This window comes from Prevotella sp. HCN-7019, assembly GCF_037890215.1.
Lineage (GTDB): Bacteria > Bacteroidota > Bacteroidia > Bacteroidales > Bacteroidaceae > Prevotella.
In genome coordinates, this window is the sequence record NZ_JBBKBO010000003.1 from 230,686 (window position 1) to 461,371 (window position 230,686).

188 protein-coding genes, 7 tRNA genes and 1 pseudogene (2 of these 196 running past the window's edge) are annotated in these 230,686 nt (G+C 46.5%); 87 read left to right on the forward strand and 109 right to left on the reverse strand.

The window, feature by feature from the left end:
- The 4 genes from WKT13_RS05980 to WKT13_RS05995 all read left to right on the forward strand — a co-directional run.
- A protein-coding gene (locus tag WKT13_RS05980) for a hypothetical protein (protein WP_340323239.1) crosses the window boundary here: on the forward strand, positions 1-1,635 show its 3' portion. The gene continues 846 nt to the left of window position 1, outside the view; the window shows 1,635 of its 2,481 coding nt (coding positions 847-2,481); its start codon lies beyond the left edge, outside the window; its stop codon occupies positions 1,633-1,635.
- A gap of 150 nt (positions 1,636-1,785) precedes the next feature.
- Positions 1,786-1,950: a hypothetical protein gene (locus tag WKT13_RS05985; protein ID WP_340323240.1), complete on the forward strand. Its 165-nt coding sequence runs from the start codon at positions 1,786-1,788 to the stop codon at positions 1,948-1,950.
- 12 nt (positions 1,951-1,962) lie between these two features.
- Positions 1,963-2,805 (forward strand): prolipoprotein diacylglyceryl transferase, encoded by an 843-nt coding sequence (gene lgt / locus WKT13_RS05990; protein ID WP_340323241.1) that lies wholly within the window; start codon positions 1,963-1,965, stop codon positions 2,803-2,805.
- Between the two features lie 448 nt (positions 2,806-3,253).
- Entirely contained in the window at positions 3,254-4,285 is a 1,032-nt protein-coding gene (locus WKT13_RS05995; RefSeq protein ID WP_340323242.1) for a YeiH family protein, read from the forward strand.
- 532 nt (positions 4,286-4,817) lie between these two features.
- Here the strand turns inward: WKT13_RS05995 and WKT13_RS06000 are convergent.
- A complete protein-coding gene (locus tag WKT13_RS06000) occupies positions 4,818-5,672 on the reverse strand; it encodes a Cbp1 family collagen-binding glycoprotein adhesin (RefSeq protein WP_340323243.1) in 855 nt (284 codons plus the stop codon).
- Between the two features lie 28 nt (positions 5,673-5,700).
- Entirely contained in the window at positions 5,701-6,381 is a 681-nt protein-coding gene (gene rsmI, locus WKT13_RS06005; protein ID WP_340323244.1) for a 16S rRNA (cytidine(1402)-2'-O)-methyltransferase, read from the reverse strand.
- 94 nt (positions 6,382-6,475) lie between these two features.
- On the opposite strand from rsmI, the gene WKT13_RS06010 reads away from it, so the two are divergent.
- The 7 genes from WKT13_RS06010 to WKT13_RS06040 all read left to right on the forward strand — a co-directional run bounded on the left by WKT13_RS06010 (position 6,476) and on the right by WKT13_RS06040 (position 14,804).
- Positions 6,476-7,057, forward strand: a complete 582-nt coding sequence (locus WKT13_RS06010; protein ID WP_298619612.1) for a thymidine kinase — start codon at positions 6,476-6,478, stop codon at positions 7,055-7,057.
- 453 nt (positions 7,058-7,510) lie between these two features.
- A complete protein-coding gene (locus tag WKT13_RS06015; RefSeq protein WP_298619609.1) occupies positions 7,511-8,611 on the forward strand; it encodes an AI-2E family transporter in 1,101 nt (366 codons plus the stop codon).
- 72 nt (positions 8,612-8,683) lie between these two features.
- Positions 8,684-8,759: transfer RNA gene (locus tag WKT13_RS06020), tRNA-Lys, on the forward strand.
- Between the two features lie 1,042 nt (positions 8,760-9,801).
- A complete protein-coding gene (gene lysS / locus WKT13_RS06025) occupies positions 9,802-11,529 on the forward strand; it encodes a lysine--tRNA ligase (protein WP_340323245.1) in 1,728 nt (575 codons plus the stop codon).
- Positions 11,530-11,639: 110 nt separating this feature from the next.
- On the forward strand, positions 11,640-12,635 hold the full coding sequence (locus tag WKT13_RS06030) for an NAD(P)H-dependent glycerol-3-phosphate dehydrogenase (protein WP_298619583.1): 996 nt from the start codon (positions 11,640-11,642) through the stop codon (positions 12,633-12,635).
- Positions 12,636-12,699: 64 nt separating this feature from the next.
- Entirely contained in the window at positions 12,700-14,058 is a 1,359-nt protein-coding gene (locus WKT13_RS06035) for a glucose-6-phosphate isomerase (protein ID WP_298619581.1), read from the forward strand.
- A gap of 11 nt (positions 14,059-14,069) precedes the next feature.
- A complete protein-coding gene (locus tag WKT13_RS06040; RefSeq protein ID WP_340323246.1) occupies positions 14,070-14,804 on the forward strand; it encodes an HAD family hydrolase in 735 nt (244 codons plus the stop codon).
- 119 nt (positions 14,805-14,923) lie between these two features.
- On the opposite strand, the gene WKT13_RS06045 is transcribed toward WKT13_RS06040, so the two are convergent.
- From WKT13_RS06045 to mnmA, 4 genes are all read right to left on the reverse strand, one after another.
- On the reverse strand, positions 14,924-15,241 hold the full coding sequence (locus tag WKT13_RS06045; protein ID WP_298619577.1) for a heavy metal-binding domain-containing protein: 318 nt from the start codon (positions 15,239-15,241) through the stop codon (positions 14,924-14,926).
- Positions 15,242-15,250: 9 nt separating this feature from the next.
- Positions 15,251-15,727 (reverse strand): hypothetical protein, encoded by a 477-nt coding sequence (locus WKT13_RS06050; RefSeq protein ID WP_340323247.1) that lies wholly within the window; start codon positions 15,725-15,727, stop codon positions 15,251-15,253.
- A gap of 171 nt (positions 15,728-15,898) precedes the next feature.
- Positions 15,899-16,666 carry a hypothetical protein gene (locus tag WKT13_RS06055; RefSeq protein WP_340323248.1) on the reverse strand — a complete coding sequence of 256 codons (768 nt, stop codon included), beginning with the start codon at positions 16,664-16,666 and terminating at the stop codon, positions 15,899-15,901.
- Between the two features lie 138 nt (positions 16,667-16,804).
- A complete protein-coding gene (gene mnmA / locus WKT13_RS06060) occupies positions 16,805-17,890 on the reverse strand; it encodes a tRNA 2-thiouridine(34) synthase MnmA (RefSeq protein WP_340323249.1) in 1,086 nt (361 codons plus the stop codon).
- A gap of 699 nt (positions 17,891-18,589) precedes the next feature.
- On the opposite strand from mnmA, the gene WKT13_RS06065 reads away from it, so the two are divergent.
- From WKT13_RS06065 to WKT13_RS06095, 7 genes are all read left to right on the forward strand, one after another.
- Positions 18,590-19,738 (forward strand): hypothetical protein, encoded by a 1,149-nt coding sequence (locus WKT13_RS06065; protein WP_340323250.1) that lies wholly within the window; start codon positions 18,590-18,592, stop codon positions 19,736-19,738.
- Positions 19,735-20,307, forward strand: coding sequence for an RNA polymerase sigma factor (locus WKT13_RS06070; RefSeq protein ID WP_340323251.1), 573 nt, complete (start codon positions 19,735-19,737; stop codon positions 20,305-20,307). The genes WKT13_RS06065 and WKT13_RS06070 overlap by 4 nt, the downstream gene beginning before the upstream one ends.
- Positions 20,294-20,713, forward strand: a complete 420-nt coding sequence (locus WKT13_RS06075; RefSeq protein WP_340323252.1) for a hypothetical protein — start codon at positions 20,294-20,296, stop codon at positions 20,711-20,713. The genes WKT13_RS06070 and WKT13_RS06075 overlap by 14 nt, the downstream gene beginning before the upstream one ends.
- Before the next feature lie 322 nt (positions 20,714-21,035).
- Positions 21,036-21,998 carry an SPFH domain-containing protein gene (locus WKT13_RS06080; protein ID WP_340323253.1) on the forward strand — a complete coding sequence of 321 codons (963 nt, stop codon included), beginning with the start codon at positions 21,036-21,038 and terminating at the stop codon, positions 21,996-21,998.
- Between the two features lie 69 nt (positions 21,999-22,067).
- Positions 22,068-22,271, forward strand: coding sequence for a DNA-binding protein (locus tag WKT13_RS06085; protein ID WP_298619561.1), 204 nt, complete (start codon positions 22,068-22,070; stop codon positions 22,269-22,271).
- Positions 22,255-22,716 (forward strand): hypothetical protein, encoded by a 462-nt coding sequence (locus WKT13_RS06090; RefSeq protein ID WP_340323254.1) that lies wholly within the window; start codon positions 22,255-22,257, stop codon positions 22,714-22,716. Before WKT13_RS06085 ends, WKT13_RS06090 begins: the two co-directional genes overlap by 17 nt.
- Complete coding sequence (locus WKT13_RS06095) at positions 22,713-23,957, forward strand: alpha/beta hydrolase (protein WP_340323255.1); 1,245 nt, start codon at positions 22,713-22,715, stop codon at positions 23,955-23,957. The genes WKT13_RS06090 and WKT13_RS06095 overlap by 4 nt, the downstream gene beginning before the upstream one ends.
- A 22-nt stretch (positions 23,958-23,979) precedes the next feature.
- On the opposite strand, the gene rsgA is transcribed toward WKT13_RS06095, so the two are convergent.
- The 3 genes from rsgA to WKT13_RS06110 all read right to left on the reverse strand — a co-directional run bounded on the left by rsgA (position 23,980) and on the right by WKT13_RS06110 (position 26,132).
- The gene (rsgA, locus tag WKT13_RS06100) at positions 23,980-24,912 is read right to left on the reverse strand and encodes a ribosome small subunit-dependent GTPase A (RefSeq protein ID WP_340323256.1); all 933 of its coding nucleotides are present in this window, start codon (positions 24,910-24,912) and stop codon (positions 23,980-23,982) included.
- 134 nt (positions 24,913-25,046) lie between these two features.
- Entirely contained in the window at positions 25,047-25,607 is a 561-nt protein-coding gene (gene frr, locus WKT13_RS06105) for a ribosome recycling factor (protein WP_298619552.1), read from the reverse strand.
- Between the two features lie 381 nt (positions 25,608-25,988).
- Positions 25,989-26,132 (reverse strand): hypothetical protein, encoded by a 144-nt coding sequence (locus WKT13_RS06110; RefSeq protein WP_340323257.1) that lies wholly within the window; start codon positions 26,130-26,132, stop codon positions 25,989-25,991.
- Positions 26,133-27,010: 878 nt separating this feature from the next.
- Between WKT13_RS06110 and WKT13_RS06115 the strand changes: the two genes are divergently transcribed.
- Genes WKT13_RS06115 through WKT13_RS06130 form a run of 4 tightly spaced genes read left to right on the forward strand, consistent with a single transcriptional unit; the run spans position 27,011 to position 33,218 of the window.
- Positions 27,011-28,093 carry an efflux RND transporter periplasmic adaptor subunit gene (locus tag WKT13_RS06115; RefSeq protein WP_340323258.1) on the forward strand — a complete coding sequence of 361 codons (1,083 nt, stop codon included), beginning with the start codon at positions 27,011-27,013 and terminating at the stop codon, positions 28,091-28,093.
- Positions 28,094-28,114: 21 nt separating this feature from the next.
- A complete protein-coding gene (locus WKT13_RS06120) occupies positions 28,115-31,153 on the forward strand; it encodes an efflux RND transporter permease subunit (RefSeq protein WP_298619544.1) in 3,039 nt (1,012 codons plus the stop codon).
- Positions 31,143-32,516 carry a TolC family protein gene (locus WKT13_RS06125; protein WP_340323259.1) on the forward strand — a complete coding sequence of 458 codons (1,374 nt, stop codon included), beginning with the start codon at positions 31,143-31,145 and terminating at the stop codon, positions 32,514-32,516. Before WKT13_RS06120 ends, WKT13_RS06125 begins: the two co-directional genes overlap by 11 nt.
- 18 nt (positions 32,517-32,534) lie before the next feature.
- The gene (locus tag WKT13_RS06130) at positions 32,535-33,218 is read left to right on the forward strand and encodes an SGNH/GDSL hydrolase family protein (protein ID WP_340323260.1); all 684 of its coding nucleotides are present in this window, start codon (positions 32,535-32,537) and stop codon (positions 33,216-33,218) included.
- A gap of 121 nt (positions 33,219-33,339) precedes the next feature.
- Here the strand turns inward: WKT13_RS06130 and WKT13_RS06135 are convergent, their stop codons facing one another.
- The 15 genes from WKT13_RS06135 to WKT13_RS06205 all read right to left on the reverse strand — a co-directional run bounded on the left by WKT13_RS06135 (position 33,340) and on the right by WKT13_RS06205 (position 62,932).
- A complete protein-coding gene (locus WKT13_RS06135) occupies positions 33,340-35,277 on the reverse strand; it encodes a glycoside hydrolase family 97 protein (protein ID WP_340323261.1) in 1,938 nt (645 codons plus the stop codon).
- A 133-nt stretch (positions 35,278-35,410) separates the two neighbouring features.
- Positions 35,411-37,714 (reverse strand): GH92 family glycosyl hydrolase, encoded by a 2,304-nt coding sequence (locus WKT13_RS06140; RefSeq protein WP_298619533.1) that lies wholly within the window; start codon positions 37,712-37,714, stop codon positions 35,411-35,413.
- Between the two features lie 741 nt (positions 37,715-38,455).
- Positions 38,456-41,035, reverse strand: a complete 2,580-nt coding sequence (locus WKT13_RS06145; RefSeq protein ID WP_340323262.1) for a family 78 glycoside hydrolase catalytic domain — start codon at positions 41,033-41,035, stop codon at positions 38,456-38,458.
- A gap of 1,291 nt (positions 41,036-42,326) precedes the next feature.
- Positions 42,327-44,339, reverse strand: a complete 2,013-nt coding sequence (locus tag WKT13_RS06150) for a beta-L-arabinofuranosidase domain-containing protein (protein ID WP_340323369.1) — start codon at positions 44,337-44,339, stop codon at positions 42,327-42,329.
- Between the two features lie 250 nt (positions 44,340-44,589).
- The gene (locus WKT13_RS06155; RefSeq protein WP_340323263.1) at positions 44,590-45,672 is read right to left on the reverse strand and encodes a DUF4973 domain-containing protein; all 1,083 of its coding nucleotides are present in this window, start codon (positions 45,670-45,672) and stop codon (positions 44,590-44,592) included.
- A gap of 21 nt (positions 45,673-45,693) precedes the next feature.
- Positions 45,694-47,790: a RagB/SusD family nutrient uptake outer membrane protein gene (locus WKT13_RS06160; protein ID WP_340323264.1), complete on the reverse strand. Its 2,097-nt coding sequence runs from the start codon at positions 47,788-47,790 to the stop codon at positions 45,694-45,696.
- Between the two features lie 13 nt (positions 47,791-47,803).
- The gene (locus WKT13_RS06165) at positions 47,804-50,908 is read right to left on the reverse strand and encodes a SusC/RagA family TonB-linked outer membrane protein (protein WP_340323265.1); all 3,105 of its coding nucleotides are present in this window, start codon (positions 50,906-50,908) and stop codon (positions 47,804-47,806) included.
- A gap of 11 nt (positions 50,909-50,919) precedes the next feature.
- A complete protein-coding gene (locus WKT13_RS06170) occupies positions 50,920-52,515 on the reverse strand; it encodes an IPT/TIG domain-containing protein (protein WP_445323586.1) in 1,596 nt (531 codons plus the stop codon).
- A gap of 192 nt (positions 52,516-52,707) precedes the next feature.
- The gene (locus WKT13_RS06175; protein WP_340323267.1) at positions 52,708-55,221 is read right to left on the reverse strand and encodes a glutaminase domain-containing protein; all 2,514 of its coding nucleotides are present in this window, start codon (positions 55,219-55,221) and stop codon (positions 52,708-52,710) included.
- A gap of 571 nt (positions 55,222-55,792) precedes the next feature.
- Positions 55,793-57,253 (reverse strand): glycoside hydrolase family 125 protein, encoded by a 1,461-nt coding sequence (locus tag WKT13_RS06180; protein WP_340323268.1) that lies wholly within the window; start codon positions 57,251-57,253, stop codon positions 55,793-55,795.
- 57 nt (positions 57,254-57,310) lie between these two features.
- Positions 57,311-58,477 (reverse strand): glycoside hydrolase family 76 protein, encoded by a 1,167-nt coding sequence (locus tag WKT13_RS06185; RefSeq protein ID WP_340323269.1) that lies wholly within the window; start codon positions 58,475-58,477, stop codon positions 57,311-57,313.
- Positions 58,478-58,693: 216 nt separating this feature from the next.
- Positions 58,694-59,638: a hypothetical protein gene (locus tag WKT13_RS06190; RefSeq protein WP_340323270.1), complete on the reverse strand. Its 945-nt coding sequence runs from the start codon at positions 59,636-59,638 to the stop codon at positions 58,694-58,696.
- A 62-nt stretch (positions 59,639-59,700) separates the two neighbouring features.
- Entirely contained in the window at positions 59,701-60,618 is a 918-nt protein-coding gene (locus WKT13_RS06195; RefSeq protein WP_340323271.1) for a hypothetical protein, read from the reverse strand.
- Positions 60,619-60,634: 16 nt separating this feature from the next.
- A complete protein-coding gene (locus WKT13_RS06200) occupies positions 60,635-61,483 on the reverse strand; it encodes a hypothetical protein (protein WP_340323272.1) in 849 nt (282 codons plus the stop codon).
- A 24-nt stretch (positions 61,484-61,507) separates the two neighbouring features.
- A complete protein-coding gene (locus tag WKT13_RS06205) occupies positions 61,508-62,932 on the reverse strand; it encodes a DUF6734 family protein (RefSeq protein ID WP_340323273.1) in 1,425 nt (474 codons plus the stop codon).
- Between the two features lie 158 nt (positions 62,933-63,090).
- Here WKT13_RS06205 and WKT13_RS06210 point away from each other — a divergent pair, with 158 nt between their 5' ends.
- The 6 genes from WKT13_RS06210 to WKT13_RS06235 all read left to right on the forward strand — a co-directional run bounded on the left by WKT13_RS06210 (position 63,091) and on the right by WKT13_RS06235 (position 70,331).
- Entirely contained in the window at positions 63,091-64,236 is a 1,146-nt protein-coding gene (locus tag WKT13_RS06210) for an acyltransferase (RefSeq protein ID WP_340323274.1), read from the forward strand.
- A 1,362-nt stretch (positions 64,237-65,598) separates the two neighbouring features.
- Positions 65,599-66,396, forward strand: a complete 798-nt coding sequence (locus tag WKT13_RS06215; protein WP_340323275.1) for an alpha/beta hydrolase — start codon at positions 65,599-65,601, stop codon at positions 66,394-66,396.
- A gap of 96 nt (positions 66,397-66,492) precedes the next feature.
- Positions 66,493-67,446 carry a methylenetetrahydrofolate reductase gene (locus WKT13_RS06220; RefSeq protein ID WP_340323276.1) on the forward strand — a complete coding sequence of 318 codons (954 nt, stop codon included), beginning with the start codon at positions 66,493-66,495 and terminating at the stop codon, positions 67,444-67,446.
- Between the two features lie 27 nt (positions 67,447-67,473).
- A complete protein-coding gene (locus tag WKT13_RS06225) occupies positions 67,474-68,574 on the forward strand; it encodes a DNA polymerase III subunit (protein WP_340323277.1) in 1,101 nt (366 codons plus the stop codon).
- Between the two features lie 72 nt (positions 68,575-68,646).
- Positions 68,647-69,867, forward strand: a complete 1,221-nt coding sequence (locus tag WKT13_RS06230; protein ID WP_298619501.1) for a PSP1 domain-containing protein — start codon at positions 68,647-68,649, stop codon at positions 69,865-69,867.
- Complete coding sequence (locus tag WKT13_RS06235; protein ID WP_340323278.1) at positions 69,864-70,331, forward strand: gliding motility lipoprotein GldH; 468 nt, start codon at positions 69,864-69,866, stop codon at positions 70,329-70,331. Before WKT13_RS06230 ends, WKT13_RS06235 begins: the two co-directional genes overlap by 4 nt.
- Here WKT13_RS06235 and rodA read toward each other — a convergent pair.
- The 7 genes from rodA to WKT13_RS06270 form a co-directional block, all read right to left on the reverse strand.
- Positions 70,317-71,786 (reverse strand): rod shape-determining protein RodA, encoded by a 1,470-nt coding sequence (rodA, locus tag WKT13_RS06240; protein WP_340323279.1) that lies wholly within the window; start codon positions 71,784-71,786, stop codon positions 70,317-70,319. The genes WKT13_RS06235 and rodA overlap by 15 nt on opposite strands.
- Positions 71,767-73,617 carry a penicillin-binding protein 2 gene (gene mrdA, locus WKT13_RS06245; protein WP_340323280.1) on the reverse strand — a complete coding sequence of 617 codons (1,851 nt, stop codon included), beginning with the start codon at positions 73,615-73,617 and terminating at the stop codon, positions 71,767-71,769. The genes rodA and mrdA overlap by 20 nt, the downstream gene beginning before the upstream one ends.
- Complete coding sequence (gene mreD / locus WKT13_RS06250) at positions 73,614-74,117, reverse strand: rod shape-determining protein MreD (RefSeq protein WP_340323281.1); 504 nt, start codon at positions 74,115-74,117, stop codon at positions 73,614-73,616. The genes mrdA and mreD overlap by 4 nt, the downstream gene beginning before the upstream one ends.
- A gap of 60 nt (positions 74,118-74,177) precedes the next feature.
- The gene (mreC, locus tag WKT13_RS06255; RefSeq protein WP_298619491.1) at positions 74,178-75,038 is read right to left on the reverse strand and encodes a rod shape-determining protein MreC; all 861 of its coding nucleotides are present in this window, start codon (positions 75,036-75,038) and stop codon (positions 74,178-74,180) included.
- Positions 75,039-75,165: 127 nt separating this feature from the next.
- Complete coding sequence (locus WKT13_RS06260) at positions 75,166-76,188, reverse strand: rod shape-determining protein (RefSeq protein WP_298619488.1); 1,023 nt, start codon at positions 76,186-76,188, stop codon at positions 75,166-75,168.
- Between the two features lie 120 nt (positions 76,189-76,308).
- Positions 76,309-76,902, reverse strand: coding sequence for an IMP cyclohydrolase (locus WKT13_RS06265; protein ID WP_298619485.1), 594 nt, complete (start codon positions 76,900-76,902; stop codon positions 76,309-76,311).
- A gap of 607 nt (positions 76,903-77,509) precedes the next feature.
- A complete protein-coding gene (locus WKT13_RS06270; protein ID WP_340323282.1) occupies positions 77,510-78,448 on the reverse strand; it encodes a helix-turn-helix domain-containing protein in 939 nt (312 codons plus the stop codon).
- 252 nt (positions 78,449-78,700) lie between these two features.
- Here WKT13_RS06270 and WKT13_RS06275 point away from each other — a divergent pair, with 252 nt between their 5' ends.
- The 5 genes from WKT13_RS06275 to WKT13_RS06295 all read left to right on the forward strand — a co-directional run bounded on the left by WKT13_RS06275 (position 78,701) and on the right by WKT13_RS06295 (position 84,574).
- A complete protein-coding gene (locus tag WKT13_RS06275) occupies positions 78,701-79,948 on the forward strand; it encodes a TolC family protein (RefSeq protein ID WP_340323283.1) in 1,248 nt (415 codons plus the stop codon).
- 70 nt (positions 79,949-80,018) lie between these two features.
- A complete protein-coding gene (locus WKT13_RS06280; RefSeq protein WP_340323284.1) occupies positions 80,019-80,918 on the forward strand; it encodes an HlyD family secretion protein in 900 nt (299 codons plus the stop codon).
- Positions 80,915-82,369, forward strand: a complete 1,455-nt coding sequence (locus WKT13_RS06285; protein WP_340323285.1) for an ATP-binding cassette domain-containing protein — start codon at positions 80,915-80,917, stop codon at positions 82,367-82,369. Before WKT13_RS06280 ends, WKT13_RS06285 begins: the two co-directional genes overlap by 4 nt.
- 5 nt (positions 82,370-82,374) lie before the next feature.
- Positions 82,375-83,463 (forward strand): ABC transporter permease, encoded by a 1,089-nt coding sequence (locus tag WKT13_RS06290; protein WP_340323286.1) that lies wholly within the window; start codon positions 82,375-82,377, stop codon positions 83,461-83,463.
- 13 nt (positions 83,464-83,476) lie between these two features.
- Complete coding sequence (locus WKT13_RS06295) at positions 83,477-84,574, forward strand: ABC transporter permease (RefSeq protein WP_340323287.1); 1,098 nt, start codon at positions 83,477-83,479, stop codon at positions 84,572-84,574.
- 106 nt (positions 84,575-84,680) lie between these two features.
- Here WKT13_RS06295 and WKT13_RS06300 read toward each other — a convergent pair whose 3' ends face one another.
- From WKT13_RS06300 to WKT13_RS06310, 3 genes and pseudogenes are all read right to left on the reverse strand, one after another.
- Positions 84,681-85,298, reverse strand: coding sequence for a DUF4840 domain-containing protein (locus WKT13_RS06300; protein ID WP_340323288.1), 618 nt, complete (start codon positions 85,296-85,298; stop codon positions 84,681-84,683).
- Between the two features lie 231 nt (positions 85,299-85,529).
- A pseudogene (locus tag WKT13_RS06305) lies at positions 85,530-86,063 on the reverse strand (transposase); the annotation flags it as partial.
- Between the two features lie 1,596 nt (positions 86,064-87,659).
- Positions 87,660-87,733, reverse strand: a tRNA-Met gene (locus tag WKT13_RS06310).
- Positions 87,734-87,888: 155 nt separating this feature from the next.
- Between WKT13_RS06310 and WKT13_RS06315 the strand changes: the two genes are divergently transcribed.
- The 12 genes from WKT13_RS06315 (at position 87,889) to WKT13_RS06370 (ending at position 99,869) form a co-directional block, all read left to right on the forward strand.
- Positions 87,889-88,287, forward strand: a complete 399-nt coding sequence (locus tag WKT13_RS06315) for an START-like domain-containing protein (RefSeq protein WP_298619467.1) — start codon at positions 87,889-87,891, stop codon at positions 88,285-88,287.
- Positions 88,288-88,404: 117 nt separating this feature from the next.
- The gene (locus WKT13_RS06320; protein WP_298619465.1) at positions 88,405-90,300 is read left to right on the forward strand and encodes an LptF/LptG family permease; all 1,896 of its coding nucleotides are present in this window, start codon (positions 88,405-88,407) and stop codon (positions 90,298-90,300) included.
- A 56-nt stretch (positions 90,301-90,356) separates the two neighbouring features.
- A complete protein-coding gene (locus WKT13_RS06325; protein ID WP_340323289.1) occupies positions 90,357-91,568 on the forward strand; it encodes a bifunctional 3,4-dihydroxy-2-butanone-4-phosphate synthase/GTP cyclohydrolase II in 1,212 nt (403 codons plus the stop codon).
- Positions 91,569-91,611: 43 nt separating this feature from the next.
- Positions 91,612-91,788 (forward strand): hypothetical protein, encoded by a 177-nt coding sequence (locus WKT13_RS06330; RefSeq protein WP_340323290.1) that lies wholly within the window; start codon positions 91,612-91,614, stop codon positions 91,786-91,788.
- 105 nt (positions 91,789-91,893) lie between these two features.
- The gene (locus WKT13_RS06335; RefSeq protein WP_340323291.1) at positions 91,894-93,087 is read left to right on the forward strand and encodes a pyridoxal phosphate-dependent aminotransferase; all 1,194 of its coding nucleotides are present in this window, start codon (positions 91,894-91,896) and stop codon (positions 93,085-93,087) included.
- A 213-nt stretch (positions 93,088-93,300) separates the two neighbouring features.
- Positions 93,301-94,125 carry a MotA/TolQ/ExbB proton channel family protein gene (locus tag WKT13_RS06340; protein ID WP_298619455.1) on the forward strand — a complete coding sequence of 275 codons (825 nt, stop codon included), beginning with the start codon at positions 93,301-93,303 and terminating at the stop codon, positions 94,123-94,125.
- 30 nt (positions 94,126-94,155) lie between these two features.
- Positions 94,156-94,782, forward strand: a complete 627-nt coding sequence (locus WKT13_RS06345) for an ExbD/TolR family protein (protein ID WP_340323292.1) — start codon at positions 94,156-94,158, stop codon at positions 94,780-94,782.
- 3 nt (positions 94,783-94,785) lie between these two features.
- Complete coding sequence (locus WKT13_RS06350; protein ID WP_340323293.1) at positions 94,786-95,430, forward strand: ExbD/TolR family protein; 645 nt, start codon at positions 94,786-94,788, stop codon at positions 95,428-95,430.
- Between the two features lie 34 nt (positions 95,431-95,464).
- Positions 95,465-96,298: an energy transducer TonB gene (locus WKT13_RS06355; RefSeq protein WP_340323294.1), complete on the forward strand. Its 834-nt coding sequence runs from the start codon at positions 95,465-95,467 to the stop codon at positions 96,296-96,298.
- Between the two features lie 13 nt (positions 96,299-96,311).
- The gene (locus tag WKT13_RS06360; protein ID WP_340323295.1) at positions 96,312-97,274 is read left to right on the forward strand and encodes a PstS family phosphate ABC transporter substrate-binding protein; all 963 of its coding nucleotides are present in this window, start codon (positions 96,312-96,314) and stop codon (positions 97,272-97,274) included.
- Positions 97,275-97,329: 55 nt separating this feature from the next.
- Positions 97,330-98,763, forward strand: coding sequence for a tetratricopeptide repeat protein (locus tag WKT13_RS06365; protein ID WP_340323296.1), 1,434 nt, complete (start codon positions 97,330-97,332; stop codon positions 98,761-98,763).
- A gap of 215 nt (positions 98,764-98,978) precedes the next feature.
- A complete protein-coding gene (locus WKT13_RS06370; RefSeq protein ID WP_340323297.1) occupies positions 98,979-99,869 on the forward strand; it encodes a transglutaminase-like domain-containing protein in 891 nt (296 codons plus the stop codon).
- Between the two features lie 723 nt (positions 99,870-100,592).
- Here WKT13_RS06370 and WKT13_RS06375 read toward each other — a convergent pair.
- Together WKT13_RS06375 and WKT13_RS06380 are read right to left on the reverse strand one after the other, a co-directional pair.
- A complete protein-coding gene (locus WKT13_RS06375; RefSeq protein WP_340323298.1) occupies positions 100,593-102,539 on the reverse strand; it encodes a leucine-rich repeat domain-containing protein in 1,947 nt (648 codons plus the stop codon).
- Positions 102,540-102,932: 393 nt separating this feature from the next.
- Positions 102,933-103,100 carry a 4Fe-4S binding protein gene (locus WKT13_RS06380; protein ID WP_021992268.1) on the reverse strand — a complete coding sequence of 56 codons (168 nt, stop codon included), beginning with the start codon at positions 103,098-103,100 and terminating at the stop codon, positions 102,933-102,935.
- Positions 103,101-103,294: 194 nt separating this feature from the next.
- Between WKT13_RS06380 and porT the strand changes: the two genes are divergently transcribed.
- Complete coding sequence (porT, locus tag WKT13_RS06385) at positions 103,295-104,041, forward strand: type IX secretion/gliding motility protein PorT/SprT (RefSeq protein ID WP_340323299.1); 747 nt, start codon at positions 103,295-103,297, stop codon at positions 104,039-104,041.
- Between the two features lie 100 nt (positions 104,042-104,141).
- Here porT and WKT13_RS06390 read toward each other — a convergent pair whose 3' ends face one another.
- Together WKT13_RS06390 and WKT13_RS06395 are read right to left on the reverse strand one after the other, a co-directional pair.
- A complete protein-coding gene (locus WKT13_RS06390; protein WP_298619433.1) occupies positions 104,142-104,981 on the reverse strand; it encodes a bifunctional metallophosphatase/5'-nucleotidase in 840 nt (279 codons plus the stop codon).
- Positions 104,982-104,995: 14 nt separating this feature from the next.
- Positions 104,996-105,760: a 5'-nucleotidase gene (locus WKT13_RS06395; protein ID WP_340323370.1), complete on the reverse strand. Its 765-nt coding sequence runs from the start codon at positions 105,758-105,760 to the stop codon at positions 104,996-104,998.
- 391 nt (positions 105,761-106,151) lie between these two features.
- Between WKT13_RS06395 and WKT13_RS06400 the strand changes: the two genes are divergently transcribed.
- The gene (locus WKT13_RS06400) at positions 106,152-107,864 is read left to right on the forward strand and encodes a hypothetical protein (RefSeq protein ID WP_340323300.1); all 1,713 of its coding nucleotides are present in this window, start codon (positions 106,152-106,154) and stop codon (positions 107,862-107,864) included.
- Between the two features lie 193 nt (positions 107,865-108,057).
- Positions 108,058-108,417 carry a 50S ribosomal protein L19 gene (gene rplS / locus WKT13_RS06405; protein WP_298619429.1) on the forward strand — a complete coding sequence of 120 codons (360 nt, stop codon included), beginning with the start codon at positions 108,058-108,060 and terminating at the stop codon, positions 108,415-108,417.
- Between the two features lie 1,203 nt (positions 108,418-109,620).
- Here rplS and WKT13_RS06410 read toward each other — a convergent pair.
- Entirely contained in the window at positions 109,621-109,905 is a 285-nt protein-coding gene (locus WKT13_RS06410; RefSeq protein WP_340323301.1) for a hypothetical protein, read from the reverse strand.
- 300 nt (positions 109,906-110,205) lie between these two features.
- Between WKT13_RS06410 and WKT13_RS06415 the strand changes: the two genes are divergently transcribed.
- Positions 110,206-111,387 (forward strand): phosphoribosylaminoimidazolecarboxamide formyltransferase, encoded by a 1,182-nt coding sequence (locus tag WKT13_RS06415; protein WP_298619424.1) that lies wholly within the window; start codon positions 110,206-110,208, stop codon positions 111,385-111,387.
- 19 nt (positions 111,388-111,406) lie between these two features.
- A complete protein-coding gene (locus tag WKT13_RS06420; protein WP_298619420.1) occupies positions 111,407-111,601 on the forward strand; it encodes a hypothetical protein in 195 nt (64 codons plus the stop codon).
- A 185-nt stretch (positions 111,602-111,786) separates the two neighbouring features.
- Here the strand turns inward: WKT13_RS06420 and WKT13_RS06425 are convergent, their stop codons facing one another.
- The 5 genes from WKT13_RS06425 to hpt form a co-directional block, all read right to left on the reverse strand.
- The gene (locus WKT13_RS06425) at positions 111,787-112,941 is read right to left on the reverse strand and encodes a peptidoglycan DD-metalloendopeptidase family protein (RefSeq protein WP_298619417.1); all 1,155 of its coding nucleotides are present in this window, start codon (positions 112,939-112,941) and stop codon (positions 111,787-111,789) included.
- A 74-nt stretch (positions 112,942-113,015) separates the two neighbouring features.
- A complete protein-coding gene (gene pgeF / locus WKT13_RS06430) occupies positions 113,016-113,798 on the reverse strand; it encodes a peptidoglycan editing factor PgeF (RefSeq protein WP_340323302.1) in 783 nt (260 codons plus the stop codon).
- Positions 113,791-114,960 carry a GTPase ObgE gene (obgE, locus tag WKT13_RS06435; protein ID WP_298619412.1) on the reverse strand — a complete coding sequence of 390 codons (1,170 nt, stop codon included), beginning with the start codon at positions 114,958-114,960 and terminating at the stop codon, positions 113,791-113,793. Before obgE ends, pgeF begins: the two co-directional genes overlap by 8 nt.
- A gap of 27 nt (positions 114,961-114,987) precedes the next feature.
- A complete protein-coding gene (locus WKT13_RS06440; protein WP_298619410.1) occupies positions 114,988-115,560 on the reverse strand; it encodes an adenylate kinase in 573 nt (190 codons plus the stop codon).
- A gap of 83 nt (positions 115,561-115,643) precedes the next feature.
- Entirely contained in the window at positions 115,644-116,186 is a 543-nt protein-coding gene (gene hpt / locus WKT13_RS06445) for a hypoxanthine phosphoribosyltransferase (protein ID WP_298619408.1), read from the reverse strand.
- A 244-nt stretch (positions 116,187-116,430) separates the two neighbouring features.
- Between hpt and WKT13_RS06450 the strand changes: the two genes are divergently transcribed.
- Both WKT13_RS06450 and WKT13_RS06455 read left to right on the forward strand, forming a co-directional pair.
- Entirely contained in the window at positions 116,431-117,954 is a 1,524-nt protein-coding gene (locus WKT13_RS06450; protein WP_340323303.1) for an NAD(P)H-hydrate dehydratase, read from the forward strand.
- A gap of 2 nt (positions 117,955-117,956) precedes the next feature.
- Positions 117,957-119,000 carry a DUF4831 family protein gene (locus WKT13_RS06455; protein WP_340323304.1) on the forward strand — a complete coding sequence of 348 codons (1,044 nt, stop codon included), beginning with the start codon at positions 117,957-117,959 and terminating at the stop codon, positions 118,998-119,000.
- Between the two features lie 1,555 nt (positions 119,001-120,555).
- On the opposite strand, the gene WKT13_RS06460 is transcribed toward WKT13_RS06455, so the two are convergent.
- Positions 120,556-121,566, reverse strand: coding sequence for a class II fructose-bisphosphate aldolase (locus WKT13_RS06460; protein WP_298619402.1), 1,011 nt, complete (start codon positions 121,564-121,566; stop codon positions 120,556-120,558).
- A gap of 319 nt (positions 121,567-121,885) precedes the next feature.
- Here WKT13_RS06460 and WKT13_RS06465 point away from each other — a divergent pair, with 319 nt between their 5' ends.
- The 3 genes from WKT13_RS06465 (at position 121,886) to WKT13_RS06475 (ending at position 126,266) form a co-directional block, all read left to right on the forward strand.
- On the forward strand, positions 121,886-123,193 hold the full coding sequence (locus tag WKT13_RS06465) for an inositol-3-phosphate synthase (RefSeq protein WP_298619400.1): 1,308 nt from the start codon (positions 121,886-121,888) through the stop codon (positions 123,191-123,193).
- Positions 123,194-123,444: 251 nt separating this feature from the next.
- A complete protein-coding gene (locus WKT13_RS06470; protein WP_340323305.1) occupies positions 123,445-124,572 on the forward strand; it encodes an alkaline phosphatase in 1,128 nt (375 codons plus the stop codon).
- Positions 124,573-124,658: 86 nt separating this feature from the next.
- A complete protein-coding gene (locus tag WKT13_RS06475; protein ID WP_340323306.1) occupies positions 124,659-126,266 on the forward strand; it encodes an MGH1-like glycoside hydrolase domain-containing protein in 1,608 nt (535 codons plus the stop codon).
- Positions 126,267-127,419: 1,153 nt separating this feature from the next.
- Here the strand turns inward: WKT13_RS06475 and WKT13_RS06480 are convergent.
- On the reverse strand, positions 127,420-128,631 hold the full coding sequence (locus WKT13_RS06480) for a sugar MFS transporter (protein ID WP_298619394.1): 1,212 nt from the start codon (positions 128,629-128,631) through the stop codon (positions 127,420-127,422).
- 453 nt (positions 128,632-129,084) lie between these two features.
- Here WKT13_RS06480 and WKT13_RS06485 point away from each other — a divergent pair, with 453 nt between their 5' ends.
- The 4 genes from WKT13_RS06485 (at position 129,085) to WKT13_RS06500 (ending at position 136,075) form a co-directional block, all read left to right on the forward strand.
- On the forward strand, positions 129,085-130,341 hold the full coding sequence (locus WKT13_RS06485) for an anaerobic sulfatase-maturation protein (RefSeq protein WP_340323307.1): 1,257 nt from the start codon (positions 129,085-129,087) through the stop codon (positions 130,339-130,341).
- A gap of 101 nt (positions 130,342-130,442) precedes the next feature.
- Complete coding sequence (locus WKT13_RS06490; protein WP_340323308.1) at positions 130,443-131,033, forward strand: sugar O-acetyltransferase; 591 nt, start codon at positions 130,443-130,445, stop codon at positions 131,031-131,033.
- A 277-nt stretch (positions 131,034-131,310) separates the two neighbouring features.
- Entirely contained in the window at positions 131,311-132,918 is a 1,608-nt protein-coding gene (locus WKT13_RS06495) for a glycoside hydrolase family 172 protein (protein WP_340323309.1), read from the forward strand.
- A 1,306-nt stretch (positions 132,919-134,224) separates the two neighbouring features.
- Positions 134,225-136,075 (forward strand): MutS-related protein, encoded by a 1,851-nt coding sequence (locus WKT13_RS06500; protein WP_340323310.1) that lies wholly within the window; start codon positions 134,225-134,227, stop codon positions 136,073-136,075.
- A gap of 373 nt (positions 136,076-136,448) precedes the next feature.
- On the opposite strand, the gene WKT13_RS06505 is transcribed toward WKT13_RS06500, so the two are convergent.
- From WKT13_RS06505 to WKT13_RS06515, 3 genes are read right to left on the reverse strand one after another with little or no spacing between them, the layout of a single operon-like run.
- Positions 136,449-139,421: a PEP/pyruvate-binding domain-containing protein gene (locus tag WKT13_RS06505; protein ID WP_298619386.1), complete on the reverse strand. Its 2,973-nt coding sequence runs from the start codon at positions 139,419-139,421 to the stop codon at positions 136,449-136,451.
- Between the two features lie 20 nt (positions 139,422-139,441).
- Entirely contained in the window at positions 139,442-140,065 is a 624-nt protein-coding gene (locus WKT13_RS06510) for a flavodoxin family protein (protein ID WP_298619385.1), read from the reverse strand.
- A 40-nt stretch (positions 140,066-140,105) separates the two neighbouring features.
- Entirely contained in the window at positions 140,106-142,148 is a 2,043-nt protein-coding gene (locus tag WKT13_RS06515) for a DUF5005 domain-containing protein (protein WP_340323311.1), read from the reverse strand.
- Between the two features lie 409 nt (positions 142,149-142,557).
- Between WKT13_RS06515 and WKT13_RS06520 the strand changes: the two genes are divergently transcribed.
- The 5 genes from WKT13_RS06520 (at position 142,558) to WKT13_RS06540 (ending at position 149,588) form a co-directional block, all read left to right on the forward strand.
- Positions 142,558-143,118, forward strand: coding sequence for a hypothetical protein (locus tag WKT13_RS06520; protein ID WP_340323312.1), 561 nt, complete (start codon positions 142,558-142,560; stop codon positions 143,116-143,118).
- A gap of 61 nt (positions 143,119-143,179) precedes the next feature.
- Positions 143,180-145,324 (forward strand): galactose-binding domain-containing protein, encoded by a 2,145-nt coding sequence (locus tag WKT13_RS06525; protein WP_340323313.1) that lies wholly within the window; start codon positions 143,180-143,182, stop codon positions 145,322-145,324.
- A gap of 1,060 nt (positions 145,325-146,384) precedes the next feature.
- Positions 146,385-147,464, forward strand: a complete 1,080-nt coding sequence (locus WKT13_RS06530) for a hypothetical protein (RefSeq protein WP_340323314.1) — start codon at positions 146,385-146,387, stop codon at positions 147,462-147,464.
- A gap of 228 nt (positions 147,465-147,692) precedes the next feature.
- Positions 147,693-148,037, forward strand: a complete 345-nt coding sequence (locus WKT13_RS06535) for a hypothetical protein (protein WP_340323315.1) — start codon at positions 147,693-147,695, stop codon at positions 148,035-148,037.
- 267 nt (positions 148,038-148,304) lie between these two features.
- The gene (locus tag WKT13_RS06540; RefSeq protein WP_340323316.1) at positions 148,305-149,588 is read left to right on the forward strand and encodes an O-acetylhomoserine aminocarboxypropyltransferase/cysteine synthase family protein; all 1,284 of its coding nucleotides are present in this window, start codon (positions 148,305-148,307) and stop codon (positions 149,586-149,588) included.
- Positions 149,589-149,736: 148 nt separating this feature from the next.
- Here the strand turns inward: WKT13_RS06540 and WKT13_RS06545 are convergent, their stop codons facing one another.
- Positions 149,737-150,750 carry a glycosyl hydrolase gene (locus tag WKT13_RS06545; protein ID WP_298619369.1) on the reverse strand — a complete coding sequence of 338 codons (1,014 nt, stop codon included), beginning with the start codon at positions 150,748-150,750 and terminating at the stop codon, positions 149,737-149,739.
- Between the two features lie 398 nt (positions 150,751-151,148).
- On the opposite strand from WKT13_RS06545, the gene gdhA reads away from it, so the two are divergent.
- Together gdhA and WKT13_RS06555 are read left to right on the forward strand one after the other, a co-directional pair.
- Positions 151,149-152,486: an NADP-specific glutamate dehydrogenase gene (gdhA, locus tag WKT13_RS06550; RefSeq protein ID WP_298619367.1), complete on the forward strand. Its 1,338-nt coding sequence runs from the start codon at positions 151,149-151,151 to the stop codon at positions 152,484-152,486.
- A gap of 26 nt (positions 152,487-152,512) precedes the next feature.
- Complete coding sequence (locus tag WKT13_RS06555) at positions 152,513-153,073, forward strand: septal ring lytic transglycosylase RlpA family protein (RefSeq protein WP_298619365.1); 561 nt, start codon at positions 152,513-152,515, stop codon at positions 153,071-153,073.
- An 80-nt stretch (positions 153,074-153,153) separates the two neighbouring features.
- Here WKT13_RS06555 and WKT13_RS06560 read toward each other — a convergent pair whose 3' ends face one another.
- The 56 genes from WKT13_RS06560 to WKT13_RS06835 form a co-directional block, all read right to left on the reverse strand.
- Entirely contained in the window at positions 153,154-153,975 is an 822-nt protein-coding gene (locus tag WKT13_RS06560; RefSeq protein WP_340323317.1) for a hypothetical protein, read from the reverse strand.
- Positions 153,976-154,159: 184 nt separating this feature from the next.
- On the reverse strand, positions 154,160-156,226 hold the full coding sequence (locus WKT13_RS06565) for a GH116 family glycosyl hydrolase (RefSeq protein WP_340323318.1): 2,067 nt from the start codon (positions 156,224-156,226) through the stop codon (positions 154,160-154,162).
- Between the two features lie 1,355 nt (positions 156,227-157,581).
- Entirely contained in the window at positions 157,582-158,070 is a 489-nt protein-coding gene (rplQ, locus tag WKT13_RS06570; protein ID WP_298580809.1) for a 50S ribosomal protein L17, read from the reverse strand.
- A 70-nt stretch (positions 158,071-158,140) separates the two neighbouring features.
- Positions 158,141-159,133, reverse strand: coding sequence for a DNA-directed RNA polymerase subunit alpha (locus tag WKT13_RS06575; RefSeq protein WP_298619357.1), 993 nt, complete (start codon positions 159,131-159,133; stop codon positions 158,141-158,143).
- A gap of 12 nt (positions 159,134-159,145) precedes the next feature.
- Entirely contained in the window at positions 159,146-159,751 is a 606-nt protein-coding gene (gene rpsD, locus WKT13_RS06580) for a 30S ribosomal protein S4 (RefSeq protein ID WP_298619355.1), read from the reverse strand.
- A gap of 50 nt (positions 159,752-159,801) precedes the next feature.
- The gene (gene rpsK, locus WKT13_RS06585; RefSeq protein ID WP_021992990.1) at positions 159,802-160,191 is read right to left on the reverse strand and encodes a 30S ribosomal protein S11; all 390 of its coding nucleotides are present in this window, start codon (positions 160,189-160,191) and stop codon (positions 159,802-159,804) included.
- Positions 160,192-160,275: 84 nt separating this feature from the next.
- Positions 160,276-160,656, reverse strand: coding sequence for a 30S ribosomal protein S13 (gene rpsM, locus WKT13_RS06590; RefSeq protein ID WP_021992989.1), 381 nt, complete (start codon positions 160,654-160,656; stop codon positions 160,276-160,278).
- 90 nt (positions 160,657-160,746) lie between these two features.
- A complete protein-coding gene (gene rpmJ, locus WKT13_RS06595) occupies positions 160,747-160,863 on the reverse strand; it encodes a 50S ribosomal protein L36 (protein WP_009160995.1) in 117 nt (38 codons plus the stop codon).
- 10 nt (positions 160,864-160,873) lie between these two features.
- Complete coding sequence (infA, locus tag WKT13_RS06600) at positions 160,874-161,092, reverse strand: translation initiation factor IF-1 (RefSeq protein WP_004341775.1); 219 nt, start codon at positions 161,090-161,092, stop codon at positions 160,874-160,876.
- Between the two features lie 28 nt (positions 161,093-161,120).
- Positions 161,121-161,897, reverse strand: a complete 777-nt coding sequence (map, locus tag WKT13_RS06605) for a type I methionyl aminopeptidase (RefSeq protein ID WP_298619353.1) — start codon at positions 161,895-161,897, stop codon at positions 161,121-161,123.
- Between the two features lie 14 nt (positions 161,898-161,911).
- Positions 161,912-163,249: a preprotein translocase subunit SecY gene (gene secY / locus WKT13_RS06610; protein WP_298619351.1), complete on the reverse strand. Its 1,338-nt coding sequence runs from the start codon at positions 163,247-163,249 to the stop codon at positions 161,912-161,914.
- A gap of 4 nt (positions 163,250-163,253) precedes the next feature.
- Complete coding sequence (rplO, locus tag WKT13_RS06615; protein ID WP_340323319.1) at positions 163,254-163,700, reverse strand: 50S ribosomal protein L15; 447 nt, start codon at positions 163,698-163,700, stop codon at positions 163,254-163,256.
- A 23-nt stretch (positions 163,701-163,723) separates the two neighbouring features.
- Positions 163,724-163,900, reverse strand: coding sequence for a 50S ribosomal protein L30 (gene rpmD, locus WKT13_RS06620; RefSeq protein WP_298619346.1), 177 nt, complete (start codon positions 163,898-163,900; stop codon positions 163,724-163,726).
- Between the two features lie 11 nt (positions 163,901-163,911).
- Entirely contained in the window at positions 163,912-164,424 is a 513-nt protein-coding gene (gene rpsE / locus WKT13_RS06625; protein ID WP_298619344.1) for a 30S ribosomal protein S5, read from the reverse strand.
- 6 nt (positions 164,425-164,430) lie between these two features.
- Entirely contained in the window at positions 164,431-164,775 is a 345-nt protein-coding gene (rplR, locus tag WKT13_RS06630) for a 50S ribosomal protein L18 (protein ID WP_294459546.1), read from the reverse strand.
- A 19-nt stretch (positions 164,776-164,794) separates the two neighbouring features.
- Positions 164,795-165,361, reverse strand: coding sequence for a 50S ribosomal protein L6 (rplF, locus tag WKT13_RS06635; RefSeq protein ID WP_298619342.1), 567 nt, complete (start codon positions 165,359-165,361; stop codon positions 164,795-164,797).
- A 14-nt stretch (positions 165,362-165,375) separates the two neighbouring features.
- Positions 165,376-165,771 carry a 30S ribosomal protein S8 gene (gene rpsH / locus WKT13_RS06640; protein ID WP_021992981.1) on the reverse strand — a complete coding sequence of 132 codons (396 nt, stop codon included), beginning with the start codon at positions 165,769-165,771 and terminating at the stop codon, positions 165,376-165,378.
- A 50-nt stretch (positions 165,772-165,821) separates the two neighbouring features.
- The gene (gene rpsN, locus WKT13_RS06645) at positions 165,822-166,124 is read right to left on the reverse strand and encodes a 30S ribosomal protein S14 (protein WP_298619340.1); all 303 of its coding nucleotides are present in this window, start codon (positions 166,122-166,124) and stop codon (positions 165,822-165,824) included.
- 5 nt (positions 166,125-166,129) lie between these two features.
- Positions 166,130-166,684, reverse strand: coding sequence for a 50S ribosomal protein L5 (gene rplE, locus WKT13_RS06650; protein ID WP_021992979.1), 555 nt, complete (start codon positions 166,682-166,684; stop codon positions 166,130-166,132).
- A complete protein-coding gene (gene rplX, locus WKT13_RS06655) occupies positions 166,684-167,004 on the reverse strand; it encodes a 50S ribosomal protein L24 (protein ID WP_298619338.1) in 321 nt (106 codons plus the stop codon). The genes rplE and rplX overlap by 1 nt, the downstream gene beginning before the upstream one ends.
- A 19-nt stretch (positions 167,005-167,023) precedes the next feature.
- Positions 167,024-167,389, reverse strand: a complete 366-nt coding sequence (gene rplN, locus WKT13_RS06660; protein ID WP_021992977.1) for a 50S ribosomal protein L14 — start codon at positions 167,387-167,389, stop codon at positions 167,024-167,026.
- Positions 167,390-167,391: 2 nt separating this feature from the next.
- The gene (gene rpsQ / locus WKT13_RS06665; protein ID WP_298619336.1) at positions 167,392-167,658 is read right to left on the reverse strand and encodes a 30S ribosomal protein S17; all 267 of its coding nucleotides are present in this window, start codon (positions 167,656-167,658) and stop codon (positions 167,392-167,394) included.
- 2 nt (positions 167,659-167,660) lie between these two features.
- The gene (gene rpmC / locus WKT13_RS06670; protein WP_298619333.1) at positions 167,661-167,855 is read right to left on the reverse strand and encodes a 50S ribosomal protein L29; all 195 of its coding nucleotides are present in this window, start codon (positions 167,853-167,855) and stop codon (positions 167,661-167,663) included.
- A 3-nt stretch (positions 167,856-167,858) separates the two neighbouring features.
- Positions 167,859-168,287 carry a 50S ribosomal protein L16 gene (gene rplP / locus WKT13_RS06675; RefSeq protein ID WP_021992974.1) on the reverse strand — a complete coding sequence of 143 codons (429 nt, stop codon included), beginning with the start codon at positions 168,285-168,287 and terminating at the stop codon, positions 167,859-167,861.
- Between the two features lie 15 nt (positions 168,288-168,302).
- Positions 168,303-169,028, reverse strand: coding sequence for a 30S ribosomal protein S3 (gene rpsC, locus WKT13_RS06680; RefSeq protein WP_298619331.1), 726 nt, complete (start codon positions 169,026-169,028; stop codon positions 168,303-168,305).
- A gap of 8 nt (positions 169,029-169,036) precedes the next feature.
- Positions 169,037-169,441 carry a 50S ribosomal protein L22 gene (gene rplV, locus WKT13_RS06685; protein ID WP_068857238.1) on the reverse strand — a complete coding sequence of 135 codons (405 nt, stop codon included), beginning with the start codon at positions 169,439-169,441 and terminating at the stop codon, positions 169,037-169,039.
- Between the two features lie 34 nt (positions 169,442-169,475).
- Positions 169,476-169,742: a 30S ribosomal protein S19 gene (gene rpsS / locus WKT13_RS06690; RefSeq protein ID WP_021992971.1), complete on the reverse strand. Its 267-nt coding sequence runs from the start codon at positions 169,740-169,742 to the stop codon at positions 169,476-169,478.
- A gap of 22 nt (positions 169,743-169,764) precedes the next feature.
- Positions 169,765-170,589 (reverse strand): 50S ribosomal protein L2, encoded by an 825-nt coding sequence (rplB, locus tag WKT13_RS06695; protein WP_298619328.1) that lies wholly within the window; start codon positions 170,587-170,589, stop codon positions 169,765-169,767.
- A 7-nt stretch (positions 170,590-170,596) separates the two neighbouring features.
- Entirely contained in the window at positions 170,597-170,941 is a 345-nt protein-coding gene (rplW, locus tag WKT13_RS06700) for a 50S ribosomal protein L23 (RefSeq protein WP_298619326.1), read from the reverse strand.
- An 18-nt stretch (positions 170,942-170,959) separates the two neighbouring features.
- A complete protein-coding gene (gene rplD, locus WKT13_RS06705) occupies positions 170,960-171,589 on the reverse strand; it encodes a 50S ribosomal protein L4 (protein WP_340323320.1) in 630 nt (209 codons plus the stop codon).
- Positions 171,589-172,203 carry a 50S ribosomal protein L3 gene (rplC, locus tag WKT13_RS06710; RefSeq protein WP_298619321.1) on the reverse strand — a complete coding sequence of 205 codons (615 nt, stop codon included), beginning with the start codon at positions 172,201-172,203 and terminating at the stop codon, positions 171,589-171,591. Before rplC ends, rplD begins: the two co-directional genes overlap by 1 nt.
- 30 nt (positions 172,204-172,233) lie before the next feature.
- Positions 172,234-172,539, reverse strand: coding sequence for a 30S ribosomal protein S10 (rpsJ, locus tag WKT13_RS06715; protein ID WP_021582852.1), 306 nt, complete (start codon positions 172,537-172,539; stop codon positions 172,234-172,236).
- A gap of 98 nt (positions 172,540-172,637) precedes the next feature.
- Complete coding sequence (gene fusA, locus WKT13_RS06720) at positions 172,638-174,752, reverse strand: elongation factor G (RefSeq protein ID WP_298619317.1); 2,115 nt, start codon at positions 174,750-174,752, stop codon at positions 172,638-172,640.
- 24 nt (positions 174,753-174,776) lie between these two features.
- Complete coding sequence (rpsG, locus tag WKT13_RS06725; RefSeq protein ID WP_298619315.1) at positions 174,777-175,253, reverse strand: 30S ribosomal protein S7; 477 nt, start codon at positions 175,251-175,253, stop codon at positions 174,777-174,779.
- Between the two features lie 151 nt (positions 175,254-175,404).
- Positions 175,405-175,785: a 30S ribosomal protein S12 gene (gene rpsL / locus WKT13_RS06730; protein WP_021992964.1), complete on the reverse strand. Its 381-nt coding sequence runs from the start codon at positions 175,783-175,785 to the stop codon at positions 175,405-175,407.
- Positions 175,786-176,501: 716 nt separating this feature from the next.
- Complete coding sequence (locus WKT13_RS06735) at positions 176,502-176,819, reverse strand: DUF3467 domain-containing protein (protein WP_294459515.1); 318 nt, start codon at positions 176,817-176,819, stop codon at positions 176,502-176,504.
- Positions 176,820-177,799: 980 nt separating this feature from the next.
- Entirely contained in the window at positions 177,800-178,984 is a 1,185-nt protein-coding gene (locus tag WKT13_RS06740; protein WP_340323321.1) for a lipocalin family protein, read from the reverse strand.
- Positions 178,985-179,328: 344 nt separating this feature from the next.
- A complete protein-coding gene (gene rpoC / locus WKT13_RS06745) occupies positions 179,329-183,660 on the reverse strand; it encodes a DNA-directed RNA polymerase subunit beta' (protein WP_340323322.1) in 4,332 nt (1,443 codons plus the stop codon).
- 27 nt (positions 183,661-183,687) lie between these two features.
- Complete coding sequence (rpoB, locus tag WKT13_RS06750) at positions 183,688-187,500, reverse strand: DNA-directed RNA polymerase subunit beta (protein ID WP_340323323.1); 3,813 nt, start codon at positions 187,498-187,500, stop codon at positions 183,688-183,690.
- A gap of 137 nt (positions 187,501-187,637) precedes the next feature.
- Positions 187,638-188,015 carry a 50S ribosomal protein L7/L12 gene (gene rplL, locus WKT13_RS06755; protein WP_298619306.1) on the reverse strand — a complete coding sequence of 126 codons (378 nt, stop codon included), beginning with the start codon at positions 188,013-188,015 and terminating at the stop codon, positions 187,638-187,640.
- A 47-nt stretch (positions 188,016-188,062) separates the two neighbouring features.
- On the reverse strand, positions 188,063-188,581 hold the full coding sequence (gene rplJ / locus WKT13_RS06760; RefSeq protein WP_298619304.1) for a 50S ribosomal protein L10: 519 nt from the start codon (positions 188,579-188,581) through the stop codon (positions 188,063-188,065).
- 18 nt (positions 188,582-188,599) lie between these two features.
- A complete protein-coding gene (gene rplA, locus WKT13_RS06765; protein ID WP_021992058.1) occupies positions 188,600-189,292 on the reverse strand; it encodes a 50S ribosomal protein L1 in 693 nt (230 codons plus the stop codon).
- Between the two features lie 21 nt (positions 189,293-189,313).
- On the reverse strand, positions 189,314-189,754 hold the full coding sequence (gene rplK / locus WKT13_RS06770) for a 50S ribosomal protein L11 (RefSeq protein WP_021992059.1): 441 nt from the start codon (positions 189,752-189,754) through the stop codon (positions 189,314-189,316).
- A 58-nt stretch (positions 189,755-189,812) separates the two neighbouring features.
- Positions 189,813-190,358, reverse strand: a complete 546-nt coding sequence (gene nusG / locus WKT13_RS06775) for a transcription termination/antitermination protein NusG (protein WP_298619302.1) — start codon at positions 190,356-190,358, stop codon at positions 189,813-189,815.
- An 11-nt stretch (positions 190,359-190,369) separates the two neighbouring features.
- The gene (gene secE / locus WKT13_RS06780; RefSeq protein WP_021992061.1) at positions 190,370-190,561 is read right to left on the reverse strand and encodes a preprotein translocase subunit SecE; all 192 of its coding nucleotides are present in this window, start codon (positions 190,559-190,561) and stop codon (positions 190,370-190,372) included.
- Positions 190,562-190,576: 15 nt separating this feature from the next.
- Positions 190,577-190,649, reverse strand: a tRNA-Trp gene (locus WKT13_RS06785).
- An 82-nt stretch (positions 190,650-190,731) separates the two neighbouring features.
- A complete protein-coding gene (gene tuf / locus WKT13_RS06790; protein WP_298619300.1) occupies positions 190,732-191,916 on the reverse strand; it encodes an elongation factor Tu in 1,185 nt (394 codons plus the stop codon).
- 79 nt (positions 191,917-191,995) lie between these two features.
- Positions 191,996-192,067: transfer RNA gene (locus WKT13_RS06795), tRNA-Thr, on the reverse strand.
- A 7-nt stretch (positions 192,068-192,074) separates the two neighbouring features.
- Positions 192,075-192,147, reverse strand: a tRNA-Gly gene (locus tag WKT13_RS06800).
- Positions 192,148-192,163: 16 nt separating this feature from the next.
- Positions 192,164-192,245, reverse strand: a tRNA-Tyr gene (locus tag WKT13_RS06805).
- Between the two features lie 73 nt (positions 192,246-192,318).
- Positions 192,319-192,392, reverse strand: a tRNA-Thr gene (locus tag WKT13_RS06810).
- Positions 192,393-192,493: 101 nt separating this feature from the next.
- Entirely contained in the window at positions 192,494-192,793 is a 300-nt protein-coding gene (hpf, locus tag WKT13_RS06815; protein WP_298619298.1) for a ribosome hibernation-promoting factor, HPF/YfiA family, read from the reverse strand.
- A 24-nt stretch (positions 192,794-192,817) separates the two neighbouring features.
- Positions 192,818-193,708: a tyrosine-type recombinase/integrase gene (locus tag WKT13_RS06820; protein ID WP_340323371.1), complete on the reverse strand. Its 891-nt coding sequence runs from the start codon at positions 193,706-193,708 to the stop codon at positions 192,818-192,820.
- A gap of 82 nt (positions 193,709-193,790) precedes the next feature.
- On the reverse strand, positions 193,791-193,982 hold the full coding sequence (rpsU, locus tag WKT13_RS06825; protein ID WP_021992065.1) for a 30S ribosomal protein S21: 192 nt from the start codon (positions 193,980-193,982) through the stop codon (positions 193,791-193,793).
- A 258-nt stretch (positions 193,983-194,240) separates the two neighbouring features.
- Complete coding sequence (locus WKT13_RS06830) at positions 194,241-196,655, reverse strand: sulfatase-like hydrolase/transferase (protein WP_340323324.1); 2,415 nt, start codon at positions 196,653-196,655, stop codon at positions 194,241-194,243.
- A gap of 265 nt (positions 196,656-196,920) precedes the next feature.
- On the reverse strand, positions 196,921-197,910 hold the full coding sequence (locus tag WKT13_RS06835) for a Gfo/Idh/MocA family protein (protein ID WP_340323325.1): 990 nt from the start codon (positions 197,908-197,910) through the stop codon (positions 196,921-196,923).
- Between the two features lie 494 nt (positions 197,911-198,404).
- Here WKT13_RS06835 and WKT13_RS06840 point away from each other — a divergent pair, with 494 nt between their 5' ends.
- The 6 genes from WKT13_RS06840 (at position 198,405) to WKT13_RS06865 (ending at position 204,179) form a co-directional block, all read left to right on the forward strand.
- Positions 198,405-198,770, forward strand: coding sequence for a hypothetical protein (locus WKT13_RS06840; protein WP_340323326.1), 366 nt, complete (start codon positions 198,405-198,407; stop codon positions 198,768-198,770).
- Between the two features lie 507 nt (positions 198,771-199,277).
- On the forward strand, positions 199,278-199,763 hold the full coding sequence (locus tag WKT13_RS06845) for a hypothetical protein (RefSeq protein WP_340323327.1): 486 nt from the start codon (positions 199,278-199,280) through the stop codon (positions 199,761-199,763).
- Positions 199,764-199,806: 43 nt separating this feature from the next.
- On the forward strand, positions 199,807-199,929 hold the full coding sequence (locus tag WKT13_RS06850; protein WP_340323328.1) for a hypothetical protein: 123 nt from the start codon (positions 199,807-199,809) through the stop codon (positions 199,927-199,929).
- Positions 199,930-200,000: 71 nt separating this feature from the next.
- Positions 200,001-201,479, forward strand: coding sequence for a radical SAM/SPASM domain-containing protein (locus WKT13_RS06855; protein WP_340323329.1), 1,479 nt, complete (start codon positions 200,001-200,003; stop codon positions 201,477-201,479).
- Complete coding sequence (locus tag WKT13_RS06860) at positions 201,476-202,225, forward strand: amidohydrolase family protein (RefSeq protein WP_340323330.1); 750 nt, start codon at positions 201,476-201,478, stop codon at positions 202,223-202,225. Before WKT13_RS06855 ends, WKT13_RS06860 begins: the two co-directional genes overlap by 4 nt.
- A gap of 1,399 nt (positions 202,226-203,624) precedes the next feature.
- Positions 203,625-204,179, forward strand: coding sequence for a sugar O-acetyltransferase (locus tag WKT13_RS06865; protein WP_340323331.1), 555 nt, complete (start codon positions 203,625-203,627; stop codon positions 204,177-204,179).
- 52 nt (positions 204,180-204,231) lie between these two features.
- On the opposite strand, the gene WKT13_RS06870 is transcribed toward WKT13_RS06865, so the two are convergent.
- Positions 204,232-206,019, reverse strand: a complete 1,788-nt coding sequence (locus WKT13_RS06870; RefSeq protein ID WP_340323332.1) for an aminopeptidase P family protein — start codon at positions 206,017-206,019, stop codon at positions 204,232-204,234.
- Between the two features lie 359 nt (positions 206,020-206,378).
- Between WKT13_RS06870 and WKT13_RS06875 the strand changes: the two genes are divergently transcribed.
- From WKT13_RS06875 to WKT13_RS06935, 13 genes are all read left to right on the forward strand, one after another.
- Positions 206,379-208,955, forward strand: coding sequence for a sulfatase-like hydrolase/transferase (locus WKT13_RS06875; RefSeq protein WP_340323333.1), 2,577 nt, complete (start codon positions 206,379-206,381; stop codon positions 208,953-208,955).
- Between the two features lie 372 nt (positions 208,956-209,327).
- Entirely contained in the window at positions 209,328-209,525 is a 198-nt protein-coding gene (locus tag WKT13_RS06880; RefSeq protein WP_298619279.1) for a hypothetical protein, read from the forward strand.
- Positions 209,506-210,312: a threonine/serine exporter family protein gene (locus tag WKT13_RS06885; protein WP_298619277.1), complete on the forward strand. Its 807-nt coding sequence runs from the start codon at positions 209,506-209,508 to the stop codon at positions 210,310-210,312. The genes WKT13_RS06880 and WKT13_RS06885 overlap by 20 nt, the downstream gene beginning before the upstream one ends.
- Before the next feature lie 87 nt (positions 210,313-210,399).
- Entirely contained in the window at positions 210,400-210,882 is a 483-nt protein-coding gene (locus WKT13_RS06890; protein ID WP_298619276.1) for a threonine/serine exporter family protein, read from the forward strand.
- 71 nt (positions 210,883-210,953) lie between these two features.
- Positions 210,954-211,856: a LysR substrate-binding domain-containing protein gene (locus tag WKT13_RS06895; protein WP_298619274.1), complete on the forward strand. Its 903-nt coding sequence runs from the start codon at positions 210,954-210,956 to the stop codon at positions 211,854-211,856.
- 346 nt (positions 211,857-212,202) lie between these two features.
- Positions 212,203-213,522: a TolC family protein gene (locus WKT13_RS06900; RefSeq protein ID WP_340323334.1), complete on the forward strand. Its 1,320-nt coding sequence runs from the start codon at positions 212,203-212,205 to the stop codon at positions 213,520-213,522.
- 12 nt (positions 213,523-213,534) lie between these two features.
- Positions 213,535-214,569, forward strand: a complete 1,035-nt coding sequence (locus tag WKT13_RS06905; protein ID WP_340323335.1) for an HlyD family secretion protein — start codon at positions 213,535-213,537, stop codon at positions 214,567-214,569.
- A 2-nt stretch (positions 214,570-214,571) separates the two neighbouring features.
- Positions 214,572-216,173, forward strand: coding sequence for a hypothetical protein (locus tag WKT13_RS06910; protein WP_340323336.1), 1,602 nt, complete (start codon positions 214,572-214,574; stop codon positions 216,171-216,173).
- A 786-nt stretch (positions 216,174-216,959) separates the two neighbouring features.
- Positions 216,960-217,952: a malate dehydrogenase gene (locus WKT13_RS06915; RefSeq protein ID WP_298619266.1), complete on the forward strand. Its 993-nt coding sequence runs from the start codon at positions 216,960-216,962 to the stop codon at positions 217,950-217,952.
- Between the two features lie 262 nt (positions 217,953-218,214).
- A complete protein-coding gene (locus WKT13_RS06920; RefSeq protein WP_340323337.1) occupies positions 218,215-219,057 on the forward strand; it encodes a DUF3737 family protein in 843 nt (280 codons plus the stop codon).
- Positions 219,058-219,110: 53 nt separating this feature from the next.
- On the forward strand, positions 219,111-220,277 hold the full coding sequence (locus WKT13_RS06925) for a MalY/PatB family protein (RefSeq protein ID WP_340323338.1): 1,167 nt from the start codon (positions 219,111-219,113) through the stop codon (positions 220,275-220,277).
- A gap of 28 nt (positions 220,278-220,305) precedes the next feature.
- Positions 220,306-221,061 carry a copper homeostasis protein CutC gene (locus WKT13_RS06930; RefSeq protein ID WP_340323339.1) on the forward strand — a complete coding sequence of 252 codons (756 nt, stop codon included), beginning with the start codon at positions 220,306-220,308 and terminating at the stop codon, positions 221,059-221,061.
- A 96-nt stretch (positions 221,062-221,157) separates the two neighbouring features.
- A complete protein-coding gene (locus WKT13_RS06935; RefSeq protein WP_340323340.1) occupies positions 221,158-222,240 on the forward strand; it encodes a glycoside hydrolase family 43 protein in 1,083 nt (360 codons plus the stop codon).
- Between the two features lie 235 nt (positions 222,241-222,475).
- On the opposite strand, the gene gltX is transcribed toward WKT13_RS06935, so the two are convergent.
- A complete protein-coding gene (gene gltX / locus WKT13_RS06940) occupies positions 222,476-223,993 on the reverse strand; it encodes a glutamate--tRNA ligase (protein ID WP_340323341.1) in 1,518 nt (505 codons plus the stop codon).
- 113 nt (positions 223,994-224,106) lie between these two features.
- Between gltX and WKT13_RS06945 the strand changes: the two genes are divergently transcribed.
- Positions 224,107-226,209, forward strand: a complete 2,103-nt coding sequence (locus WKT13_RS06945; RefSeq protein ID WP_340323342.1) for an HD family phosphohydrolase — start codon at positions 224,107-224,109, stop codon at positions 226,207-226,209.
- A gap of 168 nt (positions 226,210-226,377) precedes the next feature.
- Positions 226,378-227,880, forward strand: coding sequence for an OmpP1/FadL family transporter (locus tag WKT13_RS06950; RefSeq protein WP_340323343.1), 1,503 nt, complete (start codon positions 226,378-226,380; stop codon positions 227,878-227,880).
- A 542-nt stretch (positions 227,881-228,422) separates the two neighbouring features.
- Here the strand turns inward: WKT13_RS06950 and priA are convergent.
- Positions 228,423-230,686: the 3' portion of a replication restart helicase PriA gene (gene priA, locus WKT13_RS06955; protein WP_340323344.1), read on the reverse strand. It continues 13 nt past the right edge of the window; only the last 2,264 of its 2,277 coding nucleotides appear in the window; the start codon falls outside the window, past its right edge — the gene reads right to left on this strand; its stop codon occupies positions 228,423-228,425.

The following is a 230,686-nucleotide window of genomic DNA, read 5'->3' on the forward strand; positions in this document are numbered from 1 at the left end:
TGGCTGCTGAGGGACGACGAGTTTCCCTATCTTGCATACATATACAACCTGCACCGCGACTATCGCGACATTCTGACGAGCGGCATAAAACTGCCTGCCGAACGCTATGGCGACGGTGCGATATCGAGAGGCGACGGCCGTACGCAGTTCATCACACTGCGCAACCTGTCGTGGGAAAAGAAGACCTACCGCATCCGACTCGACTCGGAGGCCGGACTGAAGGATAACGGCCGTAAAGTGAAGGCACGGCTTTATCATCCTTACATATACGACCTTGGCAACCATGACTACGGCACTGAACTGGAGGTTGAGGTGATGCCGTTCCGCGTGGCACTGGTGAAGATAACGACAGACGAGGAGAAGGACAAAGTGGCACTAAGCGGAATACCATATCACATCATAAACGACCGCGCAGGCAATACGGCAGAAGTGAAGCTGCTCGGTAAACCGGGAGAGAAATACAAAGTGAGAATGGAGCGCGGAGGCGAACTGTTCAGATCTGCCGACATCGACGGGCAGCAGGCGCGCAAGCTGTTGAACGGCAAACAGGTGACGCTGACTTTCAACGGACAGAAGCTCAAAATGTCGCCCTACCGCAAACTGGCCGACATGCAGGGATGCGACGTGCCGACCGACGCCGAGGCTTTGTATTATGCCACATGCTTCGCCGCCGACAATAACGCACTTGAGGTCCGTTCGCTGAAACGCTCGGGCGAGACGGCCATTCCTCAGGTGAAGGCAGCGCGGGACGCTTTCTTCGGCCAGGAGATATTCGGAGCGCGAGAGATATGGGACCGCAATCTCTTTGACGGTGATCCTCAAACAGGATTCTCGATAGCCATGCGCTGGGGCGACATACGTCCGTTCGGCGAATCAGGATTCTGCCTCGACATGGGCGAGAAACAGCAGCTGGACAAACTGGTTATCGAGTCGTTCGACGAGTATTCCATCACCCCTCTGAAATCATACGAGGGCGTGGAGGCTTACGTATCGGCCGATCTGAAAAGCTGGAAACCAATCACTTTCATGGCAGGAAAGAAAATGGAGATAGACCTTAAGAATGCCGGTGATGTGAGATTCGTACGTTTCTCACCGTGCCCCATACGCCTGTCGGAGGTTAGCGGATACAAGGACGGAAAGAAAGTGGACAACAGTCGTTGGCGCGCATCAAACCTGTTCCGCCCCTACGGAAGCGCGACATGTCTGGCACAAAAGGCATGGAAGAGCGAGATAACACTCGACGAGATACCTGACGGCGCATATCTGTGCGTGGCTGTGAACGGTTATCACGGATATGAAGGAGCATGGGCAGGTCTGAAGATAGACGACGAGTATGTAGGATGTCCCGACCGTGCACCGTCGTTCACGTCGAACACGTGGGAATATAAGAGTGCCGGCAGCGACAAGAACTATACATACTATCTGCCGCTGACAAAGGATATGGCGGGCAAAAAGATTGAGGCTTACGTGCTGGCACTGAACCGCAACATGGACTACAGCAACAGTGACCGACCTGACGACGGCGATAAGAAGGGCACAATAACCGGACAACGGATAAGTCCGGAGATATGGCTGAGCGCATATCCGATGCCGCTGAAAGAAAAGACTCTGAAAATGGAGATGATAAAGAAGTGACGGGTGACGGACGGAAGAGTCTGTAAGATATACATAGAACTTATATCTCAAAACTGAAAACCATTTTCGTTTTTCTATACGGCAACAGTTTCCGGTTCCTGAACTTATACAAAAGCCACTGAAGAAAAGTACGTGCAGAAATGATATCTGATGAACAGAAGAAAAGAGTTACAGCTTCTTCAAGAAGAAAACAGAAGATTGCGTAACGGGATCAAAGTTATTCAGGGCAATAAGGAAAAGGTATACCGGGAACTGTTCCGTGTACGTGACGAACATAAAATTTCCAGGAAAATAAAAGTAGATAAAGAAATATAAACCACAAAATAAATGAATACAATATTATACATAAATTGGGATATAAATCCTGTTATATTCAGTCTTGGTCCTGTTAAACTTCAATATTACGGTTTGATCTTTGTTACCGGACTTGTTGTTTGTTACTATATAATTGGTCACATATATAAGAAAGAGAATATTTATACTCTGGATGCGATGGAGAAACTTTTTATATATGCTATTATTGGTATCTTCGGAGGTGCAAGACTGGGACACTGTCTGTTTTATGATTTTGAATATTTTTCTTCTCATATAATTGAAATATTTATTCCGTTTAGAGAGAATGCAAATGGAGTTTACGAATTTATAGGATACAAAGGGTTGGCAAGCCACGGAGGAGCAATAGGTTTGTTCATTTCCATGTTGTTATACTCACGAAAAATTCACATTCCTTTCCCTAAGGTTATAGATGTAATAGCTATCTTGGCTCCATTAGGCGGAGCTTTTATTAGAATTTCAAATTTAATGAATTCTGAAATTATTGGACGTCCGACTGATGTGCCCTGGGCTTTTATATTCTGGCATGTTGATGATTTACCAAGACATCCATCACAACTGTATGAGTCATTAAGTTATTTTATTATTTTCTTAATTGCTTATTCCCTGTACAAATATAAAAGACATATTTTTAAAATCGGAAGCTACTTCTATTTTGGTTTTAGTATCTTTGCCATTTTTCTCATGCGCTTCCTTTTAGAATATACTAAAGAAAATCAAGAAAGTTTCGAAGACTCTTTGTTTTTCAATATGGGGCAACTGTTAAGCGTTCCTTTTATCGTTTTAGGTTTATACCTTATTTTGCGAAGCTATATACAGTCACGAAAAAGCAATTAAATCGATAAATGTTCTAACAGAACAAGAAAAAGGAACTATTTAAAAAGAAAAGTAAAAGCGGCTAAAATATATTTTTAGCCGCTTTTTATTTCCTACTCTATCAGATAGATAAAGGATGAAAAAGGGGAACGGTTTTTCTGAAAAGACATATTATACAACTGTTATAAGACTGCACTACCAACAGCAGGTATCAGATACTGCATCTGTCAAAATGAAACATAAAGATGAAGAAAATATCATGAAAAACCGATACTACAAAGCTTTTTTAATTATCTTTGCACAAGATAAGTTGCACTTGGGTAATTGAAAGCAGAATTTCTTTCCGCTCGTTTGCGTTATCTTTGCATAAGATAAGCTACACTCGGGAAATTGAAAACAGACTTTATTTCCACTCATTTGCCTTATCTTTGCATTTTAAACTTTTTATTATAAATCAAAATTAAAGCTTATGTTAAGTGAAAAGCGCAGCAGTATGCTGCATGGCGTGCTGCTAATCACACTGTTCTCATGTGCCGCATTCTACATCGGCGACATGGCGTTTGTAAAAAGTCTGTCGTTCAGCCCGATGATTGTCGGCATTATCCTTGGTATGCTTTATGCCAACAGCCTCCGCAATAATCTGCCGGAGACATGGGTGCCGGGCATACAGTTCTGTTCGAAAAGAATATTGCGCATCGGTATCATACTCTACGGTTTCAGGCTTACGTTCCAGAATGTTGTGGAAGTGGGCATCCCGGCAATATGCATAGATGCTATAATCGTGGCAGTGACAATATGCGGCGGAGTGATGATAGGCCGTCTGATGAAAATGGACCGCGGCATAGCATTGCTGACTTCAGTGGGAAGCGGCATCTGCGGAGCGGCTGCCATACTGGGAACAGAGTCGGCAATAAAGGTGAAACCATACAAGACAGCTGTGGCTGTATCAACGGTTGTTATATTCGGAACGATAGCAATGTTCCTTTATCCTATATTGTATCGCAACGGTATCGTTGATCTCACACCGCAGGAAATGGGAATTTTCACAGGAAGTACGGTTCATGAGGTGGCACACGTAGTAGGTGCAGGAAACGCAATGGGCAAGGAAGTGTCAGACCCTGCGATAATCGTGAAGATGATTCGCGTGATGATGCTTGTACCTGTACTGCTCATAATAAGCTACAGCGTGATGAGAGCAGCCGTAAAGAGCGGCGACGCAAGCGGACGCGGAAAGATATCCATGCCGTGGTTTGCCATTCTGTTTCTCGTTGTGATAGGATTCAACTCGCTCGATCTTCTGCCGGCCGGACTGGTTGACTTCATCAACACATTCGACACATTCCTCCTGACAATGGCTATGACAGCACTCGGTGCAGAGACAAGTATCGACAAATTCCGCAAGGCTGGTGCGAAACCGTTTATACTGGCTTTCATACTGTTTGTATGGCTTATGGGCGGCGGATATGTTCTGGCCAAATATGTGGCACCGATGCTCGGATAATACAGACAATGCAAATCTGACAGAAGATCAGAAGAAGATGACTTATTCATTATACGTATAACTTTTATAAGTATAGGATTTCACCTGCTGCGAAACGGCCCGTTCGGATTTACGAAACGGGCCATTTTAGTATCCGATATAGGCCATATCACCGTTCGATACGGGCTCTTTCAGAACGCGATACGGGCCTTATCATTTTTCTGAATCATGATTAATACCAAACCGGAATCAAAAGAGTCTGTACGGCATGCAACGATCTCTGCAAACAAAAAGAACGTGCTGCGGAAACAAAGAGTAGTTCACAGCACTTAAAAGATAACGTAACACAGACACTAAAAGACTGCCTGACACACACAATCTGAACGGTCGCTGCAAACAACGACAAACTTCGAAGCGCATGAAAACAAGCTACCGGATACCCGCCAAATAGTCAATGAGTAACACGATGTGTCCCCCGGACAATGAGACGTAATAAAAATAAAGGCAAGTCCTGTATAGAACTTGCCTTTGTCCATATTAATAATATCATGTGTTATTTCACGAGTATCACGAGATATTTGCTTGTTGACCAGAATATCTGCGGATTTGTAATACGGAGAACATACTGCTTGTTGGCGTCTTTCTGCAGTGTGTAGCTGTCTGACGGATGCATGGTAAGAATCTTGGCATACTTTGAATAAAGTTTGATTTCTTTCTCCACGCGTATGTCTATCTTTGTGAAATAGCTCTTGTTGAAGTTTGACTCAAGCACGCGGTCACCATCAATGATGCGCTGTTCCTTAAGTTCTTTCTTTGTACCGAAAACAAACCACGCGGTGTTGAGCTGTTTGTCCTGTGCCTGTATCGTTGCGCTCTTCTGCGAACTTTCAGTCTTGAGATTGGAAACGTTGTCGTTGAGACCGCTTATTGTCTGGTCGAGTTCAGCTATATGTATGTTCTTTGCGTCGAGCTCTGCACGGAGCTGTTGCAGCTGATTGTCTTTCTCTTCAAGTTCGGCTACAAGATTTTCGATGGTCTTCTTCAGATTGTCGCTCTTGACACTGCTTTCACGAAGTTGACGACGGAGTTTGTCAATAAGTGCACGATTCTCCTTCATCGTAGCGGATATGAACTGAACATTCTCCACAAGTTGCTGTCTGCGACTTGCGCCTTCACCGTCCTTCATCAGACTTACACGGTTCTCTGCTTCATTAATCTCTTTGAATCCGGCTTCAATCTGATTGAATGTTTCCATGATATCATTTATCTCATTATCTTTCTGAGCAATGATTTTCTGCAATGAGTCATTCTGGCTGAAACCTGCGACATCGGCTACTTTGCGGTCATCTTTGCATCCCATGAAGGTGATCAAAGTTAAACCAATTGCTAAAAATAATAACTTTTTCATATCAGTCTGGTTTTATTATATGTGTTCTTTACTTTTTGTCACTGCTGCCTGCCAGCACAATGACGATCTCACCACGTGGTTCGTTGTTTTCGAAATGTTCCTTCACTTCTGCGAGAGTACCTCTGACATAATCTTCATGCAGTTTTGATATCTCACGACAGACACACACTTCGCGTTCTGCACCGAACACTTCGGTAAACTGTCCCAACGTTTTCAACAGCCGGTAAGGCGACTCATAGAATATCATTGTACGCTGCTCGTCCTTCAAAGAATTGAGCATTGTCTGACGCCCTTTTTTCTGCGGAAGGAAACCTTCAAAACAAAATCTGTCGCAAGGAAGTCCCGACGCTACAACAGCAGGTATACATGCCGTCGCACCCGGCAGACACTGAACGGTTATACCGGCTTTGACTGCTTCACGCGCCAGAAAGAATCCCGGATCGCTTATTCCCGGTGTGCCGGCATCACTCACAAGTGCTACATTCTGACCACCCTTAAGACGTTCGATAACAGACGCCGTAGTGCCATGTTCATTGAATTTATGGTGTGACAGCAAACGGTTCTGTATCTCGAAATGCTTGAGAAGAACTCCTGATGTGCGAGTGTCTTCGGCCAACACGACATCGGCCTCCTTCAGTACACGGATGGCACGCAACGTCATATCTTCCATATTGCCCACCGGTGTAGGCACTATATACAGTGTTCCCATATTGCAGACAAATATAAGTAAATATTCCTCACTAACAAAAAAAGCCGCCATTTCTTTGCAATTTTTAAAACGTCTTTGTACTTTTGCAATCAACATGACAGAATATTTATCAGGCGAAGCACATCGCCCGGGAAGAATAGAAGTGATATGCGGTTCGATGTTTTCAGGAAAGACAGAAGAACTGATCAGACGTCTGAAACGTGCCAAATTCGCACGCCAGAAAGTGGAGATATTCAAACCAGCAATAGACACACGCTATTCTGACGTAGATGTGGTAAGCCACGACAACACATCCATACAATCAACACCGATAGACTCTTCATCAAGCATATTGCTGCTGGCATCAGACATTGATGTGGTGGGAATAGACGAAGCCCAGTTTCTTGATGAAGGTCTGGTGGACGTATGCAACGAACTGGCCAACCGTGGGACACGTGTCATTATCGCAGGACTGGACATGGACTTCAAGGGGATTCCGTTTGGTCCTATGCCTGCATTATGTGCCATTGCCGACGACGTGACAAAGGTTCATGCCATCTGTGTGAAATGCGGAAACCTCGCTTACATAAGTCACAGAATAGTTGACGGAGACAAACGTGTGATGCTTGGAGAAGAGAGTGAGTACGAACCCCTCTGCCGCGAATGTTATAAGAAAGCCACACAGGGCAAGCTATAAATATGACCGATACCGGCACAACATACAACAACGGCATATATATCCGACACTGATACAACAATCATTCAGCCGTATGCATCTGCATGCGACCTGACAATATCCAAGTGACGGACATACTCAGACTTATTTGTAAGAGTTCATATCTCTTGATTGCCGCGTATCAGACGGCCAATATCATTAAAGATTTGCCGGATCATATCAGAAAATAAAGAAAAACAGATGACATAAATCATAAGATTGCCCCGAGGAAAAGAATGTAAAATATGGTGTCGGCACTATTATAATATGTTGCATTTATGTTTCTGATGTAATTACAGCTTCCCGGCATCATAATCATAATGCCGACGTCGACAGCCGGTACTTGCAAAGACGGAAGTTAAAAGAATTCTATATCCTTAAGGCTAATCTGAAAGAACACATCATTTAAATACACCACCTCTAAATTATATATTTATGCTGGAAGAAAGAATAACTTTCGACAAATTCGTAAGATGGCTGTTAATTGCAATCCTTGTCTTTACAGTTCTGTACGCCATCAATTATCTTAGCGGAGCATTATTGCCTTTTATCATCGCATGGCTGTTTGCATATCTGCTTTATCCACTGGTAAGATTCATTCAATATAAAATGAAAGTAAAGGTCAGAGCGCTTGCAATAATCATCGCGCTTCTGATAGTCATCGGAGTGATCGGCGGCATGATATATTTCATCATACCTCCAATGATCGAACAGTTCCAGAAACTTTATGAAGTATTCATGCGATGGCTGCAACAGACAACGCATACCAACGACCTGTCATTAATAGCTAAAAGATGGGTTGTAGAAAACCAATACGAGATTGAGAAGTTCTTCAAAAGCAAGGATTTCAGCGACCTTCTCAAAAGCGGCATGCCCAAGGTATTCTCTGTTCTCGGCCAGACAGCCAGTGTCATTATAAGCATTGTCGCGTCTTGCATCACATTGCTTTACATGTTCTTCATACTGCTCGACTACGAATATCTCACAACCAACTGGATAAAGATATTCCCCAAAAAGAACCGTCCGTTCTGGCAGGAACTCATGAAAGATGTTGAACGAGAACTGAATAATTATATACGCGGACAGAGTTCTGTAGCTTTATGCATGGGCATTATGTTCTGCATAGGATTCAGCATAATGGATTTTCCCATGGCAATAGGCCTCGGCATTCTCATTGGAATAATGGATCTTGTGCCTTATCTCCATACGTTCGCACTCATCCCTACCGCATTCCTCGCCATGCTCAAGGCTGCTGACACAGGACAGAACTTCTGGTATGTCTTCGGTCTGGCCGTAGGTCTGTTCATCCTTGTACAGATTATCACCGAAACGATTGTCATACCCAAGATAATGGGAAAGGCCATGGGACTGAACCCCGCGATACTGTTGCTTTCGCTGTCTGTATGGGGTGCGCTTCTCGGATTCATCGGCCTTATTATCGCACTGCCTCTGACCACACTTATCATTGCTTATTGGCAAAGATATGTGACAAAAGAACACGAAATTGATAAAATTCAAGAAAAAACCCCGAAATAATTTGCGTAATTCAAAAAAAAGCAATACCTTTGCACACGCTTTTGAGATACAAGTTATTTCAGAACACAGGGAGATCCGCTAGCTCAGCAGGTAGAGCACAACACTTTTAATGTTGGGGTCTTGGGTTCGAGCCCCAAGCGGATCACCAAAAACAGAAAGACAGTTATCACAACAGATAACTGTCTTTTTTTATTTATACACATCGGAAGAACAGATATTAAGAACGGAACAGCGGAAATTCTGGGAGGATTGCCTTTTGTAATGCCGACAAACCGACCCAATGGAAAATCAATGAGTATTGATTTTATTCATGAAGTGCAATAGAACAGCAGAAAACATCCCTGCAACCCAAGTTTCTACGAACCGCGAATGCATGTTTCCTCACAGAACAGCGAACTCACACTACACAACCGATGAATCACCACCGCAATACATACGTACATCTCTCATGTCTTTCCCCACGCACCACATCTGTATTTTCACAGAAAACTCAAGTGACGGATTCAATAACTTTCTTGACTTTTTTTTGACAAACAAAAATCGCGAAAGAGATGTTAACAAATATTAAATTTAGGGTTATAAAGGCTCTTTCCGACCGTACAGCCTTGCTGCATACCCTGCAATGCGATGACGAACGACGCAAAGGACATTCCAATTATGCCCATATTAGTGCCTGATTACGCCCGTATCAGGGCGTGATATGGTGTGTTTCAGCCCTCAAAACAGGCAATATCACGTGCCGAAACGGTGCTTATTGCAAGACGAAAAAATGAACATTAAACATAAGTTATTGCTGTACAATAACTTGCGTAAGGCTCTCATAATTCGCGAATTTGCGTGCAGACTCTCCTTCGGACGCAAATTCGCGTTGGATTTTTGGGGTAGAACTGAAAACTCAGACGAAAATCAGAGGATGCGAGGAAGCGAAAAAGACCATATGACATTCCTTCAAGCAAAACACAACAACGCAGATTCTGCACTTGAGCCACAGTTATATTGAAACCAAACGTCGCTGAATTTACATTGAGCAATTAATAGCACAACTGTTTATTATAAAATGTGAAAATGAATAACCTTTCGGATTTATTTATTAAATTTGCATCATAATATAAATATATGTGTGTTCCACGCTGATACACGACAATATTGTTTGACTAAAGAGATAACAAGGAATTAATTCTTATTGAAATATGAATATTTTAGAACTGAGCGAACAAGAGATTGTCAGAAGACAATGTTTACAGGAATTGCGTGACATGGGCATTGATCCATATCCGGCAGCCGAATATCCGGTGAATGCCTATTCAGACGATATCAAGGAAAATTTCAATGAAGACGAGAAACGCAATGTAATCATTGCCGGCCGACTGATGAGCCGCCGTGTTATGGGTAAGGCCAGCTTCGCAGAGATACAGGACTCAAAAGGACGCATACAGATATACATCACCCGTGACGACATCTGCCCGGGAGAAGACAAGAGCATGTACAACAACGTTTTCAAACGTCTGCTCGATATCGGCGATTTCATCGGCGTGGAAGGATTTGTTTTCAAGACACAGACCGGAGAAATAAGCGTTCACGCACAGAACATCAAGCTTCTGTCAAAGAGCCTCAAGCCACTGCCTATCGTAAAATACAAGGACGGAGTGGCCTACGACAAGTTCGACGATCCTGAGCTCCGTTACCGTCAGCGTTATGTCGACCTCATCGTTAACGACGGAGTGAAAGACACATTCATCAAGCGCGCCACAGTACTGCGTACACTCCGCAACGTTCTCGACGAAGCTGGATACACTGAAGTTGAAACACCTACACTTCAAACAATAGCAGGCGGTGCAAGCGCACGTCCGTTCATCACACACTTCAACGCACTGAACACCGACATGTACATGCGTATTGCCACTGAGCTTTATCTTAAAAGACTCATCGTCGGAGGTTTCGAAGGTGTTTATGAGATAGGAAAGAACTTCCGCAACGAAGGTATGGACCGCAACCACAATCCGGAATTCACATGTATGGAGCTGTATGTTCAATACAAGGATTACAACTGGATGATGTCCTTCACCGAGAATCTGCTCGAAAAGATATGCATCGCCGTGAACGGCAAACCGGAACAGGAAATAGACGGAAAGGTCATCAGTTTCAAGGCACCTTACCGCCGTCTGCCTATCCTTGATGCCATAAAGGAGAAGACAGGCTACGACCTCAACGGCATGAGCGAGGACGAAATACGCGAAGTCTGCAAGAAACTCAACATGGAGATTGACGAAACCATGGGCAAAGGCAAGCTGATCGACGAGATATTCGGCGAATTCTGCGAAGGCACATTCATTCAGCCTACATTCATCATCGATTATCCTGTAGAGATGTCTCCGCTTACAAAGATGCACCGCAGCAAGCCCGGACTGACAGAACGTTTCGAACTCATGGTCAACGGAAAAGAGCTTGCCAACGCATATTCCGAGCTCAACGACCCGATAGATCAGGAAGAACGATTCAAGGAACAGATGCGTCTGGCCGACAAAGGCGACGACGAGGCCATGATCATCGACCAGGACTTCCTCCGCGCCCTGCAGTACGGCATGCCGCCGACAAGCGGAATCGGTATCGGAATTGACCGTCTCGTGATGCTCATGACCGGCAAAACCACAATTCAGGAAGTACTCTTCTTCCCGCAGATGCGTCCCGAAAAGACCATCCCGAGAAGCACTGTGGCCGAATGGGCTGCGCTTGGCGTTCCAGAAGAATGGGTTCCGGTATTCAACAAAGCGGGCTACAACCTCACATCAGACATCAAGGAAGTAAAGGCACAAAAGCTCCAGATGGACGTGTGCGGTGTGAACAAGAAATATAAATTAGGCTACGAAAATCCAAAGGTGGACGAATTCCAGAAATGGATTGACGCGGCAAACGCATGATATTCATACAATGCTAAGCGTGAAGCATGACACATATGCCATGACTTCACGCCGGCATTATCCGGCTTTCACGACAACGCCGGGAATATGAAAATTTCGATTCTAACAAAATGTTCGATTGCGGCAAAATAGCAATAATCGGAGGCGGAAGCTGGGCAACGGCCATAGCCAAGATTGTGATAGGCAGGACCAATCACATCGGATGGTACATGCGACGTGACGACAGCATTGAAAACTTCCGCAGGATGGGCCACAACCCCAACTATCTTACGAGTGTCAGGTTCAATGTTGACAACATTTTCTTCTCAAGCGACATCAACAAAATAGTAGAAGCCTATGACACTCTTGTGTTTGTCATACCGTCGCCCTACCTCAAAAATCATCTCAAGAAACTCAAGACACGCCTGCGCGACAAGTTCATCATCACAGCCATAAAAGGCCTTGTCGCAGACGACAACCTTGCATGCTCGGAATTCTTCCACAACGTTTACGACGTTCCAATAAGTAATCTGGCATGCATCGGAGGTCCGTCACACGCAGAGGAGGTGGCGCTCGAACGCCTCTCCTATCTCACCGTAGGCTGTTCCGACCAGGAGAAAGCACAGGCCTTTGCCGATGTCATCGCATCCGACTACATCAAGACAAAGACCAGCAGCGACCTGCTTGGCATCGAATACTCTTCAGTGCTGAAGAATGTCTACGCCATTGCGGCAGGCATATGCAGCGGCTTGAAATACGGCGACAACTTCCAGGCCGTGCTCATGGCCAACGCAGTACAGGAGATGTCACGCTTCCTTTCTGCCATATATCCGCTCGAACGCAATGTTTACGACTCCGTATATCTGGGCGACCTGCTCGTTACCGGCTACTCCAACTTCTCGCGAAACCGTACATTCGGCACGATGATCGGAAAAGGCTACAGCGTAAAGAGCGCACAGATCGAGATGGAAATGATAGCCGAAGGTTTCTTCGGCACAAAATGCATGAAGGAGAAAAACAGACGCATGCACGTCAATATGCCCATACTCGATGCTGTCTACAACATTCTTTACGAACGCATCAGTCCGCAGATAGAAATTAAACTTCTCACCGACTCCTTCAGATAAAACCTTTCTGTAAGGTACAGACAACGGAATTTACACATAACAGACAACATAAAAAACAACAACGATGAAAAAAATCATCTTAGACATTACCAAAGCATCCTCATTCCTCAAGGAGGGTGCCGTTAAAGCTTATGAACAGCAAGTAAACGAGGCACGCCGTTCTCTTGAAGAAGGCACATGCCCCGGCAACGATTTTCTCGGATGGCTGCACCTGCCGTCATCGGTAACACCCGAATTCATCAATGAAATACAGGCCGTAGCCGACACTCTCCGCGAGAAGTGCGAGGTAGTTGTGGTTGCCGGCATCGGCGGAAGCTACCTTGGAGCACGCGCCGTCATCGAAGCCCTGGGCAACTCTTTCTCATGGCTCGTCAACGACAAGAAGAACCCGACAATCGTCTTTGCAGGCAATAACATCGGTGAAGACTATCTCTACGAACTCACCGAATACCTCAAGGACAAGAAGTTCGGAGTAATCAACATATCAAAATCAGGCACAACAACCGAGACAGCCCTCGCCTTCCGTCTGCTGAAGAAGCAGTGTGAGACACAGCGCGGCAAGGAAGAGGCACGCGATGTTATCGTTGCCATCACCGACGCAACAAAGGGTGCAGCACGCGCCGCTGCTACAAAAGAAGGCTACAAGACATTCGTCATCCCCGACAATGTGGGCGGCCGTTTCTCAGTGCTCACTCCGGTAGGTCTGCTGCCTATCGCCATCGCCGGCTACGATATCAAAGCCCTCATCCAGGGTGCTGCTGACATGGAGAAGGCTACTGGCATCGACGTTCCGTTCGACGAGAACCCTGCTGCCATATATGCTGCTACCCGCAACGCACTTTATGCACAAGCAGGAAAGAAGATTGAAATCATGGTGAACTACCAGCCGAAACTCCATTTCATGAGCGAATGGTGGAAGCAGCTCTACGGTGAGAGCGAAGGCAAGGACGGTAAGGGCATCTTCCCGGCATCATGCGACTTCACCACCGACCTTCACTCAATGGGCCAGTGGATACAGCAGGGCGAGCGTTCTATCTTCGAGACAGTGCTGAGCGTAGAGAAGGCTAACCACGAAGTGCTCTTCCCAAGCGACGAGGAGAACCTCGACGGCCTCAACTTCCTTGCCGGAAAACACGTTGACGAAGTGAACAAGATGGCTGAACTCGGAACACGTCTGGCTCACGTTGACGGCGGCGTACCTAACATCCGCCTGTCTATCCCTGAGCTCAACGAGTACTACCTCGGACAGATCATCTACTTCTTCGAAATCGCATGCGGCATCAGCGGAAACGTACTCTGCGTAAATCCGTTCAACCAGCCGGGCGTTGAAGCATACAAGAAGAACATGTTCGCACTGCTCAACAAACCGGGTTACGAAGCAGAAAGCAAGGCCATACAGGAAAGACTGGCCAAAGAAGCATAAACCATGTGTGCATGATAGACATAAAAATAAATGAATATATAAAGAAGCACAGCTTTGGGCAATTCAGTCCCAAGGCTGTGCTTTTTGACATGGACGGGGTTCTCTACGACTCCATGCCCCATCATGCCATCTGCTGGAAGCAGGCAATGGCCGAGTTCGGCATCGACATGCCAGAGGCCGACACCTACAAATACGAAGGTATGCGCGGTGTAGAGACCATCCAGATAGTAGTGAAAGAACAGCAGGGACGCGACATCAGCGAGGAAGAAGCGCAGGCCATGTACGACGAAAAAGCCCGTCTGTTCGGACTAATGCCTGAGACTCCGATAATGGAAGGCGTGAAGGAACTCATGCATCAGATAAAGGCCGACGGCCTGCAGATAGGCATTGTCACTGGCAGCGGCCAGCGTCCGCTCATCCAGCGTGTGCTCCACGACTTCGCCGACTTTGTGGACGACCGTCACATTGTGTGCGCCTACGACGTCAAACGAGGCAAACCCGCACCTGATCCTTATCTCATGGGGCTTCAGAAAGCCGGCGACCTGCAACCGTGGGAGGGCATTGTCGTCGAGAATGCTCCTCTCGGCGTGAAGGCCGGAGTGGCCGCACAGATATTCACTGTGGCCGTAAATAGCGGACCTCTGCCCGACTCAGCCCTCGCCGACCAGGGCGCAAACATTGTCCTGCCACGCATGACCGAACTGTGCCGCCTGTGGCCTGAGATAGCTGCATACAGTCACCGATAAACACAAAAAGAAAAACGGACAAGACACTCCGACGCGTGCCATCATGTGCACCAGCGTCCTGTGTCCTGTCCATCTTTCTTTCTACGTTAAATCTATGCTTCCGTTCCTTATTCCGATGGTCAGATGACAACGGCTGTTCCGCTGCATGTCACCATGAGCATTGAGTTGTTCTGGCCTATCGTCTCGTAGTCAATATCTATTCCCACCACGGCATTGGCACCCATCAGGCGTGCTCTTTCGGCCATCTCCGACAGCGATGTGTCCTTTGCCTCAGCCAATACTTTTTCGTAAGTGCCGCTGCGTCCGCCGAAGAAGTCGCGCAGACCGGCCATGAAGTCTTTGAAAACATTGGCACCGATGATGGTTTCTCCTGTCACAATGCCCTTATACTCGCGTATCGGGCTTCCCTCTATTGTTGGTGTTGTACTTAATACCATATCCTTATATTACTTGTTTATACGACGGCAATGGCCACCGGCCGCTCCGCCATGATGCTTGCCCTGCATCGGGCATACGTTTGTTCCATTCTTGCTGTTGGGACACGCCGTTGCATTGGCACATCCTGTCGCACGCGGACATGTGCCTTTCTTGTCACATGTAGCTGCATTAGGACAGTTCTTGCATGCCTCTGTGCATCCCGCAGCCTTGCCGCATTTTGCAGCGCACTTGCCTGCATTAGGGCAGTTCTCTGCATTAGGACACTTGCCAGCCTTGGCACAATTAGCCACATTAGGACAATTTGCCGCGTTAGGACATATATTCTTTGTGGTCTTGCCGTCATTGTTTGCGGCAACAGCATTCACACACTCGCTACGATGCGGACATGCCACATTCTTGTTTATCGCCGTCTTGATGTCCTGCGCAAAGGCTATAAGCGCCACAAACGCAACGGCAGTCAATACTACTAACGATTTTTTCTGCATAATAACAATTTGTTTTACTGTTTGTCAATATTCTCTGTGAGGACGTCCGTCTGCCACTCTCTTACGAAGCGGAAAAGACATAATCCCCACGTTTGCAAATATAGCATGAAATGAGTTCGGAAGCAAATTATACAACATTTTTTAACTTCGTGTATTCACTTACACACTGCATCATTTTATCTTCTTCAGTTTCATTCCGTATTTATCTCTGAATTCCATTGAGGCATTATAGCTTGTCATATATTTATTAAGCACTGTCCCCGACACCACATAACCACTTACCTCATACGAAGAACCGTCATAATCGAAATTGAATGAGTATTTGATTTCATATTCCGGATTATTTATCAGCTCGGCCTTAATATTGTACACTCTGGCTGTAAGATTCTTTATCGTTTCTCTACTGTTCTTATCAATTATCTTAAGTGATTGTATCATTATAATGCCGCCCTCATACGGTGGACATTCTATATCAGTATACACGCTAAGATCCAACAATGTCCCATCCTTAAAGTCATAGAAATCACCGGCTCCCATTCTGGACATCGGATTCAGCTTATGAAGTTCATAGCTTGACTTGTAAATACTGTTGTACTTCTTACAAGTAATCTTTGCATAAGGAAAATGGTTCCTTTCTGCATAAGACACTGCATCATATTTCTTCTTTCCTCTATATTCCAACACTTTTATAAGCGAGTCAGCCAATACCTCTCGCTCCGATATGTGGTACTCATTCTTAATATCAAAAGTAATGATATAATCATCATATATAGACATTCCCAATACCGCGCACACACTGTCGAGCACCTCATACTTCTCTTTCTCCGTCATGAGTCGGTCATCCGACTGACTGGAAAAAACACCAAACGCGCATACCTGCACTGCCGCAACCATGCCCATGATTGCCGAAACAATACTGCGTAAATTAATGTTCACCATACTTTTCAATTTATAATTGATAATAAGAAATAATATTTACCTATATAATACAAAGAAGAATATAACTATCCTCACACAAAGTATAGTGCATATAAACAGCACAGAGCCGAATGCTGGCGGGAGAATGCAAGGCTTCTATCACACAGTTATCTCCGCCGAGCCTATGCAACAATGATGCCTCTCGTCGTAAACCACGCAGAACTGACCCGGCGCAACGCCCTGTATGGGTGTCTGTGAATGAACAATATATGAGCCCTCGCCCGTACGTTCGAGCCGTGCAGGATGATATTCCGGCGTGTGGCGTATCTTGAACGTGACGTTGCACTCCGGCGCGTCGCCCCACGGATTCATCGTCAGGAAGTGGAAATCGTGCACCTTGAAGTCGGTCTTATAAGCAGTGCGCGGCTCATATCCACGGCTCACGTAGAGTATGTTGCGCTCCACATCCTTCTTCACTGCGTACCAAGGACCGCCGCCGAAACCCAAACCATGGCGCTGCCCTATGGTGTGGAACCACAGTCCGCGGTGCTGTCCTATCTTCTTTCCGGTTTCCAGTTCGAGCACGTCCCCCGGATTCTCGCCCAGATAACGGCGTATGTAGTCGTTGTAGTTTATCTTTCCGAGGAAGCAGATGCCCTGCGAATCCTTGCGCTTCGCGTTTATCAGATGCTCGCGCTCGGCAATCTCTCTCACCTCATCCTTCATGTAATGACCTATCGGGAATATGGCTTTGCGCAGCTGCCAGTCGTATATCTGCGCCAGGAAGTCGGTCTGGTCCTTCACAGGGTCAGGACTCGTCACGAGCCATTTGCGTCCGTCTATTATCTCGGTCTGTGCATAGTGGCCCGTGGCTATGAGGTCGTAGTTGTGACCCATCTTCTCGTCGAACGCACCGAACTTTATCATTCTGTTGCACATCACGTCGGGGTTTGGCGTATATCCCGCGCGCACCTTGTCCATGGTGTAGCGCGTCACGCCGTCCCAATACTCCCTGTGGCAGTCCACCACCTGCAACTTACAGCCATAGCGCGCGGCCACAGCGGTCGCCATCTCCAGGTCTTCCTCGCTCGAGCAGTCCCATTCCTCCTGCTCCTCCGGTCCTATCTTGATGTAGAAACAATCGGGATGCAACCCCTTACTTGCGAGTTCGTACAACACCACCGAACTGTCCACGCCGCCCGAAAGCAACACGGCGATGCGCTTGTCGTATATGTTTTCGTTCATATTGTCGTGTATGATTATTATCCGTATGCAAACTTACGGATTATTTTTCATATTCCGACGCATGCAGGCAGGAAATGTGACGGGCGGCATGTCCGGCGCGGAAACAACCGCGGAGAATCTACCCTGATGTTTGATTTTATTTTTACAACAACCCTCTCATAGCTCGAATATTTTCGAGCAGGAGCACACTTGGACGCGTACAGACGATTCTCACGAAGTTACGTAACTAATTGACAGTCCGCCACTTACGCATTCCATTACTCTTATGTACCTTTTATCGGGCTGCGAAATGGCCTTTATTAAGGTACGATACAGGCTTTATTACCTCCCGATTAGCTTCATTTCGTGCCATGATATGCTGCATTTTGCGCATCAAAAAAGCCCGTTTAGCATTGCTTACTGGTTTTCCCGACGTTTTTGTCCACACTTAACCGCCACGAAAAACACCATTTCTCATTTTTCAATTTTCTATTTTGCAAGTAAAAGCGGGTGCTTTTTTTGGTAAAAAATTTTTACAAAACGATTCTGCAACATTATATATATTGACTGCCATAGAGCCGTGCCACGGGTGTCGGCCCACCTGCCGAGGCGCTCCAATCTGTGAAAAAAGGATGTTGAAAAAGAAAAAAATCATTATTCTCCGAACGGTTGTGCCTCTCGGGTGTATGCACTTTCAGAAAACGACAAACAAACACAGACATGATGAAAAAGATAAAGACATTAGCATTGGCCGTATGTATGATGACGGCAGCAGGCGCCGTCGCACAGACAACGCCCGAAGAAGTGAAAAGCCCTATCGTGGCCGAGAAGACGGCTGAATGGTATGACAACCAGACAAAGGCGTGGGGCGAGGTAGTGAAAACCGACCCAAACAACGAGAACGCATGGCGCAACTACTACCAGGCGGCATTTTACAAACGCTGGTACAACGAAACCGACTCCACCGCACTCACGGTGCTCGCCGAAATGAAAAAAGCTGTACCCGACTCCTACATATACAACTACTGCGCCTTCCGCGAATATATGGGCGCTCCGGAAGACACCATATATGCCGAAAAAGCCATAGCGCGCATGCCGGAAAAGATGGGATACGACGAATACAACACGTGGCTGGCCTACTACGCCAAAGAGAACGACACCCGCCGGCTGGCTGATATCTGCAAGGCTTACTATGAGTCAGGGCAATATTCACCGGGTATTCTACAATACAACTACAACGAACTGCAGGGCATGGACGAGGGCGGAATATACATCGGCATCGGCGACGCCGTGCTCATACCCAAGTGGTTGCTGCAATACGGCAAGGGCGTACACACCGACAAGATAATAGTATGCGCGCCGTTCCTCTTTATGCGCAATTATCGCGAACATCTGTTCCAGCAACTCGGCATCGGCGATGCACCGGAACCGAAAAAGCCCGTGACCGACACAGAATCGGGCGACGAATACATAAATCTACTCTTGGACACTATACGCCGCAAGTCAGGACGTCCGCTATACTTCTCTCCGCTGGGTAGCACAGATCCGTGGCTCGACAATCTTTACAACGAAGGACTGTTGCTGAAATACTCCGACAAACCGTATGACAACATGGCAGTGAAACGCCGCAACGTTGAGCAGAGATACCTGCTTGAGTATTTGCGCGAGTCGTTCGTGCCGGACAACTGGACATCGGGCAACCGGCTTTCGGCCAATTATGTGGTGATGCTCAGCGACCTGCTTCCCTACTACAAGACACACGACAAGGCACGCTACGAATGGCTTATGGCCACCCTTAGGGGCGCAATAAAACGGGCCGCACTGCCGTTGGATATGGAAAACAAGTATCTGAAAATGCTCGACAAATGACGATTTTCAGTCTGAGACGCGCACAACGCACCGACGAACAGCTCATGACGGCAGCCGCACGTGGCAGCGACGATGCCTTCACAGAACTCTACAACCGCTACGCAAGGCGGTTGCAGGGTTTCTTCATGCGCCAGCTCAGGGGCGACCGCGAGGCTGCCGCCGACTGCACCCACGACGTTTTTCTGCGTGCCTACGCCGCACGAACGTCGTGGAGGGAGGGCAGAAAGGTGGACGTGTGGCTGTTCACAATAGCCTACAACATCTGCCGCAACATCTGGCGACACGGCATACACGAGGCTGCATACATGGAGACTCAATCCGATCCGCCCGTGACTGACAGTGAGGCAGAAGCCGAACTCGACGCCGAACTGTTCAGACAGGCACTGCGTACAACGCTCACCACGCTGCGGCCCGACGACCGGATGATGTTCTCACTGCGATATGAAGAGGAACTCACCGTGCCTGAGATAGCACAGATATACGCCATGCCCGAGGGAACGGTGAAATCACGACTGCACAGAATAATGACAACCATAAAACAGAAAATGAAACAATATGAAAATAAATGACAAGGACATAGCGCGCATGGCACGCCGGATGCGCGATGAGGAGAACGGGAGTCTGCACGTAAGACAGTGGCGGCGCAACCGCAAGAGCATGCCGCAATGGCTCGTGGCTCTGCCCGCAGCGGCTGTCATAGGATTTCTTGCTGGATTCTTCACCGGCTCGAAAAGCGAACCGGAGGACATGCGTATGCTCTCGCAGCGCATCGATACGCTCTACATAACCCGGCAGGCGGAGAAACCGGAAACCACAGACTCTGGCACACTGAAGAACACCGGCCTCGCCATAGAGACAAAAAGCAGCAGTCCGGGCACGTCCGCCAGACGTGACAGCAGCGGCAAATCAAAATACGTCACGGGCCTGCCTGCCTCGAAAGACGGCATCAGGTACGATATGCTCGTGATGCAATGAGCATTGCTTTCTATCTTTCATAAAGATCAATCCATGCGCAGCAGTCTGATGGTTCAGGCTGCTGCGCTCTTTTTTATTATGCCGGTAAGGGCTTCGGCTTTCATAATTATGCAGTGAAAGTCCGGTGCACAAAGCGCTCACACAAGGCTGTACGCCATTCCATTCACCCCAATACGCACCTTATATATGAACAGAAAGAAGCATGCAGTGTGTTAATTCACGTTAAATCAGTGCGCAATATATTGCTCCGTAATAAACAAAATGCTATATTTGCGATATCAAAATGATATCAAAACTAAAACAACTAAATTATTACACTTTTATGGAAAATAAGGAATTTACATTCAAGGGAACGACACTCAACGGCTTTCTCATGCTGTTTGTCAATTTGTTTCTCACCCTCGCGAGCATCGCACTCATCGTGCTTGGCATCAACATCGGCGAATCTGCATGCGGTATCACCACCGGTGTGAGCGGCGGTTTGCTCGTGATTGTGGCACTGATAATGTGGTGCGGCATGATACAGCTCGAACCAAACGAGGCCCGTGTGATGATGTTCTTCGGCAAATACAAAGGCACATTCACCCGCGTCGGCTACTTCTGGGTGAACCCGTTCATCTCTACAAAGAAACTGTCGATGCGTGCACGCAACCTCGACGTGGAACCGATAAAGGTGAACGACAAGACGGGCAACCCGGTGATGATAGGTCTTGTGCTGGTATGGAAGCTCAAAGACACATACAAGGCTATGTTCGAAATCGACTCACAGACAATGGCACAGTCCGGCAACCAGAACGCTGTAGGCAACTCAGTATCGAGCGTTATGAAGGCATTTGAGAACTTCGTGAAGATACAGAGCGACGCCGCACTGCGCCAGACAGCCGGTCTGTATGCCTACGACGACAACGAGCACAGCACAGGCGAACTGACTCTGCGCAGCGGAGGCGAGGAGATAAACAAACAGCTTGAGGAGAAACTGGACGAGCGTCTGAACATGGCAGGCATCGAAATTGTGGAGGCACGCATCAACTATCTTGCTTATGCTCCCGAGATTGCAGCCGTAATGCTGCGCCGCCAGCAGGCATCGGCCATAATCATGGCAAGAGAGAAGATTGTGGAAGGTGCGGTATCGATGGTGAAGATGGCGCTCCAGAAACTTTCCGACGAGGAAGTGGTGGAACTCGACGACGACAAGAAGGCCGCCATGGTGAGCAACCTCATGGTGGTACTCTGCAGCGACGAGTCTGCACAACCGGTGGTAAACACAGGTACTCTGAATCATTAAGACAACAGGCCGGCACCATGCCGGCCTTAAAACAAAGGATGACACAACTGGTCATGACTACATTCTGACATGGCAAAAAAGGAAACAAAAACCAAGAACTTCATTCTCAGAATCGACGCCGATATGATGAATGCCATAGAAGCGTGGGCCGCCGACGAATTCCGCAGCACCAACGGACAGCTGCAATGGATCATAACGGAGGCCCTGCGCAAAAGCGGACGCCTGAAGAAAAAGAAGACCGTAAAAAACGAAAACGATGAGACAGAAGAATAATCAGAACAGAATAAAGGTGTACCGCACCATGGAAGGGAACATCTTTGAGGCGGTTACGGCTGTAATCTTAATCGTCATGTGGACAATAGCTCTGACCAGACTGAAGAGCATGGACGAACCTGTCACATTCCTTTCTGACGAAGAAAACAACACATCCACACGGATGATAGCCGGCAGCATCGTCGCCACCGTACTTTCGCTGTTGTTTCTGGTTTCGGCATATTTCCCTGACAGAATGATAAATATGCGTATCGACGTGAAGAACACCGCGCAATATGCGCTCATGATACGTATGTCAAGAATAATGGCAGTGGAGACAGCTGTAATCTTCCTCGGTAGCATCGCGAACGTGGGAAACGACAGATCGATATATCCCGCACTGCTTGCCATAGCTTTAAGCGTTACGCTCATGATATTCAGAACACTCATAAAAAGAAAAGGATGAAAGTTGCATTTACATTCATATCCGCCATACTGCTGGCCATAACGGCCGACATTAAGGCTCAGACGCCCGACGGACAATGGTCGGGCGATCTTGTTTTAGGACAGGGAAAAAATCTGCCGCTGGTACTGAACATCGGTACCGGCAGCGACGGAAAGCCGTGTTGCACACTGGACAGTCCCATGCAGGGGGCTGAAGGAATAAAGACAGAGGTGAACGTTCTTACGGCGGACTCCATCAACATAACCGTGCCCGACATCGCGGCAACATACGCCGGACGCGTTACAAAGGACGTGATAATGGGATGCTTCACACAGATGGGCATGCCATTCAAGCTCGACCTGAAGCGTGGCGGCGTAATGATAAACAGGCCCCAGACGCCTCAACCGCCACTGGGTTACACCACACAGGAGGTGAGCTTCGAGAACAAGGCAGCGGGAGCCGTGCTCAGTGGCACACTGACATGGCCAGAAGGCTACGACGGAAAGAAGCCTGTGCCGGTGGTGATTATGGTGAGTGGAAGCGGTCTGCAGAACCGCGACGAGGAGGTGTTCGGCCACAAACCGTTCCTTGTCCTGGCCGACCGGCTGGCACGCAACGGCATAGCATCGCTGAGATATGACGACCGCGGAACGGGAAAATCTACCGGTGACGCCTCCAAGGCCACAACATCCGACTTCATGAAGGATGCAGCGGCAGGCCTGGAACTGCTGCGCAGTATGGACGGAAAATTCTCCCGTGTTGGCGTAATCGGTCACAGTGAGGGCGGACTGATAGCTTTCATGCTGGCAGCCGACGGCAGGACCGACTTCATTGTGAGCATGGCAGGGACGGGCGTGAAGGGCGACACGATAATAGCCGGACAAAGCAACGACGCACTCAGACGCACAGGCCGTCCTGCGAATGTCACTGCGACGGACATAAGAAAACAGGCGGAGACAGGCGGCAACGCATGGCTCAGATACTTCGTCGACTACGATCCGGCGGACGTGATAGCCTCAACAACATGTCCGGTGATGGCTCTGAACGGAACGATGGACACACAGGTGAGACCACGCCTCAATCTTGACAGAATAAAGAGCCTGCTTCCGCACAACGCGAAAAACTCAATAAAGGAATATGACGGCCTCAACCATCTGTTCCAGCACTGCACTACAGGATTTGCCGATGAGTACGGAACGATTGAGGAAACAATGTCGGAAGATGTGATGAAGGATATTGCCGGCTGGATAAATTCTTTATAACGACACTGCGCCGGCCGGCACATCAGTATGCCTCGCGATATTTGTTCTCGTCCTTGTCTTCGAGCATTGACAGATAACTCTGGTAACGGCTGGCGGCGATGTAATGGTCTTCAACAGCTTTAAGCACAGCACATCCGGGTTCGTGGGTATGCGTGCAGTTGTTGAAACGGCAGTCCTTGGAGAAATGGAATATCTCCTTGAAATAGCTGGTAAGCTCTTCCGGCTCCATGTTGAACGTACCGAAACCTTTTATACCCGGTGTGTCGATGATGTATCCGCCGCCGGGCAGAGGCAGCATCTCGCTGAAAGTGGTGGTGTGTATGCCCGTGTTGTGGGCGTCGCTTATCTCCGCCGTGCGAAGATTGACTCCGGGCAGCAGTCTGTTTATCATTGTAGACTTGCCTACTCCACTGTGTCCGCTGAGCAGAGTGATGCGGTCGTGCAACAGAGTCATGAGCACATCCATGCCGTCGCCGGTCTCGGCCGACACCGGAACACACTTATATCCCACTGTCTCATAAAGGTCCATCATCATCTGCTGATAGCGCATGAGGTCGTCGTCGAGAAGGTCTGTCTTGTTGAACACGAGCACTACGGGCACACTGTAAGCCTCGGCCGTGGCAAGGAAGCGGTCGATGAACGTGGTGCTTGTCTGCGGACGCTCCACCGTCACTACAAGAAACGCCTGGTCGACGTTGGCCGCGATGATGTGGCTCTGCTTGCTCAGGTTCTGCGATTTGCGGATGATGTAGTTCTTACGGTCGCCTATGGCTGTGATAAATGCCGTGTCCTGCTGGTTGCGCTCTATTTCGACGTGGTCGCCCACGGCCACAGGGTTGGTGCTGCGGATGCCTTTCAGACGGAAGTTTCCCTTTATCTTGCATTCCACAATATCGCCTTCGACGGTCTTCACCGTGTACCAGCTGCCGGTATTCTTTATCACTAAGCCTTGCATCGTAATGGAGATAAAAATAAAAAAGACAAGAAAGAAAACAAACATAACACGCTGAACGGTATGGCAGAAGCCCTACACCCACCGTCGGAACGGCCGCAAGCATGTCGCGTTTCTTTTCTTTCTTGTCTGCTGATTTATACTGTCATTATTTCTTTTGTCTTTTCATCAAGCAGATCATCAATCTTCTTGATGTACTTGTCGTGTATCTTCTGAAGTTCCAGTTCGGCGTCCTTCTCGTTGTCTTCAGACAGTCCGTCCTTGATGGCTTTCTTCAGTTTCTCCTTAGTCTCGGCACGTGCGTTGCGCACTTCCACCTTTGTCTTCTCGCCAATCTTGTTGCACTGCTTCACAAGTTCGCGGCGACGCTCCTCTGTCGGCTGCGGAATGCCGAGACGGATAATTTCTCCGTTGTTCTCCGGAGTGATGCCGACATCGCTGTCCATGATGGCTTTCTCAATGTCGCGGATAGCCTTCTTGTCCCAAGGACGGATGGCGATGGTACGTGCGTCGGGCACTGATACGTTGGCAACCTGATTCAATGGAACCATCGAACCGTAGGAATTAACCCTCACACCGTCGAGTATGGCAACATTGGCACGACCTGCACGAACACGCGAAAGCTGTTCCTCCAGATACATCGCAGCCATTTCCATACGCTCACCGGCGGCATTTAATGTCTCTTTAACGTCAATCATATCTTTTTTATATTGTTTGTTTATTTGGTTCAGTTGTAATCTTCCACACTACGCCCGGCCATAATCCAAGGCGCTTTCATGGCACCAACCCGCTTGCGGCTGCATGTGACAGCACAGCGTCCGGCACACTGCCGGCACGGCAAACAGGCTTTTTTATTGTTGCAAATATAAATATTAGTTTTTAAACATCCAAATTATTATCTTCGGAATTTATGCTGCATACACTATATATACAGTTTTGCCGGCAGATGCGGAAGGGCTGACAAAACTGAAGAATCAGACTGACAGACAAGCAGAAAATATCCACACGCGTGGATTCACCGCCACGAATATGTCACTGCAAATATTCTGATGGAACACAAGACACAGCTGTGGGCGTCATCATTCTGTCACAGTAGAAACCCTACGGAAACCGGTTGCAATAAAAAACTGCGGCATCAATCGCGTATCGTCGTTATTTCCTTCTGCTGGAAGGAGAACAATATGGGGCACTTTCAGATTTTCATCATCACGCGATTTTTTCATCTGAGTTTTCTGTTCTACCCCAAAAATCCAGCGAATATTTGCGAGCAGACTCTCCCTCGGACGCAAATTCGCGAATTCTGAGCAGCATCTATAAAACACTGAATGTCAATGATTTATATTCAAGAATCATTTTCCCGTCCTGCAATAAGCACCGTTTCAGCATGCGATATAGCCCATATCAGGGGCTGAAACGCACCATATCACACCCTGATACGGGCGAAATCAGACCCTCAAACGGGCTTTATCAGAACGTGAAACGAACTATTCCGGACTGCGCTCCCGAGTATACGAAAAGACAGTACAGCCTGAAATGGCCCCAATGACGCCGTATTCGACATTCTCACACATCTGTTTTGCGATTTTATTTTGTCAAAAAAAAGTCAAGAAAAACTGTAAGTCCGCACTCTGAGTTTTCTCTTAAAGCACCGATATGGCACGTGAGAAAAGACCGGAAAAACATTCGTATGTCTTGAGAGGAAGATTTATCGGTTACGACAACATGAATTTATTATTGCGTGAGCAGATGCACTGCCACGGTTCATTACACCGCGAACAATCCGGCAGTTTTACTTCATACCGTGATGCCTAATAAAGCACACCACCCTCTCAGAATCTCTACAGAGCCAATATTTAATAATTTTATTTTTACAGGAAAAACAAGCCACAAAATCAGAAATACCAATCGTAATATTTTATACATTTTCAGTATTAATCTATAAATAATGTAAAAACTTTTTGGCTTCTGCCTTCTAAATTCGTACCTTCGCACTACCAATACTTATTTACTGTAACTTTTTTCGTGTGACATAATCTTTTGTTGTGACAAAGGATCGTATATGCACATCATGCAATCAGATTAATAAACTAAAAACTGAATAATGAATAAAAAATTGAAATGGAGCCTTATTGCCGTTCTAGCATGCGCATTGGTGGCATGGGGCGTGTACTCGCAAATGCCTAAAACAAATTCAGAACTTGCCAAAGCCGACAAGATAATGCAAGGCAGCAAGGGAAAGAACAAACAACTCAACGTAAACGGAACCATAATAAAAACCGGACCTCTTACTGATGAGTTCACTGTCACAGGAACACTGATACCAGACGAAAACGTAGATCTTTCATTTGAAACGTCAGGACAGGTGGTGAGCATAATGTTCAAAGAGGGTGTCCACGTGAAGAAAGGACAGCTTCTGGCAAAGGTGAACGACAAGAAACTGCAGGCCGAACTCAAACGACTGGTGTCGCAACTCAAGCTCGCAAAGGACCGCGTGTACAGACAGCGCACACTGTTGCAGCACGACGCCGTGAGCCAGGAGGCGTATGAGCAGGTGAACACCGAGCTTGCCACCCTGCAGGCAGACATCGACATAGTGAAAGCCCAGATAGAACTTACCGAACTGCGTGCACCGTTCGACGGAATAATCGGACTGAGACAGATAAGCGTCGGCGCATACGCCACCCCGCAGACGGTTGTGAGCAAGCTGACAAGAATTGTTCCGCTGAAGGTTGAATTCTCCGTTCCGGAACGATACGCAAGAGACATCAAACCGGGAACAAAGCTCCAATTCTCTATCGACGGAGTGCTCCACACATTCCCGGCAAAGGTCTATGCCAAGGAGTCTGCCATCGACATGAACACCCACACACTGACAGTACGTGCCATTTATGCCAACGCCGACGGAAAACTCACGCCGGGACGATATGCCAGCATCAATCTGAAGAAACAGGAGATAAAGGACGCAATAGCCATCCCTTCAGAAGCAGTTGTGCCTGAAATGGGAAAAGACAAGGTGTTCCTCTACAAGTCGGGAAAAGCCCAGCCTGTTGAAATAAAGGTCGGACTGAGAACAGAAGACAAGGTTCAGGTGTTGCGCGGACTTAATGTCGGCGACACTCTGATAACATCAGGAACACTGCAGCTCCGCACCGATCTGCCGGTAATTCTCGATAAGGTTGATTAATGCACATAAAAAGCACGAATAATGAACATTTCCGAAATAAGCATACGCAGACCGGTTCTTGCAACCGTGATGACCGTGATAATACTGCTTTTTGGAATGATTGGATACGCATACCTGGGTGTGAGAGAATATCCCTCGGTTGATAATCCTATCATTTCGGTGAGCTGTTCGTACGCCGGAGCAAACGCCGACGTTATAGAGAATCAGATAACAGAACCGCTTGAGCAGAACATCAACGGTATTCCGGGTATCCGTTCGCTTACGAGTACGAGCGAACAGGGCAAAAGCCGCATTACAGTAGAGTTTGAATTGTCTGTCGATCTGGAGACTGCTGCCAACGACGTGCGTGATAAGGTTTCGCGCGCACAGCGCTATCTGCCGCGCGACTGCGACCCTCCTACAGTGTCAAAAGCCGACGCCGACGCGTCGCCAATACTTATGGTGGCCCTGCAAAGTGAGAAAAGACCGTTGCTGGAACTCAGCGAAATAGCCGACCTCACGGTGAAAGAGCAGCTCCAGACCATTCCCGACGTGAGCAGCGTGAGCATCTGGGGTGAGAAGAAATACTCCATGCGACTGTGGCTCGACCCTATAAAGATGGCGGGATACGGCATCACACCTATGGACGTAAAGAACGCTGTGGATAACGAAAACGTGGAACTGCCGTCGGGAAGCATCGAGGGAAACACCATCGAGCTGAACATCCGCACAATGGGATTGATGAACACAGCGAAGATGTTTGACGATCTTATCGTAAAAAGCGACGGCAACCGCATAATCCGTTTCAGCGACATAGGACGCGCCGAACTTGGTGCCGCCGACATCAAGAGCTACATGAAGATGAACGGTGTGCCGATGGTGGGCGTGGTGGTTGTGCCTCAACCGGGTGCAAACCACATCGACATAGCCGACGCTGTGTACAAACGCATGGAGCAGATGAAGAAAGACCTGCCCGAAGACGTGAAATACAGCTACGGCTTCGACAACACAAAGTTCATCCGTGCATCCATTGATGAGGTGAAACAAACGGTTTATGAGGCCTTCGTCCTTGTTATCATAATCATCTTCCTCTTCCTGCGCGACTGGCGTGTGACGCTTGTTCCTTGCATCGTTATTCCCGTTTCGCTCATCGGTTCGTTCTTCATAATGTATCTGTTCGGTTTCTCCATCAACGTACTCACCATGCTTGCTGTGGTGCTTGCCGTGGGATTGGTGGTCGACGACGCCATTGTGATGACCGAGAACATATATATCCGAATAGAGAGGGGCATGTCGCCGAAGGAAGCCGGAATAGAAGGCGCGAAGGAAATATTCTTTGCCGTCATATCCACAACAATCACACTGGTGGCCGTATTCTTCCCCATCGTGTTCATGGAAGGAACGACCGGCCGACTGTTCCGTGAGTTCAGTATGGTGATTTCGGGCGCCGTCATCATATCGGCATTCTCTGCCCTCACGTTCACTCCAATGCTTGCAACGAAGCTCCTCAAGCAACGTGAGAAGAAGAACGCATTCTATCGCATGACCGAACCTTTCTTTGAAGGAATGAACAACGTGTACGAACGGTCGCTGCAATATGTATTGAACCACAGAATGTGGATATTGCCGCTCATCGCCATAATGCTTGTACTCATCGTGGTACTGTGGGGAAAGATACCGTCGGAGATGGCTCCGCTCGAAGACCGTTCAATGATTACGATCAATACGCGCGGTGCCGAGGGTGTTACTTATGAATACATAAGGGATTATACGGAAGACATCAACCGTGTGGTTGACTCCATAATACCAGACGCCGAAGCCGTTACGGCACGCGTATCGAGTGGAAGCGGAAACGTCCAGGTGACACTCAAAGACATGGCCGACCGCGATTACAGCCAGATGGATGTAGCCGAGAAACTGTCGGCTGCGGTGCAGAAAAAGACTAAAGCCCGTTCTTTCGTACAGCAACAGTCATCGTTCGGAGGACGTCGTTCGCGCATGCCTATACAGTATGTATTGCAGGCTACGAACCTCGAAAAGCTCGAAAAGGTTCTCCCGAAATTCATGGAGAAGGTGTATGAGAATCCTGTATTCCAGATGGCCGACGTCGATCTGAAGTTCAGTAAACCCGAAGCGCGCATACACATCAACCGCGACAAGGCCAACGTAATGGGCGTAAGCACACGCGATCTGTCCGAAACTCTGCAATACGGACTCAGCGGACAGCGTATGGGATACTTCTACATGAACGGCAAGCAATACGAAATACTCGGTGAGATAAACCGTCAGCAACGTAACAAACCGGCCGATCTGCGCTCCATATATCTGCGCAGCAGCGACGGAAAAATGATACAGATGGACAACCTCATCGAACTTGAGAACACCATTGCTCCGCCAAAGCTGTACAGATACAACCGCTTCGTGTCGGCCACAGTATCAGCCGGACTGGCAGAAGGAAAAACCATCGGACAAGGTCTTGACGAGATGGACAAGATTGCAAAGGAAGTGCTCGACGACACATTCCGCACATCACTGGCAGGCGACTCCAAGGATTTCCGCGAGAGTTCGTCAAGTCTTATGTTCGCTTTCATCCTGGCTCTGGTGCTCATCTACCTCATCCTTGCTGCTCAGTTCGAAAGTTTCAAGGATCCGTTCATCATAATGCTGACCGTTCCGCTCGCCATAACAGGTGCGCTGATATTCATGTTCTTCGGCGATATAACCATGAACGTGTTCAGCCAGATCGGAATCATCATGCTCATCGGTCTTGTTGCAAAGAACGGTATTCTTATCGTTGAGTTCGCCAACCAGAAACAACAGGAAGGTATGGACAAACTGACTGCTGTGCGCGAAGCCGCAAAGCTCCGCCTGCGTCCAATCCTTATGACAAGTGCATCAACCATTCTCGGCCTCATCCCTCTAGCCTTTGCAACGGGCGAAGGATGCAACCAGCGCATCGCCATGGGTGTGGCAGTGGTCGGAGGAATGCTTGTCTCCACCATTCTTACAATGTATGTGGTGCCTTCCGTTTACAGTTTCATTTCAACAAACAGAATTAAAAAACTAACAAATGGCAAATAAAATCCTTACCGGAATACTCTGTCTGATGTGTGCCTGCGCCGCATCAGCACAGCCGGAACCAGAATATCATGATGTCGGAGTGATGACATTGCAGGACTGTCTGGCCAAAGGTCTTGAGAATAACTTTTCAATCCGTATGGTGAAAAACCGTCAGGAAGTGACCTCCAACAACGCTACGGCAGCCAACGCAGGACTGTTGCCGGAGGTGGATCTCACTGCCTCATACGGTGGAAACTATCATACCACCAGCACAACAGCAAGAGAATCGGGCGTAACTTCAAAAGAAAGCAATGCCCTTGACGGAACACTTGATGCCGGTATTGAACTCAACTGGACCATATTCGACGGCTTCAACGTGTGGACAAACTACAAACAGCTGCAGATGATGAAGGAACAGGGCGAGCTGCAGACACGAATCGCCGTGGAGGACTACGTGGCATCGCTTGCCGCCGAATACTATAACTTCATACAGCAGAGCATCCGTCTGAAAAACTTCCACAACGCCATGAAGCTCTCACGCGAACGTCTGCGCATCGTGGAAGTGAACTACCACGTCGGCAGTTTCTCACAACTGGAATATCTGCAGGCGAAAGTCGATTTCAACGCTGACAGTACCCAGTACATGAAACAGCGTGAAGCGCTCACTACTTCAAGGATAAAACTGAACGAGATGTTGGCCAACGAGGATGTCACCGCACTGCTTGGAATACGCGACACAACAATCGACGTAAATCCGGGACTGCGCTACGACGAACTGTGGGAAGCTACTCTGACAGCCAACTCCTCTCTGCTTCTGGCCGACAAGAACACAGACATCGTGAAAGCCGACTACAAGAAGATAATGTCGCGCGACTATCCATACGTGCGACTCAACATGGGTTACGGCTACACAATGAACCGCTACGAGCTCTCAGCCACACGTAAGCGCGACAACTGGGGGCTGAATGCCGGAATAACCGTAGGCTTCAAACTGTTCGACGGCAAGCGCAGAATGCAGAAACGAAATGCAGAACTCGACATAAAATACTCTGAACTGGAACGTGATAACCTGAAGCTTTCACTGAAATCAGAGCTTAACAACTTCTGGCAGGCATACAAAAACAACTGGGAAATACTACAGAAAGAACGTCAGAACCTCGTCGCCGCCGAAACAAACTACTATTTTGCAAATCTCAAATATCTTGAGCACAGCATATCAGGATTCGAGATGCGCGAGGCACAACAAAGTCTGCTCGATGCCAGAGAGCGCATTCTCGTGGCCGAATACGACACAAAAATATGTGAGATATCACTTCTCCAACTCAGTGGTAAAGTGCTCAGTTATCTGAGCGCGGAGACTCCAGCCACTGCCGTAAACCAATAATTCGATAGAAACAAAGACATGAAAATAAAAAAGCTATTTCTCTTCCTTACTCTGACAATGGCCTGCACACTGTGCACGGCCCAGTCGAAGAAGTCTGTATCAATACTTGGCGACTCGTACAGCACATTCCAAGGCTATCTCTATCCTAGTACAAACTTCGTGTGGTACAACGCCGGCAAACACGACAACACAGACGTGACAAAGGTGCAAGAGACATGGTGGCACCAGCTCATAAGCAGCAGAGGACTGCGTCTGTGCATAAACAACTCGTTCTCCGGTGCCACTATCTGCAACACCGGTTATAACAAGGAAGACTTCAGCGACCGCTCGTTCTGCACACGCTTGTGGAACCTCGGATGCCCGGACATAATTTTCATCTTCGGTGGAACAAACGACAGTTGGGCAGGATCACCCATCGGTGAATACAAATACAGCGACTGGACAAAAGAAGATCTCTACTCTTTCCGCCCGGCAATGGCGTATATGATAGACAACACAATAGCACGCTATCCGAACGTAGAGATATATGTCATCATAAACGACGGGCTGTCCAAGGAAATAACAGAGTCGAGCCGAACCGTTTGCGAGCACTACAAAGTAAAATATGTGATGCTGAAAGACATCGACAAACTCAACGGTCATCCTTCCGTGAAAGGCATGAAACAGATAGCCGAACAGGTTGGAAAGATAATGAAAAGATAGATAATAACCGACAATAAAGACAAGAGAAACGCGCGGACCGCGGCCGGCAGCAGGACCAGAATGTGTCACTGACTGCAGACAACACAGTTCGCGCGTTTCTCTTTTTTATATTCTTGCGTGATTATTCAATCACTCCGCACCAGCCACCGTTGCGTTCCAGCTTCAGTGTGAGCACCGAAGACTTGTCCACCTGGCTCTCACCCTTCACATAGTCGAAAGCCTGACGGTCGGCATTCACGCCGTCTGCAAAGAACGTAAGGGTGCGTTTGCCACCATCACCAAGGAAATCGAGCGGCACAGTCACGGTTCTCGCATTGCCTGCGCTCATGGCTCCAATGAACCAACGGCTGCCTTTCTTGCGTGCAACAACCACATATTCACCCACTTTGGCATCGATAACACGTGTCTCATCCCATGTCACAGGCACTGAACTTATGAACTTAGTACACTCCTCTTCGGCATAATATCTTGTCGGAGTATCCGAAAGCATCTGTATGCCACTCTCAAAAACGACATACATCGCCATCTGACAAGCACGCGTACCCATACCCATCGGGTTTGGATCGGTGCAGCGGTTGTGCTCCGGTTGTGCAGAGTTCATAGAACCGGGAGTGAAATCCATTGCTCCCACAGCGTTGCGGATGAACGGCAGATATATCGTATTCTCCGGACGACAGCCCTCGTTCTGCTCCATACCGCGCACTCCTTCGTAAGACAGAAGGTTTGGATATCTGCGCTCCAAACCGGCCGGCTTGAACGAGCCATGGAAGTCAACCACCATGTTGTATTTTGCTGCTTCCTTTATTACTCTCTCATAGAAGTTCACCATCCACTGGTCACTGCGGTCCATGAAGTCAATCTTCACGCCTGGAACACCCCACTCAGCATAGCGCTTGAAAAGGTCCATATTGTTCTCAACAGTCAGCCACGGCAACCAAAGAATAAGACCCACGTTCTTGCTCTTGCCGTAAGCCACGAGCTCGGGAATATTGATTGCGTCGATAGAGTTGAAGGGATCGCGTGTAGTGCGGGCCCATCCCTCGTCAAGGATAATGTAAGGTATACCAAACTTCGATGCGAAATCGATGTAATATTTATAAGTGTCGTTGTTGATTCCGGCCTTGAAATCAACACCCCATATCATCTTGTGATTCCACCAGTCCCAGCTCACCTGTCCCGGCTTTATCCAACTGCAGTCCTTCAGTTCGCACGGTGAAGATAGCACATAGGTCATTTCATTGGCCAGAAGGTCCTTGTCCTGCTTGGAGATGACAAAGTAACGCCACGGGAACGAACGCTTGCCCTGTGTGCGGGCGATATAGTCAGCCTCCTTCAGTATCTTAACGCTTCTATCTCCATCGTCACCGAATTCCAGCGGAACTTTCGGGAACACCGAACTCATTCCGTTCTCACCGGTGCCTTTAAGGAACATACACGGATAATCCTTCAAGTCTGCTTCTGAGATAAGAATCTTATAGTTCTTGTCAGTACTTACAAGCACCGGGAAATATATCATCTTGTCCGACGGTTTGAAATCGCTCGTCTTTATATGGCTGTAAGGACTTTCGTAAGAAGTCTTGAAGCCGTCTGTATAAGACACATGTGCCATATAGTCACCGGGGAAACCTATTCTGAATGTCTCGTCCTTCACGTCGGCCGTGCCCTTTATATTTGTCACGAAACGATAAGCCACACCGTTATCGAATGCTCTGAACTCAATGGCGTAGTTGCCTGACATGTTAAGCGTCATGGCATTGTAGTGGTTCTTCACCATGGCATTCTTCAGTGGCACCTCACGCTTTATCGTTTCGTTGACAGTAGTGCGCTTCACATTCTTCAGTTTCGGATTCACTCCCAGCTGTTTATTGCCAATAGTCATGGCAAGCTCACATCCAGTGAGAACCTCGTTGCCATCAACACTTACTGTGTAGGTAACTTTGTCACCCAGACTGACATTCACACCGACAGTACCGTCAGGCGACTTCAAAGTCAGATCATCGGCCGCCTTCATGCCCGTAGCAAACACTGCGGCCGCAAGTAAAAGGATTGTTTTTTTCATGATTGTAATAGTTATGTTGTTTTGTTAAGTATACAAGCAGGATAAATTCCGTAAACCCGGTTATAAAAAAATTGGAGGGGCGGAAAGCATTCCGTTTTCCATACCTCTCCAATTTTATTCTGTCTACCGACTATTATTTCTTTTTCTTGCCCTTTGCCACCTCTTTAGAGAATGAATAAGGAGCATCGCTGTCGGCTATACCACGCTGCTTGTTAGGTGTGGCAGACATGTTGTAGACAATGTTTCCACCCTTGAGCAGGTCGCTGTGTGTAAGATAGTTCTTTGTGTAATCAGCACCGTTGAGTGTCATCTTCTGTATGTAACGGTTGTCGGCACTGTTGTCGTTGGCAGTGATTGTGACGGTCTTGCCGTTCTCCAGATGCAGAGTCATCTTGTCGAAGTAAGGAGTTCCGAGCACATATTCGTTAGAACCAGGACATACAGGATAGAATCCCATTGCAGAGAACACATACCATGCAGAAGTCTGACCGTTGTCCTCGTCGCCGCAGTATCCATCAGGATTTGCGTTGTAGAGTTTGTCCATCACCTCACGAATCCAATACTGAGTCTTCCAAGGCTCGCCAGAATAACCATAGAGATAAATCATGTGCTGTATCGGCTGGTTACCGTGAGCATAGTTGCCCATGTTCATAATCTGCATCTCACGTATCTCATGGATAACTCCACCGTAGTAGCTGTCGTCGAACAATGGCGGAACACTGAACACAGAATCAAGCATAGCGTTGAATGTTGCCTTGCCACCCATCAGGTCGATGAGTCCCTGCGGATCGTGGAATACAGACCATGTGTAGTGCCAAGAGTTACCCTCGGTGAAAGCGTCACCCCACTTCAGCGGGCTGAACGGAGTCTGGAACTTGCCGTCCTTGTTACGTCCACGCATGAGGTTTGTCTCCTTGTCGAACACGTTCTTGTAGTTGAAAGCATGCTTGAGGAACGGTTTCAGTTCCTTGTCTGATTTACCGAGAGCCTTACCGAACTGATAGATGCACCAGTCGTCGTAAGCATATTCGAGTGTACGTGCCACATTCTCATTGATCTTAACATCGTAAGGCACATAACCCAGTTTGTTGTAATATTCGAAACCGAGACGTCCGGTAGAAGAAACCTGAGGATGAACAGCATTGGCACCGTGCTTAACAGCCTCCCACAATGCTTCTGCGTCATAACCGCGCAGACCTTTCAGATAAGCGTCAGCAACTACTGAAGCAGAGTTGTTACCAACCATACAGCCTCTGTGGCCGGGGCTTGACCATTCAGGAAGGAATCCGCTCTCCTTGTAAACATTCACGAAACCAGCCTGCATCTTCTCGTTTACAGAAGGATATACGAGGTTGAGCAGCGGGAAGAGGCAACGGAATGTATCCCAGAAACCAGTGCCTGTGTAGAGATAGCCTGGCAGCACCTTGCCATTGTGCGGGCTGTAGTGTACAGGCTGACCGTTTGCATCGATCTCATAGAAGCTGTGGGGGAACAGTGCCGAACGATAGAGACAAGAGTAGAATGTGCGCAGATGATCTACATTCTCATCCTCCACTTCGATCTTACCCAACACTTCATTCCAGCGGTCACGGCCCTGCTGCTTCACGCGGTCAAAGTCGCCATCGCCCAGTTCCTTGAGGTTGAGCAGAGCCTGCTCTGGGCTGATGAACGAAGAAGCCACCTGAACATTAACCTGCTCGCCACGCTTGGTCTTGAAACCTACGATGGCACCAGAGTGGTTGCTTGTAGACTTCAGAAGCGATGCATCAACCTTTCCGTCAGCCACGGCAGCCTTGTATGTGAAAGGTTTGTCGAACTTCAGAACGAAGTAGTTCTTGAAATTGTCAGGCACACCGCCGCTGTTGCGTGTGGTGTAACCGATGATCATGTTCTTCTCGGGAATGATTTCAGCATAAGAGCCTTTGTCGAAAGCATCTACAACGATGTACGACTTGTCTGTCTCCGGGAATGTGAAGCGCATGGCAACGGCACGGTCTGTAGGAGCCATTTCGGCAACAACGTCGTGGTCTGCCAGATATACGCGATAGTAGTAAGGCTTTGCTATCTCAGCCTTATGAGAGAACCATGAGGCACGCTTGTCCTGATCAAACTCGGGAGTTCCTGTAACAGGCATAATTGAGAACTGACCGTAGTCGTTGATCCACGGGCTTGGCTGATGAGTCTGCTTGAATCCACGGATCTTGTCCTGCGTATAGACGTATGCCCATCCGTCGCCCATCTTACCGGTCTGCGGCATCCAGAAGTTCATACCCCACGGCATGGCAATAGCCGGATAGGTATTACCGGTGGACAGTTCGAATTTAGAAAGTGTTCCCACGAGCGGGCTGACATAGTCAACAGGCTCGGCAGTCTTGGCTGCACCGGCACTCAATGTACCCAATGCAAACAATGCGGTGAATAAGGTTTTTAATCTCATATTGTAATTATAATTATTGAATTTTCGGGTTATTACGGCTTAAGCTTCTCCGGCGCACACGCACTGCAGACAACGCAGAAAACCGAAGGCTTCATAAGGCTATGCCATCACAAGGCGATGGATGTATGTCGCATAAGGACATTCATGCTACAAAGATACTACAATTTGGCCGCACTGCAAAATAAAAAATCCATTTAATTTGATGCTCCTTAATGCTTGTCCAAAAGCTGTGTATATTTATACATTCTTCGGTTGGTTTATGAATAAATATTCATAGCCGGCAGAGGTCAACTTCACTAGTGTGTCCATGGAAGTCAGAAGAATATTTCCAGACGTAAATGTGCAGTGCCTGAACGCCTCACATAAATCTCCGACTGTCAACGGAAAGGACTCCCCTATGCTGTCATATGCCCTCCAACGTGATACGGAACAGGCCTTATGAGAGTGCCGAACGGGCTTTTTCATGGCATGGAACCGAGATTCCGGACATGCAAAAAAGGCATTAACATGAGCCAAAGAAGGACATTCCGTAAAACAATAGCAGGAAACACGTTGGGTGAGTTTTCCGATAATGACCTCTACGGACACCGGAAAACGTCAGCGATGTTCTATTTCACGATTTTCTTTTGTAAAATATGTTACTGCCGGGAACTGTATATTTATCCAAAAAGAGTGACGGCCCGTGTCAGAAAGACACATGGCCGTCACTGAGAATTATTGCATCCACTTGAATAAAACGTCTTACATCTTCACACTCAGGCTGTGGGTTCCCGAGCCATATTCCTTGGAAACCGTCTCACCGGGAAGCGTTACATCGGCTGTCGCTCCCTCAGGAATGGTGAATGTCCACTTCCATGTGTCGCCATCATACTTCCATGAGCTCTTGATAAGTCCGGCTGCCGACTTGTATTCGGCGGTGAGATAACCCAGACGACGGTCGGGCACAGGACGCATGATGATGCGACGGAAACCGGGCTGAGAAGGATCGGCTGCTATACCGGCAGCTGTCTCCCACAACCACTCGCACACCGAACCATAGGCGTAATGATTGAATGAGTTCATGCCCTGCGGGCCCATACCTTTGTCTTTCATGTAACTGTTCCAACGCTCCCAGATGGTAGTGGCACCATTATCTACAGAATAGAGCCACGACGGATTCTTACGCTGGAAGAGTAGTTCGTATGCAATGTCGGACATACCGTTCTCGGTAAGTGTGCCCATAAGGATGGAAGTGCCGAGGAAACCGGTCTGCAGACAGTTGTCGTGCTCCTTGAAGTTCTGGCGCAGACGGGCGATCATGCGTTCTTTGGCAGCACCTTCCAGTATGTTGTTCTTCAGAGCAAAGAGAGCCGGTGTCTGCATAGTGTTCAGTATTTCGGTCTTGAACTCGCCGTCTGAAGTGAAGAACTGCTGGCGTATGTACTCACGCGCCTCTTCCATCATCGACGCATAGCGTGAAGCGTTGCGGCCGGTGGCTTTCGCCATATCGTGCATCATGCCGGCATCCATAAGCCAGTAGCTTGCACAAAGGAAGTTCCAGTAGTCCACAGCCTCGGGAAGCGGACCATTAGGACCGAATGCACGTCCGCTGCAACTCTCCAGCGGCTCATAGCTCAACCAGTCTGCCCACTGATAGTTTCCGTTCTCGCTTCTGAGCGCATTGTGATCATACTTGGTCTCTGCCACATGGTTCATGAAGCGCTCCATAGACTCCCACGACTCGTCAATGACCTTCTTGTCGCCGAACTGTTTCCATACAACCCATGGAACAATGATTCCGGCATCGGCCCAACCAAGGCGCATCATGTCCTGATCGCCGCATCCGTACTGTGCGAAAGGTGCCACACCGGGATAACCGCCTGTAGGCGACTGGGTGTCGCGCATGTCCTGAAGCCACTTGTGGAAGAAGCGTTTGGTGTCGGCGAAGAATGTACCTGTCTCGGCAAACACCTGTGTATCGGCTGTCCAGCCAAGACGTTCGTTACGCTGCGGACAGTCGGTTGGAACGGACAGATAGTTGGACAACTGTCCCCAATATGTGTTTGAGATAAGTTTGTTCACAAGGTCATTACCCGTAGTGATGCGTCCCGTTTCCAGTTCCTTGGCTATTGATGTAACCGGAACACTGCGTATCTTCTTGATAGTAACCGGCTCTGTTACGGTGATGGAGATGAAACGATATCCGAAGAAAGTGTTCTGCGGACGATAAGAAACCGGTTTGTCGCCTGACGCAAAAGTATAATCGAGCATCATGCCGGTGTCGGGTATGCGCAGATTGAGACGGTGAACACTGCCTTCCGGACCGTCCATACCCCTGCTCTTCGCTCCGTTTCCGTCGTTGAGCAACTCTGCTGTCACGCAATGAAGCTTTGTGCCTTCCTTTGCCTGGAAGAGGAACTCAGGCACCGCAGCGGCATTCTGACCGAAGTCGATAACCAGATTTTCACCGGGATTTACCTGTATCGCCTCTCCGTCCTTAAACTTCTTCTTTATTACAACCTTGCCGTAAGCCTCTTCGCTCTGCCCTGTCACGTCCTGCCATATGTAGGCTTCTACAGGTGCAAGCGCAATGTCCGGACGCATGTATATCTCCGCTCCGTTGTTAGGACGTATCTGTCCCTGGAACTCACGGTTCACTTCAGGCTTTGAGAGCAATGCCGGTGTGAGGAAGCCTTGTGCTTCGCGTGCATCGTATATCTCACCGTCGAAGATGGCCGCATGCTTCACCGGACCGGCTATACCGGCTTTCCATGTATCGGTGTTTGTTCCGTAAAGACGTGTTGTTCCGTCCTTATAAGTCACGCGCAACACACCGCGGAAGGCACACTTCGTTCCATACATGCCCTGGCTTCCGCCGGGTGTGACAATCTTGTCGCCCCACCATCCGGGCGTAACCTGCGCAGCCAGCTGGTTGACGGCTCCGGAGCGAGTATCGAACGCGTCGGTGACATCATAAGTGAAGGAGCGTTTGGTTTTGAACGGATGGGTAAAACCGGGTTTGAGCACCTCTTTACCGATGAGTTTTCCGTTGACATACAAATCGTAGACTCCAAGTCCTGCGGTCATCCACTCCACGCGTTCCACCTTGTTTTCGTTGGTCAGCGTCGATACGAACCAGTTGGCACCGTCAGCCGCACGTGCACCATCGTTCACGGTGCCCGTCACAACAGGTGCATTGACTACTGAAATCCATTCAGAATTTTTCCACGCTTCGCCATCGAAACCATCGATAAGTGTTCCCACGTTTTTCTTGTCAGCAGTGCCGCAAGCCGTAAGCATTGCGAGTGCTGCACAATAAAGCATCTGTCTGTAGTTCATCATATTTTGTTTTGATTTTATAAAATTCTATCGTACGCCCCATGCAGCAGACAAACCGTATTTTATCAATCTGTTCAAACAGTCTGTGTTGAACATCCGCTAAATTAACCGGTCGGAGACGCGGCTTTGCAGTTCGACACACAATGCGGTCGGAAAGATAAAAAGATCGGACATTCTCATGTTTTAGTCATTAGCTTTATTCGGACGGACTTCTGTGCCGTAAACTGACTTTTCATCCACAGGAAAGAACCATGCGGAACAGCAGCTGAAGACAGCACATGCACCAAAGACAAAGTTAAGGAAATATTTTGTACGGACGACGTATGCGGACGTGTTTTTGGTGCGAGGGTGTCAGAATGTATAGTGAAAAATATCAAAAAGCGCAGCCTGCATATTGATATTGCTGAATATTAAAAGAAAAGAAACTGTTTAAGGTATAGCATTTTGTGCTGCCATGGACTCATGACAGGACAAAAAACAACGCGATGACTCACCCGATAAATAGTGATGGGAAAGAATAGAAAATGTCTTTGCACAATGGAAAAATAAATATCAGATTATTCGATAAACTTTGTGCGGCTGAATAATAAATCCGCATTGGCATAACGGATAAATCATAACAGTAAGACGGGCGCGTCCTTCCGGAGCCTTTACTCACACCAGATATCAATGTTATTAAAGAAAACCCGGAGGACGTACTTACAGTTTTTCTTGACTTTTTTTTGACAAAATAAAATCGGAAAACAGATGCGTGAGAATGTCAGATATGGCATTACAAAGGCCGTTTCGGACTGTACGGTCTTTTCATATACCCTGGAGCGTGCTCCGGAATAATTCGTTTCCCGTTCTGATAATGCCCGTTTGAGGGTCTGATTCCGCCCATTTCAGGGCATGATATGGTGCGTTTCAGCTCATGATATGTGCAATATCACGTGCTGAAACGGTGCTTATTACAAACTGAAAGAAATATTGTCACACGCAAGTGTCTGGCATACAACATTTTAGGATAACCTCTCATAATTCGCGAATTTGCGTCTGAGGAAGAGTCTGCCCGCAAATACGCGCCGGATTTTTGGGGTAGAACCGAAAACTCAGACGGAAAAATCAAAATCTGGTTATAATCTGAAAGTCCCCTATATCTTGTTTTCATACGGGCTGAAAGAAAACGATGATTATCTGATATCTAATCATCGGATTTCCATTAAAAACCGATCTTCACCTGATTTCTACAGAAACAAAGTGTCCGCACCCCTGTGACAGAGATGCGGACATCGGTTGTTTATGACGTGACAGACTATTTGTCGGTGGTCGGGAAAGCTGATATACGCAGACGGGCGGCACCCATCGGCACGAGCGTTATGTCATCGAGCGTGGCGGCTTTCGGCGCGCACTCGTCGGGCAGTACTCCGCACAGCTTGGTGGCATCGAGCGTCCACGACGGCACCTGACGGCCTTTGGCCTTGAACTCGAGCGGCACGCTCTCAAGAGTGAACGGGAAGTTGTCGGCCGGCCACGGTTTCTTCACCACCTCTATGTCGCCGAGCGCGTTTTCCGGATTGAGATAGAGTGCGTAGTTCCATGGGCTGTCAGCATATATTTCGGTGGTCGGCCACTGCGATGCGTCGGCGTTCTTCTGCCACTTGCTGTCGTGTATGGCAGTCTCCTTGCTGTCGCGTTTCACGTAGCGTTCCTTAATCTTCAGCGACAGGGTGAGAGGTCCGTAGTCAACGCTCACGCTGTTTTTGTTGACCTGCCAGCGGCGCATACTGAGCGACATGGGCACACGCAGGCTCACACGGTCGCCCTTTTTCCACTCACGGTTGATGCGATAATACTTGCCGCTCACAGGAGTTACGGTCTGTTTCTCGCCATTGACATATACCTCGGCATTCTTAGTCCACGAAGGTATGCGCAGATAGAGCGGGAATTCGGCCTTGCCTTTGTCTATCGTTATGGTGATGTTCTCGTCGAACGGATAATTGGTTTCTTCCGTGACTGTTATTTTCTTGTTGTCGGGCACTTTCACATCTGCGGTGCAGGCAGCATACATCACGAAGGCCACACCGTTGTCGGGAGTAGCGTATACAAGGTTTTCCGAATAGTAAGGCCATCCCTGCGAATGGTTGTGCTGGCAGCAGCGGCTGCTGAACGGATTCATAGATAGGAACGGTCCGCTGTTTGCTATGCCGGGGCTATGGTTCTCTGAGTCGCTCTGCACCATGTTGGGCGACGTGATATAACGCAGAGAACGGAAGTCGGGCATCACTGCGGCAGGATATGTATTGAAGGCTATATCCTCACAGTTCTCTGCCCAATAAGGATCGCCTGTGAAGCGTAGCATTATCTCGTCAGACGCCATCTGCTCCACCATTCCGCAGGTCTCTACACCCTGACGTGGGTCTATGTAGCCCAGACGTGCGTTCTCGTCGCTGCCGAACATGCCTCCAGGCACTTGTCCGAAGGTGCGGCGTATGAGGTGCTGCACGTTATACGAGGCGTGGAGCATGGCCTTGTCGCCGGTGAGCATGTAATATGTTGCCGGCTCGCGGAAACACTCGGCTATGTTCACATTGTGCCAGTTGGGCAGGCTTGTGGGCTGACACCAGTCGGCGGTATTGCGGTGTATCTTGTGCGCAAGGTCGAGAAGGAATTTATCTCCCGTGCGGTTGTAAAGCCATAATACAGTATAGAGGTTGTCGCCTCCGCGGCTGTTCTCCCAATAATCCTCAAGGAATTTGTCGTCTGGAATGGTGAGCTGCCACTTGAAGTAATCGGTCATGAGCTTTATTACGCGCTCGTCACCACTGTATTCATAATAGGTCTGCAGCGTGGACAGCGCAATCATCTGAGCCCACAGTTCCGGTTTGTCGCCATGCATGTTCACCGGTCCGAACGAACCGTCGGGACGCTGGCTTTTCAATATGGCCTCAATCCACAGCTTGGTTTCATCAAGCATCTTCTTGTCACCAAGGATATATGCAAGATCACTGTAGCCTTTAAGCCAGTAGGGCACTTCTTCCCATCCGTGATCGCCGCCGGAAGTAAGCCATGCGTTATTCTCTTTGTCAAGCCAGGCTGAAATCTCACCGAGATGGCCGGTGAGACCATCGCGCTGCAATTCAAGATAGCGCTTGACCCACCCTGCCGGACGTATACTGCCGACAGGAAGTTTAATGAAACTCTGCTGAAGCAAAGGTGCACGACTGTTCACATAATTGTTGCTCTGGCTTGCATTGTCTGGTCTCTCTACGACCTGTGCTGTCTGCGCCCCGGCAAGACCGGACGAAAAGAGCAACAATAAAGCCATGAGATGATGTCTGTTTTTTCTCATAATGCTGTTCAGATTTGGTTTTTGTAATTAAGCATTGTAATTAAGCATAACGTGTATTGCACATACAGCTATTAACCGTAAACTGACAATACAAAAAAGAATTATTACGCCGGTCGTGTTCCAAAAAATATTTGGACATCCGGTATGAAGAATCTTTCGTAAATGAAAAATCACTCTCCGAAAATACGGAGAGTGATTGAATATACTCGATAAGAGTTTTGTCTTATTAATCCCAGTCGATTGCGTGCTGACGGTCAGACTCCTGAGTGTTGATCTGACGCTCACCTGTCAGAGAACCACGTACTGAGTATGTCATTTCATAACCAGGAACCAATGTATAGTCTGTGAAGCTATAATTGATATTGTTGATCATGACATAACGGTGAAGGATGTAGTCCTTAACGGCATCCATCTCTTCTACAACAGTGTAACGTGTGATCTCTTCCTCACCGGTAGCCTCATTCTTTGTCACCTCAAACTTCACACTTGGATTGTCGCATGAGAACTTGACAATACCATGAGTATCGTCAGTTGGTACAAATTCGAGTTTAACCTTGTAGTTAGCGCGGTCAACACGATCTTCATCGATAGTACCAGGATAAATGAAAACAGTGTTTTCGTCAACAACGTACAGACGTACATTCTCAACAACAGAAGCATTAGCTTCGTCACCCTTCATAGAAATCTGCTGAGCAGTTCCTGAGTAAACACCCGACCAGTCGTTGAACGGATAGATACGGAGAAGTGCCTTTGCATAGTACTGACGCGGATGAGATACGTAATTGTAGCTCTCATCATCAAGAATCTGAATAGGAAGAACCCATTTCTTTGACATATCGATTCCTGCAAAGTTGAACTTAATGTTCAGCAGCTCAACATCCTTACCCTTGGCAATCAGAAGTTCACTTGGATAAGTTGCATAAGAAGTCATATCCTGATAATAAAGGTCGGTACGATTCTGGAAACGTGCATAGTTCATCGTTGCCAATGTATCGGGGTCTGCAGACAGATGTACATTGATATTTCTGTCATTTGTTGTAGAACCTGAAACGATAACCGGCAGATCGTACTCTGAAATACCGATACCTCCGTTGCCTTCTGACTCGAACTTGTTGCCTGTGACATTACCTTCCTCGTCAAAAAGGCATCGTGTATACGGAACATTGACATCGCGCACACCATTAGAATTCAACGGAGCGCTGAAGCTGATGTAATGTGCATACTGCTCGTCTTCCCACTCGTCATTGCAGGATGTTGTAAGCAAAAGTGCTCCAAAAAGTGATGCACCTAATATAGCTATATGTTTCATCTTATTATTCATATTTTATGATTAGTCATAGTTTGTCCAACCCGGAGACTGTACAAGTTTGTTGTTACGCTTCAACTCATCGTGAGTAACCGGCCAGAAGTACATCTTTTCTGAGAATGTCTGCTGGAGGTTTGTTGTAGGAATTACACGCATGAAGTCGTCTTTTGCAGAACTTGTCATGAATACGTTCAGACCGTAAATCTGCTGTGACTCTTCAATTGGAGCATCCATCCAACGACGAAGATCGAAGAAACGTTTGCCTTCACCGAGGAACTCAATCATACGCTCACGCTTGATTTTCTCACGCAATGCATTCTTGTCGTTATATGTGGCATCTGAGTAATCAGGTACACCGGCACGTATACGGATAGGCTGGATTCCCTTCTTGATTTCGTTTACATCACGAGAAATTGTGTATGTTGTGCTACCATCCCATGATTCAACATTATGTGTTCCATCAAGTTCGTTGAGTGCTTCTGCATACATCAACAGAATGTCAGCATAGCGGATAGCAGTCTCAGCCTTTGCAGAGATATTGTCCATTGAGTGACTTCCAGAAATATAATCACTCGGATTATACCATTTCCTAACACCGATACCAGTACGCAGATAAGAGAATGCATTGATGTAACCGTCTCCACCACCACGGTAGTAGAATATCTGTCGGTTGCGGTTTGATGTTGTCGGGTCACCGGCACACTCCCACACGCTTCCGCTGAAAGCTACAGATGCGTAGAAACGCGGTTCACGGTTAGCATACTGCAAGGAAACATTGGCTTTCAATGGCGGATAATCCTTATAGTTCTGACGTGTAGTCCATCCCTGAACACGCTCAGAGCCATCGCCACCGTTCAATTCGCTGTCCTTACCAGGAACATCTGTTCCATCGTTCATATAATATGCATCAACCATCTTCTGTGTCAGACCGTGAGTATTCCATCCACCACAGCTAACCGGCATCTCATGAAGAACAAAAGACTCGATACTTCCATTATTATTCCTCAACATATTATTAATACGTGAGAAAATAAGCTCAGGATTATCCTGTGGATATACATTTCCGTTAAAGATATTTGCATATGATTTCTGCGGGTCTATATCCTTCCATCCATCAGGCCAGTTTTTCTCAGAGAAGTTTCCGTCTGCTGGCGGTACGATAGTTGCCGGGCTGATATCTGTATCAGATGTACTGAACGGAGCATGGTACAGTTCATAAGCACCAAGTTCCATTACATCTTTGCAGGCAGCAGCAGCTCGAGCCCACTTGCTCTCATCATATTCCTTGCTGAGCAGATATTCACCGTTCTTGTTCTTGAAGTCCTCAGCAATGCTTGCATCTACCTTTGAAGGATCATGCTGACCATTTGCAAGCTGACCATTTGCAAGAGGACTTGCTGCATAGATGTAAGCCAAAGCACGTGTTGCAAGACATGCACCCTTTGTCGGACGTGCGATGTTTTCCTGATCGCGTTTGGTGTACTGTATTTCTTTTGCAGCCTGAACCATTTCGCTTGCGATATGCTCAACAACTTCTTCATAAGTGCTACGTGCTATAGCCATTTCCTCATAAGTCTGGGTATAATCAATACCTTCATCCGGAACGATTGGCACCGGACCATATTTACGGAGAAGCAACCAATAATAGTATGCACGTACGAAACGAGCCTGTCCTTTATAATCGAGCTTCTCAAGCTCACTCATATCTTTGTTCTTATCAACATTATGAATGAATACTGAAGCCTGATAGATACCTTTATAACAAGATGCCCATGCATTGTTGTCATAGTTTTCGTCATAAAGTCCCATTCTGTAAGAGTTATAAGAAACTCTCACATCGTCCTTATTATCTCCGAACAGTTTTGAGTCGCGGTCGCCATAATACATACAGTCGTCAAAGCTGTAATAAAATCCTGCGCCCTTTGATCCCACGTCTACGTTCTCATTCTTCAGAAAAGAATAAGCGTATGCCAGCCATTCCAAAGTCTGGTTCTTATCCGCAAACACAGATTCCAGTGTTCTACGGTCATCAAAATATTTGTCTGAGTCCAAATCAACGCAAGAAGTCAGAGATCCTACGCCAAGAACAGAGAACATTAATATAGCAATTTTCTTTTTCATATTGACTGTTTTTTTACAAATTAACCTGTACACCCACAGTTACTGATTTTGTAAGAGGATATTCCTCACCGCGTGTCTGCAGTGACTCTGGATCCCATGTATCAAACTTAGACCAAGTCAGCAGGTTTGTTCCTGTGATATAGAAACGTATACTGTTGAAGTGTATTCTGTTTACAATTGATTTCGGCAATGTATAACCAAAGTCAAGGTTCTTCAAACGAAGATAGCTCATATCACGAAGCCAGAATGAAGACGGTTTCTCGTTGTTTTCGTTCACACCGTATGTCAGACGAGGATATGAAGCATTCGGATTTTCGGTTTCCTTTGTACCGGATATTTCTGAAGAAATCCAACGGTCGTCAAGCATACCCTTGAATACATTACCCCACTGATTCTCGCGGAATGCGTAAACGCACTTACCTTCAATACGTACATCAGATTTACCTGCGCCCTGGAAGTGGAGGTTAAAGTCGAAATCTTTCCATCTTACAGTAAAACCAAGACCATAAATAAGGTTCGGTGTAGATGTTGAACCTATCGCAACCATATCACCGTCAGTAATTTGACCGTCACCGTTTACATCTTTATATTTGATATCACCAGGCTGGTAATCACCAAATGTCTGCACTGGGCTGTTGCGGATGTCCTCATAATCCTTGAACAAACCAAGAGCTATAAGACCTTTCTGCTGATTTACACGATAACCTTTATTGTACTGATAAGGATAAGCGTTGAACTGTTCATCTGATTCAAGCACCTCATTCTTGCTATATGTAATGTTACCACGTACAGTAAGATCTACTTCACTGATTCTCTGGTTATAAGAGAAGTTTCCATCAAAACCTTCACTCTTCACTACACCTACGTTAGCCCAAGGAGTGCTTTCAAATCCGGCCATTGCAGGAATGTAGTTACGCTTCATATACTGTCCACTACGTTTCTCATAGAAGTAGTCAACAGTCAAAGAGAATTTATTGTTGAACAACACAAGATCAAGACCAAGGTCACTCTTGCGCGCAACTTCCCATGTTACATTCTGAGATGCCAACTGTGAATAATGAAGACCATTATAGTTCTTAGCATAAACCGATGTACCGAAATTATATACATTTTCTCCTGCAGAATCTATTGTATACAGATACGGGAAACGTACTAGAGCACCATTTTCATAGATACCATCATTACCTACCTTACCATAAGAATAACGTATCTTAAACATATTCATCCAAGGAGCAGCTTTACGTACCCACGATTCCTCTGCTACGTTCCACGCAACAGAGAATGCCGGGAAGAATCCCCAACGATGACCATCAGAGAAGTTCTCTGTTCCGTTGTAACCGAAGTTACCGTCAATGAAATAACGGTTTGCATAATTATAAGTCAACTGACCGGCAAGAGCCATGTTCTTACGTGATACAGAGTTCTTGATATCATCACCCAAGTTCTGAGTCTGAATGCTTGTATCCTGTGTGAAACGAGCGTTCAATCCCACATTATGAACCTTTGCAAATGTACGGTTGTAGTTGAGAAGAAGCTCAAGGAACTCACGGCGTGAACCATTATTTCCGGAACTCTGAGTCATCGGAGATTCTGCACGTATCTGATCCCAGATAATATTTCCATTATCATCACGGCCGTTTGCGTGATAAGTGGCCGGAGAGCGTCTGTGGTTAATCCAGTTGTCGTTGTATGTATCGTAACCGAAACGTGCAGTAAATTTAAGACCCTGTGTAATGAAGTCAAGGTTCTGTTCAAGTGAAGCATTTGAATAGAGGTTGTTTGTCCACTCTTCATTATAACCTGTCTGTGTTGCAGATACCCATGGGTTCACGTGGTTATCATCACGACCGATATTGATCTGAGGAACATAACCATTTGAATACATAATCGGTGAGAGAATGTTGTTGTAACCGAAGAGCTGTCCCCATACAAGATCATCACCAAGTCCCGGACTGTTACGTTTGTTCAAGTCACCAGATACGCCAAGTCTCAAAACTGTTGTTGGTGTGATGTCAATATCTACATTCAAACGATAGTTCCAACGTTTATAATTGGCATTTGTATCATACTTGTCTCTCAAAGTCTTATCTGTCTTATACATACCTTGGTCTTCAACGTATGCAATAGAAGCATAATAGCGTGATGTATTACCACCACCACTGAGGTTCACATTACCACGATAGCTGAAAGCTCCATCCTTAAGAAGAACATCCTTCCAGTCAACGTTTGGATAAAGGTCCGGATCAAGTCCGTTAAGGAACAATTCCTTTTCCTCTTGAGAATATGCAGCACCCATACTTCTTGTAATACGTGCCTCATTCAAAAGATCAATGTATGTTCCTGTATCAACAAATTCAGGAGTAATGGTACGTGTGTTATAAGATGTTTCAAATTTACCGTTAACGTTGATCTTACCAGCCTTACCACGTTTTGTTGTAATAAGTACAACACCGTTAGCACCTTTAGAACCGTAAATTGCAGTAGCAGAAGCATCCTTGAGCACTGTGAAAGACTCAATATCCTCAATGTTAAGTTCATCAAGATTATCACGCTCGAAACCATCAACAAGGATAAGAGCTGAAGAACTTGCACCGAAAGTAGATATACCACGGATCCAGAACTCAGAAGTGTTCTTACCCGGCTGACCTGAAGTCTGGTAAGCAATGATACCAGGAACATTTCCGGCCAAAGTATTTGACAAGTTAGAAGATGTGTAGTGCTTCAAATCACCCATGTTAACGTTGGTAATAGCACCTGTCACATTAAGTTTCTTCTGTGTACCCAAAGCTGTTACAACGACTTCGTCCACAGCATTAACAGTTTCCTCTGTCATCTTCACGTCTATTTTGGTCTTATCGCCCTTAACGAGCACCTCAACCTTATTGAAACCAAGATATGAGAAAACAAGAGTCTGATATTGTTTTACCTTTATTTTATATACACCATCGGCATTGGTAATAGCACCAAGTCCCGGGTCATCCTTTTTACTGACATTGGCACCGATAATAGGTTCACCGGTAGGATCGGTTACAACACCGGTTATTTCCAAAGTCTCCTGCGCCAGAGCATTTACAGTCATGCCCAGCATTATAAACAGCATTAATAAATACTTCTTCATAACTTTGATTGTTAATTAGCAGTTGTCTCTGTTCCGCCTTCTGTACCTTCAGAATCTCCTTCTTCTGTACCGGAACCTTCATTATTATCTCCACTTTCTTCTTCAGGAAGTTCCTCCATACCTATTGTACGGATAGAGCGTCCTACAGTGTCAAGTACATAGAACATTTCCTTACTCTCATCGTAAGCAAGACCTGTCGGGTCACGGAAACGTGCAACTTCACGAAGATCACCATTATCTGTACCCCAGATATTGTTATCAGCAGCAGAAGTACGGCTACCACGTCCTGCGAAAGTACGAACGATGCCTTCCGGTGTCATGACACGTACATCATGGTTTCCTTTTTCTGCAAAATAGAAATCATAGATATCATCCTTACCCTGAGCAACATAGTCTTCATTCTTAACGAACACTCCCTGATAAGGTGTTGAGAGCTGTGCTGCTGTACCAACACCGTCATTCCAACCTGCTGTCTTCATCTGACCAGCGACAACGTAAGGAGCAGTAAATCTCTTATTTGCCTCATCATAGTCTGTACGGAGAATATAATGCTGGTTGACAACAACTATATAAGCATATTTTCCTGATGGGTGCATAACCATCTTGAACTCCCAGTTGATATCCTGGATTGTGAACAACATCTGGAATGCGTCATTGTCGAGAACATAAGGAACCCATGTACCGCCATTATCAACAACGTCAAAATAATCCTGAAGGTCAAGACGGAATACCTGTCCCTGTTCATAAGAGTTAAAATAAAGTTCTCCATTGATCGGGTGGATATAAGCACCATTACACTGTCTGTAAGCAGCCAAGAGCTGAATAGGAGAATTGTCATTGAAAGAACCATCCTCATTACGTGTAACAATCCAAACAGAGTTACTGCGCTGCTGGCTGTTATCCATATCCACAGAAACAATCATGTACTTGCCATCCAAAGTAAAGTCTACAGAACGCAGACGACCTGTACCGAATCTTGAAGAAGACATTACTGATGTTACAGTTTCTGTTTCAAAATCCATAAGCTGAATACCAGGACTTCCGTTATCGTATGCAATATACAGGTGTTTCGGGTACAATGGATCGAACTTCATCTCACCATCAGCAGCGAATCCTGTACACTCATCAAACGGACCGTCATGCCAGCCCTGGTCGTCAAACTCATTGCGATAACCTGCAATACGTCCTACGACCATTTTAAGTTCATAATTGAAGTTCTCAGGAGAAACAGCGGTCTGTGTTCCCATTGTCTCATCACCAACTGTAACTTCAATTTCACCTGTGTAAGCACCAGAAGGAACGAAGCAATAAATACCGTCCTTACCGTTCTTCACATTACTCTTACAATTGATCAAGACAGCTTTCTTACCACCAATTGTCACATCAACTTTGGAAGTGTCGTTGCCGAAGTTATCACCATAGATGATAAGTTTCTGACCTGCACTACCAGTTTTTGGAATAAAATCGGTAATAGCCACTGACTTGTTCGGATCATATTCCGAAGATGTCGCCTCATCGTCGTCGCTACATGAAACAAAGCAACATGCGAAGAGTGCCAGCACGATACCATATAGATATCTGTGCAAAGTGTCATAGTTTTTTAACATATTAATTGATTAAGGATTGATTGTTTTTAGTTTATATCTGATTGTATAGTCAGCATATTCATAGTATCACAACACTGGGAACTCCCAATGCCATGAAACAATCGTCTTGATTGTCAGTCGCAGGGAATCTATAAAATTCCCATGCGACGACAAGCATATTTTTCATATATAACCCCTAAGGATTACAAACGATTACTTTTTCTCAGCAAGTTTGTCAGCAAGAACCTTCATCCAGAAACCGCCGATCACAGAACGAGCCTTGAATCCGGTCATCAATCCAGTCTTTGTGTCATACCAGTCACTGATTGGAACGCGTGACTCTGTTTCATTGATATAATCATAAACCGGAGCAACGAATTTCAAGAATGTCTTATTGTTCGGAGCCATTGCTGCAGTCCACATGATCCAGTCGTTCTTGGTATAATCCTTACGGCTGTCAAGCGGCAATCCGTATTTATTCTGTTTCTTCAGATAATACTTGATTTCACGCTGCATTGCATCATTCGGGAAGATATTGGTATTCCATAACTTATCCCATACCATATTATATTTCTGGCTCCATGTATTTTCGCGGTCGAAAGCAAGACGATAGTGATCATCCTCACGTGCATCGCTCTCCCACTTAGCTGCCATATCCTTTGCAATCTTAATGTACTTGTCTGCAGTTGCAGCATCGCCTTTGATACGAGCCATCTCTGCATAACCGGCAACACCCATGATAGCCTTCACAGAAAGGTTTGCGTTATGAGCCCAGTGACCAGCGAAGTCATCAGTACAAAGCTGGTTGGCTGGATCCTGACCGTTTTCAACAAGATAGTTTGTCCAAGTTGTGATGTCATCCCAATACTTGTCAACATATTTTGTATTGCCTTCGATCTTTGCAATCATTGCAGCAAGAGTAATCATATTACCTGCTTCTTCCAATGGCATGTCACCACCATATACCTGACCATTAGCACGCGGATACTGTCCGAGGTCATGTGCAGCGAACGGTTTTGTCCAACGGCCTGAATAACTGTATTCGAAGATACTTGTCATCATTGCCTTCTGCAGATCAGGATTGTAAACAAGGAACAACGGTGCTTCCGGATATGTAAGGTCAACAGTGTTTACACAACCGTTAGAGTTATTTTCCTTTGAGAAGAACAACAGATTACCATCTTTATCCTCAAAGAGTTTGTGAGCAGCGATCACATGACGATAAGAACCTGAAAGAATTTCAGCATATTTAACATCACCTGCTTTCAGACCATCATCATATATCATCTTATCAAACTCACGGCATTTTGCCATAAGGTCAGAGTAACTGTTCTTAAGACGGTCGAATGCATCGAAAATAGTAACCTTGCCACCATGTGCCCAATAGCCTTTATAGCGCTCGTACATATATTCAATATCCTGAATCTCATCATATCCGAGCATTGTGAAGCTTGAAGCTGTTGTTACGTTGCCGAAGTTATGAACATAAGCCAGTGTAGGCATCTGTGAAGCCTTGCGGCAAACAACTTTTTCTTCACTTTCAGGAAGTTCACCTGTAGAAAGGAAAGCATCCTTGATCTTGTTTTCTGAAGAAAGGCTTACATTTCCGTTCACATTAGGCATATAGAAGTAACCCCAGTCGATGCAGATACCATCACCTGTTTTTGCAAGAATCGGCTGATCAATTGTACCTGTCTTGAGGTATTTCACACCATTCTTTATAACAGTTGAAGAAACTGTCGGCTGTGAACTCTTATTAACACCCTGCAGAGGATTTGCACTCAGATAGAACTGAACGTCATGTGTTTTCTTGTCTGTAGAGCGAACCTGATATGAAATGTAGTTGATCGGCATTGACAGCAGATCATAATCATTTATCAGCATAGGAGCTGTGAATACAACATCAAGTTCAACCGGTCCACACACGAATGTGTAATAAGTAGATGTGGCGAGTACGCTAACAGACTTCTGCTCTGCCTGAAGAATCTGTTCGTTGCTGCGTGCAAGATTCTTGAACAGACCGAAATCGGTGTATGCACCACCTGTTGTGTTGTGGCAATGAGAGGCAATAACATTCTTGCCCGGCTTGAGAAGCTTCTTAACATCATCATTCAGATGAAGCTTCACACCCTCACGCCAAGTCTCACCTGTCTTTGCAACTGAAGTTCCGTTGATAAAGATCTCAAAAACATCATCATGAGAATAAACCAGATAAAGATCGTTCTTCAGATCATCTTCTGTAAGTTCAACAGTACGGCGAACATAAAGATCTGAGTTTTCTTCAGACCAGCGTGTACGAACATTGCTCAGATCAGGAGATCCGAACGCAGCTGTACCTTCTTTCCAGCCATTTGCATTAAAATCAGGTTTTTCCCAGCCTGCTCCAGGATTTGTACGTGTGTACTGTGCCTTCCACTCAACTTCATCAGCCATAGGAACGATTGATTCAAGAAGATATCTTTCTTTCGATCCCATGAAACGATAAGTTTTGCCGTCAACACGCAGAAGTCCCTCAAGAGGTTTCTCGTCGTTGGTCCAATGGCGTGTATCACCGTCATTGAGCTTATCATACGGAGACCAAATAGAAAAATAAGGATCAGAAACTACCAGCGGCACAGACGGCAGACGAAGTTTTGTGCTCTTATAGGGCACGAAGTCCTCCGGTGTCTGAGCATTGGCAAACACTGCAGTAGCAAATACTGCAACAGACATTAATAATTTCTTCATCAAATTTATAATTCTAAAGTTAGTTAATAATCAACCTTACTTATAATTTTTCATGTTACCCTTCAAGCAATCTTTGCTTACCTTTCAAGAAAAGCCCAAGCACCATCATTATATATCTTATATATGATCAGAATCTTATTTAAACTTGTTAGAATCTTTATTTGATGCTTCAAAACCTTTGTATGATGCAAAGTAAACCATTTTTTTGTAAAAAAAAGAATAAAAGACGAAGAAAATAAAAAAATAAACACCTAAAATCTGTTTTTTAACACTTTACTCTTATTACAATGCATTCACAACTGTTATATCATAATGGTCTTTGTTTTTCAAAGGGCGGATGTATTTATAAAATGTATTACACAATCCCTATATATATAATAATGTGTAAATTCATTTTTAGTATAACTTGCTATAATACAGATTATAACAAATTCATCACCTCATGTATCATATTTACAAATTAATAAAACAGGCGGCAGAAGCACACACCCGTATACGAGGACGCTTCTGCCGCCATTTTTTGTATTAATTCTGCTAGTTGACGGCTCGTATATGCCGCCAGACGCAGTCTTTATCTTTTTGCATTTATTAACAAATCAACTTTTCCGTCGTCAATCAGTTTTATGATAAGTTCACCGAAGAGAGTGTTCTGCCATGCAAACCAAGGACGTGTGTAATTGTCAGGATTATTCTTATTGAATGATTCGTGCATAAGACCTGTTCCAGCATCAGTACGCTGCAGTGTCTCGATACACCATTTTATTTCAGCGTCGTCCTGGCTTGTGAAAGCTCTCATCATTATGGACATCGGCCAAACCATATCATATCCGATGTGCGGACCGCCTATACCCTCACCCTTTGAACCGCGGAAGAAGTAAGGATTATCCTCACTCCATACGAAACGGCGAGTGTTCTGATAGATAGGATCGTTGATATCTACATCACCGAGATAAGCCATTGCGAGCAGACTCGGCACATTGGCGTCATCCATAAGGTTGTAGTTTCCGTAACCGTCAACCTCGAAAGCATATATCTTACCATACTTCGGATGATTGTATACGGCATATTTCTGCAAAGCGTCAGCCACTTCATCAGCAAGTGCGGTGCACTCTCCTGCTGTTGCGCTGTCATTGTTCACCTTTGTCAGAATCTCAGCTGCTTTGCGCAGTGAAGAAACTGCCATGAAGTTTGAAGGTATGAGATAAAGATATGTCGTAGCGTCATCAGACGGACGGAAGAATGAGCAGATGAGTCCGCATGGTTTTGCAGGAGCTCCGAGTCCGTCGTTACATACAGTGTCAAGCTGACGTGCAGTCACACGCTGGAACTTGTACGGACCAAGTCCGTTCTTACGCTGCTGCTCACGGAAAGTCTTCAGAATATTCTTAACCGCTGCCTTCCATTCTTCACCAAACACAGAATCATCACCAGTAACCTGCCAGTAGTGGTAAGCCAGTCGCAACGGATAGCACAGTGAGTCTATCTCATACTTACGCTCGTGCAGTTCAGGCTTCATATCAGTAAGGTCGCTGTCCCATTCGTTGTTTTCCTTCGGACCTGGATTGAATGCATTTGCATACGGATCGATGTTGATACACTTGAGCTGACGCAGAATAACGCCACGCAGCATTTTCTTCAGTTTCGGATCCTTGTTTGCCAACTGAACATAAGGCCATACCTGTGCGCCTGAGTCGCGAAGCCACATTGCGGCGATGTCGCCGGTGTAAACAAAGGTGTCATCCTCGCCGTCGAAGTGCACAGTAGTATCGATTGTGTTAGGGAAGCAGTTTTCAAACATCCATGCAAGATATTTGTTATCCTTCAGGAGTTTCTTCACTTCCTTTATCTTCTTCTCCACTGCATCCGAACGGAACAGACGCTCCGACTCAGCCGGACGTTTTGACACGAAAGCCGTGGCATCCTTGGCATGAGTGATGTACTTTTGTGCGTCAAAGTCTTCTGCTTGCGCAACATTTGCCGAGAGTGCCAGCATCAGCGCTGCACCGGCAAAGAATTTAAGTCTCTGATTCATAGATATGATATTATTTATACATTATTATATTTTTACCTTTATTATATATAAGCACATTCACTTCACTGCCGAGAGGCGTGCCATCATCTCGATCATGGCTGCCTGGTTGAGCAAAGTACGCGAACCTTTCTTTCCGCGCGCGTCATAATGTTTGCCGAATAGTCCGTTCGCGTCACGCGATCCGTCCTCTCCCCATGCTGTATTCATCGAAGCGAGGAATGCCTTCAGATATTTATTGTCTTTGTCTATGGCATAAAGCTCTATATATCCGCGCAGCATCACAGAGTCAAACCACATCTCCCCGCCACGCAGTATACGCAGTCCGTCGGCACGGCCCTTGTCCTCGAAAAATCTGTTGTATGCAGCCTCAGCCATAAGTTTAGCGTCGTCAAGATATTTCTTCTCGCCCGTTATCTTGTAAAGCATTGCCGCAGCCTGCAGCATCTGACCTGTATTATACGAATACTTGTCACGTCCCAGACGGCCTTTCAATGTAAGGTGGTCGAAATAAAGATGATCACTCTTGTCCTCCAGACTGTCTTTAGTCCATGTATAAATATCGAGTCCGCGGTCCAGATATTTCTTTTCTTTCGTTGCATTATACATTTTCAGAGCGAACACGCTGGCCGGAGCGTTCGAACATGTGTTCTTACTCTCCTTCTTCTGTTCGCACCAATAAATGCCGCCGCCCAGTTTGTCATCATAACCAGACATCACAAACGTCCATATCTCTTCGGCGCGTTTCAGATAGGTTTTCTTGCCGGTGGCAGCATAGAGATCGGCCATATCAATGCCGAGCCAGATGTTGTCGTCATAGAAACGGTCACTCTGCGGTGCTGTATTCACATACGACGCATATCCGGCAGGCTTGCGTTTGTTGTCATAATACTTGTCAAGGCCTTTTATCATCATGCCGTCCATAACATTCAGCCACTGCTTGTCGCCCGAAGCCTCATACATGGCGCTCACCGACGACACCATTGCCGAGTATCCCCAAAGATAAGAATACGGATTCTGATCGGCTTTCGCAGGCACCGCTTCCTGCAACAGCACCTTGTCGTCCGTAGCCATATGTTTCTTCACTGCATCGAATGTCTGCGACGCTCTTTTCATCAGATAGGCATTGCTGCCGCCCTCAGACGCAGCATTCACACATCCACAACCGAACGCTGCCAGCACAACCACTGTCAGCAGTATCCGGTTCAATAAACTATTGTATGTCATTTTTTATTAAAATAATCAGGCTTATGGGTTAGTAAAAACCATATTAATCAATACAGAGACAAAGATACAAAATAAAAAACGGCTGCCCAAATAAAATACGGCAAAAAAGGCAGCGGCAACACAAATGCACGCTGCAACACAACAAGTTATGCACACTACAGTCATATCCGGCAGTGCACATGCATAACAAGACACCGTTTTCGCAACAGGTTTCCGTCACTCAAAAGGCCTGACATTCTGTTGATAATAACCCGCCGTACCCATTCCGTCCATGTCGCGGTTATTGTATTTTATGACATTCTCCTGCATCATCAACCACCGGTAGCGCGGCACATTGTGATTCCATACCCGTCCGCGCACCGCCGTAAGCCTGTTATAATCGACGAGCGTATAGCGTCGCCGGAGCCCCAGATCATCGAGCATGAACGGCTCGCCGTTTTTCTCCAACACCCAGACACACATATAAGGTCTCTGTACCGTCTCCGACAGATTCCATCCTTCCGTACCTTCGTCACGGCTGAACCACAACCGGTAATATACGTCGCCATAATCGGCATAGAACGGAACAAACACGCTGTCGGCCTTACAGAACACATTCCGTTCCACCTTCACCGCCACGCCGTCATGATCGAGTCGCGGAATCAGCTCTCTCACCGCCCGACGCGCCTTCATCACCAGCAGCGAGTCGCGCGCCGTTCCAGACATTCCGGCCAGACGGCAGCCCAGTGTCATGAGCGTGAGAGGGTCGGCTTCAAGCCTGTTGTAGGGACCGGGACGCATGAACAGAAGTTCTCCCGTACGGTCGAGAAACACTCCACGCGCGGTATAACGACCGGTGAGACCCTCGTTGCGCCAGTTCCAATAATAAAGCGTCATTTCATAATACACATCGTCGGGACGTACATGTGCAGGCACATCACTCCGCCGTATGCCGTTCCATGCACTGACGTCTGAGGCGAGCCATCTGAAGTCTCCTTTCACCGTCAGCGGACTGACATCCTCACGATACAACTCCGGACACCGGCTTTTCAATTCAGCCTGCAGACAAGCTGTCATCACACTGTCGCGCCGCAGTCTCCACATAGACGACAGTTTCTGCGCGTTCATCATCGTGAAAGAACCGCACACAACAAACAATATGAATAAAAACGCTCTTTTCATAATATCCTTTATTGAATCAACTCCCGACGGCACGTCACACTGCCGTCACCCTCCGTCACTGCTCATCTGGCAAACTCGACATCGCGAAAGCAGTCTATCGCCACGCGCTGTTTTCTTATCCACTCCCTGCAACCGTTATCCACCGTAGGCAGACGACGTTCCATGTCGTCTAGCACCGAACTTTCCATAAGCGTATATACGCGGTTGTTCACCGCATCCACTGCCTTATATGGCATCTCGTCTTTCTCCGCCACATACACCTCCATCCGGTAAGGTTTCCGCTGTCCGTCCTCTCCACACGGGCGTTCTCCCGTAAGCGTCACCACATAAAAGATGCCGTAACGGTCGGCAGGATTGGCTGTGTGAAGATCAGCCACGTCATCACCGAGCCACGGATACTTCAACTTCTCGAACGTCTCCTCCCGAACGTCAGTCACACGGGCGCCGTCATAATAAAGACGCGGAAGCAGACGCTTCAGCACATCAGCCGACACCGCCGCGAGCACCGAGTCACGCGCCGCCACGGGCATGAGCGAAAGCCTTCGCTGATCGGTCATACCGTCAGGATCAGACCAACCGTATCCCCATCCGTCCCACAACGTAAGCAGCTCGCCGGTGCGGTCGAGAAATATACCACGGGCTGTATAATCCTCCGTAAAACCCTCCTCCATCCAGTTCCAGTAATACAGAGTGACGGCATAGCACACGTCGCCCTTCCTCACCTTTACAGCCTTGTCCACAAGCCATATGTACGGTTCACGCTCCTTACCTGCCACCGCAGGATCGTCCATCACCCAACTTTTCACCACCGGTCTGACTTCACGACGGTAGAGCCACGGACGCTTCGTCATCATCAGATGCTGAACACGTGCCACCATCACACTGTCGCGCACCCTCGCGTCAGGCCGCGACAGTTTTGTAATAGCATATGGTGATGTTATTTTAGATAAGAATATAAGACAAAATAAAAATAAATACATCTACGATGATACCTTATTACAACCAAAAATCATATTTTTCAACATGTCCACCCTTTTTGTAATAATACAATGATAATGGAGAATCAACCGGATCACCCGGATTGTTTTGTTCCCTGTAATCTATTATTATACCAAAAGAACTGTCTGGTGCGTTATTTAACAAATTAAAATCTGCAGGAGAAGGTCCTGGAGTCTTATAATAAGAATTGCCAGATTCATATGACAATGTTGTATGAACATGACATGCTCCTATTGCAACAGCAGATTTAGGAACACCATTGTTTTGAGGTAACGAATTTCCTAAAATTACAGTTCCTTCTTGATTACCACTAACATTTGGACCATATTTTTTTTCTCCCATATAATATTTTTTTGTTGACGGATCATAATACAACCAGCACCCTATTTCACGTCGTAAATGTTGTTTTGCATCAGCAACCATTTGCTTCCACATACTTCTCATTGCGTTCATAATTATAGATGATGCCATTATATTATTTATATTATATACGCTTTCCGACAAACCAGAATCACCGCAACCACAACCACAGCCGCAACCACAACCACAACCACAACCACAACCACAACCACAACCACAGCCGCAACCACAGCCACAACCACAGCCGCAACCACAACCACAGCCACAACCACAACCACAGCCACAACCCTCAATACTTATAGAAGGTTGCTTCCAACCAAGCCCACATACATAAACACTAGATTTTAGTGCACCACTTTCCAACAATGTTTCGTAAACATCTACAGGCATACAATCATCTGGCCCCGTACCAGTACCAGAAATAGCGTTTCCTTGAACATTTTCAGATAATAAAATTTCTGAATTTTCATCTATTTTTTCTTTCATAATGTTAAACAATTAGAATTGTAATTAATTTATATAAACATATAATAGACCTTTACTCATTAAATATTTTATTATATTGTCTACTTTATTAAAAAAATTTTTCTTACTTTCAGAGCTTATTTTTAATAATTTACATAAAAATATTTTTATTTTTAGAATAGACACGTTAGAATTATTCTGTATAAAATTAATAATATTGCATGAGATATCATCTATTACAATATTTTTAAACCCATTTTCTTTTAAACACGGTAAACATACAATATTTTTTACATAATTCCTATCCATATTTTTAGTTACAATATATAATATTATTTCTTTTACTTCATTAGGCCATTCTTGAGGAACATAAAAAATATTCAAATATGGATGTACTTCCAATAAACATTCATCCTGTTCCTCTAAGGGTAAATTGATAAACCGTATATACCCCCCAATACGCTGTTCTATATCCAAAAGTTCTTCTTGCGAAATTTTCTCCCAATTAACTAAATTTTTATATAACCAACGGAAATACTCATTAATATAATCTTGTATATTATAGAAAGTTTGTAATTCCAATTTATTAAAACGTTTATTTTTTTGTGGGAATAAGCTTAACACACGTAAGTAATATTCTGGGTAAAGTTGTAAAACCATTTTTTCTATCTGTCTAGCTATAATTTTATTTCGCTTATATCCACCTAGAATATGTAATAAATTTAATGATTCATACTTATAAATATTACAAAATTCATCATATGTATATCCATTATCATTTACAATTCTGTCTACAATACATGACACTTGCTTTGATTTTTCTTTCACAAGCGCATAAAATAAAACTTGTTCATAAAGTAAATTGTTATTTACATTTCTGTTTTCACAGAATAACAAATCAAATCCATTATTTTTTATGACCTTAAAAGCTTCTTCGCAATATAATTGTATAAAATCAATATCGTTTCCTCCCAATATTCCTGCATTATAAGATCCAATATGAGTTTTGTTTAATTCAGTAATCAAATAATATGGTAATATTGGATTTGTATGCAAAATATTATCCATCATATTTTTATAATACAAAGTACCAATCTCTTCATTCTGAGCAATAAGTGGAGCTTTTTGTAAATATTCAGTGAATCCATTAAAAAAATACAAATCACCATCAACATGAATAAAAGGTTCTGTCTGTTTGGCATAGGTTAACATTTTAGGATAAGCCCAATGTTCCAATGGGCATTTTAACTTATCATAACAAATCCTTACATCCGTATAAGGTAGATGTAATTTATCAATAAATATTTTTGCACAATTTGAATCTGTATATAAAACTAAATTCTTTTTATATTTCAACAATGTAAGACAACTTAACACCCATGAAAAAAGATGCGTTTGTGAATCACACCATCCAAACGTTTCTGAGATAAGATCTCTATTTCCTGTCCATAAAGTTTGTACAATATTCATACCATTTCTTTTTTACAAAGAAAGAAAAAAAAGAAACTTAAGTCAAGATGTATAATAATAATTAAAAATAATTAACACTTCACATATAAACACCCAATCATTAACTTAACTAAAATGCGTATATTTGCACCGTTAACTCTCTAAAAACCCATAAAACAATGAACAACTTGAACAAAAGAGACCACATAGTGTGGCTCGACGTCGTGCGCCTCGTAGCCATGCTTATGGTCATCGGCGTGCATTGCATTGATCCTTTCTACATCTCGCCCGTCCTCGGCAAACTGCCCGAATACAAAAACTGGGCCGCCATCTACGGTTCGCTGCTACGTCCGTCCGTGCCGCTTTTTGTAATGATGACCGGTCTGTTGCTGCTCCCTGTAGGCGACATGAGCATAAAGGATTTCTACAAAAAGCGTATACTGCGCATTCTCTGGCCGATGCTCATATGGTCGGTGCTCTACAACATATTCCCCTGGTTCACAGGCGTCATCGGACTGCCAAAGGAGATAATAGGCGACTTTTTCTGCTACGTGCAGGGCAACGAGTCGCAGGCTCTGGCCGACTCGCTGCGCAACGTAGCCATGATACCGTTGCAGTTCAGCTTCACCGAAAACCACATGTGGTACATGTATCTGCTCATAGGAATGTATCTCTACATACCGTTCTTCTCGGCATGGATAGAGAAATACGGCCGCAGCGCCGAGCGCATATTCCTCACCATCTGGGCAGTATCACTCTTCCTGCCCTACGGCGAGGCTTACATCAACAAATATCTGTTCGGCGAAGCCACATGGAATGAGTTCGGACTGTTCTACTACTTCGCTGGTTTCTCCGGCTATCTGCTGCTGGGCCACTATCTGCGTCGCGGCAACGACTGGAGCATCGGCAAGACTCTCGCCGTGAGTGCTGTGATGTTTGCTGCCGGATATGCCGTTACATTCACCGGTTTCAGCGCAGCCGCAGCCAATCCGGCATCAACGGAACTCGACATGGAACTGTACTTCACATTCTGTAGTCCCAACGTGGTGCTCATGACCATAGCTGTGTTCCTGCCGCTGCAGAAGGTCAGAATAAACGGCGAACCCCTGCGCAAGGCTCTCGCCACAATGCCGAAATACGGATTCGGAATATACATAGTACACTACTTTGTTGTAGGTCCGGTGTTCATACTCATCGGCAAGATGTCGCTGCCCATACCGCTCCAGGTGCCTGTCATGGCCATAATGATATTCATCATATCCTACGCATTCACCTGGGCAATGTACAAACTGCTCGGCCGCAAGGCGCGCTACATCATGGGATAAGACGCTGTCGGGCAAATTGCAAAGCCTGCATCGTTTTGCATTAATTAACATTAGAACTGTTTACGTTTAACATACCGCCGGACGCAATCCGGCATAACGCGACACAGAAAAACAGACCTAAAACGTCGGAAACGGCTTCATACGAAAACCGCTTCCGACGTTTTTTCTTTACAAAAGGTTCTTTTGCCTCCATAAAAGCGGTTCTGCAAAAATTCTGCGGGAACTGATCTAAACAAAAAGGCGGCGGATTCAGGAATTCTTACAACATTGTCACTTTCTGCCGAATGTGGAAAAATACGGAACTTTCAAATTTTCTGTATCCTGCAATTTTTTCGTCAGAGTTTTCTGTTCTACCCCAAAAATCCAGCACGTATTTGCGTGCGGACTCTCCTTCGGACGCAAATACGCGAATTATTAGAGGTTATTCTAAAATACTGGATGCCAAACACTTGCACACAACGATAATTCTTTCGAATTATGAAAAGCACCGTTTTGGCATGCGATAAAACCCATTTCAGGGCCTGAAACGCACCATATCACACCCTGATATGGACGTAATCGGAGCCTCAAACAGGCATAATCGGAATGTGATACAGATCATTCCGGACTTCACTACAGGGTATATGAAAATACGATGTACGATGAAAGAGCCTTTATAAGGCACAATTTAACATTCCTTTACATCTCTTTTGCGATTTTATTTTGTCAAAATAAAGTCAAGAAAATCTGTAAGTCCGTAATCCGAGTTTTCTGTTAAAACACTTGTATCGTGCGCGAGGAGATCCACGGAAGACACGTACTTGTCACGCGTGGTTGATAAATCGTAAGCGGCAGTGTGGACTCATCATTACATGAGGAAATGACAGCCATGGTTTATACGGTCACATATTGACACAAGTTTTCCCGGCATGTCATTGTAGATCATTGATAAAACCCAAAGCCCATCGGATTTTCACCAAGTAACAAAAAACATTTTTCACACTCCGGAACAGCATTTATAAGCACTCAACAAACTCCGTTTCGCACCCTGAAACAGAGCGTGACGAAACACATTCTCCACCGCTTCAGCGCGGGCGTCAGTCCCAACCGGCTGACACACGACACACAGTGCAGTAATTGTAGTGGTGCTCAAAAATCGCACAGAAGCACGCATGGCTCCACCCGACAGCAAATCATAGAATGTCAGCAATACAGATTTAACATTCCGTCGCGCAAGTCTATAAAAATAAGTTAATAAAAATGCGTAGAACGGCAATATGCCCTCATTTTTCAATAATTTTCTTATCTTTGTAAGTTTAAGGGGGTATTTTGCCATAAGGCAATACACTGAAACCCGCAACACAAAACATACAAAACAGAAAAATGAGAAGACTCGTACTCGCAATAGCGGCTCTCTGCATATCGCTGACGCTTGCCGCACAGGATAAATACAAGACACTGAAAGACATATCATACGTCAGTGCCGACGACACATCGGCCTACAGACGCGAGCGTTGCAAGCTCGACATATACATGCCCGAAGGACGCAAGGGCTTCAAGACCATAGTGTGGTTTCACGGCGGCGCTCTCGAAGGGGGCTCTAAAGAACTGCGTCCCGAACTGCAGAACTCCGGTATAGCCATCGTGGCACCCAACTACCGGCTGTTCCCGCGCTGCAAATGCCCGGACTACACACGCGATGCTGCGGCGGCCGTGGCATGGACCGTGAAACACATAGCCGAATATGGCGGTGACCCTTCGCAGGTTTACGTGGGCGGACATTCGGCAGGTGGCTACCTCACACTGATGCTCGCTCTCGACAAAAACTATCTGGCTGAATACGGCATTGATGCAGACTCCATACGGGCTTACTTCCCCGTGAGCGGTCAGGCAGCCACTCACTACACCATACGCAAGGAACGTAAGATTTCGTTCACAATGCCTATAATAGACAAATACGCGCCACTCAACAACGCGCGAAAGCTTGGCACGCGTCTGGTGCTCTACACCGGCGACCGCCGTCTGGAACAGATGGCACGCTATGAGGAGAATCTCTATCTGAAATCGGTGCTTGAGGGCGTGGGCAACACAGAGATTCCCATACACGAACTTAGCGGATTCGACCACGGAAATGTGGTGACACCGGCCTGCCTGCTGATAAAAGGCGAAATGTCAAAATAGCACGGACAGACAGCCGCGCATAGGTCAGCCCCACACGACCGACGCCACAATGTAAGAAAAAAGACACAGAAACTAAGACTACACACGCCCAGAAGCATGAACATAAAGGAAATGTTAAGCCGCACAAACGGACGCGGATTCTCGTTTGAAGTGCTGCCGCCGCTCAAAGGTACCGGCACAGGCAGCCTGTTCTCCACAATAGAGAAACTCAGAGAGTTCGGTCCGGCTTTCATCAATATAACCACACACCACAGCGAATATGTATATCGCGAAACCGGCGACGGACTGTATGAGCGCCGCCGTATCAGACGGCGTCCTGGCACGGTTGCCGTTGCCGCAGCCATACAGAACAGGTTCGGCATACCCGTAATACCGCACGTGATATGCAGCGGAGCAACGATAGAGGACATTGAATACGAACTGCTCGATCTGCAGTTTCTCGGAATAGAAAATCTGTTGCTGCTGCGTGGCGACAAGGCGAAGGAGGACCGCAACTTCATACCGACAAAGAACGGACACGCACACACCACCGACCTGATAAGGCAGGTGAACATGTTCAACAAGGGATTCTTCGCCGACGGCACACCGATAAAATGTCCCATGGGTACGTTCGACTATGGCGTGGCAGCCTATCCCGAGAAACACGAAGAGGCACCCAACCTCGAAATGGACATGACATGGCTGAAAGCCAAGCAGGAACTGGGTGCGCAGTATGCCGTGACACAGCTGTTCTACGACAACAGCAAGTATTTCGCGTTCGTGGAGAAAGCGCGCGCAATGGGCATCACCATGCCGATAATACCGGGCATCAAGCCATTCACAAAGATGTCACAGCTCACTGCCGTGCCGCGTACTTTCCATTGTGACCTTCCGCAGGAGCTGGCGCAGGAAGCGCTGAAATGCAAGAGCGATGACGACGCACGTGCGCTCGGCGTAGAATGGACCACACAGCAGTGTCGTGAACTGTACGACGCCGGCGTGGGCAACATACATTTCTACACAATGTCGGCATCCGACTCGGTGAGGGAGATTCTGAGAAAAATTCTGTAAAACAAACTATACAACACTGAAGAGAGAATGAGGTTTGAAGACGTCGTAGGACAGAAAGAGACTATCGGAAGGCTGAAGGAGATGAAGACCGAAGGCCGGGTGCCGCACGCCATACTGCTGTGCGGACCGTCTGGATGCGGCAAAATGGCCATAGCCATGGGGTTCGCATCGTACATGCTCGGCGAAACAACGCTCACCGATCATCTCAATCATCCTGACCTTCACTTCACATACCCCACCATAAAACTCCCGTCCATGGGCAAGGAACACCAGCCCGTGAGTGGCGACTTCGCCAAGGAATGGCGCGGAATGCTCGCAAATGGACCGTATTTCACCATCGAACAGTGGATGAACGCCATAGGAGCGACAAGCCAGCAGGCCATAATAACCGGAGCGGAAAGCGACGAACTGACACGTATCCTGAGCTTGAAACCAAGCATGGGCGGATATAAGGTAAGCATAATATGGCTACCGGAGCGTATGAACCAGACCTGCGCCAACAAGATGCTGAAGCTGCTCGAGGAGCCACCCGGACAAACACTGTTCATAATGGTGAGCGAGGAACCGGAGCAACTGCTCGAAACCATACGGAGCCGCACACAGCGTATAGACGTCAAGCCTATCGAAACCGCCGACATGGAGCAGGAGCTCATCGCACGGCGCGGTATTGACGAAACGGCGGCAAGGCGCATAGCCCGTCTGGCAGGAGGCAGCTGGACAAAGGCGGTGGAGACTCTTAACGCCGGCAACGAGAACAGGATGTTCTTCGACATGTTCACCATGCTCATGCGTCTGGCCTACCAGCGCAAGGTGAAGGAACTGAAGAAATGGAGCGACAGCGTGGCCGGATACGGCCGTGAGAAACAGCGACGGATGCTCGACTACTTCACACACATGGTAAGGGAGAACTTCGTCTACAACTTCCACACGCCCGAACTCAACTACATGACAGAGGAGGAAGAGGAGTTTGCCAAGCGTTTTGCACCGTTCATCAACGAGGCCAACGTCATAGAAATGGCAGAACTCATGGCCAAAGCCAAACGGGACATAGGACAGAACGCCAACGCAAAAATGGTGTTCTTCGAGATGTCGCTGCAGATAATAATCCTGCTGCATAAACGTACGTAAGACATTCAATAACTCAATATATACATTTTATAATTCAATATACAACTTCGAGACATGACAGACTTTAAAGATATGAAATTCAAAATAGCGCACGACTGCGACCGGGGCCTCAGCTGCGGAGCGTGCGGAAGGCAGGACAAACAGCTCAACACATACGACTGGCTGTACGACGTGCCCGGAAACACCGACAGGACAGACCTCGTGGAGGTGCAGTTCAAGAACACGCGCAAGGGATATTATCATAATGTCAACAACATAGATCTGAAAAAAGGCGACATCGTAGCGGTGGAGGCCAATCCCGGACACGACATAGGTGTGGTCACTCTTACCGGCGAACTGGTGAAACTTCAGATAAAGAAAGCCAACCTGAAATCGGCCGACGACATCAAGAGAATATACCGCATAGCCAAACCTGTGGACATGGACAAGTATTATGAAGCGAAAAGCAGAGAGCACGCAACAATGATACAGAGCCGCCAGATAGCGAAAGACCTGGGACTGCAGATGAAGATCGGCGACGTGGAATATCAGGGCGACGGCAATAAGGCGATATTCTATTACATTGCAGATGAGCGTGTTGACTTCAGACAACTCATAAAGGTGCTGGCAGAAACATTCCATGTGAGAATTGAGATGAAGCAGATCGGTGCACGACAGGAGGCAGGACGCATCGGAGGAACTGGCCCGTGCGGACGCGAACTGTGTTGCGCCACATGGATGAAAAACTTCGTAAGCGTGAGCACCAACGCCGCACGCATACAGGACATATCGCTCAATCCGCAAAAACTGGCGGGCATGTGCGCAAAACTGAAATGTTGTCTGAACTATGAGGCTGACGACTATGTAGAGGCAAGACGCAGAATGCCGAGCAAGGAAATAGTGCTCCAGACTAAGGACAGCGACTATTATCTCGTGAAAAGCGATATTCTCACGGGGCTTGTGACCTACTCTACCGACAAGAACACAATGTCCAACGTGGAGACGATTTCGTTTGATAGAGCGCACGAGATAATCGATATGAACAAGCGCGGAGAGAAACCTCTCTCACTCACCGACAACGGAAAGGCGAAGAGAGAAAGCCGTCCGGCCGACCTGCTTGCCGAAGCCGACATCAGCAGATTTGACAAGAGCAAGAAGAAGAAAAAGAACAACGGCTCAAGAAACAGAAATAACAGACAGGGCAACGGCGGAAACAAACAGCAGAACAACGCCGCCAACGCCAAAAACAAGGATAACGGCAAGGAACAGCCAAAGCAGCCGAAGAAAAACGCTCCGGCACCAAAACAGGAATGAGAAAAACATTTTCAACTCTTATAATGGGCATAATTGCCGCAACGGCATTACAGTCCTGCAATGAAAGCAAGGTGTATGACAAATATGATCATACACCTCTTTCAGGGTGGGAAAAGAACGATACGCTGCGGTTTGATATTCCACGGCTTACTGCCGACGGCATGTATGAGTCGACGCTTGGCCTGAGAATAACCGACAACTATCCGTTCATGGGGCTCACACTTATTGTGGAACAGCGGCTTATGCCGGCCGACACAATATTCACGGATACCGTGAAATGCGAACTGACCGACAGAAACGGTAAGACAAGAGGAAAGGGTGTGAGCTACTATCAGTTCAGATTTCCCGTAAAAAAGATGCAGCTAAGCAAGGGTGATTCGCTTCACATACGTGTAAGACACGACATGAAGAGAGAAATGCTGCCGGGTATAAGCGATGTGGGAATATCGTTAAGTGTTGACTAACTTGCGGTCGGCATCTATCCGAAGGAAAATAAACAGAAGGATGGTGAATCCCCACAAAGAAGAACCTCCATAGCTGAAGAATGGCAACGGAATGCCTATCACAGGCGTAAGACCAAGCACCATACCTACGTTTATGAACACATGGAAAAGGAATATGCTCAATACCGAATAGCCGTAAATACGCCCGTATTTGAACGGTTGTCGTTCGGAAAGATATATCAGCCTTAATATCAGTGCCAGGAAAAGCAGCAACACGCCTGCCGAACCAAGAAAACCTTCCTCCTCGCCCACGGTACAGAAGATGAAGTCTGTATCCTGTTCGGGCACAAATTTCAGTTTGTTCTGGGTCCCGTTGAGGAATCCTTTACCCTTCAAACCGCCAGAACCTATGGCTATCTCGCTCTGATGCACATTGTATCCAGCTCCGGAAATGTCTTCTTCAAGACCGAGCAGCACGTTGATACGCACTCTCTGGTGTGGTTCCATAACGCTGTTAAGTACATAATCGGCCGAATAGAAAAACATTATTGAACCGAGCGAGAACAGCATGATGTACAGATAGTTGGGAATACGGCTGCGCAACCGCTGATACAAAAGATATATCATGAGCAGTACGCTGAGCGTTATCTGCACAAGAACGATGTCAAACGGTATCACGAAAACCGAAAAAAGAGTGGCAATAAGTGTTATACCAAGTACATAAAGCAATATGAGCCGCGTCTGCTTACGGTCTTTGCAATAGACGTAAACCATTGATGCCGTGAATATATGAACAAGCAGGAACACAACATATTTGCCCACAGAAGTAGGTGTTCCGGCCAGAAATACCTGTTCATATTTTATTCCCACGACAAAATAAACAACCATAGCAACACCCGTGAACAATATACTGCCGGGCATGCCTTCTCGATAGAGCACGAGGAAAAACGACAGATAAACAAGTGCCGAACCGGTTTCGCGCTGTCCGATGATGAAGAACATCGGCATGAGAATTATGGCGCAGGCTGCAGCAAAATGCTTCCATCGGTGTATATTGAACCCGAACGAACTCATGAGTTTGGCCAAAGCAAGAGCCGTAGCGAACTTTCCGAACTCGGCGGGCTGTAGTCGTAATGGTCCGAGAACAATCCAGGAATGAGAACCTTTGATATCGTGTGGATTGAATATTGTGGCAAACAGCAAAAGCAGAAGAATGCCATAGATGATATATGAGAAAGTATCGAAGAAACGGGTATCCATCAAAAGAATGGAAAAACCGAGACACACAGATGTTGCTATCCATACAATCTGCATGCCTGAACGTGTATCCAGACTGAAAATATCATTATCACCGTAAGTGTAGCTAGCACCGCACACACTCACCCAACCGAATATCAGCAAGGCAAGATAGAAAATGATGGTCCACCAGTCTATCGAAGACAAAACGCTCTGACGCCTACCTGCTCCTTGTACCATATGAAATTCTACTGTTTTGAAAATGCGTAGCACGCTTCTCACTTTCCGGAGACAACTTGCCTGTAATATATTTCTCCATCATCAGCGCACCTATAGGAACACCGAAGTCGGCTCCGTAACCACCGTTCTCCACGTACACTGCTACCGCGATTTTAGGATTGTCCTTAGGTGCAAAGCCCATGAATATAGAGTGGTCCTGGCCATGATTCTGCGCCGTTCCGGTCTTTCCACATACCTCGTAATCGGGTCTGTTGGCCGCACGACATGTTCCCTTGACTACAGCCGAACGCATTCCGGCCACCACATAATCGTATGCCCGGCGCGTGGCTTTGGTATAATGACGGCGTGTATATGTCGTATCAAGCGGCATATCCTGTATTTTCCGCACAACATGCGGAACGTAATAATATCCACGGTTGGCTATTGTCGCACACAAATTGGCAACCTGAAGCGGAGTGAGTGTAACCTCTCCCTGGCCAATTGAAATACTGATTACCGTCAGCGCATTCCAATAGCCCTGATACATGTCGCCATAGTAAGACGCATTAGGAATCATTCCGCGTTTCTCTCCGGGCAAGTCGATGCCAAGTTTATAACCAAATCCCATGCTCACCATGTAATCACGCCAGGTGTTGAGAGCTTCGGCTTTGCTCTTGTACTTGCGACGGTTACTTATCATATTATACAATCCCCAACAGAAATAGGAGTTGCACGATGTGCTCAACGCACCGACCAGTGCGACAGGAGAGGAATGAGAGTGACATCCAACATGCATTCCGCGACAATAGAATCCGTGATGACATGGATAAGCGGTACCCGGACCGATAATTCCTTCGGACATGAACGTGAGCGCCTGCGACGTTTTGAACGTAGAGCCCGGCGGATACTGTCCCATCACACTACGGTTGAGCAGCGGTTTCCATGAATCAAGAGACAACTTCTTATGGTTCTTTCCGCGCATTCTTCCCACCATCAATTTCGGATCATACGTTGGCGACGACACCATGCAAAGCACCTCGCCGGTGGATGGTTCTATGGCAACAATACTTCCGATTTTGCCTTCAAGCAGTCTTTCTCCAAGCGCCTGAAGATCGAGATCAATGCTCAGCGTAAGATCGCGGCCAGCTATCGGTTTGCGATCGTACGCTCCGTTCATATACTTTCCTTGTATCTTGCCTCGTGCATCACGCAGAAGTATCTGAACACCTTTTTCTCCACGCAACACTTTCTCGTAAGATTTCTCAACTCCCAGTTTGCCTATGTAATCGCCGGGCTGGTAATATTCGTCATCCTCCAGGTCACTTTGAGAAACCTCGGCCACGTCACCCAGCACATGTGCGGCGTGACTGTACTGATACTGACGTATGCTTCGCTTCTGAACATAGAAGCCCGGGAATCGAAAAATCTTCTCCTGAAACATACTGAACTCCTCATTCGAGAGCTGGCTCATGAACAACTGCTGAGTGAAACGCGAGTATCCAGGATTCTTCGTACGGTCCTTTATCTCGGCCATACGTTCTATGAAAAATTCTTTGGTGATACCGAGCGTCTGACAAAACTCCATTGTATCGAGCCGTCCTTTCTCCTCGTTCATCACCACCATTATATCGTAGGCAGGCTGATTATACACAAGAAGCTTGCCGTTGCGGTCCTTTATGATTCCTCGCGACGGATATTCTATCTTTTTAAGAAAGGCGTTACTGTCGGCATTTTTCTTATAGTCGTCGCTCATCAGCTGGAGAGTGAAAAGTCTGATGATATAAATCACCACTATGACGACGGCCACACCACCGATGACAAAACGCCGATTTTCAAGACTGAAGTCTTTCATTCTCTATTAACTAAGTTTTCTATAACCCACACAAGAACAAGTGTTATAATCATGCTACCACCGGCACTTGCAAGCCATTGCAGCCAGTTGAAGAAGCTGAATATCTCGAGTGAGAAAAACACGATGCTGTAAACAAATACCAGAATGAAGGTATAAGCCATGTATTTGGCTGCTCCCAGCGACTTGAAAGAAGGTTTCAAATCGTCAGGGCTGTCGCGTGGCACGAATAGTTCGAGCAGATATGGCTGTATGAGTGCAACAAAGGTCATGGACGCCGCAGCAAGTCCTGGTGTATTGGAAAAGATGTCCACACACAGTCCGAGCAGAAAAGACCATAACAACAAAGCCCATCTGGGAAAGCCCCGACGTGCCGGAAGCACGAAATATACATATAATAAAGGTGTGGCATAACCGAACAGATGGATGTAATTGAACACAAGCACCTGCACCAGCAGCAGAACTATAAAGAATGACAAAGTCTTAACCCATTCCAGATTCATCTTTCAGAAATTGTTATTATCCATTTCAAACAACCGCAGACAACACGTCTTCGCCAGGCATCAGTACTTGGGCTTTATGGAATCGATGGCCGCATTGAGCAACTGCTGCCTCTCTTTCATAGAAGTATCGCTTATCACACACACGTCGCGCAGGCATCCAAAATCGGTCGACAACTTCACTCTCAGTCTGTACGAAAGACCGTTGTCCGAATTATATACATGCTTTATCACGCCGACAACAACGCCACGCGGGAAAACAGAAGAGTATCCGCTCGTTATCACCACATCACCTATACGGAAACGGGCATGGCGCGGCACATCATCTACATAAGCCTCATCAGCGGCTCCTCCAGTCCAGTGCAGATAGCCAAAATAACCTTTTCCACGTATGGTACAACTGATATTTGAATGCGAATTAAGAACAGGAATGACAACAGAATAATGTTCAGACACGAGATAAACAATGCCTACGACTCCAAAACCGCATGCAACACCCATATCCTTTCTCACTCCATCGGCATAACCCTTGTCGATTGTGATGAAGTTGTCGAGCTTATTGACAGAATTGCTCACCACCTTTGCCGGGATTGTAACCAATCCGCGCATTGTTTCCATTTGCAAACGCTCAAGGTATGTGGTGTCCTTGTTCACCTTGACCTGCTGTTCAGCCACGGCCGCAAGCTGTCTTTCAAGATACAGATTGCGCTGTGTGAGCTTTTCGTTGACCTCAGTAAGCGAGAAATACTGCTCTACAGCAGAACTCCACGCGTACACCTTGCCTGCTACGGCATTGGCCGACGAAAACCACACACTCCCCTGATAACTGTTGTAACGGAACAGCAGTATGATGCTGACTGCTTCGAGCAGCAGAAACAAAAACCAGTGGTTATGTCTTGCAAGAAAATCTAAAAGATTCCGCATCGTTCAACTCATCATCCATAAAAAACAATTCACAACTCCCGGCCCATAAGCGGACGCACCCTCCCGCGATGCGGGAAGACATGCTGGAATACCGGTCATGGGCAGGGAGTCATGAATTATCAGAAAATTATCTCATCAAGAACGAGAACCTGTCTATGTTCTTCAGCGCAATACCAGTTCCCTTGGCAACACTGTGCAAAGGATCCTCGGCAATGTGGAACTTGATGTTTATCTTGTCGGTAAGACGTTTGTCCAATCCGCGCAGCAGCGCACCACCACCCGTCAGATATATACCGTTCTTCACGATATCGGCATAAAGCTCAGGTGGAGTATTCTCCAAAGCGGAGAGCACGGCATTTTCTATTTTGGCAACCGTCTTGTCCAGACAATGTGCAACTTCCTGATAGCATACAGGAACCTCCATAGGCAGCGCAGTTATACGGTTTGGTCCGTGGACAATAAAGTCCTCCGGTCCCTCCTCACCCAGATCTGTGAGAGCCGAGCCCACATGTATCTTGATACGCTCAGCCATACGCTCACTCACCTTAACATTATGCTGACGTGCCATATATTCCTGTATATCGGCTGTCAGATCGTCACCTGCCGTACGTATAGAGTTATTGGACACAATGCCACCGAGCGAAATAACAGCGATCTCGGTGCTTCCGCCACCTATGTCGACAATCATATTTCCTTCCGGAGCCTCAACGTCAATACCGATACCAATAGCCGCAGCCATCGGTTCGAAAATAAGATAAACGTCGCGGCCGTCGGCGTGCTCGGCACTGTCGCGTACAGCGCGCAACTCCACTTCGGTACTTCCCGAAGGCACACCTATCACCATGCGGAGCGACGGCGAAAACAGGCGGCTGCCTGTATGCACCATCTTTATAAGTCCGCGCATCATCTGCTCACAAGCCGTAAAGTCGGCTATCACGCCGTCGCGGAGTGGGCGGATGGTGCGGATGTTGTCATGCGTTTTCTCATACATCATCTTGGCTTTCGCGCCCACAGCAATCATCTTGTCTGTGCGACGGTCGAGCGCAACCACGGACGGCTCATCAACTACAATCTTATCATCACTGATAATAATTGTATTGGCCGTACCCAAATCCATTGCTATCCCCTGAACGAATGAAAAAAATCCCATTTCCCTAATTGTTGAATTTCTGTTTTTCTTTTTCTACCTATATCAAGCCAGGGCCGCCGCACCTCATCACGGCAACCGGTTCCAGTGCCTGCAGCCTGACGCAATGAACGAATCAGGATATCACTTGCTGAACCACTCGTGAATTGCAGTGTCGTAATGACTGCTCACACCGAAAGCTCTTGTTGCAAACATCTTGCGATCTTCAATATCGGTCTGTGCGCCCTTCTTATTCAGTATATCGAGCAACACACCGTATTCAGCCTTACTCGGAACAATGACAACGTCGTTGAAATTTTTTGCTCCGGCACGTATGAGAGAAATACCGCCTATATCTATCTTCTCAATTATATCAGCATCGGAAGCACCGCTTGCTACAGTCTGTTCAAAAGGATAGAGATCCACGATAACGAGATCTATTTCAGGTATCTCATACTGAGCCATCTGCTCACGGTCGCCCTCATTGTCGCGTCGTCCGAGAATACCTCCGAACACTTTCGGATGAAGAGTCTTCACACGGCCACCAAGTATTGACGGGTAAGTTGTGACACTCTCCACTGTCTGACATTCATATCCCAGCGACTCAATGAATTTCTGAGTACCGCCAGTTGAAAGGAATTTCACACCTTCGGCATTGAGTTTTGCGAGAAGTTCGTCAAGTCCGTCTTTATGGAAAACGGACACAAGTGCAGTCTTGATTTGTTTTGTTCCAGCCATTTTTACTTAATTAAATACGTTCGAGATGCAAAGTTACGAAAAAGGCATGATATTACATATTAAAAAAAGAGAAAAAATAAGCCGCCACCTGCATTTATATGAATCACCATCCGTAAGACAACATAAGGCGAAGTAACAACAAAGATATTAATGTGACATAAATATACTATCACATTTTTGTATAAATATACATAAATTCCCGTATATTCATGCACAAACATCAACAAAGACGACATCTCGAATCCATAAAAATTCAATCTTTGCACGCGAAAGACTATTCGCTCCTAAAATCGTAAAAATTCAACATTTGGATAAATATATGTCAATCAACAGTTCACGTTTTCTTGCATTTTCAGATAGTTACAAGAGCATTTTGAAGAAACATTTTCTCAAGCCATAAAATAGCGTATATAATAGTGCGAAAGAGTTATTTTCGCATAATAAAAAGTACTATTCGGAAGTGCAATAAAGTACATTTCGCACCGCTTCGAGCACTCTTCACTCATCCGTCAAAGCCCAGACGGATGTAAAACAAACCTTTTCATATTCTGAGGTTTCTATTTTACGATTTTCAACTGTCAAGATCTTTTACCATCAAAACGTATATTTATACATTTGCCGTCACATTTTTCAACCTGTCATATTCCGCTTTAAACGTACTCGGAGTACTTCCTGTAAGCCTCCGGAAATATTTGCAGAAAAAACTATCGTTAGCAAAATGCAACCTGTATGCAATCTCATTCACCGACATCGACGTATGACAGAGCATCACCTTTGCTGCAGTTATCACGGCTTTATCTATCCATTCCTTCGCGGTGATGCCACTCGCCTTCCGCACAAGAGTGCCGAGATATCGTTCGCACATACACATTTTGTCGGCATAAAAAGCCAGGCGACGCTCGTCACGACAGTATGTATTGACCAGCGTTATGAACTGTTCGAACACCTCACGTTCACGTGTACGTTCGTTCAACGGCGATGCCATCTGACGTTGCCTAAGCCAGTCAACATAATTGACAAAAGCCGAAGCCATACTGAGCACAGTGTACTGACTGAAGTCGGACTGGTGCACCACATCCCAGATGATGCGCATCATGTCGCCAAGCATCGTCATATCCTTTTCGGACAGAAGTATGTGGAATGAAGACTCTCTTCCACAAAACGATACTGGCAAGCGTCCGTCGAATGCGAAATTAAGAAAATCATCGCCCATAATCATCGCATATGGCCAGAACTCCGGAGTTATACGATTTATCTGAGCTACACTTCCACGTCCCACATACACCAACATACCCTTATGAAACTTCTGGTTCATAAGATTAAGAGTCACATCAGCCTCTCCCCGCATAAGAAGGATAAACCTACTGTCTTCTACCAGAAAAGGAGCACTATTATTCAACACCCTGTCAAAAACACTGTTATATCCCTTGGCCATTGCAAAATCATGTTCGAGAAAAAAGGTCTTGTCGTCAGTCTTTCTACCTTTAACCATCTCGCGCATATCCGAAAAAGAAATGCGGGCAAACTTATTATTTCTCTCTGCCATATTATATATAATAATGTCTTAATCTTGCTTTCACGAGACACCGGACGGATTTGTTCACCACATAAAAAAAACGCCAGCATTTGCGCCTATTTATCCGTCTCTACTGCAAAAGTAATTATTTTACGGTCAAAATGTACAATATATCATTCATGATATTACAAAAAGAACATTCTTACATAAGTAATGATAATGTTGTATAAAGATTTACCCTTTATCTTTGCAACAGATTAAAAAACACAACAAAATATAAGAATGACAAACAGAACATTATTAGCAACCGTCACAACATTACTGTCGCTGTCGGTCAGTGCACAGATAACGCTAGACGAATGCAAGACTTCGGCCAGAGACAACTATCCTGCCGTGAAACAATACCGACTTATAGAACTGAGCCGCGACTACACAGTTGACAACGCCTCCAAGGCGTGGTTGCCCAAAGTAAGTGTTGCGGCAGGAGCCGTTGCCATGACCGACCTTACTGAGAAGATGGCAACAGGCGCGGCAACAGACATAAGTAACGAAATTTATGGAGCCATGCTTCAGGTGAACCAGACCATATACGACGGTGGTACAACGGCTGCAAGAAAACGCGTGACACGCGCCGAAGCCGACGTAGAGAAAGGTCGTCTCGACGTGACAATGTACGACATCAACAGCCGTGTTGAGGAAATTTTCTTCGGAATACTTACCATCGACGAGAAACTGAAACAGATACGACTGCTACAGAACGACCTCGAACTGAGCATGCGCACTGTGAATGGAATGATAAACGGCGGCCTGGCAAACCTGTCGGATAAGGACGCCATAAAGGTAGAACAGCTCAAGGCCTCGCAGCAGGAAAGCAGCCTTACCACCTCACGCGATGCTTACGTCAGAATGCTCGCTGCCTTCACGGGAAAGGATATGCCCTCCTCCACACAGTTTGAGAAACCTTCCGACACCATAACGCCATCCTACGGAACAATAACAAACCGTCGGCCAGAACTGGAATATTACTCAGCACGCCTGCGATTGCTTGACGAACAACGCCACACTCTCGACACGAAGCTACGCCCACAGATATCATTCTTCGGTGCAGCTGTATATCACAACCGCATCAACGACCTTCTGAAAAACGGAACACTTGCGGCAGGTGTCACCCTGAGCTGGAACATAGGAGCACTTTACACCCGCAAAAACGACATAAGAGACATAGAGACACAGAAACTGCAGACAGAATCACAGCGCGAGACATTCCTGCTCAACACACGCATGCAGAACGAGAACTCATACGGCAACATAAACGGTCTGAAAAAACAGATCGCGCTCGACGACGAGATAATCACCCTGCGCGAGAACATAAGGCAGACCACAGAAAAGAAAGTGGAAAACGGCACAGAGACCGTGAACGAACTATTACGCCACATCAACTCCGTAAGCGAGGCGCGGCAGGCAAAGGCAATGCACGAGATCGCACTGATACGCGAGCTCTACTCACTACGCCATACCAACAACATCTGAACAATTGCGCACACATACATATACAACAAACAGGCATACATAATAAAAACAACAAATAAAACAAACAATCATGAAAACAGAGATAATAACACTGTTTACGGCTGCAGCAATAATGACTGCCTGCAGCGGCAAAGACAACGATTTTGACGCCACCGGCACATTTGAGGCCACCGAAATAACCGTATCGGCACTGGAAACCGGACAAATCATGCGACTCAATGCCGAAGAGGGCACCATGCTGAAAGAAGGACAACAGGCCGGACTCATCGATACCGTACAGCTGGCACTTAGCGCCATAAGGATTGGAGCCACACGCGAGAGCATCGCCAGCAGCCGTCCGGACATCCAGGCACAGATTGCCGCCACAAGACAACAGATAGAAAAGGCGGAGATGGAGAAGCTACGCTTCGAGAAACTTGTCGGTGAGAACGCTGCAAACAGAAAACAACTGGACGACGCCGAAAGCACACTGAAGGTGTTGCAGCGTCAGCTTCAGGCACAGCTTTCGACACTTGGAAACAGCACACGCAGCCTCGACAAACAGATGAGTGCCACGGAAATACAGCGTATGCAGATACTCGACCGACTCAACAAATGCAGAATAGTGGCACCGGTGAGCGGAACCGTGATCGAGAAATACGCCGAACAGGGAGAATTTGCGACAACCGGCAAACCGCTGTTCAAGATTGCAGACACACGAAGAATGTACATCAGAGCCTACATCACGTCCAAACAGCTGGCCGATGTGAAAATAGGCCAGAAGGCAAAGGTTACCTGCGACTACGGCAACAAGAAAGGCAAGACATACGACGGAACGGTGACATGGATATCACAGAAGTCTGAATTCACACCGAAAACCATTCTCACCGACGACGAGCGTGCCGACCTCGTATATGCCGTAAAGGTAGCCATTGACAACGACGGCGGCGCAAAGATAGGAATGTATGGCAAAGTGAAATTTCTGAAATGATAGCATTTAACGACATATCAAAAAGTTACGGCAGCGTTGTGGCGCTTGACGGCGTGTCGATAAGAGTGGAACGCGGCGAGATGGTCGCCCTGACCGGATGTGACGGCGCGGGGAAATCGACACTGCTGCGCATCATCACCACACTGCTGCTTCCAGACGGTGGTAACGGAACAGTAGGTGGTTACGACATCCGTAATCAGACTGCCGGCATAAGACGGGTATGCGGATACATGCCCGAAAAATTCTCACTCTACGAAGATCTGACTATTGAGGAGAACCTGAAATTCTACGCCACGATATTCGGTACAAGCATAAAGGAAGGATATGAGAACATAAAAAGCATCTACTGCCAGATAGAACGCTTCAAGAACAGACGTGCCGGAGCCCTTTCGGGCGGTATGAAGCAGAAACTGGCCCTATGTTGTGCACTTGTGCACAAGCCGCAACTGCTGGTGCTCGACGAACCTACCACCGGTGTGGATCCTGTATCGAGAAAGGAATTCTGGGACACTCTCGAAATAATAAACAAAAGCGGCGTGACCATCATTGCAGCCACACCCTACATAGACGAGATAAGAAGATGCCACCGCGCGGTGTTCATTGATAAAGGAACTGTGATGGGAACCGGCTCTCCGGACGAAATACTGACACGCTTCGCCGACATCTTCTGCCCCGGCAAACTGAAAATGGCAGACGCCGACACACATGCCGGACAGATGGATGTAATAAAGGTAAGTCATCTCGTGAAAGCATTCGGACATTTCAGAGCAGTGGACGACATATCGTTCAACGTAAGGAAGGGAGAGATATTCGGATTTCTCGGGGCAAACGGTGCCGGTAAGACCACAGCCATGCGCATGCTTACCGGACTGAGCCAACCTACAGGCGGACATGCCGAAGTGGCCGGATACGACATCGCCACACAATACGAAAAGGTGAAGACACGCATCGGATACATGAGCCAGAAGTTCTCGCTCTACGGCGATCTGACCGTGAAAGAGAACCTCAGACTGTTCGGCGGCATATACGGAATGAAGGATGAGGACATAAGACGAAGAACAGACGAAGCTATAACACAGCTCAACATGAAAGGGCTGGAAAACAAACTTGTAAGAGAACTGCCACCGGGATGGAAACAGAAGATCGCCTTCACGGTGAGCATAATGCACAATCCGGAAGTGGTGTTTCTTGACGAACCCACCGGAGGAGTGGACCCAAAGACAAGAAAACAGTTCTGGCATCTCATATACGAAGCAGCCGGACGCGGCATAACCGTGTTTGTGACAACCCACTATATGGACGAGGCCGAATACTGCGACCGTATATCAATAATGGTGGACGGCAAGATACGTGCCATGGGAACTCCCGACGAACTGATATCAAAATACAAATGTGCCGACATGGACGGCGTATTCACCAAACTTGCCATGATGGCAAAGAGAGGAGACTGAACACAATGAAAGAATTCATAGCATTCATATCAAAAGAGACAAAACACATCATGCGCGACAACCGCACGGTAATGGTACTGTTCGGCATACCGATTGTGATGATGCTGCTGTTCGGCTTTGCCATATCGACAGAGGTGAGAAACGTGAGAATAGTAACGGTAACACCGGTTGAAGACATGCTCACCCGACAGATAACAGAACAGCTGCAGGCATCTGAATACTTCATCGTCACCGGCAGCACCGACTCTCCGGCAAGCGCCATAGAAATGATAAGAAACGGCAAGGCGGACATGGCTGTGATATTCAAGCCACACATGGCCAACCACAGACACGACGGAAGCGCCGACATACAGATAATGACAGATGGCTCCGACCCAAACATGTCCATACAGCACGGCAACTACGTCAGACAGGTTGTGGCAGGAACAATGTACGGACAGTCTGCAACAGCTTCGGCAGCCGAGACAAAACTGCTGTACAATCCGCAAATGAAAAGCTCGTACAACTTCGTACCGGGCATCATGGGCATGCTGATGCTCATCGTATGCACCATGATGACGTCTGTAAGTATTGTGCGAGAGAAGGAACGTGGCAACATGGACATCCTGCTCGTCTCGCCGGTGAAGCCCATCGTCATCATAACAGCCAAGGCCGTACCCTATTTTGTTCTGTCAACACTGATACTGACCTGCATCATCATTATATCGCACTTTGTGCTTGACGTACCCATAGCAGGAAGCATATTCCTAATTGCGCTGGTGTCGTTTCTGTACATAATGCTCGCGTTGTCGCTCGGACTTCTCATAAGCGTTGCCACACAGACGCAAGTCGCCGCGCTGCTTGCCTCAGGAATGATGATGCTTGTGCCCACGCTTCTGCTGTCGGGTATGATCTTCCCGGTGGAAAGCATGCCGCAGATATTACAGTACGTCTCGGCCGTAGTTCCAGCGAGATGGTACATATCCGCCATAAGAAAGCTCATGATAATGGGCGCAGATCCTTCGACGATTGTCAAAGAGACATGTGTACTGCTCATAATGACAGTGATACTGCTTGGCATAGCACTGAAGAAATTTAAAGAACATCTGAAATAAAAAAGCACATGATATGACTATAAAATATCTGTTAGAAAAGGAGTTCAGACAAATCATGCGGAATACGTTCATTCCCAAAATGATTGTCATGTTCCCTATAATAATAATGTGTGTGACGCCTTGGGTGACAAACCTTGAGATAAAAAACATCATAGTAAGCGTTGTCGACAACGACCACTCATCCATATCGTCGCGACTGATACACAGGATTGAGGCTTCCGACTATTTCATATTCGCAGGAACGGAAAGGAGCTACGAGGACGCGATGAAGAAAATAGACATGTGCAAAACAGACGTGGCTGTCGTGATACCCGAAAATTACGAGCGCGACATAACCAACGGCAGACTGCCAAGAATACTTGTAAGCGCAAACGCGGTGAACGGCACAAAGGGCAGCATGGGGTCGGCCTATCTTGCCAACATCATAAACGACAATCTGAAGGAAGCTGTGCATGCAAACACTGCTGTCAACAAAGAGAAACTTACAACATTCTCTCTTTACAACAAAGGACAGGACTATAAGGTATTCATGATTCCGGCACTGATGGCAATACTTATTGTGATGTTCTGCGGATTTCTGCCTGCGCTCAACATAGTGGGCGAAAAAGAAAACGGCACCATAGAACAGATAAATGTGACACCCATAAGCAAATCGACCTTCATCATCGCCAAACTCATTCCTTACTGGATTATCAGCATGATAGTGATGACAATATGCTTTCTGCTGTCCTGGATTGTCTACGGCATCACCCCTGAAGGAAACATCCTGCTGCTCTATATGCTTGCAATGCTGCTTGCACTGACTTTCAGCGGCATCGGACTGGTGATAAGCAACTACAGCCGTGTGATGCAGCAGGCGATGTTTGTCATGTGGTTTGTCATGGTGTGCATGATTCTGCTCAGCGGACTGTTCACGCCGGTCAGCTCCATGCCCGACTGGGCTATCTACATCACGACGATAAATCCGATGAAATATTTTATCGACGGCATGCGTACCGTATTCATAAAGGGCGGAACATTCGGCAACATACTTCCACAGACCACTGCACTGGCTGTTTTCGCCGCCGCAGCAAACACTCTGGCAATATACAGTTATAAAAAGAACGGATAATAAATCTGTAAAACAAAATATCAATAAGACGGACAGTCACAAAAAAAGAAGAATGACAGAAACGCCTTCTGCCATTCTTCTCCTTCTTTTTGCTTCGCAGGTTTTCTTACTTTTTCTTCATTTCAAAATCAAATCTCTTGGGTTCGAAGCCTATGCTGCTTCCTCCAACCTGCACTTCATCAACATCAATATTAAACTTCAAATTTGTTGTCTTGCATTCATAATTGGCTCCGTCAACAGGCAGAACATTTACTGTTATGTCCATCTGCTCATCCTCTTCTCCCTCAACCTCAGACGGTATAGTAACAGATATGTTGAACGGTTTGGGATCCATTGCGAAAAGAATGCTGTCTTTCTTTTCTGTGAGTTCCGGCTTATAACCAATCTTGTACTCCACTTTTCCTACTGCTTCAACAATCTTGTCGGCGAGAGCCTCGTCACCAACAACGGAAACTACAATGTTTTTGATTGGAAAATCGTCGAAATATATGGTGTCGTTGTCAACCTTTGCTGTCACAGCTTCGCTCACAGACGAATCATCAGAAGCATCCTGCAGGGAAATGTCCGAGAAAGCCATATTTCCTGTATAGGAACCATACATGTCCTGTACAACCGGTGTGTGTGGCGGATTGTCGTCTTCATCATCACATGAAGTGAAAGCAACAACACTTCCCATTAAGAACATCAACATATAGAAATTTTGTAACTTGAATATCTTTTTCATATTTTCTGTTTTTAAGTTATACTTACGTTAAGTTTATCAGCTGATTCAATAACATAAATACCGTGGGATAAGAATAATTGCATAGCCAAATGTTAATAAATCATTATTCCTGTATATATAACAAAATATAACATAACACCACATTATTATATATAATTATCACTCAGATAAAAGAAATTTTGCGTTATTATAAGAACACAAGGCATGAAAACTATTTAACGTGAGTTCGATGTCATCCACATCTCCGGGAGTAATCATGAAGTTTAGAAGTTCTCCACGTTCGTTACATATCAGATGCAATTTGAATCCGAAGAACCAGCCCATAGAACATTTTCTTCTTTGTGATATTCCTTGAACGTTTTATGAATATGGATTCTCTGGTTCTTGCATACACGTAAGGGAGTGCTGTCAACAAAACTGATACCCGTGCATTTGCCCAAAAGAAACTTCTTGATGAACAGGGCCAATGGGATGCCCACTTCTTTTTCCAATTCAACAAAACGGTTATAAGAAACGACTTTGGAAAAGAGGTGACGCATATGCTTGCAGACCTTTTCCTGATAGAAGTGCTTCAGACATCGATACCCGGAATCATGAAAAAGTATCATGACAAGCATGATTTCAGCCTTGGACATGGTGGAATCACGGTGATAATTGCGTTTTGCGGTAGGTTTAAGCGTATATTTTGACATCATAGCATCAAAAAAATTTGCAAAAATCATCTGCCATACAAAATAATTCTATAACTTTGCTGTCGGTGATCATAGCGATTATTGTTCGTAATACTTTATAATTCAACACTATAAATATACAAACTAATCACCAAATTTACAAGCACTTACAATTCGCCGAACTCACGTTAATATATACAGATCTCTTAGTGTTGCTGCATCTAGTTTTGAATTCTGGAATGGTAAACAAGAAATACAAGATGAAAAAAAATAGACGGTATTACATTTTAATCTTGCTACTTGATGTATTCGCAATATTATTATGGATATATTTTTTAGCAATTAGCATTCTAAATAGTTCAACTATTTGGACGAAGGTATTTTTTGCTGTAATGGAGGTTATCAGCATCTTCAACTTGTATAGGAACTACCGCTCTTACTCGAAAAGCGGCAAATAGATTCCACTGTCCGGCCTGTTAGTGAAGGTCAGACAGAACATATCATTCAGAGACACACCGCATGAGAGGGCACAAACCACTCTACTATCAAGTTGATTAATACGAATATCCCTTCAACAGTCTTCTTTCAATACACGGTGATGACCCAAAAGCTAAATTTCATAAGGGCGAACTTACAAACAAAAACTTAGTCATCGTAATTCTATTAATAAGAGCATTATCATAGAACCAAAATGAGTTTGATAATGCTCTTTTATACTTAGAACATACAATTTGTAGTTTTTAGAAAATGTATTTTAACGTGGGTTCGATGAATATTGGTGATTAGCGAAAACACCGGACGAAAACGGTGCTCAATGGAAATGCCGTGAGATAGGTTTTATTCATGAATCACCACTGAATGACAAGAACTTACAGACAACGCGGTGTGGTATAAAACATGACAGCGCAGTCCATCACGTGATAAAAAATTCACATTGCGACAACCTGCCGATCAATCATCTGCGAAAAAGCAACGCACAATTTCCACGCTATACTTCACGGCTCATCATCACGTTTTTAAAGAAAACCCGGACGAGGAACTTACAGTTTTTCTTGACTATTTTTTGACAAACGAAAATCGCGAAAGAGATGTAAAGAAATGTTAAATATCACATAATAAAGGCTCATTCATCCCGTATCATCTTTTCATATAACCTGTAGTGCAGTCTGGAATGGTCCATATCACATTCCGATCATGCCTGTTTGGGGCTCTGATTACGCCCATATCAAGGTGTGATATAGTGCATTTCAGCCCATGATATGGGCAATATCGCATGCTGAAACGGTGCATTTTGCACGACAGAAAAACAACCATCAGACATAAACCACTGACGTTCAACACTTTACATAAACTTCTCATTTCTCGCGAATTTGCGTCCGAAGGAGAGTCTGCGCGCAAATACGCGCTGGATTTTTGGGGTAGAACAGAAAACTCAGACGGAAAAACCGCGGGATACTGAAAATCTGTAAGTGCCCCATATTGCTTTCATCCCAAGAGAGAAAAACAGTGCCATTTAAGGATTGAAACCACTGTTTTTATTGAAACCTGCCCTACTGTTTTCTGCCGGATACAGAAAAGTTGCGGCCATATACGACCACATCAGAACGATAATCACAGAACCACAAAAGAAAGGAAAAAGAAAAAGCCATAACCGGAAAACCGATTATGGCTAAACTTCTGTTTTAGATTGTAGCGGGACCCAGGATTGAACTGGGGACCTCATGATTATGAATCATGCGCTCTAACCAGCTGAGCTATCCCGCCTTTCGTTTTTGCGAGTGCAAAGGTAATACAATTTTATTAAACTGCAAAATATTTTTCCACTTTTTATTGTTTTAAATATCAAATATATTATTTTTGCACCATAAACAGGTAAGATGTAAGATGTTCTGGAGAAAACAACCTACACCATATACCAGATGAAAAAAAGAAAAATAACAATAGAGCAAAGACTGAATTCTAAATCTCCAAATATTATATGGAACCTTATCGGAACTCCTGAGGGATTGGGGAAATGGATCGCTGATGAAATAAAACAGGAAAATGGCATACTGACATTTACCTGGGGAATGGTATGGAGCAGTCATGAAATAAGACGTGCGAAAATAACCGAGTGTGAGAAATTCTGCCACATACGCTTTGTATGGGAAGACGAGGACGACGAGAACGCGTATGTGGAATTGAGAATGGAGAAAAACATACTGACCGGAGAATACACACTGCATATAACCGATTTTGCGGAAGAAGAAGACGTGGACGGTCTGCAGGGAATATGGCGTGACAACATGAAAAGACTGCACCGCACAAGCGGTCTGTAACCCGTGAGCACACCTATTAAATAAATAATAAAAAAGCATAAATAGGACTATTTCTTATTTTTTTTACTAATTTTGCAGGCTGACATGCACGCCGTTGTGCAAAAAGTTTCGCCCACAATGTTTCGTATAAAAAAATTAGATATATTCATCGCCAAACAGTTCGGCATCCTTTTTATAGGAACATTTTTCATCTGCCAGTTTGTGCTGATGATGCAATTTTTATGGAGATACATTGACAAACTGATAGGAAAAGGCCTGTCAATGGACGTGCTGGCACAGTTTTTCTGGTACATGGGACTTATGCTTGTGCCACAGGCTTTTCCGTTGGCAATTCTGCTCTCATCACTCATAACATTCGGAAACCTTGGCGAAAGCAGCGAGCTTACAGCCATAAAGGCAGCCGGCATATCGCTGATGCAGACATTCAGGTCGCTCATTGTCATTTCCATACTTGTCTGTCTGGCATCATTCTATTTTCAGAACAGCGTAGGACCTGCCGCCAACATGAAGATGGGACAGATCATGATGTCAATGAAGCAGAAAAGTCCGGAGCTTGAAATACCGGAAGGTGTCTTCTATGACGGCATACCGAACAGCAACCTGTATGTGCAGAAGAAAGACATGAATACAGGTAAGCTCTACGGCATAATGATCTACCGCATGACCGGCAGCTATGAAGACCAGGCCATAATACTCGCCGACTCAGGTATGCTGCAGGCCACGGCTGAGAAAAAACACATGCTGCTGACACTGTGGGACGGAGAATGGTTTGAGAACATGAAGTCGCAGGAATTCGCCAACAGTGCATCCGTGCCATACAGACGCGAGACTTTTGTGAACAAGAAGATTGTGCTCGATTACGACGGCGACTTCAATATGGCGGACGCCACATCTCTTTCAAACGACGCCCGCGCCAAAAGTCTTACGCAGATAAACCACTTCATCGACTCAATAAGACACGACTATGACAGCATAGGACGTGTATATTACAATTATGACCAGATGGCGTTCTATTCACTCCCGGTTGTTTCAAAGAAAGATTCGATAACAGCAGTGAAAAGAGCCGGGGAGGTCACATTCAATGTAGATTCAGCCTATGCAAAGCTGTCGCCGGAGAAAAAACGTATGGCAGCCAACGACGCACTGAACAAGATACAGCAGCATGTGAGCGACCTCGACTTCAAAAGCATGATCACCAACGATGGAGACAAGCTTATAAGGCAGCACAAGATTGAGCGTATCGCAAAATTCACACTGGCTCTGTCATGTCTTGTATTCTTCTTTATCGGCGCACCTCTTGGAGCGATCATACGAAAAGGCGGTCTCGGTATGCCGGTGATAATATCAGTGCTGGTTTTCATCGTGTATTATATTCTTGAGAATTCGGGCAGCCGCATGGCACGCGGAGGCATGTGGAGCATCTGGTTCGGAACCAGTCTGGCATCCGCAGTGCTCATTCCTACTGCTATTTTCTTCACATACAAGGCTAACAAGGATTCCACCGTATTCAATATCGACATGTATATCAACATATTGCGCAAACTTCTCGGATTAAGGATTAAACGTCATGTCGCCGCAAAGGAAGTGATAATAGAAAATCCTGATTACGAGAAAGATGCCGCAAGATTGCAGAAAATAAGTACGGAAATCTACGAATACTCCAAGCAGCACAAACTGAAATCCGCTCCAAACTGGATAAAAGTATTCTTCAGATATGAGGCGGATCATGAAATAGAACGCATAAACAGCGAACTGGAGGAAATCATTGAGGATCTGGCAAACACAAAAGACAGTGTGATACTTAATGAACTCAACACATATCCTATAATATCAGAAAAGGCACATACAAGACCTTTCGACCGCAAGTGGCTCAACATTGCTGCGGCCATCATAGTGCCGCTGGGCATTATACTTTATGTCAGAATGTGGCGTTACAGGCTAAGACTGCTGCAGGATCTGAAAAATATAAAGAAAACAAACGATAGAATAATAGCGCGGATAAACAAGATGTGAAACCGCCGGAACAACAATATAAATACAACAAGAATATTAATAAAGAACATAAAAATATGACAGAGTTCAATCTCAACAGCATTGAAGATGCGATAAAAGATTTTAAGGAAGGAAAATTCGTAATAGTAGTTGACGACGAAGACCGCGAAAACGAAGGCGACCTGATTATCGCTGCAGAAAAGATAACGGCAGAGAAAGTGAATTTCATGCTGAAGAATGCACGTGGAGTCCTTTGTGCTCCGGTAACACTCTCACGCTGCGAGGAGCTTGACCTGCCAAGACAAGTGAGCAACAATACATCCATGCTCGGCACACCTTTCACTGTGACAATAGACAAACTGGAAGGATGTACCACCGGTGTTTCAGCTCACGACCGGGCTGAAACAATAAAGGCGCTCGCAGATCCGGCCTCCACGCCTCAGACATTCGGACGACCAGGCCATATAAATCCGTTGTATGCACAAGACAACGGAGTATTGAGACGCTGCGGACACACCGAAGCTACCATAGACCTTTGCAAACTGGCAGGACTCTACCCCGCCGGAGCACTGATGGAAATAATGAACGAGGACGGCACAATGGCACGAATGCCAGAACTGATAGAAATGGCAGAGAAATGGGGTCTGAGAATAATTACCATCAAGGACCTTATCGCCTATCGTCTGAAAAAAGAATCTATAATTGAAATAGGCGAAGAAGTTGACATGCCGACAGAATACGGACACTTCCGCCTAATTCCTTTCCGTCAGCAAAGCAACGGCATGGAGCATATGGCACTTGTAAAAGGTGAATGGACCGAAGATGAGCCCATTCTTGTAAGAGTACATTCATCATGCGCTACAGGCGACATACTTGGAAGCAAGAGATGCGACTGCGGTGAACAGCTCCACAAGGCCATGCAGATGATTGAAAAAGAAGGCAAAGGCGTACTAATATACATGCAACAGGAAGGACGCGGAATCGGTCTTATGAACAAAATTGCGGCATACAAACTGCAGGAGGAAGGCTACGACACTGTGGACGCCAACATACATCTCGGTTTCCAGCCGGACGAGCGTGACTACGGATGCGGCGCACAGATATTGCGCAAGCTTGGTGTGCACAAGATGAGACTCATGACCAACAATCCGGTAAAACGCGTAGGACTTGAAGCATACGGACTGGAAATAACCGAGAATGTTCCGATAGAAATAACGCCGAACGAATACAACGAGCGTTATCTGAAAACAAAACGTGACAGAATGGGACACACTCTGCACCTGAAATAAAAACAACGGTTCCGCAAAAATATCCGTGTACAAAAAGAAAGCCATGCCATACCTTATTATAGAAGGAGTGATTGTTTCAATCTCCGTAATGTTGGGTGTTGCAATAGGAGCAAAATCCGGCAACATTAAATCAGGTCTGGCATTAGGAATTCTTACAGGAGGCTTTATTTCTGCTATAATTCATGTATTCATATACATAAAAAACAGAAGAAATTTGTGAAACCGCAAAATATTACAAATCCATTAATAATGGAGAAATATACTATCTTTTCTTTCGTCAGAATGAATTAATTTTTTAATTTTGCAAAATAAAAACACGAAAATTATGGCACAATTATCTGATCGTCTGAACAGACTCGCACCATCTGCAACACTCGCAATGTCGCAGAAAAGCAGCGAGATGAAAGCACAAGGCATTGACGTTATAAATCTGAGTGTGGGAGAACCCGACTTCAATACTCCTGATCAAATCAAAAACGCTGCCAAGGAAGCTGTTGACAACAATTATTCTCGTTATTCTCCAGTACCGGGATATGCCGATCTGAGAAAAGCCATTGTTGCAAAACTGAAAAACGAAAACAATCTGGAATACACCATCAATGAGATATTGGTGTCAAACGGAGCAAAACAAAGCGTATGCAACACCGTAATGGCTCTCGTTAATGACGGTGACGAAGTAATTATACCAACACCATATTGGGTAAGTTATCCACAAATGGTAAAGCTGGCTGGTGGTAATCCTGTCTTTATCAATGCAGGCTTTGAACAGAATTTCAAAATAACTGCACAACAGCTCGAGGAAGCCATAACTCCGAAAACAAGAATGCTTATTCTTTGCTCACCGAGCAATCCTACCGGAAGTGTCTATACAAAAGAAGAGCTTGAAAGTCTTGCTGAAGTAATAAAGAGACATGAAAACCTCTTTGTACTTGCAGATGAAATATACGAGCACATCAATTACACAGGACATCACGAAAGCATTGCACAGTTTGATGGAATGAAAGAGCGCTCTATAATTGTCAACGGTGTTTCTAAAGCATACGCCATGACAGGATGGCGCATCGGATTCATCGCAGCACCGGAATGGATAGTAAAAGGATGCAATAAACTTCAGGGACAATATACAAGCGGTCCTTGTTCTGTAAGCCAGAAGGCCGCAGAAGCAGCATACACTCTTCCACAAGACTGCGTTGAAACAATGAGACAGGCTTTCGAACGCCGTCGCAATCTCATTGTTGAATTGGCAAAAGACATTCCCGGACTTGAGGTCAACATACCGCAAGGAGCATTTTATCTGTTCCCGAAATGCAGCAGTTTCTACGGAAAGAGCGACGGAAACCGCACAATAAACAATTCAACAGACTTCGCAATGTACCTTCTTGAAGTAGGTCACGTGGCAACTGTTGCCGGTGATGCATTCGGAGATCCGGAATGTTTCCGTATGAGTTATGCTACAAGTGACGAAAACATACGTGAAGCAATGAACAGAATAAAGAATGTGCTTTCACGCCTGAAATAACGTCAAACAGCACTGATGTCAGACTAATTTAAAGAAATTCATTGTTAAAATACGCAAATACAAGTTTCAATTATACTTAAATTGCTATCTTTGCCTCTAGAATACATACCAGAAAGCAAAATTACACATAGCAATAAGAGTAAACAGTCGACAATAAGATAAAAAAATAACAACCAAAAAATTTATTAACAACTAAAATTAAAATTTTAAATTATGGCAACTACACAAAAAAACAGCCCCAAATCTCAGGGCTTCCAAGGAGTTAGAGACGCAATTTGGATCATAGTAATATGTGGCGTAATTGCATTCTGTTTTTATGAATTCTTCCTCGGTGGCCCGTCAAACTTCCACGGCGGAGACAACAGTGGCGAACCTGCAAACCTGCTTGGTACAATCTACAAAGGAGGTATCGTCGTTCCTGTAATCTTCACATTGCTTTTCACAGTTATTTCACTTGGTGTTGAGCGTTATCTTGCTCTTCGCTCTGCATTCGGTAAAATGCCTTTGGCTAAATTTACTGCACAGATCAAAGAAGCTATCAAGAGCGGTGATTTCGCTGCTGCTCATCAGCTTTGCGACAAGATGAGAGGTTCTGTAGCAAACGTTGTTTCTGCTTCTCTCAACGCATATGAGGATATGGAAAAGACTTCAGGCATCAAGAAGAGCCAGAAGATCGCTAAGATCCAGCAGGCACACGAAGAAGCTACTCAGCTTGAAATGCCTACTCTTCAGATGAACCTTCCTATCGTTGCAACAATCGTAACACTCGGTACTCTTACCGCTCTGTTCGGAACCGTTGTCGGTATGATCCGTTCTTTCGCAGCTCTGGCAGCCGGTGGTGGTGCTGACTCTCAGGCTCTTTCAACTGGTATTTCTGAGGCGTTGGTTAACACAGCATCAGGTATTTTGACATCTTGGTTCGCTGTTATTATCTATAACTTCTTTACAAACAAAATCGACAAGCTGACATACGCTCTCGATGAAGTTGGTTACACTATCGCACAGACATACGAAGCCAACCACGGAGAAGAGGCTTAATTTTTGCTAACCCTTTAAACTTTTATCACTATGGGTAAAGTAAAAATTAAGAAAAATGACATCTGGATCGATATGACTCCTATGTCCGACGTGATGGTGCTTTTGCTGACATTCTTCATGTTGACATCAACATTCGTGAAGAATGATCCTGTAAAAGTTCTCACCCCGGGTTCGGTGTCGGAGATCAAAGTTCCGGAAAAAGATGTCTTGAACGTACATGTTGCCAAAGATGGCAAAGTGTTCATGACCATTGACAACACAAACGATCTTGTTTCAATGGTTGATGCTATGGCAGGAAAATTCGGAGTATCCCTTACAGGCACTCAGATGGAGACGCTTAAAAAGCACTCTATGCTCGGTGTAAGTATGGACAAACTGACAGCTTATCTCAGTCTTCCTGAGGATCAGATGTCTGAAGCCATACAGAAAGAGGGAATCCCGACAGACAGTATTGATGACGGCACAGGCAAGAAAGATAAGAGCGAATTCCAGCTCTGGGTTTCAGAAGCACGCAATGTGAATGAGAACATCAAGATTGCTATCAAAGCCGACCAGGACACTCCTTATAGTGCCATCAAGACTGTTATGTCAGAGCTTCAGGATATGAGTGAGAACCGTTACTATCTCATAACTTCATTAAAAACAGAGGAGGACTAAAGAATGGCAAAGCAAAAAGCAAGCAAGCAGAAAAAAATGAATGTCCGTGTAGACTTTACGCCTATGGTGGACATGATGATGCTTCTTATCACATTCTTCATGCTCTGTACCTCACTGGCAAAGCCACAGACAATGGAGTTGAGTATGCCAAGTAACGATAAGAACCAGACAGATGAAGACAAGTCTGTATCAAAAGCTTCATACACTATTACAATATATGTTGGAGCAGACGATCAGATTTACTACATCGCCGGACTTCCAAAATATGATGATCCGACATGTCTGAAGAAGACTACATGGGGCAAAGACGGAATCCGCAAGGTTCTCATTACACACGTTACAGAAGATGGAACCCAACCTGTTCAGCAGGTAATGCTTGCAAAAGCAAAACTTGATGAAAAGAAATTGGCAGATCCAAACTATCCCGACTCTCTTTACAACAAAGAACTGTCAAAGATCAAGTCTGGTGAGATAAACGGACAGAAAATATCAACAATGACCGTTATTATCAAAGCCACAGACAAATCAGCTTATAAAAATCTGATTAAGGCACTCGATGAAATGCAGATATGCAGCATTGGTAAATATGTGATCGACAAGATTAACCCGGACGACCAGAAACTTCTCGACAAAGTCGGAGTGAAATAGTCGTTGAATGTTGAACAATTAAAACGAAAAGACTATGTCAAAAATAGATTTGATTTCAAACGACTGGGTTGATTTAGTATTTGAAGGTCGCAATCACTCTTACGGAGCATACAGACTCCGCAGAAGTACAACCAAGCGTAATATAATTGCTATCATCTCAGTATTGATTTTGGTTGTTGCTTGTTTCGTTATACTTACTCTTAAGAATATCGTTGACGAGCAGAGAGCCAAAGTAGCCGTAACACAGGTAACCGAGCTTACAAAACTTGATCAGCCCAAAAAGAAACCAGAGGTCAAGCAGAAGAAGGTTGAGATTCAGCAGCCGGAAAAGGTCGTTGAACGTGTGAAGAGCTCTATCAAGTTTACTGCTCCTGTCATCAAGAAAGACGAAGAAGTAAAACCTGAAGAGGAACTCAAGACACAGGACGAACTTATGAACACAAAAGTTGCCATCGGTACATTTGACGTAAAAGGTAATGACGATGCCAACGGTGAAGTGCTCAAGGCCAAGGAAGTAATCGCACAGCCAGAACCACCGAAAGAAGAGGAAAACAAAGTCTTCGAAGTGGTAGAGCAGATGCCTACATTCCCAGGCGGTGACGCTGCTTTGATGAAGTATCTGCAGGAGAACACTCACTATCCAACGATTGCAGCAGAAAACGGCGTACAGGGTCGTGTTGTTGTAGGTTTCGTTGTTGAGAAAGACGGTTCTATCACAGATGTAACAGTCATCAAGTCTCAAGATCCATCACTTGACCGTGAAGCAGCACGCGTTGTAAAGAGCATGCCACGCTGGATTCCTGGTAAGCAGAACGGATCTGCCGTACGTGTAAAATATCAGGTACCGGTTACATTCAGATTACAGTAACAAAATAAAAGGAATGAGAAAAGAAAAAATATCTTACATATTCGTAGGATTAGCACTGCTTGCATGTCTTTGCGTCTCTTGCAATAAGAAACGCAAAGACGGCAGGACAGATACATATTCGTCAGGGGTGATAAGTTTCGCCTCTGACGAAAGTTTTAGTCCCATAATAGAAGAAGAACGCGAAATCTTCGAAATGATGTACAATCAGGCTAAGGTAAATCCTATCTACACAAACGAGTCAGATGCAATCAATATGCTACTAAAAGGCAAGGTTTGTCTGGCAATAACAGCCCGAGATTTCAAGGAAAATGAAAGGCAAAATCTACGTGATAGAAGATTCAATCCACGCTCAAATGCCATAGCCTACGATGCACTCGCACTCATCGTAAATAATCAAAATAATGACACTTGCATATCAGTAAAAGATATTGCAAATATACTCAGCGGTAAAGCTACAAAATGGAGCGACATATATCCAAATTCAAAACATGGAGATATTGTAGTTGTATTTGATAACATGAAATCAAGCACCGTACATTTTGCAGAAGACAGCATTCTTGGTGGAAAGCCCATTACAAGTCCAAATGTGTATGCAACAAAGAAAACCGCAGATGTCATCGATTACGTAGAAAAGACACCAAATGCCATAGGTATCATTGGCAGCAACTGGCTCAACGACAAGCGTGACTCAACAAACCTCACATTCAAGAAAAACATACGTGTAATGTCTGTCAGCAGAATAGATGATGCAACACCGGCCAACAGTTGGAAACCATACCAGTATTACATGTATAATGGAAACTATCCGCTTACACGCACAATATGGGCACTGTTGAACGACCCATTACGTGGTCTGCCTTGGGGATTCTCCAATTTCATTTCATCCCCTAAAGGACAGATGATTATATTCAACGCAGGACTACTGCCTGTACAAGGCAACATCACTATCCGTGATGTTAACGTGACAAGTGACTGACACTCCGCAAACCTGCAAACAAAAAAGAATATTCAAATAAAACATCATAAAGGATATGAAAGCAATAAAATATTTATTAATCGGAGCTTTGATGATAGGCATCAACACTCCATCTACAGCACAGGAAGACCATAAAGCTGTTATTGAGCAACTCACTAAAGTTATAAAATCTGACGCAGCCGACAAGGAGGATCAGATAAAGGATCTCTTCAAAGAGTACAAGAAAGAGCCAGACGTAATTGTAGCTATAGGTCGTGCATACCTCGACATTAAAGACACTGAGAATGCCAAGAAGTATGCTGATATGGCCATCAAGCGCGACAAGAACTATGGTGACGCCTATGTATTGGCTGGTGACATCGAAGTTATCAACGACAATGGTGGTGCAGCATCAGCACTTTTCGAGCAGGCCATCTACTTCGATCCGAAAAACCCCAACGGATATCGTCGTTATGCACAGGTAAACAGCAAAGCCAACCCGGCAGCAGCTGTTGAAAAACTGGAAGAACTCAAGAAGCAGGTACCTGACTATCCTATAGCACTTATCTCCGCCGAGATATTCAGCAAATCAGGAGATCTTGACAAAGCAATCCAGTACTATGCACAGGTTGACAAATCTCAGATGGAAGACTATCAGCTGGTAGACTTCGCACTCTCTTACTTCCTCAAAGGCGAATTTGAGAAGAGTCTTGAGATTTCACAGTTTGGAAACAACAAGTTCCCACGCAATCCTGCCCTCAACCGTATTTCTTTCTTCGACCTCACCAACCTCAAGCGCTACGACGAAGCTCTGCAGTATGCAGAAAAACTCTTCAATGCTTCTGAAGAAACAAAGATAACCGAAAGCGACTACCTCTACTACGGTTATGCACACCTGGGCAAGGGCAACTACGACGATGCAATCGCTATGTTCCAGAAGTCTATCGAGAACAACCAGGACAACGAGGCTGACAAGAACGACGCAATGAAGAACATCGCCGAAGCATACAAGAAAAAAGGTGATTTCACAAATGCTATCAGCACATACGAGAAATATCTTGACAACCTGAAACAGAAGACAGCCAACGACATCCACACACTTGCAACAATGTACATGGCAGAGGCATCAGACTCTACTGTGGCAGAAGACAAGAAGAAATTGTATTATGCCAAGGCTGACTCAATCTATGCTGAAATGGCAGACAAAATGCCAAGTGTAGCAGACTTCGCAACACTCCAGCGTGCTCACATAGGTTATGCACTCGACCCTGAAACAAAAGACGGTCTGGCAAAACCTCACTACGAGAAACTGGTTGAACTCATCCTCGCAAAACCAGAGAAGGATGACACAGACAACACACGTCTGATAGAATCATACCGTTATCTGGGTTATTACTACCTGCTGAAGGATGACAAAACTAACTCAGACAGTTACTGGAACAAGATTCTTGAAATCGACCCAGAAAATGCAATGGCTAAACAGGCACTCAGCTTGACAAAGGCAAAATAAAAACATCATTCAAATAATTCAAACGCATGCGACAATATTCAGTCGCATGCGTTTTTTTATGCAATATAATCCTAATACATTAAACCAAAACGCATATCATTAAGACAATACTACCATAAATTCCTATCTACACCACTTATCCTGCAACTTTGAAATATCCAGAAACGTCAAACCGAAAAGAAGACCTAATACAAACAATCTAAAAATTCGCACACATGATAAAGAACAAGCCAGCCAGAATATGCGCATACACCGTGCTCACTATTACATTGTTCCTCACTGTGGCATTCATTCTCGCACGTTTCGTTTTCCGCAATCAGATAGTAGTCTATGCTCATAAACTGCTTTATGAAGAAAGACTCAACACACTTCGTTTATCACCCGACTATGACTCAAAAACAACTGATAGCCTCACCTTCACTATCCTGCGCGACAGCGTCATTGCCGACAGCATATACAAATATTTCCGTCTTGACACCATCATCAAAACCAATGCATCCACATGGAACAATGCCAAAGCACTTGCAACATTTGTTCATAAGAACATACCACACACAAACCAGAATGACATCAGTCCGGATAAAAGAAACGCAATAGACCTGTGGAAATATCATAAAAACGGCAACAGACCGCTCAACTGCCTATATCACGCCATACTACTCCACGAACTCATGCTCGCAGCAGGCATTACTAACAGGTATGTGAACTGCATGCCTGCCGACTCCACCGACAACGACTGTCACGTAGTAAACAATGTATGGCTGCCCGAAACCGGCAGATGGGCCATGATAGACTCCGACCAAGGCGCATACATATGCGACAAAAACGGCACTCCCCTGTCGCTTGAAGCCATGCGCAATAGTATAAAAGAAGGACACAACATAAAAGACAAATATCTTATACGCGGCAAAAAACGCACCGACTATATAAGTTATTGGACAAAAAAACTATATTGGTTCTACACCAACCGACACATAGGCTTTGGACAGTCCATGCCACTCGATGCTCAGCGCGTGGCACTCATACCTGAAGGTTTCACCCTTCCTCCCGAAAACAAAAACTATATCACGACAAGCAATCCACAACAATTCTGGAATATAAAATAAAATCTTATACTAACAAAAAGACATATTATTCCATACAACACACAGCCCGACTCCAACACTTATGCAAAAACAAAGCTACGAATAACTAAGCTTATTAATACAGAATGACTATTCCCATTCTGCATTAATAAGCAATACTAACCTCACTAGGACACAATATTCACAGCCAAACATGCAACTGGTCATAAATACGCGATTTATAAGCATAGTCACTAAATTTACTGGCAATCTGTCATTTGACTCAAAATGCGTCATAATCATATGAATCGCCTTACTAAAATCCTTTTCCACCACATAATAAAGATAGTTTCATCCATTCTAAAGTTTCATTCCATGTCACATAAAAGCATTTTCAATGCTCCATTCTTAACTGATATCGTCTCGTCGCTCTCAAGCTGACAAGTAAATAATTTACACAATACAACTTAGGATTAACAAATTACTAACGGACTAGTGATATAAAAATATCTATATGCTTTATATAAATAATGAAAATATCAGTATTGAAGAATCTATTTAAATTATTAAATTAATAACTAAAAAACTACGGAAAAGAATAATCTTTATTATATGTTATTCTTTTCCGTAAAAATACAAATTAATTTTAAATAAAATACTTATAAGCTATACTTCAGAACTATCCTATAAAATAAGGATAAAAAATCGTTTCCTCACTAATAACTATTTATATTTCAATCAAATTTTACGAACATTAATTATAAATCAAAACTTTACTTTAGTATTTTTACCCAAACAACGTAAAAGGTATATTCCAGATGTCATCTTTATACTAGTATTACTGCCTTTATAAACCAAACGACCTTGAATATCATACAGACAAACAAGATGTCCTGAAGGGTTAAGCATCATTCCATTTTTAATACTTATGTTATTATTCGTAACAAAAGACTCAATTCCGGATAAAGACATCTTCTGCAAATTAAATTCTTTCCAAATATCAGCAGACTTATAAGCTTCCAACGCATCGTCAAAAACATAAACAGGAATATTACGATCAACTTCTTCAAAAGTTGTCTCCGATATAGTTGGCGGTACAACAACTTTAATCGTCATCTCTTTAAGCGAAGTACAATGTTTAAAAGCACCACCCCCGATAGATTTCACATTGTCTGGAATTGTTACAGAAGTAAGATTTTTGCATTCATCGAAAGCGCACTCCCTAATCATTGTAACACTACTCGGTATTTGATAATATGTATTACTCTTGCATGCTGGATATTTTATCAATTTGCTTTTATCTTTATTAAATAGTATTCCATCTTCAGAATGGAACAAAGCATTATTATTATCTACAGATATATAAGTGAGGGACTTACACCCAGAAAAGACCATGTTTCCTATAAAAGCTACGTTATCAGGAATGTTTATTGAAGTAATAAGCTCACAATCTCTGAACGCCTCATTTCCAATGAATGTCACACCTTCAGGAATGACAATAGAAGTAAGTGATATACAACCGGCGAATACCTTATCTCCAATTGCTGTCACACTGTTAGGTATATCGATAGAAGTAAGTGCAGAGCATCCTTCAAACGTAGTATTGAGCGATGTAACAGTCTCTGGAATATTAACTGAAACAAGTGAATTGCATCCACCAAAAGTTCCTCCAAGTACTGTCACACCATTTGGTATGTACACAGAAGTAAGAGCATCACACTCAGAGAAAGCATTATCTCCTATTTCTGTTACACTTTCCGGAATACTTATAGAAACAAGTGACTTACAATCCATAAAAGCACCCGATCCTATTCTTACAACATTCCCCGGTATATTTACAGAAACAAGTGACTTACACCCAGAAAAAGCAACATTGTCTATTTCTGTTACACTTTCAGGGATACTTACGGAAACAAGTGACTCACACATAGAAAAAGCTTTGAATCCTATTCTTGTTACACTCTCAGGTATACTTACAGAAACAAGTGACTTACACCCGGAAAAAACATCATATCCTCCTATTTCTGTTATTCCATCCGGTATTATAACTGAAGCCAGATACCTGCAATTTTCGAACGCACCATCCTCTATATGTAGAACACCATTTGGTATATTATAATCTTTGTTTATTTTTCCGGCCGGATATTTTATCAACCTTGTTTTATCCTTACTAAAAAGAACACCTTCATCAGAACAATAATTTTTATTGTCACTACTAACATTTATAGCTGTAAGCGACTCACATTTTTCGAAAGCATAGTAGCCGATATCAGTAACGCTTTCTGGTATATTTACCGAAAGGAGTGATTTGCAACCGGAGAAAGCCCATTCATCAATATATGCAAGATAATCGGGCAGTACAATAGAAGTAAGTAATTCACACCCTTCAAATGCATTATTGCGAATAACGCCCATATAGGTTGGCAATGTTATAGAGATTAGCGATTTACATCCTTTAAAAGCATTCGAGCCAATATCAGTCACGTAATACTCCACCCCATTATAAATTACACTATTAGGAATAACGATATCACCTGAAAGGGAACTATAATTTTCAGTTTCGTCATCTGTTTCATAGGTTACTTCTACAGACTTACTCCCTGTACTGTTAAGAATGTTATAACAAAGTCCATCAACTCTAAAATCATAAGCCTTTACACTAATTGTTGTCAATAAGGCTATAAAAACTGTAAATAATAATTTTTTTCCCATAGCTATTTATATTATACCATTAATAAAACTGTCATAATCTATTTGTATAAAAAACATACATACTTCAATCATTATATACTAAATTTCTTTACATAACTACACACAATACCTCATGGTAAGAAAACAACCACATTACATTACAAATATACAAAAAATATCATATCAACACAGGCATAATGTAATATTTTTTAATTATTTCAATACAAACCACATATAATACACTCTTTAAATCATATATTTTATCATTAGTGTCCGGTATGCTGACCACCTATGTTAATAACAGGCATATACCGACACATTGATAAAATATTAAATAAAAGCGCACACAAACACATAAAAAAAAGCGGCCGCGCATCTGCGCAGCCGCCTGTAACTTTTATGGAAAAAATGTTATTATGGAAGGCTGATTGCCTCAGAAGGACAAACATCAGCACATGTACCACATTCTGTGCACATATCAGGATTGATAGAATACTTTTCTCCTTCAGAGATAGCGCCAACCGGGCACTCGTCGATACATGTACCGCATGCGATACAATCGTCACCAATTACGTAAGCCATAGTTTAAATATTTTTATAATGTTAATAATGTTATTGTACAATCAAGTTGCCGGCCAATGCCGACTCCGTACGTTGCAAAGGTACATTATTTATCCCGAAAAACTACATCCGATCCATTATTTTAACTAATTTATACATTGTATGTCTCTCTCATTATACAATAAGCCAAAACAAACGACGTTATAAATACATATATGAGACGTTTTGCGATAACAATAATCACAATTCTCGCCTGCGCCGCACAAGCCATGTCGCAGACGCGTACGGTGCAGAACAGGCCCTACACCGACCTCCGCCCGTTCCATTTCGGAGTGGTCGTAGGAACACATGTGCAGGATCTCGAACTGCTCAATGCCGGTCCCCAAATCATAACCAGCGAGGACGGCACGACTGTCGAGACTCTTGTCACTGCCGACCAGGACCGATGGGACACCGGATTCAACGTGGGTGTGGTGGGCGAATATCGCATCAACACCTACTTCCAATTCCGCGTGGCGCCCGCCATGTACTTCGGCAACCGCCACCTTACGTTCCGCAATCTGAAGGATCTTGACCCTGACGGCAAACCAAGGGAGCAGAAACAGAATCTGAAGTCGGTCTATATATCGTCGGCTTTCGACCTCATATTCGCAGCGCCACGATTCAACAACCACCGTCCTTACCTCATGGCCGGCGTTAATCCAATGATAAACCTGAGCGGCAAAAGCACCGACTACATCAAACTCAAACGCTACGACGTCTGTGCCGAAGTAGGCATCGGATGCGATTTCTACCTGCCTTTCTTCAAGCTACGTCCCGAACTGAAGTTCATGTATGGTCTGGGCAACAGTCTTGACACAAACCATCCCAATCAGCTGCGCGACAAAAACATGCTGCCCTACGCCAAATCGGTGAAGGAAGCCCACACCAAGATGATAGTCCTCAGCTTCTACTTCGAATAAACATACAAGCCACAAGACAATAAATAAAGGCCCCACCAGGAAAGGTGAGGCCTTTATTATTATATTCAGACATGCACCGGCCGTATGGCCCTGCCGCCTGTCACTTATTGAAATCGAGCACTATCTTGCCCACAAATACGCCATGCTTGCCATTCTGGTCGTTGGGCACTTCCTCACCGGCAGCATTCTTGACATACTTCAGTTCGTCGAAATAAGAATGCGAGTGTCCGCCCAAGACAATATCTATGCCCTCTGTTTTCGACATCAGTTCCTTGTCTCCATCGTCGTCGGAGTCATCCCATCCAAGATGCGAAAGACACACCACCACATCACATTTCTCCTTCTCTCTCAGTGTCTTCACCACTCTCGCGGCAGCATCCTCCGGATCTTCATACTTCACACCGATGCAATTCTTCTCGTCCACAAGTCCTTCGAGCTCAGGACCAACGCCGAACACGCCGACCTTCACCCCCTTGCGCTCTATCACCACATACGGTTTCACAAGTCCTTCGAGCGGAGTGCCCGTGAAGTCGTAGTTGCAGCAAACCACCGGGAATTTCGCCTTTTTGAACAGACGCGCCATGTTCTCCATTCCGAAGTCAAACTCATGATTGCCTATTGTCACAGCGTCATATCCCATAAGATTCATCAGTTCCACCTCCACATCGCCATGGAAGAGAGTGTAGTAAGGCGAACCCTGCGAGAAATCACCACTATCGAACAACAGCAACTGCGGATCGTTCTTCCGCTCTCGGTTCACAAACTCCAGACGTCTTACGAATCCTCCGCGTCCGGCCACCACCGTATCGGCCAGATTCTTGCTCAGCGGCAGAATGCAGCTGTGCGTGTCGTTGGTATGCAATATCTCAATCTGCGTCTGTGCCTCTGCCGTCATCGACGACACGAAAAGCGCACAGCAAACTATAAAATTCCTTATCATATTCCTTCAATGTTTCATTCCACAACAATCCGGCCCTCCACCCTGCTGTCCACCGGACGGCCGGTCTTATCCTGCTCTCTGAAATAATTCTCTATGATGTGTCGCACATTGTTCTCCTCACTCTTCGGCGAAAAAACGTCGGTCTTGTCCTTGAAGGCCTCCAGACCGTCGTTACCCTGTGCCAGATAGTCGAGTGTCGCAATGCGGTACAGCCTGTCCTTGTCTATCTCACGTCCGCCAACGAGGGCCGATTTCAGCTTTCCGTCCTTCGTAATAACGAGTTTCACACCACGGCTCACAGCCTCTCCACCGGCTTCGGCAATATCTTCAAACAGTTCCTCCACCTTGTCACCCTTCAGCGTGAGGAAACATATCTTGTTCTCAAACGGGGCCACGTCCAGCACATTGCCTATGGTAACCTCACCCTTAGACAGCGCCGCCCTTATGCCGCCCATATTATAAACGGCAAAGTCGGGCTTCTCTCCAAACTTTGTTCCGCCCCACAGCAGTATGTCGGCAAGCAGGTTCGACAGGTCGCTCTCCGGCCTAAAGGCCGCCATGTCGTGGGCCGCGTGTCCCACAACCGGACTCATCATACTGTCCACCTTCGCCTTGTACGGTGCAAGGAATTTCACACCCGCGCTGTCGGTCACAGCGTCATAGCGGCTATCTATCAGCACGCGTTCGCGCTCCACACCCGTGAGCTGTACGCCGGAAGAACATGCCGCAAGCAGAAGCATGGACGGCAGCAATCCGAAACTCAGTGCACGTCTGCGCATTTTTCTGTTCATCATGTCTGTTGTCATATTGTGTGTGTTGTTTCCGGACAGACATCACAGTGTACAGAAACTCTCTGTCACCGGCAATCCGCACCGGATGTTTCATTTACAAAGTTAATGCAACTATCTCACAGTGCAAAGCCAAACGGACTTTTTCTTCACGTCAAGGCACTCACAAAAAAACACAATGCGTCACTATATAAACTCCGGTGCAACATATCACACCGCAATATTTGCTCATATAATAAAAAATCCATATATTTGCGAAAGCGCCACACGGCAAATAGAGATACTAAAAACCGTAAACACAAAATCAGCCACAGCCCACATACCGGTGGCATAAAAAACAACAACGAAACTACCTTAAACAACAATACAGGGAGGAAATATAATGACAACAAATGCAGTCCACACTCCATTTAATGACCGTTGCATAATACGTACAACTGCCATGCAACTTACACACAAGCCTGTCACAGATATGCAGACTGTAAAATCCGTGCATTACTTATTCATCGGCATCATGCTGATGATGCTCATACCGTTCTGTACCAGAGTTTCCGCCGCCGTAGCAACCGACTCCACTACGTTCGGCAAGGCAGCATTCGCATCCGACGCTAAAGGCGAGATCATTATGGGCAAAGCCGTATACACCGCATTGCCCATATACAATGCGGAGTGCAACGACGACGGAAAATACTTATGCATACAGACACGCGAGGCCACCAAAAAAGGAGTATGGAAGAACAAAGGCAGCATATGCATGTTCGACAGCGGCAATATGTCGCAACTGTGGGAAACAGACATAAAATACAACAGTACGCAACTGTCGCTCACCAACCACGGACTGATACTCACATACGACACTCAAAACACCAGCGACTGGCTGTACACAACAGAGATGCGCGACCTCAACACAGGACAGGTGGTGTGGCGTAATGAACTGATACCCATCTACTACAACGATTCTCTCAACATTGTCATCGGCTATGAACATCCGTTCACAAAAACAGTAAAGGCTCTGAACCTGAGCGACGGCAACATAAGATGGATCAACGAGATACCTAACAACAACACATTCGGATGGACAAATCCGACGGTGATGGACGGAACAAAACTTGTTGTGGTCAATAACGACATATACGTGATAGACATGAGCACCGGCAGAATGAACTCCGCCGAAGCCGACACATCTACGCCCTGGGCCAAAGGCATAATCATGGACGGTCTTGCCGGACTGACACTGACCATCGGCGCCATGCCTTCTACAGGAACAACCTCAATGTTCATACCCGCCACAGTAGGCAGACGCATATTCGGACTTAACTCAAACGTGGTGACAGAAGGTTCGCGTTTCTACATCTCCGACCGCAACCGTATATATTGCTTCGACCATGACATGCATCAGATATGGAGCAGCGAACTGCCGGATAAATCAGGGTCCAGTGCTTACATGACACTTTCCGGCGACCGTCTCCGCCTGCTCAACCACGGGCTGGGCATGGCCATGGGCTATGCTCCCGTAAAAAGCGGACGGCCGTTCGTTGCCGAGTTCGATGCCGCCACAGGCCGTCAGCTGTCGTTCCGCATGCTGGCAGACAAGAAAGAAATGGTTGTAGGAACAGCCGCCGGCCCGTCGGGCGACAACATTGTGTTCGACAACATGATAACACACATAGCCCGCAACGACACAGCCCCCACCACAACAATGTGGGACTATAAAAGTCATGGACGCATAAAAGCCGTGTTGAATAAATCGTGCTGTGCTTTAAAACCGGACGGCACCATGTTCAAGATGCCGGCTTACGACTGCTCCGAACTATGGGTAATAACCGAAAAAGACAGTGTGTTCGTCCTTAATCAGGCATACGACATCACCGGCAGCTATCCTTTAAGCAACATGTACGTGAGTCTGTTCGAATCAGCCGACTACTCATGTGTGGAGGCATGCACCGACAAACAGGATTTCTGGCTGGTAAAATCAGACGGAACACCATACCGACACTTCTTCGAAGACACCAAGGACATCATAAAAACAGGAGACAAAATCATTGCCGTGAAACCCGGACAACTGGTGTTTCTCAGCACAGCACAGAAAGAGTGACAAAGCTGAAAAACAGCTCCTTACACCGCTATTTATTCATATTTTAGCGGTTTACGAACAAATTGACAGACAGAAATTTGCCTGTTCTGATTTATTGTAGTAACTTTGCAGCGCTTTTCGGCGTAACCGCTGACAACGGAAGAGTCGCTGGTCATGTTGCGTTGGGCGATAAAACAAATTTAATTATCAAAAAATGAACTTAATTAAAGTTGCTGAAGAAGCATTTGCAACCGGCAAGAAGTTCCCGGAGTTCAAATCTGGTGATACTATCACTGTCGCTTACAAAATTATCGAGGGAAACAAAGAGCGTATCCAGCTCTATCGTGGTGTTGTTATCAAAATCAACGGTCATGGCGACAAGAAGCGCTTCACCGTTCGTAAGATGTCAGGCACTGTAGGTGTTGAGCGTATTTTCCCGATCGAGTCACCGAACATCGACAGCATCGAGGTGAACAAGCATGGTAAGGTACGTCGCACTAAACTTTACTATCTGCGCAAGCTCACAGGTAAGAAAGCACGTATCAAAGAGAAGAAGGTCATCACAGGCGAATAATACATATACGTATTTTCCCGGATTACATTCTAACAAAAGGAATAAAAGGTTTTGCTGCTACGATGCAGCAAAACCTTTTGTCGTTTATGTCTGTTTCCGTTATATTGCACTACAGAAGTAACCACAGACATGAAACATAAAATACCGACTGCGACGCCAAACGGCTATAACGCGGTAAGCCGACTGGATATAATAAACTCTGAACACATGCATCACATTTTATGACATATCCATAAGGCGACTCTATTATTCTATGCAATAGAAACCCAGTAATTATGACCTCAATCAACAAACTGCGTTTTCAATCCCGAAACCGTCTTTTTTCATCTACCGTAATAATCACAGTATGGGCCACTTACAGATTTTCAGTATCCCGTGGTTTTTCCGTCTGAGTTTTCTGTTCTACCCCAAAAATCCAGCGCGTATTTGCGCGCGGACTCTCCTTCGGGCGCAAATTTGCAAAAAATAAGAGCTTTGCTTAAAATACTGAACATCAGCGTCTTATATTCAAAAACCATTTTTCCGTCATGCAATAAGCACCGTTTCAGCATGCAATAAAGCCCATATCATGGGCTGAAACGCACCATATCACACCATGATATAGGCGAAATCAGCCCCTCAAATGGGCAAAATCAGAACGCAAGATGAAGCATTCAGGACTGCACCATAGGGTATATGAAAAGACAATACGGGATGGAAGAGCCTTTATTGCGCATGGTTTAACATTTCTTTACACCTCTTTCGCGATTTTCATTTGTCAAAAAAAAGTCAAGAAAATCTGTAACTTCCTCGTCCGGGTTTTCTTTTAAAAAGCTGAAATCAGGCGTAAGGAGAACCATGTGGAATATACTCCGCGCCTGCGGTAATGATTTGCACGTTATGACAACGCGGATTTATCATCACATGCACAAATACACTGTTATGCTTCATACCGTCCTGCATTGTCTGAAAGCCGTACGCCATTCCACGGTGATTAATGAATAAATCCCGTATCCACAGGATTTCCATTGAGCCGATGTTTCCCACCATGGAAACATGACAGAAGTACGGCAGACGGCAACAATACGCACAACAGACGCGTCATGTCCAGTCTGTCGGTCTGTTGCTCAAATCTGATGACGGCACCTTCCTTCCGATGCCATCCGCAAAAATAAAGAAAATAAGGTTTGCACCGAACCTTATGAGAATTCTGAAACTCAGAACTCAATGTTCCGCAGGCTTGTCTTGAGAAGCCGGTTGCTTGTCTGCAGCGTCATCCTCAAAATTAGACAGTCCGTCAGCATCGCCATGAATCGCAGCCTTAAAGCTCTCCCAATCCTGAAATCCGGCAAGAAGCGATATTTTGTCGAGGGTCTCTCTCTTGGGCTTTTCGGTGCCTTTGATGTGGGCGGCAATTTTCTTGAGTACGGCCGGTTTCAGCGACTCGTCATTCAATTTCTTCTCAACGGCTTTGAGCAACTGGCTCAACTCCCAATGTTTTCTTTCCATTCTATTTATACTAACGCTTAAATTCCGGGGCAATCTTCCTTTATCATTGGATATCACTTATCCTGAAATCCTTGTCCGGCAACAGAAAAAAACATTGTTGTCACAACCCGTGCCGGCAGTCATATATAGTGTTGTCCTGTGCGTGCAAAAGTAATACAAACAAACGTTACTGCAAAATAATAAGTGTGAAAAATTCGTCTGTCACACCACATCTGTCACGCGCGCCTCTTATATTTGCGTATGTCGTGAAAAAGTAGTAATTTTGTCAACAGTAAACGATTATATTCTCAACATAACAACATGAAAGAATTAGCATTAAAGTACGGATGTAATCCAAACCAGAAGCCGTCGCGTATCTTCATGACCGAGGGCGAACTGCCGATCGAAGTGCTCAACGGCCGCCCAGGATACATTAACTTCCTCGACGCGCTCAACTCATGGCAGTTAGTGAAAGAACTCAAAGAGGCTACAGGCATGCCTGCCGCCGCTTCATTCAAACACGTCTCTCCGGCCGGTGCTGCCATCGGTCTGCCGCTGAGCGACACACTGAAGAAGATATACTTCGTGGACGACGTGAAAATAGAACTTTCACCTCTGGCCTGCGCATACGCAAGAGCACGCGGAGCCGACAGAATGAGCTCTTACGGCGACTTCGTGGCACTAAGCGACACATGCGACGCTGCAACAGCCACACTCATCAAGCGTGAGGTGAGCGACGGTGTGATTGCGCCGGACTATACTCCGGAAGCTCTCGAGATACTGAAAGACAAGCGCAAAGGCACATACAACGTGATCAAGATTGATCCGCAATACACTCCGGAACCGATAGAGCGCAAACAGGTGTTCGGAATAACATTCGAACAGGGACGCAACGAAATAAAACTCGACGACCCGGCGCTCTTCGAGAACATCCCAACAAAGAACAAGACATTCACAGACGAGGCAAAGCGCGACCTCATCATAAGCCTCATCACCCTGAAATACACACAGAGCAACTCTGTATGCTACGTGAAGGACGGACAGGCCATCGGCATCGGAGCCGGCCAGCAGAGCCGTATACACTGCACACGTCTTGCAGGAAACAAGGCCGACATATGGTGGCTGCGCCAGCATCCGAAAGTAATGAACCTGCCGTTCATCGACGGAATACGCCGCGCCGACCGCGACAACACCATCGACGTGTACATCAGCGAGGAACATGACGACGTTCTGCGCGAAGGCACATGGCAGCAGTTCTTCAAGGAGAAACCGGAAGTTCTCACTGCTGAGGAGAAGAAAGCATGGATAGCACAGAACACTAAAGTGGCTCTCGGAAGCGACGCCTTCTTCCCGTTCGGCGACAACATAGAGCGTGCACACAAGAGCGGAGTGGAATACATTGCACAGGCTGGAGGCTCTGTACGCGATGACAATGTCATCGAGACCTGCGACAAGTACGGCATTGCAATGGCATTCACCGGAGTGAGACTGTTCCATCATTGATAAAAACATACGTTTCAGCATGAGCAACGAGATTGATGATATCATAAGCGGAGGCGGAATTATCTTCAAAAAGAAGAGCAGTGCTCCGAAAGACGACGGCAAGGTGAAGACCAAAGCCAAAAAAAAGAAATACATAACCGGTGCGCACGGCAGTGGCTCTGCACGTCAGAAAGCCAAATACCGCGAGCAGAGGGCTAACAGACACAAGAAATAAAACAGACGTGTCTGCACAATATGTCATCATGCTCGGTATGAAACCAATATAAAGAAATACGGCCGCAACCTTTTCGGATTGCGGCCGTATTTGTATTATCACATTATTTATATATTGCTGTCAGGAAGAACTTGTTTTGCGCCAAAGCCCGTATCACGGCGATACAGAAGCATTGAGGCCATGCATTATGTACGCGACGAGGAACTGCCACCCTGCGCATAATAGTTCTTGCGCGAGCTTACCTTTCCGCTCTTGTTAAGAGTCAGCGTCGACTGTTGCAGCGTTCTGTTGGCACAGTCGAACACAACAGTAGGATTAAGGCGTTTTCCTCTGAATGAAATCTCAAAATGCAGGTGCTCTGTCGTAGCACGTCCGGTGCGTCCGGTAAGTCCTATCACCTGGCCGGCTTTCACCTTATCGCCCACTTCAACCATGTTTTTCGACTGGTGACTGTAAAGTGTCTCAAAGCCGTAAGCATGCTTTATCACGATGCAGTTGCCATATCCGTAATACGGTCCCGAACGTGTCACCACGCCGTCGAAAGCCGCAACAATCTCGTCGTTAGGCTTTGTCTTCAGATCAACACCCGAATGTCCGCGGCGTCCTCCATAAGGACTGATAACCTTGGCGCCAGGCAATGGGAAAGCCCAATTACCTTCATCCAGATCAGAAAGATTAAGCTCGAATTTCGATTCGTTCTCAAACGGATCATCCTCCATGCTTTCCGCCGCCATCAGCACGTTGGCACCAGAAGTTGACGTCACGTCCACGTATGAGCCGTTGCGCTTGCACATAAGAGTCTGCTTGCGCAGTCTGTGACTGTTTACGTTTATAATCGTGGAAGGATTTATACGGCATCCGTTCACCATAATGGAGAAATCGCAGAACGTCTTTCCGTCACGTGTTCCCACAATGGCTATTGTCTGACCGGCCTTTACCTTCTGACCGACTTTCACAACATTGCTTTCATTGTTGGCATACACGGTTTCGAGACCGTTGCGGTGGCGTACTACAATCACGTTTCCCATATTGTCGTGAGGACGCGAGAGTCTCACGACGCCGTCGAACATGGCTTTCACCGCATCACCTTCCTTTGTATCTATTCTCAGAATATTATCGTCCAGAACAATGGCTTTTCCAACCGGCAGTGGAAAAGAATATTCCTTATCTTTCACAGAAGAGAAATCCACATTGAATGCATCCGAACGGCTGAACAGTCCGGGCGTCTCAATGCTTATCTGTTGCTGCTCCGCCGCCGTGAACTTATGCTTTACCGGAGCGGCCGCGGTCAGTGTGACAACAAACGTTGCCAAAAGAAATAGCTGTCTTAGTCTAATCATCGTCAGTAAATTATTTATAAACTTATAAGAATGGAAGCCGGCAATTCCGGCCCTGTCATGCAAGTGCCAATATCCTAACGCAGATATATCGCACTGAAAATACGGCCAGACTCTGCGCCGAGTCTGCGCGCCGAGAAGTAGTCATTGGCGTTCTTATAAGTGCATATTCCACATGAATATATGTTGCCGTCAGTGACTCCGGATTCTATCATCTGCATGCGGTTGCATCCGGGAAGGTCTATATGCCATTTCTCTTTCCTGCAACTTATGCGCTGCATGTCAAAACCGGCAGCATAAAACTTGTCATACACTTCATCGCCAACCTCAAAACTGTCAAGCGATATGCCCGGTCCTATCACCGCCTTCAAAGCAGCAGCGTCTGTACCGAACACAGCATTCATTTCCACGATAGCCTTCTGTACGATACGCATTACCGTTCCGCGCCATCCGGCATGGACGGCACACACGGCGTGGTTGGCCGCATCATAAAGAAGAACAGGTATGCAGTCGGCCGTGGAAACACCGATGCACAGTCCCCTTACGGAGGTCATCAGAGCGTCGACACCTTCCAACACCATGCGACGGGAGCGACTGCTCAGTTCAAGAAATTCAGGACCTATCACTCTGATTTCAGTACCGTGAGTCTGGTGAGGCATTACGATATGTCTGTCGTCAAGGCCGAGTTCCTCACTCAAAGCCTCGCGGTTGCGACGAACATCGTTCTCGTCATCACCACAATAATCGTTTATACTGAAACCTGCATAGGCTCCTTTTCCACATCCGCCATGACGCGTTGTGCTGAACGCCACAACATCATCGGCGACGTCATAATATTTTATGACAGGCGGTTCAATCATCCGTTTCTACGTCGTCGTATTCAAAATCGTCGAGATCCTCTATCTCGTCTTCATCTATATATATGATTTCGTCCTCGCCTTCTTCCTGCAATTCGGCTGCGAAACGACTCATATCCTTGTCACGGTGCACAAGATTCTCCTCAGAGATAATACCCTGCAGCTTGTTGCTTTCGCTATTGAGCTCACGCCACAATACGTCTTTCAGCTCGTTGAGTCCAAAGCCTGTGACAGACGATATGAACACCACAGGAAGTCCTTCAGGCAAAGTCTCACGGAGCATTTCTATGAGTTCTTCATCCAGAAGGTCGCACTTTGTAACGGCAAGTACGCGGTGTTTATCGAGCATATCAGGATTGAACTGCTGCAGTTCGTTGAGAAGAATTTCGTATTCACGCTTTATGTCGTCCGTATCTCCCGGCACCATGAACAGCAGAAGCGAGTTGCGCTCTATATGACGGAGAAATCTCAGTCCGAGTCCTTTGCCTTCGCTCGCGCCTTCAATGATTCCAGGGATGTCGGCCATGACAAACGACTGCTTGTCGTGATAGCCCACAATACCGAGCGACGGTTCCAGCGTCGTGAACGGATAGTTGGCTATTTTAGGGCGTGCGCTCGACAAAGAAGAAAGCAATGTCGACTTGCCGGCATTGGGGAAGCCCACAAGTCCGACATCAGCAAGAAGTTTCAGCTCGAGTATTATTGTCATCTCTTCCATCGGTTCACCGGGCTGTGCGAAGCGCGGAGTCTGGTTGGTGGCTGTGCGGAACTGGAAGTTGCCAAGTCCGCCGCGACCTCCCTTGAGCAACAGAACCTCCTGTCCGTCGTAGGTTACATCGCACACATACTTTCCGGTCTCGGCGTTATATACCACCGTACCGCACGGAACGTCTATGTAGACATCCTTACCGTCCTTGCCGTGACATTTGTCGCGGCCGCCGTTTCCGCCGTGTTCGGCAAACACATGGCGCTGAAACTTAAGATGCAGCAGAGTCCAATAATTATGATTGCCGCGCAGGTATATATTTCCTCCACGCCCTCCGTCGCCACCGTCAGGTCCGCCGTTGGGCTGATACTTGATGTGTCGCAGGTGCATGGATCCGCGTCCGCCTTTTCCCGAACGACAATATATCTTTACGTAATCTACAAAATTGGATTCTGCCATATCTTGTTGTCTATGTTTTAGTTTCTATCAAATGTTGTCAATAACAGCACAGATGTCTGCGAAGATGCGGTCGAGTTCGCCGAATCCGTTGATATGATGGTGCAGACCTTCATTCTTGTACCACTCGATAAGTGGAGCAGTCTGTGTTGAATAAACCTTCAGACGCTTGTTGATTGTCTCTTCGTTGTCGTCTGTACGTCCTGATTCCTGTCCACGCTTTATAAGACGTTCCATCAGCTTGTCCTCCGGCACGTCGAGCTCTATCATAGCAGCCACGTTGTGTCCGCGCTCAGCAAGCATTGCCTTGAGAGCCTCAGCCTGCGGTATGGTGCGTGGGAAACCGTCGAAGATGACACCCTTGTGCTCCTTGCCGAAGCTGTCGTAAACGCTTGCAAGTATGTCTATCATCAGCTCGTCGGGTATGAGCTGGCCGTTGTCGATATATCCTTTAGCAGTCTTGCCAAGCTCTGTGCCGTTCTTTATTTCATTGCGCAGCACGTCGCCTGTCGAAATATGATTGAAACCATATTTCTTGATCATCAGATCACTCTGTGTGCCCTTGCCTGAACCCGGGGCACCGAAAATTACGATATTCTTCATCTCTTTACTTTAATTGAATTTTTATGTATATACACCGGCCGGCATCGCGTTGTGTGACGCTTATCCGCACCGGCCGCATTATGTTATTCTTCAACAAGTGTGTAAATATCGCGCAGGTTGCGTCCCTGCTGGTCATAATCGAGACCGTAACCCAGAATGAAATCATTCGGAATCTCCATTGCGACATATTCCACATTGAGCGGAACCTTAAGACGTTCCGGTTTGAGCAGAAGAGTACAGATGTGTATGGACTCCGGATTGCGTGTTCCGAGCGATTCTATCATGCGTTTGATTGTCAGGCCCGTCTCCACGATGTCCTCAACAACTATCACCGTGCGTCCGGTGAGGTCTTCGTTTATTCCGATAACCTCCTTTATCTGGCCGGTAGATGTTGTGCCCTGATAAGAAGCCAGTTTGACGAACGATATCTCGCACGGTATGGTTATCATACGCATTAGATCGGCTGCAAACATAAATGAGCCGTTCAACACTGCGAGCAACAGAGGATTCTTTCCTGCCATGTCGGCATTTATTCTGTCTGCCACAGCCTTGACATGCTTCAATATTTCAGCCTCCGGTATAGACGTTCTGAACGTCTTGTCCTTTATTTTGACTGTACTGTTCATGGTGCTGTATTTATATTTGCTCGCAAATTTACAAAAAATATGCCGAACGCTGTGCGCTGTTAGCATTTATTTCGGTTTTTTACCGTCACACAGACAGTCTCCGGCGTTAGCGTCATTCATGAGAAACGTCCCGCAACAGCCTGTCAGTAGAGCTTACGCAGCATGCAGGCCATGCCGTCACACAAGGCCTAAAAATAAGTCAAATTATTGGCAGGCACGAATTTATTTTGTATCTTTGCCCCGTATGAAGATATTTACTGGCTCACAGATTCACGAGCTCGACAAATATACGATAGAGCACGAGCCCATCGAATCGATTGATCTGATGGAACGTGCCGCCAAAGCCATCACCGACGCCATCACTGGTGAATGGCCTTCAGATAAGAATGTCATTGTGTTTGCCGGCCCGGGCAACAACGGAGGTGACGCGCTTGCAGTGGCACGCATGCTGCTCGACCGCGGCTACGATGTTGCCGTATGGCTGTTCAACATAGGCAACCGTCTGTCAGAAGACTGTGCGACGAACCGTGAACGGCTCACAGAACACAGACTTATGAAGAAGTTCACAGAAGTCACGGTGGACTTCGATCCGCCGAAACTCGACGCCGACACACTTGTCATCGACGGTCTGTTCGGCTCCGGACTCAAGAAACCGTTGTCCGGCGGTTTTGCTTCTCTCGTCAAATACATCAACCAGTCACCGGCCAAAGTGATAAGCATCGACTTGCCTTCCGGCCTCATGACCGAAGACAACACTTACAACGTGCGTGCCAACATAGTGAAGGCTGACCTCACACTGACACTTCAACAGAAGAAGGTCTCCATGATGTTTGCCGACACACAGGCTTTCCTCGGACGGATAAAGGTGCTCGACATAGGATTGTCAGAGGAGTTCATAAAAAACACCGGCAGCCAGTACACGACGACAGAAGCTGACGACATAAAAGGGAAGCTCAGAAAACGCGATGCTTTCGCGCACAAAGGCAGCATGGGCAATGCTCTGCTCATAGCCGGAAGCTACGGCATGGCAGGAGCAGCTGTACTGGCCGCCAGGGCATGCATGCGTTCAGGAGTGGGCAAGGCGACAGTGCTGACATCTGAGACAAACCGCTGCATCATACAGACAGCCATACCAGAAGCAATACTGAAAATAGACAGCAACGAGCGTTGCTTCTCCAACACTATAGACACAGACAGCTACGACGCCGTGGGCATAGGCCCGGGTCTGGGCACCGACGAAGACACGGCTGTGGCACTGATGGCACAGCTCAGACGCACCAAGTGCCCCGTAGTACTCGATGCCGACGCGCTGAACATCATAGCCAACCACCGCACATGGATGCAGCATCTGCCCGAGAAGCTCATCATGACGCCCCACCCCAAGGAGTTCGACAGACTCTGCGGCAGCGTGTCGTCAAGCGATTACGAACGGCTTTCCAAAGCGCGCGACATGGCTGAGCACCTCGAAGCATACATCATTCTGAAAGGACACCACTCCGCTCTGTGCACACCCGACGGCAGCGTGACCTTCAACACCAGCGGCAACGCGGGCATGGCGACTGCCGGAAGCGGCGATGTGCTCACAGGAATTATCACCGGACTGCTGGCGCGAGGCTACACACGTGCCCAAGCCTGCATCACAGGAATGTACCTGCACGGTCTCGCCGGCGACATGGCCGCACATGAAACCGGAGAGGAAAGTCTTATGGCAAGCGACATAATAAAATATATTCCCCAAGCATTCAAACAACTAACCGACAATAAATGAAGATGAGAAAGATACTGTCAACCCTGATGATGGCAGCCGCACTGAGCCCTGCCTGTGCACAAAAAGACAACGGCAATTTCACATACTTCCTGCCGAAGACCGAAGTGAGCATATCACTGCTCATCGAGAAGACAACATACACACCCGGAAAACTGGCCGACTACTGCGACCTTTACTTCAAGACAAAAGGAGAAAGCGAGGCAAGCGTCAGCTACAGGATTGTGGGCATGAAGTTCTCCGTAGCCGGAGTGCCGGACACGAGCAAGCAGTACGATCTCGTGATAGACAAGAAACACAGCATCCTGAACATCGACTGCGACAAGAACGGTGTGCTGAAAGCCATCAACACCAAGGGCAAGGACGACGAACCAATAGAGAAATTCAAACCGGCACCACGCCAGCCCATGCCTTCGCCCAACGACTACATGAGCCAGGACATACTATCGTCCACCAACCTGCCTAAGATGGCACGCATGATAGCACAGGACATATACGACATACGCGACAGCCGCAACCAGCTGGCACGTGGCGAAGCCGAGTTCATGCCAAAGGACGGCGAACAGCTCAAGATAATGCTCGCGCAGTTGCAGACACAGGAAAATGCACTGCTACAGATGTTTGAGGGAACAACCGTCACCGACACCACCGAAACCGTAGTATCGTTTGTTCCGGAGAAGGAAAACACCAAACAGATGATTTTCCGCTTCTCAAGACACTTCGGACTGACCGACACCGACGATCTCTCGGGTGCACCTTATTATGCTGAAATAGAAGACGAGCAGATACTGGCTGAGGGTCCTGTTGTTGACGAAAAGATAAAGAAACAGAAGGACGACATGATTCTCGGAGTGAACGTTCCGGGAAAGATAAAGATAAAAATAACCGACGGCAACAAGACAATAGCCACATACAACACGTATGCGGCACAGTTCGGCAATGTCGACACACTCAACGGAACACTCTTCGGCAAGAAACTCACATCGCAGATTGTACTCGACCCGGCTACAGGAGGCGTAATAAGCTTGCAGACCGAACCATTGGAATGACGTAGCTCATGCGCCGTATGCCGGACACTATGCAACATACACCTGAGCGTATGACATAACTCCGGACCATATGCACGGACAAATGAACTTCAGACTGTGCGCTGCATAGATATGCAGAAATCACCATACGCATTCGCAGAAGTTACTGTTCACCACTAAGGAAAAGGCTGTTCCACATAACAGGAAAGCCTGTTTCGCACAACGAAAAAGACAATATCACATAACAATAAAGGCCGTTCCGCAATGCAGAACGGCCTTTTTCATATCACTTCATACTTTTCATCCACATTCACAACGATCATAACCGGGCTTTGTAGAAATTCGATAAGGATCAGTTTTATTCATGAAGCGCCACATGATGAAGGGAAAATTCCGGACAGAGAGCGGTTGTATGAAATGCCGCTACACACCAGCCCACGTGACAACAAATTCACGTTGTTACAACTTATAAATCCTCATAGCGAGAAAAAGGCATACTCCCCGCGCTTTTGCTCATGCCTCATATAGACCGTTTTAAAGAAAACTCAGACAATGAACTTACAGATTTTCTTGACTTTTTTTGACAAAAGAAAATCGCAAAAGAGATGTAAAGGAATGTTAAATTCCGCATCATAAAGGCTCTTTCATCTCGTATCGTCTTTTCATATACCCTGTAGTGCATTCCTGAATGCTTCATCTTGCGTTCTGATTTTACCCATTTTAGGGGCTGATTAAGTCCATATCATGGTGTGATATGTTGTGTTTCAGCCTATGATATGGGCTTTATTGCATGCTGAAACGGTGCTTATTGCATGACGGGAAAATGGTTGTTAAATATAAGACACTGATGTTCAGCATTTTGCACAAACCTCTCATTACTCGCGAATTTGCGTCCGAAGGAAAGTCCGCGCGCAAATACGCGCTGGATTTTTGGGGTAGAACAGAAAACTCAGACGGAAAAACCGCGGGATACTGAAAATCTGTAACATCCCCATACGGCTTCCTTTTTCGTCTGAAGACAACAACGTCGATACGGAATGGATGCTACCGTTTTTTTATATTATCAATCCCCTTTTAATATCCATGAAGCCGCAACGGCTATTCCATCCCGGTTTCCATCTTTCCGAAAACGCGTTATCCCTTTCTCCATTTTCTATTTCGTAAATTGTCATTGTCGTAACATTTTACTCCACATATTAATGAATATACAGAATAAACCATGCTCATTACTCTTATATTATAGACAAGACGCATGGATGTATCACCTGCACATACAGTCGCCATAATACTTCTACAGAAAATAATATCTGCTTTCTTCCACATCAGTTTGCAATTGGCAAAAGCAGTCTGACGCAATCGACAACCGTACGAAGAAACCGTAACCAGGAATAATAAAATGCAGAATACACTATACGGAAAAGTCCTTTTGCTCCAGTCAACTGACATAAGAACAAAAGGACTTTATTTATTCAATATTCAAAATGAGTAATACAGGCCTGTGACCAACCGGTGCATACTTAAAAGTATTGCTCCCTCACCCATTCAGGATAATGCCCAAGCCTGCACTTCCCGATTATTAGTCGAGCTGAGCCAGCTTGCCGTCAGAACCGAGAACTTCCTTGATCTTGTGCTCATAGAGCTGGATCATGAGGTCACGAGCCGGTCCGCAGTACTTACGTGGGTCGAATTCACCCGGTTTCTCTGCGAATACCTTGCGAACAGCAGCAGTGAAGGCCAGACGAGAGTCAGAGTCGATGTTGATCTTGCAAACAGCGCTCTCAGAAGCCTTACGGAGCTGATCCTCAGGAATACCAACTGCATCAGGCAGCTTGCCACCATACTGGTTGATCATGTCAACATACTCCTGTGGAACTGAAGAAGAACCGTGGAGAACGATTGGGAATCCAGGCAGCTTCTCCATGATAGCATCGAGAACGTCGAATGCCAATGGAGGAGGAACGAGGCGACCAGTCTTCGGGTCGCGTGTGCACTGCTCCGGTTTGAACTTGTAAGCACCGTGGCTTGTACCTATTGAGATAGCCAGTGAGTCAACACCAGTCTTTGTAACGAAGTCGATAACTTCTTCCGGTTTTGTATAGTGAGATTCTTCAGCAACAACCTCATCCTCAACACCAGCAAGAACGCCGAGCTCGCCTTCAACAGTTACGTCGAACTGATGAGCGTAGTCAACAACTTTCTTTGTCAGTGCAACATTCTCATCGTATGGAAGAGATGAACCGTCGATCATAACTGAAGAGAAGCCCATGTCAACGCAGCTCTTGCAAAGCTCGAAGCTGTCACCGTGGTCGAGGTGCAGAACGATCTCAGGATGGTTGCATCCGAGTTCCTTTGCATACTCTACAGCACCCTGAGCCATGTAGCGCAGAAGTGTCTGGTTTGCATAGTTACGTGCACCTTTGGAAACCTGAAGGATTACCGGAGACTTCAGTTCAGAAGAAGCCTTGATAATTGCCTGCAACTGCTCCATGTTGTTGAAGTTGAAAGCAGGAATTGCATAACCTCCATTAATGGCTCTCTTGAACATATCACGTGTGTTCACCAAGCCTAAATCTTTGTAGTTTACCATAATTGTTTAAATTTATTTAAAACGTTTCGAATTGTCTTTCTAACTGATTGCAAAGTTAGTATTTTAATTTGGCAACACAAAGTGATACAACATTTTTTTAATGTTTCGTCACATTGTAATAATATGTAAAAATAAAATGACGTTCATTTTTACTAATTTATAATAAAAAACAAACCGTCAAAAGGGCAATATATCCCTAATTATTTACTTTTGCAACTTATGAACGGAAAAGCCAACCTTTTCCAAGCAGATACATAGTTTATATATCTGAACATAAACAAACAACCAACATAATTAAAAACATTATAAAACAATCACAATGAAACAAACTAATGTTATACCCGCAAACGGGAAACTTGGAATCATGGTTGTCGGATGCGGTGCTGTGACAACTACATTCATGACCGGTGTACTCATGGCACGCAAAGGACTGACAAAACCCGTCGGGTCAATGACACAATATGACAAAATCCGCGTCGGCAAAGGAGATGATAAGAAATATCTGCACTATGCCGACATCGTACCTTTGGCAAAGCTCGACGATATAGTATTCGGCACATGGGATGTTTATCCGCAGAACGCCTATCAGGCTGCAATGTACGCAGAAGTTCTGAAGGAGAAGGACATAGAACCAGTACGCGATGAACTGGAGAAAATCGTTCCGATGAAAGCTGCATTCGACAAGAACTACGCCAAACGTCTCGACGGCGACAACGTGAAAGACTGCAAGACACGCTGGGAAATGACCGAAGCGCTGCGTCAGGACATACGCGAATTCAAGGAGAAAAATGGTTGCGAGCGCATCGTTGTGATATGGGCAGCTTCTACAGAGATATACGTGCCATACTGCGAAGAGGTGCACGGCACTCTCGCTGCACTCGAAAAAGCGATGAAGGATGACGACCGCGAACACGTGGCTCCGTCCATGTGCTACGCATACGCAGCTCTGGCAGAAGGTGCACCGTTCATCATGGGCGCACCGAACACAACCGTTGACATACCGGCAATGTGGGAAATGGCAGAACAGACCAAGATGCCTATCGCCGGAAAGGATTTCAAGACCGGACAGACTCTCGTGAAGAGCGGATTCGCACCGATCATCGGTACACGCTGTCTTGGACTTAGCGGCTGGTTCTCCACAAACATTCTCGGCAACCGCGACGGCCTTGTGCTCGACGAACCGGCAAATTTCCACACAAAGGAAGTGAGCAAACTGTCAACGCTCGAAACAATTCTGAAACCGGAAGAACAGCCGGATCTTTACACAGACTATTATCACAAAGTACGCATCAACTATTATCCGCCGCGCAACGACAACAAGGAAGGATGGGACAACATCGACATTTTCGGTTGGATGGGTTACCCTATGCAGATAAAAATCAACTTCCTCTGCCGCGACTCAATCCTTGCTGCCCCTCTGCTGCTCGACCTTTGTCTGCTCAGCGACCTCGCTGCACGCGCCGGCAGATACGGCATACAGCGCTTCCTCAGTTTCTTCCTCAAGAGTCCGATGCACGACTTCACCAAAGGCGAAGAGGCTGTGAACAACCTTTATCAGCAATACACAATGCTGAAGAACGCCATACGCGAAATGGGCGGATATGAGGCTGACGAGGAAATAGACTGATATTTTCTGACATATCAGCACAATAACGGCCATTGCCGATGATTTATAGACTCCTGCGACATTCCATCGCAGGAGTCTTCTTTTTCATAAGTATATCACATCAAACCAACTTTATTTACAAAGCCAAGCCTATTGGAAAGAAAAAAAGTTGTAACTTTGTCTGTGTCATTATAATTATGCCGACCGTCCATTCTTATACAGGCGGCAAGAGCAATGGCGCTTATACGTTCAACAACAAAAACTTATCTATTATGAATATCAGAAGTATTCTGCTATCATGTGTCCTTATGCTGGCGATGCTGCCGGCAATAGCGCAAAACGACAAGCCGCAGACATACATCTGCGAGAATCCGTACAAGGTGGAGAAAATCACCCCGCCACAGGGCAATAAGGTGAAAAACGTAATACTGATGATAGGCGACGGCATGAGCCTTATGCACGTATATTCGGCATGGACAGCCAACCGCGGCCGGCTGTGGCTGGAAAATGCGCAATACACCGGACTGTCGAAGACCTACTGCACGGACAAGCTCATCACCGACTCAGGAGCAGGCGGCACCGCATTGGCAACCGGACACAAGACCAAATACCACTCTGTGGGAGTAGATCCGGACGGCAAACCACTCACCACTCTGTGCGATGTGGCAAAGTCGCTCGGCAAGGATGCGGGCATAGCCGTGACTTGCCGCCTGTGGGATGCCACGCCAGCCGACTTCTGCTGTCACAACTCCGACCGCGACAATGAGCAGGAAATCATAGCCGACTATGTTGACTGCGGCATCGACTATGCGTTCGGCGGCGGCGCGAAATACTTCACCAACCGCAAGGATGGCCGCAACATCTTCGACGAGCTGAAGCAGAAAGGCTACCACATATCGCGCTCATGGGACGACCTCTCGGCATGGAACAAAGGCAAGGTGTTCGCCGTTCCCTACGACGTGGACACTCCCCTGCCCGACGAGCGAGGCGACCTTCTGGCACGCGCATCACTCAAAGGCATATCGCTCATGAACCAAAACAAAAAGGGTTTCTTCATGATGATAGAAGGATCGCAGCTAGACGACTACGGACACTTCAACCAACTGGACATGCTGATGAAGGAAACCCACGACTTCGACCGCACCATCGGCGAGGTGATGAAGTGGGCGGCGCAGGACGGCGAGACGCTTGTCGTGGTGACAGCCGACCATGAGACGGGCGGACTGACGCTCATCGACGGCGACAAAGAGCAGGGAAAGATAACATGCCGCTTCTCCACCGGCAGCCACTCCGGCGTGATGGTGCCCGTCTATGCGTTCGGTCCGGGAGCCGAGAACTTCACCGGCATAATGGAGAACACCGACATTTTCTGGAAGATAAAGGCGCTGATGGAACGCTGATTACGTGTCCGCACACAGACGTATAAGCCTCATCCGGCGTCATGCGCCATAAACAACCGACAAATAAAACATCTCATACAAATAACATGATAAGAAAAAGCATAATGGTAATTGCGCTCGCCGCAATCACGACAACGGCCGGCGCACAGAACCTGATATCGTCCGGTTCGCCGCTGTACAAGCTGCCCTACAAGAACACGTACGTCATGCAGACCCTCGTAGCCGAGAACACCTTCCGCACGGCAAAGGTAGAGAAGACCACGCCGGGCACGTTCGAACAGGCCAAAAAGGTGCTGCCCGCACCCTATTGGGACGGTCACGACAAGGAGATTGAAATGTACTGGAAGGCATGGCAGATAGGAATAAAGAACATCTGCCAGCCGCTCGACGACTCGGGATTCGTCACAAGCTACATCGCCCCGGCCTACAACGGCAACATATTCATGTGGGACGACGCGTTCATAACCATGTTCTGCCGCTATGGCCGCAACTTCTTCCCGTTCCAGAAAACCCTCGACAACTTCTACGCCAAACAGCATCCCGACGGCTTCATCTGCCGCGAGATACGCGCCGACGGCTCCGACTGCTTCAGTCGCTACGACCCGACGAGCACCGGACCTAACCTGCTGCCGTGGTCGGAATGGAAATACTACACGCAGTTCGGCGACGACAACCGTCTGAACAAGGTATTCCCCGTGCTCGCCGCCTACTACAAATGGCTGAAGCTCAACCGCACATGGCGCAACGGCACCTACTGGAGCAGCGGATGGGGAACGGGTATGGACAACATGCCGCGAGTGCCCGAAGGCTACAACACCATATACAGCAACGGCCACATGATATGGCTCGACGCCTGCCTCCAGCAGATAATGGTGGCAGACATACTGCTGAAAATGGGCTTCTATCTGGAACGCTGGCAGGAGATAGAGGAGTTTGAGGACGACATAAAGAAACTGTCGGAATATATAAACAACAATATGTGGAGCGAGCAGGACAAGTTCCTCTACGACCAGTATGCCGACAACAGCCTCAGCACAACGCAGGGCATCTACGCCTACTGGGCACTCCACACCGACGTTCTGCCCAAGGAAAGACTCGACGCACTGGTGAGCCATCTCGAGGACACTACCAAGTTCAACCGTCCTCACCGCGTAGCGTCGCTCGCAGCCGACAATCCCAAGTACAAGGCCAACGGCCGTTACTGGACCGGCGGAGTGTGGCCGGGCACCAACTATATGGTCATCTCCGGTCTGACAGACAAAGGCTACCGCCGTCTGGCGCACGACATCACCATGAACCATTACAACAACGTGCTGAAGGTATATGAGAAAACGGGCACCTTCTGGGAGTACTACGCACCGGAGAAAGCCGAACCCGGATTCATGGCACGCAAGGACTTTGTGGGCTGGACGGGTCTGCCGCCAATCGCAGAACTCATAGAATACATCTTCGGAATACGTGCCAATGTGCAGGAAAACAACATAACGCTCGACGTAAGTCTTACCGACGGCTACGGCATCGACCGCTATCCTTACGGCGCCGACGGCCTCATCTCGTTCAAGGTGGCACGCCGCAGCTCTGCCGACGAGAAACCAAAGGTAACCATCAACACCAACACTCCGTTCAAACTGACACTGATGTGGGGTGACCAGAAGATTGAGAAAGAAATAAAGAAAGGCACTCAGACTGTCTGAAAAACGATGCGCGCCCCGGTCTTCACTGACACATGACGGCCGGCATGTGCTCTGATAGAGATAGAAAAATCCGCAGTCTGAAAAGCTGTTGCACACATACGGCCCCGGTCAATATTTCGTTTTACTGACCGGGGCCGTAAATATTGAATACCGGTCCGCAGAATATCAGAAAACCGAGAAGCGGATATCTGCCGGCAGACATGCAGCAGAGCGGATGTGCTGAATTTCTGTGAAGAGCGGTTTTATTTGTGAAATAGCGCGGAATGGCGGAAAACATACTGCCAACCCGGGATGATATGAACACAGCCTGAACCTATGCTCACGTAATAATAAATTTTCGTTACCACTCCCGATAAATCATATTCAAAAGCACACCACATTATTCCGGAGCCTTTCCTCACACCTCATATCAGTGTTTTTAGAGAAAACTCTCATAACCAACTTACGATTTTTCTTGACTTTTTTTTGACAAAATAAAATCGCAAAACAGATGTAAGGAGATGCCAAATCATATATGATGAAGGCTCTTTCATCCCATACCGTCTTTTCATATACCCCGTGGTATAATCCAGAACAGTTCGTCTTGCATTCTGATTACGCATGTTTTAGCCTCCGATTCCGTCTGTTTCGGGGTGTGATATTAAGCATTTCAGCCCCTGATATGGGCTTAATCGCATGCAGAAACAGTGCTTTTTACGTGGCGAAAAAATACATCTTAAATATAAGTCTTTGATATTCAACATTTTAAACAAATCTCTTATAATTCGAGAATTTGCGTTCGAAGGAGAGTCCGCGCGCAAATACGCGCTGGATTTTTGGGGTAGAACAGAAAACTCGGACGAAAAAACCGCAGGATGATGAAATCTGTAAGTAGCCCATATTGTTTTCATCCCGACATAGAAAACAACACTGATACGAGAGCGACACCGCAGTTTTTTATTATCCACCGATCAGTCATCAGACCTCAAGTATTTATTTTACAGTTATGGTTATCATCGGTACTACTATTCTACAACATCTTCACATCGGCACAAAAAGCAAAAGCGGAAGCGCTACATATATTGCGCCTCCGCTCTGTATAATATTCTTATGCGGAACACACGCCGCAAACCACGGCATGATTTATCCGCCATCCACAATAATCAAGAGCCTGTCATTCTCCTCTGCGTGAACCGGCCGTCAGTCTGAACGCATAGGCCAGCACCACCGCAAAGCCTGCAAGAGGAATGACAAACGGTATGATGTTGTTGGTGTTGTCGGCCACAAGTCCCATGAGAAGGAACGCACATCCACCCACAGGTGTCATCATCAGTATGGACGAAGCGCTCTTGGTAAGTCCGCCAAGACCACGAAGCGTGAGCGAGAATATGGTCGGGAACATTATCGCCTCGAACATATAATTACACATAAGCGCGATGAGCGACACCTTGCCGAAGTCGCCAAGCACCGTCAGCATGCACACAACAGTACCCACGGCACACAGGAGGAGCATCTTCTCCGCAGCCACACGGCGCATTATCCAGCTTCCGAGGAAACGGCCTATCATAAACACTGCCAGCGCACCGGTTATTACCATAGACGCGTCGCGGTCGCTCATCCATCCCTGACCGGTCACAAAATTGATGAAATAGCTGTTTATCGATATCTCCGACACCTCATAGGCAAGCAGCGCCAAAAGTCCGAACACGAACATCCCGTTCTTCCACAGCTTCTTCAGATTGCCTTTTCCGTCGGCCGTAGCGTTGTCGTCCTCGTGGGTAATCTCCGGAAGTTTCACCTTGGAGAAAGCCACCGCAATGAGCAGTACCACCACTCCCATGATGGTGTAAGGCACCACTACTCCGTCCTCGTTGCCCCCTTCGCCGAACAGGAACGAGCCAACACCGAACGTGGCAGCCATACATCCCAAACCGTTGAACGACTGCGAGAAGTTCAGACGGCTCGTGGCCGTCTCCTTCGGACCAAGCTCCGTGACGTAAGGATTGGCCGATGTCTCAAGGAAAACCAGTCCGCAGCCTATCACGAACAGCGCTGCAAGAAACGCATAGAAAGTGCCGGCAGCCGAGCACGGTATGAAAAGCAGCGAGCCGAGTGCAAACAGTATGAGTCCCACTATCACGCCCCGACGGTAGCCGTAGCGGTTGATGAACAGTCCGGCAGGCAGCGCCATCACGAAATATCCAAGATATGTCATAACCTGAATGAGCGCCGACTGTGCGATGTTGATGTCAAGTTCGTTCTGGAAATGTTTGTTCAGCACGTCGAGAATGGCTCTCGCAAAGCCCCACATGAAGAAGAGTGAGGTGATCAGGACAAACGGCACAAGATAGCGTTTGTCGCTCAATGATGTTCTTTTTGTATTCATTTCTGCATTTTATAGACTTTTGCCGACAACCGTTCTGTACGGACATCCACGCCGGCGTTCAGTTCTTATGTTACGGTTTTGATTCTTTATTCTCTTCACAATACACGGCAACTGACGTTTCCCAACACTCCTTTCACATGCATCTGCCGCAGACCGCCCCTACCAGGCGCTTAATATCTGCATGTGAGAACACTCCGCACGGCAATGCCGAAGGCGGCATCAGCGCCACTATCAGAATGAATCTGACGAATGTCATCTACTTTTACAGTTGCTGATATGCGGAATACCGTACAACACCAACAGGCATTCCGCATGGAATCTCGTGCAAAGGTAGACATTTAATTCCATATTGCTGTAATATATTTGACACAATGTTGGCCGATAAGGAAAGTTTGATTAAATTTGCAATGAAAGTATCATTATTAACCGACATTCTACCATACATTCAAGAATATGCCCGCATATGCTCCCTTCGCCCGCCCACTCTATGTCATGCTGAAACCGGCGAGCTCACTCTGTAACCTCAATTGCGAATACTGTTATTACACAGAAAAAGGCAACATGTACCGCGCAAGCGGTGCCGGCAGCCGCATGACGCTGAGCGACGAACTGCTCGAGAAGTTCACACGTCAGTACATCGAGGCGCAGACTCAGCCGCAGGTGCTCTTCTCATGGCACGGAGGCGAACCGCTGATGCGACCAATATCGTTCTACGAAAAAGCGCTGCGCCTGCAACGTCAGTATGCCCGCGGCCACATCATAGACAACTGTCTGCAGACCAACGGCACACTGCTCACCGACGAATGGTGCGAGTTTTTCAGGCGCAACAACTTTCTGATAGGCATATCTATAGACGGTCCAAAGGAGTTTCACGACGAATATCGCCGCACACGAGGCGGAGGTCCATCGTTCGAAAAGGTGATGCGCGGCATACGACTACTGAACAATCACGGCGTGGAATGGAACGCGATGGCTGTTGTAAACGACTTCAACGCCGACTATCCGCTCGAGTTCTACAACTTCTTCAAGTCGATAGGCGCACGCTACATACAGTTTGCGCCGATAATAGAACGCATCCTTCCCCACTCCGACGGGCGCCATCTGGCGTCGCCGGCCGACAACAGTGCTGAAGGAAAGCTGGCATCTTTCTCCGTCACTCCGGAACAGTACGGTCGCTTCGTGTGCGACATTTTCGACGAATGGGTGCGCAACGACGTGGGACAGACGTTCGTACAGCTGTTCGACTCAACCCTCGCGCTGTGGACAGGTCAGCAATCCGGCGTATGCGCCCTGGCCGACTCGTGCGGCCATGCGGCCGTAATGGAGTTCAACGGCGACGTATATTCGTGCGACCATTTCGTCTTTCCGGAATACAAACTCGGCAACATCCGTACCGAAACACTCACATCCATGATGTACAGCCGCCGTCAGCAGGAGTTCGGCGAAGCCAAAAGAGCAAGTCTGCCGCACCAGTGCCGCGAGTGCGGATGGCTGAAAGTGTGCAACGGCGGATGCCCCAAAGACCGGTTCCTCACCACAGCCGATGGCGAGCCGGGCCTCAACTACATGTGCTCCGCCTACCGACGCTACTTCGAACACACGGCTCCCTACATGGATTTCATGCGCAACGAACTGCTCAACCGACGTCCGCCGGCAAACGTCATGCAGTGGGCACGAAGCCAGAACGGCCACACATCTGAATATAAATAAACAGTATACGCACAATATACGTATCATAATAATAAACAAGCTGCACAAGGTACATACTCTTGAAGATAACCGCAGTCATAAAAAGGGAAACATATAGAAGTATGACAACAGAAAAAATGAAGGCAAAAGCAGGCCTGCTCTATGATGCTAATTACGACGAAACACTTCTGCGCGAACGCACTGTCTGTGCAGATCTCATCCATGAGTTGAATCTTATTCGCCCGTCGAATCAGAAAGAACGCGACACACTCTTACGGCGGATACTTGGAAAAGCAAAAGAAAACTTTACCATAATATCTCCGTTCTTTTGCGACTACGGATACAACATAGAGATAGGTAATAACTTCTTCATGAACATGAACTGTGTCATATTGGACGATGCACTGGTGACATTCGGCGATAACGTATTTGTTGCTCCCAACTGCGGCTTCTATGCCGGAGGACATCCTCTGGATGCGGAAAGGAGAAACAGCGGACTTGAATATGCATTTCCAATACACGTGGGCAACAATGTATGGATAGGCGCTAACGTATGCGTGTTGCCTGGTGTAACCATAGGAGACAACAGTGTCATTGGAGCCGGAAGCGTTGTTACCAAAGACATTCCATCAGGAGTACTGGCCTACGGCAATCCGTGCAGGGTAATACGTACAATATCGGAGGATGACAAAAGAAGATACACCGCCATCTGAGATATCTGTTGACAGCAAAATATACAACAAAGGGACGTATGCCGATAACAGTTTTTGCTTAAAAGTACTGCCGGGACATCGGTACTACTCAAAAATAGAACATAAACAAAATAGTCCCTTAATACTGTTGTTTGAGAGGAAATAAAAGTTTGCTCTGTTGGGTATATTCCATTTTGTCTGTAAACTTATGAGTACCGCATTGGCAACACTGTTTTGTGATATTGTTATGACGGCAGTGTGAATAGTCATTTACATATAAAATCAAAAATCTGAACCTATGAAACTAAGACTGTTTTTTGCAATTTTATTTGCATCTATGTTACTTTCTGCAAAGTCATATGGTAGCGATGTAATAACCATAAAGTCATTGCTTAATGAAATGACTTCGTTTGATGAAGCCACGCGACGGCCCGTTATTCCATACACATGCCGTCAGGTGAGCAGTCACGACCGCCGTTCGGTATCGCCGGACAAACCCGGATGGTTTGCCAACGACGACGGTTTCGGAGTAGAGAGAGTGGACACTGTGGACGGACGCATAGAGAAAGTGATGTTCGACTGCGACGGTCCTGGTGTCATAACACGCATCTGGCTCACCACACTCGACAAGCGCGGGACGATGCGTTTCTACTTCGACGGCTCCGACGAACCAGGTTGGATTGTGCCGGCCTACGACCTTATGGCTTTCGGCATAGGACAACTGGGACGCGGCATGCTACTTCCACACACAAGCTATCAGCCCGACGGCAAGGGCGGAAACACTCTTTTCCTGCCGATACCTTACGCACGTCACTGCAAGATAACGTTTGAAGACCAGCCCGGTGTGGCCCCAACACCAAAGTATTACGGCATAAACTACCGCACATATCCAGCAGACACAAAGGTGGAGACGTTCTCTTCGGATGCGGTGAGACGTGCTTCAATGGATATCTTCAAATGCGATTTCGCGCTTCGCAATCCTGTGTCTCCGAGCGGGAATACGGTCAGATCGAAATCAGCTGTTCTGAAATCCGACGACGAACTTTCCGTTTCACTGCCGAGCGGAGAGCACGCTGTGTGTTGTCTCCGCGTGAATGTAGATGCCGACACAGCACATTATACGCAGGCAATGCGCAACATTGTGGTACGCGCCACGTTCGACGGCGTACGGACGGTGGACGTTCCTCTGTCCGATTTCAGCGGTGCCGGAATGGGTGGATTTGCCGTAAAGAGCTGGTTTGTCGATGCAGACGGACATGGTGGTGTAACCTCCCGATGGCTCATGCCATATTCCCGTAATGCCAGAATATCACTCTGCAACGTAGGCGATTTCGACATTCCCGTATCCATTTCGGCTTCTGTATGCGATTATGAGTGGGACGACCGCTCGATGTATTTCCACGCTTCGTGGCGCAGCGAGGACGGAGTGAAACTGAGCAACAACTATGACCGCAACGACAATCTCGACTGGCTGTTTGCTCATATTGCCGGAGACGGTGTGTATAAAGGTGATGTCATGACGCTCTACAACCACTCTCCGCGTTGGTATGGCGAGGGCGACGAGAAGATATGGGTTGACGGTGAGACTCTGCCTTCGCATTTCGGGACAGGCACCGAAGACTATTACAACAGTTCATGGGCACCGGTCTACATTTTCCACACTCCTTTCGGAGGTGCCCCGCGTGCCGACGAAGCCAGCTCGCACGGATATAATACATTCTTCAGGACACGCAATCTCGACGGCATTCCGTTCCGTCAGGACCTGCGCATCTGCTTCGAAATGCTTTCATGGGAGCCGGGAACGGTTGACATCGCTTCCACAGTGTTCTGGTATGGCGATGCCCGTTCTGCCACGAGAGACTTCACTTCAACAAAGCATGCGGCCAAAGCGCTCATACGACCATGACTTATTTATAAATCGTTGAAAATCAGTTAAAAAACATAAAATACGAAAGAAAAGATTCCCAAAAACTTGCAAATGTAACAAGAGTTACATATCTTTGCAACGTTTTTCATGGTATTAGATTTAAGGTTAACAAAGGTTTTGGGACTCAGCGGAGTCCTTTTTTTGTGCCCGTAAGTCTGATGCGACACATTCCGGACCATATTATCGCCTCCTTGCAACAAGTCTTCGCACTATCAATCACCCGCCTGCACGACAGCATACGGAGCATAAGTAAACCACAGCCGACATATACCGGAGGTGTATTTATAGATTATGTAGAAATTCAACGGCACTTCCCTGCAATAAAAAACCGCGGTATAAATCGCGTACCGCACTGTTATTTTCAGCAGAAAGTGAAGCAATCAGGGGCAGTTACACATTTTCAGTGTCACGCGATTTTTCAGTCCGAGTTTTCTCTTCTACCCCGAAAATCCAGCGCGTATTTGCGTGCGGACTCTCCCGCGGACGCAAATTCGCAAAATATGAGAGATTTTCTTAAAACATTGAACATCAAAGACTTATATTTAAGACATATTTTTCTGCCATGTAAAAAGCACTGTTTCAGCATGCGATTAAGCCCATATCAGGGGCTGAAATGCTTAATATCACACCCTAAAAGAGACAGAATCGGAGGCTGAAACAGGCATAATCGGAATGCAAGACGAACTGTTCTGGATTATACTACGGGGTATATGAAAAGACGGTATGGAATGAAAGAGCCTTCATCATGTATGATTTGGCATCTCCTTACATCTGTTTTGCGATTTTATTTTGTCAAAAAAAAGTCAAGAAAAATCGTAAGTTGGTCATGAGAGTTTTCTCTAAAAACATTGATATTAGACATGAGTGACGATTCAGAAAGAATGTCCCACTTTTTTAATTCTGATTTGTCGGTTGCGACAACATGAATTTATTGTTACGCCGGCAGATGCTCTGTAACTTTTCATAAACCATGCAGTGTCCGGAATTTTTACTTTTCCCCGTGGTGATTCACGAATAAAAACAGCACCCGGTAAATTTCTACATATCCGCATTGTAAGTATATCTGTCGTCATTGACGGATTATTCCGGACACTGCTTTGTTAAAAAATCGGTTTAATTACTATTAAAACGAAAAGGCGGACGATATGTATTGTTTTCGTTGTAATTTTGCCGGCACGAAGCAGATACGGCACTTCTGAAAGACGGAATGCGCACGTTCTGCCGGCCATAACTATTCTACAAATTCGTATTAACGACATTGATACACATTGTTTTTTGATTACAGATGGACAACCGTAAGGATTATTACACTCGACACCGCGACCACCTGGCGGTGCAGATAACCATGTTGAAACACCGCAACCGCGGTTTTATCTTAGGTGAAATCATAACATTCATTGCCTTCATCGCCTTTGTGGCAGCCTATACAGCCGTTGACGGCGGCATGTGGACACTGTTTGTGGCGGCCTTTATGCTGCTGCTCTATATGGCGATACGCCGTTTCGACGTCGTTAACTCACGTCGTATAGAATGGCTTGAGGCACTGCACGGGGTTTACGAACGCGAACTGCGTTATCTTTCGGGCGACTACAAATGCTTCGACGACGGCGCAAGATATGCCGATCCGTCGCATCCATTCACTTTCGATATGGACGTATTCGGCCGTGAATCGCTCTACAACCGCGTGTGCCGGACACTCACCACCGGCGGAAGCGATTGTCTTGCGCGCAGTCTCTCGGGCGATCCTTTCGACGGAAAGCCCATCAGCCGACAGCTCATCGACGAACGACGCGAGGCCATTGACGAACTGGCAGCCATGCCTGGATGGCGGGTGCGTTTCCTCGCTTCGGGTGCGGCAGGACGTATTGATACCGATGCCATCGTAGCATCTCTGCAGTCTGTACGTGCCATGAACATGTCGCGCGCAGCACTATCCGTGCCCGTCATCGCTCTTGCCACACTTTCCATGGCCGGCTTCTATGCGAGCATACTATTGTCAGTGTTCGATTTATTGCCTTCCAGTGTGCCGTCATTGTGGGGCGTGTTGCAGTTTTTCACAGTACTGATGCTTTGCTCCGGACCGTTAAGAAAAATAAGCCGTGAGGTGAACAGTCTGCACGACCGCATGAAACATTACGTAAATATAATACGCCATGCCGACAATCTGCGCAACGGTGAGCAGTCATCGGATGGAAACAGAAGTTCATCATTACAGTCGGCAGAACTGCAACGACTTGTCGGCCGGCTCGACGGGGCCATGGATTCATTCCATGAGACGGAACAAATATTAAAATCTTTGGATCGCCGCGGCAACATTCTCGGCCTCATCATCTTTGACATGTTCCTTCTGAGCGACTATTTCCTCCTTCGCCGTTTCCTCAAATGGCAGGGAAAATATCTCGACAGTGTCGGTCCTTGGGTTGACACTGTGAGCCGCATCGATGCACTTGTGTCGATGGCAACATTCCGATATAACGAACCGGAAGCCGGCAGCGCGGTCATCGCCGACGGCGACGAAGTGGTTTACGAAGCCCGCGGACTCTATCATCCTTTCCTCGGACGCAAGGCCGTGAAGAACGATTTCAGCATAGTGAACGGCAACTACTACATCGTGACCGGCGCCAACATGGCAGGCAAGAGCACCTTCCTGCGTTCGCTCGGCATAAACTACATTCTTGCAATGAACGGCATGCCTGTGTTTGCCGACAGCCTGCGCGTGTCGGTGTTCGCACTGTTCACCAGCATGCGCACCACCGACGACCTTACCCGAGGCATCAGTTATTTCAACGCAGAACTGCTCCGTCTCCGTCAGCTCATCGATTTCTGCCCCGAACACAAGAACACTCTGATAATACTCGACGAAATACTCAAGGGCACAAACTCGGCCGACAAGCTCAACGGTTCGCGCCTTTTCCTCGAATACATATCGGGGCGCAACGTCACGGGAGTCATCGCAACACACGACCTCGAGCTCTCGCGCATGTCCGACGAACACGCCGGACGATTCCACAACTATTGCTTTGAGATAGAGCTGGGCACCGATGTGACCTACAGTTATAAGATAACTCCCGGCGTGGCACGCAACCAGAACGCCACATTCCTGCTCAAGGAACTGCTGGCCGGAAAGAAATTCTGACAAGAAAAACCGCAAGACGGCACTGTCCACACCCCACATAGGCCAGCCTCATCCGGTATTAACACACATGCGCCGTTTCCGTTTCATACACACGTATGACGGAACCGGCGCTTCGCTTTATACCTATACTAAAGTGAATATCCACTATCACAACATGCAGCAATCGTCCTTACTCGCAACCATACATAAACAAAAAAGGGACTCCGCTGAGCCCCTGCCTTTGTTAAACTTAAATCTAATACCATGAAAAACATTGCAAATATAATCATCATTGCTTTTCATGTCAAGTCAAACAACAATAATTATTGCAATATATTCATTTTATTGACATATATCAAACATATAGTAAGATATTGCACAAATAAATAATCAATCAGTCATCACCAGGAAACAAAACAACGCCATTCTGCTTCTTGCCGTCCATCATGATTTTCAGTGGAGAGTCAAACCTCACATGACGCACAAAGCGAGTTTCCTCCACGGCCGGCATAGCGTCGAGTATGTCCTGACGGAACAGGCCGTTTCCGGCATTGGCGTCGACCGTGAAATAACCCACACCGAAGCTCGTGAGGTTCTGGAAAAAGTGCGTTCCCTGACTCGGTTCCACACGATAGTTCTTCAACGCCACCTCCACGATGAGACGCGATGCACAGATGTGCGGCCACTTCACGGGTATTCCAAGCCAATAATCGCTCGATCCCCAGCGGCCCGGACCCACCAGAACGTAGTTGCGTCCGTCGGCAAGGAACTTGCGGTTTATGCGTTCCACGTCATCGGCAATGGCCGGATTGTTCATCGCGCTGAAGTCTTCGCCTGTCTTCACATACACCACATCGACAACGTCCTCGCTGATACCGTGTCCAAGCGAGTTCGACGAGCGTAGCAGACATTTGTCGTCCGCAATGGCCGAAAGGTCTTCGTCGAGCACCTGTTTGGCATCGACTATCGGTCGTATCTGCAAAAGGTAGAATTCGCCCGTACGGTCTTCGTTGAGATTGCAGGCAAACTCTATCTCCACAGGACGCTTCATACTCTCCGCACCATACTTCATAGACATCTGCAGAAGCTCCGGCAACGGGAACACGCCCTGCTGCAACACACCGCAGAAAGATATTATCTTGCGTCCTCCGTCATATATTCCGTCGCGTATAACCTGGTCGTAAGGATCATAGGTTGACGCAATAAAGTTGAGCGACTTGTCCTTGTCGGCCTCCTTCACCTTCAGTTTCAGAATATTGAAACCGTCGTCCACCTTGAAGTCGTTGCCCACATGTGCCGTGTCGAGTGCGTAGAACTGTGTCTGCGTCTCGCGTAAAGCCGTCTCCATCTCACTCGTCTGAAGCACCTGGTTGGGATGATATGGCGACACACGGAGCGTCTGTCCGCCGTCAACAATATATTTTCCGAGTCCCAAAGCAAGCGAAGCAATGCCGTCTTCGGCCTTCTCATCGCCTATGGGATAATAGTTGAGCGAGCGCAGTACTCCACTGAAATTAGGATAATAACGGTTGTCATACTGTTTGCCGACAACCTCCTGGAGTATCACGGCCATCTTCTCCTGATCTATGACATTGCTTGTTGCCGTCATGTAAGCCTTCGAGTCGCGATAGTAAACCGAGGCATAAACACCTTTAATAGCGCATGCCAACATCTCGAGCATGGCATACTTGTCCTCCACATAAGGTATCATGTATGTGGAATATATGCCTGCGAAGGGCTGATAATGCGCGTCTTCCAGAAGCGAGCTCGACCTTATGGCGATAGGGCTCTTCACCGCATCGAAGAATATAAAGAAGTCGTCTATGAGCGACTCCGGCAGTTTAGCACGCAGGAAATGGCGCAGAATCTCCTCGTCGGGAGCATCACTCAGCGCTATCTGATAGAGGTTGTTCTGCTCCATAAACTGGTCGAAGATGTCGGTACAAAGCACCACCGTCTTGGGGATTCTCACCTCAACGCCTGCAAACTTGTTGAATTCGGGATGCATCTTCACTACGTTATCGAGAAACGCCAGACCACGTCCCTTACCTCCAAGCGAACCTTCGCCAATGCGTGCGAAGTGTGAATAAGAGTCGAACTTCATGCGGTCGAACACGGCAACCACTCCCAAATTCTTCATGTGACGGTACTGAACGATGGCGTCGAAGATTATCTTACGGTGGGCATCCACATTCTTCAGCTTGTGCCACGTCACTTTCTTGAGGAACGCCGACACGGGGAATATGGCGCGTGCCGACAGCCAGCGGCTCATGTGGTTGCGCGAAATGTGATACAACATCGAGTCGTACGGAATCTTGAAGATGTTGTCCTGCAGTTCCTTCAGGCTGCGTACGCGCATTATCTCGGCATGAGTCTTCGGGTCGCGGAATATGAAGTCGCCGAAACCCATGTGTTCCTCGAGTATGTGGCGAAGGTCGATGCTTGCCGTCTTCGAGTTCTTGTCCACAAATCTGAAGCCCTCTGCCAGCGCTCTCTCACGGTTGGCACTCTCCGCACTGTCTATTATCAGCGGCACATACTCGTCCTCCGAACGTATGTGGCGCAGCAGTTTCAGTCCGGCGTCGGGATCCTTCTCACCGTCTACGGGAAATCTGACGTCGCTTATAACGCCCAAAGTGTTGGCCGAATATCGGTCGTACAGCTCCATGGCCTCCTCGTATGTGCGTGCCAACACCACCTTAGGACGTCCTCTCATGCGCAGTGTGGCGGCATGACGGTTGAGCGCCTCGGTGGAGAAACGCTTGCTCTGCACGAGCACGTAGTTGTAGAGATAAGGCAGAATAGAACTGTAATAGCGTATGCCATCCTCAACAAGCAGTATCATCTGCACCCCACCCTCACGTATGTCGTGGTCAAGATTCATCTTGTCCTCGATGAGTTTGATTATCGAAAGGATAAGGTTGGTGTTGCCAAGCCAGCAGAACACGTAGTCGAAGATGGACAGATCCTCGTCCTGCATGCGGCGCGTGATACCGTGAGAGAAAGGCGTCAGCACCACGCAATGGATGTCGGGGAACACGGCCTTGATGTCGCGTGCCACCGAGAAAGCGTCGTTGTCGGCATTGCCCGGCATACAGATGACAAGGTCGATGTTCATTGTCTTCAACACCTTGTACGCCTCTTCCGTCGTGCTCACCTGCGTGAATGTAGGCGGATAGCGCAGACCCAGTTCCATGTACTCGTTGTATATCTTCTCCTCTATGCGCCCGTCGTCCTCAAGCATGAAGGCATCATAGGGATTGGCTACTATCAGCACGTTGTATATGCGGCGCAACATCAGGTTCATGAACGTCACGTCCTTCAGATAGAAACGGCTGAACTCCTGCGGTATGGTGTTCTCTTCCATAGTCAGGTTGTTTTGTGTTGTTATCTTATGAAGTTTGTTTTCAGCGGAGCCTCAACGGCCGGAGCCGGCACTCCTGCGGCGCGTCCTGCCTCAATGCTCTTGAGCAGCCACGCCATGTTCTGCGCCAGACGGCGCATGGTCTGCAATCCTTCGGCGTCCTGAAGCACCTCTTCCGGTGTATTGCCGTGCACCTGGTTCCAGTACTGGCTGGTGACGATAGGCATGTTGCATATACCGAAATACTTGTTCACATCATCCCAACCGGCCGACGCACCGCCCCTGCGGCAGCTCACTACACACGCTGCCGGCTTGTTGGCATAGAGCGAAGACTTTCCGTAGAAGGCCCTGTCGAGAAACGACTTGAGCTGTCCGCTCACACCGGCATAATAGATTGGCGTGCCGAAAACGAAGGCATCGGCGTCGGCAGCCTTGTCGAGAAAGGCGTTAAGTGTGTCGGCATCGTACCAGCAACGACCTGTACCGATGCACTTGCCACATGCTATGCAGTTGGCCACGGGCTTCGCCCCGATCCAGAAATGTTCAGTTTCGATGCCACATTTCTCCAGTTCGCGCGCCACTTCGTCGAGCGCTGTATATGTGCAGCCGTGATGATGCGGACTGCCGTTGACTAATATCACTTTCATATCTGTGTTCTCCTTTTTATATAATGATTTTCATTTTCTGTCATCTGAATACCACCTTGCGGCCGTTGTGTATGTATATGCCGCGCGTAGGACGGTCAACCCTGATGCCCTGAAGATTGTAGTAATGTCCGTCTTCAACAGCGGGCGAGGAGGTAATACCGCCGATGCCGTTTGTCGTTTCATCACCGAAGAGACTCTTCCAGTTGAACACCCGGTAGAAGAACGGACGGTAGTAGTCGGCGCTGCCGGGGTCGTTGAAGTTCTTCCAGAAGTCGTCCGGATCGCTGTTGGTGGTGAATACGAGTTCGCCCTCACGCGAAAGCGCCGGATGGAGGTTCACCATGTAGAGCCAGTGATAGGCCGTAGGTCCAAGCTTGTCGAGCTCGCCGGGCAGGACGAAGAGCAGACGTTTCTCGCCGAACGGACCGTAAGGCGTCTTGCTGCGATAGATGTAAACCTCGCGGGCGAAGTAAGGTCCCTGCGCCGTCATATAATAATAGTCGCCGTCCTTGAACACCCACGGCATGTTGCACTGATGATTGTTCTCCATTATCTGCGAGCGTTCCATCTGTTCCTTGGTAGGATATTCGTCCTGCCATACGAAGTCGGAGCCTTCCTCCGGACGCACGTAGTACTGCCATTTGCTGTAAAGGTCGTGTGTGGCAGTGCGTGCCACGAGCACTCCGTAGCCGTTGGTACCATAGAGATAGGTGTGACCGTCGTCGGCCTCACAGAGCGTTGAGCCGTAAGAAACGGCATTGTCGTTTATCTGGTGAGTCACTTTCTCGCGGTAGAGATAGTTGCCTTTCTTCGGCAGATAGTCGGGGATGTCGTCCAGATAGTAACCTTCGGGTATTGTGCCGTCAAGTCTGTATGTAGCAAGACTCGTGCCAAGAGCGCGCAGTTCCTTCGACGCTGTTCCCATCCACATCATCTGCAGTTTGCCGTCATAGATGGTTCCGTCGCCCGACCAGTAAACGCGGTCCTGGTCGATGTCGCCCGCCAGTATCTCGTCAACCGTCTTCTCGCCGTCCGGATGGCGCAGATGCGTACGGCAGTGGAAGTAGCGTTCGGCCGAAGGGGCGGTCCAGTTGACATAGTCGGCCAGCCAGATGAGGTCATCCTCTGTCTCGCCCAGCACACCGTCGGTGGCTTTCTGGAGCATCACACTGTTGCGTGGGAAGTTGCAGTCGCCGCGTGAGCGATCGTCGGCATTCACCCTTCCGTAGAAACTGTCGTTGAAAGTCCAGAACACACTGCCGTCGGGCAGGCCAACGGTTAGCACACCGTCGCCGCCGTTCCAGCCACGGGTGCGGGTGAACAGCTTGTTGTATTTCCAGTCCTTATAGGCCACCGCTGCTCCCGAACGTGTGGCGTCGGGCATCAGCTCAAGGTCCCATTCGGGTTTTATGTCGGGACCTACAGTCGGATTGTCTGTCGAACCGTCGGGACGCGTCACGGTGATGTGAGTGTCGGCAAAGGTCACGTTGCTTATGTTGTCGCCCGCAAAGGTGGCTATGCGCGTGTGGTTGCCGCGCTCCTCTCCGCCTATGTCGTCGGCCTTGTCATGAGAAGCATGCCCGGCCACATAGTCGAGATAGAACGTTCCCGTCTTGTCGTTGGTGCGTATGGAGAACTCTGCGTATATACTGTCAATCTCCACTTCGGGTGTCGTTGTGTTGAAAAGACTTTTGAAGTCGCGGTCGGTCATGAATCCGAGCCACGTGTATCCGGCTTTAGGATAGCACTCGTTGAGCAGCGCAGTGTATTTGTCGTTGGGCACAAGACGGCGCGTTATCACGTTTTTATATTCGTCGTCGCCTACGTCGGTAGTAGGTTTAGGCACCTGTGTCATCACAAGATCACCGTCGGCCTGCCACCCCTCGGGCACACATATGCCGAACAGCCCGTAAACATGCAGCACTGATCCGTTGTCGCTCGTACCGCTGCGCTTCACAACAACCTTGCCCTTGAACACGCTATTGGTCACAGCCTCGTGCGGCTGTTCTATAAGCGTGAACTTATAGCACGACACGGTTATGAGTGAAGCAAGAATCGTCAGGATAATAAATTTCAATTTCATAGATTTCAGTTATTTGTTATGTTATAAATTGTGACATTGTAATAAGGCATATAGCTGCGTGGCTGCGACAGAATATACTGCACTGAAAATGTGCAGAAAAGACTGTGGAGCGGTATATACCTTTTGCCGAGCCGAAGCCTATTTTCTACAAAAATAGTGCCAACGAGCGGAAAGAGAACTTGTTCTCAGTTTCCCGAGTGCAGCCTATTTTCTACAAAGATAGCTAAAGATAATCTCAATGACAAATGATAGATAAAGTTTTTTCAGATTCCACGTATGCTGCATTTATTCGGCACCTTCATAAAAAGACATGACAAAAACTCAAAATATTGGCAATAAAACATCCGGAATGTCAGAATATTTAATTATTTTTACCTCCGATAAAAAATGTTTCACCAATCAAGTATATATGAATAAGTTTTACGCTTTGGCAGTTTTTACACTATGTGCATTGGCAGCTAATGCACAAGAGAAAACCATGCGTGTGCAGAATACCGACGGCACGTGCACCCTTACGAGGGTTGCTGAAATAAGCAGGATATCCTTCCTCAGCGTTGCAGACCGTGGCAAAGCCATGATTGTGAGCACCGTTGATTCCGACCCAGTAACAGTGCTTTTCGAGGCACAACCAGAGGTAACCGTATCGGAAGGCAGCCTTATTATTTCGTCAAAATCCAGCGACACACCGGTAAGAATAGAAATCAATGACATATCCGAAATCCGGTTCGGAGAAGACATTTCTCTGTCTGTTCCTGTAGCAACCGCCGGTATCGTATGTGTGCTTCAAAAGGGTTCAGCTATCTTCAAAGGCATAACAGATGGCATGAAAGTCAACGTATGTACCATTGACGGCCGAAGCGTGCCCGTTCCAGACTGCACAGGTGGCGAACTGCAACTCAGCCGTTCTAATCTCGGCACAGGCATATTCATAGTACGCATAGGCACATTCACTTCAAAAATTACACTCTGACACTTGGTGCCGTAAGACAATTCACACCATTTTATTTAACAATTCCTAAAACATATCAGACATGAGAAATATATTAGTGCTTGCTACTGTCACATTGGGAACATTAAGCCTCAACGCTCAGAATACAACAATGTTCGTGCACACCACCGACGGCAACGTCACTCCTACCGATATAGCCAAGGTTGACAAGATAACCTTTACCGATGCGGAATACGATCTCAATGCCGACAAAGACAGAATACTTGAGTATAATGAGTTGAACTGGCCGGAAGACCGTCTGCTGCCATTGTTCCTTCCACCCGCTTCCATCGTCAGAGCATTTGACATGAATGAAGCCAAACTCAACGAACAGGAACGTGTGATGTTCTGTGTCATGCAAGGCATCGTCAACCGCACACGTCCACGCATTCTTCTATACAACCACAACGAGGAACCTAAAGCCACATGGCCCGGTGCACACAATCTGCGCATTGCAACTGTCAACACAAACAAACCTTACCAGTTCGTAAAGCGCTATGAAAACGAAATAAAAGGACTTGTACTCTATAGCACTGAAAAAAGCGAGCATTATGCCAATGTGGCTGCCACAGTGGCAGGTCTCGAAAGACTGCTCCCCGTAACTGCCGAAATACGCCAGAAACTTATCGACAACGGCATGGACTTTCCTGTAGTGAAAGACCTCACGTCTTTAACAATGACAGCTCCACATGAAATATACAACTACCTCTACGAGAACTATTGGGACAGATGCAACCATCGCCTGTTGGTGAGTCTCAGACCCAACATTCCATATGTTCACGACATTGCCGCAGCTGCAGGCTCGGCTGTAGTGTGGCTCGACGCACGCAACGACAAAGAGAAAGATGTGCTTGACAAAATGCTGAGCGACATGACCCCAGGGCGTGACATCGTGCTCGGATGGTATCACGAGGAAAGATCTGGAGTGGGAGAAGCCACAAAATACGGACTATCCACGGTGCCTGCCGACTTCTTTGAAAACACCACTGTCTACACAGCCGTCAATAAGCCTGTATGCATTCCGCCTGTACCGAAAAGACCGAAACTTGAAAACAAGGTCTACGCCACGGTATATATCAGCGACGGCGACAACATACAGTATTGCCAGCACGCAATGGCTAAGATTTTTGAACAGAGCGGCAGAGGCAAGATGCCAATGAACTGGACCATAAGCCCGGCTTTGGCTGACTTTGCCCCGCAGATGCTCAACTACTATTACAAGAAAGCTACTGCAAACGATTGTTTCGTATGCGGACCTTCCGGACTGGGCTATGCCATGCCTTACGACGCCCACAACAAACGATGGAACACTTACAACAAAATAGATTTCGTGCCTTACGCACGCCTCAGCCAGCGCTATCTTGAGAAATCAGGACTAAGGGTGGTCACCGTATGGGACGAGGTGAACAATTACCAGCGACAAGCCTATGCCGAAGAATGCAGCTATCTATACGGACTCACCATCCAGGATTGGGAACGCCAGACTGGTCGCCTCGGCATCAATATTGAAGCCGGCCGTCTGCCGTTCATACCCAACTATCCGTGTTATGCCAACGGTATAAATGTCATTTCCGACTTCTTCAATCGTGACATAAAAGATTTCGACGGCTCAAAGCCCATGTTCGTCTCCGGACAGTGTACAGTGTGGGACGTTGGCCCCGACAAACTTATAGAACTGACCGACAAGCTCGACGCGCTATCTCCTGGCAATGTGGAGATAGTCAGGGCCGACCATTTCTTCAATATGTTCTGCGAGGCCAACCATCTGCCTTTCGATCTCACCATGACAGAAAGCATGAAGGTCACATCGTCGGCTTCCGAAACCGAAGCGGCATTGGCAGCCGACGGCTCACCATCAGAACCGAACATGTGGGTTTCGTCCACAACCGACGGCAAGGGATGGGTGCAGTGCGATTTTGGCGAGCCTTATCTTATCAGCCGTTATGTGGTGCGACATGCACAAGCCGCAGGCCTCGGCTGTGAACTTAACACCCGCGACTTTATTGTTGAAACCAGTCTCGACGGCAAGACATGGGCTCTTGCCGGAACATATACAAACAATACCGAAGCCGTGACCGACGCTTCATTCGATGCCGTGGAGGCACGCTATGTGAGAGTATCGGTAACCGATGCCGGAGCCGACGGTGTGGCACGCATCGGCGATCTGGAGGTATATGGCTCACGCTGACACTGTTAGTCTACAATCCGGGACATAAAAACATGAATCCCTCTTGAGAGTAGGACTGTTCTTATCCAACCCTCAAGAGGGTTTCTCATTGACACTGCTTTGTGTGCAATTTATCATTGAAAACAAAATTTCCCGACACAAATCATTGTCTATGAATATACTTTCCGCCGTTAATACGCCTGTTGATAACTCAAGAACCGAGACGCCCCACAACCACGTATCATAACATAATAAACATTCCATGCCGCAAAACAGGCAACATGTACAACCATCAGTCAACCGCCATTTTCCATGCTTTTCGCAGCACGCGATAACATTTATTAACACGGATTTAACGCGATTGTTTCTCCAAACAAAACTTTGCAGCGAAATTCGCGAGTTTTGAAGCACTTCAACTATAATATTGTGTATCAACGCTTTACATGACACACCTTCACACTAAAGACGTGACCGCCTCCTGATAAAGCCCATTCCGGCATACGATTAAGGCCATATCACACCCTAATAAAGTCTGAATCAGCCCATGAAACGCTCTATTTCGGCATGCATTAAAGCCCGTTCCGCAAAACAGTTTGCACAGCAATGCATCGCAGGACGTTCCGGACGACATCCCCACCCCGCCTTTCCGAGGGCGAAAAGCACTGAACGGGACGTAACGATTTTCTAAAACGCGAGCCGAAGTGGAGAAAATCCAGCATTGGTTTTAACATTTAATGAATACTGTTTTGAGCAAAAAGTGTTAACAAAGTTAAACACAAATATTTTGCAACAGACGGAAAAGCCATACGGGAATGAGCGGGCACTACGATGAAAAAAAGCATTTATGAAAAGTGCGGCGGGACCGTAACACAATCAAGAATGGTGCAAAAGAAAAAACATGGCCGGCAAAACGGCGGTTTAAAATTAAAACACTATATTTGCCATAACAACCATAAAACATACCTGAATCTGCAATCGAAACACCAACCGCCACATGGCATGACGGCCCGTAAACGTCTCATGGACACATAAGACTCAACACAGACTAAAAACGCAACCGCATAACCAGAAAACAACCACTATGAAACGACTTACACTTATTATTGTCGCGCTGTGCGCAAGCATCGGCCTGCACGCGGCCAACTGGAACCCGAAGACCACCGACTGGGCAAAAAATCCGAATCCGAGAATAGGCGACTGGGGATTTGACAGGCCGGGCTATCCGAAGGGACTGTACATACACGGCGTGACGGTGAAGAAAGGCAAGAAGGTGACAAATCCGGTGATATACGACAACGATGTGTATGACGACGTGTTCGACGATGAATGGATGTATGCCATGACGGCACTGAAAAGGATGAATCTGGCGGCGCTGATAGTGACGCCTGTGCTTACTGACTTCTGGACATTCTCTCATCCTGACTGGATAAAGACGGCCGAGGAATCACGCGACTACGCCATGAAAAGCTGCCGCAACACCGACCGCATACCCGGCATAACCATAGGCACCGAGGCGGAAAGCGAAAAGGCGGGAGAGAACAAGCCGTCGGAAGGGGCACGGCTGTATGTAAGGCTGATAAACGAACAGTATGAGAAAGACCCCGAACGGCCCGTTATAATAAACATCGGCGGACAGGCGGCCACGCTGGCGTCGGCATACGTCATGGATCCCTCGATAGCGGAGAAATGCATAGTGTATTATACTGACGCGCGCGTATATAACGGTCATTACGAATGGGCGTCACGCTTAGTGTGCGGCAACTTCAGAGTGGTGAGCTGGGGCGACGACAACTGGTGGATAGGTAAATCCTGTCAGAGCGAGTGGAACGTGCTGCCGCGGCCCGACAACTGCAATGCGAAGGACAACAACGAGAACAGCGGAGAGTGGAGAAAGCTGACCGGCATGAACGTGCCGATGCTGTCGTACATGGTGCATCAGTTCAGAAACCGCAACGAATATTCGGGTGCGGAGAAGAAAGCCGACGGATTCTGTGACGGCACTTTCATGCACGCATGGCTGCCGGACATATTCACCGACGCCGAGATAAGAGAGGTGCGTGGGGGCAAGGTGATGCATGTGACAAAGTTCACCGCAGAGAACGAGAAGGCGGTGAAAGACTTTGCCTGGGGCGTACTGCTCGACAGGAAGGCTTACAAATAGCTATGCGGCATACGGAAATACGACATCACGCGGCATCACACTTACATATTATTTTTGTACCTTTGTCCGTCTCTTGTCTGACCGGACAGCGTTCGGCTTTGCAGGAAACACAGAATAAGGAACAAAAGAAGAAACGACATGGCATGTGCCGGACGTATCCGGAAGGACAAAAAGCGCATGCACGTAGAGCGATATCCGGCGAAATGCGATATAAAAAAGATTATCTTAATGAACATAGAGAGATTCATAAACAGGCTAAGATATGCTTTTTACACAGTTGAAAAAATTGACTACAGAGCATACAGAAGAGTTATATCTACAGAGGTTGGATTTTTAACCGGAATAGAATGTAACTTATTAAGCATCATCGGATTCAAAAAAATGCTTTCGTTAGGAGTTATACCGATTTCCGCAATCGTGATTACAGCTTACTTACTTGAATTGCTTATTTTGTACAAAATAAATAAGAAAAATCTGACAGACGAACTTTTTAAGAAGTATATACCCATTTTGAAGAGGAATCGTTCATCAGCAAGACAATATGGCATATATCTGCAATCGCTTTATTGGTAATAAGCTCTGTATATTTTATTGTGAGTATTATGCTTTTCTTCCTTTCATAATGCAGACAACACGGACAGCTTATTTTGCTTCACGACCTGCATAAAGTCATAATGACAGCATATATGGAAACGAAGAAAAGCTGTCCGGATAATTAACAAACATGAAATAAAACCTAAAGCCGCGCAACAGTCTGTAATTATTACAGCGTTTTTTATTAACTTTGTCCGCTGTATTTGGATACAGTGATAACAAACTTATAACAAAAAGGACAGAAGTATGAAGAAAAATCTGAAACCGGGCACTCTCTGCGTACAGGCAGGATGGCAACCGAAGAACGGAGAATCGCGCGTGGTACCGATTATACAGAGCACCACTTTCAAATATGACGACAGTGACGAAATGGCCATGTTGTTCGACCTGAAGAAGGAAGGCTATTTCTATACAAGACTCCAGAACCCGACATGTGACGCCGTAGCGCAGAAAATAGCAGCACTCGAGGGCGGCGTGGGAGCAATGCTTACATCGAGCGGACAGGCCGCAAACTTCTACGCAGTGTTCAACATATGCAGCGCAGGCGACCACTTCGTGACTTCAAACGAGATATACGGAGGCACGTACAACCTGTTCGGAGTGACACTGAAGAAGCTCGGAATAGAATGTACATTCGTGAATCAGGACGCCAGCGAGGAGGAAATTCAGGCTGCGTTCCGCCCGAACACAAAACTGCTCTTCGGCGAAACAATATCCAATCCGGGCTGCAAGGTGCTCGACATAGAGAAATTCGCACGCATAGCCCACAAGAACGGTGTGCCTCTGATTGTGGACAACACATTCGCGACACCTATCAACTGCCGCCCGTTTGAATGGGGATGTGACATCGTGACACACTCTACGACAAAATATATGGACGGCCACGCCACACAGGTGGGCGGCTGCGTGGTGGACAGCGGCAACTTCGACTGGGAAGCACATGCCGAGAAATTCCCGGGACTGTGCACACCGGACGAATCATATCACGGACTGACCTACACAAAGGCTTTCGGAAAGATGGCTTACATGACGAAACTCGTGGCACAGCTCATGCGCGACCTTGGTTCGTCACCGGCACCACAGAACTCGTTCCTGCTGAACCTCGGACTGGAAACACTGCACCTGCGTATGCCGCAGCACTGCCGCAACGCTCAGCGCGTGGCAGAATTTCTGAAGGCCGACAGCCGTGTGGCTTGGGTTCACTACAGCGGACTGGAGGGCGACGAATTCCACGAACTGGCAAAGAAGTATCTGCCAAACGGTTCGTGCGGAGTGCTGGCCTTCGGACTGAAAGGCGATCAGAAGACGGCCGTGAAGTTCATGGACTCGCTGCAACTGATAAGCATCGTGACACACGTGGCAGACGCCCGCACATGCATTCTGCATCCGGCAAGCCACACACACCGCCAGTTGTCTGAAGAACAGCTGAAGGAAGCAGGAATAGCTCCGGACCTGATGAGACTGTCGGTTGGTATTGAGGACGCCGACGACATAATAGAAGACATCCGTCAGGCATTGGATAAAATCTGAAAGAGACTGCATCGACGGCGGACGCACGTGCGCCGTTGCGCAATATAATAAAAACCTGCCACTAGACAATACTGTCACAGTGGCAGGTTTTTATTATATTAATAGGTGTGCGGTCTTTGCAAATACGCAAGACCGTACGAACCGGATATTACTTGTTGGGCAGGAAGATGGTGAAGGGCTGGTCGCGGTCTTTCACTACAAGGTTGCCGTCAACGACATCGAGTTCAGCCACCTGTATGGACGAACGGCGCATCTCATAAGGTATGTTACCGTTCTTGTCATGATAGTCAGCCGTATGGAAACGGCGTCCGGGATGGGTGAAATAGAATACATAAGCCTTGTCGCCTGTCACGACAACATCGCCGTGTGATCCGCTGGGACCGTCGTCGGCACGGCGGCTCGGACCGTCAAGGATGCGCTCCGGCTGTTTGGTCCAGTTCTCAAGATCGGAAGACTTATATACGCCCATGCCCTGCCACTCGTCTGTAACAAACCAATAGGAATCTTTGAAACGGAACGCCTTGGCACCCTCGTGCGGCTTGTCGCTCACAGCAGGCTTGGTGTCGCCCTTCCAGTTGAAGAGGTCCTTGCTGTCGGCATAAAGCGACTTGCTGTCCCACTTGTACCACATGCGCCACTCACCGTCGGGTTTCTGTATGAGTGTTGCGTCGATAACATTATCGACGGGCAGCTTCACCGGACCCTCACACTTCCAGTCCCAGAGGTTCTTGCTGGTATAGTGCATCATTGTTGCTGTACCGCTCCAATGATTGGCCACGCCACGTATGTATGAAACAAACATGTGATAAACGCCATTGTGGAGCACAACATCGGGAGCCCAGAATGTGTTGTGGCCGCGCTCGAAGTCGAGATCGAGTGTCCCGCGATAGCGCCATGTGCGGCCGTTGTCCTCAGAATAGGCTATACCGATGGCGTTGCCGTAGCAGTAGGCAACGTCGGCCGTCTCGGAGTTTGCACGACGCTGGGTGTAGAGCATCCACCAGGCTTTCTCGAAAGGATTGTAAACAAGACATGGGTCGGCCGCGCCGTCAGTGATCGGATCGCGGTAAAGCGGAGCCGGAGCATTTTGTGCCATGACATCGGACACGGCTCCGCACAACAGCATCAGCACAAGACCGGCTGCATGAAAGAGTTTTCTCATAATTTATTGCGTTTAGATTTATAGTGCTGCAAAAATATAAATAAAATGTCGAAAAAAGGCATTATGACCAATCAAAAACACAGAAACGGAGAAGACGCTGCATATGCCTGAAAAACTCACGGAACGGAAATACATAGCAAACGTACAAGGACGCCACATCAAACTCCGTCACAAAACATTAAAAAAACGGCAACAAGAAAGCGGCACACACCGTCGCGAAGCAATGGAAGGTCCGGTCGCTGACAGGGTGTAAGAAAAAAGCGAGGAATTTACATTTGTAAACATATTATCATGAAAAATAGATTTTTTCATTTGGAAGGAACGCAAAATAAAGCTATATTTGCGATGTGTAATGACACAAAGACAAAAACTAAGAACCAACCTAAAAGTATAATATTATGGATGTCAAAAAATTATTGAGCGATCTTGAGTTCAGACATCCCGGCGAGCCGGAATATCTGCAGGCAGTGAAAGAAGTATTGCTTTCAATCGAAGAAGAATATAACAAGCACCCGGAATTTGAACGTGTGAAACTGATTGAACGCATGGTAGAACCGGAACGTGTGATAACATTCCGCGTGCCGTGGGTTGATGACAAGGGCGAGGTACACGTAAACACAGGTTACCGTGTGCAGTTCAACAGTGCGATAGGTCCGTATAAAGGCGGTCTGCGTTTCCACTCGTCGGTGAACCTCTCCATACTGAAGTTCCTCGGATTTGAACAGACATTCAAAAACGCGCTCACCACTCTGCCTATGGGTGGCGGCAAGGGCGGTTCAGACTTCTCCATCCGCGGACGCTCGGACGCTGAGGTGATGAGATTCTGTCAGGCATTCATGAGCGAACTGTACCGTCACATCGGTCCTGACGAGGACATTCCGGCAGGCGATATCGGTGTGGGTGCAAGAGAGATAGGTTATCTGTTCGGAGCATACAAGAAACTGACACATACATGGAGTGGCATGCTCACAGGCAAAGGCTTGGAATGGGGCGGCTCACGCATACGTCCGGAGGCAACCGGATTCGGCGCTCTGTACTTCGTGAACCAGATGCTGCAGACACACGGAATAGACATAAAAGGTAAGACTGTGGCCATAAGCGGATTCGGCAACGTGGCATGGGGTGCAGCAAAGAAGGCTACGGAACTTGGTGCAAAGGTTGTGACAATAAGCGGACCGGACGGATACATATATGATCCGACAGGCATCAGCGGAAAGAAGATAGACTACATGCTGGAGCTCAGAGCAAGCGGCAACGACGTATGCCAGCCTTACGCAGAGGAATTCCCGGAAGCAACATTCTACGAAGGAAAGAAACCTTGGGAGGTGAAATGCGACATAGCACTGCCTTGTGCTACACAGAACGAGCTGAACGGCGACGACGCCGACATGCTGCTGGCAAACAAGACGCTCTGCGTGGCAGAGGTATCCAACATGGGATGTACGGCAGAAGCTGTTGACAAATTCATAGCTGCCGGTCAGCTGTTCGCACCTGGCAAGGCTGTGAATGCCGGTGGAGTGGCTACATCTGGACTGGAAATGACACAGAACGCAATAAGACTGACGTGGAGCGAGAAGGAAGTGGACGAAAAGCTGCATTACATCATGCATTCTATCCACGAGCAGTGCGTGAAGTACGGCAAGACAGAGGACGGATACGTGAACTACGTGAAGGGTGCCAATGTCGCCGGTTTCATGAAGGTGGCCAACGCTATGATGGCACAGGGAATTGTTTAATAAAATGTATTACTTAAAAACATATTGTGAAATATAGAAGAAGCGTATTATTAATAATTTCGATATTCTGCTTTACTCTTCTGTACCCGCAAGAGGTACAGAAGGGTAAAGCCTCGTATTATTCAAAAAGGATGACCGGCGCCCGGACAAGCAGTGGCGAAAGGATACATCATGACAGCCTGACCTGCGCGCACAGAACGTACGAATTCGGAACAATGCTGAAAGTGACAAATCCGGAAAACGGGAAAGAGGTCATTGTAAAGGTGACGGACAGAGGTCCGCACATAAGAGGAAGGATAATTGATCTTTCGTGGGGTGCGGCAAAAGAACTGGACATTCTGTCGAAAGGTGTGGCAATGGTGATTGTGCAACCGATGGACAGCTACATTGTACCGTTCAAACCGACAACAGACATACACATGCCGGAGATAGACTTCGGAGCGATAAACCAGGAATATACAATACCAGAGGAATGGAAGGTGAAGAAAGAGACTTCCGCAAAAAGAAAAACACACAAAAGAAGCAAAAGAAAAGCTGACAGAAACAGAAAGAAGCAAGAAGCTGAAAACAATAATAAGGAAAAATGATGTGCTGGCAAAGGACGGCCTGCCGCAACTGAACTGATAGATAAAATGTGATGCGGATCAGTCTGCATCACATTTTATATTTACTTGCTTGTAGTGATAGTGAATTCATGTACTTTTGATATGGTGGCGTCGCCATGCAGTACAGACACGCATATTCTCACATTTCCGTTCTTCAACCGGTTGTCCGCCTTGACTATAGCAGTATAACGGACACCACGACCGGGTGATATGCGCTCCACATAAACACTTGGAGAGATGTAAATGTGCTTATTGGCCGTGGCATCAACGACAACAGGGCGTACATTGAATACCGGCGCATCACCACGATTGTATATCTCGAATATGACTTTGCATGTCTCGCCACGGCTGATACGGTTGTCATGGTTTTCATCCACAAAACGTGCATTGACAACATCCACATGCGGAGAATACGAATAATCGGCAACAAGCTCCTCTACGCTCGAAGATGACGGCATAACGACAGATTGTTCACCGGCACTGTAATCGCCCGTGTAATCGCTGCTATTGAAGTCGTAGAGCCTGTCATCACCTCCATTTGAAGGATCGTAACCGCTTTGATTGTCGTCATAACGGTTCTGCTGTTGTCTTTCTTCATTATATCTCCGGATTCTGCTGCGGCGCCTTGTGCTTTCATAATCATCATATGCAGACTCCCGCTGTCTGTCGAGTTGCGAACCGGCGGCACCTCCTATGGCAGCACCTCCGGCCATGCCGACAAGCGTACCTATATCACTGCCACGCGGTCCTCCGGCAATGCCGCCTATGGCCGAACCGAGAATGGAGCCAAGTCCGGCGCCGGCATAAGCACCGTAACCGGCTGAAGTGGTGCAGCCACTGAACACGAGAAGCGGAAGTAAGGCAAGAATAAAAATCTTTCTCATATATGAATACAATATTGTTTAACCACACCATATTATAAGGATCTGACCGTAATGAGAGCGTCACATCCTTATAATGGCAAAGATAGTACAATATGGCATTGGAACGAAATAATTTAACATCATTTCATTTTACTAACGCTCTGTATTACAAACAGATCAGTAAATAAGAAATAACAACCTGTCATCAGGCTGACTTATGTATTCTACAATCAGCCATCCGCTTCAGTTTATTTGGAAACATAATATTACCGACATCACCTGTATACCATACGTCAAGCTTTATACGCCCTGAAGATGTCCTTTTCCATTTCATGGACAATACGTTATCCCCTACTCTGATATTCTCAACATGAAGATATGACAACGTCGCTGGAAAGAAAGGTGATATCTCTATGACACCGCTTTCCTCATCAGGACTTATTCCGGCAAGTCCCGTCAACACGCTTTCCAGAAAAGTGGAATAAGACCATAACTGTGAAATATTGGAACAAAGCCCTGGCTGACACTCGGGAAACAAACCGAGACAGGTGTTTTCCAGATCGAAAACTCCTTTTGTTGTAAGCTGTAATAAATTCCATCCCAATTCTCCCTTACCGTATTTGAATGCCGCAACGGAACACAGATTGTTGTGCACCAGACCTACACCTTCATTTGTCTGGTCGGTATTTCGCCGGAATCGCCCTACCATTCCCCACGAAGAATTCACCCAGTATTTCTCAATCATATTCATTGCCGAAAGTCCCTTCTCGCCGGATGCAACTCCCGCACTCTGCGGAAACACCACACTCCAGAAATTGTAAGGTCTGGGCTCATTATTCTCGGTGAAAGCGCAATTCCATACAGACTCCTCATTGTTCCACCAGACATCGTTGAAGTGTTTTCTGTATTCGGCAGCTTTATCCTTGTACGACGGAGCCGCTGTATCATGCATTATATCTGCCATGATGGAGACTGCCTTCAAAGCAGTATATGTATATGATGCCGCCGAGAGTTCCTCCCAATCCGCCTTAAACTCTGATTCTTCCATCAGACCGTGTCCTTCTATAAATCCGTCCTTATCGGAATCGGCACCCGACAATATGTCTTTCAACAAGCTTGTGCACAAAGGATATACTTCCTCCAAAAAAGAAAGATCATGGCTCCACACATAATAATCAAGACATGCGGCAATCCACTGAGGCGAAACCTGTATGTGATCCCACCCGAGAAGTATCCCGTCACTACTGATTTCATGAGGTGCACGCATGTGTTCTTTGGTATATGCAGCCATCAACAATAATGTTTCTTTGACAATATCTTCAAAACCAGACGCCAACAGTCCGCGCACGGAAAAGCAGAAATCTGTTCCGAACAACCGAGGATATACAGGTACTCCGGCTCTGACAAAGGGTCTCTTGATATAAGGAGAATGATTGCATATATTCAGAAGGACATTCGCCTTTGCACAATAAAAAGCACCTGTCAGTCTGTAGTCTGAGCAATCAAAACGTACACCATCAAACAACTGCCGGTTATAATAATGCGATTTCTCTGCGTAAATATCATCATAACGGCCAGCAAGCTCATGGTACGTTCTCCTTACACCGGCAACATCACCTTTATTGTCTCCAACAATAAGCAACGGAAAAGATGTTACGGTTTTTCCGGATGGCACGCTGAGTTTATACTCAAGTTCCACCAACGAATCAGCCACCTGTCGGAAACCAGAAGTCTTACCGTTTCCTATCATAACCGCACCCACTTCATTGTATGCAATCACAGCATGGTTTTCGCGCGATATAGTTGTGTTGCATTTATGCTGATTCAGTCCTACACATCTCTGAGACGGACGTATATCCATACAAACAACAAAACGTAAGGTCAACAGACGTTCTGCGTTGCTTCTGTTCTCGATACTAAAAGTGGTGCATAATGCAGGATGGTTTTCTGCCACAACATCCCGGCGCAACACCTTGAGTCCGTCATTTTCAAATTCGAACTCAGCCGAGTAAAAGTTGTATTTGAAATTTACAGCTTTATTCAAACTCCACACACCCTTGTCTTCTTCGATTATGGAACAATCAATGGAAGATATCAGTTTTACCGGATGACACCATATTCCATGTTCGACATGAGCATATACGTCGTCGAAAAAAGAACCATTGATACAACCTGTCTCATACATGCTTTTACCGGACAATAGAAAAGCAGACTTGCCGTCAGACACAGACTTGTAATCTCTTGACAAAGTACCAATATTCAAAGTTTGCATAACGCTGTCTGCACTTAATGCATGAATATTATCTGTGCAACACAAGCAAAAACACATACAGATAATAAGTTGTCTGCAAAAGAACGATATATGTGACATCATGGTTTATTCTCTTTTTATACAATACAGCAATTACTTTCAGCAACCATCAGAATATTTTATCATGCCTGTTCAGAATAAAAATTCTGATAATGCTCAAACAGCATGAATATGTGGATAAAGTTACAAAAATAACACATACGAAAGGCTAATTATCGGCAGATAATTGCTTAGGGCATGAAATCATTACATTATAATAAAACCATAACACATGCAATAAAGAAACGATATTTCTATCAGACATAACAGTTCTGTCTATAGAACACGGTTTATATTTCCCATAATATGATACATCCACAATATAAATCCATATCCTCACAGTATTATTCCGCTTTTGTCTGTACCTTTAAAATAAAGACTTCGTCCTCATACAATACTTTGGGTCGGTGGCAATGCTGTGGGGATTGATTTCAATAAAAAATCAGCGGTTTCAATCATATATCGACATTGTTTCACACTGCTGAAATGAACACAATATGGGCCACTTACAGATTTTCAGCATCATGTGATTTTTTCGTTCGAGTTTTCTGTTCTACCCCAAAAATCCAGCGCGAATTTGCGCGCGGACTCTCCTTCGGATGCAAATTCTCGAAATATGAGAGGTTTTCTTAAAATACTGAACATCAAAGACTTATATTTAAGATATATTTCACCGGCATACAAAATGCACTGTTTCAGCATGCGATTAAGCCTATATCAGGGGCTGAAACGCACCATATCACACCATGATATGGGCGTAATCGGACCCTGAAACAGGCAAAATCAGAATGCAAGATGAACCATTCCGGAGCACACTACTGAGTATATGAGAAAAAGGTATGGGATGAAAGAGCCTTAACAATACGAAATATAACATATCCTTACATCTCTTTCACGATTTTATTTTGTCAAAATAAAGTCAAGAAAATCTGTAAGTCCGTCGCGAGAGTTTTCTTTAAAACCGCCGATATGACGCGCGAGGAGACACACGCGAAGCATGAGCCTTTATTGCGGTGAGAATTTATCGGTGTGACAATATGAGTATAGTGTTACGCGAGGACGTCGCTCGTCACTGATAATACTACTCGGTGTTATACGTGAATCTTCCTCCGTTCCATGTAGCGTCGTGAACAAAAGCCGACTCACACTGATATTATACAGCACCGCTTTACGATATATAATTTACGGATAAATACGTTTATCCGGTTAATAAAAAAAGGACCGCAATTTTTAGATTGCGATCCTTATATGGAATGTGAATCTGATGTTTCAGAATCTTATTCAGCCTTAGCTTCCTCTGCAGCTGTTGCTTCTGCAACGGGTGCCTCTGCAACTTCTTCAGCCTTTGAAGCAGATTTGCGGCTACGACGAGTCTTCTTGGCAGCCTTAGGAGTCTTAGCCATATTCTCATCGAAGTCTACAAGCTCGATAAATGCTATCGGAGCAGCGTCTCCTTTACGTGTACCGAGTTTGATAACACGTGTGTATCCTCCGGGACGATCGCCGATCTTTGCAGCAACTTCACCGAAAAGCTCTTTCAGAGCCTCTTTGTTCTGAAGATAACGGAATACAACACGACGAGAGTTTGTTGAGTCGTCCTTACTGCGGGTAAGCAGAGGCTCAACATATTTCTTCAAAGCCTTAGCCTTTGCGAGGGTCGTAGTGATTCTTTTGTGCATGATCAGCGAGATAGCCATGTTAGCAAGCATGGCCTGACGGTGAGATGCAGTACGACCCAGATGGTTGAATTTTTTATTATGTCTCATTTTGTTTGTTTCTTTTTACGATAAACCGGTTTGATTGCGGACACTTCCGTGCCCGCAATACATGGCCGGATTATTCTTTGTCTAATTTGTATTGAGAAATATCGGTTCCAAAAGACAGATTCAGACTCTCGAGCAAATCATCAAGCTCTGAAAGCGATTTCTTACCGAAGTTGCGGAACTTAAGGAGATCTGTCTTATTGTACTGTACAAGATCGCCGAGTGTTTCTACATCAGCAGCCTTAAGACAATTGAGGGCACGAACAGAGAGGTTCATGTCAACAAGCTTGGTCTTAAGCAACTGACGCATGTGAAGCACTTCCTCATCAAACTCCTGGTTTGTCTCATGATCAGGATTCTCAAGTGTGATCTTCTCGTCAGAGAACAACATGAAGTGATAGATAAGAATCTTAGCGGCTTCCTTAAGTGCATCTTTCGGACTTATGGAACCATCCGTACTAACTTCGAGAACCAGTTTGTCGTAGTCAGTTTTCTGTTCAACACGATACGGTTCAATCGAATATTTTACGTTACGGATAGGGGTGTAGATAGAATCGATTGGAATTACATTAACGTCAGTGCAGAATTCGCGATTCTCATCAGCAGGAACGTATCCACGTCCTTTGTTGATGGTCAGGTCTATCTGCATCGAAGCCTTGGCATCTAAATGACAAATCACCAAATCAGGGTTTAACACTTCAAATCCAGTCAGATACTTACCAATATCACCTGCTTTGAATTCTGTTGAATTCTCTACGGTGATACTAACTTTTTCGTTCTCGAATTCTTCTACTACTTGCTTGAATCTTACTTGTTTCAAATTCAAGATAATGTTGGTCACGTCTTCCTTCACGCCCGGAACTGATGAGAACTCATGCTCTACACCAGAGATACGCACTGTGTTGATGGCATATCCCTCAAGCGACGAAAGAAGTATGCGGCGCAGCGCATTACCTATGGTAACGCCGAAGCCAGGCTCAAGAGGACGAAATTCGAACTTGCCGAATTTATCGTTGGCCTCCAACATTACAACTTTGTCAGGTTTTTGAAATGCTAATATCGCCATTAATTTAATGATTTATTTAGAGTACAACTCAACGATTAACTGTTCCTTTATATTCTCAGGAATATCGGCACGCTCCGGTTTGTGCAGGAACTTGCCACTCTTGGTATTTGCATCCCACTCGATCCAAGGATATTTGCTGTGATTGAAACCAGCAAGAGCAGACTCAATAACTTCAAGAGACTTTGATTTTTCACGCACTCCTACTATCTGGCCTGGCTTAACTGAATATGAAGGTATGTTAACCACACTACCATCAACAACAATGTGCTTGTGACCTACCAGCTGACGGGCAGCGGCACGTGTGGGAGCAATACCCATACGGAACACAACATTGTCGAGACGGCTTTCAAGGTTCTGAAGAAGAACCTCACCGGTAATACCTTCGGCCTTGGCTGCCTTTTCAAACATATTACGGAACTGGCGCTCCAATACACCGTATGTGTATTTAGCCTTTTGCTTCTCTGCCAGCATGACAGCGTACTCAGACTGTTTTCTACGACGACTGTTGCCATGCTGTCCAGGAGGGAAGTTTCTCTTGGACAAAACTTTGTCTGCGCCGAAAATCGGCTCACCGAAACGACGCGCAATCTTAGATTTCGGACCTATATATTTAGCCATAATATTATAAAATGCTTTTTGTTTGTGTAACTTTGTTTGATAGCAGGAACTTATACCTTACGTCTCTTCGGAGGACGGCAACCATTATGTGGCAGCGGAGTAACGTCAACGATCTCTGTTACTTCAATTCCACTGCTGTGTACGCCACGGATTGCAGACTCACGTCCGTTTCCCGGACCTTTGACATAAGCCTTAACCTTACGCAAGCCAAGATCGTAAGCTACCTTTGCACAATCCTCTGCTGCCATCTGAGCTGCATACGGAGTGTTCTTCTTTGAGCCACGGAATCCCATCTTACCGGCTGAAGACCATGATATGATCTGTCCTTCGCTATTTGCTAAAGACACAATAATATTATTGAAAGAGCTATGAACATGAAGCTGCCCTATAGCGTCAACTTTCACATTTCTTTTTTTGGATGTTGCTGTTTTCTTTGCCATAATCTTTTTTAGTTAAAAGTTAAAAGTCAAAAGTTAAAAGGTTTGAGACATAGAATCTCCAAACTTTCAACTCCAAACTAAATTTTACTTAGTAGCTTTCTTCTTGTTAGCAACAGTCTTCTTCTTTCCTTTACGTGTACGGGCATTGTTTTTTGTGCTCTGACCGCGAACAGGAAGACCATTACGATGACGGATTCCACGATAGCAACCAATATCCATGAGTCGCTTGATGTTCATCTGGATCTCTGCACGGAGATCACCTTCAACTTTGAATTCAGCGCCGATAATTTCACGGATCTTGGAAGCCTGATCGTCTGTCCACTCGCTTACCTTCAGGTCGCGGCTGACACCGGCTTTATCCAATATCTTTGCTGAACTACTTCGACCTATACCATAAATATAAGTCAATGCGATTTCGCCACGCTTATTCTGGGGCAAATCTACTCCAACAATTCTTATTGCCATTGTTAATAATTAAATTAAAAAATTGATAATTTGTTTATTTTGAGTTTCAAGCAAGAAATTTCGCAATCTCTGCCTTATGTCTCTTTTTAATTAGCCCTGACGCATTTTATACTTAGGGTTCTTCTTGTTGATAACGAACAAGCGACCTTTACGACGTACGATCTTACAGTCGGGTGTGCGTTTCTTTAATGATGCTCTTGTTTTCATATCTGTGAGTTTATTTATATCTGAAAACTATTCGGCCCTTGGTCAAATCATAAGGGCTCATTTCCACTTTAACCTTATCTCCTGGCAGAATCTTGATGTAGTGCATTCTCATCTTTCCTGAGATATGCGCTATTATCTGAACACCGTTTTCGAGTTCTACTCTGAACATCGCGTTAGATAATGATTCTACAATTGTTCCGTCCTGTTCTATAGCAGATTGCTTTGCCATAATCTTGTACTGTCTTTCTTTTTAAATGTTATATTCCTTCAAATGTAGATAAAATTTCAGCATTGCCTCTTTGAATGGCAACGGTATGTTCAAAATGTGCTGCAGGTTTACCGTCTCGAGTACGTATTCCCCACTTGTCCGGCATCAGCATGATATCACGCGCTCCCATTGTTATCATTGGTTCAATCGCAATACACATACCAGCCTTTAGCAACACACCATGTCCTCGCATACCATAATTTGGTACTTGCGGATCCTCATGCATCTCACGTCCTATACCATGTCCTGTAAGTTCGCGAACAACGCCATACCCCATCTTAACACAATGGGACTGAACCGCATCTCCTATATCACCAACATGTTTTCCTGCAACTGCCTGAGAAATTCCCTTATAAAGGGCCTCCTTTGTTGTTTCAACTAACTTTCTGACCTCAGGAGCAACATCACCAACATAAAATGTATAGCAACTGTCTCCATTATAGCCATTAAGCAATGTTCCGCAATCTATAGAGATAATATCACCATCACGTAAGATGGTCTTTTCATCAGGTATTCCATGCACAACTACATCGTTGACAGAAGTACAGATGCTTGCAGGGAATGGCCCTCCAAATGGATTAGGGAAATTCTTGAAAGTAGGAATAGCTCCATGGTCTCTAATGAACTCCTCTGCGATTTTATCCAATTGAAGGGTCGTTACACCCGGTTTAATATGCTTTGCCAATTCCGCTAAGGTCTTACCAACAAGTTGGTTTGCCTCACGCATCAGCTGAATTTCATCCTCTGTCTTCAGAAATATTTTCATTTTCCAAAGAATAATCAATATGCAGAAACACCGCTATTACGAGTACGTCCTGAATTCAACAGTCCATCGTAATGACGCATTAGCAAATGACTCTCTATCTGCTGGAGTGTGTCTATAACAACTCCGACAAGAATCAGGAGTGAAGTTCCTCCGAAGAACTGAGAGAATTGCTGCTGCACATTGAGCAAACCTGCAAGAGCCGGCATTATTGCTATAAATGCAATGAAGATAGATCCAGGGAATGTTATACGAGACATGATTGTCTCAATATATTCTGCTGTATCCTTTCCCGGACGTATGCCTGGAATGAAACCATTATTGCGTTTCATATCCTCTGCCATCTGAGTCGGATTCAATGTGATAGCTGTGTAGAAGTATGTGAATGCTATGATGAGAACAACATAAACACAATTATACAACAAGCTACGGTTATCCATCAATGAACGAACCACCCACGATGCGTTATCACTCTGATACTGTACAATTGCAAGCGGAATAAACATCAATGCCTGTGCAAAAATGATAGGCATAACGTTAGCTGCGAACAGCTTAAGCGGAATATACTGACGTGCTCCTCCGTATTGTTTGTTTCCAACAAGACGTTTTGCATATTGTACTGGTATCTTGCGTGTTCCCTGCACCAAAAGAATTGCAGCGCACACAACTGCATACAGAATCAGTATTTCAACAATGAACATTACAAGACCACCACCAGCGATTGCATTAAGACGTGTTGCCACCTCCTGAATGAATGCCTGAGGAAATCTTGCAATAATACCTATCATAATGATCATTGAAACACCATTTCCGACACCTTTATCTGTAATGCGCTCTCCTAACCAGAGAACAAACATACTGCCTGCTGCAAGAATGACAGAAGCAGAAGCCATAAACACTGGCCAGGAAAGTCCTGATGCAAGAGCCTGAGAAGCCTGCGCCTTCAGGTTGAGAAGATAAGACGGTGCTTGGAAAAACAATATGGCTACAGTCAATATTCTGGTATACCAATTGATTTTCTTACGGCCACTTTCTCCTTCTCTTTGCATTTTCTGGAAATACGGAACCGCAATCGCCAGAAGCTGCATTACGATAGAAGCTGAGATGTATGGCATAATTCCAAGTGCAAAAATTGATGCATTGGAAAACGCACCACCGGAGAACATGTCCAGCAATGACATCAAACCGCCAGATGTTTGCGACTGTAATTTTTCCAACATGCTCGGATTGATACCAGGAAGTACCACAAACGAGCCAAAACGGTATATAGCCGTAAACAGGAGAGTAATGAGGAGTCGCTGACGCAAATCCTCAATTCTCCAACAGTTCTTCAGTGTCTCAATAAATTTTTTCATTGACCTAAATTATAGTTGTGTTACCACCAACTGCCTTGATTGCCTCTTCAGCAGTCTTCGAGAAAGCATTAGCCTCGACATCAAGTTTTGCCTTGAGTTCGCCGCTGCCAAGAATCTTAACAAGAACATTCTTCTTAACAAGATTTGCATCTCGAAGATCATTAAGACTAATCTTTGTAAGATTCTTTGCTTCAGCAAGGCTCTGCAGAACAGAAAGATTAACCGCAAAATATTCCTTGTGGTTAATATTCTTAAATCCTGCCTTAGGCACACGACGCTGGAGAGGCATCTGACCTCCTTCGAAACCTATCTTCTTCTTATAACCAGAACGAGCTTTTGCTCCTTTATGTCCGCGAGTAGAAGTTCCTCCTAATCCAGATCCTGGTCCACGACCAATACGGCGGCGAGAATGTGTAGAACCCTCGGCTGGTTTTAAAGTATTTAATTTCATAATTTTTTCTGCTTAAAGATTAATTATTCAACTACTGTTACCAGATGATGAACTTTTCGTATCATACCACGTATACTGGGCGTGTCCTCAACCTCGATCACCTGAGAGATCTTGTGCAGACCTAAAGACAAAAGAGTGCTCTTCTGTTCTTTATTGGCGCCGATACGGCTCTTTATCTGTTTTACCTTTATTGTTGCCATTGTAATTCTCCTTATCCGTTAAAAACTTTTTCCATACTGATACCACGAACACCTGCGATAGTGTAAGCATCACGTACCTGTGTGAGAGCCTCTATTGTTGCCTTAACCAAGTTATGAGGATTTGAAGAACCTTTAGATTTAGCAAGAACGTCCTTTACGCCAACGCTATCAAGAACAGCACGCATAGCACCACCAGCTACAAGTCCTGTACCGGCTGCAGCAGGTCTCATGAATACATGCGAACCACCATAACGAGCTTCTACCTCGTGAGGTATTGTTCCCTTTACAAGTGCAACTTTAACAAGGTTCTTCTTTGCAGCTTCAACGCCTTTGGAGATTGCTGCTGTAACTTCACCAGCCTTACCAAGGCCGTAGCCGATAACGCCTTTTCCGTCACCAACAACGACAATAGCAGCAAAAGTGAAGGTGCGTCCACCCTTTGTTACTTTCGTAACTCGGTTAATGGCCACCAAACGGTCTTTCAACTCAACGTCATTATATACTTTAACTTTATTCATTGCCATAATCGTTTAAAATTTAAGACCACCTTTACGAGCAGCATCAGCTAATTCCTTAACGCGTCCGTGATAAAGATAACCGTTACGGTCGAAAACAACAGCAGTGATTCCTGCAGCCTGTGCATTTGCAGCTACCATCTCGCCAACTTTAGCAGCCTGCTGAATTTTAGGCATTTTCTCAAGTCCAAGAGAAGATGCAGATGCAAGAGTCGTTCCGGTCAAATCGTTTATAACCTGTGCATAAATCTGTTTGTTGCTGCGGAACACACTCAGACGAGGGCGCTCTGCAGTTCCATTTACACGCTTACGAATTCTATATTTAATTTTTATTCGTCTTTCTACTTTCTTTGTTGTCATAATCGTAAATTTTAAAAGATTACTTAGCAGAAGCTGACTTACCAGATTTTCTGCGGATGACTTCGCCTTTGAAGAGGATACCTTTACCTTTATATGGCTCCGGCTTACGGAAAGTACGAATTTTTGCACAAATAAGGCCAATCAACTGCTTGTCGCAAGACTCTAACATCAATAACGGATTCTGGTTTCTCTCACTCTTTGTCTCAACCTTAACCTCCTTCGGAAGTTCAAGGAAGATCGGGTGTGTATAACCCAAAGAGAATTCAATCACGTTACCCTGATTGGAAACACGATATCCGACACCTACAAGTTCCAGAGTTTTCTTATATCCCTCACTGACTCCAACTACCATGTTGTTAACCAAAGCACGGTACAGACCATGATATGCCTGCTTCTGCTTGTAGTTAACCGGGCTGTTTTCATCAACCTCAAATATAATCTCACCGTCTGCGATCTTAACAATGATGGAAGAATCTATTTTCTGAGAAAGTTCACCTTTAGGTCCCTTTACAGTAACAACCCCATCAGCCATAGCAACATTTACTCCTGCGGGGATTTTAATTGGTAATTTTCCTATTCTTGACATAATAAATCCTCCAATTAATAAACATAGCAAAGAACCTCACCACCTACTTTAAGAGCAGCAGCTTCCTTGTCTGTCATTACACCCTTGGATGTAGATAAAATTGCTATACCTAATCCGTTAATAACTCTCGGCATGTTCTTATAACCAGTATACTTACGAAGACCTGGTGTAGAAACACGTTTCAACGACTTGATTGCGTTGACTTTGGTTGCAGGATCATACTTCAATGCAACCTTGATTGTACCTTGAGGACCATCTTCTATGAACTTGTAGTTCAAGATGTATCCTTTCTCGAAGAGGATCTTAGTAATCTCTTTCTTCAAGTTTGACGCAGGAACTTCAACGACACGATGATGTGCCATGATTGCGTTTCTGAGTCTTGTCAGATAATCTGCTATTGGATCTGTCATATTATATAAAATTTTAATTAATCGGGACTACCCCGACAATATTAAATAAATTACCAGCTTGCCTTTTTAACGCCAGGTATAAGACCTGCAGAAGCCATCTCACGGAACTGTATACGTGACAATCCGAACTGACGGATATATCCTTTCGGACGACCGGTGATCTTACAACGGTTGTGCAAACGAATAGGATTAGCGTTCTTCGGAATAGACTGCAGTTTACGTGCTGCCTCATATGCCTCTGCGGGATCTTCTGTCGTAGCGATAACCTTCTTAAGAGCCGCACGTTTCGCAGCATAACGGGCAACCATCTTCGCACGCTTTACCTCGCGAGCCTTCATTGATTCTTTTGCCATATTGCTTAATCGTTTTTAGCGTTTTTGAAAGGAAGGCCAAATGCTTTAAGAAGAGCATAGCCCTCTTCATCTGTCTGAGCTGTTGTCACGAATGTGATGTTCATTCCCTGGATGCGGTCGATAGCATCGATATTGATTTCAGGGAAGATTATCTGCTCCTGAATACCAAGAGTATAATTTCCACGACCGTCGAACTTGCTCTCAATACCCTTGAAGTCACGGATACGTGGCAAGGCTATACGTACAAGTTTCTCGAGGAATTCATACATACGCTCGCGACGAAGTGTAACCATAACACCAATAGGCATCTTCTTACGAAGTTTGAAGTTTGCTATATCCTTCTTTGAATAAGTAGCAACTGCCTTCTGACCAGTAATGGCTGTGATCTCATTAATAGCAACATCGATAATCTTCTTATCCTGTGTTGCATCACCCAATCCCTGATTAATAACGATCTTCTTCAGGACAGGAACCTGCATTGATGAAGAATAGTTGAACTGTTTCTTCAATGCCGGAGCAATGCTCTCAACATAGACTTTCTTTAACTGTGCTGTATCCATTATTTGATTTCCTCCCCTGACTTTTTAGCGATACGAACTTTCTTGCCCTCATCGTTCTTCTTTATGGCAATACGTGTCGGTTTGCCGCTTTTCGGATCGATCAGGCTCAAATTAGAGACATGTATCGAAGCCTCCTGCTTGATGATACCGCCCTGAGGGTTCTTTGCAGAGGGCTTTGTGCTCTTAGAGACCATATTCACACCTTCTACAATGGCGCGATTCTTGTCAACCAAGACTTTGAGCACCTTACCAGTCTTGCCCTTGTCCTCACCGGCAAGAACATAGACTGTGTCGTTTTTCTTTATATGTAACTTACTCATTTCTAAATCTTATTTTAAATTATAGAACCTCAGGTGCCAAAGAAACGACTTTCATATTAACAGCGCGCAATTCACGTGCTACAGGGCCGAAGATACGGCTACCACGAAGTTCTCCCGCATTATTAAGCAGCACACATGCGTTATCATCAAAGCGGATATATGAACCATCCGGACGACGGATTTCCTTCTTTGTGCGAACAATCAAAGCCTTAGATACTGCACCCTTTTTCAAATCACTTGATGGGATAACGTTCTTGACAGCAACGACAATAACGTCACCAACACTTGCATAACGGCGGCGTGTTCCACCCAATACGCGAATGCAAAGAGCTTCACGTGCGCCGCTGTTATCACATACTGTAAGTCTTGATTCTGCTTGTATCATAATTACTTAGCTTTTTCAGTTATTTGAACTAATCTCCATCTCTTTGTCTTACTCAAAGGACGTGTTTCCATGATGAGTACAGTATCACCAAGATTTGCCTCATTGTTCTCATCATGAACATGGTATTTCTTTGTTTTCTGAACAAATTTACCATAAATAGGGTGCATCTCCTTGAACTTAGCTGCAATAACAATGGTTTTATCCATTTTGTTGCTTATAACCACACCCTGTCTTGTTTTTCTTAAATTTCTTGTTTCCATCTGGACCATTGTTATTTGTTAAGTTCTCTCTGACGGATTTCGGTTTTCAGACGTGCGATATCACGACGTGCAGCCTTAATCTGTGATGGATTCTCAAGAGGAGAAATCGTATGGTTAAGCTTCAGCTGATTCAAGCGAGCTACCTCTGTCTCCAACTTCTCATTCAGAGACTTGACATCCAAGTCTTTCAATTCTTTCATCTTCATAGTTTAAGCGTTTTTATCGTAATCACGTCTAACAACAAACTTAGTCTTTACCGGCAGTTTCTGAGCTGCGAGACGAAGAGCCTCTTTTGCAACATCAAAACTTACACCTTCCACTTCAAAGAGGATACGACCCGGTGTAACCGGTGCCACCCATCCTGCAGGATCACCTTTACCTTTACCCATTCGGACATCAGCAGGTTTGCGGGTGATTGGTTTATCCGGGAATATTCTGATCCATACCTGACCTTCACGCTGCATGTAGCGGTTCACTGCCACACGAGCAGCTTCTATCTGACGGCTGTCAATCCATTTTGCCTCAAGTGTTTTGATGCCAAATGATCCGAAAGCCAGCTGTGTGCCTCTGTGAGCGTTGCCTTTATTGCCACGTCCATCTTGAGGTCTTCTATATTTTACTCTTTTTGGCTGTAACATGATAGTTTCTTACTTTTAACGGTTATTGTTTCTCTTGCGATTACCGCGGTTACCACGACCGCTATTAGAACCACCATTCTGCTTCTCCTGTGTAAAGTTAGGAGTCAAATCGCGCTCTCCATAAACCTCACCTCTGCAGATCCAAACCTTGATTCCAAGGAGTCCTACTTTGGTAAGTGCCTCAGCCTGACAGTAGTCGATATCAGCACGGAATGTATGCAAAGGAGTTCTTCCTTCCTTGTACATTTCCTTACGTGCCATTTCTGCACCATTCAGACGTCCGGTGATCTGTATTTTCACACCTTCGGCACCAGCACGCATTGTATTTTGTATAGCCATTTTGATAGCACGACGATAAGCGATTTTACCTTCAACCTGACGTGCAATGTTGTTTGCAACAATGTTTGCATCAAGTTCAGGCTTCTTCACTTCGAAGATGTTGATCTGGATGTCCTTCTTATAGAGTTTCTTCAACTCTTCTTTCAGTTTGTCGACATCCTGTCCACCCTTACCAATGACGATACCAGGACGAGCTGTGCAGATTGTAATTGTGATGAGTTTCAATGTACGCTCTATTACAATCTTTGAAACACTGGCCTTAGCCAGACGCTCATTAAGGTATTTACGTATTTTGCGGTCTTCAACCAGATTGTCACCGAAGTTTTTGCCTCCGAACCAATTGGAATCCCAACCACGGATAATACCCAAACGATTGCTTATTGGATTAACTTTCTGTCCCATTCTGCTATTTATTTTTCGTCATTAGTTTTGGAATCAACAAACAGTGTAACGTGATTGCTGCGCTTGCGAATACGATAGCCACGTCCCTGCGGAGCCGGTCTCATGCGCTTCATAGTAACACCTTCATCAACGAAGACTTTAGAAATGTAAAGTTCGCCGTCTTCTGCCTTGCGGTCATTTTTTGCTTCCCAGTTAGCGATGGCCGAGCGTAACAGTTTCTCAACGTCGGCGGCAGCCTGCTTCTTGGAGAATCTCAGTACTCCCAGTGCGCGATTAACCTCCATACCACGAACCATGTCAACGACATAGCGCATTTTACGTGGTGAAGAAGGAACGCCTTTGAGCTTTGCGAAGTACAAATTCTTAAGGGCCTCTTTTCTTTTTTCAGCCGCTATATGTTTTCTTGCTCCCATTATTATTTCTTTGTTTTAAATGGTTTTAACCCGCTTACTTTCTATTTCCGGCGTGTCCACCGAACTTACGTGTGGGAGAGAACTCTCCGAGTTTATGACCCACCATATTCTCAGTAATGTAAACAGGGATAAATTTATTTCCGTTATGAACTGCAACAGTGTGTCCCACGAAATCCGGGGAAATCATTGATGCTCTGGCCCATGTCTTAACAACAGTCTTTTTGCCACTTTCATTCATGGCAAGAATCTTCTTCTCCAAAGAGACGTTGATATATGGACCTTTTTTTAATGAACGACTCATAATTTACTCTTGTTAACTAAAATTATTTACTAGCTCTTTCGATGATATACTTGTTAGAAAGTTTCTTCGGTGCGCGTGTCTTGAGACCCTTAGCATAAAGACCCTTACGTGAGCGTGGGTGTCCTCCAGACTGACGACCTTCACCACCACCCATCGGGTGATCAACAGGGTTCATAACAACACCACGGTTGTGCGGACGACGACCAAGCCAGCGTGAACGTCCAGCCTTACCGGACTGTTCAAGAGCGTGATCTGAGTTTCCGACGCTACCTACAGTTGCCTTACAAGCACTCAGAATCTGGCGTGTTTCACCAGAAGGGAGCTTAATCACACAATAACTGCCTTCACGAGAAGTCAATTGAGCAAAATTACCAGCCGAACGAACGAGCAATGCACCCTGTCCCGGACGTAATTCGATGTTGTGAATTACAGTACCTACAGGAATGTTTGCCAAAGGAAGAGCATTACCAACTTCAGGAGCAGCATCAGCGCCTGACATCAGTTTTGCACCCACCTGCAGTCCATTAGGAGCAATAATGTAACGTTTTTCACCATCAGCATAAAACAACAAAGCAATACGAGCCGAACGGTTCGGATCGTATTCTATTGTCTTAACTACAGCTGGAACACCATCTTTCTCACGTTTAAAGTCGATCAGACGATACTTTCTCTTATGACCGCCGCCTTTGTAGCGAACAGTCATTTTTCCGGTGTTGTTTCGACCACCGGTAGAGCGTTTACCGAAAACGAGAGACTTCTCTGGCACGGATGCAGTAATCTCCTCGAACGTGCCAATAACTTTGTGTCTTTGTCCCGGAGTAACCGGTTTAAATTTACGTACTGCCATTTTTTATTTAAATATTGCTGTAAAAATCGATTGAATCGCCCTCTTTCAGAGTAACGATAGCTTTTTTGTATGCGTTCTTCTGTCCTTTGATAAGACCGGCACGTGTATAACGGCTCATGCGCTTACCAGCGTAACGCATTGTGTTCACGTCTATCACTGTAACGTTGTACAGACTTTCGACTTCACTCTTAATCTCATACTTATTGGCATCAGGACGTACGATGAAACCATATTTGGCCTCAGCCTTCTTTGTTCTGGTCTCGCCCTTCACCTTATAAGATTTCTCTACAGAAGACTTGTCTGTCATTTTGGTCATCTTCTCAGTGACCAATGGTTTTATGATAATTGCCATATTGCTATTGTCTCCCTATTATTTTGTTAAGATTCCGTCAATCATCTTCAGAGCATCCTCTGTCACAACAAGCACATCTGCGTTCAAAACCTTGTATGTATTGAGTGCTGATGCAGTCATGACTTCAGTACCCTGCAAGTTACGAGCTGACAAATATACATTTTTATTTACACCTGGCAAAAGAAGGAGCATCTTGCGGCCTTCTACTTTAAGATTTTTAGTAATATTTACAAAATCTTTAGTCTTTGGTGCATCCAAAGTAAAGTCTTCAACAACAACGATGTCATTACCCTGTGCCTTATAAGACAGAGCAGACTTACGAGCAAGAGCCTTTACTTTCTTGTTGAGTTTGAAACCATAATCACGAGGTTTCGGACCAAATACACGACCTCCACCAACGAGTACCGGTGAGTTGATGTCACCACGACGTGCACCACCTCCGCCTTTCTGACGGCCGAGCTTACGTGTAGAACCGCTTACTTCACTTCTTTCCTTTGTTTTAGCCGTACCCTGACGCTGGTTAGCGAGGTATTGCTTAACGTCAAGATACAAAACGTGATCGTTAGGCTCAATTCCGAAGATAGATTCGTTCAACGTAACCTTTCTTCCGGTCTCCTGACCATTGATATTTAATACGCTAACTTCCATTATTTATTAATTAATACGGTTGAACCATTGCATCCAGCTACAGAACCTTTCACGAGAATAAGGTTATGCTCCGGGATAACTTTTAATACTTTCAGATTCTGGGTTGTCACTCTGTCGCCGCCCATCTGTCCGGCCATGCGCATGCCCTTGAACACCTTTGCAGGATAAGAGCAAGCACCGATAGAACCCGGCTTACGCGCGCGGTCATCCTGTCCGTGAGTACTCTGACCAACACCACCGAATCCGTGACGCTTCATAACACCCTGGAAACCTTTTCCCTTTGAAGTACCAACAACGTCAACGTACTTTGCATCGTTGAAGATCTCAACAGTAAGCGTATCACCGAGGTTATATTCCTCGTCAAACTTGAACTCGGCCAAGTGTCTCTTAGGTGTTGTACCAGCTTTCTTAAAGCAGCCCATCATAGCCTTGGTAGTGTTCTTTTCCTTTGCCTCACCAAAGCCCAACTGAACAGCCTTATAACCGTCCTTTTCAACGGTTTTTACCTGTGTTACAACACAAGGACCAGCTTCGATAACAGTGCACGGCACATTCTTGCCGTCGGCACTGAAAACGGATGTCATTCCGATTTTTCTTCCAATTAATCCTGGCATTTCAATTAAAAATTAAATATTAAATAAATACTATACTTTGATTTCAACTTCTACGCCGCTCGGCAACTCAAGTTTCATCAGAGCGTCAACTGTCTTGGCAGTAGAGCTGTAGATATCGATAAGACGTTTGAAATCGCTGAGCTGGAACTGCTCACGTGCTTTCTTGTTAACGAATGTACTGCGGTTAACAGTATAGATACGTTTGTGTGTTGGCAATGGAATAGGACCGCTTACAATAGCGCCTGTAGCCTTTACTGCCTTAACGATTTTTTCTGCAGACTTATCAACCAACTTGTGGTCGTAACTCTTCAACTTGATTCTGATTTTCTGACTCATATTTATTATTTGATTATTAATTATTTCAAAAAGGAGTCTGCCGCTTAAGAGTCATTCGCTAAGTCGGCAGTACTCCGTTTTGTTTTTATTTTGCTTGGTTATACCAGATCTGCACGTCCTTTAACTTCCTCAAGCACAGCCTTAGCGATTGAGCTTGACAGAGGAGCGTGGTGGTCGTATTCCATTGAGCTTGTAGCACGACCTGATGTGATGGTACGCAATGCTGTTACGTAACCGAACATCTCAGCCAGCGGAACCATAGCCTTCACGATGCGTGCACCGCTACGAGCCTCGTCCATGCCTTCAACCTGTCCACGACGCTTGTTAAGGTCGCCGATAACATCACCCATGTTTTCTTCCGGAGTAACAACCTCCACCTTCATGATAGGCTCCATGAGCACAGGACCTGCCTTCGGGCAAGCATTCTTGTATGCATTGATGGCTGCGAGTTCGAATGACAACTGGTCAGAGTCTACCGGGTGGAAAGAACCATCGGTCAAAGTAACCTTCAGTCCTGTCATCGGATAACCACCGAGCACACCGTTCTTCATAGCGGTCTCAAAACCTTTCTGTACAGACGGTATGAATTCCTTCGGCACGTTACCACCCTTAACCTCATTGATGAACTGCAGATCGCCTTCCTTGTAATCCTCGTCCTTAGGACCTACAGTTACGATGATGTCAGCGAACTTACCACGTCCACCACTCTGCTTCTTGTAAACCTCACGCAGAGTGACAGGCTGTGTAATAGCCTCTTTATAGTTAACCTGTGGTTTACCCTGATTACATTCAACCTTGAACTCACGCTTCAGACGGTCGATGATAATGTCGAGGTGAAGCTCACCCATACCAGAGATAATTGTCTGGCCACTCTGTTCGTCAGTGCGTACTGTGAATGTCGGGTCTTCCTCAGCAAGTTTTGCAAGACCATTGTCGAGCTTAGCGATGTCAGCCTGGCTCTTCGGTTCAACAGCGATTGAAATCACTGTATCCGGGAATGTCATAGACTCTAGTACGATAGGATTAGCCTCGTCGCAAAGAGTATCACCTGTGCGGATATCCTTGAAACCAACACCTGCACCTATATCACCAGCCTCGATTGCCTCCATCGGGATTTCCTTGTTAGAGTTCATCTGGAACAGACGGCTGATACGCTCTTTCTTGCCCGAACGCGGGTTGTAAACATAAGAACCGGCTGTAACCTTACCTGAATAAACGCGGAAGAACACCAGACGTCCCATGAACGGGTCAGTTGCGATCTTGAACGCAAGAGCTGATGTCGGAGCATCCTCAGACGGTTTGCGTGCTTCCTCTTCTTCTGTATCAGGATTTGTTCCGATGATATCCTCTGTATCAAGAGGAGAAGGCAGGAATGCACATGTATAATCGAGAAGCGGCTGAACACCTTTGTTCTTATATGAAGAACCAAGAAGCATAGGTGTGATCTGCATAGAGATTGTACCCTTGCGGATTGCAGCGATAAGTTCTGCCTCACCTATTTCCTGACCTTCAAGATATTTCTCCATAAGAGCGTCATCGAAGCTTGCAGCGCTCTCGAGAAGCTTATCTCTCCATTCATTAGCTTCATCAACGAGATCAGCAGGAATATCCTCTACGCTGTACTCAGCACCCATTGTCTCGTCGTGCCACAGGATGGCCTTCATTTTGATAAGGTCAACAACACCCTTGAAGTTCTCCTCAGCACCGATTGGGATCTGTATAGGACACGGATTAGCACCCAGAATGTCCTTCATCTGCTGTACTGTCTCGAAGAAGTCAGCACCAGAACGGTCCATCTTGTTAACATATCCGATACGCGGAACGTTATACTTGTCAGCCTGACGCCATACTGTTTCTGACTGCGGCTGAACACCGTCTGCAGCTGAATATGTTGCGATAGCACCGTCGAGCACACGGAGTGAACGCTCAACCTCTGCAGTGAAGTCAACGTGTCCCGGAGTGTCGATCAAGTTGATTTTATAAGTCTTGTCATTCCACTTCCAGTTACATGTTGTTGCAGCAGAAGTAATAGTAATACCACGCTCCTGCTCCTGGGCCATCCAGTCCATTGTTGCAGCACCATCATGTACCTCACCGATCTTGTGTGTCTTACCGGTGTAGAAGAGGATACGCTCAGACGTTGTGGTCTTTCCGGCATCGATGTGAGCCATAATGCCGATGTTACGAGTCAAATGTAAATCGCGATTTGCCATTTTCTTTTTACCTTATTTAGTGGATTAGAATCTGAAGTGAGCAAATGCACGGTTAGCCTCTGCCATGCGGTGCATATCTTCCTTGCGCTTGAAGGCACCACCCTGATTGTTGTATGCATCCATGATCTCAGCCGCAAGCTTCTCAGCCATGCTCTTACCACCGCGCTTACGTGCGAACTGAATAAGATTCTTCATGGAGATGCTCTCCTTGCGCTCAGGACGGATTTCTGTAGGAACCTGGAATGTGGCACCACCGATACGGCGGCTCTTCACCTCAACCTGCGGAGTGATATTGTCAAGGGCCTGCTTCCATATTTCCAGAGCCGGCTTTTCTTCCTTGGCCATTTTCTCCTTCACTACATCAAGTGCATTGTAAAAAATCTCGTATGATGCATTTTTCTTGCCATCATACATCAGATGATTAACGAATTTTGAAACCTTCTGGTCGTTGAAGACGGGATCTGGAAGAACCACGCGCTTCTTTGGTTTTGCTTTTCTCATTTTGTTTTTGAAAATTTAATTCTGCTTGGGGCTGTTTATTAGTGTTCTTCAACGTCCGCACCCGGACATTTACTCAACCTGTGTCTTTAACAATTCTCCAGCAAAACGATTACTAAAATTTTTATAGTCCGATCAACAACTTGTTGTTATCTTATTTCTTTGCTTTCGGACGTTTTGCACCGTATTTAGAACGACGCTGTGTGCGGTTTGCAACACCTGCGGTATCAAGAGTACCACGAACGATGTGATAACGTACACCAGGAAGGTCCTTTACACGACCGCCACGAACCAGCACGATACTGTGCTCCTGCAGGTTGTGTCCCTCTCCCGGGATGTAAGAGTTCACTTCCTTCTGGTTTGTCAAACGAACACGGGCAACTTTACGCATTGCCGAATTAGGCTTCTTAGGTGTGGTTGTGTAGACACGAACGCAAACACCACGACGCTGAGGACATGCATCCAAAGCCGGTGACTTACTCTTGTCTTCGAGCACCTTTCTGCCTTTTCTTACCAATTGTGAAATTGTAGGCATAATTTTACTTTTTTAGAATTTATATATTTATTTTGTTGTTATCAAACTATTACAAAAGGGCTACAATAAGCCTTTCGGGCTGCAAAGGTACAAACTTTTATTTAATCCGCCTAACGAAACCTTCAAAGAAAGAAACAAAGAATAGATGAATTAACATTATATAACACACGTTAGACTAAATTACCAGTATTATCGTCCAACATTTACTCTATCAATGACAATCACAGTATGTTCAGAGCTGCTTCCGGACATCAACTAACGACATTTGCACACATGCAGAACCACGAATAACAATACATCTGCATCCAACTTTTCCGCATCATTTTCAGTCCGTTTTTCCTCATTGATTCTTTAATAATGCAGACAAACCGACTGCTCAAAAGTTTCATGAATCCACGTTTTGCAGGGAGAGTCACCCATAGACCGTCAGCGGCAACAACTGACTGCCCCAACTTTCAAACCACAGAGAATGCGACCGTCTGCAAACATACATACAAAGCGGCACCAGGCTTAAACAGTGTCAGCCACAAAACAACCTTCTGCATGACGGCACGACAAGGCTATCGAATAAGAAATCTTCCTGTAAACCCACTCCATAACATAAGTGAGGTCTACAGGAAGACTATATTACATATCTATGCTTCACCACTCTTGCAACAGCAAGAAGTCTAAGCGAACATCAGACGTATATTCAGAACAACTCACGTGCATGCAGATCATGCCTCACCGGTACCACCGTTGAACGGAGCGATGGTGCGGCCCTGCTGGTTCGGTATCTGTATTTTACCGAACGTCTGCTCATATTTATATATATTTTCCTGCAAAGCCTGCAACAGACGCTTTGCGTGTTCCGGAGCAAGAACCACTCTACTGCGCACCTGAGGTTTGGACATGCCGGGAAGCATGCGTGCGAAGTCGAGCACGAAGTCGGAACTTGAATGACTGATCAATGCAAGGTTGGCATATTGGCCGAGGGCTGTCTCCGGATTAAGCTCGATGGGAAAGCCCTGTTTCTGATTGTTGTTTTCGTCCATGATAATTTTTTAGTTTTAGATATTACAAAATAAAAAGCGCCGTATCCGCCAGCCGAGGCTGCAGGGTGCACAGCGCATCACATATATACTGCAAAGATAACATATCCGTAGAACATTCCCAAAAATATGCGTCGAAAAATAATTACCTCACGTAATAATAAATTCATGCCGACACGATCGAAAAATCATCAGCGCTATGACTGCACCGACTTTCCGTACTTTCCATCGGCTTCGATGTCGGCGTTTTTAAAGAAAACCCGGACGACGAACTTACAGATTTTCTTGACTTTATTTTGACAAAATAAAATCACGAAAGAGATGTAAAGGAATGTTAAATCGCATATGATTAAGGCTCTTTCGTCCCATACCGTCTTTTCATATACCCTGCAATGCGGTCCGGAATGGTTCATCTTGCGTTCCGATCATGCCTGTTTCAGGGTCCGATTACGCCCATATCAGGGTGTGATATGGTGCATTTCAGCCCCTGATATGGGCCATATCGCATGCTCAAACGGTGCTTTTTGCACGGCGGGAAAGCAACCGTCGTACATAATCCGCTGATGTTCAGTATTTTGTACAAACTTCTTATTTCTCGCGTATTTGCCTCTGAAGCAAAGTCTGTCCGCAAATTCTCATTTATTTTTTGGGGTAGAACAGAAAACTCGGACAAAAAAATCACAGGATGCTGAAAATCTGTAAATAGCCCATATTGTGTTCATTCCGGCAGAGTGGAATAATGCCTGTATAGGCTTGAAGCACCGGTCTCTTTGATTGAAGAATCAAGAATAAATCTCCACTGCACACTTCCGGTCATACAAAACGGCCTTTCCGAGCTTGCAGAAAGACTCTGTCAAGACAACGAGAAAGCCCGTTCTGCAAGTCCGGAAAGGCCGCTTCATAAATCAATATCAGTCTGCCCGACATGCGGACAATAAAACATGTCTTAACCCAACCGTCAACAAGCCGATGACGGGAAACATCTACCGTTCGTCTGTACCGACACTTATCACCTCGCGCACAAGATATACACCGTCATATTGTTCGGCGAAGCCATCGTCCCACTTGCCGTTATACTCCACCTTGAGCACAGCCTTCACGGGGCGTCCGTTCTTCTGTCCGCCCGTCACTCTGTCATACATATCAAGCAAGACACCGGTCTTGTCGACAAACCAGTATTCCTTGTCACTGCCCGCCGGTACGAACGAACGCACCTCGTGTGCCACACGCAGTTCGCCCTCGAGTGTATAAAGTATGTCCTTTGAGATGCCTCCGGCCTTTGTGTCGGTGAGTTCGATGGTAGTCTCATCAAAGATAGGTGCGTCCTGTCCTATTTCCACAAAGACCGCCTTCGACGGATTGCTGTCGTATATCTCAAAATAGCGCATACCGCTGTTGCCCACTCCCCATCCGCTGCATGTGACGGGCACAGGCTCATGACCGGAGATGGCGTCTATTTTCTTGGCATACTCTCCGTCCGGCACAAGTATATATCTGTGCACACCCTTCCTGCCTGAGTCCGTCTCCTTGAAACGGCAGGTCTGGCTATCTATCCATCCTTTGGAGGCACGGAGAGTATCGAGCAGTCCTTTTGTGCCACGGTTGCCTGTATTGAATATCTGTATCAGTCTGTGAGGACGCACATCGTTGTCTCTCACAAGCACCATGCCCGGCAACGACGGATCGGCCATGACACGCATATGTTCGTTCTGTTGTGCGAGCATACGGAGTCCTGCCCCACTCACTTCCTTCCAGACAAATCCCTCATAAGGCGGACGCGACGCCTTCAGACTGTCCTGACCTACGGTGCCTGCTGTCTTCATGTCGCCACGCACAAAGCGCATGGTGTGTCCGGCTCTGAAAGGTTTCAGTACAAGAGTGTCGCCCTGCAGGCTTACTATATCGAACGTATCTGCCACAAGACCGTCATGTGCGGTTCCACTCTCAGCACCGCTCAATATCAGAATTCCGTCACCTGCTTTCCACCTGTTGTATGCTGACAGATGCGTTCCCACTGGTACGAACTCACCGTTTTCCTTCAATTCCATACCTGCTACAAGAGAAGCTGCTCCGTCTGTCATCTCGTTCCATTGACCGACAAGGCGTGATGCATCGTCTGAGGCACATGCACACAACCCGAATGACAATAAGAAATACAATTTTTTCATAATTCTTAGCTGTTGAAAATAGGAATAATCTGATTTGAAACATAACTGCTGATGCATGCCGCACGAGACCGCTGTACGCATGAGAAACCGATAGCGGAAGCCGTCGTCACAACTGACACATGCATGCCGGAATGCCCTCCAAAAATATGAATATTAATTCACCGGACAATTTTTATTGTCATAAAAAAACAAAAAACGTAAATGATGTGCCAATGAAACACCATTCGCATACGGTGAATATAAGAATTATGGTGTAAAAGAAACGGAGACATGCACCTGCGCACATGTCTCCGTTTGTAATTATCATTTCCAATGCCAACAATCAGGCATCAGTACATTCAATATCATTCAGCCGAACCGTTCTCACCGGCAAAGTCGAGCACAGTCTTGCGGTTTGCCTGGATGCGGTCGTACTCTTCCTTCGAACCAACGATGAGTTTCTCCCACTGGCGGAGTCCTGTACCGGCCGGGATGAGGTGACCTGTGATCACGTTCTCCTTCATACCTTCCAGACGGTCTACCTTACCACGTATTGCAGCTTCGTTGAGCACCTTGGTTGTCTCCTGGAATGATGCAGCCGAGATGAAGCTCTTGGTCTGCAATGCTGCACGTGTGATACCCTGCAGAATCTGTGTAGAGGTTGCTGGGATAGTATCGCGCACCTGAACAAGACGAAGGTCGCGGCGCTTCAGGCTAGAGTTCTCGTCGCGCAGCTTGCGGGCAGAGATTATCTGACCTACCTTCAGAGTTTCTGAGTCGCCGGCGTCGGTTACGTACTTCTTGCCCCAGATGCGGTCGTTCTCCTCTGCGAAGTCGAGTTTGTCCACCATTTCCTGCTCGAGGAATGTTGTATCGCCCGGTTCGTCGATCTGTACCTTGCGCATCATCTGGCGTACGATGATCTCGAAGTGCTTGTCGTTGATCTTCACACCCTGCAGACGGTATACGTCCTGAACCTCGTTGACAATATATTCCTGAACGGCGGTCGGACCCTTGATGGCGAGGATGTCGCCCGGAGTGATGATACCGTCAGAAAGCGGAGTTCCGGCACGTACAGCGTCGTGCTCCTGAACAAGGATCTGCTTCGACAGACTTACCAGATATTTTCTCTGATCGCCGGTCTTGCTGGTCACGATGATCTCGCGGTTACCACGTTTCACCTTACCCATGGTCACCTCACCGTCGATTTCTGAAACCACGGCAGGGTTGCTCGGGTTGCGGGCCTCGAAGAGCTCTGTTACTCGTGGGAGACCTCCGGTGATGTCACCAGCCTTACCTACGGCACGCGGAATCTTGACGAGAGTTGCACCGGTTCTTACGGTCTGGCCGTCCTCAACAACAACGTGACCACCCACAGGGAAGTTATATGTACCAACCACCTCGCCGTCCGGACCGATGATGTCGCAGGTAGGAACCTTCGACTTGTCCTTTGAGTCGGTGATAATCTTCTCGGTAAGTCCTGTTGCCTCGTCGGTCTCGGCACGATATGTTATACCTTCTATCACATCGTTGAACTTCAGAGTTCCACCGTATTCCGTAACGATTACGGCATTGAACGGGTCCCACTTGGCGATGAGGTCGCCCTTCTTCACAATGTCGCCATTCTTGAAATAGAGTGACGAACCGTAAGGAACGTTGAGTGTAGAAAGTACGATGTCGGTATGCGGATCGATGAAGCGGATTTCAGACAGACGGCTTACTACCATGTCGCAGTTGATGTCTTTCTCACCGTCGTTCTCAATGAACGGAACGATGCGGAGCTCGTCGAACTCGATGCGTGAATCGTTCTTTGCAACGATAGATGCGTTGGCAGCTGCGTTGGCAGCCACACCACCGGCGTGGAACGTACGCAGAGTAAGCTGTGTTCCCGGCTCACCGATGGCCTGTGCGGCAATCACACCTACAGCCTCACCCATCTGCACCATGCGGCTTGTGGCAAGGTTGCGGCCGTAACACTTCATGCAGACACCATGCTTGCTTTCGCAGGTGAGCACCGAACGGATCTCTACGCTTTCGATTGGAGAATCCTCAATTGCCTTGGCAACCGATTCGGTAATCTCTTCACCGGCTGCAACGATGAGTTCGCCGGTTGTAGGATGTATGATGTCGTGAACAGACACACGTCCGAGAATACGTTCATAAAGAGTGGAGATGACTTCGTCGCCGTTCTTGAGAGCGGTGCAGACAAGTCCGCGCAGCGTACCACAGTCTTCCTCTGTGATGATCACATCGTGTGATACATCGACAAGACGACGTGTGAGGTAACCGGCGTCGGCTGTCTTCATGGCAGTGTCGGCAAGACCCTTACGTGCACCGTGAGATGCGATGAAGTACTCAAGCACTGACATTCCTTCCTTGAAGTTTGAAAGAATAGGGTTCTCAATGATCTGCGCGCCTTCGGCACCGGCCTTCTGCGGCTTGGCCATAAGTCCACGCATACCGGAAAGCTGCTTGATCTGGTCCTTAGAACCACGGGCTCCGGAGTCGAGCATCATGAACACAGCATTGAATCCCTGGTCGGCCTCGGTCATTTCCTTCATGAGGACGTTAGCAAGGTCGTTGTTCACGTGAGTCCATGTATCAATTACCTGATTGTAACGCTCGTTGTCGGTAATGAATCCCATGTTGTAGTTCTCAGTGATCTGACGTACTTCCTCATTACCTTTTTCAACGATAGCCTCTTTCTCCTTCGGGATGATGATATCGTCGAGGTTGAACGAAAGACCAGCGACATATGCCATGCGGTAACCGAGGTTCTTGATACCATCGAGGAACTCGCACGCACGGGCCATACCCACAGACTTAATAACGTCGGCAATGATACCACGCAGAGTCTTCTTGGATATGATGTCGTTGAAGTAACCTACTTCCTCCGGAATTATCTGGTTGACGATGACACGTCCTACGGAAGTGTCGACCATACGTTTCTGCATAACTCCATCAACGAGGTCGTTTACAACAACCTTTACAGGAGCGTGCAGGTCGCACTTGCCTTCATTGTGTGCGATGAGGGCTTCTTCCGGACCATAGAATATGAGTCCTTCACCCTTTGCACCCGGACGTATTTTTGTAATATAGTAGAGTCCGAGAACCATATCCTGTGACGGCACAGTGATAGGAGCACCGTTGGCCGGGTTAAGGATGTTGTGGCTCTGGAGCATCAGAATCTGTGCTTCAAGAATAGCCTCGTTGCTCAACGGGAGGTGAACAGCCATCTGGTCACCATCGAAGTCGGCGTTGAACGCAGTACATGCCAGCGGGTGGAGCTGGATAGCCTTACCCTCAATGAGCTTTGGCTGGAATGCCTGGATACCAAGACGGTGAAGTGTCGGCGCACGGTTGAGAAGTACCGGATGACCTTTCATCACGTTCTCAAGGATATCCCAGATGACCGGTTCGCGACGATCGACAATCTTCTTGGCACTCTTAACTGTCTTAACAATACCACGCTCGATGAGCTTGCGGATGATGAACGGCTTGTAAAGCTCGGCAGCCATGAGTTTCGGCAGACCGCACTCGCCCATCTTCAACTCAGGACCAACGACGATAACCGAACGTGCTGAATAATCGACACGCTTACCGAGAAGGTTCTGACGGAAACGTCCCTGTTTACCTTTGAGCGAATCGGACAATGATTTCAACGGACGGTTGCTGTCGCTCTTAACGGCAGAGCTCTTGCGTGAGTTGTCGAAGAGGCTGTCGACAGCTTCCTGAAGCATACGTTTCTCGTTGCGGAGAATAACCTCAGGTGCCTTGATCTCAACAAGACGCTTCAGACGGTTGTTACGTATGATGACACGACGATAAAGATCGTTGAGGTCTGATGTTGCGAAACGACCACCATCAAGCGGAACAAGCGGACGGAGTTCTGGCGGAATGACCGGAATAATCTTCATGATCATCCACTCAGGACGGTTCACACCACGGCTGGAACGGAAAGCCTCTACAACCTGCAGACGCTTGAGGGCTTCTGTCTTACGCTGCTGCGAAGAGTCGTTATTGGCACGGTCGCGCAGTTCGTAAGAAAGTGCATCCAGATCAATTGTAGACAAAAGATCGTAGATAGCCTCGGCTCCCATTTTGGCTATGAACTTGTTGGGATCTGAATCGTCGAGATATTCGTTACGCGGATCGAGTTTGTTCTCGATAATGTCGATGTACTCCTCTTCAGAAAGGAAGTCCATCTTATGAGAACCGTTGATCTCGACACCCTCTGCATCCTTGCGTCCCTCGAGGGCACCCGGCTGTACAACTACATATCTCTCATAATAGATCACCGAATCAAGACGCTTTGTCGGCATACCGAGCAAATATCCTATCTTGTTTGGCAAAGAACGGAAATACCAGATATGTGCTACAGGAACCACCAACTCGATGTGTCCGCTGCGCTCACGGCGTACCTTTTTCTCTGTAACCTCAACACCGCATCGGTCACAAACAATACCTTTATAACGTATGCGCTTGTACTTTCCGCACGCACACTCATAATCGCGGGTCGGACCGAATATGCGCTCGCAGAAAAGTCCGTCACGCTCAGGCTTGTATGTTCGATAATTGATTGTTTCCGGTTTGGTCACCTCACCAAACGAATTCTCCAGAATTTCTTCAGGCGAAGCAAGACCAACGGTGATCTTCGTGAAATTATTCTTTATTTTTGTATCTTTCTTAAAAGCCATATCATTTATAATTTAGGGTGTTCGGGATTAATCGAGTTTGATACTTAAACCAAGACCACGGAGCTCGTGCAGAAGCACATTGAGCGATTCTGGTATTCCCGGTGTAGGCATCGGATCGCCTTTGACAATTGCCTCGTATGCCTTTGAACGGCCTACAGTATCGTCTGACTTGATTGTCAGGATCTCCTGAAGTACATGGCTGGCACCGAATGCCTCGAGCGCCCAAACCTCCATCTCTCCGAAACGCTGACCTCCGAACTGTGCCTTACCACCAAGAGGCTGCTGTGTGATGAGAGAGTACGGACCGATAGAACGTGCGTGCATCTTGTCTTCAACCATATGACCAAGTTTCAAGAAGTAGGTTATACCCACAGTAGCCGGCTGGTCGAAGCGTTCGCCTGTCTCACCATCATAAAGATGGGTTGAACACAAGTGCGGCAGTCCTGCCTTATCAGTCCATTCAGAGAGGTCTTCAAGTTTTGCACCATCAAAGATAGGTGTTGCGAACTTCACTCCAAGCTTCTTTCCGGCAGCACCGAGGATAGCCTCGAATATCTGTCCAAGGTTCATACGTGAAGGCACACCCAGCGGGTTCAGTACAATATCGACTGGACGTCCGTCCTCGAGGAACGGCATATCCTCCATACGTACAATACGCGATACGATACCCTTGTTTCCGTGACGTCCGGCGAGTTTATCACCAACACCAATCTTACGTTTCTTGGCAATATAAACTTTAGCCATCTGCAGAATACCTGAAGGAAGTTCGTCTCCTATTGTTATGGCAAACTTTCTGCGTTTGAGTTCTGCATCAAGAAGTTTATATTTGCGTATGTAGTTCATTATAAGTTTCTGAATGAGCTCATTGGTATGTGCATCATCCGTCCATCCATTTGACTGGATGCCATCATATTCGAGGTTTTTGAGTGTCGGAGCAGTGAACTTGCTGCCCTTTGTTATTATCTCTGCACCCGAATAGTCCTTCACACCCTGAGATACCTTGTCTTCTGTGAGAATAAGCAGTTTCTCTACAAGGATATCCTTAAGGTCTTCATTCTTTGCCTCATACTCTTCGTCAATCTTGGCAAGCAGAACTTTATCCTGCTTCTTGGATTCACGTGTTTTGATGGCACGTGAGAACATCTTCTTGTCAATTACAACTCCACTGAGTGACGGGTTGGCCTTCAAAGAGGAATCCTTAACGTCTCCTGCCTTGTCTCCGAAGATAGCACGGAGAAGTTTCTCTTCCGGTGACGGATCACTCTCACCCTTCGGTGAAATCTTACCGATGAGGATGTCTCCCGGCTCAACACGCGCACCGATACGGATAACACCATTGTCATCAAGATCTTTTGTAGCCTCTTCGCTTACATTTGGTATATCGCTGGTGAATTCTTCCATACCACGCTTTGTCTCACGTACATCAAGCGAATACTCATCTACATGAACAGAGGTAAGGACATCATCGCGTACCATACGTTCGCTGAGCACAATAGCGTCCTCATAGTTGTAACCCTTCCACGGCATGTATGCAACAAGCAGGTTACGTCCGAGAGCAAGCTCACCATTTTCAGTAGCGTATCCTTCTGTAAGTATATCACCGGCTTTCACACGCTGACCCTTGTTACAGATAGGACGCAAGTCGATTGTCATATTCTGGTTTGTACGACGGAACTTCGGAATGCGATATTCCTTTGATGCAGGTTCGAAGCTTACGAACTCCTCATCTTCTGTACGGTCGTACAATATACGTATTGTTGTAGCATCTACATATTCTATAACACCATCACCTTCAGCAGTTATCATCGTGCGGGAATCCTCACAAACCTGCTTCTCCAGTCCGGTTCCTACAATAGGTGCATCATTATGCAACAATGGAACTGCCTGGCGCATCATGTTACATCCCATCAACGCACGGTGACCGTCATCATGCTCAAGGAAAGGAATAAGTCCGGCAGAAACAGAAGCGATCTGCTGTGGAGATACGTCCATAAGATCGACCTGCTCCGGTGCAACAACCGGGAAGTCTGCATCCTGACGGCACTTCACGTAATCACGTATAAACGAACCGTCTTCACGAAGAGGTGCATTTCCCTGACCGATGATGTGCTCCTGTTCTTCTTCCGCTGTAAGATATACAACATCTTCATTATTAAGATCAACGTTACCGTTAGTAACCTTACGATACGGTGTCTCAATAAATCCAAGTTCGTTTATAGTAGCATACACACACAATGACGATATAAGTCCGATGTTAGGACCTTCAGGACTCTCGATAGGACAGAGTCGGCCGTAGTGTGTGTAATGAACGTCACGCACCTCAAATCCGGCACGCTCACGAGAAAGTCCACCAGGACCCAACGCAGACAGACGACGTTTGTGAGTAACTTCAGCCAACGGGTTGGTCTGGTCCATGAACTGTGACAACGGGTTTGTACCGAAGAAAGAGTTGATGACGCTTGATATTGTCTTTGCGTTAATCAGGTCTGTAGGCTGGAATACTTCATTATCACGTACATTCATACGTTCGCGTATTGTACGACTCATACGAGCCAGACCTATTGAGAACTGATTACTCAATTGCTCTCCTACAGTACGTACACGACGGTTTGACAAATGGTCAATATCGTCTACTGTAGCGTTCGAATTGATAAGCTGAATAAGATACTTTATAATTTCAATTATATCGTCCTTTGTCAGCACACGAACATCAGACTCAGTATCAAGACCAAGTTTTCTATTTATACGGTAACGTCCTACTTCTCCCAAGTCATAACGCTTGTCTGAGAAGAACAGATTCTGGAAAACTTCACGTGCACTTGCATCATCTGCAGGATCTGCATTACGAAGCTGTCTGTAAATATATAAAACAGCTTCCTTTTCCGAGTTGCTTGGATCCTTGGCAAGTGTATTAAAGATTATAGAATATTTATTTGCAGCCTCTGCATCCTTATGCAGCAATACAGAAGGAGTTCCGCTTTCCAAGATATCAATGATATTATCTTCAGTGAGTTCAGTCTCACGTTCCATGATAACCTCATTACGCTCGATAGAAACAACTTCACCGGTATCTTCATCAACGAAATCTTCATTCCAGCTCTTCAGAACACGTGCTGCCAGTTTACGTCCGATGGCCGCCTTCATATTCTTCTTATTAACCTTAACTTCCTCCGCAAGGTCGAAAATCTGAAGAATATCCTTATCTTGCTCATATCCAATTGCACGAAGAAGAGTTGTAACAGGCAATTTCTTCTTACGATCGATATAAGCATACATCACATTGTTGATATCTGTAGCAAATTCTATCCATGAACCCTTAAAAGGTATGATTCGCGCAGAATAAAGCACAGTGCCGTTTGCATGTACACCTTGTCCAAAGAATACACCTGGAGAACGATGCAACTGTGAAACAACAACTCGCTCAGCACCATTTATGATAAATGTGCCATTGCTTGTCATATAAGGGATTGTGCCCAAGAAAACATCTTGTATGAATGTACCGAAATCCTCATGATCTGGATCTGTACAATACAATTTCATCTTGGCCTTCAAAGGCACGCTATATGTAAGTCCACGCTCAAGACATTCCTCTATAGTATAACGCGGTGGATCGATGTAATAATCGAGGAACTCAAGAACAAAATTGTTTCTAGTGTCTGTTATCGGGAAATTTTCAGAGAAAACCTTATACAGACCATCGTTCTTGCGTTCTTCGGGGGGAGTGTCCATCTGAAGGAAGTCTTTAAACGACTTAAGCTGCACATCAAGAAAATCCGGATATGGCATCGGATTGTGGATGCTGGCAAAATTCACTCTGTTATCAACAATTTTTGAAGCCATCAGAAGATATTAATATTAATAATAAATTAAAAGACACAAAAAGGTTAGAACCTACCTACCTGGAAGATTCTAACCGTATTTTAAAAAGATTCATACAGAAGACAAATTATTGTCTTACTGCGAATTTATAAGATTTATTACTTGAGCTCAACTTTAGCACCAGCCTCTTCGATAGCCTTCTTCAAGTTCTCAGCCTCTTCCTTAGAAAGACCTTCCTTGATTGTTGCAGGAGCGCCATCTACGAGATCCTTAGCCTCTTTCAGACCAAGACCGCAAGCTTCCTTAACAGCCTTAACAACCTGGAGTTTAGCGCCACCAACCTCAGCGAGAACAACGTCGAAAGAAGTCTTCTCCTCTGCTTCAGCAGCACCAGCAGCTGCAGGACCAGCAGCTACAGCTACAGCTGCAGCAGCAGGCTCGATTCCATACTCGTCCTTCAGGACTGTTGCCAACTCATTTACTTCTTTTACTGTAAGATTTACTAACTCTTCAGCAATAGCTTTTATATCTGCCATTTTATTTAAAATTTTAATTGTTTTTTAATATTAATAATTGTTTATTGTTACTCTGGGCGCTCACCCAAAGTTTTGAGAACGCCATGAATTGTATTAGCACCTGACTGAAGTGCAGAAACGACGTTCTTAGCAGGCGACTGCAGCAATGCAACAATTTCGGCGATAACCTCGTTCTTGCTCTTCAATGCGGCAAGTTCAGCGAGCTTGTCAGCACCTACATACATGCATTCTTCTGCATATGCACCTTTAAGAGCGGGGATACCTTCTTTAGTGTACTCTTTCAGAAGTTTTGCAGGAACATTCGCAGTATGTGTGAACAATACAGCGGTTGTGCCTTTAAGTGTACAATACAAAGGTTCAAAATCTACGTCTGATGCTTCGAAAGCTTTGTGAAGGAGTGTGTTCTTCACAACAACCATCTTTATTTCACTCTTGAAGCACTTGCGGCGCAAGTTACTTGTAGCCTCTGCATTCAGACCAGTTACATCAACCAGATAAAAATGAGGATATTCCTTCAGTTTCTGGCCGAGTTCGTTTATAATAGTATCTTTTACTTCTTTTCTCATTTTACAAAACTTTTAGAGTTACTCAACTGATTTAGGATCAACTTTGATACCCTTACTCATAGTGCTAGAAATAAAGATACTCTTAATATATGTACCTTTAGCAGCAGAAGGTTTCAGCTTTATAACAGTAGCGATAAACTCCTTTGCGTTCTGCATAATCTGCTCAGCTGTAAAGCTTACCTTACCAATAGAGGTGTGGATAATACCAGCCTTATCTACTTTGAAGTCTATCTTACCTTGCTTAACCTCTTTCACTGCTTTAGCAACATCCATTGTCACAGTACCGCTTTTAGGATTCGGCATAAGTCCACGTGGTCCGAGTACACGTCCCAAAGGACCTATCTTACCCATGCATGACGGCATTGTTATGATAACATCCACATCGGTCCATCCACCTTTAATCTTTTCGATATATTCGTCAAGACCGACATAGTCAGCACCTGCTTCTTTCGCAGCAGCTTCAGCATCTGGTGTACACAAGCAGAGTACGCGTGTAACTTTACCAGTACCATTCGGAAGCGAAACTACGCCACGAACCATCTGGTTTGCCTTACGCGGGTCAACGCCTAAGCGTACATCGATATCTACTGAAGCATCAAACTTGGTAGTTGTTATTTCCTTAACCAACTCCGATGCTTCCATCAAAGAGTATGCTTTCCCTGCTTCAACCTTATCAGCTACTGATTTTTGATTTTTTGTCAGTTTACTCATTTTCTTAATTGAAGTTATAAATTATTTACCAGGGAAGTCCCCTTTTACAGTAATACCCATACTTCTTGCTGTACCGGCAACGAGTTTCATTGCTGCTTCAACAGTAAAGCAGTTAAGATCCTTCATTTTGTCTTCTGCAATTGCTCTAACCTGATCCCAAGTCACGCTAGCAACTTTCTGACGATTAGGCTGTGCTGAGCCGCTCTTTACCTTAGCAGCTTCTTTCAGCTGTACTGCAGCAGGCGGAGTCTTAAGCTCGAAGCTGAACGACTTGTCGGTGTAGTAAGTGATAACAACAGGAATGATCTTACCTGCCTTATCCTGGGTTCTGGCGTTGAACTCTTTGCAGAATCCCATAATGTTAATACCCTTCGAACCCAAAGCCGGTCCTACGGGAGGAGAGGGATTCGCTGCGCCACCTTTAATCTGTAATTTGATTAATCCAGCAACTTCTTTAGCCATTTTTGTTTATAATTAAATGATTAGTATAAAAAGATTGCGACACATCCGTAACAATGCATCAGCCCTCTTTTTCAACTTGCATAAAACCTAATTCCAATGGAGTCTTTCTTCCAAAGATTTTAACCATCACCTTCAGTTTACGCTTCTCAGTATTGACCTCTTCGATCACACCACTGAATCCACTGAAAGGACCGTCAATAACTTTTACAGTTTCATCGACAACATATGGAATATTCACGTCGTCTACAAGCTCAGTCTCTTCTGCGGTACCCAACATACGGTTTATATCCGCCTGCGGAACCGGAGAAGGATTGTCCAGTCCACCAAGGAAGCCTAAAACATTGGGCATGAATCGCAATGTATGTGCAACATCTCCAACGAGAGAGGCTTCTACGAAAACATAGCCGGGAAGAGAGATTTTCTCTTTAATAACTCTCTTACCATTACGTAAAGAAGCATGCTTCTCCATTGGTATCACCACCTGAGAAACATGTGTAGATAGCAACGTGTTGTGCTTCATCTCAGCCTCGATATATTCCTTAACCTTAGCTTCCTTACCACTGACAGCACGTAATACATACCAGTTCTTTCCTGTTTCAGCCATCTTTCAATAAATTAACCTGGATAAACCATACTCATGATCCACTCAAAGAGTTGATCCATTGCGAACACGACACAAGCTATGACAAGGGAAGCAGATAATACAATCATAGCACTGTGCGTAAGTTCGGCACCTGTAGGCCATGTAGTCTTATGCGCAAGTTCGTTGTAACAAACCTTGCAATAATTCACAAATTTCTTGAACATATTATCTTTATTTAGCACGGGATGAGAGGCTCGAACTCCCGACACCTGGTTTTGGAGACCAGTGCTCTACCAACTGAGCTAATCCCGTAAAAAATTCCCGCATGCCGCTCATGCGGGAACGTTTATGTTTATTTCATCATTCAAGAACTCTAAATTCCCGGATTATGAAATTAGTCTTCGTAAACTTCTGTAATCTGACCAGAACCTACTGTACGACCACCTTCACGGATAGCGAAGCGCAGACCCTTATTCAAAGCAACAGCATAGATCAGTTCAACAGTGATTTCAACGTTATCACCAGGCATTACCATTTCTACGCCTTCCGGAAGAGAAATTTCACCGGTGCAGTCCATTGTACGGAGATAGAACTGTGGACGATACTTGTTTCCGAACGGAGTATGACGACCACCTTCTTCTTTCTTCAGAACGTAGATAGAAGCCTTGAACTTCTTGAACGGTTTGATCTGACCCGGATGACAGAGAACCATACCACGTTTGATTTCATTCTTATCGATACCACGGAGGAGCAGACCTACGTTGTCACCAGCTTCACCTTCATCAAGAATCTTACGGAACATTTCAACACCTGTTACAACGCTCTTCTTATCCTCGCCAAGACCGAGAAGCTCTACTTCATCACCAACCTTAACACGGCCAGTTTCGATACGACCAGTAGCAACTGTACCACGACCTGTGATTGAGAATACATCCTCAACAGGCATCAAGAACGGTTTATCGAGATCGCGCGGCGGCTCCTGAATCCATTCATCAACGGCATTCATAAGCTCCATTACTTTCTCTTCCCATTTTGCTACGCCATTAAGTGCGCCAAGTGCAGAACCGCGGATGATAGGAGTATCATCTTCGAATTCATACTGATCGAGGATTTCTCTAACTTCCATTTCAACGAGTTCGAGCATTTCCTCATCCTCAACCATATCACACTTATTCAGGAATACGACCATACGCGGAACGTTTACCTGACGTGCGAGAAGCACGTGCTCACGTGTCTGAGGCATAGGACCGTCAGTTGCAGCAACAACAAGGATCGCGCCGTCCATCTGAGCAGCACCTGTTACCATGTTCTTTACATAGTCAGCGTGTCCCGGACAGTCTACGTGTGCATAGTGACGCTTTGCTGTTTCATATTCCACATGGGCAGTATTGATAGTGATACCGCGTTCCTTTTCCTCAGGTGCGTTATCAATCTGGTCGAAAGACTTAACCTCAGAAAGACCTTGCTTAGCCAAAACAGTTGTGATGGCAGCGGTCAGAGTGGTCTTACCATGGTCAACGTGACCTATCGTACCAATGTTTACGTGCGGTTTCGTGCGCACAAAATTCTCTTTAGCCATAGCTTTTCTTGTTTTATTTATATAAATTGAATTATCTGTTTTTCTTCTGACTCCTTAAACAAATAAAGAACAGAAGTAGAGCTGTAACTGAGAGTTGAACTCAGGACCTCTTCCTTACCAAGGAAGTGCTCTACCACTGAGCTATTACAGCAAGTTAGAGCGGAAAACGGGACTCAAACCCGCGACCCCCAGCTTGGAAGGCTAGTGCTCTATCAACTGAGCTATTTCCGCAAAACTTCAACTGAAGTGGGTGGTGATGGATTCGAACCACCGAAGGCATCGCCAGCAGATTTACAGTCTGCCCCATTTGGCCACTCTGGTAACCACCCCTACTTGTTCAATAAATTCTCAGAGTAAAGAACTTCGTCTTTCGACCAGCATCTTCTTCTCTTCTTTTCCTTGAGCCTCTTGTCGGATTCGAACCAACGACCCCGAGATTACAAATCACGTGCTCTGGCCAACTGAGCTAAAGAGGCAAATCCCTGCAGCCATAAGGCTTATTGATTTAGGACCTGTTCTAAAACGGCTGCAAAGATAGGCATTATTTTTTAATCTCCAAAACTTTTTGCGATTTTTTTTATCTTTCGCGCAATTTTTCTTTAAATTTCGCCAATTGGACCCTCATAGCATCGATACAAAGGTCAATTCCCTCCTCAAAAGTATCACACGTTTTTTCCACAAATAAAGTGGTTCCCGGAACCGACACAGTCATACTTGTTTCTTTATTTAGTGCAGTGGCGGGCTTCACTACTTTCAGTTGCACCTCTACTTTCTGAATGTCCTCAAATGATTTTTCCAACTTAGCTGTTTTCTTTTCGATAAACGCCTGCAGTTTCTCGGTAGCGTCAAAATGAATCGACTGAACTTTTACTTCCATATACGTACCTCCTTTAAATTTAGGTTAAGCCCTTGGATGGGCATTTGAATATATACGCTTCAACTGCTCAAAAGTCGTGTGCGTGTATATTTCGGTTGTCGACAGACTTTCATGTCCGAGCAGTTTCCGCACACTTTCTAAACCAGCATCATGATTGAGCATCGCTGTGGCAAACGAATGCCGTAGTATATGCGGTGAACGTTTTTTCAATGTACATACAGCAGAAAGCGCATTTCTGACTTTCAGCCTAACAGACGCATCACTGAATCTACATCCTTTGGATGTAAGAAAAAAAGCTTCATCCACATCCGTCAGGTCCGCCACCTCCACATCGCGCCTATATATATATATGTTCAATGCATTACGAAGTTCTTCACCAAACGGAATTATACGCTGTTTATTCCTCTTACCAGTAACTTTCAGCTCAAAACTTTCCAAATCCACCGACCTATTATTCAAACCGGTCAGTTCCGAAAGCCGCACACCCGTCTCATAAAAGACCATGATCATTGTCCGCAGACAAACATCATCATATCCGTCGCCCCACATATTCGAATCGAGCAGCCTATCCATTTCCTCTTCTCTGAGAAAATATGGCAACGTCGATTCTTTCTTCGGACCGACAATACAGCACGAAGGATCATGTTCAACAAAACCTCGGGATAATGCAAAACGATAAAGGGAACGCACTGCGCTCAATCTTCGATTGATTGAAGCCGCGGTGTTTCCTTTATCCATCATGCTCTCCATCCAGTCACGGATAATATCGGAATCAACTAATTCCCAAGAGAGATGATCATCCAAATTTTTGAAGTACGATTCGAATGCCTTAACATCCTCGCCGTAACTCTTTACTGTCAGCGCAGAACGATTGCGTTCATACTGCAGATAGTTCAAAAATTCTTTTATTATCATCAATCCGTTGCTCAAATCATAATATATTTCGGCAACGAATATACAGAATAAAATTCAAACTACCAAATTTTAGAGGCAAATTTTAATCCTCTGCTGCGCGCAATTTCTGTACATAGATGGCATGTTCCATCTTGAGTCTCTTCAGCACAGACGGTTTGTTATACTGCTGACGCTTACGCAGTTCTTTCATAACGCCTGTCTTTTCAAATTTTCTCTTAAACTTCTTGAGAGCTCTTTCGATATTCTCACCATCTTTAACTGGTACAATTATCATGCTATTTTTGTTTTTAATTATTTATATTATACTTATACTATTTTGGCTACTGCCACAAAATGCGGTGCAAAATTACACTTTATTTTTGAACTCAACAACTTTTCACGTTCTTTTTTATGTTTTCTCCTTAACTTTTTATCATTTGGACGTATAATCTCTTCAAAAAGCCACTATAAACCAATCAAATATACATTTTCCATCCATCATCGTACACAAGATATATTTGAAGTTTATTATAGAATCGTACTTGCCCACATGTCAATCAACAGCAACATGTATGACCTGCGAAATCTCCGAAGGTTCTCCATTGTCATATTCATAGCATCCCATGTCTATCTGCCTGCCCGACAAGCGTCTCTGCATATCCAGATCAAATTCCATATCCGATGCCAAGCCTGCATTTCCCGCGTCAACACACAACGATTGCTCTGAAAGCGAATAGGAATACACATTCCAGTCATCAGCAGTCATACCGTCACCGGCATATCCTACAACCGGTGCCGGATTCAAGAGACCTGGCGTAACAGTCTCAGACAGTACTACATGCCGCACATCATCGCCATCCTCAAACTTCCGGCTGTCACTTTCCACAGCCGAATTCATCGACACAATTTTTCCTCCACCATCCTTACCGGAGTTCTGTCCGTAACTGCTGTAAATGCCGTTTCCACCGATGTTGTGCCATATCACCGAATTGTATATGCTGATATTCGAGCCGTTGTCGCCCGTGCCTAATGCACCTCCCGGACCAGAAGACTGATTGTTTACTAACGTGCAGTTGACTATCTTGGCCGTAACACCGCCTCCAACCTGCACCGCCCCGCCATTGCCGGATGACGTATTGTTCACAAAAAGACTGTTCTCTATCGTTACGTTACCACGATGACAATGCAGTGCCGCACCGTTCTTACCGTCAGAAGTACGGTTGTTTCTGAATATGCAGTTTATAACTTTTGCCCCACTTGTAAGTATTGCTCCACCGCCATTACCGTTTCCATTATCGGCAGCACCGCTCATTCCGTTCTGCACTATGATGCCGTCGAGCACAGTACCTACCGTTTTCTCAAGTTCCACATTGCGCAAAGGCGACACTTTTCCTCCTCCGTCTATCACAACAGGATTATTTTTCCAGTCACGTTCCGACAAATGTTCCTCCGTTCCATCAAATCCTCCGTACATGGCAACATTATCAATATTGACAGAAGCTGTCACGTTATATACACCCTCCTTCATCCATATCTGTGCCGACGGATATTGCGGAGCTATTTCCACCGCATGCTGCAAAGTTGTAGCATCTGTCCAACTTTCACCGTTACTATTCTCATTGCCGTTGGCAGACACACGTATTATATGGTCAGCATACTGCCGGTATGCCTCGTCAAACCATTCTATAGCCATCTGCTTGAGCCTTGCCGTCACTCCAGCATTTGCTGCCGCCACATTGAGAGTCTCGTTATAATCGTTCTTCATGTCGTACAGTTCCACATTGCTTCCGTCTGCATTCACAAGCAATTTCCAGTCACCCTCTCTCACAGCAATATGCGGACTCACCCGGTCCTTCTTTGTCTTTCCGAACTCCCAGAACAAAGGTTTCTCACGCACCTCCTGTTCCTTTCCGAGCAACGTACTACTCATATCCACACCGTCGAGCTGATATTCGGTCGGCATATCGGCCCCTCCTATTGTGCACAGCGACGGGAAAAGATCCACCGCACACACCACCGACCTTTCGTTCACCTGCCCCGGTTCTATTACTCCAGGCCAGCGCACGATGAAAGGCATTCTTATTCCACCCTCATACAGTGTCCCCTTCTGCCCGCGGAGAGAGTTTGTACGATGTCCGTCAAACGCAGGAGCCGGTCCGTTGTCACTGGTGAATATCACCATTGTGTTGTCGTCGATGCCCAGATCCTTCAGTCCCTGCATCAGACGTCCTATCTGATTGTCAAGCTCCTTAAGCACAATGGAGAATGATTCGGCCGATTCCCTCTGGCTGGCCTCATCGTTTTCATACACCCACGGCGTATGCACATCGTCCGGCCAAAGATTCACAAAACAAGGTTTTCCTTTGTTCCGCGACAGGAAATCGAGCGTCTTATCCACAAAATAAGCCGTACGGTTCCATCTCTTCACCTCGTCCGTAGGCGCCCATATCCAGTTTGATGATGTCAGTTTAGGATCTGGATCAGGACTTTCCCATGTCGACGAATATTCGTCAAAACCATAACGGGTTATCGACGGAGCATTCTTCACGTCGCGTCCACCTCCCATGTGCCACTTACCGAAGTGTCCCGTCATATATCCTCCGGCCTTCAGCGCCCTCGCCATAGAAGGTGCCGAGGCATCAAGAAAATCGTTCTGCTCGTTTGCGGCATTTCCGGCACGGTCCTGCAAAAATGTCGTTATGCCCCAACGCGTAGGATACATGCCAGTGGTGATTCCCGCACGCGAAGATGAACTAATGGGACACGAAGTGTAATATTGCGTAAATCTTATTCCCTCTTCAGCCATACGGTCTATGTTCGGCGTAGGAACATAGTCACCGCCATAACACGACGGATCCGAATATCCCATATCGTCCACATATACAACTATAATGTTAGGCTTATCCTGCGAAACAACCGGCAAACCACACGCAAGCATCACCGGCAGCATAACTCTGCGTTGATTCATAAGAAAATAAAAGGTTTAAAGTGAAACATCAGCTTTGTTCAGGTATGATAAAATTACGACAAATACCTGTTCATCATAAAACAACTGTCCCTCATCACTGTTATTTTTCCTGTTTATTAACATACATACACAAACAATAACAGCAAATCACTGTATCCGTCTCTCCATTATGCACCCTCGCCCACTAATCCTATGAACGACAACGGGCGGATGCCCACTGTCGCACCCGCCCGCTTCGTATTATATATTATATATGTACGCGACGTCACACTTCGTCATCATCCATCGGATAACGCACACCCCACTCCCTGCGAAGCGAGTCGAGCATCCCCATCACGCGCAGCGTCTCAGCGTGCGGCATGTCGTCACACTCCAACCGTCCGTGCTCCAATGCGTCGATACAAGCCTGCACTTCATATTCATAACCCGTTATCTGCAGCGGACAGCATACTGTGCGCACCAGCTGGTGATCAGTCGAATAAATGTCCACGCGCTGCGGATTGTTTATGTTGTCAACAATGAAATAACCCTTGTCGCCACTCACAATGCCCTGCCGGTCGCCCGCACAGAACACGTTACACTGCAGCGCAGCCATTCTGCCGTCGGCATACTTGAACGTGATGCTGTCCTGAAAATCCATACCCTCGTCCGACTTTATCACTGTAGAACTTATTTCGCTTATGTCATTACCGAACGCCATGAGCGCGAAGTTTATATTGTAAAGTCCTATATCGAGCAGCGCACCACCTGCCAGTTCCGGCCTGCGTATGCGTTCCTTATGTGCTATGGGATAGCTCAGATGCGCGGTCAGAGTCATCGGGCGACCTATCGTGCCGTCGTTCACCATGGCGTTTATAGTCTTTGTGAACGGCATATAGCGTGTCCAGATAGCCTCGGTGATGAAAACATTCTTCTCATGCGCCAGCTTCAGCAGCGCCTCAGCCTGACGAAGATTGGCAGTGAAAGCCTTCTCACACAGCACCGGCTTGCCGTGCTCTATGCACATGCATGCGTGCTCATAGTGGTGTGAATGTGGTGTCGCAACATACACCAGGTCCACCTCCGGATCGTCCAGCATTTCCTCGTACGAACCGTACGCACGGCTCACGTTGTGGTTTTCGGCAAATGCACGTGCCTTGTCAATCGATCTCGACGCCACGGCATAAGCCTCCGTACATTCCATCTGTCCCACTGTCCAGGCCATGGCACGGGCAATGGAGCCTGCACCCAATATTCCGATTTTATATTTCTTCATATATTGCTTTTCATTAATTATTTAAGCACAAAATTAATCATTACGCACATTTCCGACAAGTATTAACTTTAAAAAAGAATATATGTCCATATTATAAAATCCTTATTGTAATAACAAACTTAATATTTTTAACATTTTCGAATAAGGGTTCATCAGCAGTTGTGCGTGATAGTATATAATAGAACCAAACAAATAGAAATTTCATAGAGTCAATTTTCCACTTAAAAATAGATTATAGCAACTATTGCACACAAATAAAAAATTCTGATTATGAGGATTAAGACTTAAACAGGAACATCACTTTTCAATAATGGTGAAACATATGGATACACCATCTTTCGTAAAGGGCAGCATGCAAAAGACGATAGTGTGTAAATATGCAAAGCGCATGTTCCATAACTGTTTACCTTATAATATAATAAGAAAGCATTGGCATAATGTCATATCAGATTATAACTATCCAAACTAAATGTAAAATTCAAAACTATTGTACAATGAAAAGAATCACTAATTTCAAAAAATCATCTGTCATCATTTTATCGCTTCTGTGCCTTTTAGTATGTTACGCCTGCTCCGATGATACGCCGGAAGTATACAAAGTTCGTGTTCACATAGAAGCCAATACTAACGAATCCGTAAGAATATATGGTCTAAAAGATTCCTCACCTGAAAAAGGTTTGGTTATTCGAAGCAGCTATGATAAAATCTATAAAACAGAAGATAACGGATTGTCAATTGAGGCAAGATGCAATGATGAGAGCACTTTAATAAATATAAAAGTCTGGGTGAATGGAAAACTCAAAGCAGATGTGTCCGGTAATAAGTATTTAACGAGCGGGTATATTCGTTTTGATAAATGACGTCGTGAGTTCAACAAATTCAGGATAATACAAGCTGTGTATCAATCGTTCTCGTAACATTGATGCACAGCTTTTCTTTGAATTAAACACATGATAAATACGCTTCATTACAGATTTAAGCGTATATTCTTACATCATTAATTATTATAAAAAAACTTGCAAAATTGAAAATCAGCTAAGATAAATCATCTGCCATATAAAATAATTTTATAAATTTGCTCTCGATGAGCATAGCAATTATCATTTGTAAATCTTTCTTTTTCAATATTATAAAGATACGATAATTATCGCTAATCACTAATTATATAAGCATTTACAATTCATCGAACTCACATTAAGATATATTTCTATTATAATCTCACGTGAATTTAAATAAATATTAACTTTATTTATTATTTATGTTTTGGTAATAACATCTTGTTTATTTATTTTTGTTTATTAAAATAGAAAAATCTTTAATTATTAAAGATAATAATATTATATTTATTAATCTTTACAAACTATATTATGGGACTTTTTGATTTATTATTTAAGAATGATAATTTTAATTCATCTCAATCATCTTATAAAAATTATGTAATAAGAGATTTTCATTCTCACATAGACGAACTAAACTTTCTAGTCAAATATACAACTCAATATTTGTATGATGAACGTCCTGGATGTTGTGCAAGGATTCCAGAGAGATATTTTGACAATTTTCTAAATTCAATAAAAAAAGTAATAGATAACGAAAGATATTTCGTATTATTAAAAGGAGAAAATGATAGTTATTTTCTTAAATATAACAATTTAATTGTTTTTCATGCATATTGTTGGTATAAAGATTCCGACGGAGATCTTCATCGCCCATATAGTTTATTTGATGGAAAAATTTTTATTGATGCAGCTAGTGACGATATGAAAATGAAATACGAAGATTTTTATAATGGGTATGCTTTTATTTTTTCTTCAAAACCATACGGATATCAAAAAATAAAGGGAAGAAGCTGAAAATCCCATAAAACAGAGTAAGCAAAACTTAATAACAAGTATTATGAAATACAAAAAGCCAAAAGTAATTGCTAAGAATTTACCTACTGGTGCTTATGCTGCTGGATGTCCTGAATGGCATGAAGGTTTTTACTACGAATGCCTTGAATGTGAACGCAGTAAATAAGTAAGAATCAATCAGCAGTGTATAGTTATTTTCTATACACTGCATTTTTAATGCAAAAAAATATTTACAATATGCTTGTACGACAAGATAGAAATTCTTTTATTCGTCGACGAAACGGATATGGATACATAATGAATCAGATGACATTTTATGATCGCTATTATGATGAGGTCGGAACAATTTTTCTTCTCACACTTTCTAGAGAACCACAGGAAGTGGAAGATATTGTTAAAAATCATTTGTTACCAAAGTTTGAGGATGCTGATTATAATACTATATATTCTGATTTTGTTGAATTCCTTAAAGATTTGGAGAGAAATTTATTTATTGTAACAGGAAATACTATTGAAGAATTGAACCAAAAGGAAATGAACTTTTCATATTCAAATGGTAATATGAAAACACAAAGTTCTGATTTTACTCAAAAAACACCATATTTAGTGGAAGAAGATAGCCAATCTTTTAGTTTGAATTCTGAACAAAATAGACCTAACTTACAGTCAATCCAATTTGAACTCACAAGTCGTTGTAATGAACGATGTATACATTGCTACATTCCAAACACGAAAAAGAATAACGGTTCAGATATGCCTGTTGAGAAAGTAAAGAATGTAATTGATCAATTTTCTGACATGGGTGGTTCACATGTGACATTATCAGGTGGAGAAGTTTTTATTTATCCAAATTTTATAGAAATATTAAGATACTGTCGTGAGAAAGATATGCGAATTTCTATTCTATCTAATCTTATTGCAATGCGTAATGAACATATTGCTGAAATAAAAAGGGCAAATGTATCAATTATTCAAACATCATTATATTCAATGATACCAGAGCATCATGATTTTATTACAACAATCAAAGGCTCATTTATACGCACAAAAATTGCAATAGAAAAGTTAGTTACAGCTAATATCCCTGTCCAAATATCTTGTCCAGTAATGAAAGCTAATGCAAAAGATTATAAAGATGTCTTATTGTATGCCAAAAGTTTGAATATTAAAGCACAAACTGATTATATTATGATGGCACAATGTGATTTTGACAATAAAAATCTTGCCAATCGACTTTCTCTTAAAGAAACAGAAGAATTGCTTCGTGATATTATAGAATTCGATATTTCATATAGAAAAGAAACACTCATGAAACGTCCAAAGAGTTATATTAAATTAAACAAAAAAGAATTTGAGAAATTCAAAAGGCTACCACTTTGTGGAGCTGGTATAAATACATGTTGTATTGCAGAAAATGGTGATGTATATCCCTGCTCAGGTTGGCAAGGAATGGTGATAGGTAATGTAATGAATCAATCGCTATCAGAAATTTGGGAAAACTCTGAAAAAGTAAAAAAATTGCGTGGCATAACGCAATCAGACTTTCAGCAATGCTTATCATGTGAAGCGTTAGATTTTTGCTCACGTTGTTTAGTACGTAATTTTAATGAAAGTAATGGTGATATGTATAAAGTTCCAAAACATTTTTGTGATGTAGCTTTTCTTAACAAAAGGCTTGTTGAAGAATATATGGCTAAAAATTGTTTGTCATTATGATCGATGTTCATACACATATAGGACAATTTTATGAATTGAATGTAAGTGCAAAAATGATATCTGAGTTTATGCAAAAAATGCAAGTTGATTATTATCTTACTTCTTCAACGTCAATTACTGAGGGAAATTATGATAAAGTTTTGCATGAATTACATGAAGTTGTTTCACTAAGTGACGGGAAAGCATTACCTGTTTTGTGGATAACTCCTCAGATGTTAAGAGATGATAAAGAATATGTGTTTTTAAATAGTGAATTAAAATGGTATTGCATAAAAATTCATCCACAACTTGATCCTAATTTTTGGCAAGTAGAAAATGAAGTAATGAATTATGTTATAAGTATTGCACAAGATCTCAAAATTCCAATTTGCATTCATACAGGTGAAAAAAATAATTGCGAATCATTAAAATTCTTAAACATAATAAATAATCATCCCACCCAATATTTTATACTTGCTCATGGAAGACCTACTAATGAAGCAATTACAATGATGAAGAAATTTAAAAATACATTTGTAGATACTGCATTTATGTCAGTAGATACAATATTATCATTTGTTAATGAGGAGTTAACAGATAAAATATTATGGGGATCTGATAGTTGTATAATAAAACATTATTACCCTAGAATAAATATATCGAATATTTATTTTAATAAAGTGGAGACACTAAAACGCTTAACAGATACAGAAACATTCAATAAGATATCACATCAAAACGCTAAAAATCTTTTTAAATTGTCCTAAGTTCTATTACCACATTCTTAAATTATAACTTCTGTAAACTGAAACTGTTTTAAGAAGTGTGTCTGCGTAAATTCATAAACCTAAAACGATCATTAGAAATTCTCAGTGTCGCATAGCAATGAAAAATTCTAATGACCGATTTAGTTTATGTCGGGGAAATGCTCCACCCCTAATACTTCCAACTTATACTGATTACGCGAGTTCGGAATAAGTAAAGCGCACAGCTATCATCGTATTTAATTCCAAACAAGTCATATATCATTGTTATGAGAACGATTGACCCACAATCGGCATTGCTCAGAATTAGTAAAACTCATAAATAACAAATTGACATCGCCACGTACGATTTATTATTAATGTAAGACCGGGGCTTATCTTTCGGTATCTTTTCATGCTTCTAAAGCAACTCTTTTAAAGAAAACCCGGAAGACGAACTTACGATTTTTCTTGACTTTATTTTGACAAAAATTTTTCGGAAAAGAGGTGTAAAGAAATGTTAAATCAGATATAATAAAGGCAGTTTCGGGCTGTGAGGTCTTTTGATATACCCTATACCATAGTACGGAATAGTTCGAATTGCATTCTGATAATGCCTGTTTGAGGGTCTAGTTACGCCCATATCATGGTGTGATATTGTGCATATCAGGCCATGAAATGGGCTGTATCACGTGCTAAAACGGTGCTTATTGCAAGCCATGGGAATGGATATTGAATGTAAGTTATTGACGTTCAACGTTTTGCTTAATTCTCGTATAATTCGCGTATTTGCGTCCGAAGGAGAGTCCGCGCGCAAATACGCGCTGGATTTTTGGGGTAGAACAGGAAACTCGAGCGGAAAAATCGAAATCCGGTTATAATTTGAAAGTTGCCTATATTGGTTTCATTATGGAAGAAGAAAACAATGCCTTTTCGGGAGTGAAGCCACAATTTTTATATTGGGATCAATACTAAGCAGATTTATACCGAGCCCAGACATTATTTTCCAGTTTTGTCGTTGTATCCTCTTTTCTCTATTATTTTAATAATACATGAGGTGGTTCTACTATATCAAAAATAAAAAACGACGCTTTTTTATTCTTCTGTTGTTCTCGCATTTCGCTACATATATTATAATATAGTATGCGGTTCGGTAATGCCAGATTCGGAAAAACAAAGTTTCTACATTTTGTCGTTGCGCTCACTTTTCGGTATCTTTTAATAAGACAGGAGGCGACTCGACAAAGCCCATACAAATAAACATCCATTTCTTTGTCTTGTCTATGTTCTCGCCTTTCACTATCTTTTCATAAGACAGGAGGCGGCTCGGCAATATCAAAAATAAAAAAAAACGGCATTTTTTTATTTTGCTATTGCGCTCGCCTTTCACTATCTTTGCCGCATATAAATCAATGCCATAACTATGAAAACAGAATTCGAGAAGATGAGGAGCGGGGAAATGTACCGTTTCGACAAGGGCGAGATATACGAGAGTCTGGTGCACGCCAAGCGGTTGTGCGCGCGTTTGCAGACCATGACTATAAACGATGACGACTACCGCAGCGTGATAGAGGAACTCATACCGGGCATTCCCGAGTCGTCGGCCGTATGCCCGCCGTTTCACTGCGACCACGGCAACGGCATCATAATAGGGCGCAACGTATTCATAAACTACAACTGCGTGATGCTCGACGGGGCGTGGATACGAATCGGCGACAACGTGAAGATAGGACCGGCATGCCAGCTTTACACTCCGCATCATCCCATGGACTACGTGGAGCGGCGCGAATGTCAGGAGACGGCCTACCCCATCACCATCGGCGAGGACACCTGGTTGGGCGGCGGATGCATAGTTTGTCCGGGCGTGACAATAGGCAAGCGCTGCATCATAGGGGCAGGTTCGGTGGTTGTGCACGACATTCCGGACGACTCACTCGCCGTAGGCAATCCGGCCGTAGTGAAACGCAGCCTTAAATGAACAGGGCGCAGACGCATACAGAATTGTGTGATGCGTCTGCGCCCTGCGCCTGTCAGAGCGGCGAACAGGCATTCTCAAGCCATCGGCGCTCGTCGGGTTGGAGATACGACGACAACTTTTCGTAAACACGGCGGTGGTAATCGTCGAGCCACGCCCGTTCCTCGTCTGTAAGCATTGATACTATTATCGGCGTCTTGTCTATAGGGCAGAGAGTGAGCGGTTCGAACTCAAGGAAACGTCCGAACTCCGTCTCCATATAGTCTTTCACCATCAGCATGTTCTCCGTCCTCACTCCGAAGCGTCCCGAAAGATAGAGTCCGGGCTCGTCGGTTACGGTCATGCCGGGCACGAGCGGTGCCGGACGCCACTCCATGCGTATCTGGTGCGGACCTTCGTGCACGTTGAGATAGGAGCCCACGCCGTGACCCGTGCCGTGCAGGAAGTTCATGCCCTCGCGCCACATCGCCATGCGTGCGGCGGCGTCGAGCTGAGTGCCAGACGCTCCGTATGGGAACTTCATGTTCTGCAACTGCAGGTGTCCCTTCAGCACGAGCGTATATACGCGCCGCTGCTCGTCGGTCACAGGGCCGAGAGCAATAGTTCTCGTTATGTCCGTAGTGCCGTCGGCATACTGCGCTCCGCTGTCTATCAGTATCAGACCTTCGGGCCTCAACATGGCGTCGCTCACCGGAGTGGCCTCATAATGCACTATCGCACCGTGCTCCTGATAACCGGCTATGGTGTCGAACGACAGGTCTCTGTACATCGGGTCGGCCGCACGCAGCTCGCGCAAACGCTCGCTGACGGTTATCTCTGTCTGTCCGCCACTCTCCACGGCAGGCTTCAGCCACATGAGGAACCGTACCAGAGCCACACCGTCGCGCACCATAGAGCGGCGGAAGCCTTCGGTCTCGGCGGCGTTCTTCACGGCCTTCATGGCAGGCACTGGCGACGAGTGTCTTATCACGTTGTGCGCCGTGGCCACCTTATATAGCGTATAATTGGTCTCGTCCGGATCAATCAGTATGTTGTATTCCGGATATTTCTTCAGCCCGCGCACCACGTTGGCGTAGTCGTCCGTTGCCACTCCGTCGGCCTTCAACGCCGCCACTATCTGCGGCGACAGTTTCTTGCGGTCGATGAACAGCGTGGCCTTGTCGTGCGCTATGAGCAGATAACTCACGAACACCGGGTTGCAGTGGACGTCGGTTCCGCGCAGATTGAGCGTCCAGGCAATGTCGTCGAGTGCCGACATGAGCATTCCGTCGGCATGCACCTCACGCAGTGCGGCACGTATGCGGCGCAGTTTGTCGGCGCGGCTTTCGCCTGCATACTCTATGTTGTGCACGCAAACCTCACCCTCAGGCACAGCCGGACGGTCGGTCCATATCTCCTCCAGCACGTCGAGATTGGTGCGCACGGTTATTCCTCCCGCCCTGCGCAGGTCGGCGATGAGAGCCTCAGCCATTGTCGTGCTGCAGCTCATGCCGTCGATACCTATCTCTGTCGATGCCGCGCCTTGCAGCTGCGAGGCAATCCAACGGGCCGGTGTGGGCGTGCCTTCCACACGCTCCTTCATCAGCACAAACTCCGTATTGCGCAACTGTTCTTCGGCTGCCAGGAAGTAGCGCGAGTCGGTCCACAGCGCGGCGGCGTCCATAGTGACCACCGCAAGTCCCGCCGAACCGTCGAAACCCGATATCCATTTGCGTCCCTCCCAGCGCGACGGCACATACTCACTGCCGTGCGGGTCGGTGCTCGGAAACACGAAAGCGGCGAGGTGTTCGCGCCTCATCACCTCACGCAGGCGTCCGAGTCTTTCTTCTATGACGTTTTCCATAAATTTCCGTTATTGGTTTAGTGTTATTGCAAACTTACAAAATTTATTCCTATTAACGCCTTACACATTATATATTTTAACGCGCGCGACGGTTTCCCCGCATCTCGTCAGGTCTTCTGCCTTACATTCCGTACGTGGAGGGACAGCCCGGAATGTATCACACGAAAAGGCTTCCCGGCATTTTTCAGGCTCATAATGAATGTTTTGTCAGGAAAAAACCTTATCTTTGAAACCGCAGACACAATTTTCTTTCCTTTGTGCCTGACACACAAAGATACATAAAGCGTATCGCCCTAAACCTGAGGAATGCTTATCATAATAAAACTATTACATATACATCACGATTAATAACATCTATTATGGACATCAAGAAATCCAGACAACTGCTGTTGTCCGCTACTGCCGCACTGCCGGTGGTGGCTGCCGCACAGGCCGAAGACCAGCGGCCGAACATCATGGTAATCATGGTGGACGACATGGGATATTCCGATCTCGGATGCTTCGGCGGCGAGATACATACGCCGAATCTTGACGCGCTCGCAAGCAACGGCATGCGCTTCACACAGTTTTTCAACGCAGGACGAAGCTGTCCTTCGAGAGCCGCGCTGATGACAGGACTCTACGCCCAGCAGGCCGGCATCATGGGCATGGGACAGAGTCTGAACAACGAATGTGTCACAATACCCGAGGTTCTCAAGACCGCCGGATACCGCACGGCAATGACCGGCAAGTGGCATCTGTCGCTTACGCAGGGCATAGGCAACAACGCCGACCAGATGGCGTGGCTGTCGCATCAGAACACATTCAACAACCGGCCGTTCGCTCCCGTGGAGACTTATCCGTGCAACCGCGGATTTGACGAGCATTGGGGCACCATATGGGGCGTAGTAAACCACTTCGACCCGTTCTCACTCGTGCACAACGAAGAGCCTATATACACCGACGCAATACCGTCTGACTTCTATTCCACCGACTTCGTAACCGACAAGACCATCGATCTTCTGGACGATCTGTCGACAAAGGAAGAGCCTTTCTTCATGTACGTTGCATACAATGCCCCGCACTGGCCGCTCCATGCCAAGCCGGAGGATATAGCAAAATACAAAGGCATGTACGACGAAGGATGGGACGTGCTGCGCGAGAAACGCTACGCACGCATGGTGGAACTGGGACTGATAAGCCCCGGACAGACGCCTGTATCGCGCAACGAGTCGGGACGGCTTTGGGAGAACGAGACCGACAAGGAGTTTCAGGCAGCCAACATGGAGGTGCATGCGGCCATGATAGACTGCGTGGACCAGGGTGTGGGACGCATCATACAGAAACTCAAGGACACAGGTGAATACGACAACACCATCATCATATTCTCATCCGACAACGGCGCTTCGTCGGAGAATTACGGCATAGGCGAGTTCGACAGACACGACCGCACACGCGACGGACAGATGGTGACGCACAACTCGAGAACGCCGGGCGACGAGCTGTCGTACAACTATCTCGGCACTGGATGGGCCGGAGCCATCAACACCCCGTTCCGCTACTGGAAGGCGGAATCGTTCCACGGAGGCATCGCCGCCCCGACCATCGTGCACTGGCCGGCAGGAATGAAGAGCGGACGCGGCACTATAGTGGACGAGCCTTGTCACTTCATCGATGTCATGCCGACATGCATATCGCTTGCAGGTGCCGAATATCCTACAACCTACAAAGGCCACAACATTCATCCGCTTGCAGCCGAGGGCCGCAGCCTGCTGCCTCTGATAAGCGGCGAAGGCGAATGGAACGGCGAGCGCACTCTGTTCTGGGAGCACGAGAACGGACGCGCCGTACGCGTGGGCGACTGGAAGATGACATCGCTGCGCAACGGTGGCTGGCAGCTGTTCGACCTTTCGAAAGACTATTCGGAGACCAATAATGTGGCAGCCGAGCATCCTGACAAGGTGAGAGAAATGAAGGCATTGTGGAACAACTGGGCCAAAAGCGTAGGACTGAAGGTCGAGGAAGACATGCCCGACACGGACAAGGAACTGCTGTTCTATTATCCGTTCGACGGTGACCTTAACGACAAATCGCCCAACAATTATCCGCTCACCTCAAACGGACACAGTTTTGCAGAAGGTAAATTCGGGCAGGCTCTGTCGCTCAACGGCAAGGCGCAGTATCTGGATTTCAATACTACCGGTACGGTAGATACCAAAAATACGCAGTACACAATATGCGCCTGGGTTTACGATGAAGAGACAGCCGTGCCGACATCGGGCACCGTAGAAGGAGGCTGTTACTTCCGCGACGAAATCATAATGGCACAGAAAGACAACAGCGGAACAGGCCGCATATTGCTCTACACACGTCTGGAAACACCAACGACAGGCGGCGACACAAAGTATTTCTTCAACAATTTTCTCGGCAACCGGCACAATCCGGCATCCGAAGGTTCGTTCAAACGGGGTGTCTGGCAGCACGTAGCCATAGTGTGCAATCCGGCAGACCGCACCGTAACCTACTACATAAACGGCGAGCGCGACCTCACTGTCTCCACCAATGCTTTCGAAGCATGTCAGGGCGGTTTCCGCATCGGAGGACACAAAAGCAACAAGGACTACTGGCACGGAAAGATTGACGAGCTTTACTTTTTCAGAGGTCTGCTGTCTGCAGAAGAGATTCGCGATATACGCGACAACACTTATTTCACCAACAGTATAGACAGAGCCGAAGCGTCAGACTTCCGCGTTGTCTTTGACAACAACACCCGCACACTGCGCGCCCACGACGGAAGCACAATGAAATCCGTGGCACTTCACTCCTCCACCGGACAGGAGATAATGAACGTGTCAAACAAATCCCACATATCACTGAACAACCTTCCGAAAGGCGTATACATAGCAAGTGTATCAGGAAATACCGGCGACAACGTATCGCTTAAAATCACACTGTGATACATGCAACTGCGTATTTTTCCATAAAAAACATATTATGAAGGGCTGGAAAATCTTTCCCGCCCTTCATTTTCGCCTTTAGCAGCATTCACAATTATTTATCACAAAAGCATACAAACCACAATTTCATTCATCTGCTATCGGTATATCCGAAACTTACATTCGGAAAACCGACATGCAGATTGTATGTTTTCAGTGTATTATTAGACTTTTTTTCTTATTTCACACCCTTTCTCCCGTTTCAGACATAAAAGCAGCAGACATCAAATAAATTATAAATACCAATAGTCACTATCGAAATTTCCGTTAACAAGATATTCCCCACCCTTTGTCAAAACGATACCTTTGCAGCGTCAAAAAAAATATTTAACTATGAATGTTTATATAATCACATGGGCGTTTATCGTAGGAATCCTGATTCTTACATTTGTTTTCAGAGCAATTGAAAACTTCCGCAAAGAGTGTAGCAACAAAGAGAATGATTCTCACTTTTTCGAAATCAGCAAAGACAACGAACTGTTTTATTGCCCTGGCGACGAATATCTGATCGATGAACCAGAATACATGTAATATACCGGCAGGCAACAACAGCCTGCCGACCACCAAGGAAGTCTGCATGTTTCTTTCAGACTATGCAGCATGGCTGATGGGTTGCGGCGCTACATGCGCACGCATCGAGAAGAACATACGTCGCATGTCGGAAGCATTCGGAAAAGAATCCGACATGGCCGTGATGCCTGCACACATACATCTGTCTGTATGGGACAAGGAGCACACCGAGTCATACAGCAATATTAAAAGAATACATAAGTGCGGCATCAGCTTCAACATCAACACACGCCTTAGCAAACTCAGCTGGGACGTTGCCGACGGACGCGCCGACTTCAAGAAGGCATGCAGCGAGTTTGAAGAAATAACCAAGACCAAGCCGGAGAACCAACGGCTGGTGCTTCTGCTCGCATCACTGGCCAACGCAGCTTTCTGCCGTCTTTTCGGAGGCGACGCAGCAGCAATGCTCACAGTGTTCATCGCAACACTCGCAGGCTATCGTCTCAAGCAGATAATGCTCAGCGAGAAGGCCGATGTACGCCTCACATTCTTCTGTTCTGCATTTTTCTCTTCGGTCATCTGCACCGGAGCCCATCTTTTCGGATGGGGCGATACGCCGGAAATAGCAATAGGAACAAGCGTGCTTTATCTCATTCCGGGTATTCCTTATATCAATTCGGTGAGCGATATGCTTGACGGTCATTACATCTGCATGTTCGGCAGACTGACCGATGCGATTGTACTCACGGCATGTCTTTCGGCCGGACTGTGCGCCGGACTGCTGCTAATGGATCTCAGTCTGTTCTGACCGGGACCGCGTCATGCAGCATCCTCTTTTACAGGAAACGCTGTATGACGAAACAAATTTCACAAAAGAAACAATAAAAAGACTATTATGCTTTTCCAAATATTGCAGGACGGATTCTTCGCGGCCATAGCAGCCATAGGTTTCTCAAGCATCAGCAATCCGCCGCGCCGCACATATCTGTATTGCGCCATCACCGCCGCCATAGGCCATTCCGTGAGATTTATTCTCATGAACAACGGCGTGTTCCAGACACACATCATTCTGGCAAGCACCATCGCAGCATTCATCATCGGTATAGTTGCCGTATATCTGACCCGTTTCACCAAGAGTCCGGCCGAGACATGTTTCTTTCCGGCGCTTCTGCCAATGATTCCGGGAATGTACGCCTATCACACAATCGAGGCACTGCTCATGTGTCTTTATCACAGCGAGGAACCGATATTCAATCATTATCTGTATCTCCTGACATTCAACGGATTCACATGCGCGTTCATAATAATCGGCATGGTGGTCGGTGCGACGATACCTGTATTCTTATTAAAAAAGATATCTTTTCAGGCAACAAGGTGATAAATATTGTATATTTGCATACGTAAAACGTCACCGTGTGACATAAATACGCAGGCAAAAAAGAAAAATATATGGAACTCAGACAGCTGAAATACTTCGTCAAAGCCGCCGAAACACTCAATTTCTCAGAAGCTGCCAAGGCTCTGTTCATAACCCAAAGCACACTCTCGCAGCAGATAAGACAACTCGAGCAGGAGATGAACGCGCAACTCTTCATGCGCAACAGCCACAACGTAAGCCTCACGGAAGCCGGCGAAGAACTGCTGCCCTATGCCCAGAACACGCTGCACTCGGCCGACACATGCATAGACCGGATACACGATCTGCAGCATCTGCTCACGGGCACACTCAACATCGGTGTGACATTCACATTCAGTCCGATTCTCACCGAAACGCTCATGACATTCATGAAACAATATCCTCAGGTGAAGCTCAACATATTCTACGAACCAATGGCCAACCTGATGGAGAAACTCGGACACCGCGAACTCGACTTCGTTCTGGCATTCAAACCGACTGTCCACTACGATGAGATAGAGTCGCACGTGCTCTTCGGCAATCATCTCGCAGCCGTTGTACAGGATAACCACCCGCTCGCCCAGCACGACATGGTAACACTCAACGAACTGACCCACTACGACATAGCGCTGCCGTCGAAAGGACTGCAGGCCCGCAACGCCTTCGACAGACTGTCGTCAGGTTTTCAGGGAAAACTCAACGTGCGTATAGAGCTGAACGAAGTGAACATTCTGCTCAAACTGATACGCCAGAGCCAGATGGTCACAATACTCTCGGAAGCCACCATACACAACGAGCAGGGCGTGAAAGCTGTGTCGCTCGACATGCCTGGAAACGGTATGGAAGGATGCGTACACGTGCTGAAGAACGTGTACAGAAAGCGTTCCGCACAGGAGTTCCTCAGAATGCTGAGCGAATCGAACGCCATACGCGAACGCCTGCGCGACTGGCTCTGAGAAACGAAAAAACGATAATAAGCCAAAGATTCATACATAACCAGTCGGCCCGAAAGGGCTGCAAACACGCCATCCACACTGTGAATGGCGTGTTTTTTGTTAAAAAATCTTATATATCCAAGCCTATAAGGTTACAACTTATCGCATAAGTTGTTAACTTTGCACCGACAAAAGATACACACATTTCATCGGATTATGAAAATGAATTTATTCGGGACAACGATTCTTTACACAAATAAAATCCATCGTTTCCATCACTGGGGAGTCGCAGCAATAATTTAATACTGCGTCCACAGCACTGTTTTCATAATTCATAATAATTTTTCATTCATTTTTATTTCATAGTATGAGCAAATCATTTTGTCTCATAGCATCGCTGTGTGCGGTGCTGTGCGGACACGGGCTTCATGCCCAGAACACCGACCGGCGCATGCTCTCACTCGACGAGATGTTCCGGCTGGCCGACGAGAACAGCAGCAGTATAAAATCGTACAACACAGGCAAGGAGGCCGCCGCCATGGCCGTGAAGACAGCCAAGGCACAGCGTCTGCCCGACATAAGCGCATCATTGTCGGCAAGCTACCTCGGCGACGGCTATCTGTGGGACCGCGACTTCAGCAACGGACAGACGATATCCATGCCCCACTTCGGCAACAACTTCGCACTGCAGGCATCGATGACCGTTTACTCTGGCGGTGCAATAAACAGCGGCATTGCGCTCGCCGAACTTGGAGAACAGATGGCCGCGCTCGACTGGCAGAAGAACCGGCAGGACATCCGCTTCATTCTCACGGGCTACTATCTCAACCTCTTCAAACTGGAAAACCAGGCATCGGTGATAGAAAAGAACATCGACCTGACGAAAATCGTGATAAAGAACATGGAGGCGCGCCGCGAACAGGGCTCGGCACTGAAGAACGACATCACCCGATACGAGCTGCAACTCGAGAATCTGAAACTGCAACTGACCAAGGTGAACGACGCGAAGAAGATAATGAACCACCAGCTTGTCACCACACTACACCTGCCGACAGGCACCGAGATTGTGCCCGACACCACTCTGCTGACCTCCGACGCCGTGGCTGGAAACGAGGACGAGTGGCAACAGAAAGCCTCAACCTCCAACCTGTCGCTGCAACAGAGCGGCCTCAACGTGGAGATGAGTCGTCAGAAGGAGAAGCTCGAGCGCTCCGAACTGCTGCCCAAGATAGCCGTTGTGGCGGAGGAACACCTCGACGGCCCGATAACGATTGAAGTACCGGTACTGGACAACAACTTCAACTACTGGTTTGTCGGAATAGGCGTAAAATACAACATATCGTCGCTCTTCAAGAGCAACAAAAAGGTGAAACAGGCACGACTGCAGACCCGACAGGCCATGGAGCAGCAGACGCTGGCACGCGAACAGGTGGAGAATGCAGTGCAGGCGGCTTACACCGACTACCTGACATCGTTCACCGAACTGCAGACCCAGAAGAAGAAAACCGAACTAGCACGACAGAACTACGACGTGACAGACAACCGTTACCGTAACGAACTGGCACTGCTCACCGACATACTCGACGCGAGCAACACCAGACTGGACGCCGAACTCGGACTCGTCAACGCACGCATAGACGTGATATACAATTATTATAAAATGAAATACTTAACCCACACCCTTTAAAAACAGAACATCATGATAGCAAGAAAGACAAGACGCATCATCTACAACACCCTCATAATTTGTTTTCTCATCGGCGGAATAGCCTACGTATGCTCACGCTTCATCCACCTCGGCAACGTGGAATATACTGACAACGCGCAGGTAAGACAGCACATAACGCCTGTCAACACACGTGTGCAGGGATTCATCAAGCGCATCTGTTTCGACGAATTCCAGCCGGTGAAGAAGGGCGACACACTCGTAATAATAGAGGATTCGGAGTTCAGACTGCGACTGGCACAGGCCGAAGCTGACCTGAGCAACGCCATGGCCGGACGCTCTGTCACAACGGCCGGCATTGAGACCACACAGAGCAACATCAGCGTGAACGAAGCCGGAATAGAAGAAATGAAGGTGGTGATGGACAACGCGCGCCGCGAACTGCAGCGCTACGAGAAGCTTCTGAAGGAAGACGCGGTCACCCGCCAGCAGTATGACAACGTGAAAACAGCATACCAGACAGCCAAGGCACGCTACGAACAGGCCTCACGCGCAAGACGAAGCACATCACTCGTGAAGAACGAACAGACGCGCCGCCTCACACAGAACGAGGCAGCCGTAAGACTGGCACAGGCAAGTCTCGACCTGGCACGCCTCAATCTGTCGTACACAGTCATCACCGCCACATGCGACGGAATGACAGGCCGCAAGAACATACACGAAGGACAGCTCGTACAACCGGGCCAGACGATGGTGGACATTGTCGATGGCACCGACCTCTGGGTGGTGGCAAACTACCGCGAGACACAGTTGCCCGACATACACGAGGGCGCTGAAGTGACGATGACTGCCGACGCCGTGCCGGGCGTGACATACCGCGGTGTGGTGGAATCTATATCAGACGCCACCGGAGCAGCCTTCTCACTCATCCCGCAGGACAATGCCACGGGGAACTTCGTGAAGGTGGAACAGCGCGTGCCGGTGCGCATAAGACTCGAAGGCAACAGCGCGGCCGACATGAAGAAACTGCGCGCCGGGTTCAACGTAGAATGTAAAGTGAAACACTGATCATGGGAGCACCTGTACTCAACGGGCCGTTCACCATGCCCATGTTCCGCAGTTTCGTACCGCGCAAACTGCAACCTTGGATCTACGTGGTGTTCGCCTTCATGTTCCAGATGTCGGGAGGCGTCTATCTGGGCGCGCTCAACGAGATGGTGGGAGGCCACTCACTAATGCGCGAAGACCTTCAGATGTGCCTTTACGCCAACCTTGCCGGCATGGCCATCTACTTTCCCGTGCTATTCCGCATGAAGTTCCGCTTCACCAACAAGACCCTGCTCACGGCGTCGGCCCTCGGCATCCTGCTGTGCAGCCTTGCGGCACCGCACATCACATTCCTGCCCCTGCTCTGGGCCGTATGCTTCGTTGAAGGCATCTGCAAGATACAGGGCACATTCGAATGTATGTCCACCATACAGCTGTGGATGACGCCGAAGCGCGACTTCACGGTGTTCTTCCCGCTGCTGCACATCATCATTCTCGGCAGCATGCAGTTGTCCGATCTGCTCACAACATACCTGATGTATCATTTCCACTGGACATACATGCACCTCTACACAGCCGGCACAATGCTCGTGATGCTCACGGTGCTGACGTGCTGCGTACGCCACTTCCGCTTCATGCGCAAGTTTCCGCTCTACGGCATCGACTGGCTCGGCGGAGCATTGTGGGCAGCCCTGCTGCTCGAAGTGGCCGCACTGTTCGACTACGGCGAGTATCTCGACTGGTGGAACAGTCCCGTCACATGGCAGCTCGCAGCGGTCATTGTGGTAAATCTGATATTCTGCGTATGGCGTATGCTCACCATCCGCCATCCGTATCTTGATCCGAAAATATGGACTTACCGCCACTACCTGCCTCTGCTCGGCCTCATCACACTCGTGGAGATGATTCTCGGCACGGAGCACGTGCTCGAAGAACTGTTCTACGAAGGCGTGATGCACTACGAGGCCATGGTGAGTGTCACCACCGACTGGTATGCATTGGGCGGCATTCTGGCCGGATGTCTTTTCGCATACTGGTGGATGCACATAAAAGGCTACAACTATCTACGCCTCATCATCATCGGCATGACCACACTGACGGTTTATCTCATTGGCTTCTACCTCACCGTTTCGTCCGAGCTTCACATCTCGCAACTCGCGCCGATGATAGTGTGCCGCTCGTTCGCCTACGCCATACTCAGCGCCACGTTCATGGTATGTCTGGAGGAGATGATGACCTTTCAGCACTTCTTCCAGGGCCTGAGCGTGTTCAACATGCTCCATATGATTGTGGGAGGAGTGATAGGCGGAGCCATCTACTCACGCATGATCAACTACTACGTGCCCGACAACATGGCGCGCTACGGAGCGTCGGTGGACAGCGTTGCAGTGAGCCGGAGCCACATAGACCTTGCCACATTCATGCAGGAATTCACAACCCAGGTAATGGAGATAAGCATCAAGCAGATATATGGATGGGTGATATACCTCAGCGCCGGCCTGTTACTGCTCTTCCTACTCTACGATACACCCGTGCACCACACGCTGAAGCTCATGCCATACTGGAAAACTCTGGCCGGCGAAGTGAAACAGAACATCTGGCGAATGCGTAACAGGAAGATATGAAAAACCGCATGCACGATATGTGCCTTATCGCTGCCGGACTGCATAAATATACAGTTTCGGCAGTAAAATATTTTGACAAAAATTTTTCGCAAAATAGAAACGAGGATGTGGGTAGAAATGTATAAAAGACGCATATTATTGCATTTAAAAAATGACAAAAACGAGTGGCGTCGCAATTAAGCCTGTTCCGGCCCTTAATATGCAACATATCAGGCCCTGAAATACTGCATATCACACCCTGAAACGGCCCGTTTCACACCCTAAAACAGCCTGTTCCGCAAGAAGGAACGGGCTGTTCTTTTGTCTTGCTTCATCTAAGTCACTGTGCATCAACATATTACACAACCCTCTCAAAACTCGCGAATTTGCGGCCGGGAGCACTGCCGGACGAAAATATCGCCGTATTTTCGAGTTACGCAGAATATTTATTCATTTCTCCACTCCTTTTTCTGCATATTTATGTACAACCGCTTCCAGTCCATCCTGCACATGCTTCCAGCGGCAGGCAAGGCATCAACAGCCGCCATGCAAACCGCAGCGCACTGCCCGGCACGCACACAGTCAACTTGGGACGTCACCCCTTACGCGTACGCACGCACACACGCACCACTTATTTTTAAGAATAAACAACAATTAAAAAACAAAATAAATACAGCAGATAGTGCAAAATTTATTATCTTTGCATGTAGTTAAACCCGAGCCCCCGGACTTGCCCTCATAAGGCATGACAAAGGGTAAGGCTCATCTGTAAACAACAACTTTACAAACATAAATAATATTTTTATTATGGCATTTTTAACTAATGAGAAACTTACAATCGTCGGCGCAGCCGGTATGATTGGTTCAAACATGGTTCAGACTGCATTGACAATGGGTCTGACAAGTGATATTTGTCTTTACGACGTCTTCTCTCCGGAAGGTGTTGCTGAGGAAATGCGCCAGAGCGGTTTCGGCGATGTCAAGATCACAGCAACCACAGATGCCAAGGAAGCATTCACAAATGCAAAATACATCATTTCTTCAGGCGGTGCACCACGTAAGGCTGGTATGACACGCGAAGACCTGCTCAAAGGCAACTGCGAAATCGCAGAAGGTCTCGGAAAGAACATCAAGGAATACTGCCCGGACGTTAAGCACGTTGTTATTATCTTCAACCCGGCTGACCTCACAGGTCTTGTAACTCTGCTCTACTCTGGTCTGAAACCATCACAGGTTACAACTCTGGCAGCTCTCGACTCAACTCGTCTGCAGAGCGCACTGGCCAAGAAGTTCAACGTAATGCAGAGCGAAGTTAAAGGTTGCGCTACATACGGCGGACACGGCGAGCAGATGGCTGTATTCGGTTCACACGTAACTATCGACGACAGAAAGCTGACCGACATCATCGGTACAGACGAATTCCCGGAGGCAGAATGGGAGCAGATGAAGAAAGACGTTACACAGGGCGGTGCAAAGATCATCGAACTGCGCGGACGTTCTTCATTCCAGAGCCCGGCTTATCTCTCTGTTGAGATGATACGTTCAGTCATGGGCGGTGAGAAGTTCCGCTTCCCGGTTGGTACATACGTTAACACCGAGAAGTACAACCACATCATGATGGCAATGAACACAACACTCGACACAACCGGCGCTCACTATGAAGTACCGCAGGGAACAGCCGAGGAGAACGCTAAACTCGACGCAAGCTACGAGCACCTCTGCAAGATGCGCGACGAGCTTGTTACGCTGAACATCGTTCCGCCAATCTCTGAATGGAGCAAGGTTAACCCGAACCTCTAAGAAACAAACAGACTGATATAAATGAAAAGGTGCGGACAACACGATTGCGTCCGCACCTTTTTATGTTTTCGGAAAGAGGCGGCCACACATGGCCGCGACACACATCAGTAATCATGGTTGCCTTTTCCGTAATATGAATACACGCCCTTACGGCGTCTTTTCGTACTTTTGCATCCGTAAGGACATGCACTGACGGCACGTCCTGCTGGCCGGCCGACCACATACGGCATACAGAAGAGGACACAAAAACAAACTACACAACATGGAAATTATAAAGGACAGATCATTCGGAGGAGAACGCCCGTTGTTCGAAGTGCACAACGTGCGTCTGGAAAACGTGACAATCACCGACGGCGAATCAGGAATAAAACACTGCAGCAACATCGAGGCCGACAAATGCCGGTTCTATGGCAAGTACCCGTGGTGGCACGTAGACGGAAGCCTGATAACCGATTGTTACTTCGCGCCGGAATCGAGATCAGCCATCTGGTATTCGGACAACATGACCATGAAGGACTGCATAATAGACGGGCCTAAGTTCTTCCGCGAGATGAAGAACCTCACACTCGAGAATGTGAAGATAAACGATGCCGACGAGACTTTCTGGAACATCGACGGACTGAACATCAAGAACGTCACACTGCACGACGGCACCTATCCCTTCATGGGCAGCCGCGACATCGTGGTGGATGGTCTGGAGAGCGACTCGAAGTATGTGTTCCAATATGTGAAAAACGCAGAGGTGCGCAACGCACGCATCACAACCAAGGACTCGTTCTGGGAAACGGAGAACGTGACGGTGTACGACTCTGTACTCGACGGAGAGTATCTGGGATGGCACTCTAAGAACCTCAGGCTCGTAAACTGTCACATAGCAGGTGAGCAACCACTATGCTATGCGGAGAATCTGGTGCTTGAGAACTGCACATTCGACGCCGCATGCGACCGTGCCTTCGAATATTCCACCGTGCACGCCGACATCAAAGGCCACATCGAAAACATAAAGAACCCTACGTCAGGGCTCATCGTTGCCGACAGCATCGGCTCGGTGACCATCGACGACAACATACGCCAACCGGCCGACTGCGTCATCCGCACAAGATGACGGCGGACGAACGGCGTTTCTGACATCACAAACAAACATTCAATCAGACACTTATGACATTCGATTTCGACAAACTTATAGAACGCCGCGGAACAAACTGCGTGAAATGGGACACGGCAAAGGAAGAGGACGTACTGCCCATGTGGGTGGCCGACATGGACTTCAAGGCAGCTCCATGCATAGCCGAAGCTCTCAGAAAACGCTTTGAGCACGGTGTCTTCGGCTACACTATCGTGCCCGACAGCTACTACGAAGCCATCACAGGATGGTTCGAACGCCGCCACGACTGGCACATAGACCGCAGCTGGATAATCTACACCACAGGCGTGGTGCCGGCCATCTCGGCCACAATCAAGGCGCTGACACAACCGGGCGACAAGGTCATCATACAGACGCCGGTGTACAACTGCTTCTTCTCTTCCATACGCAACAACGACTGTATCATTGCCGAGAATCCGCTGATATACGAGAATAACTCCTATCACATCGACTTCGACGGCTTCGAACAGCTGGCCGTCGACGAGCGTACAAAGGTGTTCCTGCTCTGTAACCCGCACAATCCGGCAGGACGTGTGTGGCCGGTAGAAGACCTGAAACGACTCAACGACATATGCATGAAGCACGGCGTAAAGGTGATAAGCGATGAAATCCACTGTGAGCTTATAATGAAAGGCCACAAGTACACGCCCTTCGCGTCAATATCCGACGAGTGTCTGCACAACTCCGTGACACTCAACTCACCCACCAAGGCATTCAACATCGCCGGTCTGCAGATAGCCAATGTTGTTTCGTGCGACGAAGAGGTGCGCCGCAAGATAGACCGTGCCATCAACATAAACGAGATATGCGACGTCAATCCGTTCGGCGTAATAGCGCTTCAGGCAGCCTACAATGAGGGCGGCGAATGGCTCGACAGCCTCAATGAGTATCTTTACGGCAACTACATGGAGCTGCGTCGGTTCTTCAGCGAACGCATGCCTAACATCGGAGTGACACATCTTGAAGGCACATACCTGGTATGGGCAGACATACGAAGCACCGGAATGACGTCCGACGAACTCAACCAGAAGCTCATAACCGAAGGTCATGTGATGATGAACAGCGGCACAATGTATGGCAAGACTGCCGGCGAAGGTTTCCTCAGAATAAACATAGCATGTCCGCGCAGCCGAATGATCGAAGGACTGGAACGCATGGCACGTGTGATAGAAAAGCTCTGACGTTTTCACCATTAACACAATAACGAACATGAACACAAGACAGGATTTCAGATTCGAAGTATGCGCCAACGGCGTGGAAAGCTGTCTGGCAGCACAGGAAGGCGGCGCCGACCGCGTGGAACTCTGTACCGGCATACCCGAAGGCGGCACCACTCCATCGTACGGAGAGATTAAGGCCGCACGGCGGCTGCTCACATCCACACGCCTGCATGTCATCATAAGACCGCGCGGAGGCGACTTTCTCTACACTCCGCTCGAGATCGAACGCATGATGACAGACATCAGTGTGTGCAAAGAACTTGGTGCCGACGGCGTGGTGTTCGGATGCCTCACTAAGGACGGTGAAGTGGATATGGACTCCAACCGCAGGCTCATGCAGTGTGCCGAAGGCATGTCCGTGACATTCCACAGAGCCTTCGACATGTGCCGCAATCCGCAGAAAGCGCTTGAAGACATCATATCTCTCGGCTTCGACCGCATACTTACCTCTGGTCAGCAACCCGACGCCCTGAGCGGTGCACCGCTGCTGCAGGAACTCAACAAGCAAGCCACCGGACGCATAATACTGCTTGCAGGATGTGGCGTTAATGAGAACAACATCGGCCGTCTGCGTTCTCTCACAGGTCTGAACGAATTCCACTTCTCCGCCAGAACAAAGGTAAGGAGCAATATGGAATACATCAACACACAGGTGTATATGGGCAGCAAAGATGCCGACGAGGCCTCCATTGACATCACCTCGGCCGCACGCGTAAGTCAGACAATAAAGGCCTGCCTTGAATAAAACATCATGCCATAAACGCAAAAACGCCACGATACGCAAGTATTTGTGGCATTTTTTTCGTACTTTTGCGCTTATTCTAATCAAAAAACCTAATTTATGAAGTACTTGTTTACCACTATCATCACATTATTATTATCTTCCATGCACGTTCTTGCTGACGGTGCCAAGAGTAAAGTGCCGCTGGCTGACCCTTACGTTCTGCTCGACGGAGACACTTATTATGCCTATGGCACACACAGCGCCGACGGTATTGAGGTGTGGACTTCGGACGATCTGTATGTCTGGGAGTACAAAGGCCTTGCACTGAACAAAGCCAATACCACCGAGACACAGTGGTTCTGGGCCCCTGAAGTTTACTATAAGAACAACAAATACTACATGTATTATTCGGCCAACGAACACCTGTATGTGGCCACATCGGACTCTCCGCTCGGTCCGTTCAAGCAGGAAGGCACCTATCAGATGAACAGTCTTCTGGGTTCGGAGAAGTGCATCGACTCGCACGTTTTCTTCGATGACGACGGCAAGGCTTACCTTTTCTTCGTGAGATTCACCGACGGAAACTGTATCTGGATGTGCGAACTGGAGGACGATTACATGACTCCGATAGACGGAACACTGAAGAAATGCATCAATGTTTCACTGCCTTGGGAAAACCTGCTCGGCCGTGTCTGCGAAGGCCCCAACATGGTTAAATTTGAGAACAAATACTATCTCACCTATTCGGCCAACGATTACAACAGCCAGAACTATGCCGTAGGATGCGCCACAACTTCCTCACTCAGCAATCCGACATGGGGCAAATACACTACACCGATACTTTGCAAAATAGAAGATCTCGTAGGAACCGGCCATCACACAATATTCACCGACAAGAACGGAATAATGCGTATAGCGTTCCACGCACACAATTCCACCACACAGGTGCACGACCGTCTGATGTACATCGGCACCATGGAGTTCACAGGAAGAGAGGGCCGCAGAGTGCTCAAAATGACGGATGATCCGATAATAAGACCGATAACACCTGATGATGTCACAGACGGCATCGGAAACATCAGTACCGGCGAGACAACAAAAGAATATTTCTCACTCAGCGGAATGAAGCTTTCCGAACCGCAGAAAGGCGTGAACATCGTACGCGAAAACGGAAAGACTCGCAAGGTTGTTGTAGAGTGAACAACGGGACATCATCTGTCCTGTCCGGAGAAAAAGAAATATTTATAATTATAAAAAAGGAAAACAGAAATGGAGAACGCCACGTGACGTTCTCCATTTCTGTTTTTATCATTATTCTGTTTATTGCTTATCGTCGTGTGCAATGCACTTTTCTGTCCGGCATAAAGCGCTATTCCGTCGGACGGAACAGACTTTTCCACACTGCATTACGCACTTCACTGTCAGTCAGAAATGCTTATTTCAGCACCTCGATGGCACGCTGCATACGGCGCAGAGTCTCTTCCTTGCCGAGGAATGCGGAGATATCGAACATGCCAGGACCCTTGCCTTCGCCTACAAGAGTAAGTCTGAAAGCGTTCATTACATCGCCAAGCTTGTAGCCCTTCGACTCAACCCATGCCATGACAACCGGCTCCTGACCTTCAACAGAGAAGTCATCAATGCCTTCCAGCACCTCTGCCAGTTCGCCCATAACCTTGGCCGAATCAGCCTTCCAGCGCTTCTTCACAGTCTTGGCATCATATTCTGTCGGTGCGATGAAGAAGAACGAGCAGAGCGGCCAGAGTTCCTTGACGAAACTGACACGGTCTTTCATCATCTCCACTACCTTAAGCACGCGCTCGAACGGTTCATCAATTCCGTTGTTGGCAACGATAGGTGCGAAGAGTCTTGCAATCTCCTCACTGCTCTTACGCAATATATATTCATGGTTGAACCATATTCCCTTCTGATAGTCGAAGCGCGCTCCGGCCTTCGAACATTTGGTTATATCGAACAGTTCCACGAGCTCATCGAGTGTGAAAAGTTCCTGTTCGGTGCCCGGATTCCATCCAAGCAGAGCAAGGAAGTTAACCACAGCCTCAGGGAAATAACCGCTCTCGCGATAACCTGAAGACACGTCGCCGGTCTTTGGATCATGCCATTCCAGCGGGAAAACAGGGAAACCGAGACGGTCGCCGTCGCGTTTGGACAGTTTACCCTTGCCCTCCGGTTTGAGCAGAAGCGGCAGATGAGCGAACTTTGGCATTGTGTCCTCCCAGCCGAAAGCCTTGTAGAGCAACACGTGAAGCGGTGCGCTGGGCAACCACTCCTCACCACGGATGACGTGGCTTATCTCCATCAGATGGTCGTCAACGATGTTTGCCAGGTGATATGTCGGCAGTTCGTCCGCACTCTTATAAAGAACTTTGTCGTCGATGATGTCGCTCTTTATAACCACCTCGCCGCGTATCATGTCGTCAACATGCACATCCACGCCCGGCTCTACCTTGAAACGAACAACATACTGCTGTCCGTCGGCAATGCGCTGCTGACATTCCTCAGCGGTCATCGTGAGCGAGTTGGTCATCTGCAGACGCGTATGGGCATCATACTGGAAGTTTGCAATCTCGCCGCGTTTCTTCTCCAGTTCCTCCGGAGTGTCAAAAGCGATGTATGCCATGCCCTTCTCAAGAAGTATGTCGACATACTTCCGGTAGATATCCCTGCGCTCGCTCTGGCGGTAAGGACCGTAATTGCCTCCGAAGGACACGCCTTCGTCGAACTTGATGCCAAGCCACCTGAACGACTCGATGATATATTCCTCGGCCCCGGGCACGAAACGATTAGAGTCGGTATCTTCTATTCTGAATACAAATTCGCCGCCATGCTGACGTGCGAAGAGATAATTAAACAGTGCCGTGCGCACGCCGCCGATATGCAGCGGACCCGTAGGACTGGGCGCAAAACGCACTCTGACTTTATTCTCTGACATTGAATACAAAATAAATTATTTATATATAATTTTCCTGCAAAAATAATACATTTTTTTCAAATGTTGACAGTTTTTTATTACTTTCGCAAAGGAAACAAAATAATATGCCGATTATGAACATGCCGAACAAAAACAGGGGGCAACTCCTTCGCAACATAATGATTCGCTCCTCGCTCATTGCCGTAACCGTCCTTATTATTGTATGGTCGCTGCCGAGAACCGAAAGCAAGCACTATCGCTACGACATCGGCAAACCATGGATGTACAGTTCGTTCATAGCAAAGTTCGACTTTCCTATATACAAGACCGACGAGACCATTAAACAACAGGAAGATTCGGTACTCGCCACATATCAGCCATACTACAACTACGACAAAGACGTGGAGCAGGTACAGCTAAAGAAACTGTGGACCGACTTCCACGACGGCATCCCGGGGCTGCCCGACCAGTACCTGGAAATAATAGCCGACAGACTGCACAGGCTCTACCAGTCGGGCATCATGGACACGCCGGAATATAACGAGTTATACAAGGACTCGGCAAACATGGTGAGAATAGTGAACGGCAACAACGCACAGAGCACCCGTATCACCTATGTCTTCTCCACAATGACGGCATACGAGTACCTGTTCATGGACAAACGGCTGGAGCTGCAGAGACAAGTCTTGCAGAAATGTGACCTGAACAATTACATAGAACCCAACCTGATATACGACAAGGAGCGCAACGAGACCGAGCGCAGCGACCTTCTCAGCAGCATACCGCCAGCAAGCGGCATGGTGATGAGCGGACAGAAGATCATCGACCGTGGCGACATCGTGGACGAACATACCTACCGTGTGCTCAGCTCCTTCGAACGGGAGATGCAGCGCCGCGGTGCATCTGCCAATCAGATAACGTCGAACATCATAGGCCAGGTGATATTCGTGACCATCATGATAATACTGTTCACCTGCTACCTCAGCCTTTTCCGCCGCGACTACTTCGACAAACCGCGCAGCATAGCCATGCTCTACGCACTGATAACGATATTCCCCGTCATCGTGTCGTTCTTCATGCGCCACAACTTCCTGAGCGTGTACATCATACCGTTCGCCATCGTCCCCATCTTCGTCCGGGTGTTCATGGATTCGCGCACGGCCTTCATCACCCACGTGACCATGATTCTCATCTGCACCACGGCGGTGAAATATCAGTATGAATTCATCATCATCCAGATAGTATCAGGCATCATAGCCATCTACTCGCTACGCGAACTGCTCCACCGTTCGCAGGTTTTCAAGACGGCACTTTTTGTCACCGTCGGCAGCTCGGCCGTATATTTCGCCATGCAGATGATGCAGGACACCGACTTCCCTATGGTGGACAGCGACATGTACTACCACTTCTGCGTGAACGGTGTGCTCGTGTTGCTGGCCTATCCGCTGATGTTCATCATCGAGAAGACCTTCGGATTCACCTCCAGCGTCATGCTTTTCGAGTTGTCAAACACCAACCGCGGTCTGCCCCACGACCTCAGCGAGACTGCTCCCGGCACATTCCAGCACTCCATAACAGTGGGTAATCTGGCAGCCGAAATAGCAAGCAAGATCGGCGCAAACAGTCTGCTCGTGCGTACTGGAGCACTCTATCATGACATAGGAAAGATGTCTGATCCGGTGTTCTTCACAGAAAACCAGGCCGGAGTGAATCCGCACGAAAACATATCCGACAAGGAAAGCGCACGCATCGTGATAAGCCACGTCACCGAAGGAGTGAAGATGGCCGAGAAAGCTGGACTTCCGGGAATAATCAAGGACTTCATCCTGACCCACCACGGCAGCGGAGTGGCAAAATACTTCTACATAAAATACAAGAACGAACATCCCGACGAAGACGTGGACATGACTCCGTTCACCTATCCGGGACCGAATCCTTTCACCCGCGAGCAGGCCATTCTTATGATGGCCGACGGTGTAGAGGCTGCCTCACGCTCGCTCCCTACATATACGGAAGAGAGCATATCGTCGCTTGTAAACAAGATTATAGACAGCCAGATGGCCGACGGTTTCTTCAAGGACTGCCCCATCACGTTCCACGACATAGAGCAGGCCAAGCTCGTGCTCATCGAAAGACTCAAGGCCATATACCACACACGTATTTCATACCCGGAACTGAAGAAATACGAAAAAGCACCTGCCCGTCCGAAGCGCAAGAACAGGTGGGGACACAACTAAAACCTTAGCCGGAAACGGCAGATAGATACACGGCATGTTGCACATTTGTATTCATTTGTGCAACATGCCGTTTTATTTTAGTTAACATTCATTAAACATTAAGTATCAAATACGGCACTAAAGGACAATTTAAGTAACTTTGCGACCTGTTATTTAAATATTATTAAGATGAATAAATTAAAATTAGCCTGCATCGCATTATTTGCTGCGTGTGGCAGCACCTCATTTGCAGGCGGCATTATCACAAACACCAATCAGAACATCATTTTCTTGAGAAACCCGGCGCGCGATGCTGCCATCGGCATCGACGGCGTATACAGCAACCCTGCCGGCGTAGCCTTCCTCGGCAACGGATTCCATCTGTCAATAAATATGCAGAACGTGCACCAGACACGTACTGTAACCACAGCCTACGGCGAACTGTTCAAGTTCAACGTGAACAATCCCGCATCGGCCGACAACGGCTATGCACGCAAGTTCAAGGGTGTAGCCGACGCACCGATAGTGCCGTCAGTACAGGCAGCCTACGTGAAGGACGACTGGACATTCCAGTTCGGATTCGCCATAACTGGTGGCGGTGGAAAGTGTGAGTTTGCCAACGGTCTCGGTTCGTTCGAAGGCGTTGTGGCAGGCATTCCGGCCAGTCTCATCGCCGCCGGCATAAACAACAGCCTTGCACCGATGGGCACTCAGCTCACGGGCGGCTACTCCATGGATCCCTTCATGCGCGGACGCCAGTACTACTATGGCTTCACCCTGGGAAGCTCATACAAGATAAACAACAACCTCTCGGTGTATGGCGGACTCCGTATGCTCTACGGTACGGCCAACTACTACGGCTACGTGAAGAACATATCGCTGCAGCAGAGCGCCGGCGGACAGCTCTCCATGGTAGGCGCACCCACATTCTTCGAGTCGCTGGCAGCATCGCTCAACCAAGCGGCTGGTATGTATGAGGCTGCCGGACTGCACGAAGAGGCTGCCAAAGCAAGAGCGCAGGCCGCACAGATGACAGGCTATGCACAGATGACTCAGGACATAGAGCTCAACTGCGACCAGACCGGTTGGGGCGTGGCACCTATCATCGGCGTGGACTTCAAGACCGGCCGACTGAACCTCGCTGCCAAATATGAGTTCAAGACACGCATGCGTCTGAAGAACAAATCGGCCAACAGCCTCAGCGCCGAGAACATAAGCATGCTCGACAAGTATGCAGACGGCAAAAAGGTGGCAGAGGACTCACCCGCACTGCTCACCGTGGGAGCACAGTACGAACTGCTGCCTTCGCTGCGCGTCATGGCCGGCTACCATCACTACTTCGACGTGGACACAAAGCAGTACACCAAGGACATGCTGGGCGACACCAACGAATATCTCTTCGGAGCAGAGTTTGACATCAACAAATACATACAGGTGAGCGCGGGAGCACAGCGCACAAGCTACGACTTCAACGACGAAGCCATGAACGACATAAGCTACAACGTAAGCTCATGGTCGTACGGACTCGGCGTGGGAGTGAACGTGACCGAGAAGGTGAAGATAAACGCCGCCTGGTTCCAGACACTCTACGACGACTACGACAAACTGCAGGCCAACGGCACGATGAACATCAGCAACTCGTTCACACGTACCAACCGTGTCATCGGTCTGGGTGTCGACATAAAACTGTGATACACACGTTGCCGCGCTTTTCTGCCCAAGGCGGCCGGCAAAAAGAAAACTGCATATTTATGCAGAATCCGATGTCGTGAATGAATAAATATTCATCGTCAACTTCACGAGAGTGCCCGCGCTGAGCAAAAAAGTACAGCCGGCCGCAAATTCGCGAGTTTTGAGGACATATGATTAAAATTTTGTGTATCAACACATTACATAAAATCAAGAAACAGAACAATTTGTTCTGACACACAGAATAGGCTATTTCGGAGTGCGAAATAGCCTATTTCATGCCATGAAATGAACCATATCGGAGCATGATATAGACTTAATCGCACCATGATAAAGCCTGTTTCACAACACAAGGTCCGGAAAACGACCGCACGGCGGTGGAAAAACGTGACAAAAAAATAAAGAAAACCGGCCGGCAGAATCGATTTTAACATTCGTTCACTTCTCTTTTGCGATTTTCTTTTGTCAAATTTTTTTACTTTTTATATGCAGAAAAACTGCATAAAATCCAGCGCGCTACAGCTGATAGGCACAAGTTGGAAACATCACAGCGGGTCCACGTCGTAATAGGTTTCGAGCGTAGCGTAGCGCTTATTCTGCATGAGCAGGGCCAGCTGGGCACACAGACACTCACGCACACGCGGCAGACTTATGCCCGCCTCGAGCTTTATTATGATCTTTCGTATGCTCATGGTCTTGACACGTGCCACCGACGGACGGTCGGGTCCGAGCACGCGCTCGCCCAACATTCCGCGCAACAGGCGGGCCATGTCGGCGGCAGCTTCGTCGGCCACCTGCGCATTGCGGTGGCGCAGATATACGCACACAAGATGATAGAACGGCGGATAATGGAACATGCGGCGCTCCTCGAACAGCTCTTTATAGAACGTCTTGTAGTCGTTTCTCACCACCTCGCCTATGACGGGCAGTTCCGGATTGCGGGTTTGCAGTATCACCTTTCCGCGTCCGCTCTTGCGTCCTGCGCGCCCTGCCACCTGCGCCATCATCATGAAAGCGTGCTCGTAGGCACGGAAGTCAGGATTGTTGAGCATGGTGTCGGCGTCGAGAATACCCACCACCGACACGTTGCCGAAGTCGAGACCCTTGCTCACCATCTGTGTGCCGATGAGCAGATTGGTCTGTCCCGACGAGAATTCGCTGATGATACGTTCGTATGCATTGCGCGTACGTGTGGTGTCGAGATCCATCCGCGACACACGTGCTTCGGGGAAAATCTCGCGTATGCGGTCCTCTATGTTCTCCGTGCCGTAACCGCGCGAGCGCAGTTCGGTGCTGCCGCAGCACGGACACTTGGCCGGAACGTAGTACACACTGCCGCAGTAATGACACGTCAGACGGTCGAGCGATTTGTGCAGAGTCAGACTGACATCGCACTTATCGCAGTGGGGTACCCATCCGCACACGTGACATTCTATCATCGGCGCGAAGCCACGGCGATTGTGGAAGAGTATGGCCTGGCGGCCGTCGGCCAGCGCTTCGCGCACAGCCTTGAGCAGCACCGGCGAGAACGGACCGTTCATCATCTTGCGGCGGCGCAGGTCTTTCACGTCTACCACCTGTATCTCAGGCAGCTGTATGTTCTTGTATCGGGTCATTATGCACACAAGTCCGTACTTGCCTGTGAGCGCGTTGTTGTAGCTCTCTGCCGAAGGAGTAGCCGAACCGAGCAGCACTTTTGCCCCGCACATCGACGCAAGCACTATGGCTGCCGAGCGAGCATGGTAACGCGGAGCAGGGTCCTGCTGCTTGAACGATGTCTCGTGTTCCTCGTCCACGATGACCAGTCCGAGGTTACTGAAGGGCAGAAACAGCGCCGAGCGCGCGCCGAGTATCACTCCGTAAGGATTATCAGACAACTGTCGGTTCCATATCTCAACACGTTCAGCATCGCTGTATTTCGAATGATATATGCCAAGACGGTCGCCGAAGACGTTGCGCAGACGCTTCATTATCTGCACCGTAAGGGCTATCTCCGGCAACAGATAGAGCACCTGACGGCCTTCGCGCAGGGTTTTGTCTATCAGATGAATGTATATTTCGGTCTTTCCGCTCGACGTCACACCGTGCAACAGCGTCACGTTCTTCGTCTTGAATGTCTCCTGTATCTCGTCGTAAGCCCTCTGCTGTGCTTCGCCCAGAGTCTTCATGTTCTCGGGATGAGCCTCACCACCGTGACCTATACGCCCCACCTCACGCTCGTATATAGTGAGAAATCCACGCGAGACGAGCGCACGCAGCGTTGTTGTGGTGGAGTGAGCCTCGTTCAGAAGTTCCTCGCACGTCAGTTCCGCAACGTCATCACGTGAGCCTCCGGAGCAAGCCTCGTCCCAATGACTGAGTGAGAGATATTGCTCGAACAGGTCTTTCTGCTTTCTGGCATGTGTCTGCGTGAGCAGGTTCAGAACCACATGCAACGACTGTCCGCTGCGCATCTTCTCGGGCAGTGTGACGCAACGCTCGGTTTTCGGACGGTAGTTGTCCTCGCCTTTCAGTCCGGCAGGCAGCGCAGCCTTGAACACATCGCCCAGCGGCGACATATAGTAGTCGGCTATCCATTGCCACAACCGCAGCTGTAAAGCAGTGACGGAGGGGCGCGTATCAGACAGCGACAGTATGTCCTTCACCTCGAACTCCGGCTTCACATCGTGCACCTTCAGCACAACGCCCATGTATTTCTTGCTGCGTCCCAAGGGCACAACAACCCTCATTCCGGACTTGACGGCTGACGCCATGTCGTCGGGCACGGAATAGGTGAATACGCCTTCGAGAGGCAGAGGGAGTATGATGT

Excerpts from the sequence above, each read along its gene's own strand:
- WKT13_RS05985 (WP_340323240.1), top strand. The coding sequence starts at position 1,786 with ATGAACAGAAGAAAAGAGTTACAGCTTCTTCAAGAAGAAAACAGAAGA.
- lgt (WP_340323241.1), top strand. The coding sequence starts at position 1,963 with ATGAATACAATATTATACATAAATTGGGATATAAATCCTGTTATATTC.
- WKT13_RS05995 (WP_340323242.1), top strand. The coding sequence starts at position 3,254 with ATGTTAAGTGAAAAGCGCAGCAGTATGCTGCATGGCGTGCTGCTAATC.
- WKT13_RS06000 (WP_340323243.1), bottom strand. The coding sequence starts at position 5,672 with ATGAAAAAGTTATTATTTTTAGCAATTGGTTTAACTTTGATCACCTTC.
- rsmI (WP_340323244.1), bottom strand. The coding sequence starts at position 6,381 with ATGGGAACACTGTATATAGTGCCTACACCGGTGGGCAATATGGAAGAT.
- WKT13_RS06010 (WP_298619612.1), top strand. The coding sequence starts at position 6,476 with ATGACAGAATATTTATCAGGCGAAGCACATCGCCCGGGAAGAATAGAA.
- WKT13_RS06015 (WP_298619609.1), top strand. The coding sequence starts at position 7,511 with ATGCTGGAAGAAAGAATAACTTTCGACAAATTCGTAAGATGGCTGTTA.
- lysS (WP_340323245.1), top strand. The coding sequence starts at position 9,802 with ATGAATATTTTAGAACTGAGCGAACAAGAGATTGTCAGAAGACAATGT.
- WKT13_RS06030 (WP_298619583.1), top strand. The coding sequence starts at position 11,640 with ATGTTCGATTGCGGCAAAATAGCAATAATCGGAGGCGGAAGCTGGGCA.
- WKT13_RS06035 (WP_298619581.1), top strand. The coding sequence starts at position 12,700 with ATGAAAAAAATCATCTTAGACATTACCAAAGCATCCTCATTCCTCAAG.
- WKT13_RS06040 (WP_340323246.1), top strand. The coding sequence starts at position 14,070 with ATGATAGACATAAAAATAAATGAATATATAAAGAAGCACAGCTTTGGG.
- WKT13_RS06045 (WP_298619577.1), bottom strand. The coding sequence starts at position 15,241 with ATGGTATTAAGTACAACACCAACAATAGAGGGAAGCCCGATACGCGAG.
- WKT13_RS06050 (WP_340323247.1), bottom strand. The coding sequence starts at position 15,727 with ATGCAGAAAAAATCGTTAGTAGTATTGACTGCCGTTGCGTTTGTGGCG.
- WKT13_RS06055 (WP_340323248.1), bottom strand. The coding sequence starts at position 16,666 with ATGGTGAACATTAATTTACGCAGTATTGTTTCGGCAATCATGGGCATG.
- mnmA (WP_340323249.1), bottom strand. The coding sequence starts at position 17,890 with ATGAACGAAAACATATACGACAAGCGCATCGCCGTGTTGCTTTCGGGC.
- WKT13_RS06065 (WP_340323250.1), top strand. The coding sequence starts at position 18,590 with ATGATGAAAAAGATAAAGACATTAGCATTGGCCGTATGTATGATGACG.
- WKT13_RS06070 (WP_340323251.1), top strand. The coding sequence starts at position 19,735 with ATGACGATTTTCAGTCTGAGACGCGCACAACGCACCGACGAACAGCTC.
- WKT13_RS06075 (WP_340323252.1), top strand. The coding sequence starts at position 20,294 with ATGAAAATAAATGACAAGGACATAGCGCGCATGGCACGCCGGATGCGC.
- WKT13_RS06080 (WP_340323253.1), top strand. The coding sequence starts at position 21,036 with ATGGAAAATAAGGAATTTACATTCAAGGGAACGACACTCAACGGCTTT.
- WKT13_RS06085 (WP_298619561.1), top strand. The coding sequence starts at position 22,068 with ATGGCAAAAAAGGAAACAAAAACCAAGAACTTCATTCTCAGAATCGAC.
- WKT13_RS06090 (WP_340323254.1), top strand. The coding sequence starts at position 22,255 with ATGAGACAGAAGAATAATCAGAACAGAATAAAGGTGTACCGCACCATG.
- WKT13_RS06095 (WP_340323255.1), top strand. The coding sequence starts at position 22,713 with ATGAAAGTTGCATTTACATTCATATCCGCCATACTGCTGGCCATAACG.
- rsgA (WP_340323256.1), bottom strand. The coding sequence starts at position 24,912 with ATGCAAGGCTTAGTGATAAAGAATACCGGCAGCTGGTACACGGTGAAG.
- frr (WP_298619552.1), bottom strand. The coding sequence starts at position 25,607 with ATGATTGACGTTAAAGAGACATTAAATGCCGCCGGTGAGCGTATGGAA.
- WKT13_RS06110 (WP_340323257.1), bottom strand. The coding sequence starts at position 26,132 with ATGAAAAAATCGCGTGATGATGAAAATCTGAAAGTGCCCCATATTGTT.
- WKT13_RS06115 (WP_340323258.1), top strand. The coding sequence starts at position 27,011 with ATGAATAAAAAATTGAAATGGAGCCTTATTGCCGTTCTAGCATGCGCA.
- WKT13_RS06120 (WP_298619544.1), top strand. The coding sequence starts at position 28,115 with ATGAACATTTCCGAAATAAGCATACGCAGACCGGTTCTTGCAACCGTG.
- WKT13_RS06125 (WP_340323259.1), top strand. The coding sequence starts at position 31,143 with ATGGCAAATAAAATCCTTACCGGAATACTCTGTCTGATGTGTGCCTGC.
- WKT13_RS06130 (WP_340323260.1), top strand. The coding sequence starts at position 32,535 with ATGAAAATAAAAAAGCTATTTCTCTTCCTTACTCTGACAATGGCCTGC.
- WKT13_RS06135 (WP_340323261.1), bottom strand. The coding sequence starts at position 35,277 with ATGAAAAAAACAATCCTTTTACTTGCGGCCGCAGTGTTTGCTACGGGC.
- WKT13_RS06140 (WP_298619533.1), bottom strand. The coding sequence starts at position 37,714 with ATGAGATTAAAAACCTTATTCACCGCATTGTTTGCATTGGGTACATTG.
- WKT13_RS06145 (WP_340323262.1), bottom strand. The coding sequence starts at position 41,035 with ATGATGAACTACAGACAGATGCTTTATTGTGCAGCACTCGCAATGCTT.
- WKT13_RS06150 (WP_340323369.1), bottom strand. The coding sequence starts at position 44,339 with ATGGCTTTATTGTTGCTCTTTTCGTCCGGTCTTGCCGGGGCGCAGACA.
- WKT13_RS06155 (WP_340323263.1), bottom strand. The coding sequence starts at position 45,672 with ATGAAACATATAGCTATATTAGGTGCATCACTTTTTGGAGCACTTTTG.
- WKT13_RS06160 (WP_340323264.1), bottom strand. The coding sequence starts at position 47,790 with ATGAAAAAGAAAATTGCTATATTAATGTTCTCTGTTCTTGGCGTAGGA.
- WKT13_RS06165 (WP_340323265.1), bottom strand. The coding sequence starts at position 50,908 with ATGAAGAAGTATTTATTAATGCTGTTTATAATGCTGGGCATGACTGTA.
- WKT13_RS06170 (WP_445323586.1), bottom strand. The coding sequence starts at position 52,515 with ATGTTAAAAAACTATGACACTTTGCACAGATATCTATATGGTATCGTG.
- WKT13_RS06175 (WP_340323267.1), bottom strand. The coding sequence starts at position 55,221 with ATGAAGAAATTATTAATGTCTGTTGCAGTATTTGCTACTGCAGTGTTT.
- WKT13_RS06180 (WP_340323268.1), bottom strand. The coding sequence starts at position 57,253 with ATGAATCAGAGACTTAAATTCTTTGCCGGTGCAGCGCTGATGCTGGCA.
- WKT13_RS06185 (WP_340323269.1), bottom strand. The coding sequence starts at position 58,477 with ATGACATACAATAGTTTATTGAACCGGATACTGCTGACAGTGGTTGTG.
- WKT13_RS06190 (WP_340323270.1), bottom strand. The coding sequence starts at position 59,638 with ATGAAAAGAGCGTTTTTATTCATATTGTTTGTTGTGTGCGGTTCTTTC.
- WKT13_RS06195 (WP_340323271.1), bottom strand. The coding sequence starts at position 60,618 with ATGTATTTATTTTTATTTTGTCTTATATTCTTATCTAAAATAACATCA.
- WKT13_RS06200 (WP_340323272.1), bottom strand. The coding sequence starts at position 61,483 with ATGAAAGAAAAAATAGATGAAAATTCAGAAATTTTATTATCTGAAAAT.
- WKT13_RS06205 (WP_340323273.1), bottom strand. The coding sequence starts at position 62,932 with ATGAATATTGTACAAACTTTATGGACAGGAAATAGAGATCTTATCTCA.
- WKT13_RS06210 (WP_340323274.1), top strand. The coding sequence starts at position 63,091 with ATGAACAACTTGAACAAAAGAGACCACATAGTGTGGCTCGACGTCGTG.
- WKT13_RS06215 (WP_340323275.1), top strand. The coding sequence starts at position 65,599 with ATGAGAAGACTCGTACTCGCAATAGCGGCTCTCTGCATATCGCTGACG.
- WKT13_RS06220 (WP_340323276.1), top strand. The coding sequence starts at position 66,493 with ATGAACATAAAGGAAATGTTAAGCCGCACAAACGGACGCGGATTCTCG.
- WKT13_RS06225 (WP_340323277.1), top strand. The coding sequence starts at position 67,474 with ATGAGGTTTGAAGACGTCGTAGGACAGAAAGAGACTATCGGAAGGCTG.
- WKT13_RS06230 (WP_298619501.1), top strand. The coding sequence starts at position 68,647 with ATGAAATTCAAAATAGCGCACGACTGCGACCGGGGCCTCAGCTGCGGA.
- WKT13_RS06235 (WP_340323278.1), top strand. The coding sequence starts at position 69,864 with ATGAGAAAAACATTTTCAACTCTTATAATGGGCATAATTGCCGCAACG.
- rodA (WP_340323279.1), bottom strand. The coding sequence starts at position 71,786 with ATGGTACAAGGAGCAGGTAGGCGTCAGAGCGTTTTGTCTTCGATAGAC.
- mrdA (WP_340323280.1), bottom strand. The coding sequence starts at position 73,617 with ATGAAAGACTTCAGTCTTGAAAATCGGCGTTTTGTCATCGGTGGTGTG.
- mreD (WP_340323281.1), bottom strand. The coding sequence starts at position 74,117 with ATGAATCTGGAATGGGTTAAGACTTTGTCATTCTTTATAGTTCTGCTG.
- mreC (WP_298619491.1), bottom strand. The coding sequence starts at position 75,038 with ATGCGGAATCTTTTAGATTTTCTTGCAAGACATAACCACTGGTTTTTG.
- WKT13_RS06260 (WP_298619488.1), bottom strand. The coding sequence starts at position 76,188 with ATGGGATTTTTTTCATTCGTTCAGGGGATAGCAATGGATTTGGGTACG.
- WKT13_RS06265 (WP_298619485.1), bottom strand. The coding sequence starts at position 76,902 with ATGGCTGGAACAAAACAAATCAAGACTGCACTTGTGTCCGTTTTCCAT.
- WKT13_RS06270 (WP_340323282.1), bottom strand. The coding sequence starts at position 78,448 with ATGGCAGAGAGAAATAATAAGTTTGCCCGCATTTCTTTTTCGGATATG.
- WKT13_RS06275 (WP_340323283.1), top strand. The coding sequence starts at position 78,701 with ATGACAAACAGAACATTATTAGCAACCGTCACAACATTACTGTCGCTG.
- WKT13_RS06280 (WP_340323284.1), top strand. The coding sequence starts at position 80,019 with ATGAAAACAGAGATAATAACACTGTTTACGGCTGCAGCAATAATGACT.
- WKT13_RS06285 (WP_340323285.1), top strand. The coding sequence starts at position 80,915 with ATGATAGCATTTAACGACATATCAAAAAGTTACGGCAGCGTTGTGGCG.
- WKT13_RS06290 (WP_340323286.1), top strand. The coding sequence starts at position 82,375 with ATGAAAGAATTCATAGCATTCATATCAAAAGAGACAAAACACATCATG.
- WKT13_RS06295 (WP_340323287.1), top strand. The coding sequence starts at position 83,477 with ATGACTATAAAATATCTGTTAGAAAAGGAGTTCAGACAAATCATGCGG.
- WKT13_RS06300 (WP_340323288.1), bottom strand. The coding sequence starts at position 85,298 with ATGAAAAAGATATTCAAGTTACAAAATTTCTATATGTTGATGTTCTTA.
- WKT13_RS06315 (WP_298619467.1), top strand. The coding sequence starts at position 87,889 with ATGAAAAAAAGAAAAATAACAATAGAGCAAAGACTGAATTCTAAATCT.
- WKT13_RS06320 (WP_298619465.1), top strand. The coding sequence starts at position 88,405 with ATGTTTCGTATAAAAAAATTAGATATATTCATCGCCAAACAGTTCGGC.
- WKT13_RS06325 (WP_340323289.1), top strand. The coding sequence starts at position 90,357 with ATGACAGAGTTCAATCTCAACAGCATTGAAGATGCGATAAAAGATTTT.
- WKT13_RS06330 (WP_340323290.1), top strand. The coding sequence starts at position 91,612 with ATGCCATACCTTATTATAGAAGGAGTGATTGTTTCAATCTCCGTAATG.
- WKT13_RS06335 (WP_340323291.1), top strand. The coding sequence starts at position 91,894 with ATGGCACAATTATCTGATCGTCTGAACAGACTCGCACCATCTGCAACA.
- WKT13_RS06340 (WP_298619455.1), top strand. The coding sequence starts at position 93,301 with ATGGCAACTACACAAAAAAACAGCCCCAAATCTCAGGGCTTCCAAGGA.
- WKT13_RS06345 (WP_340323292.1), top strand. The coding sequence starts at position 94,156 with ATGGGTAAAGTAAAAATTAAGAAAAATGACATCTGGATCGATATGACT.
- WKT13_RS06350 (WP_340323293.1), top strand. The coding sequence starts at position 94,786 with ATGGCAAAGCAAAAAGCAAGCAAGCAGAAAAAAATGAATGTCCGTGTA.
- WKT13_RS06355 (WP_340323294.1), top strand. The coding sequence starts at position 95,465 with ATGTCAAAAATAGATTTGATTTCAAACGACTGGGTTGATTTAGTATTT.
- WKT13_RS06360 (WP_340323295.1), top strand. The coding sequence starts at position 96,312 with ATGAGAAAAGAAAAAATATCTTACATATTCGTAGGATTAGCACTGCTT.
- WKT13_RS06365 (WP_340323296.1), top strand. The coding sequence starts at position 97,330 with ATGAAAGCAATAAAATATTTATTAATCGGAGCTTTGATGATAGGCATC.
- WKT13_RS06370 (WP_340323297.1), top strand. The coding sequence starts at position 98,979 with ATGATAAAGAACAAGCCAGCCAGAATATGCGCATACACCGTGCTCACT.
- WKT13_RS06375 (WP_340323298.1), bottom strand. The coding sequence starts at position 102,539 with ATGGGAAAAAAATTATTATTTACAGTTTTTATAGCCTTATTGACAACA.
- WKT13_RS06380 (WP_021992268.1), bottom strand. The coding sequence starts at position 103,100 with ATGGCTTACGTAATTGGTGACGATTGTATCGCATGCGGTACATGTATC.
- porT (WP_340323299.1), top strand. The coding sequence starts at position 103,295 with ATGAGACGTTTTGCGATAACAATAATCACAATTCTCGCCTGCGCCGCA.
- WKT13_RS06390 (WP_298619433.1), bottom strand. The coding sequence starts at position 104,981 with ATGATAAGGAATTTTATAGTTTGCTGTGCGCTTTTCGTGTCGTCGATG.
- WKT13_RS06395 (WP_340323370.1), bottom strand. The coding sequence starts at position 105,760 with ATGCGCAGACGTGCACTGAGTTTCGGATTGCTGCCGTCCATGCTTCTG.
- WKT13_RS06400 (WP_340323300.1), top strand. The coding sequence starts at position 106,152 with ATGACAACAAATGCAGTCCACACTCCATTTAATGACCGTTGCATAATA.
- rplS (WP_298619429.1), top strand. The coding sequence starts at position 108,058 with ATGAACTTAATTAAAGTTGCTGAAGAAGCATTTGCAACCGGCAAGAAG.
- WKT13_RS06410 (WP_340323301.1), bottom strand. The coding sequence starts at position 109,905 with ATGGAAAGAAAACATTGGGAGTTGAGCCAGTTGCTCAAAGCCGTTGAG.
- WKT13_RS06415 (WP_298619424.1), top strand. The coding sequence starts at position 110,206 with ATGAAAGAATTAGCATTAAAGTACGGATGTAATCCAAACCAGAAGCCG.
- WKT13_RS06420 (WP_298619420.1), top strand. The coding sequence starts at position 111,407 with ATGAGCAACGAGATTGATGATATCATAAGCGGAGGCGGAATTATCTTC.
- WKT13_RS06425 (WP_298619417.1), bottom strand. The coding sequence starts at position 112,941 with ATGATTAGACTAAGACAGCTATTTCTTTTGGCAACGTTTGTTGTCACA.
- pgeF (WP_340323302.1), bottom strand. The coding sequence starts at position 113,798 with ATGATTGAACCGCCTGTCATAAAATATTATGACGTCGCCGATGATGTT.
- obgE (WP_298619412.1), bottom strand. The coding sequence starts at position 114,960 with ATGGCAGAATCCAATTTTGTAGATTACGTAAAGATATATTGTCGTTCG.
- WKT13_RS06440 (WP_298619410.1), bottom strand. The coding sequence starts at position 115,560 with ATGAAGAATATCGTAATTTTCGGTGCCCCGGGTTCAGGCAAGGGCACA.
- hpt (WP_298619408.1), bottom strand. The coding sequence starts at position 116,186 with ATGAACAGTACAGTCAAAATAAAGGACAAGACGTTCAGAACGTCTATA.
- WKT13_RS06450 (WP_340323303.1), top strand. The coding sequence starts at position 116,431 with ATGAAGATATTTACTGGCTCACAGATTCACGAGCTCGACAAATATACG.
- WKT13_RS06455 (WP_340323304.1), top strand. The coding sequence starts at position 117,957 with ATGAGAAAGATACTGTCAACCCTGATGATGGCAGCCGCACTGAGCCCT.
- WKT13_RS06460 (WP_298619402.1), bottom strand. The coding sequence starts at position 121,566 with ATGGTAAACTACAAAGATTTAGGCTTGGTGAACACACGTGATATGTTC.
- WKT13_RS06465 (WP_298619400.1), top strand. The coding sequence starts at position 121,886 with ATGAAACAAACTAATGTTATACCCGCAAACGGGAAACTTGGAATCATG.
- WKT13_RS06470 (WP_340323305.1), top strand. The coding sequence starts at position 123,445 with ATGAATATCAGAAGTATTCTGCTATCATGTGTCCTTATGCTGGCGATG.
- WKT13_RS06475 (WP_340323306.1), top strand. The coding sequence starts at position 124,659 with ATGATAAGAAAAAGCATAATGGTAATTGCGCTCGCCGCAATCACGACA.
- WKT13_RS06480 (WP_298619394.1), bottom strand. The coding sequence starts at position 128,631 with ATGAATACAAAAAGAACATCATTGAGCGACAAACGCTATCTTGTGCCG.
- WKT13_RS06485 (WP_340323307.1), top strand. The coding sequence starts at position 129,085 with ATGCCCGCATATGCTCCCTTCGCCCGCCCACTCTATGTCATGCTGAAA.
- WKT13_RS06490 (WP_340323308.1), top strand. The coding sequence starts at position 130,443 with ATGACAACAGAAAAAATGAAGGCAAAAGCAGGCCTGCTCTATGATGCT.
- WKT13_RS06495 (WP_340323309.1), top strand. The coding sequence starts at position 131,311 with ATGAAACTAAGACTGTTTTTTGCAATTTTATTTGCATCTATGTTACTT.
- WKT13_RS06500 (WP_340323310.1), top strand. The coding sequence starts at position 134,225 with ATGGACAACCGTAAGGATTATTACACTCGACACCGCGACCACCTGGCG.
- WKT13_RS06505 (WP_298619386.1), bottom strand. The coding sequence starts at position 139,421 with ATGGAAGAGAACACCATACCGCAGGAGTTCAGCCGTTTCTATCTGAAG.
- WKT13_RS06510 (WP_298619385.1), bottom strand. The coding sequence starts at position 140,065 with ATGAAAGTGATATTAGTCAACGGCAGTCCGCATCATCACGGCTGCACA.
- WKT13_RS06515 (WP_340323311.1), bottom strand. The coding sequence starts at position 142,148 with ATGAAATTGAAATTTATTATCCTGACGATTCTTGCTTCACTCATAACC.
- WKT13_RS06520 (WP_340323312.1), top strand. The coding sequence starts at position 142,558 with ATGAATAAGTTTTACGCTTTGGCAGTTTTTACACTATGTGCATTGGCA.
- WKT13_RS06525 (WP_340323313.1), top strand. The coding sequence starts at position 143,180 with ATGAGAAATATATTAGTGCTTGCTACTGTCACATTGGGAACATTAAGC.
- WKT13_RS06530 (WP_340323314.1), top strand. The coding sequence starts at position 146,385 with ATGAAACGACTTACACTTATTATTGTCGCGCTGTGCGCAAGCATCGGC.
- WKT13_RS06535 (WP_340323315.1), top strand. The coding sequence starts at position 147,693 with ATGAACATAGAGAGATTCATAAACAGGCTAAGATATGCTTTTTACACA.
- WKT13_RS06540 (WP_340323316.1), top strand. The coding sequence starts at position 148,305 with ATGAAGAAAAATCTGAAACCGGGCACTCTCTGCGTACAGGCAGGATGG.
- WKT13_RS06545 (WP_298619369.1), bottom strand. The coding sequence starts at position 150,750 with ATGAGAAAACTCTTTCATGCAGCCGGTCTTGTGCTGATGCTGTTGTGC.
- gdhA (WP_298619367.1), top strand. The coding sequence starts at position 151,149 with ATGGATGTCAAAAAATTATTGAGCGATCTTGAGTTCAGACATCCCGGC.
- WKT13_RS06560 (WP_340323317.1), bottom strand. The coding sequence starts at position 153,975 with ATGAGAAAGATTTTTATTCTTGCCTTACTTCCGCTTCTCGTGTTCAGT.
- WKT13_RS06565 (WP_340323318.1), bottom strand. The coding sequence starts at position 156,226 with ATGCAAACTTTGAATATTGGTACTTTGTCAAGAGATTACAAGTCTGTG.
- rplQ (WP_298580809.1), bottom strand. The coding sequence starts at position 158,070 with ATGAGACATAATAAAAAATTCAACCATCTGGGTCGTACTGCATCTCAC.
- WKT13_RS06575 (WP_298619357.1), bottom strand. The coding sequence starts at position 159,133 with ATGGCGATATTAGCATTTCAAAAACCTGACAAAGTTGTAATGTTGGAG.
- rpsD (WP_298619355.1), bottom strand. The coding sequence starts at position 159,751 with ATGGCTAAATATATAGGTCCGAAATCTAAGATTGCGCGTCGTTTCGGT.
- rpsK (WP_021992990.1), bottom strand. The coding sequence starts at position 160,191 with ATGGCAAAGAAAACAGCAACATCCAAAAAAAGAAATGTGAAAGTTGAC.
- rpsM (WP_021992989.1), bottom strand. The coding sequence starts at position 160,656 with ATGGCAATAAGAATTGTTGGAGTAGATTTGCCCCAGAATAAGCGTGGC.
- rpmJ (WP_009160995.1), bottom strand. The coding sequence starts at position 160,863 with ATGAAAACAAGAGCATCATTAAAGAAACGCACACCCGACTGTAAGATC.
- infA (WP_004341775.1), bottom strand. The coding sequence starts at position 161,092 with ATGGCAAAGCAATCTGCTATAGAACAGGACGGAACAATTGTAGAATCA.
- map (WP_298619353.1), bottom strand. The coding sequence starts at position 161,897 with ATGAAAATATTTCTGAAGACAGAGGATGAAATTCAGCTGATGCGTGAG.
- secY (WP_298619351.1), bottom strand. The coding sequence starts at position 163,249 with ATGAAAAAATTTATTGAGACACTGAAGAACTGTTGGAGAATTGAGGAT.
- rplO (WP_340323319.1), bottom strand. The coding sequence starts at position 163,700 with ATGAAATTAAATACTTTAAAACCAGCCGAGGGTTCTACACATTCTCGC.
- rpmD (WP_298619346.1), bottom strand. The coding sequence starts at position 163,900 with ATGGCAACAATAAAGGTAAAACAGATAAAGAGCCGTATCGGCGCCAAT.
- rpsE (WP_298619344.1), bottom strand. The coding sequence starts at position 164,424 with ATGGCAATGAATAAAGTTAAAGTATATAATGACGTTGAGTTGAAAGAC.
- rplR (WP_294459546.1), bottom strand. The coding sequence starts at position 164,775 with ATGACAACAAAGAAAGTAGAAAGACGAATAAAAATTAAATATAGAATT.
- rplF (WP_298619342.1), bottom strand. The coding sequence starts at position 165,361 with ATGTCAAGAATAGGAAAATTACCAATTAAAATCCCCGCAGGAGTAAAT.
- rpsH (WP_021992981.1), bottom strand. The coding sequence starts at position 165,771 with ATGACAGATCCAATAGCAGATTATCTGACAAGACTCAGAAACGCAATC.
- rpsN (WP_298619340.1), bottom strand. The coding sequence starts at position 166,124 with ATGGCAAAAGAATCAATGAAGGCTCGCGAGGTAAAGCGTGCGAAGATG.
- rplE (WP_021992979.1), bottom strand. The coding sequence starts at position 166,684 with ATGGATACAGCACAGTTAAAGAAAGTCTATGTTGAGAGCATTGCTCCG.
- rplX (WP_298619338.1), bottom strand. The coding sequence starts at position 167,004 with ATGAGTAAGTTACATATAAAGAAAAACGACACAGTCTATGTTCTTGCC.
- rplN (WP_021992977.1), bottom strand. The coding sequence starts at position 167,389 with ATGATACAAGCAGAATCAAGACTTACAGTATGTGATAACAGCGGCGCA.
- rpsQ (WP_298619336.1), bottom strand. The coding sequence starts at position 167,658 with ATGGTCCAGATGGAAACAAGAAATTTAAGAAAAACAAGACAGGGTGTG.
- rpmC (WP_298619333.1), bottom strand. The coding sequence starts at position 167,855 with ATGAAGATGAAAGAATTGAAAGACTTGGATGTCAAGTCTCTGAATGAG.
- rplP (WP_021992974.1), bottom strand. The coding sequence starts at position 168,287 with ATGTTACAGCCAAAAAGAGTAAAATATAGAAGACCTCAAGATGGACGT.
- rpsC (WP_298619331.1), bottom strand. The coding sequence starts at position 169,028 with ATGGGACAGAAAGTTAATCCAATAAGCAATCGTTTGGGTATTATCCGT.
- rplV (WP_068857238.1), bottom strand. The coding sequence starts at position 169,441 with ATGGGAGCAAGAAAACATATAGCGGCTGAAAAAAGAAAAGAGGCCCTT.
- rpsS (WP_021992971.1), bottom strand. The coding sequence starts at position 169,742 with ATGAGTCGTTCATTAAAAAAAGGTCCATATATCAACGTCTCTTTGGAG.
- rplB (WP_298619328.1), bottom strand. The coding sequence starts at position 170,589 with ATGGCAGTACGTAAATTTAAACCGGTTACTCCGGGACAAAGACACAAA.
- rplW (WP_298619326.1), bottom strand. The coding sequence starts at position 170,941 with ATGGCAATTATCATAAAACCATTGGTCACTGAGAAGATGACCAAAATG.
- rplD (WP_340323320.1), bottom strand. The coding sequence starts at position 171,589 with ATGGAAGTTAGCGTATTAAATATCAATGGTCAGGAGACCGGAAGAAAG.
- rplC (WP_298619321.1), bottom strand. The coding sequence starts at position 172,203 with ATGCCAGGATTAATTGGAAGAAAAATCGGAATGACATCCGTTTTCAGT.
- rpsJ (WP_021582852.1), bottom strand. The coding sequence starts at position 172,539 with ATGAGTCAGAAAATCAGAATCAAGTTGAAGAGTTACGACCACAAGTTG.
- fusA (WP_298619317.1), bottom strand. The coding sequence starts at position 174,752 with ATGGCAAATCGCGATTTACATTTGACTCGTAACATCGGCATTATGGCT.
- rpsG (WP_298619315.1), bottom strand. The coding sequence starts at position 175,253 with ATGAGAAAAGCAAAACCAAAGAAGCGCGTGGTTCTTCCAGATCCCGTC.
- rpsL (WP_021992964.1), bottom strand. The coding sequence starts at position 175,785 with ATGCCTACAATTTCACAATTGGTAAGAAAAGGCAGAAAGGTGCTCGAA.
- WKT13_RS06735 (WP_294459515.1), bottom strand. The coding sequence starts at position 176,819 with ATGGACGAAAACAACAATCAGAAACAGGGCTTTCCCATCGAGCTTAAT.
- WKT13_RS06740 (WP_340323321.1), bottom strand. The coding sequence starts at position 178,984 with ATGAAAAAATTGTATTTCTTATTGTCATTCGGGTTGTGTGCATGTGCC.
- rpoC (WP_340323322.1), bottom strand. The coding sequence starts at position 183,660 with ATGGCTTTTAAGAAAGATACAAAAATAAAGAATAATTTCACGAAGATC.
- rpoB (WP_340323323.1), bottom strand. The coding sequence starts at position 187,500 with ATGGCTTCAAAAATTGTTGATAACAGAGTGAATTTTGCCAGCATCCAC.
- rplL (WP_298619306.1), bottom strand. The coding sequence starts at position 188,015 with ATGGCAGATATAAAAGCTATTGCTGAAGAGTTAGTAAATCTTACAGTA.
- rplJ (WP_298619304.1), bottom strand. The coding sequence starts at position 188,581 with ATGAGAAAAGAAGTAAAAGATACTATTATAAACGAACTCGGCCAGAAA.
- rplA (WP_021992058.1), bottom strand. The coding sequence starts at position 189,292 with ATGAGTAAACTGACAAAAAATCAAAAATCAGTAGCTGATAAGGTTGAA.
- rplK (WP_021992059.1), bottom strand. The coding sequence starts at position 189,754 with ATGGCTAAAGAAGTTGCTGGATTAATCAAATTACAGATTAAAGGTGGC.
- nusG (WP_298619302.1), bottom strand. The coding sequence starts at position 190,358 with ATGGCTGAAACAGGAAAGAACTGGTATGTATTACGTGCTGTCAGTGGT.
- secE (WP_021992061.1), bottom strand. The coding sequence starts at position 190,561 with ATGTTCAAGAAATTTGTGAATTATTGCAAGGTTTGTTACAACGAACTT.
- tuf (WP_298619300.1), bottom strand. The coding sequence starts at position 191,916 with ATGGCTAAAGAGAATTTTGTGCGCACGAAACCGCACGTAAACATTGGT.
- hpf (WP_298619298.1), bottom strand. The coding sequence starts at position 192,793 with ATGGAAGTAAAAGTTCAGTCGATTCATTTTGACGCTACCGAGAAACTG.
- WKT13_RS06820 (WP_340323371.1), bottom strand. The coding sequence starts at position 193,708 with ATGATAATAAAAGAATTTTTGAACTATCTGCAGTATGAACGCAATCGT.
- rpsU (WP_021992065.1), bottom strand. The coding sequence starts at position 193,982 with ATGATAATTGTACCAGTTAAAGATGGTGAGAATATCGAAAGAGCTCTC.
- WKT13_RS06830 (WP_340323324.1), bottom strand. The coding sequence starts at position 196,655 with ATGAATCAACGCAGAGTTATGCTGCCGGTGATGCTTGCGTGTGGTTTG.
- WKT13_RS06835 (WP_340323325.1), bottom strand. The coding sequence starts at position 197,910 with ATGAAGAAATATAAAATCGGAATATTGGGTGCAGGCTCCATTGCCCGT.
- WKT13_RS06840 (WP_340323326.1), top strand. The coding sequence starts at position 198,405 with ATGAAAAGAATCACTAATTTCAAAAAATCATCTGTCATCATTTTATCG.
- WKT13_RS06845 (WP_340323327.1), top strand. The coding sequence starts at position 199,278 with ATGGGACTTTTTGATTTATTATTTAAGAATGATAATTTTAATTCATCT.
- WKT13_RS06850 (WP_340323328.1), top strand. The coding sequence starts at position 199,807 with ATGAAATACAAAAAGCCAAAAGTAATTGCTAAGAATTTACCTACTGGT.
- WKT13_RS06855 (WP_340323329.1), top strand. The coding sequence starts at position 200,001 with ATGCTTGTACGACAAGATAGAAATTCTTTTATTCGTCGACGAAACGGA.
- WKT13_RS06860 (WP_340323330.1), top strand. The coding sequence starts at position 201,476 with ATGATCGATGTTCATACACATATAGGACAATTTTATGAATTGAATGTA.
- WKT13_RS06865 (WP_340323331.1), top strand. The coding sequence starts at position 203,625 with ATGAAAACAGAATTCGAGAAGATGAGGAGCGGGGAAATGTACCGTTTC.
- WKT13_RS06870 (WP_340323332.1), bottom strand. The coding sequence starts at position 206,019 with ATGGAAAACGTCATAGAAGAAAGACTCGGACGCCTGCGTGAGGTGATG.
- WKT13_RS06875 (WP_340323333.1), top strand. The coding sequence starts at position 206,379 with ATGGACATCAAGAAATCCAGACAACTGCTGTTGTCCGCTACTGCCGCA.
- WKT13_RS06880 (WP_298619279.1), top strand. The coding sequence starts at position 209,328 with ATGAATGTTTATATAATCACATGGGCGTTTATCGTAGGAATCCTGATT.
- WKT13_RS06885 (WP_298619277.1), top strand. The coding sequence starts at position 209,506 with ATGAACCAGAATACATGTAATATACCGGCAGGCAACAACAGCCTGCCG.
- WKT13_RS06890 (WP_298619276.1), top strand. The coding sequence starts at position 210,400 with ATGCTTTTCCAAATATTGCAGGACGGATTCTTCGCGGCCATAGCAGCC.
- WKT13_RS06895 (WP_298619274.1), top strand. The coding sequence starts at position 210,954 with ATGGAACTCAGACAGCTGAAATACTTCGTCAAAGCCGCCGAAACACTC.
- WKT13_RS06900 (WP_340323334.1), top strand. The coding sequence starts at position 212,203 with ATGAGCAAATCATTTTGTCTCATAGCATCGCTGTGTGCGGTGCTGTGC.
- WKT13_RS06905 (WP_340323335.1), top strand. The coding sequence starts at position 213,535 with ATGATAGCAAGAAAGACAAGACGCATCATCTACAACACCCTCATAATT.
- WKT13_RS06910 (WP_340323336.1), top strand. The coding sequence starts at position 214,572 with ATGGGAGCACCTGTACTCAACGGGCCGTTCACCATGCCCATGTTCCGC.
- WKT13_RS06915 (WP_298619266.1), top strand. The coding sequence starts at position 216,960 with ATGGCATTTTTAACTAATGAGAAACTTACAATCGTCGGCGCAGCCGGT.
- WKT13_RS06920 (WP_340323337.1), top strand. The coding sequence starts at position 218,215 with ATGGAAATTATAAAGGACAGATCATTCGGAGGAGAACGCCCGTTGTTC.
- WKT13_RS06925 (WP_340323338.1), top strand. The coding sequence starts at position 219,111 with ATGACATTCGATTTCGACAAACTTATAGAACGCCGCGGAACAAACTGC.
- WKT13_RS06930 (WP_340323339.1), top strand. The coding sequence starts at position 220,306 with ATGAACACAAGACAGGATTTCAGATTCGAAGTATGCGCCAACGGCGTG.
- WKT13_RS06935 (WP_340323340.1), top strand. The coding sequence starts at position 221,158 with ATGAAGTACTTGTTTACCACTATCATCACATTATTATTATCTTCCATG.
- gltX (WP_340323341.1), bottom strand. The coding sequence starts at position 223,993 with ATGTCAGAGAATAAAGTCAGAGTGCGTTTTGCGCCCAGTCCTACGGGT.
- WKT13_RS06945 (WP_340323342.1), top strand. The coding sequence starts at position 224,107 with ATGAACATGCCGAACAAAAACAGGGGGCAACTCCTTCGCAACATAATG.
- WKT13_RS06950 (WP_340323343.1), top strand. The coding sequence starts at position 226,378 with ATGAATAAATTAAAATTAGCCTGCATCGCATTATTTGCTGCGTGTGGC.